We start from the raw sequence: 194,853 nt of genomic DNA, 5'->3' as shown, positions 1-194,853 counted from the left end.
CCCGCGCCAGCGGGACAGGGCTGGACGCAAACGCAGCATCACCGCCAGTGATGCCCGTTGTGCAAGCCCGGGACCTTCAGTCCCGGGTCGTTGACAGGCTCAGACGCCGGTACCGTCCGTCGGCAGGGTCCTGGCGGTGCGCAGGGAGCGCAGGGCGAGGATCAGGACGCCGATGTCGTCCAGGTAGACGGGGTCGGGCAGCAGATCGGTCGGCAGCACCAGATAGAGGACGGCGCCCCAGAAGACCCAGCGCGGGCCGGTGGGCAGTCCGGCCCGCCGCAGGTTCCGCCGGGTGCGGACCAGCCGTACCAGCACACCGACGGCCACGGCGAGCAGGGCCGCCGCGAGCACGGCGGCGACCAGCAGCAGTGTCGTGGTCGTGTCCATGAGGTCTCCTGTCCGGTCCTTCCTCGACTCTTCCCGCCCGCGGTGGCAGTATCGCCTCCCGGACGGGTCACGACGGACGATTGGCCTCGTCGGCGACGTCGCCGTCCGGCGTGTCGGCCGTGCCGTTCGTCGGGCGGAGCCCCTTGGCGGCGCCCTTCAGCCGTCCGAACGTACGCGTCAACTGCTGGAACGGCGAAGCCGTCCGGGGACCGGGCACCTCCTGAGGTGCGGCGGCCCGGTCGGGTACGTCCCGGTAGGCCGCCAGCGCCTCCTGAGCCCGCTCGGCGGCCTCCCGGTACAGATCCCGGGACCTGGTCATCGCCTCGAGTGCCTCGGCGTACATCACCACCAGCCTGCGCTCGTGCGCCAGCTCCTCCTCGAGGGTCATCAGGGTCCAGTTCTCGCGCAGGCCGGTCAATGCCTCGCCGGCGCCCTGCGGCAGGGGCTTCGGCAGGGCGGTGAAGCGCCTCAGTACGTCGACGAGTTCGGTGGGCTCGGAGCCGTCCAGGAAGACGCTGCGCACGGAGAACTCCCGGGCGTCGTAGCCGGGCGGCGCCGGATCCGGGGGCAGGACCACGGCTCCGCCGCGCGGCACTTCCACGCCGAGGTCGCGCAGCGCCCAGTTCACGGCGCGCAGTTGCTGCGGCGCCGCCCGGTGCTCCACGACGCGGTGCCGCAGTCCCGGGGGCAGCAGGCGCGCCAGCGGCAGCCGGCCGCACTCGTCCGGGGTCATGGCCTCGTGCACGACGAGCTGGACGGCCCAGGACTCACGCGCGGCGGCCTTGAGCACGCGCCGCATGTCCTTATCGTCGGCGGGCAGCGGGTTGACTTCCCGCAGACGTAGGCCCGCGACGCCGTGATGGTGATCCCAGTCGGTGTCGTCCTCGGGCCAGAACATCGTGATGGGTGACGGCCACCGCTCGTCCCAGGGGCGCTCCGCCTCCGCCACCAGCAGCCACTCCGGCCCGTCTTCACGCCCTTGCTGCGGTACGAGTGTCAGACGGGCCCGCACCGTCACATCACCGCCCACCCGCCATCGCGCCTCGAAGACCCGCTCGGGGTCGCCCTCGGGCACGGGCGGTTCGGCGAAGTCGTCGAGGACCCCGCTCTTCTTGAGGCGGCGCAGATTCCTGCGGAGGATGTCCTCGGCACCGGGACCTGCGTGGTGGCCGCGGGCCGGCCAGAGCGTGCTGGGAATGGAGGGGTGGTCGGAGGCGGAGTTCGACATGAGCCAATCTGCGGACGGGGACGTCGTGCGCCTACCAGTATCACGGCCCGGTCCGTCGGCACGTCGTCCGGGGCTGACGAATCGTGGCGCACCGGGCGCACACGGCGCACTCGGGGTGTGCACGGCGCACTCCAGGCGGCCCCGCTTCACACATGCCGATGATCTGTCCGGCGCACGACAATGGACCGTCGAACGGGGCCCGCCCACCATCCGCTTGGGGTGGGTCCCGTTCGCCTGCGTCCCCGGCTCGCCGCGTCCGGTGTGGGCGCGGTCAGTCGGGGGGACTGCCGCAGGGAATTACGCCCCGCTCTCCCGCAGCATGTCCTCGCGCTCGACGATCTTCACGCGCTCGCGGCCCTGCGGTTCGCCCAGGGACTTCTCGGCGGCGTCCAGGCGGTACCAGCCCTCCCACGTGGTGAAGCGGACGTTGCGCTGGGCGAGGAACGCGTCCACGGCCTCCGGCCCGGGCGAGTCCGGGGTGTGCAGGCGGCCGTTCGCGTGGTCGTCCAGGAGGTTGGCCACCGCCTCGTTGGCGTCGCCCTTAGTGTGGCCGATCAGACCGACCGGGCCGCGCCGGATCCAGCCGGTGACATACGTGGACTGGAGGTGCGCGCCGCTCTCCTCGACGACCCGGCCGCCCTCGTCCGGAACCGTGGCGGACTCGATGTCCCACGGCAGCTTCGGCAGCTTCTCGGAGAGGTAGCCCACGGCCCGGTAGACCGCCGTGACGTCCCAGTCCTTGAACGTGCCGGTGCCCTTGACGTTGCCGGTGCCGTCGAGAGCGGTGCGCTCCGTGCGTAGGCCCACGACCCTGCCGTGCTCGCCGACGATCTCGGCCGGGGACTCGAAGAAGTGGAGGAACAGCTTGTGCGGCCGGTCACCGACGTCGCGGATCGCCCAGTTCTCCAGGGTCTTGGCGACCATGTCGGCCTGCTTGTTGCCGCGCCGCGTCTCGATCGAGCCCTCGTCGTAGTCGATGTCCTCGGGGTCGACGATCACCTCGATGTTCGGGGAGTGGTCCAGCTCCCGCAGCTCCATCGGGCTGAACTTCGCCTGCGCCGGGCCGCGGCGGCCGAAGACGTGGATCTCCAGCGCCTTGTTCGCCTTCAGACCGTCGTAGACGTTCGGCGGGATCTCCGTGGGCAGCAGCTCGTCCGCCGTCTTGGCCAGGATGCGCGCGACGTCGAGCGCGACGTTGCCGACGCCGAGCACGGCGACCTTCTCGGCCTCCAGGGGCCAGGTCCGGGGCACGTCCGGGTGACCGTCGTACCAGGAGACGAAGTCGGCGGCGCCGTACGAACCGTCCAGTTCCATACCGGGTATGGACAGGTCGCGGTCCGCCATCGCGCCGGTGGAGAAGATCACGGCGTCGTAGAACGCGCGCAGGTCGTCGAGGCTGATGTCCTTCGGGTAGTCGACGTTGCCGAACAGCCGGATCTGCGGCTTGTCGAGCACTTGGTGCAGCGCGGTGACGATGCCCTTGATGCGCGGGTGGTCGGGCGCGACGCCGTACCGGATCAGGCCGAAGGGGGCGGGCATCCGCTCGAAGAGGTCGATGGACACACCGGGCTCGGCGGCCACCTCGGATTTGAGCAGGGCGTCGGCGGCGTAGATCCCGGCGGGGCCGGCTCCGACGATGGCTACCCGCAGGGGGCGCGGCATGATCAGGTTCCCTTCGAGCGAGGAAAAGGCGACTCGATCGGGAAGCCTAAGCTAAGGCAGACCTAAGTTAGTACGGGGGTCCGGTCTATGACCCCATAAAGCGATCTTATGGGCTGGATAAGGCGCTCTAATGGGCCGACCGGACCCCTGTGGTCACGCGGGCCTGATCACCCGGTGGATCGCCGACTCCCCGGCGCCGAAGATCGACTCCTCGCGGATGAGCGAACCGGGGCCGGGCGCGTGGACCATCATGCCGTTGCCGACGTACAGGCCGACGTGACTGTCGTTGTCGAAGAAGAAGACGAGATCTCCGTCCTGGATGTCGGTGAGCGTGACAGACATGCCCGCGCTCGCCTGCTCCCGCGCGGAACGCGGCAGGGCGACGCCCGCGGCCTTCCAGGCGGCCTGCGTGAGACTCGCGTAGTCGTACGAGTCCGGCCCGGTCGCACCCCAGAGACACGGCCTGCCGATCTGCTCCCGCGCGAAGGCGACGGCCTTGCCGGCGTTGCCGCCGTACAGGGCGTCCGGCGCGCTGCCGATACCGACCGGCGCGAAGGATCCGGTGTCCGTGAGGGCGGTCGTGAGAAAGGTCCCGATGTCGGTGGTGGGGGAGGGGGCTGCGAAGGACCCGGGTTCGGCCCAGGTGCTGGGACCGAGTGCGTCGGGCAAGCCCAGGGGGTCCGGTGTACCCAGCGGGTCGGACGTGCCCAGGGGGTCCGGCATGCCGAGCGCATCGGCTGTGCCGCGCGGCGTGTCCGTCGACGACGGTGTCGCCACGCCGAGGCCGACCGCCCACGACGGGGGTCGCCACTCCTCCTCGGTCGGCTGTTCCACCGGAGCCTGTACGCCGGACCAGGCGCCCGAGTCGGTCGGCCGGGCCTCGATCGCCGCGATCGGGCCGGTCCGCTGTACGGCGTACCGCGACAGCAGGTCACGGGCCACGGCGAGCTTGCGCCGGTTCCGCTCCTTGGCGGTGCCCGGCGAGGGGCGCCGCGGCTCGGCGGCGCGGGCGGGCAGTGCCTTGGGCGCCTCCGGTTCCCGGCGTGAGCCGGGTACGGCGGGCAACGCGGCGACGAGCCGGCCGGTCGGCGACGCGTCCGGTCCCGTGGATCCGCCAGACCCTGCGGTCAGCTCGGCAACGGGGCGGACCGCCGGTTCCCGCAGTGGGCGATCGAGTGCTCCGGCTGACGGCCCGGCGGGGAGCTCCGGCATGCGTCGACGACCTGTCAACTCCGGCCCCGCGCGCCTGAGTTCATCCTCCGACTGAGCCTTGGGGCGATCCTCGGCGGGGCGCTGCGGCCTGCGGTCGTTCGGCAGTGCGGCCGGCACGGTCGGGCCGAGCTTCGCGCGGGCCGCGTCGAACCACTGCCGGGTGACCTGGTCCAGATCGGGATCGGTCCGTGCGGAGCGGTTCTTGCGCAACGGGACGCCACGGCCCCGTGTGCCCGACGTCCTCGCGCGGGTCGCGTTGTAGTTCCCGGTGGCGTTCTCTGCCTGGTCGTAGAGGCTGTCGATCCGCTGTCGAACCTCGTCGCGGCTCTCCGGCGCCATGGGAGACGCACTCCTTCCGTACTCCGCCTACCGAGTTAGCTGTCGGGTTCGGGCGGTCGATTCCGGAAGGCTTGCCCTACGGCCCCTGCCCCGACGGGCAGTTGGACCGATTCACCCCAATGTCGGTTGGGTCCCCGGCTCCGGTCGCCACGCAGGGCGCCGGACTCGGCGGAGGCCACGCGGCCCGGCGGGATTCGCCGGGGGGAGCCGTGCGGCCCGGTCGTCAACTTAGCCAACTTGTGTGGCGCACGTGAAGGTTGAAGTGCGAATTGCCCGATACGTATTTGTGATGTTCGCCCCGCAGTTCGGGGACGGGCTGCAATGCATCGGGACAATTGCCCTGCGTTGGCGTCCGCGTACATCAGATCGGGCGTCAGGAGCGCCACCGTGCCCGGCAGGGCCTGGAACACCGCCGCGTAGTCGATCTCCGGATTCGTCATGGCATCGCCGTCCGGTCGGCAGCAGGTTTTGCATCATTTTCCCACGAAACGGCATGCGGGCTGCCGGGCGTCACGGATCGGAGTCGGGTGACTGCGTACGGCTGTTCAACCGTGTCGGCCGTGACGCCCGTGTCGCCATGCGCCCTTGGTGGCCATGAGGTGGCCATGAATCCGCGGGGCGTTTGAACACCCGGGCGTGCGGCGCCGTATGGGTGCGGGGGATTTCCATGCCGAGACGGCCTCGAGACGCAGGGGTACTTCCGTGGGACGCAACAGGCGCAGACGCCCGACAGGCGCACGACGCGCGACCTTCGCAGCGGTCGCACTGATGCTGGGCGGAGGTGGTCTGATCGCGGTGAACGTCTACGCGTCCGCCACCGAAGGCGGTTGGGGTCAGGAGTCGGACCAGAGCCGGAACGCACAGGTCCTGGCCGCGGGGGCGGCCACGATCGACTGCCCGGACATCGGCAGCCGCCTGACCGCCGTGCCGGACGAGGCGAAGGCGGACGTCGACCGCGAACTCGCCCTCCTCGACCAGCAGATCGCCGCGGCCTACCAGCAACTGCAGGACTCCGCGCAGGCCCAGCAGCAGGATTCCGCGTTCGCCGACAACAGCATCATGAACCCCCTCAAGGACAAGCGCGCCGCGACCATCGAGCGGATCGCGGGCGCCATCGACCGCACGGGGGACCGCCCGCAAGGCCTGGAGGACCTGGCCGCATGCACGCTGCGGCCGGCCGGCAACCAGACCGGCGACGGCGCGAACAGCGGCCAGGGGCAGGCCGATCCGAGTCAGGGCCAGGGGCAGGGCGACGGCGCTCAACAGCAGAACGGCGGACAGGGCGGCAACGGCCCCGTCGCCGCCGACTACGCCGACATCACCACCGTCCAGCCCAACGTGCAGAACCCGCCCCAGCAGGCCGACGCCTCCAAGGGCACCTTCACGAGCAGCTGCGGTGTCAACGCGGGCGGACTGTTCAACTCGGACAACGTGATCGTCGCTCCCGGCGTCAGCAACGGCGCCCACCACTTCCACGACTACATCGGCAACCAGTCCAACAATGCCTTCGCCAGCGACGACGACCTGGCGAACGCCGACACGAGCTGCGAGGACAAGGGCGACAAGTCGACGTACTACTGGCCCGTACTGCGTCTGCAGGACGGCTCGCGCGAGCGGGACGCCGACGCGCCGGGCGGTGGCACCGAGGGCAACGCCGGCAAGATTGTCACGCCCGAGCAGGTCACGCTGTCGTTCGAGGGCAGCCCGCGCGGCAAGGTCACGGCCATGCCGCGGCTGCTGCGCATCATCACCGGCGACGCCAAGGCGTTCGTCAACGGCCCCGCCAACGCCAATGCGTCGTGGAGCTGCACCGGCTTCGAGGATCGGCAACTGAAGGACAAGTACCCGCTGTGCCCGTCCGGCAGCGACGTCGTACGCACCTTCAAGTTCCAGAGCTGCTGGGACGGACGGAACATCGACAGCGCCAACCACCGCACGCACGTGGCGTTCGCCGCCGCGGACGGCAGCTGCCCCCAGGGCTTCGAGGCGATTCCGCAGCTGGTGCAGCGCATCGTCTACGACGTCGACGCGCCCAGCCTCCAGGACGGGGGCCGCACCACGCCGTTGTTCGCGGTGGACTCCTTCCCCGAGCAGTTGCACAAGCCGGTCACCGACCACGGCGACTTCATCAACGTCTTCGACGAGAAGCTGATGGGGGAGATGGTCGACTGCATCAACTCCGGCCGCACGTGCGGCTCCGGTGCCGCCCCGGCTCCCAGCGAGCAGCCGAGCGAGCAGCCGGGCCAGGAGCCGAGCGACCCGCCCGCCTCCGATCCCGCCCCCGCGCCCGGCCAGAGCGACGAGCCCGCCCCCGGCGACACGGCGACGCAGGAGCCCGGCGAACCGCCGGCCGATACGCCCCCGGCCACCGACGCCCCCACCACCGAGGCACCCAGGGTGTACGCGACGGCGTCGCCCGACGGCAACGCCCCGGCACAGGATGACTCGGACAAGGCCGACGGCAAGGTCAGCGAGGTCGGCAGCGACAGCGGGGCCACCGAATCCTCGGAACTCGGCGGACCCACCCAGTCCGACGCGCCCGCGGTGGTCGGGGCCGACGCCCCCTCCGCCGCCGCGCAGACCGAACCCCAGGCGGTCCAGGGCGGGCTCGCGGAGACGGGGGCGAACCTCTGGCCCGCCGCGCTCGGCGCACTGCTCGTCATCGCGGGCTTCGTCGTGCTGCGCCGCATGGGACGCCGTTCCATGTGACCCGGCACCGACCGACGGAACCGCGCGGCACGGGAGGCCGCGGCCGGTCAGGGTGACCAGCTCACCACCCTGACGACCGAGGCCTCCCCGCCGACCCGGACGAGTGGCGGCCCCACCGGACGGGGCCGCATGGTGGCGACGACCGTGGCGGGGCTCTCGAGCGAGTCGCCCATGTCGACGGTGATCCGGGTACGGCCCTCGCTCGCCAGGTGCGCCGCCAGACAGGCCGTGCTGTTGGCGTTGGCGATGTCCTCCGGGACGCCGATCGCCGGCGCGAACATCCGGGCGGCCAGGGCGCCTTCGCCGCCCGGCACGGAGTGGACGTAACAGCCCAGCAGCCCGAGCCGGTCGCAGGCACTGCGCAGCCGGTCGAAGTCGGGGGAGAGCCCGGCGAGCACGGCCCGCGACCGGACCGGCACGAGCAACCGCCAGCGCCCCGTGGACGCCACCCGCACACCGGCCGCGAGCGTGTCCTCGGCGATGCCGAGCGCGGCGAGCACCAGACCCGCTTCGGCCTCGGTGGGCTCACGCAGGCGCACCGGACCGGGATCGAAGACCGCCTCGACCCGCTCGCCGTCACGTGCCCAGCTCCCGGTGAACGTCCGTCCTCCGGCGCGCAGTTCGGCCTCGAAGCGCTCGGTTCCCGCACGCTCGGCGAGCACGGCCAGCGCTGCGACCGTGCCGTGCCCGCAGGCCGGCAGCTCACCGGCCGACGTGAAGAAGCGCAGCGTCGCGCCCGTACGGCCGCCGTCCGTCTCGCCGGTCGTGACGAAAACGGCATGGGAGGTGCCGAGGCTCGCGGGCAGGGCGAGCCGGTCGGCCTCGGTGAGCGGGGCGTCGTCGAGCACCGCTGTGGGGCTGCCGCCGCTGCCGTCGCGCTGACAGGCGTGGACGATCGTGACGGGGAGGGACCGGCCGGCCATCGGATGCCCCGCCGTCCGGTAGCTCTTCTCGCTCACGTTGTCCTCCAGGTGGGAAGGGTAACCGGGGGCACCGACGACGCCGTACGGGATTGCCCGTGGGCTCCCGGTTCCCTGGCAGCACCGTTTGCGGCCGGGAGGCGCGCCACGGCAGGGTGCGTGATGTGCCTACCTTGCTGATCGTTCACCACACGCCCTCACCCAACTGCCAGGCGATGTTCGAGGCCGTCGTGTCCGGCGCCACCACGCCGGAGATCGAGGGAGTCCGGGTCGTACGGCGCGCGGCGCTGGCCGCGACCGCGTCCGACGTGCTCGCCGCCGACGGCTATCTGCTCGGCACCCCGGCGAACCTCGGCTACATGGCGGGTGCCCTCAAGCATTTTTTCGACCAGGTTTACTACCCCTGCCTGGACGAGACCCGGGGCAGGCCCTTCGGCTACTTCGTGCACGGCGGCAACGACGTCACCGGGGCCGTGCGCGGCATCGAGTCGATCACCACCGGCCTCGGCTGGCGCCGCGCGGCCGACGCGGTGACCGTGACGGGCGAGCCCGGCAAGACCGACCTCGAGGCGTGCTGGGAACTGGGCGCGACGGTCGCCGCCGGGCTCACGGACTGAGGCGAGCGTTGGCGTCCGGCGGAGGGTTGATGCCGATCGTCGCCGTCCGGCCGAGACCTTGAGGCCGACCGCCCCCGTCACGTCCAGCGCATCCCGATGGCGGACAGCTGACGGACCCGGTCCGGCACCGTACGCCCCGGCGACAGCTGCGCCCGGCGCTCCCCGGACAGCGCGCCGGGCACGGCCTCCACGGCCTCTTCCTCGGCATGCGGCCGCTCGACCGCCGCGCCGCCGCTCAGTACACCAGTCGGCCGATCCCGGTGCTGGTCCCGGATCCGGGGCGAAGGGGCCGGCCGGGGTGTCCGGTTAACCCGGCTGGGCGGCCCGGATGGTGCGAGCGGAGGGGCTGATTGACGGTGGTTCATGTCGGGCCGGGTGATCTCAGCTGATGGAGTATCGGCTGCCCGGTCCGGGCCGGAAGGACTTCCAGATGCGTTCTGCCCGAATTTTCCTGGCTACGGCGGCCGCCACCGCCGCCCTTGCGTTCGCCGCCCCCGGGGCATACGCCTCCGGAAGCGGAAACAACAGCGGAGACTCCTCCTACAGCAGCGGCGGCAACGGGATCGGCAATGGGATCGGCAACGGGATTGGCAACGGCAATGGGATCGGCAATGGGGTCGGCAACGGGCTCGGCAATGGGATCGGCAACGGGCTCGGCAATGGGATCGGCAACGGAATAGGCAACGGCAACGGAATAGGCAACGGCAACGGGATAGGCAACGGGCTCGGCATCGGTAACGGGCTCGGCATCGGCAACGGGATCGGCAACGGCAACGGGATCGGCAACGGGATCGGCAACGGGATAGGCAACGGGATAGGCAACAGGCCCAACGGCGGCATCCACGCCGGCGGCGGCGGGCTCGCCACGCCGGGCGTCAGCGCGGGCGGCCTCGCCGTCCTGGCCTTCCTGGGCACGGGCGTGTACGCGCTGCGTCGTAGGAACGCCGTCGGGCAGCTCTCCTGACCGGCCGCCCACGACTCGGGGGCCGACGCCGCGCACGCCGGGCCGGCGGCCGGCCTCCCGTATGCCGTGACCGCCGCGCAGCCGCGACCGAGTGAGGTGGTGTCCGATGACAGCTCCCGAGCCGTCCCCGAGCTCCGGCGGACATCTGGTGATGTGGGGCGTCGCCTGCCTGCTCCTGGCCGCGGGCATGGGCGGCGGCAAGCCGCCCGACAGCACCGCCCCGCCGCGCGCCGGTGGCTCCGCGGCCATCGCGCACCCGGCCGGCAAGCATCTGCCCCGGTCCAGCCCGACACGTCTGCTCATCCCGAAGATCGACGTGGACGCCCCGTTCACCACCCTCACCCTCGGTCCGACGGGGCAGCTCCAGCCGCCGCCCGCGGGCGACGTGAACCTCGTCGGCTGGTACGCCAAGGGCGCCTCCCCCGGCGAGGCCGGCACCGCGATCATCGCCGGGCACTACGACACGACGACCTCCGCGGCCGTCTTCGCCGGACTCGGGGAGCTGAAGCCGGGCGACCACTTCACCGTCAGGCGGGCCGACGGCAAGAACGCGGACTTCGTGGTGGACAGCTCCGAGGCGTTCGAGAAGGACGACTTCCCCAACCGCCGCGTGTACGCCGACACCCCGCGCGCCGAGGCACGCCTCATCACCTGCGCCGGGAACTACGACCACGAGGCCCAGGACTACACGGAGAACCTGGTGGTCTTCGCGCACCTCGTCTGACCCCGGTCGGACCGGACCCGGCGGTAGCGTGTGGGCATGTATGCCATGCGAGTATCCAGGCATGTACAGGCGCCCGCCGCGACGGTCTACCGCGCGCTCGTCGACGCCGACGCGGTCGCCCGATGGCGGGCGCCGGACGGGATGAGCGCGCACGTCCATGAATTCGACGCCCGCGAAGGCGGCGCGTTCCGGGTGTCCCTCGTCTACGACGCGGCCGAAAGGGCGGGAAAGTCCGGCGGCCACACGGACACCTACCGGGGACACTTCATCCGGCTCGTGCCCGGTGAACTGGTCGTCGAGGAAATCGAGTTCGAGACGGGCGACGACGCGTTGCGCGGCGCGATGACGATGACGACGAGACTCACCGAGACCGACGACGGCACCGACGTGGTCATGGTGCACGAGGGCATTCCCGACGACATCCCGCGTGAGGACAACGAACTCGGCACCCGTATGGCCCTCGACAACCTCGCCCGGCTGACCGAAAGGCGTGCGGCGTCCGGCTGAAATTCGGCGCAACCATTTCCCTTTTCCAGAGCGGGAAAATTTCCGAAAAAGCGGTTCAACCGGCGTGCGGGGAATGCGGTCTTCAGCAGTGCCGACGGCCGGGAAAGACCCGGCCGCAAGGAAACGGGGAATGCACGACATGACCATGCGTATGCGCAGCCGCAGGTTCCTGCTCACCGCCGCCACCATCACCGCGGTCCTCTCCCTCGCCGCCGTGACCCCGGCCCTCGCCGGAACCGGCGCGACCCACACCACCACCACTCGAGCCGCGGCGGCCTCTGGCGCCCAGGGTGACCCGCGTGGCGCGGGCCGGCGCGTGGCGGACTTCTACGGGGCCTACATCGACGCCGTCTGGGACAGCGAGGACCCGGCCGCGGGGGCCGCCGCCAAGGCGCTGCGCTCGTTCTACCTCTCCGCAGGCGCCCAGAAGAAGGTCGCCGTGTTCGAGGCCCGGGAGCACGCCGACGGCATCCTCTTCGCGCAGAACGTGCCCGTGAAGTGGAAGGTCACCAACACCGGTTCCGGCGCGGGCCACGCCACGAACCGGGTCACGCTCACCTGGAGCGACGGACCCGACGCGCAGGTCACGAACATCGACGTCCAGTCCGACCTGCAGACCCTCAAGATCACCGACCTGAAGCAGGCCGGCTGACCCCGGCGTACGACGGCGGAGCCCGCCCCGGCACACCGGGGCGGGCTCCGTCATTCCGGTGTGCCCGGTCAGCTCGGGTCGTAGGCCTTCGGCAGGCGCATGCCGCGGTCGGCCATGATCTGCCGTACGTGGTTGGGGTAGTTGGTGATGATGCCGTCCACGCCCATGTCCATCAGCGCTTCCACGGTGGCCGGGTCGTCACAGGTCCACGGGATGACCTTGAGACCGCGGGCGTGCGCCTCGGAGACCATCGTCGCGTCCGGGTAGAAGCGGAAGCCCGGGTCGCCGATCTTGCCGTTCTGCGGGAAGCCGTAGTTGGGCGAGAGGGCGGTGACGCCGGGGACGGCGGCGGCCGCCTTGACGAAGTCGCCGTCGTAGTCGTCCGCGTCGATCCCGCCCAGCCACGGGGAGGCACCGGGCTGTCCGACCTGGAGGAAGTCGTAGTTGGTGAGCGCCACCAGGGGCCACCTGGGCGCGAGCTTGTGGATGGCTTTGAGCGCGCCCCAGTCGAAGGACTGGATGGTGACCTGGTCCTCGATGCCCGAGCTGTGGATCTCCTCGAACACCCGGCGGACGAACAGCTCGCGCGGCTGGGTCTGTTCGGGCGCCCCGGCCTCGACCTTCGTCTCGATGTTCAGCTTGATCTTGTTGGCGTGGTAGCTCTTCACCAGGTTCAGGACGTCCTTGAGCTCCACCATCCGGAAGCCCTTGACGACCTCCTGCTCGGGGAAGCCGGGAAGCTGCTGGTAGCCGCAGTCCATGGTCTTGATCTGGGCCAGCGTGAGGTCCTTGATGTACTTGCCGACGTACGGGTACATCGGGTCGCCCGGCGTGACCGGCGCCGTGTCGCGGCACTTCTGGGCGCTGATCTGACGGTCGTGGTTGACGACGACCTTCAGGTCCTTGGTGACGTGGGTGTCCAGTTCGAGCGTGGTCACCCCGAGGCGCATCGCCTTGCCGAAGCCCTCCAGCGACTCCTCGGTCGTCATACCGATGCCGCCGCGGTGGGCCTGCAGGTCGAAGTGGGTCTTCTGGGGCAGCACGCCGGGCTGTTCGGCCGCGGCGGCCTGGACGGCCGACGGGAAAGCGAGCACCGGCACCAGGGCCAGACCGGCGAGAACATGTCTTGAGGACATCGAAATCCTTCGTGGGTTGATTTCGGGCGCGGCAGACGCTAGTTCCGCTCTGGACATGGGGAGCGGACTGTTCGTGATGCTTCCGTGAACGCCCGGGGACGCACCCGGCTCCTCTTCCGTACGGCGGATCTCCCGCGTGGCGGTGGCCCGGACGATGCCGGCGCGGGGTTCGTGGTGCCGTGACGGAGCAGCGGTACGACGCCGCCGTCCCGCTCACCTCCGAGGCCTGGGAGGTGAGCGGGACGGTGCCGTGAACCCGGGAGGGTCAGGCGTTGGGGTCGAAGGGGATACCCGCGGGCATCGAGTGAGCCAGGCCGTACTGGAAGTCGCCGTCCTTGATCTTGATGGTCGCGGCGCCGAAGTCCGCGCTCAGGAGCTTGTCGCGGTATCCGGCCGGGTAGCCGTTCCAGCCCACCAGGCGCGGGTAGAACCAGCCGCCGGTGGCGTTCTCCGGCGGCTCGTCATTGGTGTTGGCGAAGCGGAAGCAGTGCGTCGAGGCGCCGTCCTTGTGGTAGACGACCTTCGGATGCGTCCCGTCGAAGCGGACGGCCGAACGACCGGCCACCTGGTAGCCGCTGTGCTGCGACACCGACACGTACTGGACCTCGTTGTTGTTGATCCACACCACGACGTGCTCCCAGTCGTGGGTGTGGCCGATGGCGGCCGGACCGAGCGTCGCCTGGTCCTTCTCGAAGTAGCTGGCGTACATCACCGCGCACCAGCCGTTGTTGCACTTCTCGCGCGAGTAGGTGTTGGCGTTGGCCAGTTGGGCGTAGTCGTGGCAGTGCCCGTTGACGTCGCCGCCGAGCTTGAGACCCGGGTTGATGGTGCCGTCGGCGCCGATCGCGGCCGTGGCGTAGCAGCCGTCGCCGTCGTAGTCGTAGGCCGGGGAGAAGCTCTGCTCCAGGCCGTCGGCGTTCTGCGGCAGCAGTTGCAGGACGTTGGCGCTGGCGCTGCTGGGCAACGCGATCACCAGGGCGAGCGCGCCGAGCGCGGCGGCCAGGGCGGTGCGCGCACGCCGTGAACGGGCGGGGTGGGACGGGGAGTTCGGGGACGGGAGCGTGGGGGATACCGGATTGCGCACGGGAAGTCCTCACTCGTGAACGGGGAGGCGAGATGCCGATGCCTCGGCCCGGTGGGGAGGTTGGTGAAGAAGAGCTCGCGGCGGCCTTCTGGTGCTACAGGTCCAGACCTTGACAGGGGAGGGATGGCGTCGTCAACTCCCCTGGAATGACGGCTACTTCGTCATGTGACGTGCACCGGCGGGTATGCGTGATGCCGCCGACCTGTCATCAGATCGACGGCATCATGCGTGAGGCGGTGCGAAGCGGCCCGTGCTGCCGCTCGTGGGTCAGACCGCCGGGGCCGGGTACGTGGGGTACTCCACGCCGGAGACGTGCTGGACGACGCGGACGACCTGGCAGGAATAGCCGAACTCGTTGTCGTACCACAGGTAGAGGATCGCGTTGTCGCCCTCGACCTTGGTGGCGCCGGCGTCGACGATCGAGGCGTGGCGCGAGCCGATGAAGTCGTTGGAGACCGCGTCGGGGGCGCTGGTGAAGTCGATCTGACGCCTGAGCGGCGAGGTCAGCGACACCTCGCGGAGGTGGTCGAGGACCTCCTCGCGGGTGGTCTCGCGGGCGAGCTGGAGGTTGAGGATCGCGATCGAGACGTCCGGCACCGGGACCCGGATCGAGCTGCCGGTGATCTTCGCCTTGAGGTCGGGCAGCGCCTTGGCGACCGCGGAGGCCGCACCGGTCTCGGTGATGACCATGTTGAGCGGCGCCGAACGGCCACGACGGTCGGACTTGTGGTAATTGTCCAGAAGGTTCTGGTCGTTGGTGAACGAGTGCACGGTCTCCACGTGGCCGCGCAGCACCCCGTACTCGTCGTCCATCGCCTTCAGCGGCGGGACGATCGCGTTGGTCGTGCAGGACGCGCAGGACAGGATCCGCTCGTCCGGCTTGACCGTGTCGTGGTTCACGCCGTGCACGATGTTGGGCACGTCACCCTTGCCCGGCGCGGTGAGCACGACCTTGTCGATGCCGGGGCGCAGATGACTCGACAGGCCCTCGCGGTCGCGCCACTTGCCCGTGTTGTCGATGAGGATGGCGTCCTTGATGCCGTACGCCGTGTAGTCCACCGACGTCGGGTCGTCGGCGTAGATGACCTTGATCTCGTTGCCGTTGGCGGTGATCGTGCCGTTCGCCTCGTCGACGGTGATCGTGCCCTGGAAGGGGCCGTGGATCGAGTCGCGGCGCAGCAGAGAGGCGCGCTTGACGAGATCCTCGGACGCACGCCCGCCGCCCCCGCGCACGACGATGGCGCGCAGCCGCAGACCGTTGCCGGAGCCGGACTTCTCGATGAGCAGTCGGGCGACGAGACGGCCGATGCGGCCGAAGCCGTACAGGACGACGTCACGGCCCTCGCCACGCTCGATCTTGTTGGCGCCCGTCGCGCCGGCGACGGCCCCGGCGGTGAATTCCTCGACCGTGAGGCCACGGTCGTCGGACTGGTACGTCGCGGCGAGCATGCCGATGTCGATCTGGGAGGGGCCGAGGTCCAGCGCGGTGAGCGCCCGCAGGAACGGCATCGTCTCGGTGACCGAGAGCTCCTCACCGGCGATCTGCCGGGCGAACCGATGGGTCTTGAGGATGCTGACCACCGACTTGTTCACCAAGGAGCGGCTGTGCAGCAGGACGGTCACGTCCCGCTCGCGGTGCAGCTTCCCGATGATCGGGATCATCGACTCCGCGATCTCCTCGCGGTTCTTCCAGTTGGTGAACGAGTCCTCGTTGACAGTCACAGATCTATCTTTCGAGCTAGGCGGCGCTCATATGCTAACCCCTCGGTACTTTGATCTTTCATGGGGTGCCGGTCGGCCGGGCTCACTGTTCCTGTTCGCCCCGTTGTGCGCCGCGGGGGCGCCGACGGGGGGTCGCCTTGTGCGCCATCGCCGACGCGGGCAGCGTGGACCGCGCCGCCGCCGACCTGAGCTACTCGCAACCGGCCGTGAGTACCCAACTCAGGCACATCGAGCGGCACCCGGCCCGTACGACGCGCGCCGGCCCGGAGCCGGGGCCCCGGGCCGGCGCACGCACCGCCGTGTGCTCAGAGGTTGACGGTCCTCATCCCGGCCTCGTCGTAGCGCTCCCCGGCGACCGGCGGGAGTTCGGCGTCGATCCGGGCCAGGTCTTCCTTGGTCAGTTCGACGTCGACCGCGGCCGCGTTCTGCTCGAGGTAGGTGCGCCGCTTGGTGCCCGGGATCGGTACCAGGTGCTCGCCCTGGGCCAGCACCCAGGCGATCGCCAGCTGAGCCGGCGTCACGTCCTTCTCGGCGGCGATCTCCTTGACCTTCGCGGCCAGCCGCAGGTTCGCGTCGAGGTTGTCGCCGGTGAAACGGGGGCCGCTGCGGCGGAAGTCGTTTTCGTCGAGTTCCTCGGGCGAGGAGAACCGGCCGGCGAGGAAACCGCGGCCGAGCGGTGAGTACGGCACGAACCCGATGCCGAGCTCCCGGCAGGTGGGCAGGACCCCGTTCTCCGGGTCGCGGGTCCACAGCGAGTACTCGGTCTGCACGGCCGTGACCGGATGCACGGCGTTCGCGCGGCGGATCGTCTCGGGCGCCGCCTCGCTCAGCCCGATGTGCCGGACCTTGCCCTCGGCGACCAGCTCCGCCAGTGCGCCGACGGTCTCCTCGATCGGCACCTTGGGGTCGACGCGGTGCTGGTAGTACAGGTCGATGTAGTCGGTGCCGAGGCGCTCGAGCGAGCCGTGGACCGAGCTGCGTACGTGCTCGGCGGAGCCGTCCTGCGGGCCGACCGTGCTCATGTCGCCCGGAACGGCGTCGTCCATGCGGTAGTTGAACTTCGTCGCGATCACATACTCGTCGCGGTGACCCCGGATCGCACGCCCGACGAGCGACTCATTGGTGAGCGGCCCGTACATCTGCGCCGTGTCCAGGAAGTCGATGCCCAGGTCCAGGGCGCGCTGGATGGTCCTGATGCCCTCGTCCTCGTCGGCGGAACCGTAGAAGGCGGACATTCCCATGCAGCCGAGGCCCAGGGCCGATACTCGCAGGTCTCGCAGACTGCGCTGTTCCATGATGACTTCCAGCCTTTCCTTGCCGATGGCCTCGCACGGCCTCCCCTCCATCAAGCTGCGGATTCCGCGCCTCTGCATCCCGGGGGTGCTCGAAAGCCAGGGGCGAGTGATCCGCGCGACGGATGGTGCCGCGTTCTGGACGCTAGGCGTTGAAGTGCTCTCGAAGTCAAACTCGCTCGATCCGACGGTCCCCGGGGTCGCCCGTCCGGGCGCTCCCGGAGTGCTCCGAGGGCGGGCGGCTGAGGCAATGGGGTGATCAGGCATGCACCCTGTCGGAGGCCCCATGAGCGATCCGCACGAGCCCCGACCACCCGGCCGGGGCTCGCAGGGCCCGCCGGGCACGGGCGGCCCGCAGGACGACGCGACGTCCGCGCCCGGCTCCGCTCCCGGCAGGATCGCCCGGCGGACCGCCTCGGCCGTGCTCATCGTCCTCACCTGCGTCCTGGTGCCCGTCGCCCTGCTGGCGGTCTGGCTGCACGACATCGTCCTCGACACCGACCGGTACGTCTCCACCGTCGCGCCCCTCGCCACCGAACCGGCGATCCAGGACGCGGCGGTCCACCGGATCGGCGAGGCCGTCGACGTCCATGTGAACGGACAGCAGGCAGCCTCGGACGTCGCCACGTGGCTGGAGAAACAGGGGCTGCCGCCGCGTGCCGCGAACGCGCTCAAGAGCCTGGGCCCGCAATTGGACGCCGCGGCCGACCAGGCCGTCAACCGGGTGGCCACCCGGGTCGTGGACGGCGACGCCTTCGCCACGGTGTGGAAGGACGCCAACCGGATCGCCCACAAAAACGTCGTGCACGCGCTCACCGGCGAGGGACGCGGCGCGGTGGGAGTCTCCGACGGCACGGTCACGCTCAATGTGGGCACCGCCGTGGAGCAGGTGAAGAAGGAACTGGTCGACGCGGGGCTGACCCCGGCGGAGAAGATCCCCGACGTCGACAAGCAGCTCGTGCTCTTCCAGTCCGACCAACTGGCCAAGGCCCGCAAGGGCGCGCACCTGTTGGACGTAGTCGGCAACTGGTTCCCGGTGCTCGTCGTGCTGCTCGGCACCGGCGGCGTACTGCTGGCCCACGGGCGCCGGCGCGCCCTGGCCCGTACCGCGCTCGGAGCCGCGTTCGCCTGTCTGGTCGTGGCGATCGGGCTGGTCGTCGCCCGCCACTACTACCTGGACCACCTCCCGCCCCAGGTGCAGTCGAAGTCCGCCGCCGCCGCGGTCTTCGACACCCTGCTGCGGTTCCTGCGCGTCAGCCTGCGCACGGCGATCGTCCTCGGCGTGGTCATCGCGCTCGGCACCTACTTCATCGGCCCCGGACGCCTGCCCGTCGCCGTCCGCGGCACCTCCGAGCGCACCGCCGACGCCGCGGCCCGCTGGGCGGCCGCCCACCACGTCGGCACCCGCAAGGTCGGCACCTTGGCACAGACCTACCGCCGTGCGATCACCCTGACCGTGTTGCTGATCGTGGCCCTGGTCTTCGCGCTGTGGAACCACCCGACGGTACTGACGGTCCTGCTCCTCGTACTGGTCCTGCTCGCCGTCCTCGCGGTGCTCGCCCTGTTGGCCGCCGGTGGCCGGATCGACCTCGGCGACCGGCACGCGGCCCCCGACCCGGGTGGCGATGGCCGGAGCTGATCAGCAGCGGGTGTCCGGCGCCGCCGAAGGCAGCGGCTGCTCGGTCCAGATCGTCTTCCCGCCCGGCGAGTACCTGGTGCCCCACCCCTGGGCCAGCTGCGCTGCGATGAACAGGCCCCGGCCGCCCTCGTCGGCCGTACGGGCGTGACGCAGGCGCGGTGCGGCGGCACCGCCGTCGAGCACCTCGCAGGTCAGCGTGCGGTCGTTGATGAGGCGCAGCCTGAGCGGCGGGCGGCCGTACCGTACGGCGTTGGTCACCAGCTCGCTGACGATCAGTTCGGTGTTGAACGCCGTCTCGTCGTCCACCTGCCAGCCGGCGAGCCGCTCGCGGGTCAGGCGCCGGGCGTCGGCCACCGAGGCGGGTTCGGGAGCGAATTCCCACGCGGCGCACCGGTCGGCCGGGAACGAGTGGACCCGGGCGACGATCACCGCGGCGTCCCCCGCGCCCAGGCCGGGCGGCAGCGCGTACACGATGGCGTCGCAGAGGTCCTGGAGCGGCCGGTCGGCGTACTCCGGCGCCATCCGCAGCGGGCCGGGGGACTCGGCGAGATACGCGGTGAGCAGCGGGTCACTGGTGAAGACCAGGACGCTGCCGCCGGGCACCTGGAACGCGACCGAGGCGAACGGCGCGTCCTCGGAGAGGCCGAGCCGCGGCCCCGACGGCGGCTCGGGGATGCCGACGGTGCGGTCCGGGCGTACGACGAGCGGCGCCAGTTGGCCCGCGCCGGCCATCACGCAGCTGCCCGTCAGGGCGTCGTGGATCGCGTACACGCAGTCGGCGGTCAGCAGTTCGCGGCGCAGCGGATCGCCCGCGGGCAGCGAGGCGCGCTCGGTGGCCAACTGCGCCGTCGTGTCGTGCAGTCGGGCGAGGAGTTCGTCGGGGGCGAGGTCGAACGCGGACAGCGAGCGGATGACCGTGCGCAACTGGCCCATGGTCGTCGCCGCGTCGAGCCCCCGCCCGGACACGCTGCCCACCACCAGCGCGGTCCGGGCGCCGGACAGCGCGATGGTGTCGTACCACGCCCCGGGGTCGGCACCGGTGACGGACAGGAACGCGGTCTCCAGGGACGTGTGCGACTCAGGCTTGCGGGGCAGCAGTTGGCGCTGAACCGTGGAGGCGATGGTGTGCTCCCGCGTGAACCGGCGGGCGTTGTCGATGCACAGGGCCGTGTGGGCGGCCAGCTCCACCGCCAGCTCCCGATCGCCCTCGTCGAAAGGCGGTGCCGGCTCCGTCCGGTAGAGGCTGACCAGACCCACGACCGTGTCGCGCAGGGTCAGCGGCGCCGCGAGCAGGGAGTGGGCGTGCGCGGAGCGGATGGCCTCCGCGCGCGGCGGATCGATGTCGAACCACGGGGCGTCGGGCTCCAGATGCACCACCCGCGGGCACAGGTCGGCGAGGGCCTGGGTGAACGGCGTCGGTCCGGGCAGCAGGTGTACGTCGCCTACCGGGTGCGCCTTGGGCGGCCGGCTGTGCCTGCTGCGGAATGCGGTGCGCAGGAGCGGGGTTTCCGAGGGCAGCGGGGCGAGCGGCGGATCGTCACCGCGGAGCACGGCGTCCACCACCTCGACGATGGCGATGTCGGCGAACGCGGGCACCACGGCCGCGACGAGTTCCTCACCGGTCACGGCCGGATCCTGCGTCCGGCCCACGGCCCGCCGCACCGAGTCGAGAACCTTGGCACGGTTCCGGCTGCGCTCGCGCTCGGTGACGTCGACCCCGGTGACGGCCAGACCCAGCACCTGGCCCTCCGGGTTCTCCAGGCGCAGCACGGTCACCTCGACGTGCCGCACCTCGGTGGCCCGCCCCTTGGCGCGGGCCTGCACGATGTGTCCCCGCAGCGGCACACCGGTGTCCAGCACGGTGCGTACGTTGGCCTCGAAGTCCTCCCCGACGACCTCGTACACGTCCTTGATCGGCCGCCCGACCACGTCCTCCGCGGCGAGGCCCCGCATGGCGGGCGTCGCGGTGTTGGCCCGCACGACACGCAACTCGGTGTCGAGCAGGTGCAGGCCTACCGGTGACTGCGTGAACAGCGCCTCCAGCATCGAGGCCGACCTCTCGTTCAGCTGCCGCCCGGGTTCGCTGTGCGCCACTGTGAGAACCTCCGGGGCTGTCGGCGGCAGGGGCCGGTCCACCCGCACATGAATCGCCTTCCAGCCTGCCGCGCCCATGAGACCTCCGCATGCCGGGCGGGGCGGGTCGGGGTTCGTGCACTGCGGCGCGCCCATGGCGGGGCGGGACGGGCCGGTCCTTGTCCTCGCCGACGCGCGTATGGCGGGGTGGGACCGGTCGGGCCTCGTGCTCTCCGACGTGCGCATGGCGGGGCTGGAGCGGATGGGCGCCGTGACCCGGACGCGCATACGCCGGGGCGGGACGGGCCGGTCCTTGTCCTCGCCGACGCGCACATGACGGGCGGGGCAGCCAGAATGATCGAGGAGAGCGCCAGCCATGATCTGACGGACGGTGGCGATGAGCGCCATGGCCAATCAGCACGGGGACGGCGCCGCGGCGGACTCCCGCGTCGATCCCCGTGGAGATCCGTTTCTCGGTACCCGGTTCGTCGCACCGGTACGGCCCGCCACGTTCCTGCGGCGCGCACGACTGACCGGACGCCTCGACCAGGGCCTCGCCACCCCACTGACCCTCGTCGACGGACCGGCCGGCGCGGGCAAGACCCTCCTGGTCGCCGACTGGGCCGATCGGCTGGACCGTCCGGTGGCGTGGCTCACCGCCGAGGCTAGGGACCAGGCGCCCGGCGTTTTCTGGGCCTACCTGCTCCAGGCCCTGCGCGCCGCCGGCACCCGGCTCTCCCCGGGCATCGGCAGCCCCGCGCACGCCGGGAGCGTCGAGAAGACCCTGCTCGCCCGGCTCGCGGCCGACCTCAGCGGCCGGGCCACGCCCGCGATCCTCGTCCTCGACGAGTTCGAACGCGTCCCCGGCCCGGCCATCGCCGAACAACTGGAGTACGTCCTGCGCCACGCGGGCCACGGCCTGCGTCTGATCCTGGTCACGCGGAGCGAACCTCTGCTGCCCCTGCACCGCTACCGCGCCGCCGGAACCGTCACCGAGATCCACGGCGCGGAGCTGGCCTTCACCCCCGCAGAGGCCGCCGGCCTGCTCGACGTCCACGGCATGCGGCTCGGCGACGACACGGTGCGCGCACTGGTGCGCCGTACCCAGGGCTGGGCCGCCGGTCTCCGGCTGTGCGCCACAGCCACGGCGGTTCGCTCGCGGAGACGCTCGCCCACGGGTCCGCCGCCGGCGACTGGGAGTTCACCGCGCGCACCCTGGTCGACGACCTGGCCATCGGCCGGTTCTTCACCGGCCTGCGCTCCGACTGCCCGGCGGAACTGTTCGCCCGTATGCCGCCCGACGCCGACGGCCCGTTCGCGAGCATCGTCCTCGTGGCCCGCGCGCTGGCCGACCACGACCTGGAGCACGGCGTGACCCATCTGCGGCACGCGGCGCACACGCTGGGCGAGGACACCGCCGCCGGCGCGCCCGCCCGGCTGAGCCGCGCCCTCCTGGACGTGCTCGTGGCCCGGCTCACCGGCTTCCCGGGCCGGGCCGAACAGGCCGCCTCCCTCGCCCGCGACCTGCGGGACGCCGTCCCCGCCGAACGCCTCGGCAGGCACCCCGAACTGTTCGCGCTCCTCCTCACTCACCTGGGCTCGGCCCGGCTGTGGGCCGGGCACTTCGACGCCGCGCGGGCCGCGCTCACCGAGGCCGCCGGTTCACCGAGGAGCGCCGCCACAGCGGTGCCCCGCCAGGAATCTCTCGGCCATCTGGCTCTGATCGACTATCTCGACGGCTGGATCGGCCGCGCGGAACGCAAGGCACATGCCGCGCTGCGCGAGGCCGACCGGTACGGCGTGCCCGCGCAAGCCCGCTCCGGCATCAGCCGCCTCGTGCTGGCCGTCGTGGCCGTCGACCGTGACGAACTCGACGCCGCCCAGGCCCTGATCGACGAGACTCGCGCCGCCCGCGACGGCGCCGAGGACCCGGTCACGGCGGCGGCTCTGGCCCCAGCCGGATCCCGGCTGCTGCTCGCCCGCGGCAGTACACAGGAAGCCGTGGCCGCCGCCGAGCCACGGGTCACCGCCGTCGTCGCCTCGCCCTGGGCCGAGGACCAGACGGTGCTGGTCACCGCCGCCCGGCTGGCCGACGGCGATCCGGAGGCCGCAGTGAAGCTGCTGGAGCCCGCGCTCGACCACCGGCCCGCCCGGGCCGTCGCGGCCGCCGGGGCGCGGCTCGCTTCGGGGGACGCCAAGGAGGCGCACGAACTCCTCGACGGCCTCCCGGCCCCCCTGCCCGGCGGTCCGGCCCTGACCGTACCGGCCACGCTGGTCCGCGCCGAGGCCGCAGACCGAGCGGGCGACACCGCCACCGCCCGGCGGCTTGTCGCCCGGGCACTGTCCCATGCGCACCGGGAACGGCTGCGACGGCCGTTCCTCGACGCGGGTCCGTGGATACGCCCCCTGCTCGACGGCGCCCCGGCCGAGGAAATGGCCCTGGACTGGCTCGACACCAGCCCCCGGGCACCCGGCCGGCGCACCCACGACGAGGAACGCGAGCCCGCACCGCTCGTCGAGGAGGTGAGCCCGCGCGAACGGGACGTCCTACGCCGCCTCGCCCTCCTGATGTCCACCGAGCAGATAGCGGCGGACCTGTACGTCTCCGTCAACACGGTCAAGACACACCTCAAGAGCATCTACCGCAAGCTCTCCGTCAACCGCCGCAGCGACGCCGTACGCCGGGCACGTGATCTCCGGCTGCTGTGACCGCAACTCCGGCTGCTGTGACAGCCCGCCCCGGGGAGCCCCGCGGCCCGCCGGATCACCTGTGCCGGGTGAGGCCGGCCGGTCCGGTACGGCGGAGGATCGCGAGTAGGGGCACAGCTCGCCCGGACCCACGCCACCCGCGGAGAGAACAGCTCATGCGGTACGAGATCCGCATCGACGGACATCTGTCCAAGACGCTCGCCGAGGCCTTTCCCGAACTCGACCGTGTGGTCGTGTCCGACCAGACCCTGCTGTACGGCCCGGCCGTGGACGAGGCGCACCTCTACGGGCCGCTGGCGCGGGTCCAGTCCCTGGGCCTGCGTCTCCTGGAGATGCGCCGTCTGCCGGAGTGACCGGATGCCGCGTGCTCACAGGGACGCCGTGGTGATCCGGCCCGTGCGTACGGCCTCCTGAAGGGCCGCGTGGTCCCGCTCGTTCTGGTCGGCGTACACCTGCGCGAACGTGACGAGCGCCCGGTCGAAGCGGTCCCCGCCCCCGAGATAGGCGCCGATGGCCACCGGGTCCCCGGACCGGGCGTGCGCCCGCGCCAGGCTCGCTCCGCACAGCTGGGCGAACACGGTCAGCACATCCGGGTCCCAGGTCTCCGGACGCGCGATCCCCTTCCAGTCGCGCAGCTGACGCACATAGAAGTCCCGGCCCCGGCCGTCGATGCCCAGCACATGCGTCCAGCCCAGGAAGATGTCACTGGCGCTCTGGATCAGCCGCTGCCCCGACACCACCCGGCGCCCCTGGTTGTCGTACCGGCCGCCGCCCGTGAACGGCGCGAGCACCGACTCCTGCGCCTCCTTCGCCTGCAGGATGAGGGGATCGTCGTCGTCCCGACCCAGCATCAGCACGATCCAGCAACGGGTACCGACGCTGGAGACGCCCACCACCTTGCGTGCCAGGTCCACCAGTCGGTAGTTCGCCAGCAGATGGCGGCGCTCGGAGGACAGACTGCGGGCGTAGCTCTCGAGGATCGCCCGGATGTCGTTCTCCGGCATGTCCTCGGCGACGTCGTCCACGAGGTCGCGCAGCGGTGTGATCAGCGGGGGGTCCGGGGTGAACCGGCGGCCTTCGTCCGTAACCCGGGTGAGTTTCTCGTAGGCCTGCATGTGCGTACGGGTGAGGGCACGTGCGCGTGCCTCGTCGCCCCGCTGCCGTGCCTCCTTGCTCGGCGGCGTGTCGAGGAGGGTCCGCATCCGGTCGGCGTCGTCACGCGCGTACCAGATGTCGAAAGTGCGCATGCCGGCGAACTCACGGATCCGCTGTCGGTAGGCCCGCACACATTCCCGTACGGCGGTGTCCTGCTCCCGCGTCGAGAAGCCCTCGGCACGGCACGCGATGACGAAACTGGCCGCCAGCCGCTTCACGTCCCACTCGAAGGGCCCGGCCAGGGTCTCGTCGAAGTCGTCGATGTCGAAGACGAGGTGACGCTCCGGCGAGGCCAGGAGCCGGAAGTTCAGCAGATGCGCGTCCCCGCACAACTGCACGCCCAGACCCGTGTCCGGCAGGGCCCCCAGGTCCATCGCCATGATGGCCGCGGCGCCTCGGTAGAACCGGAACGGCGACTCCAGCATGCGGCCGTAGCGGATCGGCATCAGTGCGCGCACCCGGCGCGCCGACTGGGCCTCGATCACGCCGACCGGATCGGGCCGCGAAGCGTCCGGCGCGAACTGGGCGTGGGCCGAGCGCGGCAGCCGTCCGCGGACCCGTCTGCCGGACTCCGCCCGCTCCGTGGGCGTCCGGGGCGTGGGGGCCGTACTGAGGGTGGTCATCGCCGGACCTCCTCCAACCGGAGCGTTCGTGCGGCCGCTCCCCAGGACACACCACCTCCCGCGCGGTCCGGGCGGCTCACCCGCCGCGGGTGAGCCACGCGCGGCCGCGGCGGGAGACGCTGAGGGCGGAGCGGTCCTCCACACCGTGCCGTCGGGCGGCCGCACCGGGCCGATGCCGATCAGGCGAGGAGGAGCCATGACCGAATCGTCTCGTTCGGGCGTCGGCGCCGGGCCTGAACAGACCCCCGACGGCACGGTCCGCCCTCCGGACTCGGACCCCGCCGAGCTGCCTGCGCCGGCCGGTTCAGCCGAGGTTGCCCAGCCGGGCGTCCCGCCACAGGTCGACGCCGCCGTCGGTGGCGTACTTGTCGATCTCGGCCAGCTCCTCGTCGCTGAAGTCGGGGTTCTCCAACGCGGCCACGTTCTGCTCCAGTTGCTCCGTGCGGGACGCGCCGATCACCAGCGAGGTGACTCGCCGGTCCCGCAGCGCCCAGGCCAGCGCCATCTGGGCGAGGGTCTGCCCGCGCCGGGCCGCGATGCCGTTCAGGGCGCGCAGCCGCTCGATCATGTCGGCCGTCAGCCACGCGGTGTCGAAGCTGGTGCCCTTAGCGGCCCGCGAGTCCTGCGGCACGCCGTCCAGGTAGCGCCCGGTGAGCAGCCCCTGGGCGAGCGCCGTGAAGCCGATGACGCCGAAGCCCTCCTCCTGGGCGACGTCCAGCAGGCCCTCGGTCTCGATCCAGCGGTTGAGCATGCTGTACGACGGCTGGTGGATCAGCAGCGGCGTGCCCAGGTCCCGCAGGATCGCCACCGCTTCCCGGGTGCGCTCGGCGTCGTACGACGAGATCCCGACGTACAGGGCCTTGCCCTGGCGGACGGCGGTGTCGAGCGCGCCCATCGTCTCCTCCAGCGGCGTGCTCGCGTCGAGCCGGTGGGAGTAGAAGATGTCCACGTAGTCCAGGCCCATGCGGCGCAGCGACTGGTCCAGAGAGGCCAGCACGTACTTGCGGGAGCCGCCGCCCTGCCCGTAGGGGCCGGGCCACATGTCCCAGCCGGCCTTGGTCGAGATCACCAGCTCGTCCCGGTACGGCGCCAGGTCCTGCTTCATCAGCCGACTGAAGTTGATCTCGGCGGAGCCGTAGGGCGGTCCGTAGTTGTTCGCCAGGTCGTGGTGGGTGATCCCGAGGTCGAAGGCGCGCAGCGCGATCTCCCGCTGGGCCTCGAACGGCCGGTCGTCGCCGAAGTTGTGCCAGTAGCCCAGGGACAGGACCGGGAGGTCAAGGCCCGAGCGTCCGGTGCGCCGGTAACGCATGGTGCCGTCGTAACGCTCAGGGTCCGCGACATGGTTCATCGGGTGTACTCCGGGTGGTGCGCGTAGGGGGAAGGCCCGCCGATTCCGGCCGGCATCTCCACCCTGCTCCTGAGTGATCCCGAAGTCCAACCGATCATCTCCATGGGATTCAGCGGTGGGATTTCTGAATCGGCGCCGCGGCAAGCAGGTGGCCACCCTCGTACGGAGCGGCCGTCCCGTACGGAGCAGACGGGCCCCCGCCCGCTACGCCCCCGCCAGTACACCGGCCTACTCCCGCCGTCGGACGCGTGCGCGGCACCCGCCCGGCACCGTGGTGCGGGTGAAACTCAGCCGCCCCGCACGCCGGGCCTCCCTCGTCGTCCACGTAGCCGCCTCCGCCTGCTGGCTCGGGCTCACGCTCGGGCTGCTCGCACTCGGGATCACCGCGACCACCACCGGATCGGCGGTGACCGTGGAGGCCTCAGTCCGGGCCATGAAGCTGTTCGCCGACTGGCTCCTGCTCCCCGTCGCGTTCCTCACGCTCCTCAGCGGACTGCTGCTGTCCCTGGGCACCCCCTGGGGGCTGGCGCGTCACCGCTGGGTCTACGTCAAGTTCTGGCTGACCCTGGCCACGACCGCTGCCACGGCCTTCGCGCTGCGCCCCGGCGTGAACTCCGCGGTCGCCGCCGTCGCCCCGGGCGGACCGCTGCCCGACGCCGGCGATGTGCTGTTCGGGCCGGTCGTCTCGATGTCCGCCTACGTCTTCATGACCGTGATCTCGGTCCTCAAGCCGTGGGGGCTCACGCGGCGTGGCAGGAGACTGCGCGCACCGCGGACCGGCGCGCTGCCCTCCCCGCGGGTACGTCAGGACGTCTGACCCGGGGAAGTCCGGGTCAGCGCTCGGGCCAGTTCCGCAGCAGGGCGTCGAGGGCGTCCAGGATCCGGGTCCAGGTCTCCTGGGTGTCGGGGGCGCTGTGGCTGAATCCGCCGCCCAGCTCCAGGCTGACGTAGCCGTGGAAGACGCTGCCCAGGAGCCGTACCGCATGGGTCTGGTCCGGCTCGGTCAGGTCGTAGCCGCGCAGGATCGCCCGGGTCATCTGTGCGTGCCTGCCGCCGGCGCCGGCCGCCGCCGCTTCCGGGTCGAGTCTGAGTTGGGCCGCGGCGTAGCGGCCGGGGTGCTCGCGCGCGTAGTCGCGGTAGACGTCGCCCAGTGCGCTGAGCGCGTCCTTGCCGGCCCGCCCGGCCAGGGCGTCGGCGGCCCGGTCGGCGAGTTCCTCCAGGGCGAGCAGGGCGATCCGGGTCCTGAGGTCGTGCGAGTTCTTCACATGCGAGTAGAGACTCGCAACCTTGACGTCGAACTGCCTGGCCAGCGCGGAGACGGTCACCTGGTCGAAGCCGACCTCGTCGGCCAGCTCCGCTCCCGCCCTGGTCAGGCGTTCCGTGGTCAGTCCTGCGCGTGCCATGACCCTCCTCCTGCTCGGCTGAAGCGATTATGCATTTGCCTAAAAGCTTTAGGCAAATTAGCGTGCTCATCATGAAGCCGCTGACCGAGCAAGAGATCCGTGCCGCGTTCGTGAACTGCAGCAAGGGCGAGGCGAAACGCCTGTCCGTCCCGCGCGACCTGGCCGACCGGCCCTGGGACGACCTGGACTTCCTGGGCTGGCGCGATCCCCAGGCCCCCGACCGCGCCTACCTGGCCGGGGAGGAGGACGGGCGTGCCCGGGCCCTCGTGCTGCGCTCCACCGGCGCCGGATCCTGGCAGACGCGGCGCAGCATGTGCTCGATGTGCCTGACCCTCCACACCGGCGGGGTCTCCCTGATGGTCGCGCCGAAGGCGGGCCGGGCCGGGCAGCAGGGCAACTCTGTGGGCGCCTACATCTGCAGCGATCTCGCGTGCTCGCTCTATGTGCGCGGGAAGAAGGACGCGGGCGTCGGCGCCCGGCTCCAGGAGTCGCTCACCCTGGAGGAGAAGATCCAGCGGACCGTGGCGAACGTCGCCGCGTTCATCGCCAAGGTGACCGCCTGAGCCGGGTCCGCCGTTCACCAACGGGGCCGAGCGCGTCCTGCGGTTGGTGGCGGCGCGACCCGCGGGACAGCAAGAACGAACCCCGGCCCGTCGGGACGGGCCGGGGTCAGATGCGAAAGTGCTGGGCGGTCAGTTCCACAGCGGGTACGTCATCACCTGCGTGTACCCGTCCGGCCTGCCGTCTGCGAAGGTCAGGTTCATCCGGGTGAAGTGCTCCATCTGCGGGTTCTTCTGCCAGGGCTGCGGACGGTCGAGCCGCACTGTCACCTTGTACGAGCGGAACGTGCCGGCCGCGCAGTACGGCTTGCAGTCGTTCACCATGTTGACGCCTTCGGCCATGGCCGAGTTCGTGCCCCACTGCGTCCAGTGCAGGTCGACCAGGCGACTGTTGCCGTCGCCGCAGGCCAGGACGAAAGCGTCCGGGCGTACGGTCGAGTGCCAGAAGCAGTCCACCAGTACCGGCGCGGTGGACACCCTGGTCACCCGCTCGGCCGGCACCGACGCGGACGGGGCTGCGGAGGCCGTGGCCGTGACTCCCGCGAACAACACGCCCGCCCAGATCATGATCGCCGTACTCCGCACTGGTCTGCGCATCTCCGCTCCCGCCCGCGTGACTGCACTCTTACGGCCTGGCGCCTCGGGCGCGACCGCCTCTGTATCGACGCTACGACCGTATCGGGAGATCCACCACTCGCACGGAGCAACGCGGGCAAAGCTGGTCAAGAGTCCCGGGAACGGCCGGACGAGTCGCCCGTCACGGCCTCGGCGGGGACGACCCGGGCGAGCCGCGTGACCCCGACGTCGGCCCCCGGCAACTCCCCGTGGACGATGAGGAGTTCAACGGATCCGCGCCGAACCCCGCGCCGGATCCATGCCACGAGGAAGGCGTGCCCACCGCAACTCACCGAAGTCCGGCCGCCCCACCCCGGCTCCCACCTCGCGTGGACCCGTAACACGGTCTCGAGAGCCGGGAGTTGACGCTGGGGCGGGGCGACGATGTGGCTGGTTACGTGCGGTAACCGAGGACCGTCATCATGCCCGACTCCGAGTGGTACTGGTTGTGGCAGTGGAGCATCCACAGCCCGGGGTTGTCCGCGTCGAACTGAAGGTCGAGCTTGCGGTGGGGGTGCACGATGGTGGTGTCCTTGCGTGCGCCCAGGCCGTCGAGGCCCAGGACGGCGAATGTGTGGCCGTGCAGATGCAGGGGGTGCCACATGTCTGTGGCGTTGATGAGGGTGAGCCGGACGCGTTCGCCCGCGCGGATGGGATGCCGCTGTCTGACCGAGTACGGCTTGTGATCGAAGCCCCAGTTGTACTGCCGCATGTTGCCGGTGAACTTGATGCGGATCTCGCGGTCGGGCTCGCGGTGCGGCAGGGCCACCGACTCGTGCGGCCTGAGCCGCCGGGCGGGCATGCAGCGGCCGTCGAGTTCGTCCGGGTAAACGTCGGGCCGAGGCGCCGCCGCCCGGTCGCTGGTTCGCAGCAGTGCGAGGGCCCGGCCGTCCTTGCCCTCGGCGAGCGCCACGAAAGGGAAGACGCCGTCCTTGGCGGTGACGAGGACGTCGTAACGTTCCAGCATGCCGAGGAGCAGCGCGTCGGTCTCCTCGTGTACGACGGGATAGCCGTCGGTGTGGGTGATGGTCATGGTGTGACCGCCGAGGGCGACCCGGAAGGCCGTGTCGGCGCCGGCGTTGATGATGCGCAGCCGGATGCGCTCGCCGGGGCGGGCCCGGAACACCGACGGATTGGTGGGCAGCCGGCCGTTGACGAGGTAGTGCGGGTAGGCCACGCTGCCGGCCTCACTGCGCAGCATGCGGCTGTGGGAGCCGTGGAGCATGCGGGACGGTCCCGACGGCTTCCTGCCGGCGGAAGCGGACGCGTGCGGGCTTGCCGGGCCGCGGTGGTCCGAGCCGCCGCGGCCCGATGGGGCGCCACCGGGGCCCATGCCCATGCTCATGCCGGCCATGGACCCGCCCTTGTGGTGCAGGAGCTCGGCGAGCACCTTGTCCGGGGTGGAGCCGCCCACACCGTCGACCCAGTCGTCGAGGACGATGACCCACTCCTTGTCGTAGGAGAGGGGCTCCTTCGGGTCGTCGACGATGAGCGGCGCGTACAGGCCGCGGTCGGGCTGCATCCCCGAGTGGGAGTGCAGCAGATACGTGCCCGGATGGCCGACCGTGAAGCGGTATCTGAAGTCCGTGCCGGGGCGGATGGCCTCCTGCGTCAGGTCGGGTACGCCGTCCATGTCGCAGCGCATGCGCACGCCGTGGGTGTGGAGCGAGGTCTCGGCGGGCAGCCGGTTGGCGAGCGTGAGGCTGAGGACGTCGCCGGCGGTGACGCGGACCTGCGGGCCCGACAGATGGTCGCTGTAGGCCCAGGTCCGTACTCTCTGACCGTCGAGGTCGACGGTCGTCTCGGCGGCGGTGAGCTCGAACTCGCGGACGGGGCCGGAGCCGCGTCTGCGCTCGGCGGCACGGACCTCCGGACCCGAGGGGGTCACGTATCCCTTGGGCCCCGGCGGCACGAAGTCGTGACTGACCGTGAGGACCCCGGCCCCTGGGCGGGCGCCTGGTTGTGGGTGTGCTCCGTTTCCGGAGCATGAGGCCACGAGTCCCGAGCCGAGGGCTGCGGCCGAGGCCGTGAGCAAGGTACGCCGCGAAGGTTTGTGCATGACTGAATAACACACGTATTAGGCTGATATGTCTGGTATCTGGGGGCGGCGCGTCTGGGGGTGTCGCAGCATACGCATCGGCAGCGGCCCGGGCCGATCGCCCGGGCCGCCGGGCCGAGTGCGGTGGTTCGGACGGCGGATCAGCCGTGCGACACGGTCAGCCCGTAGAAGGCGACGCGGGCGCCCTTCGTCGTGCTGTCGGAGGACGACTGGTTGTAGGAGCCGGCCTTGAAGTACTGCTTGTAGGGGAAGAAGGACGAGGGAATGGCGTAATGCGTGGTGGTGCCGTTGACGGTGAGGTCGATGGTGTCGCCGCCCGAGATGCCGATGGTGTACGTCCACGTCTTGCCGATCGACACATGACCCACCGGATGAGCCGTCTGCCCGCCGGACGGGGAGTTCTCGGTGCCCAGGACGATGTCGCCGTTCGAGTGGTAGTACAGCTCGAGGAGCGGCTTGGTCGACGAACCGCCGGAGCCGAGGTGGACCTGTCCGACGCACACGTTCTTCGTCACGGACACCACCCGAAGGGTCGCGCTCAGCCGGTGCTTACCGCTCAGCGACCAGTCCGCGGCGCCGCCGCCTCGGTTCATCTCCCTCAGTTCGGAACGGGCGTAGTTGGAGTTCGGCGTGGTGACGCCCTTCTCGGGCGCCCAGAAGGTCATCGCACCGTCGCGGGTGTCGGTGTAGAAGTACGAGTCCTGGTACCCGCCCGCCCCCTGGAGCCGGGACGACGGGATGGTGGTCGGGGAGCCGGGGGAGCCGACCGGCTCCTGGAGCTGCCAGACCGACAGGTCGAAGTTGCCGCCGGGCGCGACGTTCGGATTCGCCGCGCCCGCGCTGCCGGCGCCGAGGACGGTCAGGGTGCCGACGAGGCCCGCGACGGTGGCGATGGCGAGAAGCCTGGAACGAGTCATGTGGGGGGTCCTTCTGCTGTTCGGGGTGACGGCATTGGGCGTTGCGGTCATGCGGGTGCGGGCCGACGGTCAGGGCGTCTCGCTGAGCTGGAAGCTCTGGGCGGCCGAGCCGTCGCAGCCGCGCTGGGTCAGCTGGACGCTGTTGGCAGAGGAGGAGGCCGCGGTGAGGCACTTGGCGCTGTGCCGGGCGACGAAGTGGTACCGCCCGTCCGTCTGGGCGACCGGCTGCCACTGCTGGTTCGTTCCGCCCCCGTACGCCCACAACTGCAGGGGTGCGTTGTCTGCCGTGGAGCGGTCGGTGACGTCGACGACCTGCTGCGGGTTGCCCCGGGCGGCGATGCGGACGTAACCGCTGTCGGTGGAGCGGAACTGGAACTGCTGCGCGACGGTGCCGTTGCACGTGTACTGCTGTATGGCGGTGCCGTTGGCCGTCGCCGCGGCGCGCGCGTCGACGCAGGTCCCGTTCCCGGCGTTGTGGACCGTGTACCAGGCCGTCTCGGAGATGGGCCCGCCGGACGGCGGCTGGGTGTCACCCGCGCCGCCGAGCCACTTGAGGCCGTCGAGGACGAAGCGATTCTGCGTCGCGCTGGCGAAAGTGGACGACAGCGTGGTGTTGGTCGCGTAGTCCATGGCGTTGTGCCCGAAGTTCGCGTACAGCATCCGGTACTTGGTGTTCGTCCACAGGATCGGGTAGTAGCCGCTGTACCAGCTCTGGTTGGGGTCGGTGCCCAACGGGAAGCTGCTCGGATCGACCGAGGCCAGGATCCTGATGTCCGGGTTGGTGCGCAGGTCGTTGGACCAGCTGTACCACTCGCTGACCGACGACGTGAATGTGGCCGGCAGGTTCTGGGTCGACGGATGGGTGCGGTCCTCGACGCGCAGCACCGCCGTGGTGGGGCCCCAGGTGTTGGACCTGAAGTCGCCGCTGCCGAGGAACTGGTCGTGGTACCAGGGCCAGCTCGCCGCGTCGGTGGTGAACGCCGAGACGTGGAAGCCCATCCAGGCCCCTCCGCCGCGCATGTACTGCTCGAACCCGGTTCGCTGGGCCGCGGTCTGCGGCAGGTCGTCGAGGAACAGCACGACCTGGTAGTCGCGCACGCCGCCGTTGGCCAGCAGGTCCCAGTTGTTGCTCGCGGTGTAGGTGAAGCCGTTCGCCGCCGCCTGCTGCGGGAACCATTCGTTCGCCTCGTGCACGAAACTGATGTGCGCGGCGTCCCAGGTGCCGTTGTAGAGGGCCAGCACCTTGAACGGTGCCGCCGTCGCGCGGGTCGTGGCCTGCGCGGGCGGGACGGCGAGGCCCAGCAGCGAGGCCAGCAGGACCAGTAACCGCAGGACCTTGCGAGCGGTCCTGCTCGAGGTTTCGGCCATGGACAAACACAGCCTTTCGTGTGGGGCTGACGGTGGGGGTGGAGAAAGTCGAGCGGCGTTCACGATGCTGAACGCTGGGCGCATCCTTGTATCGTCAGTGATCCGTGAAGTTAAAGGTCTGAACCAGACACGTCAAGAGGTGAAGCAACAGGCGCCCTGGAGAAATGCGGTGGCGGCCGGGCGGGACCGCTGCTGGGATGGCGCGATGCTGCACGAGACGACGGTCGTCGAGGACCGGGGCCAGTACCAGGACGTGGTGACTCCGTGGGAGCGGGAGACCTGGCGCGAAGAGGCCCTGGACTGGGTGGAGGGCGAACTCGCGGCGCGCGGGCTGCGCGCCACCGGAACGCTGGGGGTGCGTCTGCGCCCCTGGTCGGTCCTGGTGCGGGTGCCCGTCGAGGTGCATGGCACACAGGACACCGTCTGGTTCAAGGCGAATCCGCCCGCCAGTGCCTTCGAGGGCGCGCTGACCGCGGCGCTGTCCCGCTGGGTGCCGGAGCGGGTGCTGGTACCCCTCGCGGTGGACCCCGGCCGGGGCTGGTCGCTGCTGCCCGACGGGGGCGAGCTGTTCAGGGACGTGCTGGAGCGCGAACCCGTTGAGGTCGGCATCTGGGAGGAGTTGCTTCGCCAGTACGCGCGCGTGCAGGTGGCCCTGGTGCCGTACACGCGGGAGATCGAGGAGCTCGGGGTGCCCGGCGCACGGACCACCGCGCTGCCCGAGGCCTTCGACCGGCTCGTGGCGGAGAACACCGTGCTGCGGACGGACGAGCGCGCGCGGCTCGCCCGGCTGAGGCCGCGCCTCGTCGACTGGTGCGCGGAACTCGCGGCCGTGGGCGTGCCGGACTCCCTCGACCACTCGGACCTGCACGACGGTCAGCTGTTCTGCCCGGCGCCGGGGCGGTTCGTCTTCTTCGACTGGGGCGACGCCGCCGTCACCCACCCCTTCTGCAGCCTGCTCGTCCCCGCCCGCCGGGCCTGCGACCGCTACGGCGCCGACGTGCTGCCCCGCCTGCGGGACGCCTACCTCGAGCCGTGGACGGGCGCGGGCCGGACGGCGGCGGAGCTGCGCCGCGCCGTGAGCCTGGCCTGGCGGCTCGGCGCGCTCGGCCGGGCGACGTCCTGGGGCCGGCTGTTCCCCTCGGCCGCGAGCGCAGCGGAAGGCGAGGCGGACGGCGCCCGCTGGCTGCTCGCGCTCCTCACCGAACCGCCCCTCTAGAGCGGGCCCGCCTCGATTGTCAGTGCCGGGTGCGACCCTGCACGGTATGGATGAGCGGGAGTTCATGCGCGGCCGGGTGTACGGGGCCGATCACGAGGACGCGGGTCCCCGGCCGGGCCATTCGTACGTGGAACTGGTCGGGGGCCCACTGGACGGGCTGCTCTTGGACGTCACGGACTGGCCCGACCGGGAGCTTGAGGAACAGGTCTCGCTGACGACGGAGCTGGGCCGCTACGGGCCGGGCGGCCGGGCGTTGTACAGACCCCGGCAGCCCGACGGCCGTCGCTACGACTGGCACGGCGACATACCCTGAGCGGCGGCCCGTCCGCCCGGTGTCAGCAGGCGCCCTCGTCCTGCCAGGGACCCCACTCGACGGCGCTGGGCACCTCGTTCTGGGTCCACCACTTGGCCTTCCAGTTGTGCTTGTTGTACGACACCTCGTCGCCACCCACGTACACCGCGGACGAGCTCCACGCCGTCTTGCACGTGGCACTCGGCGGAGTCGGCGTGGGGGTCGGGGTGGGCGTCGGAGGCGAGGTCGGCGGGGTGACCCCGGCGAACTTGACCGAGTACTTCGCGAAGTCCCAGGAGTTCTGGGTCACGCTGGAGCAGGTCCCGGACGTACGGCCGCCGTTGTCGGCCGGGGTGCACTGCCGGTCGCGGTTGAGGGACCAGAAGGTGAAGCGGTCCATGTTGTGGCTGGTGGCGTAATCCAGCACGGTCTGGAAGTCGGCCTGTGTGAAGTACTCGCCGGTGTCGCTGCGGCCGTTCATCCCGGAGAAGCCCTCGTGGGCGTAGGCCGTCGCCTGGTCCCAGCCGAACGTGGACTGCAGGATGGAGTTGAAGTTGGTCAGCGCGCTGGTCTGGCTCGCGGCCCCGTTGAAGCCGCCGTCGAACGGCATGATGGAGAAGTTGTTCGGGGTGAACCCCTGCGACTTCGCCTCGAGGAGCATCTGCTTGCCGAACCAGCCGGTGCCGTCCGCCGTGCCTGCCGTCGTGACGGACACATAGAGCCCCGGGTTGTTCTGCTGGAGGATCTTCGCCGCACCGATCTCGTTCCTGATCGCTGCCGTGTTCTCGTACTCCGGCTCCTCCAGATCGAAGTCGATGGCGTGCAGGCCGTACTTGGTGATGGCCTGCTGGTACGCCGCCGCCGTGGACGCCGCGTCGGAGCACGCCTGGCCCAGCTTCGTACCGCCGTATCCGCCGATCGAGACGGACACGTCACCGCCCTTGGCGCGGATGGTGTTGATCACCGACTGCACGGCGGTGTCCGAGGAGACCGGGGCCGTACCGCCCCAAGTGGGTGAGCAGCCGCCGCCGTTGGGGGCGAGAATGAAGGCGAGCTGGAACGCCTTGAGACCGCTGGCGTCCATGATGGCGCCCGCGTCCGGCGGGTCGTTGTCCAGCGGCATCAGATAGGGGGCGGCGGCGTACCACCGGTTGCTCAGCGCGGTGGTGGCGCCCGAGGCGTTGCCCGCGACGAGCGCGGTCGTGCCTGCGGCGGCGAGCGTGACGGCCGCCGCGGCGCTCAGACATGCATGAAGACGTCTCACTGCCGGCCTCCAGATGGGGTGGGGGAGTTGCCCCAGCCTCGGGGGGCTGTCGCGCGCACGTCAATAGGTTGGTCTAGTCCAAAGGCCTCTTTGGACTAGACCATGCGAATTCTTTACTCCAGCGTGGCGGCGGCCGGCTCCCGTCACGCCAGCGACTGATGACTTCTATTGCTTGAAATCTCTGACTTTCGAGCATGTTCAAGCATGGAGCCCTCGCGACAGTCGCAGGTTCATGCCAAGAGCTGCGGCCGGATAGCAGCCCTCCGGATGGCGGGAATGCATCGACCGGTGCCGCTGTTGGAAGGAGCGTGGCTGACATGCGCAGGGCAATCAGGGCGCATCGGTCACGGGAAAGGAGAGCCTCGTGGCACGCAACACCACGCGTCCCGTCGTCACCCTGAAGTCGACGGCCGGGACCGGCGTCACCTACGTGACCCGCAAGAACCGTGCGAACGACCCCGACCGGCTGGTACTGCGCAAGTACGACCCGGTCGCCGGGCAGCACGTTCCCTTCCGTGAGGAACGCTGACCGCAGGACCGAGCAAGATCCAGGAGGAGGGCCAGTCATGAAGGTGCGCAATTCGCTGCGCTCGCTGAAGGCCGTTCCCGGGGCGCAGGTGGTGCGTCGCCGGGGTGTCACCTACGTGCTGAACAAGAAGAACCCGCGCTTCAAGGCCCGCCAGGGCTGACGAGCGGACCGCGGTTTAATGCACACGCCGAGGGCGGACAGGGAGTTCCCTGTCCGCCCTCGCGGCTCGTGTCAGATGGTGCCGCTCTCGCTGATCTTGATGGAGGCGCTGGTCGAGCCGCTCCGGCTGCCGAGGGCCTCGATCTTCTTGACGAGGTCCTCGCCCTCGACGACCTCGCCGAAGACCACGTGCTTGCCGTCGAGCCAGTCGGTCACGATCGTGGTGATGAAGAACTGCGAGCCGTTGGAGTTCGGGCCCGCGTTCGCCATGCTCAGCAGGAACGGACGGTCGTGCTTGAGGGTGAAGTTCTCGTCCGCGAACTTCTCGCCGTAGATGCTCTTGCCGCCGGTGCCGTTGCCCCGGGTGAAGTCGCCGCCCTGCAGCATGAACTGGGGAATGACCCGGTGGAAGCCCGAGCCGGCGTACCCGTAACCGTTCTGGCCGGTGGCCAGTTCCCGGAAGTTCCTCGCGGTCCGGGGTACTACGTCGTCGAAGAGCCGGAACACGATGCGGCCGGCCGGCTCGTCGTCGATGGTGATGTCGAAATAAACGTTGTCGCTCATGGCGATCAACCTATCGCCTGTCGCCCCGACCCGCCCGATCCGCCCCTCCGGACGGCCGACGGGCCGGACGACACCGCCCGAGTGGGGACCTAGCCGGCATGCCCCGTCAGCGGGTAGTGGTCGGACAGGTTCGTGCTGACGACGTCGGTGGTGCGCTCGTCCAGGTGCTCGACGGATGCGGAGTGGAAGTTCGGACGACTGTGCCCGTCCTGCTGGTTGCTCTGCGGGGCCATGAACGCCGCGTACGGGATGATGGCGGCCTGCTGATCGAGGACGGGGGCCAGATTCAGGAACGCCTCCAGCGCCTTGGTCGCGCGGTCCATGTCGTCGTCGGCCCAGATGATGGTCGTATGGGCGTTCTTCCGGCCGTCCTGGCCCGCCACGACGAGGAACGGCGTCAACTCGCTGGGGCTGTTCTCGGTGAGCCTGCCCCAGTCCTGCAGGAGCGTGCCGAGATCCCTGACCTCGTGGGCGAAGCGCGCGTAGATCACGTCGCTGAGTTCGGTCGCCTCGATGTCGAAGGAGGTGACGATGCCCATGTTGTCGCCGGCTCCACGCAGCGCCCAGAAGAGGTCGGGGTTGGTGTCCGCGTCGGCGTGCACGATCCGCCCGTCGGCCAGCACCACCTCGGCGCCCTGGACGTGGTCGATGGTCAGTCCGTATGAACGGGACAGGAATCCCACGTCGCCGAAGTCGCCGGAGCTGATGGCCAGTTTCTCCGGTGCGAGCTTCTGCGCGACCTCGCCCCGACCCGCACCGGACGCCGCTCACGGTCGATCACCTCGACGCCGTCGAGCGCCTCGAGGTGGATGACGATGCCGCCGTCGTTGGTGGAGTTCCCGCTGATGCCGTGGCCACCGCTGCGGACGGAGATCGGCACGTCCTGCGCGCGGGCATAGGTGATGGCGGCGGCCGTCTCGGCCGCGTTCGAGGACCACGTCTGCCGCAGGGGTCCGCCGACACGTTCACGCCGTAGACACGGAAGGATAACAAAGTGGAGATTCTGTGTAGTTGAGTGGTTGCGCACCGTGGCATCTTTGCCTCGGGACTCCGCGTCTGATGGCGCGGTGGGGGACGGGGGGCGTTGTGACATTCCTTTCCGGGGCGCGTTCGCGGTGTGCTCGCATCGTGGTGGGGGCCGGTGTGTGCGCAGGGTTGTTCGGTGTGCTGCTGACCGGCTGCTCGGGTGGAGGGTCGTCCTCCTCCGCAGCGCCGGAGGAGTCGTCCGTGTCCGAGTCCGCGGCGGACAGCGCGACGCCATCGCCCGCCACCACCGAACCCACCTCCATACCTACGAGTCCCACTGCGGTCGAGACCTCGACTCCGCCCTCGTCGCCCTCCACGACCGACACCCCGTTGAGCGAGCCGACCGGTGCCGCCGCGCTGTGGGGAAAGGAGTACGGCGGGACGGCGCGGGTCACGGTCGATGTGTACGACTACTGCACTACCGACGGTTCGCGGCGCCTGGCGGACACCAAGTCGTACTCCATGAACGCCACACTGAACCTGAGCCGCCCTCGCACCGGTGGGAGCGAGACCGAGACCAACCCGTTCTCCCTGCTGCTCGCGGTGGGGCAGCCCGCCCAGGCCGGCGCCGTGTCGTTCTGGTCGTCGGCCGTCAGCACCGTTTCCAACCAGGATCTGGCAGGGAATCCGCGCGACCCGAACCTGCTGCTCACCTACTGGCAACTGGAGTGGAAGGACGGCGAGTTGAGCGGACGGCTCACCGACCCCCACACCGAGCAGGCCGTGACACTCAACCTGCTCAACTGGCCCAGCCTCCTCGTCCCCTGCCGCCCCGACCTCGGTGAACTGCCGGGCGGATACGCGCACGCCGTGGCCGAGGGCACCACGCTCAGCGGACAGGTCGATGGCGGCAGCGTGACCCTGATAGCGCAAGGCCGCACCGGCGACGGCCAGTTCGAGTTCCGTTTCGACTTCTCAGGGACCTCGACGTGATCCGCGCGACGCGATGCAGGACGCAGGCGACGGAAGCGCGAAGAGGAGGGCACTGTGGCCGGTGACGACCTCGACCGCTGGGGCGTGCGGATAGCGCGATGGACGGTACCCGACGAAACCGCTCTCGCGGCGCAGATCACCCGCGCCTACGCGGCCGGCGGCAAAACACGCCGGGAGCTCTTCCGGACCGAAGGGCTCGCCCCCGGTGGGTTCGGCGGCGGGATCTCCACCGTGCTGCCCGAACTCCTGGACGCGCTGGCCTACGCTGCCGACGTGGTGAAGGCGGCCCTGGGCAGCCAGCAGTTCGCCAATGCCGTCTCCGCGGCCGCGCTGCTGGTCAGCCTGCGGGCGCAACGCACCGGGCAGGAGCCGCACCCGCCACCCGGTCCTGCCCGCACCAGCGAGGGGCACGCGGGCAGCCGAACCCCGAGCACGCCGCAGCAACCCTCAGGAGAAGGAGTGCTGGCCGCGCTGCACATGTGCCAACGGCTGCGCGCCCGGGGAGTCGACACGGCCACGGCCGAGGAACTCGTGGCCCAGCTGACCGCGCAATTACTGGGCGCCGAGGACCGGGACGGCGTTGCTGCGTTCCTCGACGCTCTGGTGGCGAACGAGCCGCCCGAACCGGCCCTCCCCGGGCCCCGACGCCTCGGGGCTCCGCTGCGCCGTCTGGCCGGTGCGGCCTCCGGCCTGCTGCGCCGCCGCACCGCGCCAGGAGCCGACACCGCGCCGGGTAGGCCGCCCATGACGACACAAGGTGAGACGGACGGCGCATGAGTCGGGCGACCGCCGCTCATCCGGCACAGCCGGCATCCGGGCCCGGCGCCCGGCCCGCGCGGCTGTGGGGGCCGCCGCCCTGGCTGTGGCTGACCCTGGGACTGCTCGGAGCGCAGGTCCCGGTGCTGGTCGACTGGCTGACCTGGACGGTGTCCGGGAGCAGGATCGAGTACGACCGGAGCCCCGCCCTGCTGACGGTTCTGGCACTGACCCTCGTACAACTGCTCCCCATGCTCTTCCTGCTGGCGGGCGCCCTCTCCCTGGTCCCGCCCCAGCCGCGCACACGGCGGGTCGAGCGGCGGTACGGGCTGCGGCCCCCGCACAACGAGCCGTATCCCGCTCAGCACGTCTATGACCAGATGCGGCGCTTCCTGGCCGAACGGGCGCCGGGCACCGAACTGCGGGTCACCGTGCAGCGGGCCCTGCTCGCTCGTGTCTATCCCGGCGGCTGGCGCACCACACGGGTCGCAGTCTTCAGCCCGCTGGTCAGTCTGTGGGAGAGGGACCGGGAAGCGGCCGAAGCGGTCCTGCTGCACGAGATCGGCCACCTCCGGCACGGCGAGCAGCATGTCGCCGGGCTCGGCAGCCCGTTCACTGCGCTGGTCAGAGCCTGGCCGTACGTCTTCGTGATGTTCGGCCTGATGCCCGTGGCGCTGCTGTTCGCCTCCGGGAACGCGACCGCGCCCCTGATGTCGGCTCAGATCGTCCTGGTGGTCCTGAGCGTGCCCAAGGTGCTGCTGATCGTGGTGAGCGCCTTGTGGTCGGCGGAGCTGACCGCGGACCGGTTCGCCGCCCGGACGGCCGGACGGGCAGCGCAACTACGCGCCCTGAACGCCCTGGCGGAGTCCGCCCACGGCGCCCTAGTCCGGCTCTACCACCCGCCCGTGCGCCTGCGGCTGTGGTTCACCGCCCGCACCGAGCAGCCGGTTGCTCAACTCGTGCTGATGCTCCTGTGGCCGGCGGCGGTGCTCACGGAAAACCTGCTGGACCTGCTCGGCGCCGCACTGGCCTACCGTCTGCTCGGCGACTCCTCCACGGACGGGGCCGTCCGGACCGCCGTATCACTCGCTCATGGGCAGCTCACCTCGGGTCCCATGTGGTGGGCGATGCTGGGCGCTCTCGCCGTCTGGCCCCTGTTTGCCGGGCTGTGGCCACGGCTGTGGGGGTGGCGTGGGCGGGCGGTCGGCGCCTTCTCACCGGTCGTGTACGCGACCTCCGCCCTACTGCCCGTGCTGGCCCTCGTCCTCGGACTCCTTCCTGCGGGCCCGAAGCCCGGCGAGCCCTCCCGGGACGGCGCCCGCGTTCCTGCCACAGGCGGTGGTACGGCCGGAACCGCCAGCCTGCCGACGCCCTGCCCCAGTCCTTCGAGGCCCACGCCGCCCACCCGACCCGAAAGGCTCCCGTCCTTCGACGCCCCGCAGACGCCGGACACCACGAGCGCCGCCCCACCCGCCGATGGCCGCACGCGGTCATTCCGCACGCTCCACGTCGTCTCCGTGGAACCGCTGTCCGGGGCGCCCGCCCAGGCCCAGGACTTGGCGGACCGCCTCAGCCATGTCCACTGGACGCTGGCTGCCGACGGGACACTCACCGCCGACGGCGCCGACATCCCCGTACTGCACACCACCGCCGTGCACGACGGCACCCGCATCCTGGACGGCGACCACACCCGGACCACGGACGTCAGCGCCACCACGACCTGGCTGGACGCCCGGCTGCGCACTCAGACCGGCCGCACCATGCGACTCGACCTGATCCGCGCGGCGACCGGCATCACGCACGCCGTGGTCGCCTGCCAGGTGTTCGACTCCACCGTCACCACCGCTGCCCGCCTCACCCTGCAACTCGAAGAGCGATGAAAGACATGCGATGACGCGGCCCGCCGCCGACTCGGGTTGATCATCGCCGCCGACACCCGGCTCCGGCTTGCTCGCCCTGGGCCTACCCAGGCGTGGTGAAGCGGGTCCGCCATGGGTCGCGGAGGAGCGCGATCTCGGCCATGTGGTGGATGAATTCGAGGTTGGCCCCCCACACGACGGCGATGAACGGTTCGTCGGGGTCGGAGCCGTAGGGGTACTGCGAGAAGCCCACCGTGTCGAGTTGCTCGTCGGTGAGGGCGGCGACGTCGTTGCGCCAGCGGTCGATCACCACCCAGAACCGTTCGAGTGCCAGGGCGGGGGAGGGGTGAAGTCGACCAGCAGCTTCGGTTCCCGCCGCTGTTCGCCGAAGGTCCATTCCCATTGGCCCGCGAAGCAGAAGTGCAGGTGCGCCAGCCGCCACGCGATGGTCGTGACCGGCGTCTCGTCGGGCTCCGGCTCACCGGTGTGGGCGAGGATCTGCTCGACCCGCTCGACACTCACACTCCAGTCCTCGGCGATCTTGGCGACCGACATGCCGCCGGTGGCCTGCCGGGCGACCTCGGCGTACTCACTCGCCGGGATGTCCGGGGCGCCCAGGTCGAGCACTCACTCGCCCGGCCCGAACGCCCGGCCCGAACGCCCGGCCCGAACGCCCGGGGCGTCGACGCCCCGGCCCGGCGTCGGATCGACCAGCTGCCGGGCGCCGGCTCCCACAGGTACTCCTCGTCGCCCAGCCCCGTCAGCCGTACCTGGGCCATCTCCCTGGCCTTGTCGAACTGGTCGAGCAGCAAGCCCAAACGGTCGGTCCGCACGCCCTCGATCTCCATGCCCGGCACCCCTCGTGAGCGCGTCGCGTGCCTCACAGCGCTCAGGCGGAAGTTAACGGCTCGCCCTCACGGAGCGCGACCGAATCAGCAAAGGCTCCTTGAGCCGCTGCGCTCGAAAAACGTGCGTGCGTACGGGATTTGGGCCGTGCCAGGATGACGTCAGGAAGCGAGGTCTCGTGGATGAGTTGAGGCGATTTTGTCTGGCGCTGGTCGCGTGGGCGGCCGGCGGAGCAGGGGCGGATGCGGCCGCCGCGGAGGCGCGGGAGCTGGCCGGTGGCGGTGCGCGGACGGTCGTGCTCGTCGAGGGGAGCAGTGATCAGGTCGCGCTCGAAGTGCTGGCCACGCGCCACGGCCGCGACCTCGGTGCGGAGGGCGTCGCGGTGGTACCGCTCGGAGGTGCGACGAACATCGGGCGTTTCCTGGACGTGTGCGGTCCTCCGGGGCTCGGCCTCCCGCTCGCCGGTCTCTGCGACATCGGCGAGGAGCGGCATTTCCGGCGTCATCTGGAGCGGGTCGGACTCGGGTCCGGTCTCACCCGCGCCGGACTGGAGACACTCGGGTTCCACGTGTGCGTCGCCGACCTGGAGGACGAGCTGATCCGCGCTCTCGGGCCCGAGGGCGTGCAGCAGGTGATCGAGGACCAGGGCGAGATGCGCCCATTCCGCACCTTCCGGGGCCAGCCGGCACAGCGAGAACGACCCGTGGAACACCAACTGCGCCGCTTCATGGGCACGCACAGCGGTCGCAAGGCGCTCTACGCGCGGGCGCTGGTCGCGCACCTGGACCTCGGGCGCGTTCCCCGGCCGCTGGAGCGCCTCCTCGCACACGTCTGACACGGTCGACGCCATCGCCGCGTCGGCGTACGGCCCGTCAGCCGTCCTCGGCTCGCTTGTCGCGGCCGGTCTGGTGGAGGAGGACGCGGCGATGGTCGTAGCGCGCTACTTGTGCGTCGTAGTTGACCTGGCCGGCTCAAGCTGTCGGCGTTCGGTGGACCAGTAGAGAAGGGCGATCAGGGAGAGGACGGAGCCCAGGACGGTGAGCCCTGTCCAGCCCTCCATGTGGTACATGACGGAACCGAGCTGGGAACCGGCCGCGCCGCCGATGAAGAACGTGGCGATGAAGGCGCTGTTGAGGCGGGCACGGGCGGTGGGGTCGAGCTGATAGACGGTGTGCTGACCGAGGATGAGGGTGGTCTGCACAGCCATGTCGATGAGGATCGCGGCCAGGGCGATCAGGATGATGCTGTGCCGGCCGAATCCCGCGAGTGCGAAGGCGAGTGCGGCGACGGCGAGTGCGACGCCGGTCATGGGACGTACGAGTCCCCGGTCGGCCCAGTGCCCGGCGAACGGGGCGATGGCCGCGCCGGCAGCGCCGACGAGCGCGAAGACGCCGACTCCGATCTGCGAGTAGTGGAAGTGGGGACCGGTCAGCACGAAGGAGAGGGTGGTCCAGAAGGCACTGAACGCGCCGAACATCGCTGCCTGGTAGAGGCCGCGGCGCACCAGAGCGGGGTGCGTACGCATCAGCCGCGCGGTGGAGCGCAGCACGTGATGGTAGGGGATGGCGGTGGTCGGGGCCTGCCGCGGCAGGGCCGTGCGCAGGGCTACGGCGAGCACCGCCATGAGGGCGGCCGAGCCGAGGAAGACGATGCGCCAGCCGACGAGGTCGGAGACCAGGCTGCTCAGTGTGCGGGAGAGGAGGATGCCGGCGAGGAGACCGCTCATCACCCGCCCGACGATGCGTCCGCGGGCGTGGTCGGGTGCGAGGCTCGCGGCGAAGGGCACCAGGATCTGGGCGACCACCGAGGTGGCTCCGCCGGCCAGTGAGGCGATCAGCAGCATGGGGAAACTGGTGGCCAGTCCGGCCGCCACCAGGGCGAGCGTCGTGACCGTCAGGAGGACGGTGATCAGGTTGCGCTTCTCCAGCCGGTCGCCGAGCGGGACCAGGAAGAGCATGCCGATCACGTACCCGACCTGGGTGAACGTGATCAGGGCGCCGGCCGTGGCCGGGCTGACGTGAAAGACGCCGCTCAGCGAGGACAGCAGGGGCTGGGCGTAGTACAGGTTGGCGACCGTCATGCCGGAAGCGACGGCGAAGAGCGCGACCAGGCGGCCCGGCACGTCGTGAGACGACCGCGTGGGCGATGGCCTACGAGGGCTCCGGATCTTTGACGAAACAGACAAGAGAACCTTCTTGACGGAGCGAACCGGGAGGGTGGCCCGAGTGCGGAAGCATGGGGTCATGGCCGGCAGCGCCCTCGATGCCGCCATGAACGTCAAAACGCCGCGACACCAGACGCGCTTCCCTGCCAGATGCGATGATCGGGAATGTCAGTTATCTCGATCGGAGATATCTGCCGCGCTCGCCGTTCCCGTCCGGTGCGACCAGGTGCGGTTCGTGGTCTTCCCTGTCCGGTCACGCTGCCTGGGACGAGGTGGTCAGCGTCTGGGAGTCGAGGACGGTCTCGCCGTACAGGTCCTGCACCCAGTTGGTCTGGTAGATGGTCTCGAGGTAGCGCTCACCGAGATCCGGGGCGATGGCCACCCCGGTCAGTTCCTGTTCCTCCTGGCGGGCCAGCCAGGCCATCGCGCCGGTGACCACTGTGCCGGTGGAACCCCCGAACAGGAAGCCGTGCCGGGCCAGCCGGTGACAGGTTCGGACCGTGTCGGCCTCTGCCACGCGTACGACATCGTCGACATAGGACTCGTCCAGCAGCGGCGGGCGCCTGCTGGTGCCCAGGCCGGGGATCATGCGCCGGCCAGGGGCGCCCCCGAACGTCACCGAGCCCTCGCTGTCGACGGCCACGACGCGCACCGGCCGGTGCCACTCGCGGAAGTAACGTGCGCAGCCCATCAGGGTCCCGGTGGTGCCGGCACCGACGAACAGCACGTCCAGGTCCGGGAACTGCCGGGCGATGTCCGGCGCGGTCCTGCGGTAGTGGGCCAGGGCGTTGCCGGGGTTGGCGTACTGGTTGAGCCACACATGACGGTCGTCGGAGGCGCACAGGGCGCGGACATGGTCGATGCGCGCGCCGAGGAAGCCGCCGACGGGGTCGGGCTCACTGATGACGTGGACCTGGCTGCCCAAGGCTTCCATCATCATCCTGGTCGCCAGGTTGCAGCGAGAGTCGGTCACGCACAGGAATCGGTATCCCCTGCTTGCCGCGATCATGCTCAGGGCCACTCCCAGGTTGCCCGAGGACGACTCGACCAGAACCGAGTCCGGTGACAGGCGGCCCTCGCGTTCGGCGATCTCGACCATTTCGGTGGCCGCCTTGAGTTTGATCGATCCGGCGAAATTGAAGCCCTCGCATTTGAGGAACAACGACTGCCCGAAGATTCCCTCGAGGTCGACGTAGAGGTCGTCCTCGTTGAATTCCAGTGGGGTGGATATGACGGGCATGGTCGTCTCCTCGACGGTGGGGGAGTGTCGCCAGGACGCTGAGTCGTCTCGGTGCGGCCCGGGGAGGAATCGGGCCGTGAGCTGCGATTCGCCGGAACACCTCCAGTACGCCCAAAGGAGAGCGCCGTCGTCATGTCACCGAAGTTCGTGACTTGACACCTGCGTTGTTCGTGGATATGCGGCCGGGGAATTCACGGCGTGGCTACCGGTAAATCGACCGACCTGTCAAGAGCATCGCCCTGCGTCAAGCCCCGACATCCAGGGGCAGGACACGAGCTTTCCGAACGGCCCTACTGGAGAGGCGGGCGTCATGAATCCGCCCGCACCGAAACTGACCGAAACGTTCTCCAGGAGCCCACGTGCCAGGTAAATCCGCCGAGGTCGGCACGGCTGATCCGGCTGACATCTCTCCCCTTCAGGACGGCGGGGACCCCGGGCGGGCCACCGGCACAGAGAGGCTTCTGGCCGAGGTGCCGGCCGGCATCCTCCGTGTCGAACAGGTGCCGTTCGACAGTCACTTCTTCAACGACCTGGGGGCCGATTCCCTGGTGATGGCCCAGTTCTGCGCGCGGGTCACCCTCATCAGCGCCACCAGAACCGCGGCGTCCGCGGCACTGGCCGCCGACCGCCTCACCCGTGACCGGCAACGCCCCACCCGCATCGGCTTCTTCGGCTCGGGCCTGATCGCCCGCTACATTCACACCTTCCTGACCGCCACGGGCTGGTCCTTCGACGGGACCGGCGTCCACGACCTGTCCGCGGCCAGTGCCACCGGTTTCCGCGACTACGTCCAACAGGCCGGTACGGCAGGACGGATCACCATGCACGACGACCCCGAGGAACTGATCCGCTCCAGCGACCTCGTCGTCTTCGCCACGATCGCGGGTGCGCCGCACGTGAACGACCCGGCCTGGTTCGACCACAACCCCGTGGTGCTGCATGTGTCCCTGCGCGACCTTGCACCCGAGATCATTCTGGCCTCGACCAACATCGTCGACGACGTCGAACACTGCCTCAAGGCCAACACCTCGCCCCACCTGGCCGAACAGCTCACCGGCAACCGCGACTTCGTGCACGGCACGCTGGCAGACGTGATGGCGGAAAACGTGGCGCTCCCCACGGACCGCCCTCCACGACCTGAGCCGCCACGGGTGAGGACTGGATACGGGAGCGTCCGATCAGCGGGACCTACCATGACGCCATGGCCGTCGACCTCTTCGCAGGCATTCCAGTGAACGACTACGCAGCGGCGCTGACCTGGTACGAACGCCTGCTCGGTTCCCCGCCGGCATTCATCCCGAACGACGCCGAGGCCGTGTGGGAACTGGCGGAACATCGATATGTGTACATCGAGCATCGGCCCGGGCACGCGGGCCATGCCATGCACACCCTCTTCGTCGACGACCTCGACATCCGGGTCGCCGGGATCGCTGATCGGGGGCTACGGCCCAGGAGCCGCGCGACCTATGCGAATGGCGTGCGCAAGGTCACGTACCAGGATCCGGACGGAAACGAGATCGGCTTCGGCGGCACCCCGCAATGAAGGCGATGAGTCAAGGAGACCCCGAACGTGAGCGACATGGTGGTCCAGAAGATCGTTCGCCCCGAGCGCATGGTGTCGGGCCCATGGCTGGAGGTGATCGCCTCGAACCTCGACTACCACCGAGCGACTTTCCTTTGGAAGTGCGAGGGTCTCTCGGACGTACAACTGCGGCAACGGCCTCTGCGGTCGTCGGCGTTGACCCTGCTGGGGCTCATGCGTCATCTGCAGGGGGTCGAGCGTGCCTGGTTCCAGCGGACGCTGGCGGGCACAAGCCCGCGATTCTTCCCCTATCGGACCTACGTCACCCCCGCCGGTGACGAGTGGTACGACGAGTCGGACCCCACGCCGGCCAAGGACGTCTACGCGGACTACCTGAAGGCGTGCGGCGAGTCCCGTCAGGTGTTCGCACAGGTGACCCACGACCCTGCGCGCATCGTGCCGAACCCGGAGTTCGGTGACACCGATGTGCGATTCGTCCTGGAGCACGTGATCGAGGAGTACGCCCGCCACGTCGGTCACGCGGACCTCCTGCGCGAAGCCATCGACGGCGCCACCGGGGAGTAGCCCACCCGTGGGCTGTTTAGTCTGGAGTCATGGGCGAAGGCCTGGTCACCCTGTCCCTGTGCGGTGACGTGATGCTGGGCCGGGGCGTGGATCAGATCCTTCCGCACCCGGGTGACCCGGCACTGCGGGAGACGTACATCCGCGATGCCCGCGCGTATGTGGAACTGGCGGAGGCGGTGAACGGGCCGATTCCGTGGCCGGTGGGTTTCGACTGGCCCTGGGGCGAGACACTCGCGGTCCTGGACCGGGCCGCGCCCGACGCCCGGATCGTCAACCTGGAGACCAGCGTCACCCGGAACGGCTCCTTTTTGCTCGGCAAGGGGGTCCACTACCGTATGAACCCCGCCAACCTACCGTGCCTGGCCGCCGTCCGCCCGGATGTCTGCGTGCTGGCCAACAACCACGTTCTGGATTTCGGGCGCACCGGACTCGACGAGACACTCGCCGCCCTGGCGGACGACGGGCTCCGGACGGCGGGGGCGGGCCGGGACGCGGAGGAGGCGAGGCGGCCGGCGATCGTCCCGGTGGAGGGTGGCGGGCGGGTGCTGGTCTTCTCCTGCGGGATGCCGTCGAGTGGTATCCCCCACGGGTGGGCCGCGACCGCACGGCGTGCGGGCGTGGATTTCGTCGCCGGGCCGTCCGCCGCCGCGGCAGCCGAGCTGATCGGCTGCCTGCGGGCGATGAAACGGCCGGGCGATGTCGCGGTGGTTTCGATCCACTGGGGGGCCAACTGGGGCTCCAGCGTCTCCCGTGACGAAGTCCGCTTCGCGCATGCGCTGGTCGACGGCGGGGTCGACGTGGTGCACGGGCATTCCTCGCACCATCCGCGCCCGGTGGAGGTGTACCGCGGAAAGCTGATCCTGTACGGGTGCGGCGACTTCGTCGACGACTACGAGGGGATCCGCGGCTACGAGCGCTACCGGGACGATCTGCGATTGCTGTACCTGGTCACGCTTGCCGCGGTGGAGCCCGGCACGGGCATGCCGGTCAGCGTGCGGATGGTGCCCTTCCAGGCACGGCGGATGCGGCTGGAGCACGCTTCGGCGGAGGACGCCGAGTGGCTGCGGAGCACAGTGGACGGGGAAAGCCGCCGCTTCGGCTCATGGGTCGACCGCGGGCCGGCCGGCCAGCTCGCTGTCCGTCACTGTGCGACGGCCCGAAGCGAAGACGAATGACCCGGACGGGCGCCGCCGCGCGACCGGCAGCCCGTTCTCACCCGCGGACCATCGCCAGCACCTCGTCGCGCAGCCGGTCGACGCATACGCCGACCGGGTCCCGCCAATCGAAGCCGCCGCGTCCAACGTTGGTCACGCCGGGTTCCTCGCTGGAAACACCCCAGCCGAGCGTCTCCGCCCAGAACCGGCCGACCGCCGAGTCATCAAGACCCATTATGTTCACCAGAACAGGTCGCAGTGTCATGCCGGCGATCCTGTGCACCCGCTCTGCAACGACATCCGCAGGTACCGTCGCCAAACAGGGATCAACTCTCTGCTCAACGCAATGGTCAGCTCGCCAACTAGTACGTTCAGCCCTGCCAGGTGAACTGCTCACTCGCCAGACGAAGTGCTAAGTCGCAGTCAGCCCCTACGACACCACGAGTTCAACCTCAGTAGTGGCGCCACTGACTTCCCAGTCGTCCGCCCACGCGATGACGTGACCGCCTACGCCGGCAACGGCCGACAGGACGTTGTCCCTCTGACGTGCAGGGGGCCACGTTGCATCCGACTTCCGCGGCAGTCGGCGCACGCCTACGAAGCACTTCCCGCACCCGTCGTATGGCCGCTCTTCAGCACCACTCATCCCGCCCCCTCCGCAGTACAGTTAGCCCGTAGTACTGATGAGGAAGCCGTTGTATGTCACCCTCAGCGAGGGCGCCGGCTCGGCCGCCGCCGCGGGGGCGGTGCCGGCGAGCGCGGCGGCGGGCAGCGCGAGGGCGAGCACGGCCGCGCCCAGGGTGCGGCGCGGTGCGGGGAACGTCACTGGATCTCCCTTTGCGTGGAGAAGGGTGAGTGGCGCCGCACATCAAACCACCCGTTGTTACTCTCAGGTAACATCTGCGTGGGTAACAGGTGGCTCACAGTCGGGAGTCGGGCGGACGCGGGTCGGGGCGGTGCATCGCTGCAGGCCGCGTGGTCGAGTCGTTATGATCGTCCGAAGATGAAAAGCAGGGGTTTGTCCGCAATGGGTCATTGCCCCGACGGAGTGATCGATGCCCCGCATGCGCTCAGTGGACGACGGCGACGAGCTGCTGGCCAGACTCAGGTCGCTCACCGCCCAGGCGCGCGAGCGCGCCGAGCTGCAGCGCTCCCAGGTCGAGCTGGCCATCGAGCTCCAGCGCGGCATGCTCCCGCGGGACCTGCCCGCCGCCCCGGGCTTCCATCTGGCCGTCCGCTACGCGCCCGCCTGCCACGGCCTCAATGTGGGCGGTGACTGGTACGACGCCTTCACGCTGCCCGACGGCCGTATCGCGCTGTCCATCGGGGACGTACAGGGCCACAACATCGAGGCCGCCGCCTTCATGGGCCAGGTACGGGCCGGGCTGCGGGCGCTCGCCTCCGTCACCGGCGAGCCGGGCGAACTCCTCGCCCGCACGAACGACCTGCTGGTCTCCCTCGGCAGCGATCTCTTCGCCACCTGCACCTTCCTGCGCCTCGACCCATCCTGCGGGGTGCTGGAGAGCGCGCGGGCCGGTCACGTCCCGTACGTCTGGGCCACCGCGGACGGAAGGTCCGGCATCGCCGAGGACGAGGGCGGACCGCCCCTCGGCATCCAGCAGGGCGCCCGGTACCCGGTGTCCCGGTACCGGCTCACCGCGGGCGAAGTCTTCGTCCTGCTCACCGACGGCGTGGTGGAGGGGCCTGCACTCGACGTCGAGGACGGCCTCGGCCAGGTGGTGCGCCTCGCGGGCATCGCCGCCGTGGCCGGCCTGGACGCGACATCGCTGGCCGCCGCCGTGATCAAGGGCGCCGAACGTGTGGGCCACGACGACGACGCCGCCGTGCTCGTGCTGGGCTACGACGAGCACGGCCGTCAGCCATAGGGCCGGACGCCACGCGCTCCCGCCTCGCCGACGGGAGCGCACCGGTGTCTGATGGCTGCTGTGGTGGGTAACCAGGAGGTGCTCCGGCCGGGCGTGTTCCTCATGCGGACGCTGGTGGTCGCCGCCTGCTACTACGCGGCGGGACGGCTGGGGCTCCTGCGCAGCCTGGTCGTCGACGACGCTGTGTTCACCCCCATCTGGCCGCCCACCGGCGTCGCGGTGGCCTGCCTCCTGCTCCTCGGGATGCGCGCCTGGCCCGGCATTGCGCTGGGCGCCTTCCTCGTCACCATGTCCATCGACACCCCGCGCCTCGACGCCATCGGCACCGTCGCGGGCAACACCGCCGCGCCCGTGTGCGCGTACCTGCTGCTGCGCCGCGTCGGCTTCCGCACCGATCTCAGCCGCTTACGGGACGGCCTCGCACTCGTCTTCCTCGGCGCCCTGGCCGTCATGGTGATCAGTGCGACCACCGGCGTCGGCCTCCTCGTCCTCGCGGACCGGCTCGCCGCACACGACTTCTGGGTCGTCTGGCTGGCGTGGTGGGTGGGCGACGCGATGGGCGTCCTGATCGTCACCCCGATCCTGCTCCTGCTGCACCGGGCGCACTGGCCGCCGAGCCTTGCGCGGTGGAAGGAGGCCACGGCCGTGGTGCTGGTCGCCGGCTTCCTGGTGCCGCTGGCCGCGCTCAGCGTCATGAGCCTGCTCTTCCTCGTCTACCCGCTCGTGATCTGGGCGGCGCTGCGCTTCCGGCTCGCGGGCAGCATGCTGTGCGCGCTGTTCGCGTCCGTCGCCGCCACGGTGGCCGCGACGGAAGGATTCGGACCCTTCAAGGGCCTGACCGACGAACAGGTGATGATGAAGCTCCAGGCCTTCAACGGGACGCTGGCCCTGACCGCCCTGCTCCTGTCCGCCGTGATCACCGAACAGCGCAACACCCGCAGGTCCGTGGAGCAGGCCTGCCAGGAACTGGCCGAGGTCCTGGAGCACCTCACCGCGACCGACGCCCCGCCCGGCCGCGGGCCACGGCCGTGACCAACTCGTCGTCGCCCTCTGCCGTATCCGCCTCCTGATACGGCGGCGCACTCGCGCGTCGGGTCCGTGTCGGGGAAAGATGAGACGTCGAGCGATGGATCAACCGATGCGGAGGAGCGGACCCATGCCGCACGAGCGAGCGGGCAGCCCGGCCGGGCCCGAGGACCTTGTCGATGTGGCCCGGCTGGTCACGGCGTACTACGCACTGCACCCCGACCCGGCCGAGCCCGAACAGCGCGTGGCGTTCGGAACGTCCGGACACCGCGGATCGTCGCTGGCGACGGCGTTCAACGAGGACCACATCGCCGCCACCAGCCAGGCGATCTGCGAATACCGCGCCGTCCAGGGCACCGACGGTCCCCTTTTCCTGGGGGCCGACACCCACGCCCTGTCGGAGCCCGCGAAGGTCACCGCGCTGGAGGTGTTCGCCGCCAACGACGTCACGGTGCTGATCGACAGCGCGGACGGCTACACCCCCACCCCGGCGGTCTCGCACGCCATCCTCACCCACAACCGCGGCCGCACGTCCGGCCTCGCGGACGGCGTGGTCGTCACCCCCTCGCACAACCCGCCCGCCGACGGCGGCTTCAAGTACAACCCGCCGAGCGGTGGGCCCGCCGCGTCGGACGCGACCTCCTGGATCCAGGACCGCGCCAACCGGATCATCGCGCACGGCCTCAAGGACGTACGGCGGATCCCGTACGCCCGCGCGCTCGCCGCCTCCACCACCGGGCCGTACGACTTCCTGGACGCCTATGTCGACGACCTGCCCGGCGTGCTGGATCTCGACGCCGTCCGGGCCGCCGGGGTGCGCATCGGCGCCGACCCGCTGGGCGGGGCGTCCGTCGCCTACTGGGGTCGGATCGCCGAACGGCACGGGCTCGACCTGACCGTGGTCAATCCGTACACCGATCCCACTTGGCGGTTCATGACGCTCGACTGGGACGGCCAGATCCGTATGGACTGCTCGTCGCCGTACGCGATGGCCTCGCTCATCGAACAGCGCGACCGTTTCGACCTCGCCACCGGCAACGACGCCGACGCCGACCGGCACGGCATCGTCACACCGGACGCGGGCCTGATGAACCCCAACCACTACCTCGCCGTCGCCATCAACTACCTTTACAGCCACCGCGAGCGGTGGCCGGCCGGCGCGGGCGTGGGCAAGACCCTCGTCTCGTCCTCGATGATCGACCGTGTCGCCGCCGACCTCGGTCGTGAACTCGTCGAAGTGCCGGTCGGGTTCAAGTGGTTCGTGGACGGACTGTCCGACGGGAGCATCGGCTTCGGCGGCGAGGAGTCGGCCGGCGCGTCCTTCCTGCGCCGGGACGGATCGGTGTGGACCACCGACAAGGACGGCATCCTGTTGGCCCTGCTCGCCTCCGAGATCACGGCGGTCACCGAGAAGACGCCGTCCCAACACTATGCCGCACTGACCGACCGCTTCGGTGCCCCGGCCTACGCCCGCATCGACGCCCCCGCGTCCCGCGAGGAGAAGGCCCTGCTGGCGAAGCTCTCCCCGGCTCAGGTCACCGCCGAGACCCTCGCCGGGGAGGCGGTCACCCGCGTCCTCACCGAGGCCCCGGGCAACGGCGCCGCGATCGGCGGGATCAAGGTGACGACCGACAACGCCTGGTTCGCGGCGCGTCCTTCGGGCACCGAGGACGTGTACAAGATCTACGCCGAGTCGTTCCTCGGCGCCGATCACCTCGCCCGGGTGCAGGAGGAGGCCAAGGGCGTGGTCCTGGCGGCGCTCGGCGGCTGAGCCGGCGGCCGGGCCCCGGGGAGGAGGGGCCCGGCCGCGGTCGTCGGGCCGTCAGGCCTGGGCGGTGGCTCGGGGCACGTTGAAGCCCTCCAGCCGAAGCTTCGGCCCGGAGGTGAGGGCCGGGGCCGGCCAGGACGCCGTGACCGTCCTCGACTCGCCGGGCAGCAGCCACAGGTAGTTGTCGCTGTAGAGCGTGGGCAGCACCCGCTCCCCGGACCGCGCGTCGAGGAGCGAGAGCCGCACCATCGCCGCGACCGACGAACCCCGGTTGGTGACCCGCGCCGTCAGCTCATGACGCGTGCCGGACTCGTCCGTGTCCGTGATGTCGACGGACACCCGGGTCTGCGGGGCCTTGTTCAGCGCCTGCATGGCGTGCGGGTCGCGGTAGCGCCAGTACGTGTTTTCCGAGAGCAGCCCGCCCCGCGCGTCCGTGAGCCTCAGCCGCAGGAGGTGGAAGTCGGGCAGGTCGTCCGTCCAGCCCGCGGTGAACGCCTCCGTCGTCGCGGAGGGCGCCAGATCGAGCTTCTGGCGCTGTTCCGGGGCGACTTGGCGTCCGGAGACGTCGTAACAGCGGGCGGAGACCGTGGCACCCGCGATCCGCTCCGCCGTGTGGTTGACCGCGATCACCCGGCCGTCCCCCGGCGAGGCCTGGACGTGAACCTGCTCGCCCGCCTTCCGGGCCCCGTAGTAGGCGCCGTTGACGTCGAAGTCGTAGTCGTACGTCTGCCACACCGTGCTGTACCAGGCGGGATGCGACATCCACAGCAGCAGTCCGCTCGCGTCCTGCCACAGCCGGGCGTTCCACGCCTCGAACATGGCCCTGAAGTTCTCATAGTTGACGAACTGCGCCTTGCGGGCGAAGTCGTCGAGGTCCTTCGAGGTGTCCAGGCGGGACTCGACGGCCGCCCGGTAGTTCTGCGGGGCCTGGTTCCCGCGCGTGCTCCAGTCGTGGTAGTACCAGGCGCCGCCGATCGGCCACTCCGGCTCGTCGCCCACCATCCGGCGCAGCGTCTCGGCCGTCGACACCACCGGCATGCCGATCTCGGTGTGGAAGCCGAAGTTGCCGCTGCCGTACGTGGTGGGGGAGTGGTAGCGGTCCGGCTCGACCCAGCCGTAGGGGCCGCCGCCGGAGACGATGCCGGCCGCCGAGTTGTTCTGGTAGAGCAGATCCGGCGCCTCCGCGCGGACCGCGGCACGCATGCCGTCGTCCACCGGCCCGGGTGGGTTGCCCTCGTTGGCGCCGCACCACACCACGATGCTCGGGTGCGTGCGGTAACGGCGCACGGTGTCCTGCGCGATGCTCAGGAACGCGTCGTGGTCCGGCGGGTCCATCGCCCACGCGTTGGGGAAGTCGTTCCACACCAGGATGCCGTGCTCGTCGCAACTGGCGAAGAACTCCTCGCGGTTGCTGGTGCCGAGCCAGTTGCGGATCATCGTGAAGTTCATGTCGCGGTGCATCCGCACGGCCGCGTCCATGCGCTCCGGCGACATCCGCCGCAGCAGTTCGTCCCAGCCCCAGTTGCCGCCCCGGCAGAACACGCGGACCCCGTTGACGCTGATCTTCAGCGGCACGGTCGAGTTGTCCACGGACTTCACCTCCGTCCAGTCGTCGCCGTTGTCGGAGACCTGGACGGTGAACGTCTTCGCGTACGCCTGCTCCCAGAGGATCACCACCCGGTCGAACCGCACCGACGAGCCCAGGTCGACCCGGATCCACTGGTCGTCCTCGTAGGCCGACGTCCAGCGGGTGTTGGCGTTCCCGTCCACCGCGTCCGCCGCGTGGCTGCTGTCGGCCTCGGAGGACGCGTCCGCCTGCTTGCGCAGCGCCAGGTCGGTGCCGGGCGAGCCGCTGTCCACGACCGACAGGCTCCACATCGACGAACCCCAACTGGTCGCCCGCGTACGGCACAGGACCCGCACCCAGCGCGCTGTCGTCGCGTCGAACTCCACGCTCTGCAGGCTCGCCGCGCCCGCCGTCCGGAAGGGCAGCGGAGCCGCGGTGTTGTCGACGTCGGCCGCCGCGGTCCACGCGTCGCCGTCGGTGGAGACCTCGACGGTGAACGTCTTCGCGTACGCCTGCTCCCAGGTGATGACGACCCGGTCGAAGGAGAGCGCCGACCCCAGGTCGACCTGGATCCACTGGTCGTCCTCGAACGCCGACGACCAACGCGTCTTCGGGTCACCGTCCGTGGCGTTGCCGGGCTGGTTCGCGGCGTCGTCCACGGAGGAGGAGGTGGCCGTCGTGTGCAGGGCCAGGTCGGTGTCGGGCGCGGTGCTGTCGGCGACCGCGAGGCTCCACATCGACGAGCCCCAGCCGGTGGCCCGGGTACGGCACCGGATGCGGACGTAACGGGCCTTGGTGCGGGCGAAGTCGACGGTTTGGGCGTAGGCGTCGCTGCCCGACTGGAAGGTCAGCGGCACGTCGTACTCGTAGCCGAACTGCCGTATGCCGAAACGTGTCGAGCGCCGGTCACTCTCCGTGCCCCCGACCGAGGCGGTGAGCGTGAGGTCGTGCAGATGCTGCTCGCCGTAGCCGTTCGGCCACCACAGCCTGGGGTTCTTCAAGCGGAGTTGGGCGTGGTCGGCCGGGGTGAACACGACGTCCGCCGTCTCGCCTGCGGGCACGGTCACCGAGCGGCTCAGCCGTACGCCGTCGAAGGCCGCGGTGACGGTGACACTGCGCGCGTCGGTGTCGGCGTTGCGCACCGGGACCACGATCGTCAGCTCGGCCGTGCCCGTGTCCGGCAGGTCGGGCAGCCGGGTGTCGACCCGAGGGTCACCGAGGACGGCCGCGCCGGTCGAGCGCAGCCGGACGTGGTTCCAGATGCCGGCGGCCCGGTCCCGGACGGCGGGCATCCAGTCCCAGCCCGAGGCGGCCAGATACGTCGGCGAGTTGCGGTTCATCATGTTCGCACCGGCGTCCACGAACGCAAGACCCGCCGGGCCCTTGTCGGTGGGGCTGCCCGGGAACGGCATCGGCGTGATCTTCACCGCGAGCGTCTGGTCGCCGGCGTCGGCCAGCAGCTCGGTCACGTCGAGGGCGGTGCGGGCGTAGGGGAAGGTGAGGTCGCCGGCATTGCGGCCGTTGAGCCAGACGTCGGCGTGGTGGTTGACGCCGTCGAACTCCAGCCAGACGTGGCGTCCCGCGCCGGTGCGCAGGCCCTTCGGCAGCCGGAACTGCCGCCGGTACCACCAGGAGTGGCGGGACAGGGCCTCCGGGACGTGCAGGTTGTTGAAGGCGGCGACCGGGTCGGGCAGGTGTCCCTGGTCCACGAGGGAGGTCAGGACGGTGCCGGGCACCGTCGCCGGCAGCCAACGGCTGGTGTCCACTGTGGGCTTGGAGAGCGCGACGCTGTCCCCGTCCGCCCAGTCGTCCATCGTGAGGTCCCAGCCCGATTCCAGCGGGACCGTGCCGTCGGCGGCCACGCGGAGCGCCGGGGCGTCGGTGTCGTGGGTGCCCCAGTCGGTCCAGCCGGTGGCGCGGGGACGGGCGGTGCGCGAAGTGCCGTAGACCTGGAAGCCGTTGAGGCCCAGCGGGTTGGAGTTGGAGCGCCCCCGTACGGTCAGCCGCACCCAGCGGGCCGTGACGGCCCTCGACAGCGTGATCTCCACGACCCCGCCCTTGCCCGAGTCGGTGGCGTACACGCTCGTCCACGACGTGTTGTCGCGCGAGGTCTCGACGACGAAGTCGACCGCGCAACTCGACAGGATCTCCTGGCCGGTGGTGTTGTCGCGGGGGCTGCCGCTCGGCGAGTCGTGGAACGGCGGGTCGTCCACGGTCGCCTCGAAGACCAGCCGCACCGACTCGACCTCGCACAGCGCCTGGAGGTCGACCGCGATCCACTGCGGATCGCCGTCCGCCGCACGCCAGCCTGAGCCGCGCACCCCAACCAGCTCGAGGCCGTCCACGGCGAACTCGGCGGGGGTGGGTGCGTAGTCGGTGGACGACACCTTGACCGGGCGGTAGGCGGCGAGTTCGCCCCGCGACGTCTGCTGTACCTGTCCGGAATCCGCCACGGCGGCCGTGTGTACCTGTCCGGAATCCGCCACGGCGGCCGTGCTCGGCAGCGCCATGCCGAGCCCGAAGCCAGCGAGGAGGGTGGAACCGGCGGACAGCAGGGTGCGACGGGAGGGCTGAGGGGTCTGATCCGACATGAGCGGCGGCTCCGATCAGGGGTGTTCGTGAACGGGGGTGGCCTGGAACCAGCATGTGACAACGTTGTCAAATGTCCCGATGACAACGTTGCCGAACCCTGCACCGCGCGGCCGGGACTGTCAAGGTCCCGGACAGGAAGGGCAGACTCTCTCAATAAATTAGGAATAATTCTTGACACCGTTTCGGCCGCGGGCCACAGTCTTCGCCGTGACGCCGTCGACGCCCGTCACCGGGTGGCCGCGTCATGTCTCCTCATGCTTCCCAACCCTTCGGAGAGGAACGTGACTTCACTCTCACCCGCACGGAGAGCCCCGTATCGCACGGTCACCCGCGGTGCCGTCGCGAGCGCGATCGCCGTGGTCCTGGCGGCGACCGCGGCCCCCGCGGCCACGGCCGCCCCCGCCGTGGACCAGGGGGCGCCCGCCTCCTACGACAGAGGGCTCGCGCCCACGCCCTACATGGGCTGGAACACGTACTACGGCCTCGGGGCACCCACCGAGAAGGAGGTGCGCTCGGTCGCCGACAAGCTGGTCAGCAGCGGTCTGCGCGACAGCGGATACGACATCGTGTGGCTGGACGGCGGCTGGCAGGCCGACAGCCCCCGTGACGCACAGGGGCACTTGACGGCCAACCCGGACCGCTTCCCGTCAGGGATCCCGGCCCTCGTCTCGTATCTTCACCAGCGCGGTCTGCGGGCCGGCATCTACACCGACGCGGGCACCTACGACGGCGGCAAGAGCTGCGGTCTCGGCAGCCGTGGCTACTACACCGAGGACGCCAAGCAGTTCGCCGACTGGAAGATCGACGCGATCAAGGTCGACTTCCTGTGCGGCATCGGCGCGAAGCTCGATCCCGGCCCGGCGTTCAAGGAGTTCAGCGACGCGGTCGCCAAGTCCGGCCGGAAGATGCTGCTGAACCTGTGCAATCCGCTCACCGACGACTGGGGCCTGCCGCACACCCCCGAGCAGGACGCACACAACACGTACGTCTACGCCCCGACGATCGCGGACTCCTGGCGCACCGGCACCGACATCGCCTGGGGCACCCCGAGCCCCGGCCAGTGGCCCAACATCCTGCGCAACATGGACGCCAACGCCTGGCACCCCGAGGCACAGGGCCCCGGCCACTACAACGACCCCGACTACCTCATCCCCACGCGCCGCATGGCCGACGGCACGCTGGAGCTGACGGAGGAGGAGTCCACCAGCCAGTTCGTGATGTGGGCCGAGATGGCCTCCCCGCTGGTCCTCGGCTCCGACCCGCGCACCCTGTCCGACTCGGTGCTCCGGACGCTGCGCAATCCGGAGATCATCGCCGTCGACCAGGACCCACTGTCCGTGCAGGGCGTTCGGGTCGCGACCGACTCGGTGGGCGACGTCTACAGCAAGGTGCTCTCCGGGCACGGCAAGCGGGCGGTCGTCCTGCTCAACCGCTCGGACCAGGCCGCCCGGCGCACCGTGAACTTCTCCGACGTGGCCCTCGGCGGCGCGGTCAAGGTGCGCGACCTCAGGGCGCGTGCCGATCGCGGGACGCACGCCGGGTCGTACACCGTCGAGGTCCCGGCGCACGGCACCGCGTTTCTGAAGCTCACCGGAGAGGACGCCCTCCCGGGCACCGACCTGGGCGCGCGGACCTCGGCGAGCCCGGCGGTCGTACGCGACGGCGACACGCTCACCACCTTCTTCCGCGGACCGGACGGGAACCTCGTCGCGCGCACGGAGCGTACCGAGGAGGACCTCGGGGGCCCGGCACGTGGGAAGATCCTCGGACAGCCCGCCGCCTATGCCTCCGCGGGCGGCCGGATCGACGTCTTCGTGCGCGGAGCGGACTCCCGCGCGTACCGGCGCGTGTTCGCGCACGGACGCTGGGGCGCATGGCAGGACCTCGGGGGGCAGCTGACCGACGCACCGTCTGTCGCCTTCACCGACCCCGCGCGCTGGACGCTGGTGGCGCGGGGCGCGGACGGGAGCGTCGTGCAGCGCGGGTCGGCGTCCGGCTGGTCGTCGCTCGGCACACCGGGGGAGCGAGCAGCGTACGGCAGGCCGTCCGCCGTGGTCGACGCGCAGGGGCGGGTCCATGTGGCCGTGCGTACCGTGGCCGACGACGTGTGGACGCGCTCGCGGGACACCTCCGGCCAGTGGTCGGAGTGGAGCTCGCTCGGCGGGACCGTGAGCGGCAGCCCGACGCTGGTCGCCGTCGGCGACGCCGTGGTGCTGTATGCGCGGGCCGGTGACTACACCCTCTGGCAGCAGCGCTACGAGAACGGCGCCTGGCAGTGGTGGAGCAAGCGGCAGGAGTTCCCGAGCGCCGCGTTCGACGGTGCGCTCGGGGCGGTGGCGGGTCCGGACGGCGCGATCGACGCCGTGTACCGCGGGGTCGACGGCTCCGTGCACCTGACCCAGTTCAAATAAATTAGGAATTAATCTTGACGTGGCGATCGTGCCACGCGAACCTGGATCTGCCGCGAGCGCGGCCTCGGCCGTCAGGAGGGCCGGCCCCGCCGCGCGGATCCACAGGGAGTACTCCATGACGAACCATCACCCCAGCCGACGGCTGTTCCTCGCCGGCCTCGGCGCAGTCGGGACGACGACGCTGCTCAGCGGCTGTGTCACCTCCGGCTCCTCCTCCGGCAAGAGCTCCTCCGGCGGCGGAGCGGTGACCCTTCAGTCCAACCTGTCCTCCCCGCAGGCCAAGGCCGCCATGGAGGACCTGGTGGCCGCCTACGGCAAGAAGGGCTCGGGCAAGGCCAGCCTCAACACCGTCGCCTCCGAGACCTTCCGCACCCAGCTGCCCACCTATCTCACCTCGACCAACCCGCCGGACGTCTACACCTGGTACCCCGGCTCGGTCGCGGACGCCTACGCCAAGAAGAACCTGCTGCTCGACCTCGGCGAGGTCTGGTCCTCGCCCGAGCTCAAGGGCTACTCCGAGGCGCTGAACTCGCTGTGCACCGCGAGCTCCGGCAAGAAGGTCTTCGTGCCCACCACCTACTACTGGTGGGGCATGTTCTACCGTAAGTCCAACTTCGCCAAGTGGGGCGTCAAGGAGCCCAAGAGCTGGGACGAGTTCCTCGGCCTGTGCGACAAGCTCAAGTCCAAGGGCATCGCCCCGATCGGCCTCGGCGCCGGCGGCAACACCGCCTGGGTCGCCTCCGCCTGGTTCGACTACCTGAACATCCGGATCAACGGCGCGGTCTACCACCGTGAACTCCTCGCCGGGAAGCACCGCTTCGACGACCCCGAGGTGCGCAAGGTCTTCGACCGCTGGGCGGAGCTGCTGCCGTACTTCGACCCGAACGGCACCGCGGTCGCCTTCCAGGACGCCACCACCTCCCTGCTCAACGGGCGCAGCGGCATGATGCTCATCGGCACCTTCTTCGCCGACGCGGCACCGAAGAACGCTCTCGACGACATCGACTTCTTCCGCTTCCCGATCATCGACAGCAAGGTCCCGCTCGCCGAAGAGGCGCCCACCGACGGCTACTTCGCCAGCGCCCGCACCGGACGCCGTGACGAGGTCCTCGACCTGATGCGCTACCTCGCCACCGCCGAGGCCCAGGAGATCTACATCAAGGGCTCCTCCGGCACCGTCCTGCCCACCCACCCCGACGCCAAGGACGCCGGGACCCCGCTGGTGCAGAAGGGCCGCAAGCACATCGAGGAGGCCGCGGAGATCACCCAGTTCTTCAACCGCGACTCCAGCGACGCCATGCAGCCCGCCGCCGACAACGCCCTGACCAAGTTCATCGCCAAGCCCAAGAGCGTCGGCTCGATCCTCACGGACTGGCAGCGCGACGCCGAGAAGATCTGGAATGCGTGACGTGGCAGTCCTGACCGCCCCTGAGCGTACCTCCCCGGCCCCGCCCCCGCCTCGCGGCGGGCGGGGCCGGGGCCCCCGGCGCACCCCGCCGACGGTGCTGGCGTTCCTTCTCGTCCCGCTGCTCGCCGAGGCGGTGTGGGTGTTCTGGCCCGCGCTGCAGGGCTTCTACCTCGCCCTGACCAGCTGGGACGGTGTGTCCGCGCCCCGGTTCGTGGGCCTCGGCAACTTCCGGGAGATGGCCCACGACGAGGTCTTTCGCACCGCGGCCGTCGACACCGTGCTGTGGCTCGTTCTGTTCGGCGGGCTGTCGGCGGCCCTCGGCCTCGGCGCCGCGCTCCTCCTCCAGCAGGAGCGCCGGGGCGTCGGCTTCTACCGCGCCGCCCTGTTCCTGCCCGTCGTGTTCTCCCTCGTCGCCACCGCCCTCGTCTGGCAGGCCATCTACCAGCCCGACGGAGTTCTCAATCAGCTCCTTCAGGCGGTCGGCCTGGGCAGTCTGCGACACGCCTGGCTCGCCGACCAGGACACCGCCCTGTACGCGGTCATCGTGCCCGCGCTGTGGCGCCAGGTCGGCTATGTGATGGTCCTGTACCTCGCCGGCCTCAAGGGCATCGACCCCGCCCTGTACGAGGCAGCCAAGGTCGACGGCGCCGGGCGCTGGCAGCGCTTCCGCTATGTGACGCTGCCCCAGCTGCGCAGCGTCAACGCGGTCGTCCTCTCCGTGATCATCATCGATTCGCTGCGCTCCTTCGACGTCGTGTGGTCCCTCACCCGGGGCGGCCCCTACCACTCGTCCGAACTGCTGAGCACCTACATGTACTCCACAGCTTTCCAGTCCCTGCGCCTGGGATACGGCTCCGCCCTGGCCGTCGTCATCTTCGTGCTGGCCTTCGGCGTCATCGCCTCCTACCTCGTGCGCGCCTTCCGGGAGGCGGACTGATGGCCCTGACCCGTTCGACCGTCGCGCTGCGCCGGCGCCGCGCCGCCACCGCCGGCTTCCACCTCGGCGCGGGCGCCCTCGCCCTCCTGTGGCTGCTGCCCATCGCCCTGGTCCTGGTGACCAGCCTGCGCTCCTTCGACGACATCGCCGCGCACGGCCTGGGGAGTTGGCCTCAGTCCTTCACTCTGGGCAACTTCCGGCAGGCCTGGGTCGACGGCGGCCAGCAGCGCGCCCTGATCAACAGCCTGCTCGTCAGCGTGCCCTGCGTGGTGATCACGCTGGCCCTGGCCGCCATGGCCGCGTTCGCGCTCAGCCGCTACGAGATGCCCTTCCGGCGCTCCCTGCTGCTGCTCATGCTCGGCGGCAACCTGCTCCCACCGCAGATCCTGCTCATCCCGGTGTCCAAGCTCAGCGAACTGATGGGCCTCTACGACACGTTGCCCGCGCTCATCGGCGTGCAGATCGGCTTCGGCGTCGGCTTCTACGTCTTCGTCCTGCACGGGTTCATGCGGGCCATCCCCGTGGAGATCCAGCAGGCCGCCGTCGTCGACGGAGCCGGGCCCTGGCAGATCTTCTGGCGGATCATCCTCCCGCTCGCCCGCCCGGCCCTCGCCGCGCTCAGCGCGCTGTCCTTCACCTGGATCTTCAACGACCTGCTGTGGGCCATCACCGTGCTGCGCAGCGACACCAAGATGCCCATCACCGCCGCCCTCATCGGGCTTCAGGGGCAGTACGTGTCCATGTGGAACGTGATCGCCGCGGGTTCCGTCATCGCGGCGGCGCCCACCGTGGCCGTGTTCCTCCGCTTCCAGCGCCACTTCGTGGCCGGCCTCAACCTCGGAGCGGTCAAGTGACGCCGTACCAGCGCTGGACCCTGCGCACCGACCGCACCGGCTACACCGTACGACTGTCCGCCGACGGCCCCTGGGCCGAACTCGACGCCTGGGGCCCCCACGGCGTCGAGACCGGACCGTCCGCGCTGGACTGGTCGCACCGCACCCACTTCCTCACCCCCGCCGACGCCGCGCCCGCCGAGTATCTGCCGTACGGGCTGCGCCCGTTCACCGGCGCCGAGCTCGTCGCGGCACGCCCCGGCGAAGAGCGTGGCGTGTGGTGGGAGTTCGCGGGCGCCGAGGAGGGCGAGGGCAGCCTGCGGCTCGCGTTCACCGACGACGTGCTCGGGCTGCGCACGGTCCTGTGCTACGAAACCGTTCCCGGCACCGACGTGATCCTGCGCTGGACCGAGTTCACCGCCTCGCGCGAACTGCGCCTGGAACGCCTCGACTCGGCCGCCGTCACCGTCCCGGTCACCGGCGCGGCCCGGCTGACGTACCTCACCGGCCAGTGGTCGCAGGAGTTCCAGCACACCCAACTCGACCTGCCCCGGGGCACGTTCAGCATGGGCAGCACACAGGGTGTGCCCGGCCATGCTTACGCCCCCTGGCTCGCCGTGCAGGACGGGGAGGACGGACCGGCGTACGGCGTCGCCCTCGATTGGCCCGGCAACTGGCACATCACCGCGGAAGCCGAGCCCGGCGGGTTCGTCCGCGTCCGCGCCGGCCGCGTCCCGCACGAGGGCGCGGTGTACCTCACGCCCGGCGAGACCCTGGCCACCCCGCGCCTGGCCTGCGCGTTCAGCGCGGACGGCCTCGACGGGCTGTCCCGCGTCTGGCACCGCTACGAGCGTCATCTCAGCGGCGAGCGGCTGCACCGCCCCCGCAAGGTCCTCTACAACTCCTGGGAGGCCACCGCCTTCGACGTCGACGCGGCGGGTCAGCTGGAGCTGGCGAAGACCGCCGCCGACCTCGGAGCCGAGCTGTTCGTCGTCGACGACGGCTGGTTCACCGGGCGCACCGACGACACCGGCGGCCTCGGCGACTGGTACCCCGACCCGGCGGCGTTCCCGGACGGCTTCGGCCGGTTCGTCGACGATGTGCGCGCCCTGGGGCTCGACTTCGGCCTGTGGATCGAACCGGAGGCCGTGAGCCCCGGCAGCCGGCTGCACGCCGAACACCCCGACTGGGTCTACCGGATCGAGGACCGGCCCGCGCGTCTGGTCCGCAACCAGCTCCTGCTCGACCTCGGCCGCACCGACGTCCAGGACTTCGTCATCGCGACCCTCGACCGGCTGCTGACCGCGTACGACATCTCCTACCTCAAGTGGGACATGAACCGGCCGCCCACCGAACGCGGCCGTCCCGGCGCCGGACCGGCCGACCGCCTCGACCTCGACGCCCAGCACGTCACCGGCTATCTGCGCGTCCTGGACCACCTGCGCACCGCCCACCCCCACGTCACCGTCGAGGGCTGCGCGGGCGGCGGCGCACGCGTCGACCACGCCACCCTGGCCCGCACCGACGTCCTGTGGCCCAGCGACAACACCGCGCCCCTGGACCGGCTCGCCGTCCAGTACGGTTTCCTGCACGCCCACGCCCCGCACGTGATGAGCTCCTGGGTCACCGACGCCCCCGGCGTCTTCGACCCCCGCCCGCGCAGCCTCGCCTTCCGCTTCGTCAACGCCATGTGCGGCGTCCTCGGCATCGGCGCCGACCTGCGCCACTGGGACGCCGACCAGCGTGCCGAGGCAGCCCGGTGGATCGCCCGCTACAAGGACGTACGGGACGTCATCCACCTCGGTGAAGTACGGCTGTTGGGCAGCCCGCGCGACTCCACCTGCGGCGTCCAGTACGACGCGAGCGACGGGCGCACGGTCGTGGCCGCCCTCAGTACCGGCCCGCTGGACGGCGCCCCGCTCGTCCCCGGCCGCCCGGCCCGCCTCCGGCTGCGCGGACTGGACCCGGCTGCCACCTACCGGGACGAGGATGCGGGGATCACATACAGCGGCGCCCATCTGCTCCACTACGGCCTGCCGTTCGCGTGGAGCGCGGCGCACGACGCAGAACTGGTGGTGCTGACACGGCAGTAGAAAGCCGCCGACCGGCATATCTTCACCCCACACCCATCAGCGCAGCGAAGGAGCCGTACCACCCGATGGAACAGTCCCGCCGGTCCTGTGACCGCTTCACCGGCCGCACGGCCGTGGTCACCGGCGCCGCCTCCGGCATCGGAGCCGCCACCGCCGAACGCCTCGCCCAGGAGGGAGCCGCCGTCGTCCTCGCCGACATCGCCGAGGAGCGCGGCACGGCGGTCGCCGAGCGGATCGCCAAGGACGGCGGCCGGGCCCGCTTCGTCACCGCCGACGTCTCGGCCGAGGGGGACTGGGCGCGGATCGCCGCGGCGGCACACGACTTCGGCCCCGTGGACCTGTTCGTCAGCAACGCCTTCACCGTCGAGGTGAGCCCGGCGCACGAGCTGACCCTGGACTCCTGGCGACGGCAGCTCGACGTCAACCTCACCGGTGCCTTCCTCGGCTTCAGAGCCGTCCTGCCCGACCTGCGCGCCCGCCGGGGAGCCGTCGTCCTGACCTCGTCCGTCCACGCTCACAAGGGCATCCCGGGCCATCCCGCCTACGCCGCGTCCAAGGGCGCGCTGCTGTCCCTGTGCGGACAGCTCGCCGTCGAGTACGGACCCGAGGTGCGCGTCAACGCCGTGGTGCCGGGGCCGATCATGACGGCCGCCTGGGACCGGGTGTCCGCCGAGGACCGCGAACGCAGCGTCGCCGAGACCGCCGCCGGCCGCTTCGGCACCCCCGCGGAGGTCGCCGCCGCCATCGCCTTCCTCGGTTCCGGCGAGGCCTCCTTCATCACCGGGTCGAGTCTCCTCGTGGACGGCGGCTGGAGCGTCGTCAAGGCCTCCGCATGACCCGCGCGTCCACCTCGCAGCAGAAAGGCACTACGACATGACGCCCTACGCCCGCCGCGGTGTGCACGGCCAGACCGTGGAGGCACTCGCCCGCCGCATCCTGGGCGGCGAAATCTCCGAAGGGGCCACCCTGGACCTGGTCGCCCTGCAGAGCGAACTGGACGTCAGCCTCACCGCCCTGCGCGAGTCCCTGAAGGTCCTGGCCGCCAAGGGCTTGGTCGACGCCCGCCAGAAACGCGGCACCTTCGTGCGGGCCCGTGCGGACTGGAACCTCCTCGATGCCGACATGCTGCGCTGGCGGTTCGAGAGCGACCGCACCACCGAGTCCGACCGGGCCCTGCTGCACAGCCTGGCCGAGGTGCGCTCCATCATCGAGCCCGCCGCCGTACGCCTGGCCGCCGAGCGCCGCACCGACGCCGACCTCACCGCCCTGGACGCGGCCCTCGACGCGATGAGCGAGCCGGACGGCGACGCCGCCCACGCCGTCCATGCCGACCTCGCGTTCCACCGCGCCCTGCTCGCCGCCACCCACAACGAACTCCTCGAGCGCATGGAGATGGTGATCGAGTCCGGCCTCGCCCACCGCGACCGCATCGTGCACAGCTCCCCGCACAGCGAGGACCCCGTACCCGCCCACCGCGCCGTCCTGGACGCCGTACGCGCGCAGGACCCGCGCGCCGCCGAGGCCGCCATGCGCGCCCTGCTCGACCAGGCCGGCCGCGACCTCGACCGGATCGGCGGGTCCGACGACACCGAAAGGCACCCCCGCCAGTGAAGATCACCCGCATCGAGACCTTCCTCGTGCCGCCGCGCTGGCTGTTCTGCCGCATCGAGACCGACGACGGCGTGGTCGGCTGGGGCGAGCCCGTCGTTGAGGGCCGCGCCGAGGTGGTCCGCGCCGCCGTCGACGTCCTCGCCGACCATCTCGTCGGGCAGGACCCGCTGCGCATCCAGGACCACTGGCAGGTGCTCACCAAGGGCGGCTTCTACCGCGGCGGACCGGTGCTCTCCAGCGCCGTGGCCGGCCTCGACCAGGCGCTGTGGGACATCGCCGGCAAGACCTACGGCGCACCCGTGCACGCCCTGCTCGGCGGCCCCGTGCGCGACCGGGTCCGGGTGTACGCCTGGGTCGGCGGCGACGAACCCGCCGAGCTGACCGAGCAGATAGCCGCCCAGGTGGAGGCCGGCTTCACTGCCGTGAAGATGAACGGCGCCGGCGCCACCTCCCCGGTGACCACCGCCGCCGAGACCGCGGCCGTCGTCGCCCGCGTGGCCGCCGCCCGCGAAGCACTCGGCCCGGACCGGGACGTCGCCGTCGACTTCCACGGCCGGTTCTCCGCCGCCAGCTCCCGCCGCGTCCTCGCCGAACTCGCCCCGCTGCATCCGCTGTTCGTGGAGGAACCCGTCGTCCCCGAGCAGAGCCATCTGCTGCCCGGACTGGTCGCGTCCAGCCCCGTGCCCCTGGCCACCGGCGAACGCCTCTACGGACGCGCCGAGTTCCTGCCCGTCCTTGCCGCCGGCATCGCGGTCGCCCAGCCCGACCTCTCCCACGCGGGCGGCATCTCCGAGGTCCACCGCATCGCCTCGCTCGCCGAGACCTATGGCGCCCAGCTCGCCCCGCACTGCCCGCTCGGTCCCATCGCACTGGCGGCCAGCCTCCAGGTCGCCTTCGCCACACCGAACTTCCTCATCCAGGAGCAGAGCCGGGGTATCCACTACAACAAGGACGTCGACCTGTTGTCGTACGTCGTCGACACCGAGCCGTTCCGGTTCGTGGACGGCCACGCCCCGCGCTTCGACGCCCCCGGTCTCGGCATCACCGTCGACGAGGCCGCCGTACGCGCCGCCGACCGCACCGGGCACGCGTGGCGCAACCCGGTGTGGCGGCACCCCGACGGCTCCTTCGCGGAGTGGTGACGGTGGCCCTCGAGATCGTCACCGACCCGGCGCACGGGGGCCGTTGGACCTCGCTGAGAGGCGGGGGACGCGAGTGGCTGTGGCACCGGGAGGCGCCCGGCCGGGACCAGGTGTCGCCCGGGGACGCGTTCGTCGACGCGGGCGGGCTGGAGGAGTGTGTCCCGACCGTGCGCGGTACTCCCGATCACGGGGACGTCTGGTCGCGGCCATGGAAGCGCGAGGACGACACCGACACCGTGCAGGCGGAACGGTTCGCCCTGGCACGGACCATCCGTACGACGGCGGTCGGCGCCGAGGCCGACTACGTGCTGACGGCCGACCCCGGCTTCCGCTTCGTCTGGGCCGCCCACGCCCTGCTCGACTTGAGCCCGTCGGCCACCTTGCGTGTACGGCCGGGAGCCCGCGCCCGCCTCCACCCCGAGGCCGCCCCGCTGGTGGCGGAGCCTTGGCCGGCCGGTGCGCCTTGGCTCGAGGGCGAGTGGCCCGCCCCGCTCGGTCTGCCCCTGGACCGGTTCGGACCGGACGACGGCACCGCGCTCGGCGCCGTCGTGGACACCCCGGACTGCTGTGTCCACGACGGCACGCACCGCCTCGCCCTCGCCCTGGAGGCCGACGGCCAACCGCTGTCGACCGCCCTGTGGCGCAACCTCGGCGGATTCCCCGCCCAGGACCCCTACCGCAGCACGGGAGTCGAGCCGATGGTCGGCCGCGTCTTCGACCTCGCCGACGCGGGACCCGGCGACGCCGCGCGCGTGCCCGCCTCCGGCGAGGTCCGCTGGCGGCTCACGCTGACTCCCGTCTGCCGCTGCCCCTGAACCCGCCTGCCCGTACAAGGAGTTGTGTCCGTGGATCTGCAAGCCGCCCTGGCCCTCCACCGGTTGGTCGCCATCGTGCGCGGCGGTGACCCCGAGGCCGCGCTGAGCACCGTACTCACCCTCGCCGACGAGGGCATCGAGCTGATCGAGGTGTCCCTGAGCGGCAAGGACGCCCTGACCGTCATCGAGCGTGCCCGCGAGACACTCGGCCCCGACCGGCACCTCGGCGCCGGCACCGTCCTGACCGCCGACGACGCCCGCGCGGCCCACCGGGCGGGCGCCGACTTCGCCGTAACTCCCGGGCTCGGCGAGGGGGTTGCCACCGCCCGCGCCCTCGGCATGCCCGTCCTGGCCGGAGTGATGACTCCGACCGAGATCATCGCCGCCCGCGCGCTCGGGGCCGAGGCGCTGAAGATATTCCCAGCCGCCCAGGCAGGCGGCCCCGGCTACCTCAAGGCGCTCCAAGGTCCCTTCCCGCACGAGACGTTCGTTCCGGTGGGCGGCGTCGACGAGGCCGCCGCCCGCGCCTATCTGGCCGCCGGGGCACGCGCGGTCGGCATCGGCTCGCCCCTCGTCGGCGACGCGGCCGACGGCGGCAGCACGACCGCCCTGCGCGAGCGGGCCCGCGCCTTCCGCACCGCCGTACAGGAGGCCACCGCGTGAGCAACGCGCCGGTCGTCACCCGGCCCGAACGCCTCGAACTCGGCGAAGGCATCCGCTTCACCGGCGGACGCCTCGTCCTCGTCGACATCCTCAAGGGCCGCCTGCTGACAGCCCCCGACGACCCCACCGCACCCCTGGGCACGCTCGCCCAACTGCCGGTCCCCTTGGGCGCGGTGGCACCAGTGGCCGGACGGCCCGGCAGCTGGCTGGCCGCCGCGGGCACGGGCATCTGCCTGCTCGGGCCCGACGGTTCGCCGACGTGGCTGGCCCGGCCGGAGGCCGAAGCGCGGCCTGCCTTGCGCATGAACGACGGCACCGCGGACCCGTCCGGCAGGTTCTGGGCGGGCAGCATGGCCTACGACGCCGACGCGGACGCCGGTTCGCTGTTCCGGGTGGACCACGACGGCACGGTGGTGCGGGTCCTGGACGGCATCACCGTGCCGAACGGGCCCGCGTTCACCGCCGACGGCCGCACGATGTACCTCGCCGACAGCGCCCGGGGTATCGTCCGTCGCTACCCGGTCGACCCGGCGACGGGGGCGCTCGGCACGCCGGCCACGTTCGTCACGGTCGACGACGGCAGCCCCGACGGGATGACCGTCGACGACGAGGGCGCCGTGTGGATAGCGGTCTGGGGCACGGGGACGGTATGTCGCTTTTTGCCGGACGGCACGCTGGACCGCACCGTGCGGCTTCCCGCCAGTCAGCCCGCCGGGGTGTGTCTCCAGGGCGACGTCCTGCACATCACCACGGCGACCGTGGGCCTTATGACACCGGGTCCGTACGACGGCGCCCTGTTCTCGGTCCGGGTGGGGGTGCCGGGGCCACAGGCGGCGGCGTACCGCCCGGACGCCGACGCCCTGTTCGGGCCGGAACGGCGGCAGGCGTGACGCCCCCGTGGCGTCCCGCCGACGGACCGGTGGTCTGCGTCGGCGAGACCATGGCCGCCCTCGCCCCCGAGCCGCCCGACTCCCTCGAGACCGGAGCGAGCCTGCGGCTGTCCGTGGCGGGGGCGGAGTCCAACGTGGCGATGTACCTCGCCGACCTGGGCCGTCCCGCCGTATGGCTCTCGGCGCTCGGCGACGACCCGTTCGGCCGACGGGTGCGGGCCGCCGTCGCCGCGACCGGAGTCGACGTGTCGGGCGTACGGCTCGACCCCGGGCGGCCCACCGGCCTGCTCGTCAAGGACCCGGGTCCGGCGGGCACCCGCGTCCACTACTACCGGCGCGGCTCGGCGGCCTCGGCCCTCGGACCCGACGTCCTGGGCGATCCGAGGCTCACACGGGCGGCCGTCCTGCACCTGACCGGCGTGACCCCGGCCTTGTCCCCGTCCTGCCGTGAACTGGTGGAGCGCGCGCTCGCGAACCCGCCGACGGGGCGGCCGTACGCCGTCAGCTTCGACGTCAACCACCGGCCCGCGCTCTGGCCGGACGACACGGCCGCCGCGACCGTCCTGCACGACCTGGCCGACCGCGCCGACCTCGCCTTCGTCGGCCTCGACGAGGCCCAGCGCCTGTGGGGCGCCCACCTCGATCCGCGCGGCGTGCGCAAGCTCCTCTCCCGTCCGCGGCTGCTCGTCGTCAAGGACGGCGGGCGGGCTGCCACCGTCTTCGTCGACGACCGGGAAGTCACCGTGCCTTCCCTGCCCACGGAGGTGGTGGAACCGGTCGGCGCCGGCGACGCGTTCGCCGCGGGGTTCCTCGCCGGGCTGCTCCGGGACGGCGACCTGACCAGGGCCCTGCGCCTGGGCCATGTCACCGCCGCGTCCGCGCTCAAGGTGACCGGCGACCACGGCCCCCTGCCGGACGCCCCCACGATCGAACGGCTGCTCGCTTTCACGGACCGGGAATGGGCGGCGCACACTTGAGGCGTCCAGGGCGGGGAGCAGCCTCGGCGCGTTCTGCCTGGTCAAGGGCGTCGCCGCGTGATGGGGGCCGCTCCTGGCCGGTCGTGGCGCTGTCAATGTGATGTTTCCCGCCTTCAGCAGCCCCTCGCCGCACCCCTAACGTGGCCGCGTGGCACGGCAGGGGCGCGGCCGACACGATGGTGTTCGTCGCCGGCAGGCTGAAGGGGTCGAGCATGTTCCGCAAGGTGCTGGTCGCCAACCGTGGGGAGATCGCGATCCGGGCGTTTCGCGCCGGCTATGAGCTGGGCGCGCGCACCGTCGCCGTCTTCCCGCACGAGGACCGCAACTCCCTCCACCGGCTCAAGGCCGACGAGGCGTACGAGATCGGTGACCCCGGCCATCCGGTGCGGGCCTATCTGTCGGTGGGGGAGATCGTCGGCGCGGCCCGCCGGGCGGGCGCGGACGCGGTCTACCCCGGGTACGGCTTCCTGTCCGAGAACCCGGAACTGGCCCGGGCCTGCGAGGAGGCCGGCATTACGTTCGTCGGGCCGAGCGCGGATACCCTGGAGCTGACGGGCAACAAGGCGCGGGCGGTGGCCGCCGCCCGCGCCGCCGGTGTGCCCGTGCTGGGCTCCTCAGCCCCCTCCACCGACGTCGACGAACTCGTCCGGGCCGCGGACGGGGTCGGATTCCCGGTGTTCGTGAAGGCCGTGGCGGGTGGCGGCGGGCGCGGTATGCGGCGCGTCGAGGAGCCCTCCCAACTGCGCGAGTCCATCGAGGCGGCCTCCCGCGAGGCGGCGTCCGCGTTCGGCGACCCGACGGTCTTCCTGGAGAAGGCCGTAGTGAACCCGCGCCACATCGAGGTGCAGATCCTCGCCGACGGCCAGGGCGACGTCATCCACCTGTACGAGCGCGACTGCTCGTTGCAGCGCCGCCACCAGAAGGTCATCGAGCTGGCGCCCGCACCCAACCTCGACCCGGAGCTGCGGGACCGGATCTGCGCGGACGCTGTGCGCTTCGCCCGCGAGATCGGCTACCGCAACGCGGGCACCGTCGAGTTCCTGGTCGACCGCGACGGCAACCACGTCTTCATCGAGATGAACCCGCGCATCCAGGTCGAGCACACGGTGACCGAAGAGGTCACCGACGTCGACCTGGTCCAGGCCCAACTGCGCATCGCGTCCGGCGAGTCGCTGGCCGACCTCGGCCTGTCGCAGGACACCGTGACCCTGCGCGGCGCCGCCCTCCAGTGCCGTATCACCACCGAGGACCCCGCCAACGGCTTCCGCCCGGACACTGGACGGATCAGCGCCTACCGCTCGCCGGGCGGCTCGGGCATCCGCCTCGACGGCGGAACCACCCACGCCGGTACGGAGATCAGCGCCCACTTCGACTCCATGCTGGTCAAACTCACCTGCCGGGGACGGGACCTGAGGTCCGCGATCGGCCGGGCCCGGCGTGCCGTGGCCGAGTTCCGCATCCGCGGCGTGGCCACCAACATCCCCTTCCTGCAGGCCGTCCTGGACGACCCGGACTTCCAGGCCGGACGCATCACGACGTCGTTCATCGAACAACGTCCGCACCTGCTCACCGCCCGCTCCTCCGCCGACCGCGGCACCAAACTGCTCACCTACCTCGCCGACGTCACCGTCAACAAGCCCCACGGCGAACGCCCCCAACTGCCGTCCGCCCTCACCAAGTTGCCCCCGCTGCCGGAAGGCGAGCCGGCTGCGGGCTCCCGGCAGCGGCTCGTCGAACTCGGCCCGGAACGCTTCGCCCACTGGCTGCGCGAGTCGCCGCTCCTCGGCGTCACCGACACCACGTTCCGGGACGCCCACCAGTCCCTGCTCGCCACCCGCGTGCGCACCAAGGACCTCCTCGCCGTCGCCCCGCTGGTGGCCCGGACCCTGCCCGGCCTGCTCTCCCTCGAGTGCTGGGGCGGTGCCACCTACGACGTCGCCCTGCGCTTCCTCGCCGAGGACCCCTGGGAGCGGCTGGCCGCGCTGCGCGAGGCGGTGCCCAACATCTGCCTCCAGATGCTGCTGCGCGGTCGCAATACCGTGGGCTACACGCCGTATCCGACCGAGGTGACCGACGCCTTCGTCCAGGAGGCCGCCGCCACCGGCATCGACATCTTCCGGATCTTCGACGCGCTCAACGACGTCGGCCAGATGCGCCCCGCCATCGACGCCGTACGGCAGACCGGCACCGCGGTCGCCGAGGTCGCCCTGTGCTACACCGCCGACCTCTCCGACCCGTCGGAACGCCTCTACACCCTGGACTACTACCTGCGGCTCGCCGAGCAGATCGTCGAGGCCGGCGCCCATGTCCTCGCCGTCAAGGACATGGCCGGACTGCTGCGCGCCCCCGCCGCAGCCAAGCTGGTGTCGGCGCTGCGGCGGGAGTTCGGCCTGCCGGTGCATCTGCACACCCACGACACGGCGGGTGGTCAGCTCGCCACCTACCTCGCGGCGGCCCAGGCGGGCGTGGACGCGGTGGACGGCGCGGTCGCCTCCATGGCCGGTACGACCTCACAGCCGTCCCTGTCCGCGATCCTGGCCGCCACCGACCACTCCGACCACCCCACCGGCCTCGACCTCCAGGCCGTCGGTGACCTGGAGCCGTACTGGGAGAGCGTCCGCCGGATCTACGCGCCGTTCGAGGCGGGCCTGGCCTCGCCGACCGGACGCGTCTACCACCACGAGATCCCCGGCGGCCAGCTGTCCAACCTGCGCACGCAGGCGGTCGCGCTCGGCCTCGGTGACCGCTTCGAGGACATCGAGGCGATGTACGCCGCCGCCGACCGCATCCTGGGACGCCTGGTCAAGGTCACCCCGTCGTCCAAGGTGGTCGGGGACCTCGCCCTGCATCTCGTCGGCGCCGGCGTGGACCCGGCGGCCTTCGAGGCGACGCCCGACCGGTTCGACATCCCCGACTCCGTGATCGGCTTCCTGCGCGGCGAGTTGGGCACTCCGCCCGGCGGCTGGCCGGAGCCGTTCCGCACCAAGGCGCTCCAGGGCCGGGCGGAGGCGAGGCCCGTGCCGGAGCTGAGCGCCGAGGACCGTACCGGTCTGGAGAAGACGCGGCGCGCCACGCTCAACCGGCTGCTGTTCCCCGGCCCGACACGCGACTTCGGCACGCATCGGCAGTCCTTCGGCGACACCAGCGTCCTCGACAGCAAGGACTTCTTCTACGGGCTGCGCCCCGGAGCCGAGTACGCCGTCGACCTCGAACCCGGCGTACGGCTCCTGATCGAACTCCAGGCCGTCGGGGACGCCGACGAGCGGGGCATGCGCACGGTGATGGCCACCCTCAACGGGCAGCTCCGGCCCATCCAGGTGCGCGACCAGGCCGCGGCCTCCGACGTACCGGTCACCGAGAAGGCCGACCGGGCCAACCCCAGCCATGTGGCGGCGCCGTTCGGCGGTGTGGTGACCCTCGCGGTCGCCGAGGGCGACGAGGTGGCGGCCGGGGTGACGGTGGCCACGATCGAGGCGATGAAGATGGAGGCCGCGATCACCGCCCCGAGGGCGGGTCGGGTGTCCCGCCTCGCCATCAACCGTATCCAGCAGGTGGAGGGCGGCGACCTTCTCATCGAACTGGCCTGATCGTCAGCCGTCAGCCGTCAGCCGTCAGCCGTCTCGCCCAGCCGCCGCAGCAGACCGAGCAGCGTCGCGCGGTCCGGGGCGGTGAGGGCGGAGAAGCAGTCGGCCAGCACCTCGTCGGCGATGCCGTGACCTGCCGTCAGGACCCGCTCGCCTGCGGGGGTGAGATGGTGCTCGATGCGCCGGCCGTGGCCCGGCCGGCGCTCGATCAGGTCCTGGGCGGTCAGCCGGGTGGCGAGCGTGCCGAAGGCCTGTTCGCTCTGGAAGGTCGCCGCGGCCAGTTCGCGCGCGGACGCCCCGGGGGAGCGGCTGATGGCGCGCAGTGCGTCCCACTGGGCGAGGGTGGTGCCGGCCGCCGCGAGGGCGCTGTCGAGGGCCCGGTGCTGCCGGCTGTGGGATTCCCACGACGTGAGCGACCAGCCCACGCTCCGCAAGACGCTCGACCATCCGGTGGTACGCCCCGTGACGGTCAACTGCGACGTCCTCGACATCAGCGACCTCGACCAGCGGGTCGTCATCTACACCGCCGCACCCGGCTCGTCGGACGAGGAGGCGCTGCGCCTGCAGGCGGTGATCGGCACCCAGCGCCTGGGAGTACCGGGCTGAGCGGCCGGGGCGTTGTCGGTGCCGGCTGATAGCGTCCCGGGCCGTGGGGACAGACACCGGAGCACCGCAGGTCACGGGCGAGTTCGAGACACATCTGACGGTACGGGCGCGGCCGGGCGGCGACGCGGACGAGCCACTGCGCCGCTGGGCGGCCCGGCACGGCATGAAGTTCACGCGGATCGTGCTGGATCGCGGACACCACCCGGATCAGCCGATGCTGACCTACCAGGGAAACGGCATCCTCGCCCGGCAGCGGACGGCGGCCCGCGAGTGGACGGCCCGGCTGCGAGATGCCGGCTTCGAGGTTGCGCGCGTGAAGATCGAGGCCGCCCCGTGGAACAAGGGCGTCCCGCACGACCGCACCGCGGCGGCCGAACCGCCGTACGCCGCCTGCCACTTCGAACACCACGTCAAACTGGTCCTCACCGACACCACCGCCGAACTGCCTCTGCTGCGCGACTTGGCGACACGGCACGACGCACACGTCTCCCGCAACGCTCGCCGCGCCCTGGACGCCGACTGCCACGAACGCTTCGTCACCCAGCGCTGCCACGGAGTCGGCCGTACCGAAGCGGGGCACAGCCTCGCCGCGCTCCTCACGGCGCTCACGGATGCCGGGTTCCCGGTCGTGGAGGCCGAGGAGGAGTACGTGGTGTACGACGACAATCCGGCCGTCGACGCGGGCTGGCTCGACACGCTCGCCGGGGCGTCGCGATGAGCCCCGACTCGCGTACGGCCCACCGTGCGGCCCTCGACCATGTGCTCGCCCTGATCGCGGACGCTCCCTGGAGCGACACCCTCGTCCTGCGCGGCAGCATGGCCATGCCGGCGTGGGCGGGCGACGCGGCACGGGAGCCGGGCGATCTCGACTGGGTGGTGCTGGAGGACGACGTCCTGGTCGACCCGCTGGACCCGTATCCGTACGTCGACCTCGAGACCGTCCAGCAGTGGCCGGAGGCCGCCGATGGCGCCGCCCGCTACGAGATCTGGCGCGAGGAGGAGTTCGGCACCGGTGGACAACGCCCCCACCTGCCGCCGGAGGGACTGCACTGGCTGCTCGCCGGCGAGGAATCGGCCGAACAGCAGGCGCCGTACGGCGACCTCCTCGACCGCGTAAGACGTCACCCCGAGGCGGCACCCGGGGTGCTGCTCGACGCGGAGGCGGCCGACCGGGACGGCACTTGGACGTACGCCGAGTACGACACGCCGGGAGTGCGCCTGCTGATCCCCTGGCACGCGGAAGGCGGAGTGTCAGGGACGGTCCAACTCGATTTCGCCCGCGACGAACTGCTCCCCGAGGCGCCGGTGTGGACCCGGGTGCCCCGGGGCGATGGCGGCGCCCCCGTCGTCGTACGCACCGCGAGCCGCGAACTCTCCCTGGCCTGGAAGGTGTTGTGGGTCCACACCGACCGCCGTACGGCCGGACTGGCCCAGGGCAAGGACGTGTACGACGCCGTCCTGCTGGCCGAGGCACCCGCCACCGGACTCTCGCCGCGCCTGCTCCGCCGGGTCCTGCGCCGCACGTTGGGCGGCGAGGCCGACACGTTCGGGCCCGACGCCGTGGCCGACTGGCGGGTCGACTGGGATGCGTTCCGTGCGGAGCACCCATGGGTCCGGGGCACCGGCAGGGAGTGGCTCGACCGGTTGGTGCGAGCCCTGGAACCGGTGCTGGCCTCGGCCACGGCGTGAGTGGACGTCACCCAGGGCGGCGGAACAGGGCAGTCCAGAGGAACGGCTCACCGAAACAAGGGGACTTGGGAGGCTCGTCGTTCATCCGCCGCAGCTCGACCTCCTCCAGGTCGGCGAAGATCCACCGCAGCGACTCCGGTGTGTAGGCGAGGCCGCCCTGCAGGCCGGCGTGGCGATACAGCTCGGCGTCAGGCAGTTCGGAGCCCATCGCGCCCGCCGCGAAACAGGTGAGGTCGAACAGACCGCCGGGGGCGAGGAGTTCGTCGAGCAGGGCGAGGTAACTCACGCGGCGGTGCGGCGGCAGGTGATGGAAGCAGCCGCTGTCGTGGACGAGCTCGTACGGACCGACGAGCACGCTGCCCATGAGCTCGAAGGCGTCACCACGGTGGAAGCGGACGTCGACGCCCGCCTCCGCAGCCCGCTCCCTCGCCCAGTCGACGGCCACGGGGGAGAGGTCGACGGCGTCCACCTCGAAGCCGAGCGAGGCGAGGTGGATCGCATTGCGGCCGGGACCGCAGCCGAGGTCCAGCGCGCGCCCCGGCGCGATCAGACCGCGCTCGACCCAGGAGACGAGACTTTCGTCCGGCTTGGCCTCGAAGAACGGCACTGGTTTGCCACGGTCCGCGTAGAACCCGTCCCACCAGGAGGCCCCGTCGGCCGTCCATCGATCGGCCTCCGGCGCGAACAGGCCGTCGAGGAGCCTGAGTACGTCCTCGACGGTACGAATGTTCCGGTCCATCGAATCCCCTTTCCGTCGGGGGATGTTAGGCCCGGGTGGGGCTGAATGCCCAGGTCAGGTGGCATTTCCCGACGCCGTGCACGGGAGCGTGCGGAGGCGGGGGAGCGGGGGCGGGCCGCGGGGTCGAGGGCGGCGGGCGGGAGCGTGCGCGGCCCCGCCCAGGCCCGTGGTGAGGGCATTCCGCACCGCGCCGGGCGGACTTTCTGAGCGAGTTCTCCAGGAGCGGTCCGGAGTTCTCCAGGGCCGTCCATGGGGGCGCGTGTGTGGGTGCGGGTCGGATCCGGCATCGTGAAGATCGTGAGTGAAGCGAGTCTGCTTGTTGGAGGAGTCCGGATGACCGGCAGCGAAGAACCCGTCCTGCTGCACACCGCCGGCCGTGCCGGGTACATCACCCTCAACCGGCCCCGGGCCTTGAACGCCCTGACCCACGAGATGGTGGGCCGCATCGACGAGGCGCTGGCCGCCTGGGAGGGTGACCCGGCCGTGGAGACCGTCGTGCTGACGGGCGCGGGCGAGCGCGGTCTGTGCGCGGGCGGTGACATCCGCGCCGTCCACGACGACGCCCGCGACGGGGACGGCCGCGCCGCGGCGGCCTTCTGGCGCGACGAGTACCGGCTCAACGCCCGTATCGCCCGCTACCCGAAGCCGTACGTCGCCCTCATGGACGGCATCGTCATGGGCGGCGGCGTCGGCCTCTCGGCGCACGGCAGCGTCCGTGTCGCCACCGAACGGTCGCGGATCGCGATGCCCGAGACCGGCATCGGGTTCGTCCCGGACGTCGGCGGCACCTACCTGCTCACCCGCGCCCCCGGCGAACTCGGCACCCACCTCGCCCTCACGGGCGTCGCCGTCGGGGCCGCCGACGCGCTGCTGTGCGGACTGGCCGACCACCACGTGCCTTCGGCAGCCCTGCCCGCGCTGCTCGACGACCTCGCCGACAAGCCCGTACCCGAGGCCCTCGCGCCCCACGTCGTACCGCCGACGGAGGGGGAACTCGCCGCTTCGAGGCGCTGGATCGACGCCTGCTACGCGGCGGACACGGTCGAGGAGATCGTCGACCGGCTGGCGGCCTACGGCGACACGGCGGCGAAGGGCGCCGCAGAGACCCTGCTCGCCAAGTCGCCCACGGCGCTCAAGGTCACCCTGGCCGCGCTGCGCAGGGCGCGGCGGCTCGGGTCGCTGGAAGAGGTGCTGGAGCAGGAGTACCGGGTGTCCTGTGCGGCCCTGACCACACACGACCTGGTGGAGGGCATCCGCGCCCAGGTCATCGACAAGGACCGCAACCCACAGTGGTCCCCGTCCACGCTGGGTGAGGTCGCCGCGGCCGACGTCGAGCGGTTCTTCGGTGATTACTAAAGCTTGGTTGAACAGTCCAGACTGATAAACCTACTGTTAGTACTTGTGGAAGTGGAGGAAACCGCAGGTCGCACCGGACCGGGCGAGACCCCGGACACCGCCCCGCTCGCCGCCGCCCTGCGCCTGGCCGTCGCACGGATCACCCGTCGGCTGCGGCAGGCGCACGCCGTGGGCGACGTGTCACTGTCCGGCGTCTCGGTGCTGGCGCGCCTCGCCGGCGCCGGACCGGACTCGCCGGGAGCGCTCGCCGAAGTGGAACGCGTCCGGCCGCAGGCGATGGCCAGCACGCTCGCCGGACTCGAACAACGCGGGCTGGTCCGCCGTAGCCCCGACGCGGCCGACGGGAGGCGGGTCATCGTGACGATCACCGACGAGGGACGGACCGTACTGGAGCAACGCCGCTCCGAATCCGTCAGCCGTCTCACGCGGGCCCTGGGGGAGTTCACCCCCCAGGAGCGCGACGTGCTCCGCGACGCCCTGCCCCTTCTCGACCGACTGGCGGAACGACTGTGACCGGGCTCTCGCGCCTGACCCGACCTAAGGACCAGGCCCCGGGCCCCGGCTACAAATGGGTCGCCCTGTCCAACACCACGCTGGGCGTGCTGATCGCCACGATGGACGCCTCCATCGTGATCATCTCGCTGCCGGCGATCTTCCGCGGGATCGGCCTCGACCCGCTCGCGGCGGGCAACATCGGCTATCTGCTGTGGATGATCCTCGGCTATCTGCTGGTGTCGGCGGTGCTGGTCGTCGTCCTAGGGCGGCTCGGCGACATGTTCGGCCGGGTCAAGATCTACAACCTCGGCTTCCTGATCTTCGCCTTCGCCTCCGTCGCGCTGTCCCTCGACCCGTTCCGGGCCGGCGCCGGGGCGCTGTGGCTGATCCTGTGGCGCATCGTGCAGGCCTTCGGCGGCTCCATGCTCACCGCCAACTCCGCTGCCATCCTCACCGACGCCTTCCCCGCCCGGCAGCGCGGCATGGCCCTCGGCATCAACCAGATCACCGCGCTGGCCGGCCAGTTCCTCGGTCTCCTCGCCGGCGGTCTGCTCGCCGCGGTCGACTGGCGGGCGGTGTTCTGGGTGAGCGTCCCGGTCAGCATCACCGGCACCGTCTGGTCGTATCTGAGCCTGCGCGAGACGGCGTCCGGCAAGCGCGGCCGGATCGACTGGTTCGGCAACATCACTTTCGCCGCGGGCGCCGGCATCCTCCTCGCGGGCATCACCTACGGCATCCAGCCCTACGGCGGCAGCGCCACCGGATGGGGCAACCCCTGGGTCCTGACCGGCCTGTTCGGCGGCCTCTTCCTGCTCCTGCTCTTCTGCATCATCGAGACACGCGTGGCCGAACCCATGTTCCGGCTCTCGCTGTTCAAGGTCCGGTCCTTCGCCGCGGGCAACCTGGCGGCCCTGCTGACCGCGATCGCCCGCGGCGGGTTCCAGTTCATGCTCATCATCTGGCTGCAGGGCATCTGGCTGCCGCTGCACGGCTACGACTTCGAGGACACCCCGCTGTGGGCCGGTATCTTCATGCTGCCGCTCACCCTGGGCTTCCTCATCGCGGGCCCGGTCTCCGGATATCTGTCCGACCGGTTCGGAGCCCGTCTGTTCTCCACCACGGGCCTCGTCGTGGTCGCGGTGTCCTTCCTCGGCATGCTGGCCCTGCCGGTGAACTTCGACTACGGCCTGTTCGCCGCCCTGTTGCTGCTCAACGGCCTCGGCCAGGGCATGTTCTCGGCGCCCAACACGTCGTCGATCATGGGCAGCGTGCCCGCCGAGTACCGGGGTGTGGCCTCCGGCATGCGCTCCACGTTCCAGAACTCGGGTACGGCCCTGTCCATCGGTGTGTTCTTCTCGCTGATGGTCTCGGGGCTCGCCACCTCGCTGCCGTCGGCGCTCAGCAGCGGCCTCCAGGCGCACGGCGTACCGGCCGCCACGGCGGAGCAGGCCGCGTCGCTGCCGCCGGTGAGCACACTGTTCGCCACGTTCCTCGGCAACAACCCGATCAGCCATCTGCTCGGTACGAGCGGCGCGCTCGACCAACTGTCCGCGGCCCAGCGCGCCGCCCTGACCGGCCACACCTTCTTCCCGCAACTGGTCTCCGGGCCCTTCCACCACGGGCTGACCATCGTCTTCGGTGTCGCGGCGGGCATGGCCCTCGTCTCCGCCTTCGCCTCGGCCCTGCGCGGCCGCGACGCCTCCGTCACGGGCCGCCCGAGCAAGGGGGCTGCGGCGGCGGGTCCCGCACCTCGCACGGCCGGTGACGCACCGGCGGCCGACGCGCGCCGACCGGTCAAGTGAACCCCGACAACACCCCGGAAAGGACCCCGGCCATGGCGCACAGCGCACTGCTCGTAATGGATGTCCAGCGTTCCATCGTGGACCGTTTCGACGACGGCGGCGGTTACCTCCCGCGCCTGCGCGAGGCCGTGGACGCCGCCCGGGCCGCCGGCCTTCCGGTGATCTATGTGGTCGTCGGCTTCCGCGCCGGTCATCCGGAGATCAGCGCCCGCAACAGGACGTTCGCGGCCGCCGCCCGGTCCGGCGCGTTCACCGAGAGCGACCCGGGCAGTGAGATCCACCCCGAGGTGGCACCCCGGCCCGGCGAGGCCGTCGTCACCAAGCGGCGCGTGAGCGCGTTCGCGGGCAGCGACCTCGACCTGGTGCTCAGGGCGGGCGAGATCGACAGCCTGGTCCTCACCGGCATCGCTACCGGCGGGGTCGTGCTGTCCACCCTGCGTCAGGCCGCCGACCTGGACTTCCGGCTCACCGTCCTGGCCGACGGTTGCCTGGACGCCGACCCGGAGGTGCACCGCGTCCTCACCGAGAAGGTGTTCCCGCGTCAAGCGGACGTCCTGACCGTCGCGCAGTGGACCAAGTCCCTGGCCGGCTGACGGTGTTCCGCGGCTCCAGATCTTGTTTCATGCTACATCTAAGTGCATAATAGGGCTATGCATAAGCGGGTTATGGATCCGGCGGTCCCCGGGGCGTCGGCGGAGGAACTGATCATCGCCACCGAGCAGATGGTCCGCTTCGTGCGCCGAAGCGCCACCACCGGCGGGCTGAGCACGGCGGCCTCCGCGACACTGTTCCGGCTGTCCCGGGAGGGTCCGCTTCGGCTGACCGAACTGGCCCGGGCCGCAGGCGTCTCCCAGCCGAACATGACCCAGCTCGTGACCCGGCTGGAGCGTGCTGGGCTGGTACGGCGCACCGCCGACCGCACCGACGGTCGGGGGGTGCTGGTGGAGGTCACCGACACCGGCCTGGAGGTGGTCCGGCAGCGGCGTGTCGAACGTGCCTCTGCCCTCCAGGAGTTGATCGGGGAGCTGACCGAGCCGGAACAGCGCGCCGTACTGATCGCCCTGCCGGCCCTCGCCCGCGCCATCGAGGACCGCCAGGCCCGCTCCTGACCCCGTACCCCTCCCCTCAACTCTGTGGAAGAGAAGCGCACATGAGTGCACCGCATGCACCGGCTGCCAGCCCGTTCAAACAGCCCAAGGCCGTCTGGGCCGTCGCGTTCGCCTGTGTCATCTCGTTCATGGGCATCGGCCTGGTCGACCCGATCCTGCCCGCCCTGGCCGACAGCCTGCACGCCACGCCCAGCCAGGTCTCCCTGCTGTTCTCCAGCTATCTGATCGTCACCGCGGTCGCGATGCTGATCGTCGGCTGGTTCTCCAGCCGGTTCGGCGCCAAGCGCACCCTCGTCATAGGCCTCGCGGTCATCGTCGTCTTCGCGGCGCTGGCCGGAACGTCCGGTTCCATCAACGGCATCGTCGGCTTCCGCGCCGGCTGGGGCCTCGGCAACGCCCTGTTCATCGCCACCTCCCTCGCGGTGATCGTCGCCTCGGCCAGCGGCGGCTTCGGCGGCGCGATCATCCTGTACGAGACCGCGCTGGGCCTCGGCATCGCCGTCGGACCGCTGCTGGGCGGCGAGTTGGGCGCAATCAGCTGGCGCGGCCCGTTCTTCGGCGTCGCCGTCCTCATGGCCATCGCCCTGGTCGCCACCGTCGCCTTCGTGCCCTCGCTGCCCAAACCGGCGCGCGTCACCTCACCCCTCGCTCCGATCAGGGCACTGCGTCACCGCGGCCTGCTGACCATGGGCATCATGGCGCTGCTGTACAACTGGGGCTTCTTCACGATGCTCGGCTACGCGCCGTACCCGATGGAGCTGAGCGCCCATCAGCTCGGGCTCGTCTTCACGGGCTGGGGCCTGCTGGTGGCCGCCTTCAGCGTCTTCTTCGCCCCGCGCCTGCAGGCCCGCTACGGCACCGCGCCCGTTCTCTACGCCAACCTCCTCGGCCTTGGCATCGTGATGGCCGTCATCGCCGCGGGCGTCAAGAACCCGACCACGGTGATCGTGGCCGTCATCGTCAGCGGCGCGTTCATCGGCATCAACAACACCCTCACCACCCAGGCCGTCATGCTCGTCTCCCCGGTCGAGCGCCCGGTGGCCTCCTCCGCCTACGGCTTCCTGCGCTTCATCGGCGGCGGCCTGGCGCCGTACGTCGCGGGCAAGCTCGCCGATGCCACCGACCTCAGCGTCCCCTTCTACGTCGGCGCAGCCACCTTCGTCCTCGCCATCCCTGTCCTGGCCAGCGGCCACCGACTGCTCCGTCAGGCCGAACAGGGCACCGGCGAGACCGAGTCCGTCGCCCCGGCGCTCACCCCGGTCGGCAGCCGCCCGAGCGGCAGCACGCCTCCCGTGATCGTCGCCGTCGGCGCCCAAGACCGCGCCGCCGACATCGTCGACGCCGCGGCCCGGCTCGCCCGCGACACCGGCAGCCCCCTGGAGGTCGTGCATGTGCAGCAGACCGCCGTCGTGGAGGAACAGGCCGTCGACACCGAGACGCACGACGAGGCCCGCGCCGCCGTCACCGCCCACCTCGACCGCCTCGCCGCCCAGGGCATCACCGCCACCGGCCAGATCCTCACCAGCGTCGGCGACCACGCCGCCGCCGGACGTGTCCTGGCCCGGCATGCCGCCGACGTGGGCGCCGGCACCATCGCGGTCGGCCGCTCGCCGCGCGGTCCCCTCGCCCAGTTCGCGGACGGCAGCCTCACCACCGCCCTCACCCACGCGGCCACCTGCACGGTCGTCCTCGTCGACGCCGACAACGCGCCCCGGCCGCTGACGACTGCCACGCTGTCGCAGCTGCGCGCCGGCGCGAACTGACCGGCACGGCACGGGCGGGTCCGCGCAGGTGCGGGCCCGCCCTTGTCGTGTCTGCGGGGACTTCAGGACCGTGCCGAAAGTGCAAGAAGGGGAGCACTCGAGTCCATGGCGGAGGGAGCCGAGGGGCGCGGATCGTTCCGTGCACCCGGCCCTTCGGCAACAAGGAGCACTCGTGCGACTCTTGCGCAGCGCAGGCGGAGCACCGTCACCCCGGCCCCGGCGAACGGAGCGAGCGTCGGACAGCAGTGGTGGGTGATCCCGGGTGCCAAGGCCGACGGCACGGCCACCGGGACGTACCGGCTCGTCAACCGCTACAGCGGACTCGTGCTCGGCCTCTCCGGGGCCTCCGGGCGGCTCGCCGAGACCACCCCGGTGCGCAACTGGACGGACAGCAGCGGCAGTTCCGTCGGCGACGAGCGCACCGCCGCCGAGCAGACCCTGAGCCTCACCCCGACCGGCCCCGCCCCGGAGACGGTCTCCCTCGTCAACCCCGGCGCCCAGTCCGTCACCGTCGGCACGGCCGTGTCCCTGCGCATCGACGGCGCCGACTCCGCGGGCAAGGCACTGACCTACCGGGCGAAGGACCTGCCGCCGGGGCTGTCCATCAGCGAGACCGGCATCGTCACCGGCACGCCCACCACGGAAGGCACCACCACCGTCAAGGTCACCGCCACCTCCGGTTCGGCCACTGCGTCGACCTCCTTCGACTGGACCGTCGAGCCCGTCCTCACCGGGCCGCACACCCTGACCACCTCGGGCCGCGCACTCGACGTCCCGGACCACTCCACGGACTTCGGCACCCAGCTCGTCACCTGGACCCCGAACGGCGGCGCCAACCAGACCTGGGAGTTCAGCAGACAGCCCGACGGCTCCTACGAGATCACCAACTCCGAGTCCCACCTGTGCATGGACGTCAACGGCGGCTCCACCTCCGCCGGCGCCGCGATCATCCAGTGGACCTGCACGGGCGGCACCAACCAGCGCTGGACCGTCACCGCCGTACCGGCCGGATACACCCTCACCTCGCTCAAGAGCGGACTGCTCCTCACCACCGCCTCGACGGCCGACGGCACACCGGTGACCCAGGAGGCCGACTCCGGTTCCGTGCTCCAGCACTGGTCCCTCGGCTGACGCGACTACCCTCCGTGCCCTGGTCCGACCGCATCGGACCAGGGCACGCTGGACCCCATGGATCCGCTGCTCGCCCAACTTCCGCCCGCCTTCTGGTCGGTGCCCTACGACGGTGCCCGCTTCCCGGGGTCGCGGGCGGTCACGCAGCGCCCCGGCCTCGAACCCGGCGCCAACTGCCAGCTGTTCGCCTACGCGGTACTGCGGCACTTCGGCCTGTCCGTACCCGACCTGCGCTCGAGTGACCTGTGGACCGACACCCACGCCATGACCCGGGTCACCACGGGCCGCCCCCTCGACCTGCTGCTGTTCAACCGCACGCACGAGCCGTACGGCGCCCACGTCGGCGTCCGGCTGCACGACGACCGCGTCCTGCACCTGTGCGCGGAGATCGGCCGGCCGGCCGTCTGGACGCTGGGGGACTTCGCCGAGCGTGAGCGCTACCGGGTGCTGATCGGCGCCAAGCGGGTGACCCGACGGCGGGCGCCGAAAGCCACCGGTCCACGACCAGGTACGTATCGGGCCGCACCCGGTACGTAGCGCCGCGCCCCGGTACGCAGCCACCGGGCCCGGGCGGCCGACGCGCGTTCGAGGGGTCGTTGAGGTGTGTGATCCGGCGCGCGGGGGCGCCGGTGTGCCAGACCAATGCCCCAGGCAGACACGCTCACGTCGAAAGGGTGTCCAAGGGGGTGAAAGGTTTTGGCGGTGCGGGACACGCGTTCGTCCCGGGCGGTCGCGGCCCGGCCGGACGCTCAGCCTCGTACGCGCAACACCAGCTTGGCGGCCGGCCTCTCCCGCTCCATGCGGTGGTGGGCCTCGTCCGCCGCGCTCAGGGGCAGCTCCTCGACGGAGCGCGGCCGCAGATGGCCGGCCGCCAGCAGGGAGTTGACATGGCGCGCGGCGTCCGCGAGCTGGACGGTGTCGGCGTGGGAGATGGCGAATCCCCGGATCGAACGGTCCCGCGTGTACAGCGCCCCCACGGGCAGCACGGGACGGGTGTCGAGCCCGGACATCACCACGATCCGCCCCCGGTCAGCGAGGAGTTCCACCGTCGCCGCGAGGTCGTTGCGACCCGAGGTGTCGACGAGCACGTCCACGCCGTCGGGTGCGGCGGCCCTGATCAGCTCGCCTGCCTCGGGGGACCGGTAGTCGACGGCTTCGGTCGCCCCGAGGAGCCGTACGTACGTCTCGTCCCGGGCCGCGGCGACGGCGATCACCCGGGCACCGGAGCGCGCCGCCATCACGACGAGCGCGCTGCCCACATGGCCCGCCGCGCCGAGCACGGCGACCGTCTCACCGGCCCGCAGCCGCCCGTGCGTGAACAGCGCGAGGTGCGCCGTCGCCGCCGCGTGGGCCAGCGCCACCGCGTCCACCGCCGCCACCTCGTCGGGCAGCCGGTAGAGCCGGTCCGCCGGCACGACCGCCTGCTCGGCGGCCGTGCCCTGCCGACCCGCGTGCCCCAGGCTGTTGCACCACACCCGGTCGCCCGTCCGGAAGCCGAGCCCTGCCGGACCGGCCTCGGCGACGGTGCCCGCGAGGTCGCGGCCGATGACGAAGGGGAACGGCAGCGGGGTGCGGTACGCCCCCGAACGCACGAAGCAGTCCACGGGATTGACGGCGCTCACCTCCACGTCGACAAGCACGTCGTGGGGGCCGGGCCGGGGCGGTGGCAGTTCGCCGTACCGGACGACGTCGGGTCCACCGAGCTCGGTGATGTAGGCGGCGCGCATGGACACGGACTCTGGCACGGCGCCGGCTCGCCCGGCCCCGGGCACACGCCGCGCAGCGGCGCGGTACGCCGGAACGGCTCTGCCTGACTGCGCTCGCGCACGCCTCGGCTACGGCGCGATCCCCACGCTCGCGCACGCCTCGGCTACGGCGCGATCCCCACGCCCGCCTCCCGGCTCCAGGCCTTCTCCCGCACCGCGCTCATCGCCGGCCACTCGCTCCCGCCCGGCCGGGCGAGCACCCGCGAGGCGTACGACGACGGGTGGAACCCGGGGTCGTAGAAGCAGCCCGTGCCATAGGTGCGGTCGAACGTGGCGCACGATGCGGCGACAGACGCCGGGGTCGGCTTTCTCCCGGTGCGCACCCAGGTGTCCAGGGCCGTGATCGAGTCGGCGTATTCGGAGTCGCTCAGCTGGCTGTGCTCGTGCTCCTCGGTGAACGTCTGCACCAAGTACCGGTCCCGGTGGGCGCCTTGGAGCGTGGCACGGTACGCCGCCTCGTGCTCGACGAACGCCGTCGGGTCGTCGATCGCGTGGAGGGTGAGGACGGGGATGGCGACCTTGCCGGTCAGATCACTGTCGTACGACAGGTCCCGCACGGCGGTCGGATCGGCCGAGAAGCGCTCCACTCCCGCGTTGAGGGCCGCGTCGTCGTGCGAACCGGCGTACCGCACGCCCTCGTTGGTGAACGGGTTGCGGCCACCGAGGCGCGACCACACGATGTCGCGGAACGTGAAGGTGGCGAAGCGCAGATGGGACTCCAGTGTGCGCTTCGGGATCTTCGTGACGGCGAGGATGTCGTCGAGGTTGCGCTGCTGGAGCGCGGTGCGGTCCTGCGTAGCCGAGGCGTAGCCTGTGCACTCCTGGAGCCGGGCGCGCAGGCCGGTGGTCGTCATGGTGGAGTCGGCGCGCAGCCCCTGCCACAGCGGGTACTGCGGTTCGGTGGGCCGGGGATGGTTCTGGCAGTAGTACTGGTAGACCACCCGCAGGTCGACGCGATAGTCGTAGCCGCGTGAGCCGCCCGCGAGGACCCCGCTCGTGAGCAGCGCGCCGTCGTACGGGCCGTTCTTCCTGCCGTACTCTTCCACGACCTTGGCCGCGACGTCACCGCCCCAGGACTGGCCGTGCACATAGGTCCGCTTCGGCGTGCCGAACTCGGAGACGAACAGGCGGCGTACGTTCTCGGTGTCGGCGGCGGCCATCCGCGTCCCGTATCCGCCGCGCCGGTACGACGAACCGGCCCAGGCGTAGCCCTGGTCGACCATGACCGCCCACCGCCCCAGGTCGTCGAGGCTGCGCGTGGGGTCCGAGCCGTCGCCCAGGTCGGGGCCGCCGTGGGCGTGCACGACGAGGGAGCCGTTCCAGTGGTTCGGCACGGCGATGGCGTAGTAAGCGCCGTTGGTGTCCTGGCCGGTGTAGCAGGTGGCCTTCTCGGCAAGAGCGGTCGGACAGGCGGGGGTTGCGGGGCGAACGGTGGCCGGGGCGGCGGGCGCCGCGCCGGTGAGCGCGCCGACGACCATGCCCGCCGCGCCGGCTGCCAGAGCCGCGCGCAGCCTGCCGCGAAGTCCTCTGCGTGTCAGCGGTGTTGGGTTTCGCCTGATCAAGGATCTGCTCCTCGCCCTCGTCGGCGCATCGTCGCGCCGCGCGCAGCGATGCTAGGAACGGGCGGGACGCCGGACCATGCCCTGATCGGTTGTGTTCATAGTGTTCGCCCATGACGAGCCCATGAGGAGCCCGTGACGGTCCGTCAGGTCAGTGGCAGCGCCGACGCGAACGCGCCGTCGTGGTGGACCAGCGGTGTGATGTCGCGGACGACCGTGCCGTCGTCGACCTCGCCGACGACCAGCAGATGGTCGCCCAGCGTCTGGCGGTGGGTGACGCGGGCGCTCAGCCAGGCGCTCACCCCGTCGAGCAACGGCAGGCCGTCGGACCCGGCGTCCCAGGCGACACCCGCGAACCGGTCGATGCCGCTCGTCGCGAACCGGCGGGCCACGGCGGTGTCCTGGGTGCCGAGGAGGTGCACGGCGAACCGGTCCGCGCGCTGCACGGCGGGCGCGGCCGACGCGGTGAGCCCGATGCAGAAGGACACCAGGGCGGGACGCAGGGACACCGACGTGAAGGAGGTCGCCGTGAAGCCGGCCGGGCCGGGCACGGTGATCACGGTGACACCCGCGGCGTGGCGGCGCAGGGTGCTGCGGAGGGTCTCGTCGGCCCCGAGGCCGGTCGGGGCAGGGGTGAGACGGGGGCTGGCGGAGGTGGTCACGCGGCTTCCCTTCGGGCGAGGGCGAACGGCCCCGTGGGCGGGGGCGGTTCGGCGCGGGTGGAATCGGGCCGGGGGAGGGAGCGTCGGCGGCTGGCGGGAGTGTCGGCGACGGGGGCCGGGGTGGTGGAGAGGCCGGGGTGGCGGTCCGGGGACGGTGACGCACATGTGCCGTTGGCCGGGCGTGCGGAAGGAGAGCCCGTGTTCGTGTCGTGTTCGATCGAGCGCACGCGGTCAGGTCACGGGGAGCGGCGGTGCGGAACGTTCGTGCGCGGGGCCGGAATCGCCTCACCGGCCGGCGGCCGACGGCAGGGCCGCGCGGGTCAGCGACAGAGCGCGCTGGACGTGCGCCGGTAGTCCACGTAGCGGCAGAGAACGCAGAGGTGCATCGCGTGCATGGTCGACATCTTCATCGCCACATGACGGTCATGTCAATGGACACCTGTTGGTATCTCATTGCTCGGGACTCGCCGACCCGGCCGCCGCGTCGGGATGAGGTTCCCGCAGGGCCGGATGGAAGGCCGCCTCGTCGGGGTGGAGCCACAACACGCCGTTTCCCGTAGGGAGTTCCACCGCGGCCGAGGGAGGAGCGTGTCCGCCCGTCAGCAGTTTCAGCTCGGGCAGGGTGAGGCTGCGCCAGCGCTCCAGCGCGCCATCGGCGCTCAGCGGTCCGGCTGTCGGCAGCGCGGTGCCCGCCGCCCGCTCGGCCGCGTCGAGATAGGTCCGCGCGGGACGCCATCCCGGTACGCAGACACGGCCGCCGGGACCCTCGAAGAGCAGCGTCGGCAGGGCGTAGCGCCGTACCCCGTCCTCGAGTTCCTTGGCCCGCCCCGGATGCGGCCCCGGCGCGTCGAGCTCGCGGACCTCACGGCTGGGCCGGCGTGTCTCGGCGTGGTCGGCCTCGACCGCCTTCCGTACGCGCGGCGACGCGGAGTCGGCGAGCAGGGCGTCCACGTCGAGGCCGGGAACCCCGTGCACCGCCCAGGCCACACCGGCCGCGGTGTCCGCGGGCGTCCCCGTGACGAACGTGCTCTCCCGCAGCCGCCGCAGCACACGCTCGGCCTGCTCCTCGCCCTGTGCCTCGGCCGCCCTGGCGGCGACGGAGGTGGGCCAGCTGGTCCGGGTCAGCCACTGGAGCCGGGCCGGACAGGGCGCCCGCGTGTGCCGGGTGACGTCCCGTACGAACCCCTCGTACCAGCGTGCCTCGGCGCCAGGGTCGGGGGCCGGGTCGTCGGTCTCGTCGAAGAGGATCCCGAACACGCGCCGCCACCGCAGCCGGGGACCGAGGGCCGTACGCAGCAGCCGTACGGCGGGCTCGGAGCCCCACGCCCACGGGCACGCGGGATCGGTGAACTCCGTGACGGTGAGGGCGGGTCGATCGGCAGGCGGTTCGGCACTCATGCGCCGACCGCCGACGGTTCCCGGCCGGCTGCGCCGCCCGAGCGTGCCGCCCCCCGGGCGGCGAGTTCGGCGATGGTTGTGCGCCGCAGCAGCGCGAGGGCGACCGCCTCCACGTCCTGCCACACCCCGGGCACCCCCCGCCCCGTGCCCGGGTAGGCGAGGTCCTGGGGTGACTCGCCGCGCACCGTGAAGAACGTCCCGTCGACGGCCGTCATCACTTCCGCCACCGTGATCTCACCGGCGTCGCGCCCGATCCAGTACCCGCCCTCGCAGCCGCGCTGGCTGCGCACCAGGCCCGCGGTCCGCAGGTCGCGGAAGACGGACTTCAGGAACCGGAACGGGATCTCCTGCGCCGCCGCGATGCCCTCGCAGGTCAGGGGTCGAGTGCTGTCCGCGGCGAGCTCGACCAGCGCCCGCACCGCGTAGTCGGCCTTCGCCGAGATATGCATGTGCACCGTCTTCCATGTCGTTGGTCGCCTGCCGCAACGCCGGCCCTCGCCGGGGCCCGGGCTGCCCTGCGACGCCATTGGACACATCTTGACATCCATTTGCCGGGCTCTCTACCGTCGCCGCAGGATCATGGGCGTACCCGCCGACGACCGGACGGCGGACCGCGCAGCGGCGCGGCCGTCCACGTGCCCCTACCGTCGAAGCCGCCCGATCCATTCCGCCGGGCCGGTGCGTCCCGCGCCGGCCGCCGGGCCCACCCGTACCCTTCGACGAGCAGGAACTCCCATGACCTCGCACGACGCGTTCCACCCCGACCTCACCCAACCCCCCGGACCCGTCACGCCGTTGCGGGCGCGACTGCACCACATCCGCGCCGGCGACCTCGACGGCGGCACCGCGCAGACGGAGGGTATGCGGCGGTTCGCCGCGATCAGCGGCGCCACCGTGGGATCGGAACGGATCTGGATGGGTCAGACCCATGTCTCGCCCCGTACCGCCTCCTCCAACCACCACCACGGCGCCTCGGAGACGGCGATCCATGTCGTCAAGGGCAACCCGGAGTTCGTCTTCCTCGACGACTCCTCCGGCACGCCCGAGGAGATCCGGATCCGCACCGCCCCCGGCGACTACGTCTTCGTGCCGCCCTTCGTCCCGCACCGCGAGGAGAACCCCAGCCCCGACGCCGAGGCGGTCGTCGTCATCGCCCGCAGCACCCAGGAGGCGATCGTCGTCAACCTGCCCGAGCTGTACGTGCTGGAGCAGGAACCGCCGGTGGAGTGAGCCGGGCGGCGCGCTGCCGCGGACCGGGACGACGGCGGAGGCTCCGCGTGTGAAGCGGGGCCTCCGCCGTGTTGCGTTCGAATGAACATCAACGAGAGTCCTTTACTCCTCACCCCCTCTGATCTGCGGCGAAGACCGTCCCAGCGAATGAGACATCAATTGGTGTCCATTGACAGCGAGTCGAGCCTGCCCCCAGGATGTGCAGCATGCTCACGACGCACCCCGGTGTGGTGTGCCGCTACGTGGACCTGCGGCGCACCTGTAGCGCCCTCTGTCGCTGACCGCCTTCCGCGGAACAGTGCCCCTCCTTCTCGCGTTGCCACCCCGCGCCGCGTCGCACATCCTCTCCGCATTCCGGGCCGCCCCTGGCCGGCCCGTCGGCACGCCCTGCCGTCGGGACCGATGCGGACCTGTGCCACGAAGCCCCCGCAGTCCTGCCCACCCGGGCATGCGCCGACGATCCCGCGCGGCCGGCCCGCTCTCCCAGACCTCGCGCGCCCCGCCGCAGCCGGGACCCGTCACAGAAAGAACGATATGTCCGCTCGACTCACGATCCATCGCATCCACAGAGACGACGCACGGCCGGTCCGTGGCCTGCGGCTCGCCGCCCTGTCGACCGCCTTCGTCGCCCTGCTCGCCCCCGCCCTCAGCGCCTGCGGCGGCGACGCCTCCGCCGGCGCCTCGGGCAAGGCCACCCTGAAGTGGGCCTCCTCGTACTTCCCCGCCCACTGGGACCCGGTGGTCTCCGGCAGCGGCGCCCAGTTCCGTGAACTCTCCCTGGTCTATGCCTCGTTGACCCGGACGGATGCCCAGGGCAAGGCCGTTCCCGACCTCGCCAAGAGCTGGGAGTACAACGACAAGGGCGACGAGATCACCTTCCATCTGCGCCCCGGCCTGAAGTTCAGCGACGGCGCTCCGGTCGACGCGGCCGCCGTGCAGGCCGCAATCGAGCGGGCCAAGAAGCAGAAGAACTCCGCCCTGTTCGGCGACCTGACCTCCATCAAGTCGGTGGACGCCAATGGCCTCGACGCGGTCGTTCATCTCACCCAGGTCGACTACCAGATCCCCCAGCTCCTGGGCGAGCGCGTCCTGCAGATCGCCAGCCCCAAGGCCGCCGCGAACGCTACGAAGCTCGACCAGAACCCGGTCGGCGCGGGCCCGTTCGTCGTCACGCAGCTGATACCGGGCACCAAGGTGCTGCTGAAGAAGAACCCGGACTACTGGGACGCCGAGAACATCCACATCGACAACGTCGAGCTGACCTCCGCACCCGACGCGTCGACCGTGGTCTCCGGACTCCAGACCGGCGTCTACAACTTCGCCGACATCGACCCGAGCCAGGCCAAGGCCGCCAAGAAGGCCGGACTCGACGTGTTCGTCCAGCCCGGCTTCAACGCCTCCAACATCAGCCTGAACGTCAACAAGGCGCCGTTCAAGGACGACCGGGTCGTGGACGCCGTCCGCCACGCGATCAACCGCCAGGAGTTCGTCGACAAACTGACCTTCGGCTACGGCGAGGCGACCGACCAGCCGTTCCCCAAGAGATACGTGGCCTACGACCCCGAGTCCGCCGACGCCTATCCGTACGACCCGGCCGAGTCGAAGAAGCTCCTCGCCGAGGCGGGCTACAAGAGCGGTGACCTCAAGCTCGACCTGGTCATCCCCGCCGAGGACCCGCAGGCCGAGATCGTCCAGTCGCAGCTGGCCGCCGTCGGGATCACCGTCAACATCAAGATCGACAAGAATTGGGCCACGCCGTTCTTCGCCAAGGACCTCACGTTCTCGCTGTACGGCACCACGGGCCGCGACTCCGCCCTGCAGACCCTCACCGCCCACTTCGGACCCAACGGCCCGCTGAACCTCAGCACGCCGTACGAGCCCGCCGGGTTCGAGGCCGCCGCCGCCAAGGTCCGCCGTACGCCGCTGGATTCGCCCGACTACGCCAAGGTCCTGCAGGCGGCGACCCGGGCCGGCCTGCAGAGCAAGGCGCTGGTGTTCACGTACTGCTCGCCGAACCTCTTCGCCAAGAGCAAGTCGGTCTCGGCGCTGCCGAAGAACCCGGCGCACATCGACTGGACCGGCGTGACCGTCGGCGCCCACTGAACCCGTCCCCCGTCCACCACCTTCACCACAGAGAGGGGGCACCCCCATGACCACGACCGCGGTACCGCTCGCACCGGCCCGCCGTCACGGGGTCGCCCTGGCCAGGGTGCGGCACACGCTCGGCCGTGTCCTGGCCACCCTCGCCCGGTCGGTCGCGATCTTCGTACCGGTGTTCCTGGTCGCGACGTTCGTGACGTTCGCGCTCCGGTCACTGAGCGGGCTCAGCCCGGCGCGGATCCAGCTGGGCGAGGAGGCGACTCCCGAGGCGATCCACCGGATCGAGGCCCAATGGGGCCTGGACCGACCGTTTCTGACGCAGTACTGGGACTGGTTCACCGGCGTCCTGCACGGACAGCTCGGCGCCAGCTGGGTCAACGGCGCCGACATCTCCACCCTCATCGGCCTCGGCCTCGGCGTGAGCCTGTCCGTCGCGACCTTCGCGCTGATCCTCGGCGTCCTCATCGGCTTCATTCTCGGCACGGTCGCCGCACTGCGCCGCACCACCTGGATCGACCGCGCCATCACGGGATTCGTCACCCTGATCTCCGTGATGCCGGCGTTCGTCGTCGGGATCGTGCTGGTGGCGGTCTTCGCGGTGGGACTCCAGCTGTTCCCGTCCGCGGGGTACGTCCCGGCGGCGCAGGGGTTCGGCCCGTGGCTCGCCCACATCACCCTGCCCGCGCTCGCGCTGAGCTGCGACGTCGTCGCCGACGTCGCCCGCCAGCTCCGCACGAGTCTCGTCGCCGCCTACCGCGAGAACTACGTGACGGGCGCGGTCGTCCGGGGCCTGAGTCCCCGTCGGATCTTCTTCGGCCACGTCCTGCGCAACGGCCTCGGACCCGCGCTCGCCACGCTCGGCCTGAAGTTCCCCGCTCTGGTCGGCGCCTCCGTCGTCACCGAGTGGATCTTCGGGCTGCAGGGCTTCGGGCGGTTCGCCAACGACTCCGCGCAGGCCGGTGACGTACCCGCCGTGCAGGGCGTGCTCGTGGTGTCGATCGTCCTGGTCGTCGTGTTCAACCTGATCGTCAACCTGGTGCTGGCGCGCGTCACGCCGGCCGCTCAGCGGGGGGTGTGAACCATGGTGCGCCGTGTCCTCGCGCTGAACTCCGGCCGGATCGCCGTCGGCATCCTCGTCCTCGTCGCCCTGCTCGCCGCCTTCGGCCCCCTGCTCGCCCCGCAGAACCCGCTTACCACCAGCGACAACACCCTTGCGTCCGCCTCGGGCGCCCACTGGCTGGGCACCGACTACCTGGGCCGTGACGTGTTCAGCCGGCTCCTCGACGGCTCCCGCGTCAGTGTGCTCGGCTCCCTCGAAGTCGCCCTGATGGCCCTGGTGGTGGGAGCCGTCCCCGGCATCCTGTCCGTCTACCTCGGCCGCGTCTTCGAGTGGATCACCCTCCGGCTGACCGACACCCTGGTGGCCCTGCCGTTCCTGCTGTTCGCCGTCGCCGTGATCGCGCTGCTCGGCAACGGCATCACCCAGGCCATGCTCGTCACGGGCGCCCTCGTCTCCCCGCTCTTCTACCGGGTGGCCCGCGCCGCCACGCTCTCGGTGGCGCGCTCGCAGTACGTGGAGGCCGCGATCGTCTCGGGCGCCTCCATCGGCTGGATCGTCCGCCGGCACGTCTGGGTCAAGGTGCTGCCGCCGATCGCGGTCGCGCTCGCCCAGACCATCGGCGTCGGCTTCGTGATCGTCTCGAGCCTGACGTTCCTCGGCATCGGCGTCCAGCCACCCGAACCCACCTGGGGCGGATTGCTCGCCTCCGACCTCGGCTACCTCAGCCACCAGCCGTGGGCACCGGTGGCACCCGCACTGCTGATCATGGTCACCGTCTGGGCCAGCAACCTCCTCGCCGACGCGATCCGCGACGTCTCCGGCGAGGCGGGCCGGGCCCTCGTCAACACCCGCAAGGCCCGCGCGAACCGCTCCGAGCCGACCGAACCCGTCGCCGCCGGAGGTCCGCGATGACGACCCTCTCGAAGAACACCGCCCCCGCACAGACCCGTACGACATCCGTGACCCCCGCGCCCGTGCTCAGCGTCCGCGACGTCCGCATCGGCGACCGGGTCACCGACCGCGAGATCGTCCACGGGGTGAGCTTCGAGCTCACGCCCGGGCAAGTGGTCGGCATCGTCGGCGAGTCCGGCAGCGGCAAGACCCTCACCTGCCGGGCCGCGCTCGGCATCCTGCCCCCGCACTTCGAGGTCACCGGCGGCTCCATCGAGATCGCCGGCACCGACATCGCGACCCTGACCCCTGCCCGGTGGACCGCCCTGCGCGGCGCCACGATCAGCGCCGTCTTCCAGGACCCGGCGTCCTACCTCAACCCCTCGATCCGCGTCGGCCCCCAGATCGCCGAGGTCGTCCGCGTCAAAAAGGGCCTGAAGCGGCGCGAGGCCCGCCATCGCGCCCTCGAACTGCTCCAGGCCGTACACCTGCGTGACCCGGAGCTGGTCTACACCCAGTACACCCACGAACTCTCCGGCGGCATGCTCCAGCGGGTCCTGATCGCCGCCGCCATCGCCGCCGACCCGCGCATCCTCATCGCCGACGAGGCCACCACCGCCCTCGACGTCACCGTCCAGGCCGAGATCCTCGACCTCCTCGCCGACCTGAGGGAACAGGCGGGCCTCGCCCTCGTCGTCGTCTCGCACGACCTCGCCGTCGTCGCCCAGCTGTGCGATGAGGTCCTCGTCATGCGACAGGGCGAGGTCGTCGAGCACGGCCCGGTCGAGGCGGTGCTCCACGACCCGCGGCACGAGTACACCCAACTCCTGATCGCCGAGCACGAACAGTACGGCCTGGAGAAGTTCCTGACGCCGCAGGATCCATCGTGACCAGCGAGGAGACGGCCGGCCGACCGGTCCTGGAGGTCACCGGACTCGACGTCCACTACGGCCTGCGCCGCGGCCGCCGCCAGGCCCTGCACGGCGTCTCGCTGGACGTCGCGCCCGGCGAAACCCTCGGCCTCATCGGCGAGACCGGCTCGGGCAAGTCCACCTTCGCCCGCGCCGTCCTCGGCCTGGTGCGTGCCTCCGCCGGCACGATCCGGATCGCCGGCGAGGACGTCAGCGCGTACGGCCACCGCCAGTGGCGCGGACTGCGCCGGCGCGGTGTGGTCCAGTACGTCTTCCAGGACCCCCTGCGCAGCCTCGACCCCGACCTCACCGTCGCGGAGTCCCTGACCGAGCCGCTGCTCGTGCAGGGTGTGCCGCGCGCGCAGGCCGCCGAGCGCGCCCGTTCCTTCCTGGACCGGGTCCGGCTCACCCCGGACCTGCTCGACCGGCTGTCCGGCGAACTGTCCGGCGGCCAGCGGCAGCGCGTCGCGGTGGCCCGCGCCCTGGTCACCGAACCCCGGCTGGTCATCCTCGACGAGCCGGTCAGCGCCCTGGACTCGGCCAACCGCGTCCAGATCCTGGAGATCCTCAAGGAGCTGCGCGCCTTTGGGGTCGCGCTCGTCCTCATCTCCCACGACCTCGGCTCCGTCGCCGGGACCGCCGACCGCATCGCGGTCCTCTACCAGGGCGAGCTCGTCGAGGTCGGCGCCGCCCGCGACGTCATCGGCCGCCCCCGGCACGACTACACCCGCCTGCTCGTCAGTTCCGCCCCCACCCTCCGCTCGGCCCCGGCCGACCGGGCCGAACGCGCCGCACTCCGCGCACTGCTGAACGCCTGAGCCAACCCATGAGAGGAACCCCCATGTCCCGCACGATCCACCTCGCCCTGCACCCCTACGGCGTCGGCGGCCCGGGCCAGCACGGTCTGTGGAAGGACCCGCGCGTCGCGAAGAACGCCAGCATCGACATCGACTACTACATCCGGCAGGCCCAGGCCGCCGAACACGCCTTGTTCGACGCCCTGTTCATCGTCGACAGCCAGTTCATCAACGCCACCTACCCGGCGCACTACCTCAACCGCCTCGAGCCGCTCACGCTGCTGTCGGCGGTCGCCACCCACACCCGGCACATCGGCCTCGTCGGCACGGCGAGTTCGACGTACAACTCGCCCTTCAACCTCGCCCGCCGCTTTGCCTCCCTGGACCACATCAGCGGCGGCCGGGCCGGCTGGAACGTCGTGACCAGCTTCGACACCGGAGCGTCGAAGAACTTCGGGCTCGACGAGCACCTCGACTACACCACCCGCTACAGCCGCGCCCTGGAGTTCGTCCAGGTCGCGCGCGGGCTGTGGGACTCGTACGAGGACGACGCGTTCCCCGCCGACGTCGAACGGGGTGTCTTCCTCGACCCGGCCAAGCTGCACGAACTGAACCACGAGGGCGAGCACTTCAAGGTCGCCGGCCCGCTCAACCTCTCCCGTTCCCCGCAGGGGCAGCCGGTGATCTTCCAGGCCGGGGTCTCCGAGGAGGGCCGCGATCTCGCCGCGCAGGTCGCCGAGGGCATCTACGCGCCGGGTGGCTCGCTGGAGCAGGCGCAGGAGTACTACGCGGACATCAAGCGGCGAACCGCGTCCTACGGCCGAGACCCCGAGCACATCAAGATCTTCATCCACGGAAGCCCGGTCGTCGCCACGACCGACGAGGCGGCCAGGCGCCGCGAGCGGGAGATCTTCGAGGAGGACAACGACTTCGCCCGCAATCTCGCCCTGCTCGGCCGCTCCTTCGGCGCCTACGACTTCAGCGTCCACGACCTCGACGCGCCGTTCCCGGACGTCGCCCACCTCGCCGAGAAGGGCGGCCGGACCGGAGCCGCGAAGCTCATCGAGCGGGCCAAGGCAGAGAACCTGACGCTGCGCCAGGTCGCCGAGTCCGTCAGCGAGTTCCGTCGGTCGCCGTTCGTCGGTGCGCCGCAAACCGTCGCGGACACCATCGAGCGGTGGTTCGACGCCGCCACCTTCGACGGCATCAACCTCGCCTTCCGCACCGAGGACGAGCTCAACCTGTTCGTCGACGGCGTCGTCCCGACCCTGCAGAAGCGCGGGCTGTTCCGCACCGAGTACGAGGCCGACACGCTGCGCGGCAACCTCGGCCTGCCGGTCCCGGCCAACCGCCACACCACCGCCGCTCTCGTGAACGGCTGAGGACCGGCCATGACCACACCGACGCCGCGCTTCCGGCTCGGCTTCCTCACCCACGTCCAGGGCCGGGACGACGACCCGGCCCGCACCTACCGCAACGCCCAGGAACTCTTCGTCGCCGCCGACGAACTCGGCTTCGACGTCGGCTGGGTCGCCCAGCACCACGTCCCGCTCGGCGGTGGCGGCCTCTCCTCGCCGTGGACCTTCCTCGCCCACGCCGCAGCCCGGACCCGCCGGATCCGGCTCGGCACCGCCATCACGATCCTTCCGCTGGAGGACCCGGTCCGCCTCGCCGAGGACGTCGCCGCCGTCGACACGCTCAGCGGCGGCCGCGTGGAACTCGGCGTGGGCAGCGGCTCCAGCGCGGTGGAGTACGCCGTGTTCGGCAAGGACCCCGCCCGCAAGCGCGAACTCACCAGCGAACACCTGGAGTTGCTGCGCACGGCCCTGCGGGGCGAAGAGGTGCGCACGCCCGGATTCCGCATCCAGCCGGCCGCCGCCGACTTCGGCGACCGGATCTGGCAGGGCGTGTTCAGCGCCGACGGCGCCGCGTACGCCGCGCGCGGCGGCTCCCATCTGCTGCTCAACCGGGCGGCGTACGGTTTCGACGCGCCCACCGACGAGGTGCAGCGCCCCTGGGCGGACGCGTTCCTCGCCGCCTGGGACGGACCGCACCGCCCCCGGATCGGCCTGTCCCGGTTCGTGTTCCCGGCCAAGGACCGGCGCACCGCGCTCCGCCAGATCGGCGACGACGTCCACCGGGCCGCGCTCCGCATGGCCGAACACGGCGCCTTCCGGCAGGGCCTGGGCCAGGACGAGGCCCTGCACCGCTTCCACTCCTTCTACGGCGCCCCCGAGGAGATCGTCACCGCGCTCCGCAGCGAGCGGGTCCTGCCCGTCGCGACCGACCTGATCACCCAGTTCAACCCCGCCGTCCCCGACCACGACGCCGCGATCCGCGCCCTCGAACTCATCGCGACCGAAGTGGCACCCGCCCTGGGCTGGCGGCCGGCACCCCAGCCCGAACCCCGCCCCGAGCCCACAGGAGCCCTGAGCACGACATGACCGAGTACACCGACTTCCACGCCCCCGAGGGCCTGCGCACGCGCGGCACGATCGTGGTGCTGCCCGGCCGGGGCGAGACCCGGGCGACCTTCACCCGGCTGGGCAGGCGGCTCGCGGCCGACGCCTACCGCGTCCGCGTCCTGGACCCCGAGGACCCGACGGGCCCGCTCGACGCGCTCGCCGCCCGGCTCACCGACGCCGTGACCGGCACCGCCGCCGACGCCGGCGTGGCGCAGCCCGTCGTCCTGGTGGGCGCCGACACCGGCGCCGCCGCGCTCGCCGCGCTCCTCGGCGGCGACACGGTCCCCGCCGCCGACCGGCCGCACGCCGTCGTCCTCGCGGGACTTCCGGGCCGTACCGCCACCGCCGCGGGCACCTGGGAGGACGAACTCGACGTCCGCACCTCCTGCCCCGTCCACCGCGGCACGCTCACCGACGACCCCGAGGTACGACGCGGCTCCCTCGACACCCCCGTACCGGAGGGCCTGCTGGCCACGGCGTACGGCGGTGGGACGGACGTACCGGCGCTGTTCCTCATCGGTGACGCCGACCCGCTCGCGGACCGCGACGCCCTCGCCCGGACCGCCAAGTCCTGGTCCCGGGCCCGGCTTTCGGTGGTCAGGGGCGCTCACCACGACGTCCTCAACGACCTCCAGCACCGCTCCGTCGCGGCCGAGATCGTCACCTTCCTGGAGACGGTCCGGGGCGGGCTGGTGCCGGTGATCGCCGTGGAGTCGAGCGCCTGGTGAGCGGTCAGCGGCGGCGCGCCAGGACCGCCACGGACGCCAGGAGGGCGAGCACGACGACGGCGAACCAGGTCAGCGCCGCCGCCATGGTGGTGTACCGGGTGGCCACGCCGAGACCGACGGGCAGCAGCGCCAGGCCGAGATAGGACGCCAGGAACAGACCCGCGAGGGCCTCGCCGCGCCGGGCCGGGGCCGCCATGGCGGCCACCGAGCCGACGGCGGACTTGAACAGCACCCCGGCACCGACCCCAGCCATGATCCCCGCCACCAGGAACACCGGCAGGCTCGCCGTGTGCACGCCCACCGCGAGGACGATCACGCCGGCGGCCTGCGCGAGCAGCCCGGTCGTACGGCGGGCCCGGTCGCCGAGCCTGCCGGAGAGCGTCTGGGCCACCGCTGCGGCGGCGAACACCGAGAACACGATCAGCCCGGACAGGGCGCGGGACGGATGGTGCAGGGTGCCGCCGACGAAGCCCGGGACCAGGGAGGTGAACAGTCCGAAGACCGCCAGGGAGGCGAATCCTGCGGCGGCCGCCGCGATGTACCCGGCACGGTCGCCGTGGTCGGCGCTCACCCGCTGCGGCCGGTATGCCGGCCTGACCTGCGGCCTGCGCACCGTCTCCGGCGTCAGGGCGACCGCGGCGATCCCCATCAGCAGCAGTGCGCCGACGACGGCGTACGGCAGGCGCAGCGGCGCACCGAGGTACTGGGCGAGCAGGCCCGCGACCAGGGGGCCGACGCCCAGACCGCCGATGTTGGCGGCCGTCGACACGATCTCGAACCGCTGCGGCGAGCCGCCCGGCCGGTGCGCCGTGTGCAGGTCGTGCAGATGCGCGGTGGCGGTCGCGGTGAGCATGCCGACCCCAAGACCCGTGACCAGCCGCGCGACGAGGAGGACCGGCAGCGAGGGCGCGGCAAGGAACAGGACCGCGGCGACGAGTTCGAGCAGCAGCGCCCCGACGAGGACCTTCTTGCGGCCGACCCAGTCCGAGACATGCCCGGCGAGCAGCAGACTGACCAGGACACCGACGGCGTACACGGCGAACACGATCGTGACGGTGAACGTCGAGAAGCCGTCGTGGGCCTGGTACAGCGGGTAGAGCGGGGTCGGCACGGTGGAGAACGCCATGGCGGTGACGAACACCGCCGCGATGGTCCAGAACCCGGCACCGTACCGGCGGGCGGCCCGCCGCTCCTCCGGCACGGATGCCTCGGCGGTGGGGACGCTGCGTGCGATTGACAGCATGGACATGGAGACACTCCGAATCCCGTGACGGTTGGACCGGCGGCCGCGTCGGCGCTCATGTTCTTCAACCAGGTGCTGCCGTCCCCGCTTCCCCTTCGGCGCAGATGAAGAACGATGACGGTAATCTCATATGGAGATGAGCTTCCGAAAATGAGCGGGGTGGCGCATGGATCTGCGGCAGATGGAGGTCGTCGTCGCGGTCGCCGAGGAGGGCGGGTTCAGCGCGGCGGCACGCCGGCTGCACGTGGTGCAGTCCGCGGTCTCCGGGACGGTCCGCGCCCTGGAGCGCGAGCTGGACGCACGGCTCTTCCACCGCACCACCCATCGCGTGTCGCTGACGCCGGCGGGGGAGGCGTTCGTGTCGGCGGCCCGGGACACGCTGCGCGCGGCGGGCGAGGCACGGCTGGCCGTCGAGCGCACCAAGGGGGAACTGAGCGGCGAGATCACGGTCGGCGTGATGCAGGGCCTGTACACCGGTGTCGCGCCCGCCCTCGCCCGCTTCCACCGCGAACACCCCGCCGTCGTGGTCCGGCTGCGCCAGGCGCCGACCGGCGGGATCCCGCAGGAACTGCGCGACGGCACCCTGGACCTGGCCGTGGGCGCGCTCGACGCCCCCCAGGCGCGCGGCCTCGTGTCCCGTGTGCTCGCGCGGGAGGAGATGGTCCTCGTCACCCCCGCGACCGGCCCGCTGCGGACGGAGCGACCGGTGACCCTCGCCGAGACGGCCCGGCTGCCGCTGGTCGAGTTCTCCCTAGGCTGGGGAGTACGTCACTCGGTCGACAGGGCGTTCCGCGCCTGCTCCGTCGAGCGCACCGCGGTCTTCGAGGTGAACGACGTGTTGGGCGCCGCCGATCTCGTCCGGCACGGCCTGGGCGTGTGCATCCTGCCCCCGTCCCTGGCCGCCCACTTCCCCGACCTGCCGATACGCCTCTTCGTCGAACACCCGCCCACCTGGACGGTCAGGATCGTCCACCTCCGGGGGGAATGCCCGCCGGCGGTGACGGCGCTGCTGCGGCACATGATCAAGTGACGGGCCCGATCCGTTCGGTAGAACTCCACGAGGCGGCGTGCCGCCGTGTCCCAGGTGCGGACCGTGTGTCGGCGCTGGTCAGGGGCGCAATGGCTGGCCCGGACCCTCGTGCTCGGCACGGGCCGCGAGGTGACGCCACATCGAGGCGACGTTGAACGCCGGTCCCAGGTCGGGCAGTTCGGCGAGGTCCTCGGCGGGGATCGGGCGCAGCGGGGCGCCGGTGGCGGCCGCGGCCAGCGTGATACGGGCCAGCGAGTCCACCGCGAGGGCCCGGGTGACGGCTTCGGCGACCGCGTGGGTGGGCTCACCGCTGCCGACGGCGACCAGACCGTGCCCGCGCAGCACGACGACGGGACGGTCCCCGAGCGAGGCCGTCATCTGCTCGGCCAGATCACGGCGCCGGATCAGCGCGGAGCGGGGCCAGACGGGGATGCCGTCGTGGGCGAGTCGGGCGGCCGGGATGTCGTAGGAGCCCACGAGCGGGAGCCAGGGCAGGTCCGCCACGGACGCGGCGACGACAGCGGGCGGATGCGCGTGCACCACGGCCGTGACGTCCGGTCGTGCGCGCAGCACCTCGGTGTGGATGGGCAGTTCGCCCGGCGCCGACCAGTCGGCCGGCACCTCGCCCGTGCCGTCGAGCCGGACTTCCTGGACGTCGTCCACGACCGTGAAGGCGAGGCCCCGCTCGGCGGGCCCGCGCCCGCGCACCAGGAGCGAGTCCGCGCCGGTACGGGCGCTGACGTGCCCGAGTATGTGCTCGACGAGACCGGTGACGGCCAGGACGCGGCAGGCGACGGCGATCCGCTCGCGCAGTGCCTCGACGTCCTGGAGTCCCACCGTCACAGTCCTCCTCGGCGAGTCGGCGGCCAGTCTTTGGTCTGTTGGTATGACTTTAAGCCATTGCGAGAGTGCACGTCAATGAAGCCCCTGACCATGGGAGGATGCGCACATGCCATCGCGACCAAGCCGGCCCCGGAGCGCCGGGACCGCAGACGAGACCTCCGCCAAGCGTCCCGCCGCCGCGCCCGAGGGCCTGTTCAAGACGGTCTCCTCGAGCAGAGTCTCGCAGCTGATTGTGGATCAGATCCGGCTGTTGCTGAAGGAGGAGCGGCTGCAGCCCGGCGACCGCCTGCCCAGCGAGCGGGAACTGTGTGTGCAGTTCGGGGTCAGCCGCGTCACCGTGCGTGAGGCGCTGCGCAGCCTGGAGGCCAGCGGGCTGGTCGAGATCCGGGTCGGCGCCCGGGGCGGCGCGTTCGTGACGGCCCCGTCCTCGCGCCGCGTCGGCGAGGGGCTCGCCGATCTGCTGTCCCTGTCGCCGGTGACGGCCTCCGAGGTCACCGAGGCCCGGCTGGTCTTCGAGCTGGGCATCGTGCCGCTGATCGTCGAGCGCGCGACCGAGGAGGACCTGGACGCGCTGCGCGCCCTGTGCGACGAGCACGCCGAGGCGGTGAAGCAGGGCACCTACGACATGGAGATGTCCGCCGACTTCCACACCCGCGTGGCCGCCTGTACGCACAACGCCGCCATCGAGATGCTCGTGCAGTCCTTCCACGGTCCCCTGCTGATGAGCCTGCGCGAGGCGCAGAGTGTCGAGCCGCAGATGGGTCAGCGTGGGTCGAAGGAGCACCGCAAGTTCGTCGAGGCGATCGCGGCGCGCGACGCGGACGCCGCGACGGAGATCATGCGCACCCACCTGAAGCGGACAGCTTCCCGCGTGAAGGGCGACGGGCCCGGCAAGTAGTGGGCGGTGACGGGCGAGTCCCGGGTCCTGCTGGGCCCGGGACTCTTTTGCGTCTCCGCTTAAGGCATTATGGTTAGACCATCAGGTGATCAAAGAAGGCTTCGGCCGGCACAGGAGGCACCATGGGCAAGAAGGGGCGAGTCTTCGTCCGCGGCCTGACCTCGGAGACGTACGGACTCGGCGAGTTCCGCCGCAGGCAGCTGGCGGTCGAGCGGGTTCGGGATGACACCGTGGTCGTCGACGACGCGAAGGTGGCCCACTCCGGCGACAGCGAGAAGTCCCGGACGTGGTGGCGGGTGGGCCCCGGGGACGAGGACTTCCTCACCCAGACCATCCAGGTCCACTTCGTCGAACTCCCGCCGCAGTCCAGCAACCACGGCCACGGCCACCAGAACGAGGCGGCCTTCTACATCCTTGAGGGCCGCGGTTACGAGATCCACGACGACCAGCGCTACGACTGGACCAAGGACGACCTGGTCTTCGTGCACACCGACTCCGTGCACCGCCACTTCAACCCGTACGACGAGACCGCCACCGCCCTCGTTGTGAAGGCCAAGAGCACCTGGATGTTCATGGGCCTGTGGCAGCAGGGACGCAGCGGCCCCGTCGAGCGCGAGACCGAGTTCGGGCCCCGCGAGGACTGGTCCCGGATCTGGACGCCCGGCGTGCTGGACCGCAAGAAGGTCATCGGGGTCGCCGACACCAGCTGGGAGGACACCCCGCTCGGCCGGGTCCGTGTGATGTCCTCGCCGGAGCGCACCGACGCCCGCATCTTCTCCATCGACGCCTTCGAGCTCGACATCCCCGCCGGCAGCCGCTCCGGCAAGTACTGGAAGATGGCCGACGAGGTGTTCTACGTCCTCGAGGGCAGCGGCTACGCCCTCCAGTGGGAGGTCGAGGCCGAGATCGCCGAGAAGTACTACGCGCGCGTGGCGCTGGAACCGACCCGGCACGAGATCACCAAGGGCGACACGCTGTACGTCCCCCAGAACCACGTCTGCCAGCTCTTCTCCTACGACGGCACACCCCTGCGGCTGCTGTCGGCGCAGAACCGCGTCTTCAAGCACCTGGGCTACGACACGGTGCACTTCCTGGAGGACGCCCCCGGGTACGAGGCACCGCAGACCACCTGACCGGCACCGGCAACGCTTCGGCCCCGCACCCTTGCCGACGGGTGCGGGGCCGAATTCATGCGCGCGCGGCCGCCTCCTCCGCCGCCGTGACCAGATCGTCGGCGCTCAGCCGCCCCGGCTCGCGCGCCGTCTCCAGGCGCAGGGCCAGAGCCCCGTGCACGGTCTTGCGGATCCGCCGGCCGTCCAGGCCGGCGAGCAGCTTGCCCACCCGCTGGTGCAGCGCCGAGTCCTCGGCCAGCGCGCGCAGTTCGGGCCACTGGGCGGCGAGGCCGAGCAGTGAGTCGGCGACGATCCTCGGCACCACCGACTCGTCGGGCAGCTCCGTGTGCACCACGAGATCGGCCCGGGACAGGAACGCGTCGTCCACGGCCTCGGCGAAGTTCGTCGTGACGACCAGCAGCGTGCCGGGGCGCTGGGCCCGCAGCACGTCCAGACCGCTCAGCACGGCGTCCGTCGCCCGGTGCACGTCCACCGGGTTGGTGTCGAAAGACGCCGAGTGCCGCCGTACGGCGAGGGCCTCGACCTCGTCGACGAGGACCAGGGTGTGCGGGCGGCGCGCGGCCAGCTCCGGCAGGGTCTCCCGGAACAGGCGGGACACCGCGCGCTGGCTCTCGCCGAGCATCTCGCTCGGAAAGGCATGCGGGTCGACCTCGACGAGCGTGGTCGACCCGTGCGGGGCCAGCGTGCGCGCGACGGCCTGCGCGAGCCCCTGGGCCAGGGTGGTCTTGCCGGTGCCGGGCGGCCCCGCGAGGACGACCAGACCGTGCGGGGCCACGGGCGAGCCCGCGAGCCGCCGCCCGTGCCGGAGCACGAGGACGGCGGTCGCGAGCAGCCGCTCCTTGACCCGCGGGTCGATGATCACCGAGTCCCACGGACCGTCGTGGTGGTCGGCGGGCAGGGCGTGGATCCCGGCCACGCCCTGCGGCAGTGCGCTGCTCACCGCGTCCGTCCCCCGTTCACGGCCAGGTGGGGCGGGTCAGCGCCGGCCACTCGATCGTCGACGGGTCGCCGGCCTGCGCGTCACGGATGTGCTCCGGCGGCTCCTCGAACAGCACCAGCGGATCGCACAGCGCCCGCATCGTCTCCAGCAGGCTGTCGAACATGTGGATGCGGACCACCTTGGCCGTCTGCTCCGGGTTCGTGTTGATGTGCTGGTGCCACAGGAAGTGGTCGACGACGATGATGTCGCCCTTCTTCCACGGGTGCCGTTCGCCGCCCTCCGGCTCGGTGCCCAGATAGCTCTCACCGCTGCCCTCGACGACGTACAGCCACGCCTCGCCCGGATGCCGGTGCATCGACTGGGCGCGGCCGGGGCCTATCTCGAACATGGCCATGGTGATGCCGGATGCCTGGTAGCCGATGGCACGGTCCAGCAGGAAGGTGGTGCGGGTGCCGCGCGGGGTGTTGCGCAGCTCCAGCTCGTCCCAGCTGGTGTGCAGGCGGCCCGAGCGGCGGGCGTCCTGGTCCCGGGCCAGCCGCCGCAGCCGCGTGGCGTACGGGTCGGCGCCGTCGCGGCCGGGGGAGTACGGCGGCCTGGGCGCCAGCTCGGAGACGGGCGTGTGGCCCGCGTCATCGAGGACGGCCATGCCCATGGTCTCGAGGAGCGGCTGGCTGGAGAAGGTGAGGTAACGGGCCGTGTCCTGGCCCTCGTTGCCGCTGCGATGCCAGGACCAGGCCGGCAGGTGCAGCGAGTCGCCGGGCCCCCAGTCGACGCGCTTGCCGTCGATCTCGGTCCAGCCCCAGCCGGCCACGACGAACACCATGGCGTCCCACGAGTGCCGGTGGACCGTCGTCGTCACCCCCGGGTCCAGCTCGTGGGCCAGCGCGTCCATGGTGCGTGTCGGCCGGTCTCCGTCGGCGCCGACGTACACGCCGACCCGGCTGCCGCGCTCGGTCGGGTGCATGACGACGTCCTCCAGCGCGACCACCGTGCGCTGGTTCTTGCGCCACTCCTCGATGAAGGCGGCGCGCCGCCGTTTCTGGACGTGATAGTGGGTGACCCCGGTCGTGGTGTGCGTACTCAATGTGTCTCCCAACAGCAGGACATAGAGGGGGAGTCGAAGGTTCAGGAGGTGGCGGGCTCCGCCTTCGGCACGCTGTACTCGCGGACCGTGCGGCTGCGTACGGCGCTCGCCGCGGAGACCGCCGTCGGCACCAGCCCGCCGAGCGTGAGCGCGACGACCGGGCCGAGCGCACCGGCGGCGACGCCCATCAGCGAGTCGCCGATCGCCGGTCCGCCCCGCGAGCACATCTGATAGATGGCCGAGACGCGCCCGCGCAGCTCGTCCGGCGTCTCCACCTGGACGGCGGCGTGCCGCACGGTGGTTGCGACGGCGTCCGCGGCGCCCAGGGCGAGGGCCATCACGATCGCCACGGGGAACGTCCGCGACTGCGCGAGACCGACCACGGCCACGCCGTACGCGGCCGTGCCCCACAGCACGATCCGCCCGGCGCGTGCGGTGCGCACCAGCCGGAACACCCACACCGACCCGATCAGCGCGCCCGCCGAGGGCGCCGCGGACAGCAGGCCGTAGCCGGTCGGGCCCACGTGCAGGATCTGCGCGGCGAAGGCGGGCAGCAGCACCCGGTAGGCGCCGAACACCGTGGCGGTCATGTCCAGCCCCATCAGCTGCCAGACCACGGGCCGTTCGGCGACGTACCGCACGCCCTGCCGCATGCTGTGCCACAGCGACCGCCGCTCGACGTCGACCTTGAGCGGCGGCACCCGCACCAGGGCGAGGACGACGACGAGCGCGCCGTAGGTGACCGCGTCGAAGACGTACACCGCCCCGGGTCCGCCGACGGCGATCAGGACGCCCGCGAACGCGGGGCCCACCAGCACGGCCAGCTCGCGCGACGGGTTGAGCAGCGCGAACGCGTCGACGAGCCGTTCGCGCGGCACCATCGCCGGGATCAGCGCCTGCCGCGCGGGCTGGTCGAAGGTCGCCGCCGCCGTCGCCAGCAGCGAGGAGACCACGACCGCCCACACGGTGGCGGCGCCCGCCAGCGTGACCGCCGCGAGCGCCGCCGACACCACCAGCGCCACGCACTGCGTGACCTGGAGCAGTCGGCGCCGGTCCAGCCGGTCGGCGTAGATCCCGCCGACGGGCGAGAGCACCAGCAGGGCCACCGCCTGGGCGAGGCCCACCAGTCCCACCTGAGCGGTGGAACCGGTGAGCTGGTACACCTGGTAGAGATTGGCGGCGACGGCGCCCCTGGTCCCGATCTGGGAGAGGACGACGCCGCCCCAGTAGAGGCCGAAGTCCCGATTGCGCAGTACCTGGGGAAGCGCCATCGATCAGTCGACCGGGACGAGCGTCACCTTGTCCGGGGTGACGGAGAAATACACCTCGGTCCCCGGCGGGATCGACAGCGTCGGGTTGGACCTGTTGCGGATCTCCAGATTGCCCACGCCCACGATGTGGTCGACGACATCGCCCATGAACGCCCGCGTGAGAACCGTGCCCGACCACTCGTTGGGCACATTGCCGCGCCGCTCGCGGGTCAGGTCGACGCACTCCGGGCGGATCGAGATCAGCACCGTGTCCCCGACCATCGGCAGCTTCTCCACCTTGTGCGCGAGGAGCCGGCCCTGCGGGGTGTCGACCTCCACCTCGTCGCCGCGCACCGCCGTCACCTTGGCCTCCAAGAAGTTGGAGGTGCCGATGAACTCGGCGACGAACCGGGTGGCGGGCCTGGTGTAGATCTCCCGGGGTTTGCCGATCTGCTCGATGCGGCCCTGGTTCATCACGGCGATCCGGCTCGACATCACCAGCGCCTCGGCCTGGTCGTGCGTCACATAGATCGCCGTGAGGTTCAACTCCCGCTGTAGCCGCTTAAGTTCGAAGCGCATGCTCTCGCGCAGCTTGGCGTCCAGGTTGGACAGCGGCTCGTCGAGCAGCATCAGCTCGGGGCGGGTCACCAGGGCGCGGGCCAGGGCGAGGCGCTGCTGCTGGCCGCCGGAGAGCTTGGTGGCGGGCCGGGACGCGTAGGCGCCCAGCTCGATCACCTCCAGGACCTGCTCCACTCGCTCCTCGATCTCCTTGCGGCCGGGGCGCTTGGCGCGGGGCATCACCTCGAGCGGGAACGACACGTTCTTGAACACCGACATGTGCGGCCAGATCGCGTACGACTGGAACACCATGCCGAGCCCGCGCCGGTTGGCGCGCATGTTGATGCCCTGCTTGTCGTCGAACAGCACGCGCCCGCCGAGGGTGACACGGCCTGCGGAGGGGCGTTCCAGGCCCGCGACGGAGCGCAGGGTGGTGGTCTTCCCGCAGCCCGACGGGCCGAGCAGCGTGAACAGTTCGCCGTCGTGGACCTCGAAGTCGACCCCGCCGACGGCGTACACGCGGTTGCCCTCGTCGGGGCGGCGCCTCGACCTGCGCGCGGCCGTGTCGTCGTAGCTCTTCTTGAGGGATTCGACCGTCAACATTGCTGAGGGTCCCTTCGATCAGTTCGCGGAGTCGTTCTGCAGCCCGAAGCGGGCGCCGAAGCGGTAGGCAATGGAGACGAGGAGGAAGAGCAGGACGACCATGCAGACGCCCAGCGCGGCGAGCGTGGTGAACTGGCCGTTCTCGAACTGCTCCCAGATCAGCACCGACAGCACCTCCTTGCCGGGGCTGTACAGCAGGATCGTGCTGGACAGCTCGCGGAAGGACACGACGAGGATGTAGACCCAGCCGGCCAGGATGCCGCCGCTCATCAGCGGCAGCAGGACCCGCCGGAACGTCTGGAACCAGGAGGCGCCGTTCACCGCGGCCGACTCCTCCAGCTCCGGGGACATCTGCGCCATCGCCGACGACGAGTAGCGCATGCCGTACGGCAGATAGCGGGTGCAGTACGAGATCAGCAGGATCAGCAGCGTGCCGTAGATCGGCAGCGGGGTGCGCAGATACACGAAGGACAGCGCGAGGCCGAGGACGAGGCCGGGGATGACGATCGGGGTGAACGCCAGCAGGTCGAGCAGCCGCCGCCCGGGCGCCCTGGTGCGCAGGACGACCCAGGAGACGATCGAGGTCAGGATCATCACCGCGGTCGCCGCGCCGATACCGACGATGAGGGAGTTCTTCAGTGCCGTGAACGCCAGCGGCTGGTGCCACAGCGTGCGGTAGTTGGCGAACGTCAGCTGGCTGAGGGTCTTGCGGGTCGGTGCCGCGTAGTACTTCAGCAGGGAGGCGTAGACGAGGACGGCGACCGGCAGGACGACCGTGATCAGGAAGTAGAGGATCACGCCGGCGCCGACGAACGGCCTCGCCCGGCCGAGTTCGACCGGGCGGGGCCGGAACGCCTTTCCGGTCACCGTCTGGAAGTTGCGCGAGGAGCGCTGCATCCAGCCGGAGAGCAGCACGCCCGCCGCGGCGATGACCAGCAGCCCGATGGCGTAGGCACCGGCGGCGCCGTAGTCGATCGGATAGGCGCGCAGCACGAAGTAGATCCGGCTGGTGAACACGTAGATGCCGTTCTGCAGACCGAGCAGTCCCGGCACCTCGAAGCTCTCCAGCGACTGAACGAACATCAGCAGAGCCGCGGAGATCATCGCGGGGCGCAGCAGCGGCATCGTCACCCGGCGCAGCACCGTCAGCCGGTCCGCGCCGGACATCGCGGCGGACTCCTCCAGCGAGGGGTCCATCGCGCGGAACGCGGCGACCATGAGCAGGAAGGCCACCGGGGCCAGATGCAGCCCCTGCACCCAGATCATGCCCCACACGCTGTAGATGTTGATCGGGCTGGCGCCGAACAACGGCTTGAAGACAAGGGAGTTGAGCACACCGCTGGACGGGTCGCCGAGGAAGATCCACGACGTCGCGTAGAGGATGCCCGGCACGATGAGCGGGACCAACGACGCGGCGAAGAACAGCCCCTTGAACGGAGTGTCCGTACGCACCTGGATGTACGCCAGTGCCGTGCCGAGGACCAGGGCGAGGGCGGCCGAACCCAGTGCGAACCACAGGGAGTTGAGCAGCATCTCGCCGGACTGCGAGTTGCCGCCGTAAGCCCGCGAGAACGCGCCGAAGGACACGCCCCGACCGTCGGCGCTGAGGAACGTGTCGTGGATGAGATAGCCGAGCGGCACCACGGCCAGATAGCCCACGACGACGACGGCGCCGCCGACGAGGAGGCCCTGGAGGGACAGCGGCCGGCGCAGGAGACGCAGGAGCCGGCCGCCGGCCGTGGCGCCGCCGGGCGGCGGCGCCACACCGTGACCGGGCCCTTCGTCACGGGAGGTGGTGGGAGCGGGTACGACGGTCATCGTCGGTCAGCTCCCCACGTTGGCGACACCGCGCAGCAGCGCGTCGTACTTCTTGTCCCAGGCGTCGCCGTCCTTGCTGAGGCCCTCGACGTCGAACGGGACGAGCGTGATGCCCGTGAGGCTCTTGTCGCCGGGGACCTTCGTGACCGGGGTGAGCCCGAGCTTGACCAACTCCTGCTGGCCGTCGGTCAGCAGCCAGTCGTAGAACAGCCAGGCCGCGGCCGGGTGCTGGGCGCCCTTGATCAGGCCGACGCCGTTGGGACGGGGGAAGGCGGGGATCTTCGAGACGCCGTCCGGGGGCAGATGGGTGACGGGGGCGCCCTGCTGGGCGGCCCGGTCGGTGATGTACGTGTAGTTCATCGCCTCCATCGGCGTCTGCCCCGCGGTGAGGAACTGCATCATCGTCGTGTGGCCCTTGGCGACCTTGGCGTTGGCGACGATGCCCTTCCACAGCGTGTCGACCTCGGACTGGCTCTTGCCGTGGTCCAGCCAGTACTTGGTGACGTTCTCGAACCAGTCGCTGTCACTGACCTCGAGCGTCAGCTTGCCCTTGTACTTGGGCAGCGCCAGGTCCTCCCAGCTGTGCGGCTCGTCGCCCGGCTTGATCAGATCGGTGTTCCAGGCGGGCTGGAACACATTGAGGCGACTGGCCGTCCAGTCCTGGAACTTGGCGGCCGGCTCGACCTTGTCGAGGGCCGAGCCGTTGAAGGGGACCAGGTAGTGGTTGTCGGACAGGGCCGTCATCTCGAGGAAGTTGGTCTCCACCGCGTCGGCGCCCGCCTTCCCGGCCTGCTCCTCCTGGAGGGCGCGCTGGAGCACCGTCTCGGAGTTGCCGCGGAAGACGCTGACGTGGATGCCGTACTTCTTCTCGAAGGCCTGGGCGACCGGCGTCGCGATGTCCGCGGTCATCGAGGTGTAGAGGGAGAGGGTGCTGCCCTCCTTCTTCGCCAGCTCCTCGGCCTTCGCAAGCTGTTGGTCCTTGGGGAGGCCGGCAATCTGCTGGTAGACGCCGTCCGCCTTGGTGTTGGACGCGGTGGTGACCGCGCCCCCGCAGCCGGCGGTGACGGCCGTGACCAGTACTGCGGCCAGGGCGAGGGTGGTGTTACGGGTCCTCATGCGGTGCTCTCCTGGAAGAGATGCGAAAAGGGGTGGTGGGGCTCAGCCGGCTGCCGGGACGCCGCGCAGCAGGGCGTCGTAGGCGGTGTTCCACTTCTTGGTGTCGGTCTCGGCCGACTTGGAGAGGGCGTAGGTGGTGGTGCCGGGCGGGATCGGGTCCTTGAAGCCGGGCACGTTCTTGGCCGCCGGGATGCGCAGTGACTCGGCGATGACCTTTTGGCCCGCAGTGAGGACCCAGTCGGTCCACAGCAGTGCCGCCGCGGGATGCCGCGGGCGGGCCATCAGCGCGATGCCGTTGGGGCGCAGGATCACTGGCTCGACGGCGGGCCGCCAGGCCACGGGCGCGCCCTTCTTCGCCGCCTTGTCGACGGTGTGGCTGTAGACGGACAGGGCCACGGCGAACTGCCCGGCGCTGAGCAGTTCACCCTGCACGGTGTGGCCCTTGGTGACCTTGACGTTGCGGGCGATCTTCGCGAAGAGGGCGTCCACGTCCGCCGTGCTCATGCCCTTCTCGTCGGTGAGGTACGTGTGCATGGACGCGTACCAGTCCCAGTCGCCGACCTCGACGGAGAGCTTGCCCTTCCACTTCGGGTCGGCGAAGTCGGCGAAGTCCTTGGGCTCCTGGCCCTTCTTGACCTGGTTGGTGTTCCAGCCGACGACGAAGGCGTTGAACCGTTCCGCCGTCCAGCCGCCGAGGCCCTTGGCCGCGTCCTTCAGGTCCGCGAGGGCGGGTCCCTGATAGGCGTGCAGCAGGTGCTGGGAGTCGAGGGCCCGCAGTTCGAGGTCGTTGGTGTCCATGACGTCGTTCTGCGGCTTGTTCGCCTGGTTCTCCTGGAGCGCCCGCTGCAGGACGGTCTCCGAATTGGCCCGGAAGGCCTGGACCTTGATGTCCGGATAGGCCTTCTCGAAGCCGTCGACGAGGTCCTGGATGTCGGTGTTCGAGGTGTAGAGGTCGAGCGTGCCGCCCTCCTTCTTGGCGTCCGCGACCAGCTTGTCGGTGCGGGCCTGGCCGGAGAGGGACTCGTAGGCGGCGTAGGGGTTCTTGTCGGGAGCGGAACCGGCCGTGCCCGCCGTGGTCGGCGAGCCGCCGCAGGCGGTGAGGAGGAGACCGGCGGCCAGCAGGCCGGCGGGAAGAGCACCTTGACGCATCGCACACTCCTTGGACGAGGCGGTTGGCTCGTGGGGCGGACGGAAGGGCACGGAGCGTGGGGGAGGGTGCGATCGCGCCGACGAGGGGGGAAGAGGAGCCGTCGGCGGCTGCGGTTCGCGTCCGTCCGTGTGCCGGGTTCCTGCATGAAACAGCAGGATCGGTCTTATGGTCTAACCATCGGGCAGGAGATTTACCCTATCGTTACCCGGTGCGGCCGCAGGGGTTTACACCCGTGACGCGGGTGCCGTGTATAAGGCCGGCGCGTCGTGTCCGGCGTCGAGTGCGAAGACCAGCGACTTGATCGTCACCGGCACCGTGTTCGACGGGAAGCGCACCCGGCCGATGTCGACGTAGTCGAAGTCGTGCAGCGCGATCCCGTCGATGACGAGCAGGTCCGCGGTGACGTCCAGTTCCTCGCGCAGCAGCCGGCCGAGCGTGAGCGCCACGTCGCCGTCGAGCACGACGTACAACGGCCGTCCGAGCGCGGTCCGTTCGGCGAGCGCGTCCCGCACGCCCCGCGCGAAGGGCAGCAGCCGGGCATGGCTCGGCGGGCCGCCGAACGACAGGGCGAGCACGGCGTCCGCGTCCGGCGCCACGTCCAGCGCGCCGAGCCGCTGCCGGACCGCCTCCTCGACCGTGTGCGCGTCGACCGTGTCACCCAGCTCGTACACGGGCCGTACGACCTGGAGGCTGCGGCGCGGCAGCAGGGCGCCCGGATCGGAGACGAAGCCCGTGTTCCCGCTGAGCTGGACGCTGTACTCCGAGGCGCCCAGCGCGGTCGCACGGATGCACTCGCCCGCCGGCAGCAGCCGGAAGGGCAGCGCACCGCGGTCCACCCGCCGGCGCACCGCCCGGCCGAGCCGGCGGCCCAGATCGCCGAAGTCCGCCTCCTCCCGCCCGTACACGTACTCCGCGACCCCGCCGGAGAACATCACCCCGTCGATCCCGGTGAGGTCCGGCAGCGGATCGGTGAGATACAGGGCGCGCACGTGCGCGGGGAGCGGATCGGCGGTGAGGGCGTCCACGAGCACGTCGGCCATCGACTCCGCCACCCGGTCCAGCTCCGCCCCGAGCGCGGTGTCGCCCACCTTCCAGGCGAACCCGGCGCGGGCCGCGTGCGCGCTTCCCGCCGGATCGAGCCGTACGATCCGACCCGCGTCGTCGACCACCTGCAACCGGCCCCCGACGTGCACCGCGGCCGTCGCCGTGACCCGGCCCCCGTCCACGACGGCGAGCTTGGTCGTCCCGCCGCCGATGTCGACGGTGAGGATGCGCCGCCCGGTGTCGTACGAGGCCTTCGCCGCGCCCGATCCACAGGCCGCGAGCATCGCCTCCATGTGGTGTCCGGCGGTCGCGGTCACCAACTCGCCGCCGCGCTCGGCCAGGACACCCGCGATCGCCTCCGCGTTGCGCCGGCGCAACGCCTCGCCGGTGAGGATGACGACACCGGTGTCCACGTCGGCCGGGTCCACGGCCGCCTCCCGGTACGCGCTGTCGATGATCGTGCCGAGTGCGGCCGCGTCGATGTACTCGGCGGCCTTGTCGGACGGGTCGCTCGTGTACGGCGTGAGCTCGACCGGTGAGCGGTGCAGCGTCTCCCTGCGCACCACCAGATAACGGCTCGTCAGATCCTCGCCCATGCGACGCAGATGCAGGCGTGAGAAGACGACCTGGGTGCCGGAGGAGCCGATGTCCATCCCGACGCTGTGCAGCGTGACGTTGTCCTGCCGCCAGATCGGGTTGTCCTCCAGCGCCCCGGGCGCCTCGTCGTCGTGTACGTGGTCGTGGTCCGGGGTGTACGCCGAGTACACCGTGCGCACCCCGTGGTCATGGCTGTCTGTGTCGGCGTGCTGCACGGTCCCGCTCCTTACGGACGTCGACTCGGTCAGGCGGTGACGGACTGGTCCGGCTCCGGCGGAAGCGTGGCGAGCTCCGCCTCGTACACCGCGTCCATCTCCGGCTGCATCCCGTGTTTGGCCAAGGCCTCGCGGAAGGTCTCGCGCACGTACGGCGACTCGTCGGCGTAGTCGATCTGGTCGCCGCCGATGCGTCGGCTGATCCAGGCCTTCGGCACGCCCTGGGCGTTGCGCACCGACACCACCTCGTGCTTGAAGGCGAGGTAACGGCCCGGCTCCGTACCGGTGTTGAAATGCTGGTGGAACCACATGTTCGGCGGCACGATCAGCGTGCCCGGACCCCACTCGTAGCGGCGCGGCTCCTCGCCCTCCGGCCACATCAGGCTGTAGCCCTCGCCGGACAGGATGATGACGTGGGCGCCGGGGCCGTGCCGGTGCCCCTTCTTGTAGGTGGCCGTCGGGAACTGCGAGATGTGGCTGTTCATCGACCCCTTGGCCATCGCGAAGCGGATGTGCCCGCCGCCCGCGCCGCGCTCCTTCGCCTCGATCAGCGGCAGATTGACCGCGTCCGCCACGAAGTTGGTGTCCAGCAGCAGGCCCTTCTGCTCGCCCTGGGGGGAGAAGTAGTCGGGCTCGCCGTTGAAACGGTCCGGGAAGTCGTGCGGGGTGTTGAACACGAACTCCGGATCGTCGTAGAGGTTGATGACCGGTGGCATGTTCGTCGAGGAGACGAAGCGCGCCGTCTTCCGGCCGGAGCCGTTGAAGTGCTGGTGGTGGGCGTTGAGCGGGATCGCGAACATGGAACCGGCCTGCCACTCGAAGGTGACCGAGGCGCCGGCGTCGTTCCAGACCCGCGTCGACCCCTGGCCGTCGAGGATCAGCACCATCTCCTCGAACAGCTGCCGCTGCGGGGCGAGCGTGCCGCCCGCCGGAATCTCGCAGACATAGCAGTCGTTGGAGGTGCGCGTGGCCTCGTGGTTGATGAACACCCCCCGTCCGCCGCGCCGTGCCCACGGCTTCAGCTCCACGGTGCGCAGGTCGGGCACATAGTGGGCGGCGATGATGTCGAGTCCTTCGGCCGCGACCCAGCGGGTGTAGGGGGAGTCCTTCTCCGTGGCGAACTTCGCCGCCAGGGAGTCGTTGACGATCGCATCCTTGGCCATATGACGGCCCTTCCTGGTCGGCTCTGGCGACACGACCTGCGCTGATGAGCGTAGGGGATGGTGGATTGGTAGAACCATAAGTCCACTACTTGAAGGCGTCAACGAGTCGAGCGCGATGATCGGTGACCCTCGTCCGCCACCTCGGCCGCGGCCGCCGCGGCGGCCCTCGGATCCAGGTACCGGCCGCCGCGGACGACGGGTGCCAGGCGCTCGTCGAGGTCGTAGCGCAGCGGCATGGCCGTGGGGATGTTCAGGCCGAGCAGCTCCTCGCGGCCGAGCCGGTCCAGGTGCGCGACCAGCGCCCGCAGCGAGTTGCTGTGCGCCACGACCAGGGTCGTGCGGCCCGCGCGCAGGTCGGGGGCGATGTGGTTGTGCCAGTACGGCAACAGGCGGGTGGTGACGTCGGCGAGCGACTCGGTGCGGGGGAGTGCGGGGTCGTGCGGGGTGCCGGTGGCCGGTGGCGGTGCGGGGTCGTGCGGGGTGCCGGTGGCCGGCGGCGGTGCGGGGTCGTGCGGGGTGCCGGTGGCCGGTGGCGGTGCCACGTCGTACGAGCGCCGCCACAGCCGGAAGCGCTCCTCGCCGTACTCCCGCAGGACATCGCTCTTGTCCCGGCCCTGAAGGGCGCCGTAGTGCCGCTCGTTGAGCCGCCAGTCCCGGGCGACGGGGACCTGGGAGAGGCCGGCTGCCTCCAGGACGAGGGCGGCGCTGCGCACCGCCCGGGTGAGGACCGAGGTGTGCGCGGCGGCAGGCAGCAGCCCGGCCGCGCACAGCAGTTCGCCGCTGCGGCGGGCCTGTTGCTCGCCCCAGGGGGTCAGGTCCACATCGGCCCAGCCGGTGAACAGGTTCCGGGCGTTCCACGCGCTCTCGCCGTGACGCAGCAGGATCAGCGTTCGCATGAGGCCGATTGTGCCCCCACGTCTCGTCTCTTGTTCGAAGTTCCAGAGTTCTGGTCTAATGGACAGACCACCGGATGGACGGAGCCCGACGGCCTACCCATTCGCAGTGGATTCCGTCGATCGCGAGAGGAAACAGGGACCTTGCCCAAGGTGATCTTCGTCGGCAGTGACGGTCCCGCGTACACCGTCGATGCGACGGTCGGGGACTCGGTCATGGCGGCCGCGGTCAGGAACGGCGTACCCGGGATCGTCGCGGAGTGCGGCGGCAACCAGTCCTGCGCCACCTGCCACGTCTGGGTGCGCGAGGAGTTCGCGCCGCTCGTCGGCCCGCCCGGCGACATGGAGGACGACCTGCTCGACCTTGCCGTGGCCGAGCGGCGCGACACCAGCCGCCTCTCCTGCCAGATCCGCATCACGCAGGAACTCGGCGGGCTCACCGTCGACATCCCCCCGGACCAGCCCTGACCGACCCGCTCCGCACCCACCGCACGCACCACTCAGCACCGAAGCCCACGGCCCGCCGGCGGGTCAGTACCTGAAAGGGAAACGGCTGTGCTCAGAAAAGACATCAACGAGCTGCTCACCCAGACCGGTCCGGGAACGCCGATGGGTGAAATGTTCCGGCAGTACTGGATCCCCGCGCTGCTCGCCGAGGAACTCCCCGAGAACGACTGCCCGCCCGTCCGCGTCAAACTGCTCTCCGAGCGCATGGTCGCCTTCCGCGACAGCGAGGGACGCTACGGCCTGATCGACGAGTTCTGCGCCCACCGCGGCGCCTCCCTGTGGTTCGGCCGCAACGAGGGCTCCGGCCTGCGCTGCCCCTACCACGGCTGGAAGTACGACGTCAGCGGCCAGTGCCTCGAGGTCCCCTCGGAGGCGGACAACAGCAGCTTCTGCCAGAACGTGCAGCTCACGTCGTACCCGCTGGTCAAGATAGGCGACGTGCTGTGGACCTACATGGGGGACCGGGCCACCCAGCCCCCGCTGCCCGAGTTCGAGTGGATCCACGTCCCGGCAGAGCAGACCTACACCTCCAAACGCTGGCAGCAGTGCAACTGGCTGCAGGCCTTCGAGGGCGGCATCGACTCCAGCCACGTCACCTTCCTGCACTCGGGCGGCCTCAAGACCGACCCGCTGTTCAAGGGCGCCAAGGGCAACGAGTACAACATGAACGACACCAAGCCCTTCTTCGAGGTCGCCGACAGCGACGGCGGACTCTTCGTCGGCGCCCGGCGCAATGCCGAGGAGGGCACCTACTACTGGCGGATCACGCCGTGGGTGATGCCCGCGTTCACCATGGTCCCGCCGCGCGGCGACCACCCGGTGCACGGCCACTTCTGGGTGCCGATCGACGACGAGAACTGCTGGACCTACTCTTTCGACTACCACCCCGTGCGCGCCCTCACCGAGACCGAACGGCAGGCCATGATCGACGGCCACGGCGTGCACAGCAAGAACATCCCGGGCACCTACCGGCCCATGGCCAACATGGACAACGACTATCTGATCGACCGTGCGGCGCAGAAGCGCGGCGAGACCTACTCCGGCGTGGCCGGCATCGCCATGCAGGATGCCTCGCTGCAGGAGAGCATGGGGCCGATCGTCGACCGCAGCAAGGAACGGCTCGTGCCTGCCGACAGCGGCATCATCAAGGCCCGGCAGAAGCTCCGTAAGGCGGCGATCGCCCTGCGGGACGAGGGTGTCACACCGCCCGGCGTCGACCCCGTGCACCACCAGGTGCGGTCGGCGGCGGTGGTGCTGCCGCAGGCCGAGTCGTTCCTGGACTCCTGCCGCGACGCGGTCAAGGTGACGCCCGGCGTGCCACAGGCGTCGGTGTGACATGCCGACGGTGACGAGGCAACTGAGCGAGAGCGCCCGTGCGGCCTCGGCGGGCGAGTCCCGGTACCGCATCGACGTACCGATCGCGCCGGCCCGCGCGGCGCGCGTGATCGCCCTGGACGAGCGGGCGGCCACGGTCGCCCGCCATCTGGCGGAACGGCCCTGGGCCCACGCCCGGTTCTTCACCGCGGACCGCCCTTCCGGCCCCGAGGGCCGGCTGCGTCGACTCGCCGGCGGGGGAGCGGTCCGGGGTGAGGCGGGGCCGGGCCACCCGAGAGGGAACGGGCACGAGCCGACGCCCGAGAGCCGACCCGCGCCCCCCGGCGAGATGCCGGGAGCGCCCCCGGGCTGGGTGGCGGCTCTGCCGCCGGACACGGTGTCGGACGTGTCGCTCGACGACGCGTTGTCCGGCAGTGACGTGGTCGTGGTCCTCGCCACCGAGGACGGCGGCCGGGACGCGGCGGCCGCCATCGGACGGTTCTGCGGCCACCGGGGCATCACGACCGCCGGTGTGGTCCTCGGCGACGGCTTCGAGGCCGACGACGCGGTGGCGGCCCTACGGCCCTACGCCCGCGTCCTGTTGCTCTCGGCCGACGAGAGCGACGCCTTCGAACTGCTCACCGCGCTCCGGGTTTAGCTCGTGATTCAGCTCAGGGTTCAGGAGGACCTCATGTCCGAGAAGGTCACGCTGCGAGGGCTGCGGCGGATGAAGGGCGAGGGACGCAAGATCGTCGGTGTCGTGGCCTGGGACTACCAGATCGCCCGCATCGCGGACCGCGCCGGCGTCGACCTCGTCTCCGTCGGAGACACGGTGGGCGTCAACCTCTGGGGCCAGGCCAACCCCTTCGAGGTGACGATGGACCAGATGCTCGTCGTCGCCCAGGCGGTACGGCGCGGAGTCCGGCGCGCACTGGTCAGCGTCGACTTTCCTTTCGGTCCACTCCAGGAGGGCACCGACAGCGCCGTCCGCGCCGCGATCCGGTTCGTCAAGGAGGCCGGCGCAGACCTGGTCAAGCTGGACGCGGCCGCCGACTTCCCCGAGGCCGTCGAGGCCATCACCCGCGCGGGCATCCCGGTCTTCGCACAGTTCGGCATCACCCCGCAGACCGCGCTGCGCTACGGCGTGGAGTACAGCGCGGTGCCCACCGCCGCCGACCAGGTGCCGGTGGAGATGCGGGACGCCATGGTGTCCGAGGCCAAGCGCCTCGAGGAGGCCGGGGCCGCCCTGCTGAACTTCACCAACTCCGGCCCGGTGGTGGGCGCCGCGGTGGCCGAGGCCGTCTCCGTGCCCGTGGTCGGCGGCTTCGGCGGCGGTCCCTGGCTCGACGGACGGATGCGCATGGCTCACGCGGCCATCGGCTACGCGGCCTCCGCCATCGACGACCCGCCGGACGCCTATGCCAACGTAGCCCGGATCACGCTCGACGCCCTCACGGCCTACGCCGATGACGTACGAGCGGCTCGCCAGGTCGCCGGCGGTGTCCCGGTCCCGCCGGCGACCTGACACCCCCGGCGCGCCGGGCACCCGCCCTGCCCGACCGCAAGGGGGAACCCGACCGTTGCCAGGCCCGCAGGACATCCGGCGCCGCCTGCCGCGTCGTGTACGCGCGCCCGGGCGTCTCCACGGCCGCCGACCCAGCCCGGCGCTCGGCACCGAAAGAAAGGCGACTTCGGCCGCCCCCGAAGGGGAACGGGCCCCGACACGGCCTCCGACCCCGCCGCCCGCGGAATCACGCTCACCCCGAGCCGCCCCCGAAGAAAGGGGTACGCACCGTGCCCACTGCCGTCATCGACGGAATCCCGACCCGCTACGAGGTCGCCGGCGCGGGTCCGCCGCTGCTGATGTTCTCGCCCGGCGGATTCGACTCCAGCCTGGAGGGCTGGCGGACCGTAGGCGTCTACCGGCGCCTGCGCCTGCTCGACCACCTGACGTCTCAGTTCACCTGCGTCACCTTCGACCGGCGTGAGTCCGGCCGGTCCGGGGGCCGGCTGGAGCGGATCTCCTGGGACGCCTACGTCCGCCAGGGCGTCGGCCTCCTCGACCACCTCGGCATCGACCGCGCCCACCTCATGGGCGGCTGTGTCGGCTGCTCCACCGTGGCCGCGCTCGCCGTCGCCCACCCCGAACGCGTGCTGAGCATGGTGCTGTACTCGCCCGCGGGCGGCGTGAAGTACCGGATGAAACAGCACGACCGCTTCCGGCAGCACCTCGTGTACGCCGACGAGCACGGCCTGAAGCAGGTCGTCGCCCTCGTCCGCAGCACCGACGCCGGCTTCACCAAGGACCCCCGTGTCGGACCCTGGGCCCAAGCCGTCCGCACGGACGCCGAGTTCGCCGACGCCTACGCGCGCACCGACCCCGACCGCTACCGGGCCATGGTCACCGGCACGGCACGACTGCTGTTCGACCGGGACACCGTGCCGGGCCCCGAACCGGAGGACCTGCTGCTGCTCGACGTACCGGCACTCATCGTCCCCGGGCAGGACACCTCGCACGCACCGTCGGCCGCGAGGTATCTCCAGGAGTGCCTGCCTCGCACCGAGTACTGGGACGTCCCGGTGGCCGAGCAGACGGAGGAGACCGCACCGGCAAGGGTGCTGGAGTTCCTCACCTCGGCGGCGTAAGAGCGGGGCGTGGCCGTGAGGGGAGCACGGCCACGCCCCTGGCTCATACACGTACGCGGGGCCCCGAAGGGATCACGCCCGCGCCGCCTTCCGTTCCAACTCGGCGATCTGCTGCAGCCGTCGGGCGTGCACCCCGCCCTTGAACGGGGTCGTCAGCCACGCCGCCACGATCTCCTCGGCACGCTCGGGCGCGAGCACCTTCGCCGCGAGGACGAGGACGTTGGAGTCGTTGTTGCCGCGCGAGATCTCGGTGCTCCACAGGTCGTGGCAGAGCCCGGCGCGGATCCCGTGGACCTTGTTGCAGGCGATGGTCTCACCGAGGCCGCTTCCGCCGAGCACGATCCCGCGGTCAGCGACATCCTCGACCACCTGCCGGCACACGTCCGCGCACAACGGCGGATAGTCGACCGTCTTCTCATCGTGGCTGCCCCGGTCGTCGACGGTGTGCCCGTGCTCCGAAAGCCAGCCGATGAGCCGGGACTTGAGGGCGAAGCCGTTGTGGTCGGCGGCGATGGCGATGCGCATACGGGTTCCTTCGGTTCCTTCGGGCGGAGGGGCACGTCAGGCGGTGAGCGTGTGCGTGCTCTCGGCGAACAACTCGTCCACGGACGGGGGCCGTTCGATGATCCGCTGGTCCACCGCGTGTCGCAGCAGCCGCTCCAGCACGGCACGGTTCGGCTCGATCCCGTACGGCAGCGGATCGGCGCCCGTGATCTCCATGACCCGCCGGTACAGGGTGTCCGTGGCGGTGGGGGAGGCGATGTTCCCGGCACGCAACCGGTCCACGTACGACTGCTTGGCGCGAGCGAAGGCGTCGAAGACATCGACCGCCAACTCCGGCCTCTCCGCAAGCAGTTCGTCACGGACGACAACCAGGTGATTGATCGGATACAGCCCGCGCTCGCGCAGGGCGCCGAAGCCCGCCTCGGCCGCGTCCGGGATCAGCGGGACCAGGGCCGGCGACTTGGGCGGGGGACCGATCACCGCGGCCAGTTCACCGGCGGCGACCATGTCCTCCAGCGAGCTGCCGGGCGGCGCGGACTCGACGTTCGAGGGCGGCCGGAACTCCGCCACGTGCTCGTCGCCCGACAGTACCCAGGTCACCTTGCCCAGATCGACGCCGTACTCCTCCTGGAGCACGGCCCGCGCCCAGACGCCCGTGGTCACCGTGTAGCCGCGGCTCACACCCACCCGACGCCCTTCGAGGTCCTTGGGCTCGCGCACCTCGGACGCCGGGTCGTGGAAGACCGCGCCGTGGTGGAAGCCGCGCACCAGGAAGACCGGTACGGCGGTGAACCGTACGCCGTGCGCCCTGGCGACCACGTACGTGGTGAGCGCCATCTCGCTGACGTCGAACTCCAGCCCGCGCACCATGCGCCGGAACGCCTGGACGAGGACGGGCACTTCCTCGAACTCGAAGCGGAAGCCATGGGGAGTCACCTCCCCGGTCTTCAGCGCCTCGTTGTCGCCCTGGGTGCGGGTCACGGTCCGGAGTCGTGGTATGACCATGCTAGAAAGGTAGCATGGTTAGTCCATAAGTCCATACACTGCGTTCGGCGGGACAGCCCCCAACGTGAGGAGACGACGTCATGGCGGAGCACGTGCTGGCGGCGGTGAGAACGGCACCGGGCCGGACCGAGCTGCGGGAGTTCCCGATGCCGGACATACCCGACGACGGAGCCCTGCTGAAGGTCGAGGTCGCCGGGATCTGCGGCACCGACGTGAAGATGTACGGCAAGCCGCCCTTCACCGATCCGGTGATCATGGGGCACGAGAACGTCGGCGTCATCGCCCGCGCCGGACGCACCTTCACCGAGCGGAAGGGCCTCGCCGAGGGCGACCGGGTCTTCGTCGAGCACTACGTCGGCTGCTACCGCTGCGAGTGGTGCCACCAGGGCGAGTACCGCCACTGCGAGGCCACCGACTGGCGCACCAACCCCGACGCCCGGCGCTACGGCTACACCTCCGCGAACAATCCGTACCACCTGTGGGGCGGCTTCGCGCAGTACCTCTACCTCCCCTGGAACTCGGTGACCCACCGGGTGCCCGACGGCGTCTCGGCCGAACTTGCGGGCCTGGTCACGCCGTTGTCGAACGGCATCGAGTGGGCGCTGGTCACGGCCGGCGTCGGCTATGCCTCCACGGTCCTGATCCAGGGCCCGGGGCAGCAGGGCCTCTCCCAGGTGGTCGCGTGCAAGCAGGCCGGCGCCTCCCTGATCATCGTCACCGGTACGACCCGGGACACCGCGCGTCTGTCCCTGGCACGGGAGTTGGGCGCCGACCACGTGATCGACGTGACCCAACAGGACGCTCTCAGCACCGTCCTTGACCTCACCGGCGGACGCGGTGTCGACGTCGTTCTCGACTGCACGGCCGGTGCCGGCACCGCACCCGTCCTGCTCGGCATCGACGCCCTCAAGCGACGCGAGGGCACCATGGTGGTCCAGGGCGAACTCGCCGCGTTCCCCGACTTCCCGCTGAAGAAGCTCACCGAGAAGTCCATCGCCCTCAAGAGCGCCCGCGGCCACAGCTACCGCTCCTGCGAACTCGCCCTTGAGCAGCTGGCGTCGGGCCGCTTCCCGCTGGAGAAGCTCAGCACCCACAGCTTCCCGCTCGCCGAGGCCGACCGCGCCATCCGCACCGTCGGCGGCGAGAGCGGCGAGGACGCCGTGCACGTCTCCCTCCTGCCCTGGGCGGCGGCATGAGCATCGTCGTCCGCAACCCGCGCCGCACCGACCGCGCGACCGTCGACGCCCTCGCCGGATTCGGCGTCGCCACCGTCCACGAGGCCCAGGGCCGCACCGGCCTCATCGACCCCGCGCTGCGCCCGGTCTGGGCCGGAGCGCACATCGCGGGAACGGCCGTCACGGTCAGCGTGCCGCCCGGCGACAACTGGATGCTGCACGTCGCCGTGGAGCAGTGCCGGGAGGGAGACGTCCTCGTCGTCACCCCCACCTCCCCGTCCGAGGCCGGGTACTTCGGCGACCTGCTCGCGACCGCCGTCGCCGCGCGGGGCGTGCGCGGCCTGGTCATCGACGCCGGGTGCCGCGACGTCGCCGAACTTCAGCGGATGGGCTTTCCCGTCTGGGCGCGGCACATCAGCGCGTTCGGCACGGTCAAGGAGACCCTCGGCGACGTCAACACCCCGATCGTGTGCGGCGGTCAGCGGATCGAGGCGGGCGATGTGATCGTCGCCGACGACGACGGCGCGGTGGTCGTGCCCCGCGCCGCCGCGGCCACCGTGCTCGCCGCGGCCCGAGCCCGCGAGGAGAAGGAAGCCGCGAGCCGCAAGCGCTACGCGAGCGGCGAACTGAGCCTCGACGTCAACGCGATGCGCGAGCGGCTCGCCCGCAAGGGCCTGACCTACGTCGACCAGGAGCCGACCGGTGATCATTGACATCCATGGCCACTACACGACCACCCCACCCGCCCACCAGGTCTACCGCGACGCCCAGTTGGCGCGCCTCGGCAACCCGTCCCTGCCCGCGCCGCAGCCCGCCGTCATCAGCGACGACGCGATCCGCGAGAGCGTCGAGAACAACCAGCTCAAGCTGCTGCGCGAGCGCGGCGGCGATCTCATGCTCTTCTCGCCGAAGGCCTCCGGCATGGAGCACCATGTGCCGGACGCCGCCACGGCGCGCGACTGGGCCCGCGCGAGCAACGATCTCGTCCACCGCGTCGTCGGCCTGTTCCCGCGGCACTTCGCCGCCGTCTGCCAGTTGCCGCAGACCCCGGGCGGTGGGCTGGACGACGCCGTCGCCGAGCTGCGCCGCTGCGTCGAGACCCTCGGCTTCGTCGGCTGCAACCTCAACCCTGACCCGTCCGGCGGCCACTGGACCTCACCGCCGCTGACCCACCCGTACTGGTTCCCGATGTACGAGGCGATGACCGAGCTCGACGTCCCCGCCATGATCCATGTGTCCACGTCCCGCAACCCCGCCTTCCACACCCTGGGCGCCCACTACCTCAACGCGGACACCTCGGCGTACATGCAGTTCGTCGAGGGCGACCTGTTCGACCGCTTCCCGACTCTGCGCTTCGTGATCCCGCACGGCGGCGGCGCGGTGCCGTACCACTGGGGCCGCTACCGGGGCCTTGCCATGCGGATGGGCCGGCCCGACCCGGCCGAACACCTCGCGGACAACGTCTTCTTCGACACGTGCGTGTACCACCAGCCCGGCATCGACCTCCTCCACCGGGTCGTCGGCGCCGACAACATCCTCTTCGCCTCGGAGATGCTGGGCGCCGTACGCGGAGTCGACCCGGACACCGGCATCGCGTGGGACGACACCAAGCAGTACCTCGACCGGGCCGGGCTGACCGACGCGGAGCGGCACAAGGTCTTCGAGGCCAATGCCCGCCGCGTCTACCCGCGCCTGAACGCCCGGCTGACCGCGGAAGGCAGGTAGACGCCCATGGCCCGACTGCACCTCACCTTCGCCTGCGGCGACTACGACCGCACCCGCGCCCTGGCGGAGGACACCGTCCGTCCCGACGGCATCGACCTCACCTATCTGCGGCTGCCGGTCGAGGAGACGTTCTTCCGGATGATGCGCCACCAGGAGTTCGAGGTGGCGGAGCTGTCGCTGTCCTCCTACGTCCTGTCTCTGCGCGCCGACCCCGCGCCCTTCGTGGCGCTGCCCGTCTTCACCTCGCGGATGTTCCGCCACGGCTCGCTCTACTGCCACACCGGCGCCGGGATCACCGAGCCGGAGGACCTGCGGGGCAAACGGATCGGCACCCCCGAGTTCCAGCTGACCGCCTGTGTGTGGATGCGCGGCATCCTGGCCGACCGGCACGGCGTTCCCGTCGACTCCGTCAGCTACTTGACGGGCGGCCAGGAGACCCCGGGGCGCGTCGAGAAGGCCGGCGTCGACCTGCCGGACTCGCTGCGCGTCAGCCGCATCCCCGAGGACCGTACCCTCGCCGCGATGCTCGCCGACGGCGAGATCGACGCCCTGTGCACACCCCGGGTGCCGAGCCCGTTCGCCGCCGGGGACCCGCGTGTGCGCCGCGTGTTCCCGGACGTGGTCGCCGCCGAGAAGGAGTACTACGCGGCGACCGGCATCTTCCCGATCATGCACATCGTGGTGATCCGGCGGGACGTGTACGACCGCCACCCCTGGGTCGCGCAGTCCCTCTACAAGGCCCTGCTGACGGCCAGGGACCTGGCGTACGAGAACCTCTACGACACCTCGGCCCTGCGTTTCATGCTGCCCTGGCTGACTCCCCAACTCGAGGAGGCCAGAGCTCTGTTGGGCCGCGACTACTGGTCGTACGGCGTCGAAGGCAATCGCGACGCGCTCACGACGTTCCTGCGCTACCACCACGAACAGGGGCTGTCCGAGCGCCTGTGGCAGCCGGAGGAGCTGTTCGCGCCCGAGTCCCTGGAGGCGGCGGTCATCTGACGGACACGCCCGGCGTCAACCATGCCCGGCCGGCGGGACGAGGCTGAGCGGCTCCGGGTACAGCGGGAGCACGTCATCGCCGTCGAGGAGCGACTGCATGCGGTTCCACGAGAGGATACGGACGCCGACGTCGCCTTTCGGCCCCGTGGACGAGCGGTCCGCGGGGCCGTTGTGCCGTCAGTTCGAGGACACCGCGTCCGGGCGGGCGGTCAGCAGGGTCTTGAGGGGCACGGACGGGTCGCCGGCCGCGGTAGCCGGCACCGTCGCGCCGTCGGTGAGGGCCTTGCGCACCGCCATGTAGTCGGCGGGGCTGTTGACGGCGTCGATCGCCAGTAGTCGGCCCTGCCGGTAGTACAGGACGGAGAACCGCTCGCTGTCCGGCTCACCGCGCAGCACGTACTCGTCGTAGTCGGTGGACAGTCCCGCGATCTGCAGTTTGAGATCACCCTGGAAGGACCAGAACCAGGGCACCGCCGCCGCCCGCGCGGGTCTGCCGAGCAGGGCCGCGGCAGCGGCCGAGGCCTGGGCGACGGCGTTCTGCACGGACTCCAGCCGCACCCGGCCGACGCCCGTGAGCGGATGCGGCTGCACGGTGCAGTCTCCGGCGGCGGTCACGTGCGGGTTGCTGGTGCGGGCCTGTGCGTCGACGACGATGCCGTGGTCGCAGACGAGCCCGAGCCGTTCGGCGAGTTCGGTACGCGGGACCACACCGACCCCGACCAGGACCAGGTCGGCCGGCAGCGCCCTGCCGTCGGCGAGCCGGACCGCGGTGACCCTGCCGGCGGCGCCGTCGAACCCTGCAACACCGGCCGACAGCAGTACCGTCGTGCCCCGGCGCCGATGGGCCTGCCGGTAGAACTCGGAGACGACCGGCGCCACCGCGCGGGCGATGAGCCGCTCGGCCGCCTCGACGACGGTGACGTCCTTGCCGAGCGAACGGGCCACCGCGGCCGCCTCGAGGCCGATGAAACCGCCGCCCACCACCACGACCCGCGACGCGGCGGCCAGCCGTACTCGCAGGTCCAACGCGTCCTCGCGGTCGCGGAGATAGCAGACCCCGTCGAGGTCGGCGCCCGGGACGGACAGCCGCCGGGGGCCGGCGCCGACGGTCAGCGCCAGCTGGTCGAAGGCGAGGGCGCGCTCGCCGGCGGTCGTCGCGACCCCGGCACCGGGACGGCCGCCGGGGGAGAGGACGACGTCGGTGACGCGCTCACCGCTGACGAGGTCGATCCCGGCGTCGGCGTAGTAGGAGGGGGCGCGGAAGGCCAGCGAGTCCAGGTCCGCCTTCCCGGCGAGGAACTCCTTGGACAAGGGGGGCCGCTGGTACGGCGGGTGGCTCTCCTCGCCCACCAGCGTGATCGGTTCGGTGTCCCCCAACTGTCGCAGGGATACGGCCAGTTGGAGTCCGGCCTGGCTGGCGCCGACGATGAGCGTTCCGCCCGTCATTGCGTGGCCCCTCTCGACCATCCATTAATGTCATACCATTATACCAACGACGGACGACGTTGATCGGTCACCTCGCGCATTCGATCTCCTTCGGCCGCGACGTCGGCGACATGCGGGTCTGGAAGGAGAACGACTTCACCGCCGGACCGGCCAGCGGCAGCTATCCGACCCGGGGCATGATCGTGGTGCCCGCGACCACGGCGGCAGTCGCGGGCATCGCCACCGGCATGAGCAAGGACCTGATCCAGCGCGCCGCCGACGTCACCCTGAAGGAACGCCGGACGCTGGTCCTGGTCGTACGGGAGACACCGCTGCGGCGCGTCACCCTCCAGCAGATGGCCGACCTGTCCGGCGAGGGAGCGGTCGTGCTGCCCGCCTCACCCGGCTTCTACGCGGGCTCCCACGACGTCCGGCAGATGGTCGACTTCGTGGCGGGCAAGGTCCTCGACGTCGTCGGCGTGCCCCACACCCTCTACACCCGCTGGCGGGGACAGCTCGGCGCGGCCCGCGCCGAGGAGGCGGCCGATGCGTGAGGTCCTGCCGCAACTGCGCGAACTGGCCGCCGCGGGAACACCGTTCGCCCTCGCCACCGTCGTCACTGTCCGCGGTAGCGCGCCCAGGCAGCCCGGCGCGGTCATGGCGGTGGCCCCGGACGGGCGCGTGATCGGCAGCGTTTCCGGAGGCTGTGTGGAGGGCGCCGTGTACGAGGCCGCCACCGAGGCTCGGCGACCGGTCAGGCCCGACTGCACACCTACGGCATCGCCGACGAGGACGCATTCGCGGTCGGCCTGACCTGCGGCGGCACCCTGGAGGTTCTGGTCCGGGCCCAGGGCCCGCACGACGCGGGTCTGAACCGCCTGCTGGACTGCCTCGACCGGGACGAGCCCGTCGCCGTCGCCACGGTGATCGGCGGCGCCGCGCCGCTGGGCAGCCGGCTCACCGTTACGGAGGACGGGACGTACGGCTCGCTCGGCCACCCGGAGCTGGACCGGGCCGCCGTCGACGAGGCACGGGGGCTGCTCGCCCGGGGCGCCACGGCCGTACGGCACGTCGGCGCCGAGGGGCAGCGACGCATGGACCAGCTCGCCCTGTTCGTCGAGTCGTTCCGCCCGCGCGCATGCTCGTCTTCGGCGCCCTCGACCACGCGGCCGCCACCGCCAGGATGGGCCCCTTCCTCGGCTACCGGGTGACGGTCTGCGACGCCAGGCCGGTCTTCGCCACGCCCGAGCGTTTCCCGGGCGCCGACGAGGTGGTGTGCGCCTGGCCCCACGAATACCTCGCCCGGACGGACGTGGACGAACGGACCGCGGTGTGCGTCCTCACCCACGACCCGAAGTTCGACATCCCGCTACTGCTCGCGGTGATGCGCACCCGCGCCGGGTACATCGGCGTGATGGGCAGCCGCCGCACGCACGACGACCGGACACGCCAGCTGCGCGAGGGGGCGCCACCGACGCCGACCTGTCCCGCCTGAGGTCCCCGATCGGCCTGGACCTCGGCGCCCGCACCCCGGAGGAGACGGCGGTCTCGATCGCGGCGGAGATCATCGCGACGCGGTGGGACGGCACGGGGCGACCGCTGACGTACTCGACGGGCGACATCCACCGCGGGACGCGTGAACCGGCGACCCCCTGACGCGTAAGTTGCCGCGCGCCGGACCCGTCACTCCTCGCCCAGCACCTCCCGGATCACATGCCGGGCGTTGTCCGCCATGGTCGTGTTCGTGGTCCGGTAGTACGGCAGCGCGATGAGCGCCTGCGAGAGTGTGCGGGCCCGGCCGCGCGTCCAGGTCGCGTCGTCCACGCCGAGCGCCTCGCGGAAGACCTCCCGCGCACCGGCCGGCAGCAGATTCCACGCCGGGAACAGATCGCAGGCGGGGTCGCCCGCCCCCATGCACCCGAAGTCGATGACCGAGGCCAGCCTGCCGCCGTCGTCCACCAGCAGATTGCCCGGCATCAGATCGGCGTGCAGCCACACCGGCGGCCCGTCCCAGCCGGGTGCCCGCAGTGCCTCCTCCCACACCGCGGTCACCGCGTCGCAGTCGACACCCTCCTCCGGGATCCCGCGCAACTCCTCGATCGCCGCCCGCGTCGACGCGTCGAGCGAGGCGAGCGGCCCGCCGCGGTAGGCCTTGGGAGCCCGCGGCAGCGTGACGCTCCGCATCGCGGCCACGAAGTCGGCCAAGTCCTCGGCGAGCAGTGCCGGTTCGCTCAGCGCCCCCGCCTCGGGGTTGGCCCCGGCCAGCCACCGGTACACCGACCAGCGCCACGGATACCCCTCGGCGGGCTCCCCGGCGCCGAGCACCTCCGGTACTGCTGTGGGCAGCAGGGGTGCGAGCCGGGGCAGCCACTCCCGCTCCAGGGACACGTCCTCGGCACCGCCCGCCCCTAGCGGCAGCCGTACGACCATGTCGTCGCCGAGCCGGTACATGGCGTTGACCGTGCCGCCGGACGGAAACCGCTCCACCGTCAGCCCGGCCCACCCTGGGAACCGCCCGGCGACCAGCCGCCGTACAAGATCGTCGTGGACGTCGTACACCCCGGGATGCGTCTGCTGACCTGTGCCCATGGGGCGTCATCCGACCGCCCGGCGACGAAGGGCGTCAACCGCTTTTCCCGCGTGGGAAGCGCGCGGGCGTCAAGGGCGGGCGCGCAGCCCCTGGAACAGCAGGTCGATCATCCGCGCCGCCTGCTCACGCTGCTGCCCGGGGCGTCCGGCGGAGTGGACGGGTAGTGGTGGTGCCCGGTGAACGCGGCGCCGGACGGGCTCGGTCGTCACTCGGCCGAGCCCTCCGCCCGGACCGGGGCGGAGATCGCGGGATGCCGGATCGAGAGCGAGATCGGCCGCGGCGGCATGGCCGTCGTCTACCGGGCCCACGACCTGCGCCTCGACCGCACGGTCGCCCTCAAACTCCTCAGCCCCGACCGCGCCCGCAACGACACCTTCCGCCGCCGCTTCGCCCATGAGTCCCGGGTCGCCGCGGCCATTGAGCACCCTCACATCGTGCCCGTCTTCGAGGCGGGCGAGACCGAGGGCGTGCTGTACATCGCCATGCGCTACGTCGTCGGCCTCGACCTGCGCGCCCTGCTGGACCGGGACGGCCCGCTCCCCGTGGCCGCAGCCCTGGGCATCGCCGCCCAGCTGGCGTCCGCGCTCGACGCGGCGCACGAGCGCGATCTGGTGCACCGGGACGTCAAGCCTGGCAACGTCCTCGTCGCCAAGGGCGTGGACAGCGAGCATCCCGATCACGTCTACCTCACCGACTTCGGCCTGACGAAGAAGTTGCTGCCGCTCACCGGGTTCACGACGCCCGGCGAGTTCGTCGGCACGCTCGACACGCCTTCCGAGCCCCAGCCGCAGCCTGCTCCGGACACCCCCTCGGTGCCCGACGCCCCCGCCCCGCAGGACGACGGCGGAATCGTCGTCAAGTGAGTCAGGTGAGGGACTGCTCGGCCCACACGCACTTGCCGATGCGGTCGTGCCGCGTCCCCCAGCGCTGGGCGAGCTGCGCGACCAGCAGCAGACCCCGGCCTCCCTCGTCGAAGGTCCGCGCGCGCCGCATGTGCGGAGTGGTTCCGCCGGAGTCGAAGACCTCGGAGATCAGGGTGTTGTCCTGGTGGATCAGCCGCAGCTGGATGGGCGGCCGCCCGTAGCGGATGGCGTTGGTGACCAGTTCGCTGACCACCAGTTCCGTGAAGAAGGCGGCGTCGTCCAGCTCCCATGCCGACAGCTGTTCGTCGACGTACTTCCGGGCCTGTGCGACGACCTGGGGATCGCTGGCCAGGTCCCAGGACGCGACGCGGTCGGCGTGCAGGGCCCGGGTACGGGCCACGAGCAGGGCGATGTCGTCGTCGGGGCGGTGGGTCAGCAGCGCCGAGAGCACCCGGTCGCACACGGTGTCCAACGATGCGGCGGGACGGGCCAGTTCCGCGAACATCTTGTCCAGCGCCTCGTCGATGTCGTGGTCACGGGCTTCGAGCAGACCGTCCGTGTAGAGGGCGAGGATGCTGCCCTCGGGCAATTCGGTCTCCATGGTCTCGAAGGGCAGACCGCCCAGGCCCAGCGGTGGACCGGCCGGGACGTCGAGGAACCGGACGTCGCCGTCCGGGGTCACCACGGCGGGCGGTGGATGGCCGGCCCGGGCGAGGATGCACCGGCGAGAGACCGGGTCGTAGACCGCGTACAGACACGTGGTGCCGATGCCTCCGGCGGTCTCGGCGTCCGGGTCGTCATCGGCGCCCTCCTCCGCGGACAGGTGGAGGACCAGGTCGTCGAGGTGGGTGAGCAGCTCGTCGGTCGGCAGGTCGACGTCGGCCAGTGTGCGCACCGCCGTCCGCAGCCGGCCCATCGTGGCGGAGGCGCGCATGCCGTGGCCCACGACGTCGCCCACGACCAGCGCCACCCGGGCACCGGACAACGGGATCACGTCGAACCAGTCGCCACCCACGCCGGCCTTGGTCGTGGCGGGCAGATATCGGGAAGCGATCTCGAGGGCCGCCTGTTCGGGGAGCGTCTGAGGCAGCAGGCTGCGCTGCAGCGCCATGGTGGTGGTGCGGGCCCGGGTGTACTTGCGGGCGTTGTGGATGCCGGCGGCCGTCTGCGCCGTGAGTTCCTCGGCGAGGTGCAGATCCTCGGCGCCGAAGGGTTCCCGGGGCCGGTTCCGGCCGAAGAGCGCCACCCCGAGCGTGCAGCCGTCGGCCACGAGAGGCACCACCATCAGCGAGTTCGTGCCGTACGCGCGCAGCCAAGCGGCCCGGGGGTCCCGGTCGGCCCACCGGGCGACCGTGGAGTCGGCCGACAGCAGGTAGAGAGCTGAGCGGCCGGAGACCAGGCATTCCGCCGGGGGCGAGGGCGCCGGGTAGGTGGTCGTCCGACCGACCTCGGCCATGGACTCGGGGGCGTCCTCGGGCACGGACCGCAGGGCGGCGCGGCGCAGCACGACCGATCCCGACGGGGGAGCGGTGGACGCGTCCGTGTGCCTGGGGGAGTCGAGCAGGTCCACGGCAGTGAAGTCGGCGAACCGCGGCACGCTGACGTCGCCGAGCTCCTGCGCGGTGCGCCCCAGGTCCAGGGTGGTGCCGATCTGTGTGCGGGCCTCGTCGAGCAGCCGCACGCGCAGGCCGGCGGGAGTGCCCGCGGGATGGCGGTGCGCCGTGAGGCATACGGCGCGCACCTGACCGTCGGCGTTCTTCAGCGGCGTGATGGAGACGGACCAGTCGTGCTCGGTGTCATGGACACGCGCCTGCGCGTGCTGCGGCTCACCGGTCCGCAGTGCCAGACGCAGCTTCTCGTCGGTCTCGGCGGTGTCCGGACCCGGCGCGAGGTCGGTGAGGCGCAGCCCGCGCATCTCGGCCTCGGTGCGCGAAAGCGCCTGTTCCATACCGGAGTTGGCCCGCACCAGGCGCAGGTCCGTGTCGAAGATCGCCAGGGCGCAGGGGGACTGGCCGAACGTCCACTCCGCCAGCTGTCCGCTCCCCGTCGAGGGCGTTTCGGGTACGGCGGCCACGGCGAGCCATTCGGTGCTTCCGTCGTCCGTCGTCCGGCACTGCAGGTGGACCACCACCTCCACGCTGTGTCCGTCCCGGTGCCGCAGCGCGACGGTGTCGCCTTCCCGTCCGGCCGACGCGTCGAGGGCCGTTTCGTCGGCGCCGGGGCCCGTGCCGGCGTTCGCGAGCAGTGTGGTCGCGGGCTGTCCAAGGATCTCGGAAGGTGCGTGGCCGAGCAGTCGCCGGGCGCCTTCGCTCCACCCCGTCACGATGCCCTGTGGGCCGATGGTGGCCGTGGCCGTGGAGGCGGCCATGGTGGTGTCGGTCGGTTCGAAGGAGGCGTCCGGCCGGTCCGGGCGCTCACCGGGAGGGGTGGGAAGTCGCTCCATCGCCGTTCATCTCGCCCTTGCTACGTCGTCGTTCCGTGCTGCCGACGGGGATCCGCACGGGCAGGGCTTCACTGACAAGCATGATCCTGGCGGCGACGGAGCACCAATCCGGCGCCGTCACCAGGACACTCCTCGGCGGGCGTGCCCTGTGACGCGCCTGTGACAGTCGGCGGACACCGTCATGAAGTCGGGCGCCCAGGATTTTGAAAACGGACAAAACGCAGTTTTCGGTCATCTGGCCCTGCTTCCGCCGAGCCATCAGAGGAAGGCCCCCATGAGCCTCACACTCACCACGCCGGCCGCCGCAGCCCCCGCCCCCGCGCTGGCGCCCCGTGAGCGGGAGACCCTGCGGCACATCGCCGCCGGCTGCACCTATCTGCAGGCGGCCCGCCATATGGGACTGTCCAAGCACACCGTCGACGCCTACCTCCGCCGGATCCGGGCCAAGCTCAACATCAACAGCACCGCCGAACTCACCCGGCTGGCCATCTCTCTCGGCCTGTGACTCGCTCAGCCCACCGTGGTCGCGGTCTCGGCGAGCACCTCGCGGGCGACCTCCAGTGCGGCGGCACGGTCGTCCGGCACGAGTCCGATGCGGGTGCGCCGGTCGAGGAGGTCGGCCTCATCCAGCGCTCCCTCGTGCAGCGCGGCCCACACCAGTTCGGCCCGGGTGACGGGCTGGCCGGGCAGGACCGGCTCGGCGAGCCGGGGGTCGTGGGCGGCGAGCGCGTGGACGGCGGGTGCCTCGGTGCCGTAGCGCCGGCCCAGACGGGCCGGTGCGGGCAGCCGGCCGAGCCGGTCCGGTGATGCCGCGCCGACGAGCGGCAGGGACGCGGTGGTGGACGGGCCGGCGATCAGGCCGCGTGCGGCGACGGCCTTGTCGACGGCGTCCTGGGCCATGCGCCGATAGGTGGTGAGCTTGCCGCCGACCACGGTGATCACACCGTCGGGCGAGGTCAGTACGGCGTGCCTGCGTGAGATGTCGGAGGTCCGGGCGGGGGCGCCGGAGTCCGCGCCGGTCGTGTCGAGCAGCGGACGCAGTCCCGCGAAGGCGCCCACGACGTCCTCGCGCCCGACGCGTACGGCCAGGGCGGATCCGAGCACGTCGAGCAGGAAGCCGATGTCCGTCTCGGGAACCTCCGGCACATCGGGGATCTCGCCGTCCACGGGTTCGTCCGTGAGCCCGACGTACACACGTCCGTCCCCCTGGGGGAGGACCAGCACGAAGCGGTTGTTCTCCCCGGGGATCGGGATGTGCAGGCCCGCGGGCAGAGGGCCGAGCAGGTCCCCGCGCAGCACCAGATGCGTCCCGCGTGAGGGCCGTATCCGGATGCCGTCGACCAGGTCGCCCGCCCACACCCCGGAGGCGTTGATCACCGCGCGGGCCTTGATCTCGCCCTCCTCGCCGGTGAGTTCGTCGCGGACGCGGGCCCCCGTCCCGGTGAGCTCCAGCACCCTGACCCGGGTCAGGATCCGCGCGCCGCGGGCGGCGGCGGTACGGGCGAGGGCGGTGACCAGTCGGGCGTCGTCGCTGACCCGGCCGTCCCAGGACAGCAGACCCCCGCGCAGACCGTCGGCACGCACGGACGGCGCCAGGTGGGCGGTCTCCACGGCGGAGAGCCGGCGCGGCGCGGGCAGAGTGGCCCGGGACGTACGGGCCGCCAGCCGCAGGGCGTCCCCGGCGCGCAGACCGGCCCAGGCCAGCGACGCCTGCCCCCGGGTCACCATGGGGGTCAGCGCCAGCACGAACGGCTGGGCGCGTACGAGGTGAGGGGCGGTGCGCTCCATCAGCACCCCGCGCTCGACCGCGCTCTCGTGGGCGACGTCGAACTGCCCGGACGCCAGATAGCGCAGCCCGCCGTGGATGAGCTTGGAGCTCCAGCGGGACGTACCGAAGGCGAGGTCGTGGGCGTCGACGGCGACGACGCTCAGGCCGCGGGCCGCCGCGTCCAGCGCGGCACCGGCGCCGGTCGCGCCGAGTCCGACCACCAGGACGTCGGTCGTCAACCCCCCGACCGCTTCGGTGAGTTCACGTCGGCGGCGGGCCGCGGAGAGGGACGATCCGGGGGCGGGCGCGGTCGCGCCGGCCGGGCTGCTGGTGCCGCTCATGGCGTCAGGGTCCTCTCCAGAAGGGTGCGCAGTTCGCCGAGGAAGGCCTCGGACGTCAGATCGGGGTCGTCCTCGTCGATCATGGTCCGCAGTGACAACGTGAAGGACTGGACGACCAACAGCAGGGAACGCGCCTGCAGTTCGACGGGGGCACGGCGTACGGAACCGTCGGCGTGCCCCTCGCGCAGGCTGCCGGCCAGGAGCCCCAGGAGCGCCTGCTGGCTCGCCCCGCGCCGGTCGAGCACATAGGGGAGCAGCAGTTCGGGATCGACATCCAGGATCTTGTTGAAGAGCGGATGGGCCCGGAACGCGGCTACCCCCGCCACCAGTCCGTCGACGATCGCACCGCGCGCCGCCTGCCCCGGTCTGCGCTGGGGTATGGCCTCGGTGGCCACGCCGATCCACTCCCGGGTCATCAAGTCGCCCACCAGGGAGCGCACATCGGGCCAGCGCCGGTACAGCGTCATTCGTGAGACACCGGCGCGGCGGGCCACGTCGGTCAGGGTGGTGCGCCGGACTCCGACGGCCAGCACACAGTCGCGCACCGCGTCGAGCACGGTGTCGCTGACGGTGTCCTTGCCCGCGTCCTTGTCCGAGCCCATACCCGCGTCCGAGTCCTTGTGACGAATAGGCGTCATGTGTCACAGTGTAACGCCCCGTGGAGCCGCGGGGGAGACGCCGCATCGCACTGCGGCGGACGACCGGATGATGGGGACAACCGTTCATGGACATGCTGTGGAGTGGCTGGGGCGACCCGGCCAAGGCGGCACCGCTGCCCGACACGGTGATCGGGCTGCTGCGCGACCTGCTCGGCGTCAAGCCGCACAGTGCCGCCGCACCGGCCCTCGAGGGCATCGCCGTCCCCGACCCGGAGGTGGACCCCACCGCGCTCGCGGACCTGGCGGACGCCGTCGGCGACGCGGCCCAGGTGCGCACCGACGCCGAGAGCCGCATCCGGCACACCCGCGGCAAGTCCACCCCGGACCTGCTGCGGATCCGCTCCGGTGACGTGACGGACGTACCGGAGGCCGTCGTCCTGCCCGCGACCCACGACGAGGTGCTCGCCGTGCTGCGGGTCTGCCGCCGGCACGGCCTGGCCGTGGTCCCGTTCGGCGGCGGTACCTCCGTCGTCGGCGGCCTCGCCCCGCAGCGGCGCGGATTCGTCGCCCTGGACCTTCGCCGCATGGACGGCCTGCTCGACCTCGACCCGGTTTCCCGCACCGCCACCCTGCAACCCGGTCTGCGCGCCCCGCACGCCGAGGCGCTGCTGGCCGAACACGGCTTCACGCTCGGCCATTTCCCGCAGTCCTACGAGTGGGCGACCATCGGCGGATTCGCGGCGGCCCGCTCCAGCGGACAGGCCTCCGCCGGATACGGCCGCTTCGACGAGATGGTCCTCGGCCTCACCCTCGCCACTCCCCGGGGCACCTTGGAGACGGGCCGCGCCCCGCGCTCGGCCGCCGGACCCGACCTGCGCCAGCTGGTCCTCGGCTCCGAGGGCGCCTTCGGCGTCATCACCGCCGTCACCGTACGGATCCGGCCCGTGCCGCAGACCCGCGTGTACGAGGGCTGGCGCTTCGCCTCGTTCGAGGAGGGCACCGCCGCCCTGCGCCGCCTCGCCCAGGACGGGCCCCGTCCCACCGTGCTGCGCCTGTCCGACGAGACCGAGACCCTCATCGGACTCGCCCAGCCCGACGCTATCGGCTCGACGGACGGCGGGCAGCACGCCGGATGCCAGGCGATCGTCGGCCACGAGGGCACCGAGGAGGACACGGCCCACACACGTGAACGCGCCGCCGCCGTTCTGCGCGCGTACGGCGGCACGTATCTCGGCGCCGAGCCCGGTGAACGCTGGGCCCACGGCCGCTACTCGGCGCCGTACCTGCGGGACGCGCTCCTCGACGCGGGCGCCTTCGCCGAGACGCTGGAGACCGCCACCTTCTGGTCCCGCATCCCCGCGCTGTACACCGCCGTCCGCGCGGCCCTCACCGACGCCCTCACCGGGGCCGGCACACCGCCGCTGGTGATGTGCCACATCTCCCACGTGTACGAGAACGGCGCCTCCCTGTACTTCACGGTGGTCTCCGCCCAGGGCGAGGACCCGGTCGCCCACTGGACCCCGGCCAAGCACGCTGCCAACGAGGCCGTCCTGGCCGCCGGCGGCACGATCAGTCACCACCACGGGGTGGGCACGGACCACCGCGACTGGTATGCCAGGGAGGCCGGTGTCCTGGGCGTCGAGGCGCTCCGTGCGGTCAAGGACCGCCTGGACCCGGACGGGCTCCTGAACCCCGGGATCCTGCTCCCGCTCGACTGATCCGGCCAGAACGCCCCTGCCCGCCCCCGCCCGGCACGTCCGGGTCACCCCTCGTCATCGCCCGGAGGCACACCGATGCGCCAGTTCACCGCCGTCGTCAACCCCACCGCGGGCGGCTCCACCGGGGCGGCGGCGCTGCTGCACGTCGGCCGGCTGCTGCGGGAGGCCGGGGCGGAACTGGAGACCGAGTACAGCCGCAGCCTGGCCCATGCCCAGGAACTGGCTCGCGCCGCCGGTGAGCGGGGCCGGGTGGTGCTCGCGGTCGGCGGCGACGGCATCGCGGGCGGGATAGGCGGCGCCCTCAGCGGCACCGGCACCGTCCTCGGCCTGGTCCCCGCGGGGCGCGGCAACGACTTCGCCCGCGCCCTCGGCCTGCCCGCCGAACCCGCCGAGCTGGCCCGGATCCTGCTCCACCACGAGCCCCGGCACGTGGACACGATCGAGGTGGAGTCGGCCGTCCACCCTCGGACCGTGGTGCTGGGCAGCGTGTACGCGGGCGTCGACGCGCTCGCCAACCGCCACGCCAACAACGCGCGGCTGCTGCGCGGGGCGGCCTCCTACTACGCCGGCGGGCTGCGCGCGGTGACCACCTGGCGTCCGGCCACGTACCGCGTCACCGTCGACGGACAGGACCACGACCACCGCGGCTACACCGTCGTGGCCGCCAACTCGCCGTACTACGGCTCCGGTCGGGCCATCGCCCCCGACGCCAGCGTGGACGACGGGCTGCTCGACATCGTCCTGATCCGCGAGGCCCCGCGCCGCCTCTTCTTCGCCCTCATGAACGAGCTCAGCACCGGCGCGCACGTCAACCGGCCCGAGGTGGAGGTCCTGCGCGGCCGGGAGATCCGTATCGAGGCGGACCGTGCCGTCCCCTACGGCGCCGACGGCGAGGTCGAGGCGACCCTCCCCGTCACGGCACGGGTGCGCCCCGGCGACCTCGCCGTGCTGTGCTGAACCGCTGAACGGCGCTTACGCGAAAAGCCCCTTGACGACGCGTGAGGCGGCCTCGTGCTCCGCGGCGGGTGGGGAGAGCTCGCTCAGCGTGTCGAGGTGCCAGTCCTGCTGAAGTTCCGTCTCCCAGGCGGCGGCGAGCCTCTCCTGTTCCCCGCGCGGCATCTCGTGGACCCGCTCGCGGTCGTGCGGGTTCAGGGCGGTCAGAAATCGCTCGACGGTCTCGATCGGCATGTCGTTCTCCTCGATCACGTGACGTGCCCCCGCCAGGACACCGTCCCCGCGTGATCGATACCGCCGTCCGCCGACGCCGTCAGTTTCCGGCGGGCTCCATGCAGGGACCGCTCTCCGGCAGGTGCTTCTTCGCCCACTCCCCGAGTTCCTTGAGCGCGGGTTCCAGCGCGGCTCCCGTCTCGGTCAGTCGGTAGGAGACCCGCAGCGGCGGCCCCTCGTCGACCTCGCGCACCACGAGCCCCGCCGCGCCGAGTTCGGCGAGCCGGTCCGAGAGCATGCGCTCACTGATGCCGGGGACCGCCCGGCGCAGATCCGCGAAGTGCACCGGCTGCGCCAGGAGCACCGAGATGATCGGGCCGCTCCAGCGCTTGCCCAGCAGTTGGAAGACGCGCGTGATACCGCCGTCGACTTCCTTGCACGCGTTCACGTCGTGGGTCTGCTCCACCGCCATGGCCACATCGTACTACCACACCCCCAGGGGATGAAAAAAAGTAAGTCCATGTGTTAGATATAGCGAAGTACGAAACCTCAGCCCGCGGCGTTCCGTCCCGGGCGTGTTCCTCTGGAGACACGCATGGCCACCCTGCTGCACATCGACTCGTCCGTCTTCCCGCACGGGGCGTCCTCGTCCCGCGCCGTGACGGACGCCTTCCGCAAGGCGTGGGAGGAGCAGCACCCCGAGGGCACGGTGATCTACCGCGACCTGTCCGCGAACCCCGTCCCGCACATCACCGCCGACGCCCACACCGCCGGCTTCGCCGCCCCCGACGCCCACACGCCCGAGCAGGCGGCCGCCTTCGCTGAGCGCGTGCGCCTGATCGAGGAGCTGGAGGAGGCGGACGCCGTCCTCATCGGCGCGCCGATGTACAACTTCACGATCGCCTCGACGCTCAAGGCGTGGCTGGACAACGTGATCCTGTTCGGCCGCACCGCCGGCGAGGCCCCCTCCGCCAAGGGCACCCCGGTCACCGTCGTGGCCAGCCGCGGCGGTTCCTACGGGCCCGGCACGCCGCGCGAGGACTTCGAGTACGTGCAGAACTTCCTGAAGGCGATCCTCGCCGACACCCTCTCGCTCGAACTCGACTTCATCGTCCCCGAGCTGACGATGGCCCCGCACAACCCGGCGATGGCCGAGTTGGTGCCGCTGTTCGAGTCTTCCCGTGACCGCGCCCTGCAGGACGCGACCACCAAGGCCAAGGCCCTCGTCGAGCGCCTCGCCGCCTAGTCGGACCCGTCCGAGAGGGCGCCGTGTCACGACCCGGTCCGCCGGGATGTGACACGGCGCCCTCGCGCGCATGTCGGGCCTCGCCAACCTGCGTTACGACAACTTTCACCCTCTTCATGGCATGTTCCGGTCAAATCTGGCAGGCTTTCAGAGCCGTGCCCGGACCCCGAAAGGGCACGGCGGATCTCTCGTCCAAGCGATCGAGCAAGCGAAACGCGCACCCCGCGACCGCCCTGGCGCACCCCAGCCGACCGGGCGGCCACCGAGCAGGCCGGAATCCGGCCTTCCTGAAGGAGTTTCGTGTGAGATCAACCCCCCACAGGGCGTTCGCCACAGGCGCCCTCGCGGTCGCCGCGCTGGCCGCCGTCACCCTCCCCGCCACCCCGGCCGCCGCCGAGCCGCCCGCCGCCGCCCCGGTGGCCGCCGCCTGCACTCCGGCGCAGGTCGTCGCCAACGGTGGCTTCGAGAGCGGGACTTCGCCCTGGACCCAGTCCACCTCCGGCATCATCACGAGCCGCACCGGCGAGAGTGCCCACGGCGGCACCAGCTTCGCCTGGCTGAACGGCGTCGGCAGCACCCACACCGACACCCTCACCCAGAGCGTCACGATCCCGAGCGGATGCAGCGCCGCCACCCTCACCTTCTGGCTCCACATCGACACCGCCGAGACGACCTCGTCCACCGCGTACGACAAGCTCACGGCGAAGATCGGCAGCACGACGCTGGCGACGTACTCGAACCTCGACAAGAACACCGGCTACGTGAAGAAGTCGTTCGACGTGTCGGCGTTCGCGGGCCAGACCGTCAACCTCGCCTTCACCGGCACCGAGGACTCCAGCCTCCGGACGAGCTTCGTCCTCGACGACGTCGCCCTCGACACCTCCGGCGACACGGCCCCGCCGGCCGACTCCACACGAACCCCGGCCGCACCCGCGTACACCGTCAGCCTGAGCAGCAACACCGGCGGCACCGTCTGGACCGGCCACGAGAGCGTGACCTTCACCAACGCCTCCTCGACCGCGCTCAGCGAGGTGTACCTGAGGCTCTGGGACAACTACCACGGCACCTGCTCCGCCCCGCCGATCACCGTCACCAACGTCACCGGCGGCACCGCGGGCGCCCTCTCCGTCGCCTGCACGGCCCTCCCGATCGCGCTGCCGACACCCCTCGCGCAGGGCCAGAGCGCCACGATCGGTTTCGACCTGGGCATCACCGTGCCCAGCGGCGCCGACCGCTTCGGCCACGACGGATCGTTCAGCTTCATCGGTAACGCCCTGCCCGTGCTCGCGGTCAAGGACGGAGCGGGCTGGCACCTGGACCCGTACACCAACAACGGCGAGTCGTTCTATTCGCTGGCCGCCGACTTCAAGGTGACCCTGGACCACCCCAGCACCCTGCTCGTCCCGGCCACCGGCACCTCCACCGACACCCCCGGCTCCAGCGGTCGTACCGTCACCACGGCGACCGCCGCCCAGGTCCGCGACTTCGCCTGGGCCGCCGGCCCGTTCACCAAGATCTCCGGCACCTCGACCAATGGTGTCCCGGTGAACGTCTACTCGGTCTCGGGCATCAGCTCCTCCAGCGCCCAGTCCATGCTCACCACCGCCAAGTCCGCCGTGGACGCCCACGCGACACGGTTCGGCGCCTACCCGTACGGCGAATTGGACGCGGTGATCGACAACAACTTCTGGTTCGGCGGCATGGAGTACCCGGGCTTCGTCCTCGACCTGGTCAGCACCACGGCCCTCACCCATGAGATCGGCCACCAGTGGTGGTACGGCATCGTCGGCGACGACGAGTACAACAGCCCCTGGCTGGACGAGTCGTTCACCGACTACGCCACCGACCTGGCCCAGGGCAAGACCGGCGCCAGTTGCTGGAGCAGCGTCTCCTGGGCCTCCTCGGCCGAGAAGATCACCAACTCCATGGCCTATTGGGACGCCCACTCGTCGCGGTACTCCACCGTGGTCTACGGCTACGGCAAGTGCGCCCTGCACGACCTGCGCCGTCTCATCGGCGACACGGCCATGACCAATCTCCTGAAGAACTACGCCACTTCGCACTGGTACGGCGTCTCGACCACCGCCGAGTTCAAGGCGGCCGCGCAGGCCGCCACGAGCACGGACCTGACCTCGTTCTGGACCCAGCACCGCATCGAGGGCTGAGCAGGCACCGGTTCGCCGCGGCTCACGCATCCCGTGCGAGCCGCGGCGGACCGGCACGGTCAGTCGCGGTCCCAGTCCCGGTACGGGATGCGGGCCAGTTCGTTCACCTCACCGACCGTGCCCCACTCGTTGCCGCCCAGCCGGGCCAGGGGGCGCAGCAGCCGGATGTCCGGCCGCCCGTTCACCAGGACGTCCTCGCTGACGGAGGCGTGCACGACGCGGCCGAACACCACCGTGGAGTCGCCGAGGCACAGCGTCGAATGCAGCGTGCACTCCAGCGCGACGGGAGAGGCGGCCACCCGCGGCGGCCGCACCCGCAGCGACGGCTCCCGCTCGATGCCGACGGCCTCGAACTCGCCCACCTCTCGCGGGAAGTCCGTCCCGGTCGCGTTGATCTGCTCGAAGAGCGGCTCGGGAGCGAGGTTGACGACGAACTCGCGCGTCTCCTCGACGTTGCGCAGCGAGTCCTTGCGGCCCACGGAGGTGAACTGCACGATCGGCGGATCGACGCACGCGACCGTGAAGAACGAGTGCGGTGCCAGATTGGCCGTCCTGCCGTCACCGCTGAGGGTGGACACCCAGGCGATCGGCCGGGGCACGACCACGGCGGTCAGCAGACGGTAGAAGGAGCCCGGACCGATGGAGTCCGGCGAGTAGTCGACGCGCATGGCAGCACGCTATGCGCCCGGCCCCGACGACGCGCGACCCGACCCCTCCTCGGGGGGCAGATACACGGTGAGCGCGGCGGTGTCGTCGTGCAGTTGGTTGTGGCTGTAGGCGACCAGGTCGTCATGGAGCCGGTCCAGCAGCTTCCGGGGCGGCAGCGGCCCCCAGGAGCGGACCCGGTCGACCAGCGGGTAGAAGGCACCGGACGGGGCGCGGGTCTCCGTGACGCCGTCCGTGTACAGCAGGACCTGGTCGCCGGAGCGCAGGTCGTAGCTGTCGACGTCATACGGCTCCCCGACCAGCATCCCGATGTTCAGCGGCGGCGCGGACCGCCCCCGGTCCAGTTCGCGGACCTCGCCGGGGCGGACGAGCAGCGGCGGCGGGTGGCCGCAGTTGACGACGCGCACGATCCTGTCGTCGGTGACGATCTCGGCGAAGACGGCCGTGGTGAACCGCTCGACCACCTCGCTGCCGCTGCCGGGCAACTGCTCGGCATGGCGCGACATGCTGGTCTCCACCCGGCCCGCGAGTGCGGGAAGATCGGGCTCGTCGTGCGCGGCCTCGCGGAACGCGCCGAGCAGCGTGGCGGCCGTCTCCACCGCCTGGAGCCCCTTGCCGCGCACGTCGCCGATGAGCAGCCGCACCCCGTGTGGGGTGGGCACGGCCTCGAAGAGATCGCCGCCGATACGGGCCTCCGCGGCGGCCGACAGATAGAAGCTCTCCAACTGGAGCTCCCCGATCCGGTGCGGAACCGGCCGCAGCAGGACGCGCTGCGCCATGTCGGCCACGAAACGCACGTCGGCGAGGGTCCGCTCCCGTCGTATCCGATGGGCGGCCAGGATGGTGCCGAGGGTGCCGACCAGCGCCGTACACACGTACGCGGCCACATAATGCCGCTCCCACAGATAGCCGACCGAGCGGCCCGCACAGCACGGAGTGCCCGCCAGGACCGCTTCGAAGCCGACGGCGAAGACCGTCACGCCGGCGACGACGACGGGCCCGTGCGCGAAGGCCGCCACCAGCGGCAGCGCGATCAGCACGAAGCTCACCGGCCACAGCACCGGCGTGATGGGCTCCAGGACCAGCAGGCCCACCACGTAGAGAGCCGGGAGCCAGCGCATCCACGCCGGGGGACCGGGCAACTGCGGCCGTACGCCGACATCCGGCCCGGCCTCACGATCCGCCCGACGGTTCGACCGACGCAGCCTGAACACACCGAACTCCCCGCACAAGATCCCGACAAGAGGTCCAGCCTGCTGTTCGCGGCCAGGGAACATCGGCCATTGCTCCACTCAGCGGCATGTCCGGGCCCGGTCACGGCCGTACACACGTCAGCCGGCGGCGCGGCGTAGCGCGATGGCGTGATCTGTGGGATACGCGTCGGGATCGCCCTGGCCCCGCCGGGCGTGTGCGGCGCGCGGTCCCACGCATCATCCCCGCACCCACACCAGGACGGACGCCATGACCGGCGGCATCATGGACGAGCACGGCTATCCGAGTCCCGCACTGCCACCCCACCCGGACGGCAAGCGGGCCCCTGGTCAGCGGCGAGTACGGCGGCCTCGGCCTCGCGGTGCCCGGACACGCCTGGTCGGTGCAGCAGTCGTACGTCGACGTCGACCCGGCCACCTACACCGACGACTACCTCACCAAGCTCGCCGAGGTGCACGCCCTCGCCTGCAAGGGCGGCAACGGCGCGGTGTACACGCAGATCACCGACGTCGAGGGCGAGCTCAACGGGCTGATCACCTACGACCGCAAGGTCGTCAAGCCCGATGTGCGGCGGCTCGCGGCGGCCCAGCGGTCCCTGACCGCGGACGCGTCCCGCGCTACCCCGGCGGGTTGCGCCTGATCCCGCCCCGCCCGGCGAGCACCTCCCCGCTCGCCGGGCGGCCTGTTCTCCGGGCGCCGGCGGCGGGCGCGGCGATCGCCGTGATCGTGGCCGGGGCCCGGGTGAGCGGGCTTTCCGGCGGCGTGCGGTCCGAAGTGGTGGAACGCTGGGTGGTGAATAGGGGCGAGGTGTCTTGGAGGCCGGCGTGACGGTGAGCCGTATCGGCATGGTTGTGCACAGCGGACGCCCGGAGGCCGCGGACGCCGCGCGGATGGTTCGCGCGTGGTGCGCCGACAACGGCGTCGACTGCGCGGACATCGACGTGTGGCAGGACGGCGGGCGCCACAGTGCCGAGGAGGAGGTCGAGGCAGCGGGCGATCCGGACCTGATCGTCACCCTGGGCGGTGACGGCACCTTCCTGCGGGGCGCCCGGCTCGCCGCCGAGCACGACGCCCTGATCCTCGGGGTCGACCTCGGGCGCGTCGGTTTCCTGACCGAAGTCCCCGCGCGCGCCGTGTGTGCGGCGCTGGACGCCGTACGCGAGGGGGAGCTGACCGTCGAGAGCCGCATGCTGCTCACGATGCGTGCCTCCTGCCAGCTCAAGGTGCCCTCGGGCATGGAGGAACTCCTGCGCTACGGCCGCGGTCCGCTGCTGCCGCCGCCGCGCGTGCGCGGCGAGTGCGAGAAGGGTGACGACTGGGGCGTCGCCCTGAACGTCACCGCGCTCAACGACATCGTCCTGGAGAAGCTGTCGAGGGACCGCCAGGTGTCGGTCGGTGTGTATCTCGCCGGCCGGCTGCTGGCTTCGTACTCCGCCGACGCCCTGCTCGTGGCCACGCCGACGGGTTCGACCGCGTACAGCTTCGCCGCCGGCGGTCCTGTGGTCTCGCCCCGGGCGGAGGCCCTGATCTTCACGCCGGTCGCCCCGCACATGGCGTTCAACCGGTCCGTCGTGGCCGCCCCCGACGAACCCATCGCGCTGCGCGTCCTCGAGCGGTCGGGCCAGGCCGCCGTCAGCATCGACGGCCAACTGCGCGGTGTGCTCAACCCGGGCGACTGGATCGGCGTCTACGCGGCAACGCGCCGGCTTCGGGCGGTCCGGCTCGGACCGACGGACTTCTACGGCCGCCTGCGCGAGCGCATGAACCTCACCGACGCGCCGGCCGCCCTCGCCGACGGATCGGCCGCCCCGCTGTGGCCGGTGAAGACCCCACCACCGGGCGACCTGGCACATCTCGCACTGCCGTCCGCGCCGGGGGACGAGTAGCGCCGCCGGCTGGGACGACGGTGTCGCAGCGATCACGTCGGCCCCGGGCCGATGAAGTGCCGCGGGCTCTGCCGGCCAACCTGTTCGGCGTCTGCTTCGGCATCGCGGGTCTGGCGGAGATGTGGACCACAGTCCACGATCTGGGCGGGACGGCGCGTTGGCCGGGTGCCGCCCTGTGGCTCACGGCAGGGGCGGCATGGCTGGTCACCGTCCTCGTCTACGCCAAGCGCCTGGTCGCGCGGCGCGCATGGCGAGCCGAACTCGGCCACCCCGTCCAGGGTCCCTTCGTCTCGGTCGCCGCCATCGTCGTCATGCTGCTCGGTGTGGCCCTGGCCGGCTACCAGCGACCGGTCGGTGAGGGCGTGTACCTGGTGGGTCTGGTCCTCACCGTCGGCTTCGGTGCCTGGATCACCGGGCAGTGGATCACGAACGACATGCGCCTGGTCCAATGGCACCCCGGCTACGCACTGCCCACGGTGACCGGTGGTCTGCTCGGGGCGGCCGCCAGTGCGAGCCTCGGCCACCGGACCTTGGCGTACGTCATGTTCGGCTACGGCGTGCTCTGCTGGGTGCTCGTCGGTTCCATCCTGCTCCTGCGCCTTGCCACACAGCCGGCGCTCCCTGACGCGCTGCTGCCCACCATGGCCATCGAGGTCGCTCCGCCTGTCGTCGCCGGAAACGCCTGGCTCACGCTCAACGGCGGCTCCATCGATCCCTTGGCCGCCGGCCTGGCGGGTCATGCCGGGTTCATGGTGCTCCTGCAGATCGCGTTGATTCCCCTCTACCGACGAGCTCCGTTCGGCCCCGGCTACTGGGCGTTCGCGATCTCGTACACGACAGCCGTCACCCTCGGCATTCGCTGGCTGTCCCTGGAACAGGTGCCCGGCCGCCACGAGCTGACCTGGCTCCTGGTCACTCTGTCGACCGCCGCGATGGTGTTGCTGGCCACGTGTACCGTGCTGGCGCTGATGCGCGGCACGTTCCTGCCCCGGACATCGGACACGCAGCCTACGAGTGGCGCAGCCACCGGTTCGGAGGAACGGTGACGACACCGGTGCGCGGAAGGCGATTCACCCGCAGCCAGGCGTGAGCGAGGCAGCGCCGTTCGCTCTCGTGGAATTCGACCTGGTCCGCCAGGTGCTCGATGATTCCCACACCGCGCCCCTGCTCGTCGGGTTCGAGGCCGGCGTCCGGGTGCGGGACGCGGGGTCCGGTGTCGGCGATGCCGAGGGTTCCGCTGTCGAAGGTCAGCAGCACCGTCATGTCGGCAGGCTTGCCACGAGAGCGGCCCGAGTGGGAAGTGTCATCGCGGCGGATCCCGCGATGTCGTCCACGTCGACGTGGTCTTCCGCATCGCTTCCCGGCGGACACGGCGCCGTGGGGGATCCTCGCACGACCGTCTCCTCGTGGCAGGCCTCGAGCCCGGCCCGGAGTGCGGGTCGCCGTCGGCAGGACGGGGGTGGCGACCCGCACGATCGGGGGCGTCAGGCGTGCTGGTGCGGCGTGACGAGGGGGAACTCGTTGTCGGTGTCGGCGACGATGTTGAAGTAGTTGGTCAGGATGTTGAGCGCCAGGTTCCCGACGACCTCGGCGATCTCGGCGTCGGTGACGCCGGCGGCGCGGGCGGTCTTGAACGCGGTCTCGTCGATCGCCCCGCGGCCTCGGGCGATGGCGGCGGACAGGGCGAGCAGGGCCGCCGTGTGGGGGTCGGCGGACTCCGCGTGGCGGGCCCGCTCGATCTCGTCGTCAGCGAGGTTGGCCACGCGCTTGCTCACGAAGGAGTGCGCGGACAGGCAGTAGGTGCAGCGGTTGTACTCCGCGGTGGCCAGGGAGAGACGCTCGCGGACAGCGCCGGGCAGCACCCCGCCGGCGAGCCCGCCGGACAGGCCCATCCAGCCCTTGAGCAGCGCGGGGCTGTTGGCCATCACCTTCGCCATGTTCGGTACGGAGCCAACGCTCTTCTTGAGCTCGGCGAGCAGGTCGGCGGCCTCGCCGGTGGCCTGGGCGGGGTCGATCTGGGGCAGCGTCGAGCTGAGGGCGGCGCACGCGAGCGGGGCACGCGACGCGCGTGCCCCGCTCTCTGTCGTCCGCCAAATCACATCTCTCAGGCCGCGAGCGCGTGCCCGGGATGCAGTACGACCTTGGTGTAACCCTCGATGCGCTGGTCGAACTTCTCGTACGCCTGCGGCGCCGCGTCCAGCGGGAGTTCGTGGGAGACCACGAAACTGGGCTTGGCCCGCCCGGCGATGATCAGGTCGCGCAGTTGGCGGTTGTACTGCTTGACGTTGGTCTGGCCGGTGCCCATCTGCTGGCCCTTCTCGAACATCTTGCCGATGGAGACCAGCAGTTGGCCGTGCTTGGCGGCCTCGTCGGGTCCGCCCGGGTCGGACGGCACGTACAGACCCGGCACGCCGAGCCTGCCCGTCGCCCGTACCGTCTGGACGAGCGTGTTGAGGACGACGGCCGGTTCCTCGTGGCTGGCGTCGTGCGACTGTGCCTGGTAACCGACGGCGTCGACGCCCTTGTCGGTGCCCTCGCCACCTGTCATCTCCTTGATCTGCTCGGCCGGATCGCCCTTGGTGAAGTCGATGGGGATGGCCCCTATCTCCGCCGCCTTGGCGAGCCGCTCGGGCACCCGGTCCACGGAGAACACCTTCGACGCACCGCGCAGCAGCGCCGAGTAGGCGGCCATCAGCCCCACCGGTCCCGCGCCGAAGACGGCCACGCTCTCGCCCGGGGACACCTGGGCGAGTTCACAGCCGTGATAGCCGGTCGGGAAGATGTCGGCGAGCAGCACGAAGTCAGTCTCGAACTCCTCGCCCGGCGGCAGCTTGAGGCAGTTGAAGTCAGCGAACGGCACCCGCAGCAGCTCTGCCTGGCCGCCCTTGTAGGGGCCCATCGCCACATAGCCGTAGGCCCCGCCTGCGAATCCCGGATTGACCGTCAGACAGAAGCCGGTCTTCCCGGCGAGACAGTTCTTGCAGAACCCGCAGGCCACGTTGAACGGCATGACGACCCGGTCGCCCTCGGACAACGACGTCACACCGGAGCCGACCTGCTCGATGATGCCCAGGTTCTCGTGGCCGAAGACGATGCCCGACTGGGCTGCCGTGCGGCCCTCGTACATGTGCAGGTCGGAACCGCAGATCGCGGACGACGTGACGCGTACCAGCACGTCGTTCGGGTGCTGGATCTGCGGATCGTCGACATCCCTTACCGTCACGCTGAACGGCTTCTCGTAGACGACTGCCTTCACCTGGATCACCTCCGCGTCGAACGCCGTACGGCGACGAAACCACGGAGAACTGACCGCGAGAACACGCATTGAGACGCTGCCCGCCGGCCGGTGTCGTAGCCCCAGGCGCTCATGCTTCACCACTGGTACTTCCAGGGAACGCTCCCGCGGCAGGAGTCGCAAGCCCGCGGTCCGGCTGTGGTTCTCCCCACAATCCGCCCGAAACGGTGCCTCGCGTGGCGGCCGTCACGTCGCTGAACGGGCGTTTTGGCTACCTTCGCAGGTCTGTGCCCCTCTCCTCCGAATCTTCCGAGAACCGCCGAATCTCCCGCGAACTGCCGAGGCCCCGCACCATGCCGTACCGACGCTCCCTCCCGTCCTCACCGCCGCACGCCGGGCACCGCAGTTCCCGTGTCGGGCGTGCCGCGGCCTGCGCGGGTGTTCTCGCGGCCTCGGCGGCGATGATCCTCTCGGCCGGCGCGCTCAATCCGGCGGCCGCGGCCTCCGTACGGCCCGACGCCGCGACGGCGGACTTCCTCGCGCGGGTGCAGCCGCAAGGCAAGGATCGGGTCACGGCCGCGGTGCTCGACCTCGACGGCACGAGCGGCAAGCCCGTGGTGTATGGCGACGACGTCCACTACGACACCGCCAGCATCGTCAAGGTCGACATCCTCGCCGTCGCCCTGCTCCAGGCGCAGGATGCCGGACACGGCCTCACCGCGAAGGAGCGCGCCCAGGCGGAGGTGATGATCGAGCACAGCGACAACGCGGCGGCGAACGCCCTGTGGCGGCGGATCGGCCTCGCGCCCGGTCTCGAGGCGGCGAACAAGCGGCTCGGGCTGACCTCGACCAAGGGCGGCCCCGGCGGCAAGTGGGGGCTCACCCGGACGACGTCGAGTGACCAGATACGACTGCTGCGCGCGGTCTTCGGCACCGGCTCGGCCGGCTCCTCCGCCCTGGACGAGGCGTCCCAGACCTACATCCGCACCCTGATGGCCCGCATCGCCGGCGAACAGGCCTGGGGTGTCTCGGCCGCCGCCGGCTCCGGATGGGCCCTGAAGAACGGCTGGCTGCAGCGCAACACGACCAGTCTGTGGGACGTCAACAGCGTCGGACGGATCACGTCGGGCGGTCACCACTACCTCGTGGCGGTCCTGTCGGACGGCAGCCCGACGATGAAGGACGGCGTTTCCCTGGTGGAACGCGCGGCCCGAACGGCGGTCACCAAGGCCGCCGCCCGCTGAGAATCCGGCGGCCGACTCTCGCACGTCCTTGCACGATCCTCCCGCGCCCAGGAGCGGGGGCCCGCCCCTGTGGTGCAATCCGGTCATGGATCGTGACCGCCTCGACGAGTTCCGCGACCTGCTCGCCCGGCACGTACGCCCCGACTGGACCACCGCGGTCGACGGGGTGCTCATCTCGAAGGTCGAACGGTCCGACCCGCCGTCGCCGTCCATGTCCGGCACCGTGCTGGCGGTCATCGCGCAGGGCGCCAAACACCTCGCGCTGGGCGACCGGGTGTACGAGTACCACGCCGGGCAGTACCTCGTGGCGTCGGTCGACCTGCCGGTCACCGGTCACTTCGTCGGCGCCAGTCCGCAGCACCCGGCGCTGGGGTTCGGGCTCACGCTCGAACCGTCCGCCGTGGCCGAGGTGCTGCTGCAGGCCGGTCCCGGCGACGTGCCCCACGCCGGCGGGAGCGCGCTGCCCGGCATCGCCGTCAGCGACGCGCCGGACGCCCTGCTGGACGCGGTGATCCGGTTGCTGCGCCTCCTCGACGAGCCGCGTGACCGGGCGGTCCTCGCCCCACTCGTCAAGCGCGAGATCCTGTGGCGGCTGATCAGGGGCGAGCAGGGTGGCATCGTGCGCCAGCTCGGCCTCGCCGACAGCAGCCTCAGTCACATCGCGCGGGCGGTGCGCTGGATCCGCGAGCACTACGCGCAGGCCTTCAAGGTCGAGGACGTGGCGCGGCTGTCCGGCATGAGCGTGTCGGCCTTCTACCGCAACTTCCAGGCGGTGACCGCGATGAGCCCCATCCGGTTCCAGAAACAGATCCGGCTGCAGGAGGCCCGGTTGCTGCTGGCCACACACCCGGGCGACGTCACGGGCGTCGGCCGGCGGGTCGGCTACGACAGTGCCTCGCAGTTCAGCCGCGAGTACCGCCGCCAATTCGGCGCGCCGCCGAGCGAGGACGCGACCCGTCTGCGCGACAGCGTGCGGACGGCGGCGCCCGTGCTTCCGTAGGGCCCGGCGGGCGGCCTCACTCTTCGGCGTCCGATCCCCTCTGCTGGTCGTTGTGAGGCAACCTTCGGCGGATCCTACGAAGTTCCCGGAGTGCGTGTTCCGGTGGCGCGAGAAAGCTGATAGGAAACTTTCCTAACAGCTCAGGTTCGGACCAACTCTCCACCCCCCACCTCTCCTTGGAGTGTCTGTCGTGCCTCACCCCGAGCAAACAGCCCCCAGCCGCACCTCCCGCCGTACCGTCCTCGCCCTGATCGGAGGGCTGACGTCCGCCACCCTGCTCGGCGCCCAGCGCGTCGCCGCGGCGCCGGCGGCCGGGCCCGGTCTGGACGACCCGGCCAAGAAGGAGATCGCCATGAAGCTCGTGTCGAGCGCGGAGAACTCCTCGCTCGACTGGAAGGCGCAGTACAAGTACATCGAGGACATCGGCGACGGCCGCGGCTACACCGCCGGCATCATCGGCTTCTGCTCCGGTACCGGCGACATGCTCGACCTCGTGCAGTTGTATGCCGACCGCAAGCCTGGCAACGTCCTCGCCAAGTACCTGCCCGCACTGCGCGACGTCAACGGCACCGACTCGCACGACGGGCTCGACCCGAACTTCCCCCGCGACTGGCGCAAGGCCGCCGAGGACACGGCGTTCCAGCAGGCCCAGAACGACGAACGCGACCGCGTCTACTTCAACCCGGCCGTCCGGCAGGGCAAGGCCGACGGGCTGCGCACGCTCGGCCAGTTCACCTACTACGACGCCATCGTCATGCACGGCGACGGCGGCGACTCCACGAGCTTCGGCAATATCCGTAAGCGCGCGCTGCGTTCGGCCAAGCCACCGGCCCAGGGCGGCGACGAGACGGCGTACCTGGGCGCCTTCCTCGACGCGCGGGTGTGGGCCATGAAGCAGGAGGAGGCGCACAGCGACACCAGCAGGGTCGACACGGAACAGCGCGTCTTCCTGCGCAACGGCAACCTCGACCTGAACCCGCCGCTGGACTGGAAGGTCTACGGGGACAGCTATCACATCGGCTGATTCCCGGGCACAGATGCGGCCCGCCCCCTGCAGGGGACGGGCCGCACGGTTGTGTGGCGAGGCTGTCTACTGCGTCACGGTTACGTTGGTCAGCCTCTTGCCGCCGGTCATCGTGTTGCTGCTGTAGACGGTGGTCGGGCAACCGGCGCTGAAATTGGTCACGTTGACGGCCAGCGGCGTCGAACCGCTCGAACCGTGAGCGTGGACCGGTTGTTCCGGAACACCGTGCCGCAGCCCCAGCCGGACTGCTGGGTGTGGGTCCGGTAGCCGTCGTTGGTGGTGTTCCGGCCGGCGTTGTCCGCCACGAGGACGTCGTTGCCCTTCACGTCGACCCGCAGGCCGGGTGACCTGAACGGCCAGGGTGTCGGCGGGAAGTGGTTCGCCGTGGGGCCCACCGGTGAGAAGGTCACGCAGTCACGCCCATGCTCATGACACCCACCACCAGGATCCCCTCCACCGGCGCACCCCGCAACGGCGGCGACCCCGGCCCTCGTGGCGCCGGGACCGGCCGGAACTGAGCGCCGAACGAGTGATCCTCTGCTCCCCTCCCGACCCCGCCGTAGCCAGGCGGAACAAGGCCGCCGGGGAATTGTGCTCCGCTCGGTGACCGGCGAGCGGTGGCAGGCCGGAGAAGGCCGACCGAAACTGGGAACCGCGGCTCATGATCCGGAATGAGCACAGCGCCCTCCAGGAGGTCGAATGGTGGAGCAGTCGGCCGAGATCCAGATAAACGGACCGGACGGAGCTGCCGCCAGGTCCGTCGGTGCCGGCCCGTCGAGCCCGGACACCGAGCGGAAACTCGCCGAAGTGCTGGCCGACGTCGCGTGTGTGGAAAGCGTTCCGGCCGACAGCCACTTCTTCGACGACCTCGGTGCCAATTCCCTGGTCATGGCGCAGTTCTGCGCTCGGGTGAGGAAGCGGCACGATCTCCCGTCCGCGTCCATGAAGGACATCTACCGGCACCCGACCATCCGCAGCCTCGCCGCGGCGCTCGCCGAGGCCGCACCGGCCGCAGCGGCGCCGCATGATCAGGACCGGACCGGTCCGGCCGCTCCCCAGGAGCCGCCGCCCACCCCGGTGAAGAGACTCGCCTATGTGCTCTGCGGCAGCTGCCAGTTGCTGATTTTCCTGGGTTACTCCTTTGTCGCGGGCCTTGTCGGTACTCGGGGCTACGAGTGGATCGCCGCCGCCACAGGTCTGGTGGACGCCTATCTTCGGTCGGTCCTTTTCGGAGGCGGCGCTTTCGTCGCCCTGTGCCTGTTCCCGGTCGCCGCCAAGTGGATTCTCGTCGGCCGCTGGAAACCCCGTGAATTCCCGTTGTGGGGCCCGGCCTATCTGCGATTCTGGCTCGTCAAGGTGCTGCTCCACGCCAACCCGATGGTCTTCTTCGCCGGCAACCCGCTCTATGTGCTGTATCTGCGGGCGCTCGGCGCGCGCGTCGGCAAGGGCGTCACGGTCTTCTCCCACTCCGTCCCCGTCTGCACCGACCTCCTCACGATCGGCGCCGGCACGGTCGTCCGCAAGGACTCCTTCCTGCTCTGCTATCGGGCGCACCAGGGACGTATCCAGACCGGCCGGATCACGCTCGGCCGTGACGTGTTCATCGGGGAGAAGACCGTCCTCGACATCGACACCTCGATGGGCGACGGCGCCCAACTGGGCCACGCCTCCGCGCTGTACCGCGGGCAGGCGGTCCCCGACGGCGAACACTGGCACGGCTGCCCGGCACAGCCAACCCAGGTCGACTACCTGAGAGTCGCCCCGGCGAAATGCGGCACGCCGCGCCGGGCCTGGTTCGGCTTCGCCACTCTGGTCCAGCTGTTCCTGCTGTATGTACCGCTGAGCGTCGGCGGTCTGTACATGTTGTTCACCCAGGTCCCGGCGATCGGCGACCGACTGGGCCCGGACACGGCCGGACTCGCGGTGTCGACCCTGATCGGCGACGGACTGGCCCTGTCCCTGGTGCTGTTCTTCGGCTTCGTGGTCTTCGGGCTCATCGCACTGTTCACCGTGCCGCGCCTGATGGACCTGGCCGTCAAACCCGATCGGGTCTATCCCCTCTACGGGTTCCAATACGCGGTGCACATGGCGACGGCCCGCATCACCAACCCGAAGTTCTTCGCCTGGCTCTTCGGCGACAGCTCCTACGTCGTGCCGTATCTCCGCGGCCTCGGATACGACCTGTCCCGGGTCGAGCAGACCGGGTCGAACTTCGGCACCGAGGTGCAGCACTCGACCCCCTATCTGGTGTCCGTCGGGAGCGGGACGATGGTGGCCGACGGGCTGTCCATCATGAACGCCGACATGTCCAGCACGTCGTTCCGGGTGTCCCGGGCGTCCATCGGCGCGCGGAACTTCCTCGGCAACAACATCGCCTATCCCTCGGGCGGCCGTACGGGAGACAACTGCCTGCTCGCGACGAAGGTGATGGTCCCCCTCGACGGCGAGGTCCGCGAAGGCGTCGGACTCCTCGGTTCGCCCTGCTTCGAGATCCCCCGGTCCGTGGAGCGCGACGCGCGCTTCGACCATCTCAGGTCGGACGACGAACTGCCCCGCAATCTCGCCGCGAAGAACCGCTACAACCTCCGCACGATGGTCGTCATGCTGCTCGTGCGCTGGGTGCACAGCTTTGTTCTCACGGCGTTCGCCCTCGCCTCCGTCGACCTCTACGGCGTGCTCGGACACGTCGTGGTCGCCGCCTATCTGGCTCTCACCCTCGCGTTCTCCACCCTCTACTACATCCTGGTGGAGCGCTGCATCACGTCGTTCCGCGCGCTGCGCCCCCAGCTGTGCTCCATCTACGACCGGCGGTTCTGGCTGCAGGAACGTCTGTGGAAGGTGCCGGATCACCACCTCAACGTCTACAACGGAACGCCGTTCAAGAGCCTGGTCTGGCGCCTGCTGGGCGCCCGGATCGGCAGGAGCGTCTTCGACGACGGCTGCTACCTGACCGATCGGACGCTCGCCACGATCGGTGACGAGTGCACCCTCAACGCCGGGAGCAAGATCCAGTGCCATTCGCAGGAGGACGGCACGTTCAAGTCCGACGGCACCACGCTCGGTGCCGGCTGCACGCTGGGCGTCGGCGCCCATGTGCACTACGGCGTGACGATCGGTGACGGCGCCGTCCTGGCGCCCGACTCCTTCCTCATGAAGGGGGAGGAGGTCCCCCCGAACGCCCGGTGGGGCGGAAACCCCGCCACGGACCTGCCCGACAGCGATGGGCCCGGCGCCCTCGGCCACACATCCGTGGCGACCGCTGCTGTGGGTTGAGGAAGGCCATTCGATGGGAGTACCTGTGGAAGCGGACCGGGAGTTCTGGGGTCGTGTGCTGACCGCCGGAGGATTCACCGCCGTACCGCGGTGGGTCCGGGAACCGGTGGCGGGCGTCGCCGAGTACGAGGCGGCCGTACCGGACGACGTGCTGCGGGCCGTACGAGAGCTGGCGCACGAGCTGAGGGTGCCCGCGAGCGCCGTCCTGCTCGCCGCGCACGCCAAGGTGCTGGCCGCGCTGTCCGGCGAGCAGGACGTGGTGACGGGGTACCACGCGGGGGAGCGGGGCGACCCGCTGCCGTGCCGGCTGACCGTCGTGCCCGGTTCGTGGCGTGCCCTCGTGTCCGCCGTGGGCGACGCCGAGGCAGAGCTGCTTGCGCACCGCGCGTTCCCGGTGGCGGAGCTGCGGCGCGAACTGACGGTCGCGGGACCGTCGTACGAGGTCGTCTTCGACCCGGCGGACACCGAGGGCGGCCTCGCCGACGACGCCGTCCTGGGCGTGGGTTGGAGCGACGAGGGCGGCCGGACCGGCCTGCGGTTGCGCTACCGCAAGCAGGCGCTGGACGCCGGGTGTGCGGCCCGCATCGGCGGCTACCACCTCGCCGCCCTGCGTCTGATGGCGGCCGACGCCGACGCCGAGCACACGACGCAGAGCCTGCTGTCGGCCGACGAGGTCGGTGAACAGCTGGAAGGACTCGCCGGGCCCCGCCGGACCCTGCCCCGGGGACGGGTGCACGAACTGTTCGAGGAGCGCGTACGGGCGCACCCCGAGGCAGTCGCGGCCGTGCACGGCGACCAGCAGTGGACGTACGGTCAACTCAACGCCCACGCCAACCAATTGGCCCGCGCGCTGCTGGACCGCGGCCTGAGCCGGGAGGACGTCGTCGCGGTCGTGACCGAACGCGACCTCGACTGGCTCGCCGCCGTGCTCGCGGTCTTCAAGGCCGGCGGCGCGTACCTCCCGATCGAACCGCACTTCCCACCCGAACGGGTGCGGACAACGTTGTCCCGTGCGGGCTGCCGCATCGTGCTGACCGAGCCCGGCAGCACCGGCTCCCTGGACCAGGCCCTGACCGACCTGCCCGGCGTGGAGAAGCTTCTGATCAAGACGGCGTACGCGGAAGGGCACGCCGACACCGACGTCGGCGTCGAGGTCGCGTCCGCCCAACTGGCGTACATCTACTTCACGTCGGGCTCCACCGGAGAGCCGAAGGGCGCCATGTGCGAGCACGTGGGCATGCTCAACCACCTCTTCGCCAAGATCGACGACCTTGGCATCACCGAAGGTGCGGTGGTGGCACAGACCGCCCCGCAATGCTTCGACATCTCGCTGTGGCAACTGGTGTCCGCGCTCCTGGTCGGGGGGCGGACCCTGCTGGTGGAGCAGGACGCGATCGTGGACGTGGAGCGCTTCGTCGACACGCTCCGGCGCGGCCGGGCCGCCGTCGTGCAGGTCGTGCCCTCCTATCTGGACGTGGTGGTCTCGTACTTGGAGCGGCACCCGCGCGAACTGCCGGACCTGCGCTGTGTGTCGGTGACCGGCGAGGCGCTGAAACGGGAGCTGGTCCAGCGCTGGTTCGCGGTCCGGCCGGGCACCAGGCTCGTCAACGCCTACGGACTGACCGAGACGTCGGACGACACCAACCACGAGGTCATGGACACGGTGCCCGAACGCGTACTGCTGGGGCGGGCGGTCAACAACGTGCACGTGTACGTCGTCGACGAGCAGCTGTCGCTGGTGCCGCTCGGGGCACCGGGGCTGATCGCCTTCTCCGGCGTCTGCGTGGGACGCGGCTACGTCAACGATCCCGAGCGCACCCGGGAGGCGTACCGGGAGGATCCGTACCGGCCCGGTGAGCGGCTCTACCTCGGCGGCGACTGGGGGCGTTGGCACCCCGACGGGAAGCTGGAGTTCCTCGGCCGCCGCGACAACCAGGTGAAGATCCGCGGCTTCCGCATCGAGATCGGCGAGATCGAGAACACCCTGCTGAGGGTGCCCGGCGTCCGGGACGGCGCCGTGGTCGTCGCCGAGGGCCCGGACCACAGCCCCCACCTGATCGCCTACTACACCGGCGAACGCCACCCGGTGGACGTCCTGCGCGGCGAACTGGGCGCGGCCCTGCCCGTCTACATGGTCCCCTCGGCCTTCCACTGGCGGCACAGCCTGCCGCTGACCGCCAACGGCAAGACCGACCGCAAGGCCCTCACCGCCCTGGCCGAACAGACGGCAACGGCCGACACCACCCCCGAGCACGACCGCGCGCTCAGCCCGACCGAACGGAAACTGGCCGCCGCCTGGGCCGAGTTGCTCGGTGTCCCCGAACACCGGATCGGCCGCGCGGACCATTTCTTTGATTCGGGCGGCACCTCCCTGTCGGCGGTGAAACTCACCATCGCGCTGGACCGGGCCGTCTCCCTGAAGGACATCACCCGGCACCCGGTGCTCGCCGACCTCGCGGCCCTCCTCGACGGCGCCACCACGCCGCGCACCGAACTGCTGCAACCCCTCGCGGAAGCGGACGGCACGCTGGACCGGGCCCTGGTCTGCTTCCCCTACGCGGGCGGCAACGCGGTCAACTACCAGCCGATGGCCGGCGCCCTGGCGCGCCGCGGCACCGCCGTCTACGCGGTGGACCTGCCCGGTCACGACCTGGCCGCCCACAACGAGCCGTTCGCGCCGCTGGCACAGGTCGTGGAGCAGGTCGTCGCCGAGATCACCGCGCGCGGCCTGACCCGGGTCATGCTGTGGGGCCACTCCTCGGGAGCCGCCCCCGCCCTCGCGACGGCGCGGGCGCTTCAGGAGCGCGGAGTGGACGTCCCCCGCGTCTACGTCGCCGCGCAGCTGCCCGGCACCGCCGCCGGCCGCCGCGCCGCCCTCGCCGACCTGACGGCCCGCGGCAACGCCGAGATCGCCGCGCGGCTGACCGAGGACAGCGGCTACACCGAGCTGGGGGAACTCGACGCCCAGCACGCGGAACACATCGGCGCCGCCTACCGGCACGACTGCGTCTGCGCGCACCGCTACTTCGCCGAGGCACTGGAAGCTCCACCGGAATTGAAGCTGGCCGCGCCGCTCACGGTGGTCGTCGCCGCCGACGACCCCAGCACGGCCGGATACGCCGACCAGCACCGGGACTGGCAGCTGTTCGCCGAGCACGTGGACCTGCACGAACTCGCCGACGGCGGCCACTACTTCCTGCGCACCCGCCCCGCCGACGCGGCCCGCGTCGTCCTGACCACGGCCGCACCCCTGGCCTCCTCCTGAGCCGCGCCCGAACCGAGGGAACCGAAAGGACACCGAGATGTCGTCACCGCTGGCATCAACGCTCGACGTCGAACTGCCGCCGGACCGGCCGCCGATCCTGCACGTCGAGAACCCCGCGGACGTGCCGGGCTGGGCGGCCGCCCACCGCGAGGCACTGCGCGCGCAGGTCGGCGAGCACGGCGCGCTGCTCGTCCGCGGCCTGGACCTGCGTGACGCCCGACAGACCGGCGCAGTCTTCGCGGCGCTGGCCGGCGAACTGATGACGGAGCGCGAGGCCTTCGCCCCCCGGCAGCCGTACGGCCCCGGGCTGTACTCCTCCTCGACCTGGCCGGCCAACCAGCCGATGTGCATGCACCACGAGCTGAGCTACACGCTGGAGGTGCCCGGCCTGATGCTGTTCGCGTGCCTGACCGCACCCGGCCAGGGCGGAGCGACGGCGGTGGCCGACGCGGAACAGGTGCTCCAGGCCCTGCCCGCCGCACTGACCGAGCGGTTCGAGCACGACGGGTGGTTGCTGACCCGCTCGTACAACGACGAGATCGGCGCGTCGCTGGCCGAGTCCTTCGGCACGGACGACCGGGCCGCCGTCGAGTCGTACTGCCGTGCCCATGCCATCGACTTCGAGTGGCAGCCCGACGGCGCCCTGCGCACGCGTCAGCGTCGCAGCGCCGTGGTGCGGCACCCGCTCACCGGCAGGCGCTGCTGGTTCAACCAGATCGCCTTCCTCAACGAGTGGACGCTGGCCCCGGAGGTGCGCGAGTACCTCGTCGACGAATACGGCGCGGACGGCCTGCCGTTCAACACCCGCTTCGGCGACGGCACTCCGATCGGCGAGGATGTCGTCGAGCTCCTCAACACCACCTACGAGCAGCACACGCGACGCGAACCCTGGCAGTCCGGCGACCTGATGCTCGTCGACAACATCCGCACGGCGCACAGCCGAGAACCCTTCACCGGAGAACGCGAGGTGCTGGTCGGCATGGCCGAACCCCGGCGCCTGGCCGACTCCAGCCCGACCCCGGAGGCGAGCCGACGATGACCAACCTGCTGTCTCCCGCCGGCCGGCGGGACCCGTCCCACCCGGCAGCCCAGGCACCGACCTTCGCGGTGATCTCCGGCGCCGAGGTGCAGAAAGCACTCCAAGGGCAAGAGAAACACCTCGTCGAGCTGGTCGAGGCCGCCTACCGGCTGCACGGTGCGGGGGACTCGGTCAACCCGCCGTCGTACTTCCTGCGCTTCCCCGACCGTCCGACGGCGCGGATCATCGCCCTGCCGGCCTCCCTCGGCGGACAGACCCGGGTGGACGGCCTGAAGTGGATCTCCAGCTTCCCGGCCAACGTGACCGTAGGTCTGCCCCGGGCCTCCGCGGTCCTCATCCTCAACGACCACGACACCGGCTACCCGTTCGCCTGCCTGGAGAGCTCGATCATCAGCGCCACCAGGACCGCCGCGTCCGCCGCGCTGGCCGCCGACCGGCTCAGCCGCACCCGGACCCGACCCACGCGCGTCGGCTTCTTCGGCACGGGGCTGATCGCCCGCTACATCCACACCTTCCTGGCCCGCACCGGCTGGACGTTCGAAGAGATCGGCGTGTACGACGTGTCCGCCGACAGCACCGAGGGCTTCCGCGGCTATCTGCGACAGGCGGACACCGGCGGCCGGGTGAGCGTCCACAACAGCCCCGAGGCGCTGATCCGCTCGAGCGACCTGGTGGTCTTCGCGACCGTCGCCGGCGAACCCCACGTCACCGACCCGGCCTGGTTCGACCACAACCCGCTGGTCCTGCATGTGTCGCTGCGCGACCTCGCACCCGAGATCCTGCTCGACTCGGCCAACTATGTCGACGACGTCGAGCACTGCCTGAAGGCCGACACGTCCCCCCACCTGGCCGAACAGCTCACCGGGGGACGCGGCTTCCTGGACGGCACCCTCGACGACGTCATGGCGGGACGGGTGACCCCACCGGCCGACCGGCCCGTGATCTTCTCGCCCTTCGGACTCGGCGTGCTCGACCTCGCCGTCGCCAAGTACGTCTACGACGAAGTGGCCCGGGCGGGACAGCTCCGCCTCATCGACGACTTCTTCCACGATCTGCGCCGGTACGGCTGACGTCCGTGCCCCCAGTCATGGCACCAGGAGGCCCACCGTGCCCGTGATATCCGCTCCGCACGCCTTCAACGAGAGCCAGCTCTACGTCGATCTCGAACCGATCTTCGGGCACTCGCTCTATCTGAAGTGCGAGGGTTTCAACTTCGCCGGCTCGATCAAGCTGAAGGCGGCGGTGGAGATGGTGGAGACCGCCGAACGCGAGGGGGTCCTGCTGCCCAGTTCGATCCTGGTCGAGTCCTCGTCCGGGAACCTGGGCGTGGCGCTCAGCATCATCGCGGCTAGCAAGGGATACCGGTTCCTGTGCGTGACGGACTCCCGCTGCAACCTGTCGACCCGGCTGCTGATGGAGGCGCTGGGCAGCGACGTGCACATCATCGCCGACCTGGACGCCAACGGCGGCTTCCTCGGCGCACGCATCGACTACGTCCGCGACCTGTGCGCCTCCGACGACCGGTACGTGTGGCTCGGCCAGTACACCAACCCGGGCAACTGGCGGGCGCACTACTACCGTACGGCGCCCGAGATCGCCCGCCAGTTCCCGCGCCTCGACGTCCTGTTCGTCGGGGCGGGCACCACCGGAACCCTGATGGGCTGCGCACGCTACTTTCGGCGGTGGCACCGACCGGTGCGGATCGTCGCCGTGGACAGCGTGGGCTCGGTGGCCTTCGGCGGCGAGCCGGGCCGCCGGATGATCCCCGGCCTGGGCATGAGCATGCGCCCGCCCCTGCTCGACGAGTCCTACGTCGACGAGGTGATCCGCGTCGAGGAGGCGGACACCATCCGCACCTGCCACCGCCTGGCCCGGCGCGGCTTCCTGTTCGGCGGCTCCACCGGCACGGTGGTCAGCGGCGCGATGAGCTGGCTGACCGAGCACGACGACGAGGAGATCACGGCCGTGGCCATCGCTCCCGACCTCGGCGAGCGCTACCTCGACACCATCTACCAGACCAACTGGCTCCAGGACCTGTACGGCGATCTCTTCCTCGGCGAGCAGGACCCCGCGCAGGTGCCCGCCGGCACCCGCACGAACAAGCCGATGCCGCGCACGCCGGGCCACCGGCGCAGAGCGTAGTAGTCCCCGAAGGTGGCGTTTGCGATGCGGCCGGTCAGTGGGTCGGCGGTCGTCGATCTCGCGACTCATTAAGTGTTGACTTATATAAGTCGTGGGTGGCATTCTCGCCGCGTGCACGCATTCGATGTGCTGGGCGATCCCGTACGGCGCCGGATACTGGAGCTGCTGGCCGAGGGCGAGCAGGCCGCCGGCGAGATCAGCTCGGTGATCAGGGCCGAGTTCGGGATCTCCCAGCCCGCCGTGTCGCAGCACCTCAGGGTGCTGCGCGAAACGGGCTTCGCGTCCGTACGGGCCGAGGGCACACGGCGGCTGTACGCCGTCGGCTCGGAGCCCCTGCGCGAGGTCGACGCCTGGCTCGACCGGTTCCGGGGCTTCTGGGAACAACGGCTGGACGCGCTGGGCACCGAGCTGGCGCGCGGCAGACGCGAGCGCCGCAAACGAGAGAGCCACCGAGAGAGCGACAAGGAAGATCACTCATGAGCGACATCGTCGACCGGATCAATGAGATCCACCGCCGGGTGGGCCGGCGGACCGTGGCCGACGGCGAGGCCCACACCGTCCTGCTGCGGCGCACCTACGACGCCCCGGCCGAGGACGTCTGGGACGCGTGCACGGACCCCGAGCGGATCAACCGCTGGTTCCTGCCCGTGAGCGGCGATCTGAAGCTGGGCGGCCACTACCAGCTGCAGGGCAACGCCGGGGGCGAGATCCTGGAGTGCGAGCCGCCGAAGCGGCTCAAGGTCAGCTGGGTGATGGGGGACAGCCCCGGCTTCAGCGAGGTCGAGGTGCGGCTCACCCCGGAGGGCGCCGAGCGGACCGTGTTCGAGCTGGAACACGTCGCGGTCGTACCGCCGGAGTTCTGGGACCAGTTCGGCCCCGGCGCCGTCGGCGTCGGCTGGGACCTGACGGCCCTCGGCCTCGGCCTGTACCTCGCGGGCAACGCGATCAGCCCGGCCGAGGCGGAGGCATGGCAGTCGACCGACGAGGCCCGCACGGCCATGACCCGCAGCAGCGAGGCGTGGGGCGAGGCGTACGCGGCCTCGGGCGCGACCGGAGACGTGGTCGCGGCCGCGGTCACCGCCACGACGGGGTTCTACGTACCGCCGAAGGAGCAGTAGCGACGACGGACCGACCGTGCCCGGGCGGTACCCGAACGGGCCCAGCCCCGGGCATGGTTGACGCAGCGTCAGTCGTCCTCGTGGTGACGGTCGTCCGCGCCGCCTCGACCCGAGTGGCGCCCGCCCTGGTGGTGGGGCTGGGCGGCGGTGACCGCGCCCGTCCTCGCGTCGACCCTGACCTCGTGCTCCGTACCCTTGGCGTCCACGACGTCCGCCTCCCAGACCGGGTTGCCTCGCCGGCCCTCGAGTTCGACGGACGTGACCGTGCCGGTGACCGCCCTGGCGGCCGTGTCGGCGGCCTGCTTCAGGTCGACCTTGGTGCTCCTGACGAGGACGCTGTCCTGGACGCGGTCGCGGTCACGGCCATTGTCGTCGGCGACCGCCGCGGTGGTGGCGGCACCGGCGCCGGCGAGCACGACGACGGCCGCGAGCAGGACGGCCACTGTGCGGTGACGACCGGTCAGGGGACGATTGAGGGACTTCATGATGGGCTGGTCCTTTCCCGCGTTCCGCGGCCGGGCCGCGGACGGTGCCGAAGAGTCGGCCTGACGCGACCCACCATGCGAGAGCGATCCTGAAGCCACGCTGAAACTTCCTGAAGATCGCTTCAGGAGCGGTCTGAGACGCTGTCACCATGCGTCTGCTGATCGTGGAGGACGAGAAGCGCCTCGCCACCTCTCTCGCCCGCGGCCTGGCCGCCGAGGGCTTCGCCGTCGACGTCGCCCACGACGGCGTGGACGGCCTCCACCTGGCGCGGGAGCGGGACTACGACCTGATCGTCCTGGACATCATGCTGCCCGGCCTGAACGGCTACCGGATCTGCGCCCGCCTGCGCGCCGCCGGCGACGACACGCCGATCCTGATGCTGACCGCGAAGGACGGCGAGTACGACGAGGCCGAGGGCCTCGACACCGGCGCCGACGACTACCTCACCAAGCCGTTCTCCTACGTCGTGCTGCAGGCCCGCATCCGCGCCCTGCTGCGCCGCCGCACGCGGGCCGGCGCCCCGGTGCTGCGGATCGGGGACCTGACCGTCGATCCCGACGCCCGGCGCGTCGACCGGGCCGGGACCGAAGTGGTACTGACAGCAAGGGAGTTCGCGGTACTGGAGCACCTCGCCCGGCACGCCGGCCAGGTGGTCTCCAAGGCCGAGATCCTCGCCGGGGTGTGGGACTTCGCCTACGAGGGCGACCCCAACATCGTCGAGGTCTACGTCAGCGCCCTGCGCCGGAAGATAGACGTGCCCTTCGGGCGGCGGTCGATCACGACCGTACGCGGGGCGGGATACCGCCTCGAACGGGGCGGCCGGGATGCCTAGGCCCTTCACCTCGGTACGGGCCCGTGCGGCACTGGCCGCCACCCTGGTCGTGTGCGTCGCCCTGGTCGCAGCGGGCATCGCCGTCGTCACCGTCCTGCGGCACAACCTCACGGACCGGGCGGGCCTGGAGTCGGAGATCACCGCCCGCACCGTGGCGGGCGCCCAGTCCGCGCTGAACGGGAACTTCGACCGCCTCGACCTGCCGGACGACGACGGGACCCTTGTCCAGGTCGTCGACTCCTCGCGCAAGGTCCTCGCCGCCGGCGACGACCTGCGCGGCCGCGCCGCCCTCACGAACTACGCCCCCGCGGCCAAGAGCACCACCCCCACCGTCACCGCGTCCGACGACCACGGCGGCCACGGCGGACGCGGCGGCGACGATGACGACGACTACAGCACCCCGCCGCGCGGCAAGGTCGGCACCGAGGTCGAGCGCAGGACCCTCACCGTCACGTTCCACGGCCGGACGCACGACTACGGCTTCGCCGCCGTCCAGGGCACCACCTACGACGGCCGCACCTACACCGTCTACGCCGGCATCTCGCTGGCGGACGAACAGGCCACGCTCGACCAGGTCACCCGGGCGATGCTGACCGGCCTGCCGTTCCTGCTCGTCGTGGTCGCCGGCGTGACCTGGGCGGTCACCCGGCGGGCGCTGCGGCCGGTGGAGGGGATCCGCGCGGAGATGGCCGAGATCACCGGCAGTGGCGACCTCGCCCGCCGAGTGCCCGAGCCCCGTTCCCGCGACGAGATAGCGCGCCTCGCCCGCACGACCAACGAGACCCTCGCGGCCCTCCAGCAGTCCGTGGAACGCCGGCACCGCTTCGTCGCCGACGCCTCGCACGAACTGCGCAGCCCCATCGCCGCCCTGCGCACCCACCTCGAAGTCGCCGATCAGCACCCGGAGTTGCTCGACACGACCGACCTGCTCCACGACGTCGTACGCCTCCAGCACCTGGCCACCGACCTGCTGCTGCTCGCCCGCCTGGACGCCGGGGAACACCCCGCAGACAACCGCGTCGACCTCGCCGCGCTGGTACGGGAGGAGGTGGCGGAGCGCGCCCCGGGCGAGCGCATCACCCCCCACGTCACGACCGACGAGGCGGCGTCGGAGGTCCGCGGAAGCAGACACCAACTCTCGCGCGTCCTCGGCAACCTCCTCGACAACGCCCAGCGGCACGCCGCCACGACCGTCACCGTCACGCTCACCGGCGACGGCGACGACGTCGTCCTCACCGTCGCCGACGACGGCCGCGGAGTCGAACCGGCCGACCGGGAGCGGATCTTCGAGCGCTTCGTCCGCCTCGACGAGGCCCGCAGCCGCGACGACGGCGGCGCGGGCCTGGGCCTCGCCATCGCCCGCGACGTCGTACGCCACCACGGCGGGACCCTCACGGCCGGCGAGTCCCCCGGCGGCGGAGCGAGCTTCGAGGTACTCCTGCCCCGGGCCGGGTGACATCCGCGCCGTCAGAAGTTGATCATGTGGTCGGCGAGTCCGTGGATCGCCTCCTTGACCGCCTCACCGAGCGTCGGATGGGCGTGGACGTTACGGGCGACCTCGTGGACGGTCAGGTCCCAGCGCTGGGCCAGGGTCAGTTCGGGCAGCAGCTCGGTGACGTCGGGGCCGATGAGATGACCGCCGATGAGCTCGCCGTACCTGTTGTCGCTGATCAGCTTCACGAAGCCGACGGTGTCGCCCAGGCCGTGCGACTTGCCGTTCGCGGTGAAGGGGAACTTCGCCACCTTGACGTCGTAGCCGAGTTCACGGGCCTGCGCCTCCGTGTAGCCGAAGCTGGCGATCTGCGGCTGGCAGTACGTGGCGCGCGGGATCATCACGTACTCCAGCTCCATCGTCTCCGCGCCCGCGATGGTCTCCGCGGCGACGACACCCATCGCCTCCGCGGCGTGCGCGAGCATCAGCTTCGAGGTGACGTCCCCGATGGCGTACAGATGCGGAACGGAGGTACGGCAGCGGCCGTCGACGTCGATCGCGCCGCGCTCGGTGAGCGCCACGCCGGTGTTGTCCAGCCCGAAGCCGGTGACGTTCGGGGCGAAGCCGAGCGCCTGGAGCACCTTGTCCGCCTCCAGGATCCGCTGGGTGCCGTCGGGCCCGGCGACCGTCACGCGGACCTGCGCCCCGGACTCGTCGATCCCGTCGACCCGGGTGGAGGTGAGCACCTCGATGCCCAGCCTGCGGTACTGCTTGGCGAGCTCGGCGGAGACCTCGGCGTCCTCCAGCGGGGCGATACGGTCCAGGAACTCGACGAGGGTCACCTTCACGCCGTAGTTGTGCAGCACGTAGGCGAACTCGATGCCGATGGCGCCGGCGCCCGCGATCACGATCGACTCCGGCAGGTCCTCGGCGAGGATCTGCTCCTCGTACGTCACGACGCGCGAGGTGCGCTTGGTGCCGGGCAGTAGCTTGGGCGTGGCGCCGGTGGCGATGATGCAGTCGGTGAAGCCGATGGTCCGGGTGGAACCGTCGTAACCCGCGACCTGCAGGGTGTGCGGATCGAGGAACGTGCCGTGGCCGTCGATCTCGGTGATCTTGTTCTTCTTCATCAGGAAGTGGACGCCCTTGACCCGCCCGTCGGCGACCTGGCGGCTGCGCCGGAACGCCTCGCCGTAGTCGAAGGACACCTGCCCGTCGACCCGGATGCCGAAGGTCTTCGCCTCGCGCGTGAAGATGTGCGCCAACTCGGCGTTGCGCAACAGGGCCTTGGTCGGGATGCAGCCCACGTTGAGACAGACGCCGCCCCAGTACTTCTCCTCGACGACCGCCACCCGCCTGCCCAACTGGGCGGCGCGGATCGCGGCGACGTAGCCCCCGGGGCCGGCTCCGAGGACCACGACGTCGAAGTGCTCGTCCTGCTCGATCACCATGCCTGGCGTTCCCTCCACAGACCGGTGCCGCCCACGACACTCGCGGGCGGCGCTTGCCCCCAGTCTGGTCCCAGGATCACCTGGCCGCGAGGGCGGCACGCACGACGGGGGTTACCTTCCCGCCCCGGCCGTCGCACGAACGGTGATCAACTACCCGTCCCCGTAGTCGACATGGTGTGCGAGACTTCATTGATCACTGGTCGGTCAACTCGTATGACGGAGCCCGCTATGACGTCCGGTACCCACGGTCCCCGGAAGATCGACACGAGCAAGGCGCATCCCGCGAGGGTCTACGACTGGCTGCTTGGCGGCAAGGACAACTACCCCGTCGACGAGGCGGTGGGCGAGAAGCTGCCGGACGAGGCCCGTGACGCGGCCCGGCAGAACCGTGAGTTCATGCACCGTGCGGCCGCCTGGCTCGCGACGCAGGGGATCGACCAGTTCCTCGACATCGGCACCGGAATCCCCACCGAACCCAACCTGCACCAGATCGTCCAGCGCGTCGTGCCGACCGCGCGGGTCGTCTACACGGACAACGACCCGATCGTGCTGGCCCACGCGGCGGCGCTGCTGTTCAGCCGTCCCGAGGGGGCCACCGACTACATCGAGGCCGATGTGCGCAGCCCCGAGCAGATACTCGAACACGCCCAGGGCGTCCTCGACTTCGAGCGACCCATCGCGATGTCCCTGATCGCGCTGATGCACTTCATCCCCGAGGACCAGAACCCGTACGGCATCGTGCGCAACCTGCTCGGCGCCCTCCCCTCGGGCAGCTTCCTCGTCCTCTCGCACGCCGCCTCCGACCTCTACCCGGAGCTGGCGCAGCAGGTGACGGACGAGTACGCCAGGGGTGGCATCCGCCTCGGTTTCCGCACCCGCCCGGAGGTCGTCCGCTTCTTCGACGGCCTCGACCTCGTGGATCCGGGTGTCGTGACCGCGCCGGAGTGGTTCAGGACCACGCCGCCGCCCGCGCCCGAGGGCAGCGGTATCTACGCCGGCGTGGCCCGCATTCCCTGACGGGCGGCGGGCCGCACCACCCGCGCTCACTCCTTGACCGCTCCCGCGTTGGCCCCGCTCACGAAGTGACGCTGGAAGCAGAAGAACAGCGCGGCCACCGGCAGCGTCGACAGCAGGGCGGCGGTGAGCTTGAGCGGATACTGGGTGCCGCCGCCCAGGCCGCCGGAGACGAACCTGGCGAGACCCGTGGTGAGGGTCTCGTACTGGCTCGACTGGGTGGCCACCAGGAAGTGCGTGAACTCGTTCCACGAACCCTGGAACGACAGGATCGTCAGGGTGATGAGGGCGGGCCGGGCCATCGGCAGCACCACGGACCAGAAGGTGCGGAAGACACCGGCGCCGTCCACCCGCGCGGCTTCCTCGACCTCGCGGGGGACCGACTCGAAGAACTGCTTCATGATGAAGACGCCGGCCGCGTCCACCATCAGCGGAAGGATCATGCCGGTGTAGGTGTCGAACAGCCCGAAGGTGTTCAGGACCAGGAACTTCGGGATCAGCAGCGCCACCCCGGGTACCGCCATGACCGCGAGAACGAAGGCGAACAGCAGCGAGCGGCCGGGAAAGCGCAGCCGGGCCAGCGCGTACCCCGCCATCGAGTCGAACAGGACGCGCCCGGCCGTGACCAGCACGGCGACGAACGCGGAGTTGCCCAGCCAGCGCAGGAACGGCACGCCGTCGTCGGCCCGGCTCAGCCCGAACAGCCGTTGATAGGCGGCGGTCGTGGGTGTGAGCGGCAGCAGGGTGAGGGGGTGCGCCGCCGCGTCGGGTTCGGTCTTGAAGCCGGTCACCAACTGGAGGGCGAACGGCAGCACGTACAGCAGGCCGAGCCCGATCACCAGCGCGTACCCGAGGATCCGCAGCGGCAGCGGGAAGCGGCCCAGCACCGGACGCCCCTGCGCCCGTACGGATCGGACGGTCGAGGTCATCGCGCCCTCCTGGGACGGGCGTCGCGCTCCCGCAGTGCCCAGCGCTGCAGCGCGGTCAGACACAGGATCACAGCGAGCAGGATGAAGGCGATGGCCGCGCCCTGCCCGAAGTCGGCGTCGTCGAAGGCCGACGAGTACGACAGGAAGGCCGGCGTCAGCGTCGTGTTGCCCGGCGCGCCCTGCCCCATCACATACACCTGGTCGAACACCTGCCAGGTCGAGATCAGACCCAGGGTGAGCACGAGGAACAGCACCGGCCGCAGCTGGGGCAGGGTGATGTGCCGCAGCATCTGGAAGCGGCCCGCGCCCTCCAGCGCGGCCGACTCCTCCAGCTCGCGCGGGATGTCCTGAAGCGCGGCGAGGAAGATCAGCATGAATGTGCCGGAGGTCGTCCACACGGCGAGCAGGATGATCGTGCACATGGCCACGGACGGCCCCGACAGCCACTGGAACCAGGACAGGCCCAGGAAGGAGTGGTCGGCCAGCGGGCCCGAGGGGTGGTCCGGGTCGACCACACCGAGAGCGCTGAGCAGCAGGGAGAGCACCCCGCGTGGGTCGGCGAACCAGTTCGGGCCCTTCACCCCGATCCACGACAGCAGTGAGTTGACGGCCCCGCTGCCCTGGAAGAGGAACAGGAACACGGTGGACACCGCGATCGAGCTGGTGACCGACGGGAAGAAGAACGCCGTCCGCAGGGCGCCACGGGCGCGCAGCAGCCGCTGGTTGACGACGAGCGCGAGGACCAGCGCCAGGCCGGTCTGCAGCGGCACGGTCAGCAGCACGTAGTACGCGTTGTTGCGCAGTGAGGTCACGAACAGCGTGCGGTCCAGGCCGTCCTCGGTCAGCAGCGAGCGGTAGTTGTCCAGGCCGACGAACCTGGCCTGCCCGCTGAAGGGGTTGGACTGGCCGTCCCAGTGCAGCAGGCTCACCCACAGGGCCATCAGGATCGGCAGGACCAGGAACAGACCGAGGACGAGCACCATGGGGCTGACGAACAGCCAGCCCCATGCGCCCTCCCCGCGACGGCGCCCCGCGCGCGGGGCACGGGAGGCGCGGGGCGCCGCGGTGGGACCGGACCCGCCGGGCGCGTCAGGTGCGCCCGGCGAACCGGTCGGCGTCGGGCTCGCCGCGGCCCGCGGCACGGAGCCGCCCGGGGCGTGGCGCGCGAAGCGGGTGGTACGGGAGGACATGGCGGCTCAGTCGCCCTTCGCCAGCGCCTGCGTGCCGTTGCGCTGGAGCGCGGCCAGGATCGTCTTCGGGTCGGTGGTCCTCAGCGCCTGCAGATCGGTGTTGAACTGGCCGAGCACCTTGTCGAACCCGGCTATCGTCACCGGACCCTGCGCATAGGCGGCGGAGTCGACCCACGCCTTGGCTTCCGGTTCCTGCTGGGCGTACGTGGCGAGGGCGCTGGTGCGCGACGGCATGACCCCGAAGGCGTCGGCGAACTTCAGCTGCTGCGGGGCCGAACTGAGATACTTCACCAGATCCGCGGCCGCCGTCCGGTGCGCGCTCTCGGCCGCCACGCCCCAGCAGTTGCTGAAGGCGAGGGTGCCCTTGCCGGCCGGTCCGGCCGGGAGTTCCACCACCTTGTACTTGACGTCCGGGTAGTCGAGTTTCATGGCCCCGGTCAGCCAGTTGCCCTCGATCGTCATGGCCGCCTTGCCCTTGCCGAGGGCCTCGCCGCCCCAACTGGTGTCGACCTGCTGGGCGTACTTGAGGTCTCCGGACGCCAGTAGGGACCGTACGAAGTCCAGGCCTCGAGCGTTCTCCGCGCTGTCGGCGGTCATCTTCGTCTGCTGGGCGTCGGTGACCCAGCCGCCCGCCTGCTTCATGAACGCGCCGAGCCGCTGGTACTCGTTGGTGGTCACCAGCCCGGTGACTCCGCCGCCGGTGAGCTTGCCCGCGACCCGCTTCAACTCGGCCCAGGTGGTGGGGTAGTCCTGGTCCGTCAGTCCGGCCTTGCGCCACAGGTCGGTGTTGATCGCGAGCGCCAGTGTGGAGGTGTCCTTCGGCAGACAGACCAGTTTGCCGTCGTAGGTGAAGGAGGCGCGCAGCTGCGCGGAGAAGTCGCCGGCGTCCTTGATCCCGGCGCCGTACGCGTACAGCGAGCCCGCCTTCGCGTAGTTGGCGAACTGGTCGGAGTTGACGTAGAAGACGTCCGGCGGCTTGTGCCCGGCGAAAGCCTGGGCCAGTTGCTGGTTCATGTCCTTGGCGACGTCCACGGTCACCGTGTTGCCGGACTCCTTCTGGTACGCGGCCGCCGCGTCCTTGACGGCCTTGGTCTCGGCGTCTCCCGACGTGGCGATGAGCACGGTCAGGTGCTGCTTGGCGCCGGTGTCCTGTTTCGTCTTCTCGCTGTCGCCGAAACTCGACGAGCAGCCGGTGGCGGCCAGCAGTGCCGCACAGGTGACGAGGGCGGCGGTGGCCGTGCGGGTGGTCATGCTTTCCTCCTGGGACTCGGGGGGGGACGTGCGGCTCCGCCCGGGCCACACGGAGGGCCGCGGGTCCGGGGTGGGGATGGAGCAGGGGTTTGGGCGGGCGGGTTGCGGAACTCCCTGTTCGGTGAGGCGGGTTGAGGTGCAGCGTTCCGTGCCTAGTGGGCATCCGGCATGGTCGGCGTCTTCGGCCCGGCGTCCGTACCGGGCGTGCTGTCGCGGACGACGAGGGAGGGCTCCAGCAGGACGCGCTCCGGTGGGGCGGTGGCGTCGGTCATGCGGGCCAGCAGCAGCCGTAAGCATTCGCGACCGACGGCTTCGAGGGGCTGGGCGATCGTGGACAGGGCGGGCGAGAGGATCGAGGCGGTGGGGGAGTCGTCGAAGCCGATCACGGCGACGTCCCGGCCCGGTGCGGCGCCGCGTTCACGCAGCGCGTGGTAGCAGCCCAGCGCGAGCACGTCGCTGGCCGCGACCACCGCCGTGACCCCCGCGTCCAGCAGCGGTTTGACGGCGGCGCCCGCGGCGTCGACGTCGTCCACGCTCTGCGCGCGCCGCCCACGGGTGGGCAGCCCGTGCCGCCGCATGGCCCGTTGCCAGCCCTCGGCACGGTCGTCGCCGACGCCGGAGCCGCGCGGCCAGCCGAGGAACGCGATCCGGCTGTGCCCGAGGGCGACCAGCTGCTCCACCGCGGCGTCCGTGCCCGAGGCGCCGTCGACGTCGACCCAGTCGCCGATCTGCCGCCCCGACCACATCCGCCCGAAGCCCACGAACGGCACGCCCTTCTTGGCGAGCCACGCCTGGCGGGGATCGTGGCGTGCGGTGCCGCTGAGCACGAAGCCGTCCACCTCGTGCCGGCCGAGCAACTCCTCGTACCCCTCCAGCGCCGGTTCGCCCGGCGGGCTGGCGAACAGCAGGATCCGGTAGCCCGCCTCGTCGGCGGCCTGGGACAGGGCGTGCAGGAAGCGGTCCATGACCGGGGCCGCCGTGCCGGCCGGAGTGGGCTGGATGCCGTAACCGATCAGCTTGCTGGAGCGGGTGCGCAGCGACTGGGCGGCCCGGCTCGGGCGGTACCCCATCTCGTCGACGGCGCGGCGAACCCGTTCCAGGGTCTCCGGGCGCAGCAGGTCGGGGGAGTTGAGCGCGTTGGACACGGTCTGCGGGGAGACGCCGGCCCGACTGGCGACCATGGCGAGGGTCACCGGGCCATGGGAGGCCGGGGAACGCGGGGTGCGGGGCATGGGATCTCCGACAGTCTCCGGCAGAAGGGTCTGGAAGAACCCTTCGGCTTCGATTTGAGCGTTCCAAAAGCATTGCCAGCGTTCTGAAGAGCGCCTTAGTGTTTTGGAACGATCTAACGATGAGAGGTTCTTCTCTTTTGGACGCCACTGTCAAGACCCAGGACACCAGCGATCCGGTCCCGGTACCCGCGCCCGCTTCCGAGGGCCTGCAGCCGTTCCTGCACGACGCGGTGGTCACGCTGTACGCGCCGAGCCTCGTCGTCTCCCGCACGGACGGGCAGTTCGCGGGAGGCGCGGACGGTTTCTTCCACGGCGACGTCAGGGCCCTGTCCCGGCTGACCGTGACGGCCGACGGCATCGCGCTCGCGCCGGTCGGCGGCGGACTCAGGGGGGCGGACCGGGCGGACTTCCGGGCCGTCCTGCGCGGGCTCGGCGAGACGACGGCGGACCCGGCGGTGGCCCTGTACCGCCGCCGCGCCGTCACGTCCGGACTGCTGACGGAGGACGTCGAGATCGTCAACTCCGGCGTCCGGCACGTCGCCTTCCGCCTGACGATCACGGCCGGCACCGATCTGGCCCCCATGGAACGCGTGAAGGCGGGGGACGGCCAGGACCCCGTGCCCGCCCAGTACGACGACGCCACCTCGCTGACGTGGATCCGCGACGCCGTCACCGTACGGCTGGCTGCCGATCCGGCCCCGGACACCCTGGACGCCGCCTCGGGCAGCCTGGCGTACGACATCGAACTCGGCCCCGGCGACTCGTGGTCGACGACGCTGCGCTGTACGGCGGCGCACGCGGACGGTGACCAGTTCCCGGCGGCGCCCGCCGATGCCGTACCGTGGCGCATCCCCGAACTCCGGTGCGCGGACCGCCGGTTCGACCACTGGCTGCGTCAGTCGGCCGCCGACCTGGACCGGATGCGCCTGACGGACCCGGTACCGGAACAGGGGGGATCGGAGGGCCGCGTGGACCAGTTCCTGGCCGCCGGCGCGCCCTGGTTCCTCACCCTCTTCGGCCGCGACTCCCTCTGGGCCGCCCGTATGCTGCTCCCGCTCGGCACCGACCTCGCGGCGGGCACCCTGCGTATCCTCGCCCGCAGGCAGGGAACCGTCGTCGAACCGGCCACGGAGGAACAACCCGGCAAGATCCTCCATGAAGTCCGGCGCGGCACCCAGGAGTTCGCGGACACGTTCGCGCTTCCGCCGGTGTACTACGGCACGGTGGACGCGACCCCCTTGTGGATCACCCTGCTCCACGACGCCTGGCGCTGGGGCATGGCCCACGATGAGGTGGAACGGCTGCTGCCGCACGCCGAGTCGGCGCTCGCGTGGATGCGCGACCACGGTGACGCGGACGGCGACGGCTTCCTCAAGTACGTGGACCGTACCGGCCGAGGCCTGGCGAACCAGGGCTGGAAGGACTCCGGCGACTCCGTCCGCCACCAGGACGGCCGTCTCGCCGAGCCACCCATTGCGTTGTGCGAGGTGCAGGCGTACGCGTACGAGGCCGCGCGCACCGGCGCGGCCCTGCTGCGGGCGTTCGGCCGGCCCGGCGCGGACGCCTGGGAGGAGTGGGCCGAGCGGCTGGCCGTACGTTTCCGCGAGCGCTTCTGGGTCGAGGACGCGACCGGCCCGTACCCCGCCCTCGCCCTGGACCGACACGGCAGGCCCGTGGACGCGGTGACGTCGGGTTTCGGTCATCTGCTCGGCACGGGCCTGCTGAACGAGGCGGAGAGCGCGCTGCTGGCGGCCCGGCTGACGGGCGCCGATCTCGACTCCGGCCATGGGCTGCGCACGCTCAGCAGCGGCGCGGTGGGCTTCAACCCGTACGGCTACCACATCGGTTCGATCTGGCCCCATGACACGGCGATCGCCGTGCACGGCCTGGTCAGGGCCGGTTTCCCCGATACGGCGGCGCCGCTGGCTGCCGGACTGCTCACCGCGTCGGCCGCCTTCGACGCCCGCCTGCCCGAGCTCTTCGCGGGTCACGGCAGCGCGGCCGGACCGCGCCCGGCGCCCTATCCCGCGTCCTGTCGGCCGCAGGCCTGGGCCGCGGCCTCGGCGGTCCTGGTGCTCCGCGCCGCACTGGGCCTGGACGCGGACGTGCCCGGCGGCACGATCACCGTGGCACCCGGATTCGCCCGCTCCTACGGCCCTTTGACCGTGACCGGCCTGGAAGTGGCCGGGAGCCGACTCGACATCACCCTGGCCGCGGACGGAACGGTGCACACGGTTGCGCCCAGGGGGCTGACGGTGATCGGCGCCCGCTGACGGCGTCGAGCGAAGGATTCTTACCCAGATTCAATAGGACACTTATATAGGCATGTGATACGAAGGGGAAGTGGATCAACCGCACTCCGGGCAGACCCCGGAGGACACCGCACGGGCGCTGGCCGAGATCGCGTCGGCCGTGATCAGAGCACTGGCGGGACGGCAGAGCCTGAGCTTCACCGCCGCCTCGACACTGGCGCGGCTCGAGCGCGAGGGCCCGTCCCGGCTGACCGCGCTGGCCGCCGCCGAGAGCGTCACTCAGCCTTCCATGACCCAACTGGTGCAGCGACTGGAACGCCGGGGACTGGCGGAGCGGATCGGTGACCCGGGCGACGGACGGGTCACCCTGGTCGCGATCACCACCGCGGGACGCGACGAACTCGCCGAGCGCAGACGAGCCCGCGACGCGCGACTGGCCGACCTGCTGACGGCACTCCCCGAACAGGAGCGGGAAGCGCTGGGCATCGCCGTGCGGACCGCTCTCCCGCTGGTACGACGCATGCTCCCGGCCGGAGAAGGGGTCGACCCGTCCGGAGACCGGATGACGGAGAGCGCACCATGACCAGCAGCAGGACCACCGACCCGAAACCGGACACCGGCGACACCACCGCCCCCGTCGCACCGGCCCGCAGGATGTGGATCGGCGCCGACCACCCCCGCTACAAGTGGGTCGCGCTGACCAACACCACGCTGGGCATGCTCCTGGCCACCATCAACAGTTCGATCGTCCTGATCTCGCTGCCGGGCATCTTCACCGGCATCCGGCTCGACCCGCTCCAGCCCGCCAACGTCAGCTACCTGCTGTGGATGCTGATGGGCTACATGCTCGTCACCGCGGTGCTGGTGGTCGCGCTCGGCCGGCTCGGCGACATGCTGGGCCGCGTCCGCATCTACAACGCGGGCTTCCTGATCTTCACGCTGACCTCGGTGATCCTCTCCCTGGACCCCTTCCACGGAGGCAGCGGCGCGCTCTGGCTGATCGGCTGGCGCATCGCCCAGGCCGTCGGCGGCTCCATGCTCATGGCCAACTCCGCGGCCATCCTCACCGACGCCTTCCCCGCCCGGCAGCGCGGCATGGCCCTGGGCGTCAACATGGTCGCCGGCATCGCCGGCTCGTTCCTCGGCCTCGTCCTGGGCGGCGCGCTGGTGACCTGGAACTGGCGCTCCATCTTCTGGGTCAACGTGCCCATCGGCCTGGTCGGCACCCTGTGGGCGTACAAGTCGCTGCACGAGTCGGGCGTGCGCAGGCCGGGACGGATGGACTGGTGGGGCAACATCACCTTCGCCGTCGGACTGACCGCGCTGCTGGCCGGGATCACCTACGGCATCCAGCCCTACGGCGGCCACACCATGGGCTGGACCAATCCGTGGGTGCTGGTCGGACTCATCGGCGGCGTCGTCATGCTGGCCGTCTTCTGCCTGGTCGAGATGAAGGTCGCCGAGCCGATGTTCCCGCTGCGGCTGTTCCGCGACGCGGCCTTCGCGGGCGGCAACGCGGCCACGCTGCTCGGCGCCATCGCCCGCGGCGGGCTCCAGTTCATGCTGATCATCTGGCTGCAGGGCATCTGGCTGCCCCTGCACGGCTACGACTACGCCGACACCCCGCTGTGGGCCGGCATCTACATGCTGCCCCTGACCGTGGGGTTCCTGGTCGCCGGGCCGGTCTCGGGCGCGCTGTCGGACAAGTTCGGCGCCCGGCTGTTCGCGGCGGCCGGGTTCGTCGTGATGGCCGCCTCGTTCGCCGGACTGCTCGCCCTGCCCAGCGACTTCGACTACCGGGTCTTCGGCGCGCTGATCTTCCTCAACGGGCTCGGCGGCGGCCTGTTCGCCGCTCCGAACACCTCGATCATCATGTCGAGCGTCCCGGCCGACGCCCGGGGCGCCGCCTCCGGCATGCGCGCCACCTTCCAGAACGCCGGCATGGTCCTCTCCATGGGCGTCTTCTTCTCGCTCATGGTCGCCGGACTCTCCGGCACCCTGCCGCACAGCCTCGCCTCCGGTCTGACCGCCCAGGGCGTCCCGGGTCACGCCGCGCACACCGTCGCCGAACTCCCGCCAGTGGGTGTCCTGTTCGCCGCCTTCCTCGGCTACAACCCGATCCAGCACCTGCTCGGCCCGACGATCCTCGGCCACCTCTCGCCGTCCGCCGCCGCGAACCTGACGGGACGGGAGTTCTTCCCGCACCTGATCGCACAGCCCTTCCACGACGGCCTCGTCATCGTGTTCACCCTCGCCATCGCGATGTCCCTGGCCGCCGCAGCCGCTTCGCTGATCCGCGGGCGCGCGGGGAACGCACTCGCGACCGCGCCCGCCGTGAAGTCCCCGGTCACCGAGTCGGCGGCCACGAAGCCGGACACGGCACCACGCTCCGACGTCTCGGCGACCGCGGCCGTCGGACACGGGAGCGTGCTCCGGGGCCGGGTGTACGACAGCATGGGCGCCCAGGTGGCCCACGCCGTGCTGACGCTCGTCGGCCGGGACGGCCGTCAGAGGGGCCGGGCACGCTCGCACGCGGACGGCAGCTACGAACTGGCCGAGGCGGTACCCGGCGCGTACCTGCTGGTCGTGTCGGCCGAGGGCCACCAGCCGCGTGCCGTGGACGTCGCGTTGGGTGAGCAACCGGCTTTCCACGACGTGGAGTTGCCCGCTGCGTCCGGGGGACTGCACGGCACCGTGCGCGATCCGCGCGGCATGCCGGTGGCCGGGGCGAGCGTGACCGTCCGGGACGCCCAGGGCGACACCGTCGCCCGGACCGAGACCGGCGCGGACGGCACCTACGCCCTCTCCGGCCTCGCCCCGGGCACGTACACGCTCGTCACCACCGGGTACCCGGCCGCCTCCGCGCAGGTCAGCGTGGCGGGCCGGGCCATTGGGAGCGTCGATCTCGACTTGGGTCACGGCATGGGCTGAGCCGGCGGGCGTACGGCGGTCAGGTCAGCGGCCGCGGCCGTGGAGTTCCAGGTCGGCGGTCACCGGTCGATGGTCCGACGCGTCCGTCGCGGTCTCGTGGACGCTCGTGACGGTCACGTCCGGTGACACCGTCACGACGTCGATGCGCTTCGTCGGCTCGATCGCCGGGTACGTCTTGCCGCCGGTCGGCGCCGTGTCGGTCAGAGAGCCCCACAGTTTCGCCAGTTCGGGGGCGCCGGGTTCGGCGTTGAAGTCGCCGACGAGGATCTTGGGTCCGTGGTCCTCGGCCAGGATGTCCAGCATGTCGTCGACCTGGGCCCGGCGGACCGAGGGGGCCGGGCGGTAGTCCAGGTGGGTGGAGTAGACGTGCACGAAGGCGCCCTGGAACGCGAGGGTCACCTCGGCGAAGCCGGGTGCCGGGGCGGGCACGGGATTGGGGTCCTGGGTGGACAGCCGGGTGATGTCGTGGTTCTCGGCGGCGATCATCGGGTAGCGGCTGAGCACCGCGACGCCGTACTGCCGCCGCTCGGTGTGGTCCGCGGTCGGCGGGAGGTCGTAGATCGGGGCGAAGAACACGCGCATGTGCAGCCGTTTCGCGAGCTCGTGCGCCTCGTCGGTGAAGCCGCTACGGGCGTCCCAGTGCACGTCGACCTCCTGGAGGCCGATCACGTCGGCGTCGAGGTCGCGGATCGCGCCCGCGGTCCGGTCGAGGTCGAAGACGCCGTCCTCACCGGCTCCGGCGTGGATGTTGTACGTGGCGACGCGCAGCGGCACGGCCGGGCCGGCGGTGTCCGTGCCGCCTGCCGACGCAGTGCCCGGGGAGGCCGCGCCGAGCGTGACGCCGGCGGCGAGGGCGGTGGCGGCGAGTACACGGTGGGCGGTCAGGCGGATCCATCGGGTCCTGCGGTTCACACAATCCTCCGGATGCGAGCACGGTGAGGCCCGCGCCGGACGAGACGTGCCGTCCGGCGCGGGCCGGGCTGGGAGGCAGGCGCAGGTGGCCAACCGGCGTCAAGAGTAGTGCGGTTGGCGGTGCCGATGGGTCAGCCGTGGTAGTTGATGTAGCCGTTTCCGTCGCGGTCGTCGCGGGACTTGGTGTAGGCGTGGGTGTCCGCGTGGGCGCCGGTGGGCTTGTAGAGGTAGATCGTGTCCTTGTCGTTGTTCCAGATGAAGTTGCAGTTCTGGCGGTAGACGACGTTCTTGGCGTCGGAGTCGGTCCCGCGGCCGCCGCGCAGCTTCACATAGTCGCCGGGCTCCAGGTAGTGGTTGGTGGGGAACTTGAACCTGTTCCCGACGGCGTCCTTGACCACGTACCCCTTGAGGTTGACGCGCGTGCTGCGCGAGTAGTTCTTGATCGTCAGGTACTCGTCCTTGGTGTTGCCGCCGGAGCACCGGTTGGAGTCCGAGCCGGGCGCGTCGTACTGGACGCCCTTGATCTTCAACGCGGACGAGTACTCGGTGGCGTGGGCGGGCGCCGCCGTGACGACGGCGAGCAGCCCGGCGGTGGCGGCAACGGGCAGGGCGGTGCGTATGCGCATGAGGAATCCCCCCTCAGTGATGCGGATGGAGCGCCGTGATCATACAAGATGCGTGAGGGGGGTGTGGCTGGGTGGTGGATGAAATGTGAAGATGCACGTCTGAGTCATGCGTTGACCTGGGTCGCTACGACGGTGGCGCACGCAGCGCCCGCAGCACCGCCCAGACGACGGAGACGAACGGTACGGCCACGACGGCTCCGATCACGCCGGCGACGATGCTGCCCGCGATGACGGAGACCGCGACGACGAGCGGGTGGAGACGGACCGCCCAGCTCATCACCAGCGGGTGCAGGACGTGCCCCTCCAACTGGCCGATGACGACGATGAGCACCAGTACGGCCGCCGCCGTGAGCGGACCGCGCCCGGCGAGGGCGACCACCGTGGCCACGCCGAGCGCGACGGGGGAGCCGACCAGGGGGACGAACGCGGCGAAGAACTCCAGCAGGGTCAGCGGCAGCGCGAGCGGCACCCGGAGCAGGAACAGGGCGACACCGACCAGCGCGGCGTTCGTGGCGGCCACGATGATGATCCCGCGCGTGTACCCGGCGAACGCCCGCCAGGCCGCCCACCCCGCCTGGTCCCATCCCGGACGGGCACCCGTCGGCAGCAACTGGTCGCGCACCCAGGCCCACAGCCGCTCGCCGGAGTGGATGAAGAAGACGGACGCGAAGAGCGCGAGCGCGACCCCGGTCACCAGCTCGACGACCCGGCCGAGCCCGCTGACGGCGCTGCTGAGCAGGTTCGACCGGTGCGTGTTGAGGTAGTTCACCAGCTGGCGCTGGAAGTCCGTGAGCGTGTCCGGACCGAGCCGGAACGGCGGTTGCTGGAGCCACAGTTCGATCCGATGGATACCGCCACGGAACTCGCCCGCCAGCTTCGTCGACTCGCCGGCCACCGCGTTGCCGACCATGGCCAGCAGGGCGAACAGGACCAGCAGACTGCCGATCAGCGCGACCGCTACGCTCAGCCGCCTCGGCAGGACCCGGTTCAGCAGATCGGCGAGCGGACGCAGGACCGCCGTGATGATGAGGGCGAGGAACAGGGCGACGGCGACGAGCTGGAAGCGACCGAGGACGGTGAAGACGCCGTACACGACGATGCCGACGAGGATGAGCCGCCAGGAGTACGCGGCGGCGACCCGCAGCCACGGCACGGTCCGCTCGGCCGCGGAGGCCGCCGGCGACGCCGTACCGGGGCGGGTGCGCGGCGGGAACCGCACGGAACGCGCCGGCCTGCCGCCCACCCGGCCCCGCCCGGCACGCCGACCGCCTCCGTCACCCACTGCGCCCCACACCTCCGCCCGCCACCTGACTCACCGTCATCTCAAGGGGCACGGTAAGCACAAGTGGTCCGGGTGGCGCGCGCAACGCGCCCGGCAGCCGTGGGCCACCGGGCAGAACGGGAGCTGATCGGCGGGTGTGAGCGTCAGCCGGAGCCAGGTGGCCAGGTGGCCAGGTGGCCAGGTGTCCGGGCCGGCCGTGCGGGGACCTAGTCGATCCACACGACGATGCCGGTCAGCCCGTTGAGCACCGCCGCGACACCGGCCCGTACGGCGCGCGCGGCACGTTCCGGGGTGAAGGTGGCCGCATCGTACGCGGAGGACATGCCGAGTCCCTCGCCGCGGAACGAGGCACCGGTCCAGTCTGCGGCGGTGACGTTCGCCGTCGGCTCGGCCAACTCGGCCCCGACCACGAGGAACTGCTGGTCGAGGTGGTTGGGTGTGACCATGGCCAGGGGGTCGATGAGGTCGTTGCCGGCGCTGATGACGAGGTCGGGTTTCATGCCGATCGCCTCGCTGATGCGGGGGATGAACTGGTTCGGCTTCGTGGCGGTGACGGTCCGCAGGCTGGCGTTCACCTCCCCGGCCCACTTCGTCACGGCGTTCACCAGCGTCCTGGTCTGGCGGTCCTTGCCCGCGGTGAGCAGCACCACGCGGTAGTCCTTCGACGGCCGGATCCCGTTCCAGGAGCCGGGCCGCGGGGTGATCGTCGCCTCCGGCGCCGGCGGTGCCGCCGGGTCCGAGAACCCCGGGCCGAGGGTGCCCACGGCGCTCGGCTTCGCGTGCGGCTGGGACCAGTCGTCGCCGGAGCTGCATCCGCCCAGCAGTACGGCGGTCGCGACTGCCGCGGCCAGCGTGCCGGCAGGCAGGAGCCGAGAGCGCATGGGGATCTTCCTCCGGGATGGCGTGAGTGCGCCTACTTCCTACCCCATGGCACGCGGTTTTCGGTGGGCGGGCGGTCTTGTCCGGGCTTGCTTCGTCGCCGGTTCGGGCGCGAGTCACCGGTTGTTCATCTGGGCCCAGCAGATTCCGTGCGCCGACCGAAGAGGAGTCACATGTCCCCCGCCGCCGGGCGTCGTGCCTGGGCCGCTGTCGCCGCGGCAGTCGTGGCCGTCCTGCTCAGTGCCGTGCCGGCGCTCGCCCACGGGTTCAGCTCGACCGTGTACGTCGGCCTCACCTCGCCGAAGGCGGGGCACGTCCGCACCGAACTCCGGCTGGAGTACGACCTGCTCGTCGTCTCCGCCGCCGACTACCAGAAGGACGATCCGCTGTTCCGGGCGGGCACCGCCGCGTTCGAGGACGGCGACGCGGCGGAGCAGGCGGTCGCACTCGACGGTCACGCCGACTCGGTCGTCGCCTATGTGACCCATCGCCTCGGCGTCACGGCCGGGGGCGCGGCGTGCACCCCGGCCCGGGACGGCGACTTCACGATCGAGCAACGCGAGGGAGTTCCGTACGCCCTGCTGGTTCTCGACTATCGGTGCCCGCGGTCCGCGGAGGCGCACGAGGTGCGCAGCGGGCTGTTCCCGGACTCCGAGGGCTATGTGCGCGACACCAAGACGATCGTCACCTACGACCTCGACCTGACGTCCGGAAGCACCGCCCTCGACGCCCAGCACCGGTCGTTCTCCACCCACCAGTCCGGCGCCGAGAGGTTCTGGACGTTCTTCCGGCTCGGAGCCGAGCATCTGCTCACCGGGCTCGACCACATCCTGTTCCTGCTGGCGCTCGTCGTGGGATCACGCCGGCTGCGCGAGATCGTGCTGGCGGCCACGACCTTCACGCTGGCCCACTCGGTGACCTTCGTCCTGGCCGCCCTGGGGCTCGTGCAGGTGCCCGCGTCCTTCGTCGAACCCGTCATCGCGCTCTCGATCGCGGTCGTCGCGGGCTGGCATCTGTGGCGGCTGTGGCGACGCCGGTCCCACGCCACGGACCTCGAGACATCCGGTCACGGTCACCTCAGCCTGGACCGCGCCGGCTGGGCGCGGCTCGCGGTGGTCTTCTGCTTCGGCCTCGTGCATGGACTCGGCTTCGCCTCGGCGCTGGGGATCGACAGCGCCTGGTCGTGGACGCTGCTGTGGTCGCTCCTCGTCTTCAACGTGGGGATCGAAACCGTCCAACTGGCCATCGTGGCCGCAGTGTTCCCGCTCCTCGCCCTGCTGCGCCAGCGCCGTCCGGTCGTCGGACTGTGGGTGACAGGGGCGGTCGCGGCGGGTGTGTCCCTGATGGGCCTGTTGTGGTTCGTGCAGCGGATGTTCGGGATCTGACGCACCTTGCGACTTTCGGTAATTGGAACAGTTCGCTTCTCCCACGTTCACCGCGAAGTCACGCTCTTATGTGACTTTTACCGAGCTCTTACGCCACCCCCCTAGCACTCGAACGAACGGATCCCGATGAAGCTCGACAAGGGGACACACAGATCCGGGCCTGTCCGCCACCGGGTGGCAACGGGCGCCACGGCGGTCGTCCTGGGGGTCACGGCGGCGCTCGGCAGCGGCCTGATGACCGCCCACGCCGACACCTCGGCGACGCCCACCGGACTCGTCCTCGGCGTGGGCGCCAGTGAATCGCAGCGCGTCGTGTCCTGGTACACCTCGGCCAACACTCCGCAGATGGTCCAGGTCGCGCCGACCTCCGACCTCGTCAACGACGAGTTCCCCGCAGGCGCCGTCACCTTCCCGGCCACCGTCGCCGCGAACAGCGTCAACGGCGGCTACAACGCGCACGCCACGATCGACAGTCTGCTCAAGAACACCGCGTACTCCTACCGCGTCGGCACCCAGGGCAGCTGGTCCCCGACCTACTCCTTCAAGACCCAGGAGTTCAAGGGCGACTTCGACTTCCTGTTCTACGGCGACCCGCAGATCGGGTCGTCCGGCAACGTGGACAAGGACGCCGCCGGGTGGCGGGACACCCTGAACGTGTCCCTCGCCGCCAACCCGGACGCCGAACTGCTGGTCTCCGGCGGTGACCAGGTGGAGACCGCCAACACCGAGACGCAGTGGAACGCGTTCCTCTCGTCCGACAAGCTGCGCCAGTACCCGTGGGCGGCCACGATCGGCAACCACGACGTCGGCGGCAAGGCGTACGAGCAGCACTTCTGGACGCCGAACACCGACCGCTCCGCCCCGTACTACAACGGCAGTTCGGCCACCCGCTCGGGCGGCGACTACTGGTACACGTACAAGGGCGTGCTGTTCATCGACATCAACAGCAACGCGTACTCCAACGGTGCCGACGCCGCGCACGTCGCCTACATCAGCGACGTCGTCAAGAACCACGGCGCCGACGCCAAGTACACGGTGCTCGTCTACCACCACTCGATCTACTCGCCGGCCGACCACGCGAACGACGGCGACAACCAGCAGCGGCGTCAGGACTTCCCGACGGCGTTCTCGAAGCTGGGCGTCGACCTCGTCCTGCAGGGCCACGACCACAGCTACTCCCGTAGCTACGTGATCAAGAACGGCAAGAAGTCGCACCCGGGTGAGCAGCCCGGTTCCGCCCAGGTGGCCCAGGGCCCGGGCGGCGTCATCTACGTGACGGCGAACTCCGCGTCGGGTTCGAAGTACTACGACCTCACGGCTCCGGACACGACCGAGGACCCGAACTACGGCCCCGACCCGCTGAACCCCAACAGCCACTGGGCCAACTCGGTCGAGAACCAGGAGCACGTCCGCACCTATGTGAAGGTCGAGGTGCGCGACAACAAGCTCGTCGTCGAGAACCTCCGCAGCGGCACCTGCGCCGCCCCCAACGCCGCGGTGGAGCTGAACAAGGTGTCGTGGTGCGGCCCGGACAGCGGTGCCACCCCGGCTCAGCCGGTCGGCTCCGCGGTCGACGCGGTCGTCATCCACCCCTACCGCGGCAACGGCTGGGACCAGCGGGCCGACGTCGCCACGGAGAACACGGCCGAGGCCGACTGGCTCCAGTAGTCACCCGAGGGTGACGCCGGGACGCTCACGCTCACCGCGCCGAGCTGATCCGGCCCGCTCCACCTGGTGGGGCGGGTACCGCAGGGTGCCCGCCCCACCGCACGTTCCGCTCCCGCCGCTCCCACTCGCCCGAGGATCCTCAGATGCGCCCGCCCACACCGCGTACCGCCTCAGCCGCCAGAGCCCTCGCCCGGTCCGCGGTCGTGGTCCTGCTCGCCGTACTCGGCCTCCTCGCAGCGGTCGCCGGGCCCGCGACGGCGGACGGGGACGCATCCTGGTCCATCAGGACGGCCTCCAACGACTTCGGGTCCGGCCGGCAGAACTACAGCTACACCGTCAACCCGGGCGGGCGGCTCGAGGACGCTCTCGTCATCGCCAACCGCGGCACCACGCCACTGCACCTCGCCGTCTACGCCGCCGACGGGTTCACCACCCGGGCGGGCAGGCTCGACCTGGTCGCCAAGAACGCCAAGTCGACAGCAGTGGGCGCCTGGGTCCACACGGACCGGCCCGACGTGACGGTCCGGCCCGGCCGTTCGACCGAGGTGCCGTTCACGCTCACGCTCCCGGCCGATACCGCGCCCGGCGACTACATGGGCGGCATCGTCACCTCACCGGCCCAGGCCGGCCAGGCGGAGGGGACCGACGCCGGCCGGCGTCTCGGCATCCGGATCCGGCTGCGCGTGGGCGGAGCGCTCAAGCCCAACCTGTCGGTGGAGGACCTGCACGTGCGCTACGCGGGCACGGCCGATCCGTTCGCAAAGGGGGACGCCACCGTCACGTACACGATCCACAACACGGGCAACGCCATCCTGGCGGCACGTCAGACGGTGTCCCTGACCGGCCCCTCCGGCGTCCTGGGCGTCCACGCGGGCCGGATCGACGACTCGCCCGCGCTGCTACCCGGCGACACCTGGAAGGTCACCGTCCCGGTCCACGGAGTGGCCCCCGCGCTGCGAACGACGGGGAAGGTCACGCTCGTTCCGCTCCTCACCGACGCGTCGGGCTCGGTCGCACCGCTCGACGACGTGCAGACCACGACCCACGCCTGGACCATTCCCTGGATGCTGCTGCTCTGTCTCGTCGTCCTGTGCGGACTGGTGGCCGCCGGGTTGGTTGCCTGGCGGCGCCGCCGTCGGGCCGGGCTCCGCGAACCTGCCGACACCCCGGAGACCGCCGAGCAGGCGCCGCGCGAGCGGGAGACCTCCGGCCGGTAGCAGCACGGCCGACGCCCCCCTCCAACTCAGCCGAGGGGGAAGGTGATCACCGCCCGAGCCGGAAAGCGGAAGGCGTCATGGACCATGGTGGAGCGCTCGACCGTGACCTCGACGCCGGAGCCCGTGGAACCCGGCGATCGGTAGATCCAGACAGGGCCCCGCTGGGCAGGCCCGCACAGACCTTCCGGCAGCGCGATCACGTCGTCGGCGACTCCTCTCGTGCCGTACGCGGGATCGAAGAGGGGCTTGCCGTCGGGGAGCAGGCCCGCGCGGTGCAGGTACTGCGGTATCAGCCCGCTCACGAAGGACACCTCGGCTCTGCCGTTCCGGGTGAAGTAGTGAATGTCCGAGGCGCCCGCGGGCAGGGCCGTGCCTCCGGCCCGAATCACATCCGGCAGCCGTAGGTCGCTTCCCGCGCACGCCCGGTCGTCGCCGAACGGATGGAACAGCTCGTCCCGCAACAGCCAGACGGCGCCCCCGGCCAATATCGCGAGGACGACCACGACGATCCCCAGGCACGACAGCAGGCGTCGCGGCCCGGACACGGATTCCGTCAACAGTTCCCCCCGATCTTGTCCGGTGTGCGAACGCACGGAGATCCTCAACGGTTCCCGCCGCAGTGACACCGGGGCGGGTCCGGCCGACCGGCCGGGCCCGCCGCTGTGCCGTGCCGGATCAGGCGGTGTGCAGGGTCAGCCCGTACCGGCCCAGGATCTCGTTCACGGGCTGGAACCAGGTCTCCCCACCGCTGCCGCAGTTGCCCCAGCCACCGGACGTGACGCCCTGCGCCTGGTCGCCGCTGATGAACGAGCCGCCGGAGTCACCGGGTTCGGCGCAAACATTGGTCTTGGTGAGCTGGTGCACCGCGCCCTGGCTGTAGTTGACGGTCTCGTTGAGGGCGAGCACCGTGCCGCAGTGCCAGTGCGTCGTCGAGCCCGACCGGCAGATGGAGGCACCCACCGGGGCCACGTTCGAGCCGCGCACCAACTGGTCCGGGACGGTGCCCCAGCCGAGGACGACCGGAACCGTCCACCAGCCGCTGCCGACGTTGACCCAGGCGTAGTCGTTGTCCGGGAACGATGAGCCCTGGAAGTTGCCGATGTAGCTGCCGTCCCAGCCGCTGACACGGGCGCCGGGCTGTCCGCAGTGCCCGGCGGTGACGAATCCGCCGTACACCGAGAAACCGATGGAGCAGCGGACGTTGCCGGTGTAGTACGGGTCGCCGCCCACGGTTCCGGCGGCAAGGGTCTTCGGTGCGCCGGGGAGCACCTCGACGGTGACCGGCCCCGCCTGCCGCGCGCGGGCGAGGAACTTCTGGACATCGTTGTCACGCAGCTTGCCGCCGGCGACGTTCACGACCACGGTGCTCGCCTTCGCGTCGACGTGCCAACTGCTCACGCCCGCGGGTGCGGAGAGCTTGTCGAGCCGGGCCTGGGTGGCGGCGAGCTGCCGCGCGCTGTGCGTGACGGTACGGACGGTCGCTCCCGTCGCCCGTATCGCCCGCAGGGTCGACGCGGAGGCGTCCCGGGTGACGGCGACGGTGAGGGCGCCGTCGGTGGCGTCGAACCAGGAGCCGCCGTACGAGGTTCCGGCGGCCCGGCGTGCCGTGGGTTCCGCGGCCATGGCCCCCTGTTCGGCGGCGAGCCGTGCCGTGGCCTGGTCCTTCGTCAGATGCAGGTCCCGCTGCATCGCGGCGAGGAGACCGGCCGAGGCGGGCGCGGCGTCCGACCGGCCGGGGGAGGGGGAGTCGCCTGCGGCGGCGGGCAGCGTGCCCGCTCCGAGACCGGCCCCGAGCATGAGCAGCACGGCCAGGCCGGCCCGCGCGAATCTGGTGCGTCTCATGGAGGTTGCCCTTCGTCGTTCCAGTGAAGTGGGGGTGGAACAGCAGAGCTCTGAGAGCGCTCTCAGTCTTGTGGCGGGGCAGAGCCTAGCGGTTGATCACGGGCAGGTCCATGCCAATGCAAGGGTGACATTGCAAAGTAGGAAGTTACTTACTTAAGCTGGAAGTCGACGTACGGAGCAAGGGAGATGGACATGAGAGTCGCGCTCTTCGGCGCGTCCGGCATGGTCGGACAGGGCGTGCTGCGCGAATGCCTGCTCGACGACCGCGTGGACACCGTCGTGTCGGCGGGCCGCCGGCAGCTCGACGTCACGCATCCCAAGCTGCGGCACATCGTCCACGCCGACCTCGGTGACCTCACCTCCCTGGCCGCCGACCTCACCGGCCTCGACGCGTGCTTCTACTGCCTCGGCGTATCCTCGGCGGGCCTCTCCGAGCAGGACTACCGCACGGTGAGTTACGACTACCCGCTCGCCGCCGCACGGACGTTGGAGACGTCGAGCCCACACCTCACCTTCGTGTACGTCTCCGGCGAGGGCGCGGATCCCACCGGCACCAGTCGCACGATGTGGGCGAGGGTCCGGGGCGAGACCGAGAACGTCCTGCTCGGGATGGACCTGCCGGTGTACGTCTTCCGGCCCGGCTACATCAGTCCGCGCAACGGCGAACGCTCGCGCACGGGCAGCTACCGGGTGACCTACGCGCTGACCTCCTGGATGTACCCGTTCCTGCGCCGGGTCGCTCCCGGCCATGTGACCAGCACCGAACACATCGGGCGCGCCATGCTCGCCACGGCCGGCCTGCACGGTACCGGTCCGCACGTCCTGCACAGCGCCGAGATCAACCGGCTCGCCGAGAGTGCCGTAGCGGTCTGAGGGCGAGCCCCTGGCGCTACTCGGGGCTGCGGACTCCGGGCGCGCTCGCCGCATGCGGCTTCATACTCTCGTTGGGCGGGACAACCGCGTCCGAAACGTTTCGGCACCACTGCGCCGCCAGGCGTGACAGCTCGGTCAGGCGCCGCAGCCGCCCGTGGAGCAGGCCGAGCACGATCGCGGTGCCCACGGCGATCAGATGCTCGCGCCCGGCGAGGTTGGGCTTGGCGATGGACTCCCACACCATCGACCCCCCGGTGAGGATGAACACCACCGGGGCCCGCCGGACGACGGAGAGGTAGGTGAACAGACCCACCACGGCGGCCGACGGGCCGGTGTCGAGTATCCGCCCGACCTCGGGGGGCAGCCCGAGGCCCCACCAGCCGGGCCCGAGCGCGATCATCACGCGAACCGTGAGCGTCCCCGCGAGTGTCGTCGCGTACGCGACGGCCAGCGTCCGGGCCCGGCCGAGCGAGAGTTCGGCGAGGGCGAACGCGAGGAACAGCTGGGTGATGCCCGCCCACACCGGCAGATCGAGAGCGGGAACGTACAGCGACGCCGGTGTGCGCAACAGGGCCAGCCACAGTGGCAGATCGGCGGTGACACCCCCGACCCGCCACACCACCCGCTCACCGGTCGGCGTCTGCGCGAGATCGTGGAAGAAGATGACGCCGAGGGCCGCCACGAACGCGAGCGTGAGCCCCGGCAGCCCACGCCGGCGGAGTTGCCGCACCGGGTCCACGACGATGCCGTACCACTCGTTCCGCAGCGTTCGACCCAAGAACAAGACAGCCCGGAGCAGCACGTCCCGTGGCATGGTCCCCCCTGTCACCCATTCCGGATGTCATCGTATAGATCGCCATACGGATATCAGGGAAGTCGTATCTGGCATGATCGCCCGGTGGGTGCTGAGAGGTTGTCGGCCGCCGAGGCCGTCGAGTCGCATGTGCGCGCGTTCTTCGCGGGGCATTCCGTGGAGGCTGTGGACTACGACCTCGGGCCGGAACGGCGTGCGGTGGTGCAGGAGTTGCGGGTGCTGGTCGTGGCGCCCGGTCCTCACGCCGACAGCTGGGCCTATGTGACGGCCGGGTGTTGGGCCGCGACGGCGCGGGACGGGCACGGGCTCGAGTTCGTCATGACCGCCCACGTCCGCGACCGGCGCTTCGTCGACCTCATGGCGATGCTGGCCCACTACCACTGCGGAGTCCATCCGCTCGGCCTGGAGCACAGCATGCCGATCGGCGAACCGTGGGCGCCGGGCTCGGCCTGCGATCACCTCTTGATCAGCCTCCCGCACCTCCACGGACCTGCCCTCGAACGCTGCCCGCTGCCCGAGGGCCATCCCTGTTCTCGGCAGGGGACGCCCGGCTTCAGCCGGGTGGGGAATGCCGTCCTTGGACCTGCGTTGCGGAGCGACGCAGCGTCGCTCCGCAACGCTGCGCTCCCACCCAGGTGCCCGCAGGTGGGAGCGGGTTGTCAGACCCGCGGGCTAGGTTCGTGACCACCGCAGTGCTACCGGGGAGAAGGGGGGTGGGCCGGGTGATTCGTGCGTACAAATTCTTGATGCGGCCCACCGTCCGTCAGGGTCAGGCACTGGGCGAGATGTTGAGGGATCACTGCTCGCTGTACAACGCGGCGCTGCAGGAGCGTCGTGACGCCTACCGGCACCCGTCGAAGACGAGCGTCACGTACGGGATGCAGTCCGCGCAGCTGAAGGACATCCGCGGGTTCGATCCGGAGCGGCAGGGCCGCTGGTCTTTCTCGAGCCAGCAGGCGACGTTGCGCCGCCTGGACAAGGCGTTCGCCGCGTTCTTCCGCCGGGTCAAGGCCGGACAGAAGGCCGGCTACCCGCGCTTTCGCGGGATGGGCCGGTTCGACACGGTGGACTTCCCGAAGGACGGGGACGGTTGCCGGTGGGACTCCACCGAGCACGACCCCGTCACCCGGGTGCGTTTTCAGGGCGTGGGGCATGTCCGGGTGCATCAGCACCGGCCCGTGAAGGGCCGGGTGAGGACGGTGTCCGTCACACGCGAGGGCAAGCGCTGGTATGTGATCGTCACTGCCGAGCAGGCCGAGGTGGAACCGCTGCCTGCGACC

At 71.1% G+C, this 194,853-nt stretch carries 172 protein-coding genes, 9 pseudogenes and 1 riboswitch; of the genes and pseudogenes, 107 read left to right on the top strand and 74 right to left on the bottom strand.

Annotation, left to right across the window (positions count from 1 at the left end; all coding sequences use genetic code 11):
* Positions 1–99: 99 nt before the first annotated feature.
* The 4 genes from ACFYXB_RS23150 to ACFYXB_RS23135 form a co-directional block, all read right to left on the bottom strand.
* Positions 100–387 (bottom strand): YkvA family protein, encoded by a 288-nt coding sequence (locus tag ACFYXB_RS23150; RefSeq protein WP_388500295.1) that lies wholly within the window; start codon positions 385–387, stop codon positions 100–102.
* Between the two features lie 67 nt (positions 388–454).
* On the bottom strand, positions 455–1,615 hold the full coding sequence (locus ACFYXB_RS23145) for a hypothetical protein (RefSeq protein ID WP_389585308.1): 1,161 nt from the start codon (positions 1,613–1,615) through the stop codon (positions 455–457).
* A gap of 297 nt (positions 1,616–1,912) precedes the next feature.
* Complete coding sequence (locus ACFYXB_RS23140) at positions 1,913–3,277, bottom strand: FAD-dependent oxidoreductase (protein WP_389585306.1); 1,365 nt, start codon at positions 3,275–3,277, stop codon at positions 1,913–1,915.
* Positions 3,278–3,430: 153 nt separating this feature from the next.
* Positions 3,431–4,828, bottom strand: a complete 1,398-nt coding sequence (locus ACFYXB_RS23135; protein ID WP_389585305.1) for an NlpC/P60 family protein — start codon at positions 4,826–4,828, stop codon at positions 3,431–3,433.
* A gap of 8 nt (positions 4,829–4,836) precedes the next feature.
* Positions 4,837–5,009, bottom strand: a riboswitch (cyclic di-AMP (ydaO/yuaA leader).
* Between the two features lie 587 nt (positions 5,010–5,596).
* Here ACFYXB_RS23135 and ACFYXB_RS23130 point away from each other — a divergent pair.
* Complete coding sequence (locus ACFYXB_RS23130) at positions 5,597–7,537, top strand: DUF1996 domain-containing protein (RefSeq protein ID WP_389585334.1); 1,941 nt, start codon at positions 5,597–5,599, stop codon at positions 7,535–7,537.
* A 47-nt stretch (positions 7,538–7,584) separates the two neighbouring features.
* On the opposite strand, the gene ACFYXB_RS23125 is transcribed toward ACFYXB_RS23130, so the two are convergent.
* Positions 7,585–8,496, bottom strand: a complete 912-nt coding sequence (locus ACFYXB_RS23125) for a PhzF family phenazine biosynthesis protein (protein WP_389585303.1) — start codon at positions 8,494–8,496, stop codon at positions 7,585–7,587.
* 125 nt (positions 8,497–8,621) lie between these two features.
* Here ACFYXB_RS23125 and ACFYXB_RS23120 point away from each other — a divergent pair, with 125 nt between their 5' ends.
* From ACFYXB_RS23120 to ACFYXB_RS23100, 5 genes are all read left to right on the top strand, one after another.
* The gene (locus ACFYXB_RS23120) at positions 8,622–9,074 is read left to right on the top strand and encodes an NAD(P)H-dependent oxidoreductase (RefSeq protein WP_351358388.1); all 453 of its coding nucleotides are present in this window, start codon (positions 8,622–8,624) and stop codon (positions 9,072–9,074) included.
* 430 nt (positions 9,075–9,504) lie between these two features.
* A complete protein-coding gene (locus ACFYXB_RS23115; RefSeq protein ID WP_389585300.1) occupies positions 9,505–10,038 on the top strand; it encodes a hypothetical protein in 534 nt (177 codons plus the stop codon).
* A 106-nt stretch (positions 10,039–10,144) separates the two neighbouring features.
* Positions 10,145–10,762: a class F sortase gene (locus ACFYXB_RS23110; RefSeq protein ID WP_389585299.1), complete on the top strand. Its 618-nt coding sequence runs from the start codon at positions 10,145–10,147 to the stop codon at positions 10,760–10,762.
* Between the two features lie 36 nt (positions 10,763–10,798).
* Positions 10,799–11,269 carry an SRPBCC family protein gene (locus tag ACFYXB_RS23105; protein ID WP_389585297.1) on the top strand — a complete coding sequence of 157 codons (471 nt, stop codon included), beginning with the start codon at positions 10,799–10,801 and terminating at the stop codon, positions 11,267–11,269.
* Positions 11,270–11,399: 130 nt separating this feature from the next.
* Positions 11,400–11,921, top strand: coding sequence for a hypothetical protein (locus ACFYXB_RS23100; protein ID WP_389585295.1), 522 nt, complete (start codon positions 11,400–11,402; stop codon positions 11,919–11,921).
* A 68-nt stretch (positions 11,922–11,989) separates the two neighbouring features.
* Here the strand turns inward: ACFYXB_RS23100 and ACFYXB_RS23095 are convergent, their stop codons facing one another.
* The 3 genes from ACFYXB_RS23095 to ACFYXB_RS23085 form a co-directional block, all read right to left on the bottom strand.
* A complete protein-coding gene (locus ACFYXB_RS23095; RefSeq protein WP_351358402.1) occupies positions 11,990–13,057 on the bottom strand; it encodes a glycerophosphodiester phosphodiesterase family protein in 1,068 nt (355 codons plus the stop codon).
* A gap of 265 nt (positions 13,058–13,322) precedes the next feature.
* Complete coding sequence (locus ACFYXB_RS23090) at positions 13,323–14,060, bottom strand: NPP1 family protein (protein WP_389585331.1); 738 nt, start codon at positions 14,058–14,060, stop codon at positions 13,323–13,325.
* Positions 14,061–14,408: 348 nt separating this feature from the next.
* A complete protein-coding gene (locus ACFYXB_RS23085) occupies positions 14,409–15,863 on the bottom strand; it encodes a glyceraldehyde-3-phosphate dehydrogenase (protein ID WP_389585293.1) in 1,455 nt (484 codons plus the stop codon).
* 137 nt (positions 15,864–16,000) lie between these two features.
* On the opposite strand from ACFYXB_RS23085, the pseudogene ACFYXB_RS23080 reads away from it, so the two are divergent.
* A pseudogene (locus tag ACFYXB_RS23080) lies at positions 16,001–16,102 on the top strand (LysR family transcriptional regulator); the annotation flags it as partial.
* Between the two features lie 66 nt (positions 16,103–16,168).
* Here ACFYXB_RS23080 and ACFYXB_RS23075 read toward each other — a convergent pair.
* Positions 16,169–17,158 carry an aldo/keto reductase gene (locus tag ACFYXB_RS23075; RefSeq protein ID WP_389585291.1) on the bottom strand — a complete coding sequence of 330 codons (990 nt, stop codon included), beginning with the start codon at positions 17,156–17,158 and terminating at the stop codon, positions 16,169–16,171.
* Between the two features lie 283 nt (positions 17,159–17,441).
* On the opposite strand from ACFYXB_RS23075, the gene ACFYXB_RS23070 reads away from it, so the two are divergent.
* Positions 17,442–18,794: a hypothetical protein gene (locus ACFYXB_RS23070; RefSeq protein WP_389585289.1), complete on the top strand. Its 1,353-nt coding sequence runs from the start codon at positions 17,442–17,444 to the stop codon at positions 18,792–18,794.
* Here the strand turns inward: ACFYXB_RS23070 and ACFYXB_RS23065 are convergent, their stop codons facing one another.
* On the bottom strand, positions 18,795–20,966 hold the full coding sequence (locus ACFYXB_RS23065; RefSeq protein WP_389585287.1) for a SpoIIE family protein phosphatase: 2,172 nt from the start codon (positions 20,964–20,966) through the stop codon (positions 18,795–18,797).
* On the opposite strand from ACFYXB_RS23065, the gene ACFYXB_RS23060 reads away from it, so the two are divergent.
* From ACFYXB_RS23060 to ACFYXB_RS23045, 4 genes are all read left to right on the top strand, one after another.
* Positions 20,965–21,204, top strand: a complete 240-nt coding sequence (locus ACFYXB_RS23060) for a hypothetical protein (protein ID WP_389585285.1) — start codon at positions 20,965–20,967, stop codon at positions 21,202–21,204. The genes ACFYXB_RS23065 and ACFYXB_RS23060 overlap by 2 nt on opposite strands.
* Before the next feature lie 69 nt (positions 21,205–21,273).
* Entirely contained in the window at positions 21,274–22,242 is a 969-nt protein-coding gene (locus ACFYXB_RS23055; protein WP_389585283.1) for an AAA family ATPase, read from the top strand.
* Positions 22,158–23,576: a LuxR C-terminal-related transcriptional regulator gene (locus ACFYXB_RS23050; RefSeq protein ID WP_389585329.1), complete on the top strand. Its 1,419-nt coding sequence runs from the start codon at positions 22,158–22,160 to the stop codon at positions 23,574–23,576. Before ACFYXB_RS23055 ends, ACFYXB_RS23050 begins: the two co-directional genes overlap by 85 nt.
* A gap of 155 nt (positions 23,577–23,731) precedes the next feature.
* Positions 23,732–23,929, top strand: coding sequence for a hypothetical protein (locus ACFYXB_RS23045; RefSeq protein WP_389585281.1), 198 nt, complete (start codon positions 23,732–23,734; stop codon positions 23,927–23,929).
* A 15-nt stretch (positions 23,930–23,944) separates the two neighbouring features.
* Here ACFYXB_RS23045 and ACFYXB_RS23040 read toward each other — a convergent pair whose 3' ends face one another.
* The gene (locus ACFYXB_RS23040) at positions 23,945–25,354 is read right to left on the bottom strand and encodes a DUF2252 domain-containing protein (protein ID WP_389585278.1); all 1,410 of its coding nucleotides are present in this window, start codon (positions 25,352–25,354) and stop codon (positions 23,945–23,947) included.
* Positions 25,355–25,658: 304 nt separating this feature from the next.
* A complete protein-coding gene (mgrA, locus tag ACFYXB_RS23035; RefSeq protein WP_389585276.1) occupies positions 25,659–26,702 on the bottom strand; it encodes an L-glyceraldehyde 3-phosphate reductase in 1,044 nt (347 codons plus the stop codon).
* 280 nt (positions 26,703–26,982) lie between these two features.
* Here mgrA and ACFYXB_RS23030 point away from each other — a divergent pair, with 280 nt between their 5' ends.
* Positions 26,983–27,519 carry a DUF2269 family protein gene (locus ACFYXB_RS23030; protein WP_389585326.1) on the top strand — a complete coding sequence of 179 codons (537 nt, stop codon included), beginning with the start codon at positions 26,983–26,985 and terminating at the stop codon, positions 27,517–27,519.
* A gap of 16 nt (positions 27,520–27,535) precedes the next feature.
* On the opposite strand, the gene ACFYXB_RS23025 is transcribed toward ACFYXB_RS23030, so the two are convergent.
* Positions 27,536–28,105: a TetR/AcrR family transcriptional regulator gene (locus tag ACFYXB_RS23025; protein ID WP_389585274.1), complete on the bottom strand. Its 570-nt coding sequence runs from the start codon at positions 28,103–28,105 to the stop codon at positions 27,536–27,538.
* Between the two features lie 71 nt (positions 28,106–28,176).
* On the opposite strand from ACFYXB_RS23025, the gene ACFYXB_RS23020 reads away from it, so the two are divergent.
* Positions 28,177–28,668 (top strand): FBP domain-containing protein, encoded by a 492-nt coding sequence (locus tag ACFYXB_RS23020; RefSeq protein WP_389585271.1) that lies wholly within the window; start codon positions 28,177–28,179, stop codon positions 28,666–28,668.
* A gap of 129 nt (positions 28,669–28,797) precedes the next feature.
* Here the strand turns inward: ACFYXB_RS23020 and ACFYXB_RS23015 are convergent, their stop codons facing one another.
* The 4 genes from ACFYXB_RS23015 to ACFYXB_RS23000 form a co-directional block, all read right to left on the bottom strand.
* Positions 28,798–29,262, bottom strand: coding sequence for a hypothetical protein (locus ACFYXB_RS23015; protein ID WP_389585268.1), 465 nt, complete (start codon positions 29,260–29,262; stop codon positions 28,798–28,800).
* A gap of 412 nt (positions 29,263–29,674) precedes the next feature.
* Positions 29,675–31,339 (bottom strand): multicopper oxidase family protein, encoded by a 1,665-nt coding sequence (locus ACFYXB_RS23010; protein ID WP_389585265.1) that lies wholly within the window; start codon positions 31,337–31,339, stop codon positions 29,675–29,677.
* Between the two features lie 140 nt (positions 31,340–31,479).
* Positions 31,480–32,256 (bottom strand): polysaccharide lyase family 7 protein, encoded by a 777-nt coding sequence (locus ACFYXB_RS23005; protein ID WP_388505677.1) that lies wholly within the window; start codon positions 32,254–32,256, stop codon positions 31,480–31,482.
* Between the two features lie 69 nt (positions 32,257–32,325).
* Entirely contained in the window at positions 32,326–33,624 is a 1,299-nt protein-coding gene (locus tag ACFYXB_RS23000; protein WP_389585263.1) for a ThuA domain-containing protein, read from the bottom strand.
* A gap of 205 nt (positions 33,625–33,829) precedes the next feature.
* Here ACFYXB_RS23000 and ACFYXB_RS22995 point away from each other — a divergent pair, with 205 nt between their 5' ends.
* Both ACFYXB_RS22995 and ACFYXB_RS22990 read left to right on the top strand, forming a co-directional pair.
* Positions 33,830–34,840, top strand: a complete 1,011-nt coding sequence (locus ACFYXB_RS22995; protein WP_389585260.1) for a phosphotransferase — start codon at positions 33,830–33,832, stop codon at positions 34,838–34,840.
* A gap of 46 nt (positions 34,841–34,886) precedes the next feature.
* The gene (locus ACFYXB_RS22990) at positions 34,887–35,153 is read left to right on the top strand and encodes a hypothetical protein (RefSeq protein WP_351358457.1); all 267 of its coding nucleotides are present in this window, start codon (positions 34,887–34,889) and stop codon (positions 35,151–35,153) included.
* Between the two features lie 22 nt (positions 35,154–35,175).
* On the opposite strand, the gene ACFYXB_RS22985 is transcribed toward ACFYXB_RS22990, so the two are convergent.
* Positions 35,176–36,396 carry a chitinase gene (locus tag ACFYXB_RS22985; protein WP_388505681.1) on the bottom strand — a complete coding sequence of 407 codons (1,221 nt, stop codon included), beginning with the start codon at positions 36,394–36,396 and terminating at the stop codon, positions 35,176–35,178.
* A 364-nt stretch (positions 36,397–36,760) separates the two neighbouring features.
* Here ACFYXB_RS22985 and rpmG point away from each other — a divergent pair, with 364 nt between their 5' ends.
* Both rpmG and ykgO read left to right on the top strand, forming a co-directional pair.
* The gene (gene rpmG / locus ACFYXB_RS22980) at positions 36,761–36,925 is read left to right on the top strand and encodes a 50S ribosomal protein L33 (RefSeq protein WP_351358463.1); all 165 of its coding nucleotides are present in this window, start codon (positions 36,761–36,763) and stop codon (positions 36,923–36,925) included.
* 37 nt (positions 36,926–36,962) lie between these two features.
* A complete protein-coding gene (gene ykgO, locus ACFYXB_RS22975) occupies positions 36,963–37,085 on the top strand; it encodes a type B 50S ribosomal protein L36 (RefSeq protein ID WP_351358465.1) in 123 nt (40 codons plus the stop codon).
* A 71-nt stretch (positions 37,086–37,156) separates the two neighbouring features.
* Here the strand turns inward: ykgO and ACFYXB_RS22970 are convergent, their stop codons facing one another.
* The 3 genes from ACFYXB_RS22970 to ACFYXB_RS22960 all read right to left on the bottom strand — a co-directional run bounded on the left by ACFYXB_RS22970 (position 37,157) and on the right by ACFYXB_RS22960 (position 38,741).
* Positions 37,157–37,648, bottom strand: a complete 492-nt coding sequence (locus ACFYXB_RS22970) for a peptidylprolyl isomerase (protein WP_351358468.1) — start codon at positions 37,646–37,648, stop codon at positions 37,157–37,159.
* Between the two features lie 89 nt (positions 37,649–37,737).
* The gene (locus tag ACFYXB_RS22965; protein ID WP_389585255.1) at positions 37,738–38,331 is read right to left on the bottom strand and encodes an FAD-binding oxidoreductase; all 594 of its coding nucleotides are present in this window, start codon (positions 38,329–38,331) and stop codon (positions 37,738–37,740) included.
* Entirely contained in the window at positions 38,301–38,741 is a 441-nt protein-coding gene (locus ACFYXB_RS22960; RefSeq protein WP_389585252.1) for an FAD-binding protein, read from the bottom strand. Before ACFYXB_RS22960 ends, ACFYXB_RS22965 begins: the two co-directional genes overlap by 31 nt.
* 263 nt (positions 38,742–39,004) lie before the next feature.
* Between ACFYXB_RS22960 and ACFYXB_RS22955 the strand changes: the two genes are divergently transcribed.
* Genes ACFYXB_RS22955 through ACFYXB_RS22945 form a run of 3 tightly spaced genes read left to right on the top strand, consistent with a single transcriptional unit; the run spans position 39,005 to position 42,243 of the window.
* Positions 39,005–39,607 carry a hypothetical protein gene (locus tag ACFYXB_RS22955; RefSeq protein WP_389585250.1) on the top strand — a complete coding sequence of 201 codons (603 nt, stop codon included), beginning with the start codon at positions 39,005–39,007 and terminating at the stop codon, positions 39,605–39,607.
* A gap of 54 nt (positions 39,608–39,661) precedes the next feature.
* Positions 39,662–40,384, top strand: coding sequence for a hypothetical protein (locus ACFYXB_RS22950; RefSeq protein WP_389585247.1), 723 nt, complete (start codon positions 39,662–39,664; stop codon positions 40,382–40,384).
* A complete protein-coding gene (locus ACFYXB_RS22945; RefSeq protein ID WP_389585245.1) occupies positions 40,381–42,243 on the top strand; it encodes a M48 family metalloprotease in 1,863 nt (620 codons plus the stop codon). The genes ACFYXB_RS22950 and ACFYXB_RS22945 overlap by 4 nt, the downstream gene beginning before the upstream one ends.
* Positions 42,244–42,325: 82 nt before the next feature.
* Here ACFYXB_RS22945 and ACFYXB_RS22940 read toward each other — a convergent pair.
* A pseudogene (locus tag ACFYXB_RS22940) lies at positions 42,326–43,070 on the bottom strand (DinB family protein).
* Between the two features lie 176 nt (positions 43,071–43,246).
* Here ACFYXB_RS22940 and ACFYXB_RS22935 point away from each other — a divergent pair.
* Positions 43,247–43,903: a TOPRIM nucleotidyl transferase/hydrolase domain-containing protein gene (locus ACFYXB_RS22935; RefSeq protein WP_389585244.1), complete on the top strand. Its 657-nt coding sequence runs from the start codon at positions 43,247–43,249 to the stop codon at positions 43,901–43,903.
* 105 nt (positions 43,904–44,008) lie between these two features.
* On the opposite strand, the gene ACFYXB_RS22930 is transcribed toward ACFYXB_RS22935, so the two are convergent.
* Positions 44,009–45,190 carry an MFS transporter gene (locus ACFYXB_RS22930; protein ID WP_389585242.1) on the bottom strand — a complete coding sequence of 394 codons (1,182 nt, stop codon included), beginning with the start codon at positions 45,188–45,190 and terminating at the stop codon, positions 44,009–44,011.
* Positions 45,191–45,485: 295 nt separating this feature from the next.
* Positions 45,486–46,472, bottom strand: coding sequence for a 2,3-diaminopropionate biosynthesis protein SbnA (gene sbnA, locus ACFYXB_RS22925; protein WP_389585240.1), 987 nt, complete (start codon positions 46,470–46,472; stop codon positions 45,486–45,488).
* A 359-nt stretch (positions 46,473–46,831) separates the two neighbouring features.
* Here sbnA (ACFYXB_RS22925) and ACFYXB_RS22920 point away from each other — a divergent pair, with 359 nt between their 5' ends.
* Genes ACFYXB_RS22920 through ACFYXB_RS22905 form a run of 4 tightly spaced genes read left to right on the top strand, consistent with a single transcriptional unit; the run spans position 46,832 to position 49,754 of the window.
* A complete protein-coding gene (locus tag ACFYXB_RS22920; RefSeq protein ID WP_389585238.1) occupies positions 46,832–47,707 on the top strand; it encodes a hypothetical protein in 876 nt (291 codons plus the stop codon).
* Positions 47,674–48,015, top strand: a complete 342-nt coding sequence (locus tag ACFYXB_RS22915) for a VOC family protein (RefSeq protein WP_351365880.1) — start codon at positions 47,674–47,676, stop codon at positions 48,013–48,015. The genes ACFYXB_RS22920 and ACFYXB_RS22915 overlap by 34 nt, the downstream gene beginning before the upstream one ends.
* 27 nt (positions 48,016–48,042) lie before the next feature.
* Positions 48,043–48,579: a DinB family protein gene (locus ACFYXB_RS22910; protein WP_389585236.1), complete on the top strand. Its 537-nt coding sequence runs from the start codon at positions 48,043–48,045 to the stop codon at positions 48,577–48,579.
* 29 nt (positions 48,580–48,608) lie between these two features.
* Positions 48,609–49,754, top strand: a complete 1,146-nt coding sequence (locus ACFYXB_RS22905) for a CapA family protein (protein WP_389585234.1) — start codon at positions 48,609–48,611, stop codon at positions 49,752–49,754.
* Positions 49,755–49,830: 76 nt separating this feature from the next.
* On the opposite strand, the pseudogene ACFYXB_RS22900 reads toward ACFYXB_RS22905, so the two are convergent.
* Positions 49,831–49,998: pseudogene (locus tag ACFYXB_RS22900) on the bottom strand (VOC family protein); the annotation flags it as partial.
* Positions 49,999–50,400: 402 nt separating this feature from the next.
* On the bottom strand, positions 50,401–50,559 hold the full coding sequence (locus tag ACFYXB_RS22895; RefSeq protein WP_389585232.1) for a hypothetical protein: 159 nt from the start codon (positions 50,557–50,559) through the stop codon (positions 50,401–50,403).
* Positions 50,560–50,788: 229 nt separating this feature from the next.
* On the opposite strand from ACFYXB_RS22895, the gene ACFYXB_RS22890 reads away from it, so the two are divergent.
* The 3 genes from ACFYXB_RS22890 to pgm all read left to right on the top strand — a co-directional run bounded on the left by ACFYXB_RS22890 (position 50,789) and on the right by pgm (position 54,416).
* Positions 50,789–51,619: a PP2C family protein-serine/threonine phosphatase gene (locus ACFYXB_RS22890; protein ID WP_389585230.1), complete on the top strand. Its 831-nt coding sequence runs from the start codon at positions 50,789–50,791 to the stop codon at positions 51,617–51,619.
* A 60-nt stretch (positions 51,620–51,679) separates the two neighbouring features.
* Positions 51,680–52,651, top strand: a complete 972-nt coding sequence (locus ACFYXB_RS22885; RefSeq protein WP_389585323.1) for an MASE1 domain-containing protein — start codon at positions 51,680–51,682, stop codon at positions 52,649–52,651.
* 124 nt (positions 52,652–52,775) lie between these two features.
* Positions 52,776–54,416 carry a phosphoglucomutase (alpha-D-glucose-1,6-bisphosphate-dependent) gene (pgm, locus tag ACFYXB_RS22880; RefSeq protein ID WP_389585227.1) on the top strand — a complete coding sequence of 547 codons (1,641 nt, stop codon included), beginning with the start codon at positions 52,776–52,778 and terminating at the stop codon, positions 54,414–54,416.
* Positions 54,417–54,467: 51 nt separating this feature from the next.
* Here pgm and ACFYXB_RS22875 read toward each other — a convergent pair whose 3' ends face one another.
* Positions 54,468–58,571: a discoidin domain-containing protein gene (locus ACFYXB_RS22875; RefSeq protein WP_389585224.1), complete on the bottom strand. Its 4,104-nt coding sequence runs from the start codon at positions 58,569–58,571 to the stop codon at positions 54,468–54,470.
* Between the two features lie 282 nt (positions 58,572–58,853).
* On the opposite strand from ACFYXB_RS22875, the gene ACFYXB_RS22870 reads away from it, so the two are divergent.
* From ACFYXB_RS22870 to ACFYXB_RS22810, 13 genes are all read left to right on the top strand, one after another.
* On the top strand, positions 58,854–60,983 hold the full coding sequence (locus ACFYXB_RS22870) for a glycoside hydrolase family 27 protein (protein ID WP_389585221.1): 2,130 nt from the start codon (positions 58,854–58,856) through the stop codon (positions 60,981–60,983).
* A gap of 115 nt (positions 60,984–61,098) precedes the next feature.
* On the top strand, positions 61,099–62,391 hold the full coding sequence (locus ACFYXB_RS22865; RefSeq protein WP_389585218.1) for an ABC transporter substrate-binding protein: 1,293 nt from the start codon (positions 61,099–61,101) through the stop codon (positions 62,389–62,391).
* Between the two features lies 1 nt (position 62,392).
* Positions 62,393–63,328, top strand: coding sequence for a carbohydrate ABC transporter permease (locus ACFYXB_RS22860; RefSeq protein ID WP_389585320.1), 936 nt, complete (start codon positions 62,393–62,395; stop codon positions 63,326–63,328).
* Complete coding sequence (locus ACFYXB_RS22855; RefSeq protein ID WP_388497351.1) at positions 63,328–64,182, top strand: carbohydrate ABC transporter permease; 855 nt, start codon at positions 63,328–63,330, stop codon at positions 64,180–64,182. Before ACFYXB_RS22860 ends, ACFYXB_RS22855 begins: the two co-directional genes overlap by 1 nt.
* A complete protein-coding gene (locus ACFYXB_RS22850) occupies positions 64,179–66,254 on the top strand; it encodes an alpha-galactosidase (protein ID WP_389585214.1) in 2,076 nt (691 codons plus the stop codon). Before ACFYXB_RS22855 ends, ACFYXB_RS22850 begins: the two co-directional genes overlap by 4 nt.
* A 65-nt stretch (positions 66,255–66,319) precedes the next feature.
* Positions 66,320–67,090: an SDR family NAD(P)-dependent oxidoreductase gene (locus tag ACFYXB_RS22845; protein WP_389585211.1), complete on the top strand. Its 771-nt coding sequence runs from the start codon at positions 66,320–66,322 to the stop codon at positions 67,088–67,090.
* 37 nt (positions 67,091–67,127) lie between these two features.
* Positions 67,128–67,865 (top strand): FadR/GntR family transcriptional regulator, encoded by a 738-nt coding sequence (locus tag ACFYXB_RS22840; protein WP_389585208.1) that lies wholly within the window; start codon positions 67,128–67,130, stop codon positions 67,863–67,865.
* Positions 67,862–69,007 carry a galactonate dehydratase gene (gene dgoD / locus ACFYXB_RS22835; protein ID WP_351349544.1) on the top strand — a complete coding sequence of 382 codons (1,146 nt, stop codon included), beginning with the start codon at positions 67,862–67,864 and terminating at the stop codon, positions 69,005–69,007. The genes ACFYXB_RS22840 and dgoD overlap by 4 nt, the downstream gene beginning before the upstream one ends.
* The gene (locus ACFYXB_RS22830; protein WP_389585205.1) at positions 69,004–69,822 is read left to right on the top strand and encodes a hypothetical protein; all 819 of its coding nucleotides are present in this window, start codon (positions 69,004–69,006) and stop codon (positions 69,820–69,822) included. The genes dgoD and ACFYXB_RS22830 overlap by 4 nt, the downstream gene beginning before the upstream one ends.
* Before the next feature lie 30 nt (positions 69,823–69,852).
* On the top strand, positions 69,853–70,485 hold the full coding sequence (locus ACFYXB_RS22825; RefSeq protein ID WP_351349548.1) for a bifunctional 4-hydroxy-2-oxoglutarate aldolase/2-dehydro-3-deoxy-phosphogluconate aldolase: 633 nt from the start codon (positions 69,853–69,855) through the stop codon (positions 70,483–70,485).
* On the top strand, positions 70,482–71,375 hold the full coding sequence (locus ACFYXB_RS22820; RefSeq protein ID WP_389585203.1) for an SMP-30/gluconolactonase/LRE family protein: 894 nt from the start codon (positions 70,482–70,484) through the stop codon (positions 71,373–71,375). The genes ACFYXB_RS22825 and ACFYXB_RS22820 overlap by 4 nt, the downstream gene beginning before the upstream one ends.
* A complete protein-coding gene (locus tag ACFYXB_RS22815) occupies positions 71,372–72,352 on the top strand; it encodes a sugar kinase (protein WP_389585201.1) in 981 nt (326 codons plus the stop codon). The genes ACFYXB_RS22820 and ACFYXB_RS22815 overlap by 4 nt, the downstream gene beginning before the upstream one ends.
* 212 nt (positions 72,353–72,564) lie before the next feature.
* On the top strand, positions 72,565–75,939 hold the full coding sequence (locus ACFYXB_RS22810; protein WP_389585198.1) for a pyruvate carboxylase: 3,375 nt from the start codon (positions 72,565–72,567) through the stop codon (positions 75,937–75,939).
* Between the two features lie 17 nt (positions 75,940–75,956).
* Here ACFYXB_RS22810 and ACFYXB_RS22805 read toward each other — a convergent pair whose 3' ends face one another.
* A complete protein-coding gene (locus ACFYXB_RS22805; protein WP_389585196.1) occupies positions 75,957–76,361 on the bottom strand; it encodes a MarR family winged helix-turn-helix transcriptional regulator in 405 nt (134 codons plus the stop codon).
* Between ACFYXB_RS22805 and ACFYXB_RS22800 the strand changes: the two are divergent.
* The 3 genes and pseudogenes from ACFYXB_RS22800 to ACFYXB_RS22790 form a co-directional block, all read left to right on the top strand.
* Positions 76,324–76,542 (top strand): annotated as a pseudogene (locus tag ACFYXB_RS22800) (transcriptional regulator); the annotation flags it as partial. The gene ACFYXB_RS22805 and the pseudogene ACFYXB_RS22800 overlap by 38 nt on opposite strands.
* Before the next feature lie 43 nt (positions 76,543–76,585).
* Positions 76,586–77,260: a hypothetical protein gene (locus ACFYXB_RS22795; protein WP_389585194.1), complete on the top strand. Its 675-nt coding sequence runs from the start codon at positions 76,586–76,588 to the stop codon at positions 77,258–77,260.
* Positions 77,257–78,231 (top strand): nucleotidyl transferase AbiEii/AbiGii toxin family protein, encoded by a 975-nt coding sequence (locus ACFYXB_RS22790; RefSeq protein ID WP_351349564.1) that lies wholly within the window; start codon positions 77,257–77,259, stop codon positions 78,229–78,231. The genes ACFYXB_RS22795 and ACFYXB_RS22790 overlap by 4 nt, the downstream gene beginning before the upstream one ends.
* A 7-nt stretch (positions 78,232–78,238) precedes the next feature.
* Here the strand turns inward: ACFYXB_RS22790 and ACFYXB_RS22785 are convergent, their stop codons facing one another.
* Complete coding sequence (locus ACFYXB_RS22785; RefSeq protein WP_389585192.1) at positions 78,239–78,970, bottom strand: class I SAM-dependent methyltransferase; 732 nt, start codon at positions 78,968–78,970, stop codon at positions 78,239–78,241.
* A gap of 333 nt (positions 78,971–79,303) precedes the next feature.
* On the opposite strand from ACFYXB_RS22785, the gene ACFYXB_RS22780 reads away from it, so the two are divergent.
* The 8 genes from ACFYXB_RS22780 (at position 79,304) to ACFYXB_RS22745 (ending at position 87,163) form a co-directional block, all read left to right on the top strand.
* Positions 79,304–80,326 (top strand): enoyl-CoA hydratase/isomerase family protein, encoded by a 1,023-nt coding sequence (locus ACFYXB_RS22780; protein ID WP_389585190.1) that lies wholly within the window; start codon positions 79,304–79,306, stop codon positions 80,324–80,326.
* A gap of 45 nt (positions 80,327–80,371) precedes the next feature.
* A complete protein-coding gene (locus tag ACFYXB_RS22775) occupies positions 80,372–80,839 on the top strand; it encodes a MarR family winged helix-turn-helix transcriptional regulator (protein ID WP_389585188.1) in 468 nt (155 codons plus the stop codon).
* 101 nt (positions 80,840–80,940) lie between these two features.
* Positions 80,941–82,623 (top strand): MFS transporter, encoded by a 1,683-nt coding sequence (locus tag ACFYXB_RS22770; protein ID WP_389585318.1) that lies wholly within the window; start codon positions 80,941–80,943, stop codon positions 82,621–82,623.
* Between the two features lie 32 nt (positions 82,624–82,655).
* Positions 82,656–83,216 carry a cysteine hydrolase family protein gene (locus ACFYXB_RS22765; RefSeq protein WP_389585186.1) on the top strand — a complete coding sequence of 187 codons (561 nt, stop codon included), beginning with the start codon at positions 82,656–82,658 and terminating at the stop codon, positions 83,214–83,216.
* A gap of 57 nt (positions 83,217–83,273) precedes the next feature.
* The gene (locus tag ACFYXB_RS22760) at positions 83,274–83,732 is read left to right on the top strand and encodes a MarR family winged helix-turn-helix transcriptional regulator (RefSeq protein ID WP_389585183.1); all 459 of its coding nucleotides are present in this window, start codon (positions 83,274–83,276) and stop codon (positions 83,730–83,732) included.
* A gap of 41 nt (positions 83,733–83,773) precedes the next feature.
* Entirely contained in the window at positions 83,774–85,495 is a 1,722-nt protein-coding gene (locus tag ACFYXB_RS22755; protein WP_389585180.1) for an MFS transporter, read from the top strand.
* Positions 85,496–85,747: 252 nt separating this feature from the next.
* Complete coding sequence (locus ACFYXB_RS22750; RefSeq protein ID WP_389585178.1) at positions 85,748–86,626, top strand: RICIN domain-containing protein; 879 nt, start codon at positions 85,748–85,750, stop codon at positions 86,624–86,626.
* 57 nt (positions 86,627–86,683) lie between these two features.
* Complete coding sequence (locus tag ACFYXB_RS22745) at positions 86,684–87,163, top strand: hydrolase (RefSeq protein ID WP_389585175.1); 480 nt, start codon at positions 86,684–86,686, stop codon at positions 87,161–87,163.
* 212 nt (positions 87,164–87,375) lie between these two features.
* Here the strand turns inward: ACFYXB_RS22745 and ACFYXB_RS22740 are convergent, their stop codons facing one another.
* The 5 genes from ACFYXB_RS22740 to ACFYXB_RS22720 all read right to left on the bottom strand — a co-directional run bounded on the left by ACFYXB_RS22740 (position 87,376) and on the right by ACFYXB_RS22720 (position 92,460).
* Positions 87,376–88,353 (bottom strand): NADPH:quinone reductase, encoded by a 978-nt coding sequence (locus ACFYXB_RS22740; protein WP_389585174.1) that lies wholly within the window; start codon positions 88,351–88,353, stop codon positions 87,376–87,378.
* Positions 88,354–88,496: 143 nt separating this feature from the next.
* A complete protein-coding gene (locus tag ACFYXB_RS22735; protein WP_389585315.1) occupies positions 88,497–89,870 on the bottom strand; it encodes a hypothetical protein in 1,374 nt (457 codons plus the stop codon).
* A gap of 227 nt (positions 89,871–90,097) precedes the next feature.
* Positions 90,098–90,613, bottom strand: a complete 516-nt coding sequence (locus ACFYXB_RS22730; protein WP_389585173.1) for a flavin reductase family protein — start codon at positions 90,611–90,613, stop codon at positions 90,098–90,100.
* Positions 90,614–91,063: 450 nt separating this feature from the next.
* Entirely contained in the window at positions 91,064–92,011 is a 948-nt protein-coding gene (locus ACFYXB_RS22725) for a DsbA family protein (protein WP_389585170.1), read from the bottom strand.
* Positions 92,008–92,460 (bottom strand): Rrf2 family transcriptional regulator, encoded by a 453-nt coding sequence (locus tag ACFYXB_RS22720; RefSeq protein WP_351349590.1) that lies wholly within the window; start codon positions 92,458–92,460, stop codon positions 92,008–92,010. Before ACFYXB_RS22720 ends, ACFYXB_RS22725 begins: the two co-directional genes overlap by 4 nt.
* A 286-nt stretch (positions 92,461–92,746) precedes the next feature.
* Here ACFYXB_RS22720 and ACFYXB_RS22715 point away from each other — a divergent pair, with 286 nt between their 5' ends.
* From ACFYXB_RS22715 to ACFYXB_RS22675, 9 genes are all read left to right on the top strand, one after another.
* Positions 92,747–93,241 carry a cupin domain-containing protein gene (locus ACFYXB_RS22715; protein ID WP_389585168.1) on the top strand — a complete coding sequence of 165 codons (495 nt, stop codon included), beginning with the start codon at positions 92,747–92,749 and terminating at the stop codon, positions 93,239–93,241.
* Between the two features lie 534 nt (positions 93,242–93,775).
* Positions 93,776–95,344, top strand: a complete 1,569-nt coding sequence (locus tag ACFYXB_RS22710; protein ID WP_389585165.1) for an ABC transporter substrate-binding protein — start codon at positions 93,776–93,778, stop codon at positions 95,342–95,344.
* A gap of 46 nt (positions 95,345–95,390) precedes the next feature.
* The gene (locus tag ACFYXB_RS22705) at positions 95,391–96,419 is read left to right on the top strand and encodes an ABC transporter permease (RefSeq protein WP_389585164.1); all 1,029 of its coding nucleotides are present in this window, start codon (positions 95,391–95,393) and stop codon (positions 96,417–96,419) included.
* A 3-nt stretch (positions 96,420–96,422) separates the two neighbouring features.
* Positions 96,423–97,313 carry an ABC transporter permease gene (locus tag ACFYXB_RS22700; RefSeq protein ID WP_389585161.1) on the top strand — a complete coding sequence of 297 codons (891 nt, stop codon included), beginning with the start codon at positions 96,423–96,425 and terminating at the stop codon, positions 97,311–97,313.
* Complete coding sequence (locus ACFYXB_RS22695; RefSeq protein ID WP_389585158.1) at positions 97,310–98,182, top strand: ABC transporter ATP-binding protein; 873 nt, start codon at positions 97,310–97,312, stop codon at positions 98,180–98,182. The genes ACFYXB_RS22700 and ACFYXB_RS22695 overlap by 4 nt, the downstream gene beginning before the upstream one ends.
* A complete protein-coding gene (locus ACFYXB_RS22690) occupies positions 98,179–99,021 on the top strand; it encodes an ABC transporter ATP-binding protein (RefSeq protein ID WP_389585155.1) in 843 nt (280 codons plus the stop codon). The genes ACFYXB_RS22695 and ACFYXB_RS22690 overlap by 4 nt, the downstream gene beginning before the upstream one ends.
* Positions 99,022–99,044: 23 nt before the next feature.
* Entirely contained in the window at positions 99,045–100,382 is a 1,338-nt protein-coding gene (locus tag ACFYXB_RS22685; RefSeq protein WP_389585154.1) for an LLM class flavin-dependent oxidoreductase, read from the top strand.
* 9 nt (positions 100,383–100,391) lie between these two features.
* The gene (locus ACFYXB_RS22680; protein WP_389585153.1) at positions 100,392–101,444 is read left to right on the top strand and encodes an LLM class flavin-dependent oxidoreductase; all 1,053 of its coding nucleotides are present in this window, start codon (positions 100,392–100,394) and stop codon (positions 101,442–101,444) included.
* Positions 101,441–102,193 (top strand): alpha/beta hydrolase, encoded by a 753-nt coding sequence (locus tag ACFYXB_RS22675; RefSeq protein ID WP_351349604.1) that lies wholly within the window; start codon positions 101,441–101,443, stop codon positions 102,191–102,193. The genes ACFYXB_RS22680 and ACFYXB_RS22675 overlap by 4 nt, the downstream gene beginning before the upstream one ends.
* Positions 102,194–102,197: 4 nt before the next feature.
* Here the strand turns inward: ACFYXB_RS22675 and ACFYXB_RS22670 are convergent, their stop codons facing one another.
* Positions 102,198–103,442, bottom strand: coding sequence for an MFS transporter (locus tag ACFYXB_RS22670; RefSeq protein ID WP_389585151.1), 1,245 nt, complete (start codon positions 103,440–103,442; stop codon positions 102,198–102,200).
* Between the two features lie 160 nt (positions 103,443–103,602).
* Here ACFYXB_RS22670 and ACFYXB_RS22665 point away from each other — a divergent pair, with 160 nt between their 5' ends.
* The gene (locus ACFYXB_RS22665; protein WP_389585148.1) at positions 103,603–104,466 is read left to right on the top strand and encodes a LysR family transcriptional regulator; all 864 of its coding nucleotides are present in this window, start codon (positions 103,603–103,605) and stop codon (positions 104,464–104,466) included.
* A gap of 78 nt (positions 104,467–104,544) precedes the next feature.
* Here ACFYXB_RS22665 and ACFYXB_RS22660 read toward each other — a convergent pair whose 3' ends face one another.
* Entirely contained in the window at positions 104,545–105,303 is a 759-nt protein-coding gene (locus tag ACFYXB_RS22660; protein ID WP_389585145.1) for a class II aldolase/adducin family protein, read from the bottom strand.
* Between the two features lie 112 nt (positions 105,304–105,415).
* On the opposite strand from ACFYXB_RS22660, the gene ACFYXB_RS22655 reads away from it, so the two are divergent.
* Positions 105,416–106,207: an FCD domain-containing protein gene (locus ACFYXB_RS22655; RefSeq protein WP_351349609.1), complete on the top strand. Its 792-nt coding sequence runs from the start codon at positions 105,416–105,418 to the stop codon at positions 106,205–106,207.
* Positions 106,208–106,329: 122 nt separating this feature from the next.
* Positions 106,330–107,340 (top strand): cupin domain-containing protein, encoded by a 1,011-nt coding sequence (locus tag ACFYXB_RS22650; protein ID WP_389585142.1) that lies wholly within the window; start codon positions 106,330–106,332, stop codon positions 107,338–107,340.
* 55 nt (positions 107,341–107,395) lie between these two features.
* Here the strand turns inward: ACFYXB_RS22650 and ACFYXB_RS22645 are convergent, their stop codons facing one another.
* From ACFYXB_RS22645 to ACFYXB_RS22600, 10 genes are all read right to left on the bottom strand, one after another.
* Positions 107,396–108,280, bottom strand: coding sequence for an AAA family ATPase (locus ACFYXB_RS22645; RefSeq protein WP_351349613.1), 885 nt, complete (start codon positions 108,278–108,280; stop codon positions 107,396–107,398).
* A gap of 16 nt (positions 108,281–108,296) precedes the next feature.
* Positions 108,297–109,364: a cupin domain-containing protein gene (locus tag ACFYXB_RS22640; RefSeq protein WP_389585138.1), complete on the bottom strand. Its 1,068-nt coding sequence runs from the start codon at positions 109,362–109,364 to the stop codon at positions 108,297–108,299.
* Positions 109,365–109,405: 41 nt separating this feature from the next.
* Positions 109,406–110,635, bottom strand: a complete 1,230-nt coding sequence (locus ACFYXB_RS22635; RefSeq protein ID WP_351349616.1) for an MFS transporter — start codon at positions 110,633–110,635, stop codon at positions 109,406–109,408.
* A 3-nt stretch (positions 110,636–110,638) separates the two neighbouring features.
* Positions 110,639–111,775 carry an ABC transporter ATP-binding protein gene (locus tag ACFYXB_RS22630; RefSeq protein WP_389585134.1) on the bottom strand — a complete coding sequence of 379 codons (1,137 nt, stop codon included), beginning with the start codon at positions 111,773–111,775 and terminating at the stop codon, positions 110,639–110,641.
* Positions 111,776–111,793: 18 nt separating this feature from the next.
* A complete protein-coding gene (locus ACFYXB_RS22625; protein ID WP_389585131.1) occupies positions 111,794–113,593 on the bottom strand; it encodes an ABC transporter permease in 1,800 nt (599 codons plus the stop codon).
* Between the two features lie 6 nt (positions 113,594–113,599).
* A complete protein-coding gene (locus ACFYXB_RS22620; RefSeq protein WP_389585128.1) occupies positions 113,600–114,709 on the bottom strand; it encodes an ABC transporter substrate-binding protein in 1,110 nt (369 codons plus the stop codon).
* 42 nt (positions 114,710–114,751) lie between these two features.
* The gene (locus ACFYXB_RS22615) at positions 114,752–115,858 is read right to left on the bottom strand and encodes an extracellular solute-binding protein (protein ID WP_351349624.1); all 1,107 of its coding nucleotides are present in this window, start codon (positions 115,856–115,858) and stop codon (positions 114,752–114,754) included.
* Between the two features lie 225 nt (positions 115,859–116,083).
* Complete coding sequence (locus ACFYXB_RS22610) at positions 116,084–117,715, bottom strand: ethanolamine ammonia-lyase reactivating factor EutA (protein WP_389585126.1); 1,632 nt, start codon at positions 117,713–117,715, stop codon at positions 116,084–116,086.
* A 29-nt stretch (positions 117,716–117,744) separates the two neighbouring features.
* Entirely contained in the window at positions 117,745–118,878 is a 1,134-nt protein-coding gene (locus ACFYXB_RS22605; protein WP_389585124.1) for an ethanolamine ammonia lyase-activating protein, read from the bottom strand.
* Between the two features lie 98 nt (positions 118,879–118,976).
* Positions 118,977–119,774 (bottom strand): 2,3-diphosphoglycerate-dependent phosphoglycerate mutase, encoded by a 798-nt coding sequence (locus ACFYXB_RS22600; protein ID WP_389585121.1) that lies wholly within the window; start codon positions 119,772–119,774, stop codon positions 118,977–118,979.
* Positions 119,775–119,915: 141 nt separating this feature from the next.
* Here ACFYXB_RS22600 and ACFYXB_RS22595 point away from each other — a divergent pair, with 141 nt between their 5' ends.
* The 5 genes from ACFYXB_RS22595 (at position 119,916) to ACFYXB_RS22575 (ending at position 124,238) form a co-directional block, all read left to right on the top strand.
* Entirely contained in the window at positions 119,916–120,239 is a 324-nt protein-coding gene (locus tag ACFYXB_RS22595; protein ID WP_388497404.1) for a 2Fe-2S iron-sulfur cluster-binding protein, read from the top strand.
* A gap of 87 nt (positions 120,240–120,326) precedes the next feature.
* Complete coding sequence (locus ACFYXB_RS22590; RefSeq protein WP_389585119.1) at positions 120,327–121,613, top strand: Rieske 2Fe-2S domain-containing protein; 1,287 nt, start codon at positions 120,327–120,329, stop codon at positions 121,611–121,613.
* Between the two features lie 10 nt (positions 121,614–121,623).
* Positions 121,624–122,250 carry a 3-methyl-2-oxobutanoate hydroxymethyltransferase gene (locus tag ACFYXB_RS22585; RefSeq protein WP_389585117.1) on the top strand — a complete coding sequence of 209 codons (627 nt, stop codon included), beginning with the start codon at positions 121,624–121,626 and terminating at the stop codon, positions 122,248–122,250.
* Between the two features lie 33 nt (positions 122,251–122,283).
* On the top strand, positions 122,284–123,117 hold the full coding sequence (locus ACFYXB_RS22580; protein ID WP_389585115.1) for a 3-methyl-2-oxobutanoate hydroxymethyltransferase: 834 nt from the start codon (positions 122,284–122,286) through the stop codon (positions 123,115–123,117).
* Positions 123,118–123,386: 269 nt separating this feature from the next.
* A complete protein-coding gene (locus ACFYXB_RS22575; RefSeq protein WP_351349638.1) occupies positions 123,387–124,238 on the top strand; it encodes an alpha/beta hydrolase in 852 nt (283 codons plus the stop codon).
* 72 nt (positions 124,239–124,310) lie between these two features.
* Here ACFYXB_RS22575 and ACFYXB_RS22570 read toward each other — a convergent pair whose 3' ends face one another.
* Entirely contained in the window at positions 124,311–124,763 is a 453-nt protein-coding gene (locus tag ACFYXB_RS22570) for an RpiB/LacA/LacB family sugar-phosphate isomerase (RefSeq protein ID WP_389585112.1), read from the bottom strand.
* Positions 124,764–124,799: 36 nt separating this feature from the next.
* On the bottom strand, positions 124,800–125,747 hold the full coding sequence (locus ACFYXB_RS22565) for an ABC transporter substrate-binding protein (protein ID WP_389585110.1): 948 nt from the start codon (positions 125,745–125,747) through the stop codon (positions 124,800–124,802).
* An 80-nt stretch (positions 125,748–125,827) separates the two neighbouring features.
* Here ACFYXB_RS22565 and ACFYXB_RS22560 point away from each other — a divergent pair, with 80 nt between their 5' ends.
* The 4 genes from ACFYXB_RS22560 to ACFYXB_RS22545 are packed head-to-tail and all read left to right on the top strand — an operon-like array spanning position 125,828 to position 129,646.
* Positions 125,828–126,943, top strand: a complete 1,116-nt coding sequence (locus ACFYXB_RS22560; RefSeq protein WP_351349644.1) for a zinc-binding dehydrogenase — start codon at positions 125,828–125,830, stop codon at positions 126,941–126,943.
* Positions 126,940–127,635 (top strand): 4-carboxy-4-hydroxy-2-oxoadipate aldolase/oxaloacetate decarboxylase, encoded by a 696-nt coding sequence (locus ACFYXB_RS22555; RefSeq protein ID WP_389585107.1) that lies wholly within the window; start codon positions 126,940–126,942, stop codon positions 127,633–127,635. The genes ACFYXB_RS22560 and ACFYXB_RS22555 overlap by 4 nt, the downstream gene beginning before the upstream one ends.
* Positions 127,625–128,647, top strand: a complete 1,023-nt coding sequence (locus tag ACFYXB_RS22550; RefSeq protein WP_389585105.1) for an amidohydrolase family protein — start codon at positions 127,625–127,627, stop codon at positions 128,645–128,647. Before ACFYXB_RS22555 ends, ACFYXB_RS22550 begins: the two co-directional genes overlap by 11 nt.
* Before the next feature lie 6 nt (positions 128,648–128,653).
* Complete coding sequence (locus ACFYXB_RS22545) at positions 128,654–129,646, top strand: ABC transporter substrate-binding protein (protein WP_389585102.1); 993 nt, start codon at positions 128,654–128,656, stop codon at positions 129,644–129,646.
* Between the two features lie 177 nt (positions 129,647–129,823).
* On the opposite strand, the gene ACFYXB_RS22540 is transcribed toward ACFYXB_RS22545, so the two are convergent.
* Positions 129,824–131,092 carry an NAD(P)/FAD-dependent oxidoreductase gene (locus tag ACFYXB_RS22540; protein ID WP_389585099.1) on the bottom strand — a complete coding sequence of 423 codons (1,269 nt, stop codon included), beginning with the start codon at positions 131,090–131,092 and terminating at the stop codon, positions 129,824–129,826.
* Positions 131,093–131,190: 98 nt separating this feature from the next.
* Between ACFYXB_RS22540 and ACFYXB_RS22535 the strand changes: the two are divergent.
* Positions 131,191–131,625 (top strand): annotated as a pseudogene (locus tag ACFYXB_RS22535) (UbiX family flavin prenyltransferase); the annotation flags it as partial.
* A pseudogene (locus ACFYXB_RS22530) lies at positions 131,618–132,727 on the top strand (XdhC family protein). The pseudogenes ACFYXB_RS22535 and ACFYXB_RS22530, both read left to right, overlap by 8 nt.
* Before the next feature lie 27 nt (positions 132,728–132,754).
* Here the strand turns inward: ACFYXB_RS22530 and ACFYXB_RS22525 are convergent.
* Positions 132,755–133,660 (bottom strand): aminoglycoside phosphotransferase family protein, encoded by a 906-nt coding sequence (locus ACFYXB_RS22525; protein WP_389585096.1) that lies wholly within the window; start codon positions 133,658–133,660, stop codon positions 132,755–132,757.
* A gap of 243 nt (positions 133,661–133,903) precedes the next feature.
* On the opposite strand from ACFYXB_RS22525, the pseudogene ACFYXB_RS22520 reads away from it, so the two are divergent.
* Positions 133,904–134,461: pseudogene (locus ACFYXB_RS22520) on the top strand (serine/threonine-protein kinase); the annotation flags it as partial.
* A gap of 64 nt (positions 134,462–134,525) precedes the next feature.
* Here the strand turns inward: ACFYXB_RS22520 and ACFYXB_RS22515 are convergent.
* Positions 134,526–136,967: a SpoIIE family protein phosphatase gene (locus tag ACFYXB_RS22515; RefSeq protein WP_389585094.1), complete on the bottom strand. Its 2,442-nt coding sequence runs from the start codon at positions 136,965–136,967 to the stop codon at positions 134,526–134,528.
* Positions 136,968–137,241: 274 nt separating this feature from the next.
* Here ACFYXB_RS22515 and ACFYXB_RS22510 point away from each other — a divergent pair, with 274 nt between their 5' ends.
* Positions 137,242–137,472 carry a helix-turn-helix transcriptional regulator gene (locus ACFYXB_RS22510; protein WP_351351733.1) on the top strand — a complete coding sequence of 77 codons (231 nt, stop codon included), beginning with the start codon at positions 137,242–137,244 and terminating at the stop codon, positions 137,470–137,472.
* 5 nt (positions 137,473–137,477) lie between these two features.
* On the opposite strand, the gene ACFYXB_RS22505 is transcribed toward ACFYXB_RS22510, so the two are convergent.
* Both ACFYXB_RS22505 and ACFYXB_RS22500 read right to left on the bottom strand, forming a co-directional pair.
* A complete protein-coding gene (locus ACFYXB_RS22505; protein WP_389585091.1) occupies positions 137,478–139,076 on the bottom strand; it encodes a glycerol-3-phosphate dehydrogenase/oxidase in 1,599 nt (532 codons plus the stop codon).
* Positions 139,073–139,714, bottom strand: a complete 642-nt coding sequence (locus ACFYXB_RS22500) for a TetR/AcrR family transcriptional regulator (protein WP_389585089.1) — start codon at positions 139,712–139,714, stop codon at positions 139,073–139,075. The genes ACFYXB_RS22505 and ACFYXB_RS22500 overlap by 4 nt, the downstream gene beginning before the upstream one ends.
* Positions 139,715–139,800: 86 nt before the next feature.
* On the opposite strand from ACFYXB_RS22500, the gene ACFYXB_RS22495 reads away from it, so the two are divergent.
* Positions 139,801–141,393: an FAD-binding oxidoreductase gene (locus ACFYXB_RS22495; RefSeq protein ID WP_389585087.1), complete on the top strand. Its 1,593-nt coding sequence runs from the start codon at positions 139,801–139,803 to the stop codon at positions 141,391–141,393.
* 75 nt (positions 141,394–141,468) lie between these two features.
* Positions 141,469–142,350 (top strand): YegS/Rv2252/BmrU family lipid kinase, encoded by an 882-nt coding sequence (locus tag ACFYXB_RS22490; protein ID WP_351351724.1) that lies wholly within the window; start codon positions 141,469–141,471, stop codon positions 142,348–142,350.
* 15 nt (positions 142,351–142,365) lie between these two features.
* On the opposite strand, the gene ACFYXB_RS22485 is transcribed toward ACFYXB_RS22490, so the two are convergent.
* Complete coding sequence (locus tag ACFYXB_RS22485; protein WP_351351721.1) at positions 142,366–142,581, bottom strand: hypothetical protein; 216 nt, start codon at positions 142,579–142,581, stop codon at positions 142,366–142,368.
* Positions 142,582–142,660: 79 nt separating this feature from the next.
* On the bottom strand, positions 142,661–143,032 hold the full coding sequence (locus ACFYXB_RS22480; RefSeq protein WP_351351718.1) for a helix-turn-helix domain-containing protein: 372 nt from the start codon (positions 143,030–143,032) through the stop codon (positions 142,661–142,663).
* A gap of 123 nt (positions 143,033–143,155) precedes the next feature.
* On the opposite strand from ACFYXB_RS22480, the gene ACFYXB_RS22475 reads away from it, so the two are divergent.
* Positions 143,156–143,806, top strand: coding sequence for an FMN-dependent NADH-azoreductase (locus tag ACFYXB_RS22475; protein WP_389585082.1), 651 nt, complete (start codon positions 143,156–143,158; stop codon positions 143,804–143,806).
* A 302-nt stretch (positions 143,807–144,108) separates the two neighbouring features.
* Positions 144,109–145,971 carry a M1 family aminopeptidase gene (locus ACFYXB_RS22470; protein ID WP_389585080.1) on the top strand — a complete coding sequence of 621 codons (1,863 nt, stop codon included), beginning with the start codon at positions 144,109–144,111 and terminating at the stop codon, positions 145,969–145,971.
* Between the two features lie 59 nt (positions 145,972–146,030).
* Here ACFYXB_RS22470 and ACFYXB_RS22465 read toward each other — a convergent pair whose 3' ends face one another.
* Complete coding sequence (locus tag ACFYXB_RS22465; RefSeq protein ID WP_389585077.1) at positions 146,031–146,639, bottom strand: flavin reductase family protein; 609 nt, start codon at positions 146,637–146,639, stop codon at positions 146,031–146,033.
* 9 nt (positions 146,640–146,648) lie between these two features.
* Positions 146,649–147,758, bottom strand: coding sequence for a PP2C family protein-serine/threonine phosphatase (locus ACFYXB_RS22460; protein WP_389585074.1), 1,110 nt, complete (start codon positions 147,756–147,758; stop codon positions 146,649–146,651).
* 334 nt (positions 147,759–148,092) lie between these two features.
* On the opposite strand from ACFYXB_RS22460, the pseudogene ACFYXB_RS22455 reads away from it, so the two are divergent.
* The 3 genes and pseudogenes from ACFYXB_RS22455 to ACFYXB_RS22445 all read left to right on the top strand — a co-directional run.
* Positions 148,093–148,489, top strand: a pseudogene (locus ACFYXB_RS22455) (glycoside hydrolase family 2); the annotation flags it as partial.
* A 184-nt stretch (positions 148,490–148,673) separates the two neighbouring features.
* Positions 148,674–149,735: an NAD(+)/NADH kinase gene (locus ACFYXB_RS22450; RefSeq protein ID WP_389585072.1), complete on the top strand. Its 1,062-nt coding sequence runs from the start codon at positions 148,674–148,676 to the stop codon at positions 149,733–149,735.
* Between the two features lie 56 nt (positions 149,736–149,791).
* Positions 149,792–150,781, top strand: coding sequence for a TDT family transporter (locus ACFYXB_RS22445; protein WP_389585069.1), 990 nt, complete (start codon positions 149,792–149,794; stop codon positions 150,779–150,781).
* On the opposite strand, the gene ACFYXB_RS22440 is transcribed toward ACFYXB_RS22445, so the two are convergent.
* From ACFYXB_RS22440 to ACFYXB_RS22430, 3 genes are all read right to left on the bottom strand, one after another.
* Positions 150,744–150,998 carry a hypothetical protein gene (locus tag ACFYXB_RS22440; protein WP_389585066.1) on the bottom strand — a complete coding sequence of 85 codons (255 nt, stop codon included), beginning with the start codon at positions 150,996–150,998 and terminating at the stop codon, positions 150,744–150,746. The two genes, ACFYXB_RS22445 and ACFYXB_RS22440, sit on opposite strands and share 38 nt — an antisense overlap.
* A 221-nt stretch (positions 150,999–151,219) precedes the next feature.
* The gene (locus tag ACFYXB_RS22435) at positions 151,220–151,834 is read right to left on the bottom strand and encodes a carboxymuconolactone decarboxylase family protein (RefSeq protein WP_389585064.1); all 615 of its coding nucleotides are present in this window, start codon (positions 151,832–151,834) and stop codon (positions 151,220–151,222) included.
* A gap of 5 nt (positions 151,835–151,839) precedes the next feature.
* Entirely contained in the window at positions 151,840–152,991 is a 1,152-nt protein-coding gene (locus tag ACFYXB_RS22430) for a glutathione-independent formaldehyde dehydrogenase (protein WP_351351690.1), read from the bottom strand.
* A 332-nt stretch (positions 152,992–153,323) separates the two neighbouring features.
* Here ACFYXB_RS22430 and ACFYXB_RS22425 point away from each other — a divergent pair, with 332 nt between their 5' ends.
* The 3 genes from ACFYXB_RS22425 (at position 153,324) to ACFYXB_RS22415 (ending at position 156,238) form a co-directional block, all read left to right on the top strand.
* Positions 153,324–154,214 carry a serine hydrolase gene (locus ACFYXB_RS22425; protein ID WP_389585061.1) on the top strand — a complete coding sequence of 297 codons (891 nt, stop codon included), beginning with the start codon at positions 153,324–153,326 and terminating at the stop codon, positions 154,212–154,214.
* Positions 154,215–154,299: 85 nt separating this feature from the next.
* Positions 154,300–155,214 (top strand): AraC family transcriptional regulator N-terminal domain-containing protein, encoded by a 915-nt coding sequence (locus ACFYXB_RS22420; protein ID WP_389585059.1) that lies wholly within the window; start codon positions 154,300–154,302, stop codon positions 155,212–155,214.
* Positions 155,215–155,404: 190 nt separating this feature from the next.
* Complete coding sequence (locus tag ACFYXB_RS22415) at positions 155,405–156,238, top strand: chitosanase (RefSeq protein ID WP_389585056.1); 834 nt, start codon at positions 155,405–155,407, stop codon at positions 156,236–156,238.
* A gap of 66 nt (positions 156,239–156,304) precedes the next feature.
* On the opposite strand, the pseudogene ACFYXB_RS22410 reads toward ACFYXB_RS22415, so the two are convergent.
* Positions 156,305–156,570 (bottom strand): annotated as a pseudogene (locus ACFYXB_RS22410) (sheath polysaccharide-degrading enzyme); the annotation flags it as partial.
* Between the two features lie 367 nt (positions 156,571–156,937).
* Here ACFYXB_RS22410 and ACFYXB_RS22405 point away from each other — a divergent pair.
* From ACFYXB_RS22405 to ACFYXB_RS22375, 7 genes are all read left to right on the top strand, one after another.
* Positions 156,938–159,511 (top strand): Pls/PosA family non-ribosomal peptide synthetase, encoded by a 2,574-nt coding sequence (locus ACFYXB_RS22405; protein ID WP_389585054.1) that lies wholly within the window; start codon positions 156,938–156,940, stop codon positions 159,509–159,511.
* Positions 159,512–159,524: 13 nt separating this feature from the next.
* Entirely contained in the window at positions 159,525–162,776 is a 3,252-nt protein-coding gene (locus tag ACFYXB_RS22400; RefSeq protein WP_389585051.1) for an amino acid adenylation domain-containing protein, read from the top strand.
* 37 nt (positions 162,777–162,813) lie between these two features.
* Positions 162,814–163,815 carry a TauD/TfdA family dioxygenase gene (locus ACFYXB_RS22395; RefSeq protein ID WP_389585048.1) on the top strand — a complete coding sequence of 334 codons (1,002 nt, stop codon included), beginning with the start codon at positions 162,814–162,816 and terminating at the stop codon, positions 163,813–163,815.
* Positions 163,812–164,885 (top strand): 2,3-diaminopropionate biosynthesis protein SbnB, encoded by a 1,074-nt coding sequence (gene sbnB / locus ACFYXB_RS22390; RefSeq protein WP_389585046.1) that lies wholly within the window; start codon positions 163,812–163,814, stop codon positions 164,883–164,885. Before ACFYXB_RS22395 ends, sbnB begins: the two co-directional genes overlap by 4 nt.
* A 37-nt stretch (positions 164,886–164,922) precedes the next feature.
* Positions 164,923–165,957: a 2,3-diaminopropionate biosynthesis protein SbnA gene (gene sbnA / locus ACFYXB_RS22385; protein WP_389585044.1), complete on the top strand. Its 1,035-nt coding sequence runs from the start codon at positions 164,923–164,925 to the stop codon at positions 165,955–165,957.
* Between the two features lie 111 nt (positions 165,958–166,068).
* A complete protein-coding gene (locus ACFYXB_RS22380; RefSeq protein ID WP_389585042.1) occupies positions 166,069–166,437 on the top strand; it encodes an ArsR/SmtB family transcription factor in 369 nt (122 codons plus the stop codon).
* On the top strand, positions 166,434–167,075 hold the full coding sequence (locus tag ACFYXB_RS22375; protein WP_389585039.1) for an SRPBCC family protein: 642 nt from the start codon (positions 166,434–166,436) through the stop codon (positions 167,073–167,075). The genes ACFYXB_RS22380 and ACFYXB_RS22375 overlap by 4 nt, the downstream gene beginning before the upstream one ends.
* A 68-nt stretch (positions 167,076–167,143) precedes the next feature.
* Here ACFYXB_RS22375 and ACFYXB_RS22370 read toward each other — a convergent pair whose 3' ends face one another.
* The gene (locus ACFYXB_RS22370) at positions 167,144–167,560 is read right to left on the bottom strand and encodes a PepSY domain-containing protein (RefSeq protein ID WP_351351661.1); all 417 of its coding nucleotides are present in this window, start codon (positions 167,558–167,560) and stop codon (positions 167,144–167,146) included.
* A 149-nt stretch (positions 167,561–167,709) separates the two neighbouring features.
* Between ACFYXB_RS22370 and ACFYXB_RS22365 the strand changes: the two genes are divergently transcribed.
* Together ACFYXB_RS22365 and ACFYXB_RS22360 are read left to right on the top strand one after the other, a co-directional pair.
* A complete protein-coding gene (locus tag ACFYXB_RS22365) occupies positions 167,710–168,393 on the top strand; it encodes a response regulator transcription factor (protein ID WP_389585036.1) in 684 nt (227 codons plus the stop codon).
* Positions 168,386–169,849: an ATP-binding protein gene (locus ACFYXB_RS22360; protein WP_389585033.1), complete on the top strand. Its 1,464-nt coding sequence runs from the start codon at positions 168,386–168,388 to the stop codon at positions 169,847–169,849. The genes ACFYXB_RS22365 and ACFYXB_RS22360 overlap by 8 nt, the downstream gene beginning before the upstream one ends.
* Positions 169,850–169,860: 11 nt before the next feature.
* Here ACFYXB_RS22360 and lpdA read toward each other — a convergent pair whose 3' ends face one another.
* Positions 169,861–171,273, bottom strand: coding sequence for a dihydrolipoyl dehydrogenase (gene lpdA / locus ACFYXB_RS22355; protein ID WP_351351745.1), 1,413 nt, complete (start codon positions 171,271–171,273; stop codon positions 169,861–169,863).
* A 231-nt stretch (positions 171,274–171,504) separates the two neighbouring features.
* On the opposite strand from lpdA, the gene ACFYXB_RS22350 reads away from it, so the two are divergent.
* Positions 171,505–172,293, top strand: coding sequence for an SAM-dependent methyltransferase (locus tag ACFYXB_RS22350; RefSeq protein ID WP_389585030.1), 789 nt, complete (start codon positions 171,505–171,507; stop codon positions 172,291–172,293).
* A 26-nt stretch (positions 172,294–172,319) separates the two neighbouring features.
* On the opposite strand, the gene ACFYXB_RS22345 is transcribed toward ACFYXB_RS22350, so the two are convergent.
* The 4 genes from ACFYXB_RS22345 to ACFYXB_RS22330 form a co-directional block, all read right to left on the bottom strand.
* On the bottom strand, positions 172,320–173,219 hold the full coding sequence (locus tag ACFYXB_RS22345; protein WP_351351652.1) for a carbohydrate ABC transporter permease: 900 nt from the start codon (positions 173,217–173,219) through the stop codon (positions 172,320–172,322).
* Positions 173,216–174,202: a carbohydrate ABC transporter permease gene (locus ACFYXB_RS22340; RefSeq protein ID WP_389585312.1), complete on the bottom strand. Its 987-nt coding sequence runs from the start codon at positions 174,200–174,202 to the stop codon at positions 173,216–173,218. Before ACFYXB_RS22340 ends, ACFYXB_RS22345 begins: the two co-directional genes overlap by 4 nt.
* Before the next feature lie 213 nt (positions 174,203–174,415).
* The gene (locus tag ACFYXB_RS22335; RefSeq protein ID WP_351351647.1) at positions 174,416–175,660 is read right to left on the bottom strand and encodes an extracellular solute-binding protein; all 1,245 of its coding nucleotides are present in this window, start codon (positions 175,658–175,660) and stop codon (positions 174,416–174,418) included.
* A 152-nt stretch (positions 175,661–175,812) separates the two neighbouring features.
* Positions 175,813–176,892: a LacI family DNA-binding transcriptional regulator gene (locus tag ACFYXB_RS22330; protein WP_389585027.1), complete on the bottom strand. Its 1,080-nt coding sequence runs from the start codon at positions 176,890–176,892 to the stop codon at positions 175,813–175,815.
* A gap of 137 nt (positions 176,893–177,029) precedes the next feature.
* On the opposite strand from ACFYXB_RS22330, the gene ACFYXB_RS22325 reads away from it, so the two are divergent.
* From ACFYXB_RS22325 to ACFYXB_RS22315, 3 genes are all read left to right on the top strand, one after another.
* Positions 177,030–179,165: a glycogen debranching N-terminal domain-containing protein gene (locus ACFYXB_RS22325; protein ID WP_389585024.1), complete on the top strand. Its 2,136-nt coding sequence runs from the start codon at positions 177,030–177,032 to the stop codon at positions 179,163–179,165.
* 70 nt (positions 179,166–179,235) lie between these two features.
* Positions 179,236–179,727: a MarR family winged helix-turn-helix transcriptional regulator gene (locus tag ACFYXB_RS22320; protein WP_389585021.1), complete on the top strand. Its 492-nt coding sequence runs from the start codon at positions 179,236–179,238 to the stop codon at positions 179,725–179,727.
* Complete coding sequence (locus ACFYXB_RS22315; RefSeq protein WP_389585018.1) at positions 179,724–182,075, top strand: MFS transporter; 2,352 nt, start codon at positions 179,724–179,726, stop codon at positions 182,073–182,075. Before ACFYXB_RS22320 ends, ACFYXB_RS22315 begins: the two co-directional genes overlap by 4 nt.
* A gap of 24 nt (positions 182,076–182,099) precedes the next feature.
* Here the strand turns inward: ACFYXB_RS22315 and ACFYXB_RS22310 are convergent, their stop codons facing one another.
* The 4 genes from ACFYXB_RS22310 to ACFYXB_RS22295 all read right to left on the bottom strand — a co-directional run bounded on the left by ACFYXB_RS22310 (position 182,100) and on the right by ACFYXB_RS22295 (position 185,776).
* Positions 182,100–182,987, bottom strand: a complete 888-nt coding sequence (locus ACFYXB_RS22310; protein ID WP_389585016.1) for an endonuclease/exonuclease/phosphatase family protein — start codon at positions 182,985–182,987, stop codon at positions 182,100–182,102.
* A gap of 131 nt (positions 182,988–183,118) precedes the next feature.
* Positions 183,119–183,613: a lamin tail domain-containing protein gene (locus tag ACFYXB_RS22305; RefSeq protein ID WP_389585013.1), complete on the bottom strand. Its 495-nt coding sequence runs from the start codon at positions 183,611–183,613 to the stop codon at positions 183,119–183,121.
* Between the two features lie 124 nt (positions 183,614–183,737).
* The gene (locus ACFYXB_RS22300; protein WP_389585010.1) at positions 183,738–184,895 is read right to left on the bottom strand and encodes an AI-2E family transporter; all 1,158 of its coding nucleotides are present in this window, start codon (positions 184,893–184,895) and stop codon (positions 183,738–183,740) included.
* A 206-nt stretch (positions 184,896–185,101) separates the two neighbouring features.
* Positions 185,102–185,776: a hypothetical protein gene (locus tag ACFYXB_RS22295; RefSeq protein ID WP_389585008.1), complete on the bottom strand. Its 675-nt coding sequence runs from the start codon at positions 185,774–185,776 to the stop codon at positions 185,102–185,104.
* Positions 185,777–185,947: 171 nt separating this feature from the next.
* Between ACFYXB_RS22295 and ACFYXB_RS22290 the strand changes: the two genes are divergently transcribed.
* From ACFYXB_RS22290 to ACFYXB_RS22280, 3 genes are all read left to right on the top strand, one after another.
* Positions 185,948–187,159 (top strand): HupE/UreJ family protein, encoded by a 1,212-nt coding sequence (locus ACFYXB_RS22290; protein WP_389585005.1) that lies wholly within the window; start codon positions 185,948–185,950, stop codon positions 187,157–187,159.
* Between the two features lie 174 nt (positions 187,160–187,333).
* Positions 187,334–188,827, top strand: coding sequence for a fibronectin type III domain-containing protein (locus ACFYXB_RS22285; protein ID WP_389585002.1), 1,494 nt, complete (start codon positions 187,334–187,336; stop codon positions 188,825–188,827).
* Positions 188,828–188,970: 143 nt separating this feature from the next.
* On the top strand, positions 188,971–190,044 hold the full coding sequence (locus ACFYXB_RS22280) for a WxL protein peptidoglycan domain-containing protein (protein ID WP_389584999.1): 1,074 nt from the start codon (positions 188,971–188,973) through the stop codon (positions 190,042–190,044).
* A 26-nt stretch (positions 190,045–190,070) separates the two neighbouring features.
* On the opposite strand, the gene ACFYXB_RS22275 is transcribed toward ACFYXB_RS22280, so the two are convergent.
* Both ACFYXB_RS22275 and ACFYXB_RS22270 read right to left on the bottom strand, forming a co-directional pair.
* On the bottom strand, positions 190,071–190,589 hold the full coding sequence (locus ACFYXB_RS22275) for a hypothetical protein (protein WP_389584997.1): 519 nt from the start codon (positions 190,587–190,589) through the stop codon (positions 190,071–190,073).
* A gap of 130 nt (positions 190,590–190,719) precedes the next feature.
* On the bottom strand, positions 190,720–191,886 hold the full coding sequence (locus ACFYXB_RS22270; protein WP_389584994.1) for an alpha-lytic protease prodomain-containing protein: 1,167 nt from the start codon (positions 191,884–191,886) through the stop codon (positions 190,720–190,722).
* Between the two features lie 192 nt (positions 191,887–192,078).
* Between ACFYXB_RS22270 and ACFYXB_RS22265 the strand changes: the two genes are divergently transcribed.
* Positions 192,079–192,759 carry an epimerase gene (locus ACFYXB_RS22265; RefSeq protein ID WP_389584991.1) on the top strand — a complete coding sequence of 227 codons (681 nt, stop codon included), beginning with the start codon at positions 192,079–192,081 and terminating at the stop codon, positions 192,757–192,759.
* 16 nt (positions 192,760–192,775) lie between these two features.
* On the opposite strand, the gene ACFYXB_RS22260 is transcribed toward ACFYXB_RS22265, so the two are convergent.
* Entirely contained in the window at positions 192,776–193,573 is a 798-nt protein-coding gene (locus ACFYXB_RS22260) for a hypothetical protein (RefSeq protein ID WP_389584988.1), read from the bottom strand.
* A gap of 84 nt (positions 193,574–193,657) precedes the next feature.
* Here ACFYXB_RS22260 and ACFYXB_RS22255 point away from each other — a divergent pair, with 84 nt between their 5' ends.
* Together ACFYXB_RS22255 and ACFYXB_RS22250 are read left to right on the top strand one after the other, a co-directional pair.
* On the top strand, positions 193,658–194,257 hold the full coding sequence (locus ACFYXB_RS22255; RefSeq protein ID WP_389584986.1) for a suppressor of fused domain protein: 600 nt from the start codon (positions 193,658–193,660) through the stop codon (positions 194,255–194,257).
* Positions 194,258–194,295: 38 nt separating this feature from the next.
* Positions 194,296–194,853 (top strand): RNA-guided endonuclease InsQ/TnpB family protein (locus ACFYXB_RS22250; protein WP_389585310.1); only part of this gene is annotated, 558 nt, incomplete at its 3' end.

It is taken from the genome of Streptomyces sp. NPDC002619, from assembly GCF_042889305.1.
Taxonomy (GTDB): domain Bacteria; phylum Actinomycetota; class Actinomycetes; order Streptomycetales; family Streptomycetaceae; genus Streptomyces.
Note: the sequence above shows the minus strand (reverse complement) of the source record. Positions and strands in the feature narration are given on the sequence as shown.

Excerpts from the sequence above, each read along its gene's own strand:
- ACFYXB_RS23150 (WP_388500295.1), bottom strand. The coding sequence starts at position 387 with ATGGACACGACCACGACACTGCTGCTGGTCGCCGCCGTGCTCGCGGCG.
- ACFYXB_RS23145 (WP_389585308.1), bottom strand. The coding sequence starts at position 1,615 with ATGTCGAACTCCGCCTCCGACCACCCCTCCATTCCCAGCACGCTCTGG.
- ACFYXB_RS23140 (WP_389585306.1), bottom strand. The coding sequence starts at position 3,277 with ATGCCGCGCCCCCTGCGGGTAGCCATCGTCGGAGCCGGCCCCGCCGGG.
- ACFYXB_RS23135 (WP_389585305.1), bottom strand. The coding sequence starts at position 4,828 with ATGGCGCCGGAGAGCCGCGACGAGGTTCGACAGCGGATCGACAGCCTC.
- ACFYXB_RS23130 (WP_389585334.1), top strand. The coding sequence starts at position 5,597 with ATGCTGGGCGGAGGTGGTCTGATCGCGGTGAACGTCTACGCGTCCGCC.
- ACFYXB_RS23115 (WP_389585300.1), top strand. The coding sequence starts at position 9,505 with ATGCGTTCTGCCCGAATTTTCCTGGCTACGGCGGCCGCCACCGCCGCC.
- ACFYXB_RS23110 (WP_389585299.1), top strand. The coding sequence starts at position 10,145 with ATGACAGCTCCCGAGCCGTCCCCGAGCTCCGGCGGACATCTGGTGATG.
- ACFYXB_RS23105 (WP_389585297.1), top strand. The coding sequence starts at position 10,799 with ATGTATGCCATGCGAGTATCCAGGCATGTACAGGCGCCCGCCGCGACG.
- ACFYXB_RS23100 (WP_389585295.1), top strand. The coding sequence starts at position 11,400 with ATGCACGACATGACCATGCGTATGCGCAGCCGCAGGTTCCTGCTCACC.
- ACFYXB_RS23095 (WP_351358402.1), bottom strand. The coding sequence starts at position 13,057 with ATGTCCTCAAGACATGTTCTCGCCGGTCTGGCCCTGGTGCCGGTGCTC.
- ACFYXB_RS23075 (WP_389585291.1), bottom strand. The coding sequence starts at position 17,158 with ATGGAACAGCGCAGTCTGCGAGACCTGCGAGTATCGGCCCTGGGCCTC.
- ACFYXB_RS23070 (WP_389585289.1), top strand. The coding sequence starts at position 17,442 with ATGAGCGATCCGCACGAGCCCCGACCACCCGGCCGGGGCTCGCAGGGC.
- ACFYXB_RS23060 (WP_389585285.1), top strand. The coding sequence starts at position 20,965 with ATGAGACCTCCGCATGCCGGGCGGGGCGGGTCGGGGTTCGTGCACTGC.
- ACFYXB_RS23065 (WP_389585287.1), bottom strand. The coding sequence starts at position 20,966 with ATGGGCGCGGCAGGCTGGAAGGCGATTCATGTGCGGGTGGACCGGCCC.
- ACFYXB_RS23055 (WP_389585283.1), top strand. The coding sequence starts at position 21,274 with ATGGCCAATCAGCACGGGGACGGCGCCGCGGCGGACTCCCGCGTCGAT.
- ACFYXB_RS23050 (WP_389585329.1), top strand. The coding sequence starts at position 22,158 with ATGCCGCCCGACGCCGACGGCCCGTTCGCGAGCATCGTCCTCGTGGCC.
- ACFYXB_RS23045 (WP_389585281.1), top strand. The coding sequence starts at position 23,732 with ATGCGGTACGAGATCCGCATCGACGGACATCTGTCCAAGACGCTCGCC.
- ACFYXB_RS23040 (WP_389585278.1), bottom strand. The coding sequence starts at position 25,354 with ATGACCACCCTCAGTACGGCCCCCACGCCCCGGACGCCCACGGAGCGG.
- mgrA (WP_389585276.1), bottom strand. The coding sequence starts at position 26,702 with ATGAACCATGTCGCGGACCCTGAGCGTTACGACGGCACCATGCGTTAC.
- ACFYXB_RS23025 (WP_389585274.1), bottom strand. The coding sequence starts at position 28,105 with ATGGCACGCGCAGGACTGACCACGGAACGCCTGACCAGGGCGGGAGCG.
- ACFYXB_RS23020 (WP_389585271.1), top strand. The coding sequence starts at position 28,177 with ATGAAGCCGCTGACCGAGCAAGAGATCCGTGCCGCGTTCGTGAACTGC.
- ACFYXB_RS23015 (WP_389585268.1), bottom strand. The coding sequence starts at position 29,262 with ATGCGCAGACCAGTGCGGAGTACGGCGATCATGATCTGGGCGGGCGTG.
- ACFYXB_RS23010 (WP_389585265.1), bottom strand. The coding sequence starts at position 31,339 with ATGCACAAACCTTCGCGGCGTACCTTGCTCACGGCCTCGGCCGCAGCC.
- ACFYXB_RS23005 (WP_388505677.1), bottom strand. The coding sequence starts at position 32,256 with ATGACTCGTTCCAGGCTTCTCGCCATCGCCACCGTCGCGGGCCTCGTC.
- ACFYXB_RS23000 (WP_389585263.1), bottom strand. The coding sequence starts at position 33,624 with ATGGCCGAAACCTCGAGCAGGACCGCTCGCAAGGTCCTGCGGTTACTG.
- ACFYXB_RS22995 (WP_389585260.1), top strand. The coding sequence starts at position 33,830 with ATGCTGCACGAGACGACGGTCGTCGAGGACCGGGGCCAGTACCAGGAC.
- ACFYXB_RS22990 (WP_351358457.1), top strand. The coding sequence starts at position 34,887 with ATGGATGAGCGGGAGTTCATGCGCGGCCGGGTGTACGGGGCCGATCAC.
- ykgO (WP_351358465.1), top strand. The coding sequence starts at position 36,963 with ATGAAGGTGCGCAATTCGCTGCGCTCGCTGAAGGCCGTTCCCGGGGCG.
- ACFYXB_RS22970 (WP_351358468.1), bottom strand. The coding sequence starts at position 37,648 with ATGAGCGACAACGTTTATTTCGACATCACCATCGACGACGAGCCGGCC.
- ACFYXB_RS22960 (WP_389585252.1), bottom strand. The coding sequence starts at position 38,741 with ATGTCACAACGCCCCCCGTCCCCCACCGCGCCATCAGACGCGGAGTCC.
- ACFYXB_RS22945 (WP_389585245.1), top strand. The coding sequence starts at position 40,381 with ATGAGTCGGGCGACCGCCGCTCATCCGGCACAGCCGGCATCCGGGCCC.
- sbnA (WP_389585240.1), bottom strand. The coding sequence starts at position 46,472 with ATGCCCGTCATATCCACCCCACTGGAATTCAACGAGGACGACCTCTAC.
- ACFYXB_RS22915 (WP_351365880.1), top strand. The coding sequence starts at position 47,674 with ATGGCCGTCGACCTCTTCGCAGGCATTCCAGTGAACGACTACGCAGCG.
- ACFYXB_RS22905 (WP_389585234.1), top strand. The coding sequence starts at position 48,609 with ATGGGCGAAGGCCTGGTCACCCTGTCCCTGTGCGGTGACGTGATGCTG.
- ACFYXB_RS22890 (WP_389585230.1), top strand. The coding sequence starts at position 50,789 with ATGCCCCGCATGCGCTCAGTGGACGACGGCGACGAGCTGCTGGCCAGA.
- pgm (WP_389585227.1), top strand. The coding sequence starts at position 52,776 with ATGCCGCACGAGCGAGCGGGCAGCCCGGCCGGGCCCGAGGACCTTGTC.
- ACFYXB_RS22875 (WP_389585224.1), bottom strand. The coding sequence starts at position 58,571 with ATGTCGGATCAGACCCCTCAGCCCTCCCGTCGCACCCTGCTGTCCGCC.
- ACFYXB_RS22865 (WP_389585218.1), top strand. The coding sequence starts at position 61,099 with ATGACGAACCATCACCCCAGCCGACGGCTGTTCCTCGCCGGCCTCGGC.
- ACFYXB_RS22855 (WP_388497351.1), top strand. The coding sequence starts at position 63,328 with ATGGCCCTGACCCGTTCGACCGTCGCGCTGCGCCGGCGCCGCGCCGCC.
- ACFYXB_RS22845 (WP_389585211.1), top strand. The coding sequence starts at position 66,320 with ATGGAACAGTCCCGCCGGTCCTGTGACCGCTTCACCGGCCGCACGGCC.
- ACFYXB_RS22840 (WP_389585208.1), top strand. The coding sequence starts at position 67,128 with ATGACGCCCTACGCCCGCCGCGGTGTGCACGGCCAGACCGTGGAGGCA.
- ACFYXB_RS22810 (WP_389585198.1), top strand. The coding sequence starts at position 72,565 with ATGTTCCGCAAGGTGCTGGTCGCCAACCGTGGGGAGATCGCGATCCGG.
- ACFYXB_RS22790 (WP_351349564.1), top strand. The coding sequence starts at position 77,257 with ATGAGCCCCGACTCGCGTACGGCCCACCGTGCGGCCCTCGACCATGTG.
- ACFYXB_RS22785 (WP_389585192.1), bottom strand. The coding sequence starts at position 78,970 with ATGGACCGGAACATTCGTACCGTCGAGGACGTACTCAGGCTCCTCGAC.
- ACFYXB_RS22780 (WP_389585190.1), top strand. The coding sequence starts at position 79,304 with ATGACCGGCAGCGAAGAACCCGTCCTGCTGCACACCGCCGGCCGTGCC.
- ACFYXB_RS22770 (WP_389585318.1), top strand. The coding sequence starts at position 80,941 with ATGGACGCCTCCATCGTGATCATCTCGCTGCCGGCGATCTTCCGCGGG.
- ACFYXB_RS22765 (WP_389585186.1), top strand. The coding sequence starts at position 82,656 with ATGGCGCACAGCGCACTGCTCGTAATGGATGTCCAGCGTTCCATCGTG.
- ACFYXB_RS22760 (WP_389585183.1), top strand. The coding sequence starts at position 83,274 with ATGCATAAGCGGGTTATGGATCCGGCGGTCCCCGGGGCGTCGGCGGAG.
- ACFYXB_RS22755 (WP_389585180.1), top strand. The coding sequence starts at position 83,774 with ATGAGTGCACCGCATGCACCGGCTGCCAGCCCGTTCAAACAGCCCAAG.
- ACFYXB_RS22745 (WP_389585175.1), top strand. The coding sequence starts at position 86,684 with ATGGATCCGCTGCTCGCCCAACTTCCGCCCGCCTTCTGGTCGGTGCCC.
- ACFYXB_RS22740 (WP_389585174.1), bottom strand. The coding sequence starts at position 88,353 with ATGCGCGCCGCCTACATCACCGAGCTCGGTGGACCCGACGTCGTCCGG.
- ACFYXB_RS22735 (WP_389585315.1), bottom strand. The coding sequence starts at position 89,870 with ATGGTCGTCGGCGCGCTCACCGGCGCGGCGCCCGCCGCCCCGGCCACC.
- ACFYXB_RS22725 (WP_389585170.1), bottom strand. The coding sequence starts at position 92,011 with ATGAGTGCCGAACCGCCTGCCGATCGACCCGCCCTCACCGTCACGGAG.
- ACFYXB_RS22720 (WP_351349590.1), bottom strand. The coding sequence starts at position 92,460 with ATGCATATCTCGGCGAAGGCCGACTACGCGGTGCGGGCGCTGGTCGAG.
- ACFYXB_RS22715 (WP_389585168.1), top strand. The coding sequence starts at position 92,747 with ATGACCTCGCACGACGCGTTCCACCCCGACCTCACCCAACCCCCCGGA.
- ACFYXB_RS22710 (WP_389585165.1), top strand. The coding sequence starts at position 93,776 with ATGTCCGCTCGACTCACGATCCATCGCATCCACAGAGACGACGCACGG.
- ACFYXB_RS22705 (WP_389585164.1), top strand. The coding sequence starts at position 95,391 with ATGACCACGACCGCGGTACCGCTCGCACCGGCCCGCCGTCACGGGGTC.
- ACFYXB_RS22700 (WP_389585161.1), top strand. The coding sequence starts at position 96,423 with ATGGTGCGCCGTGTCCTCGCGCTGAACTCCGGCCGGATCGCCGTCGGC.
- ACFYXB_RS22695 (WP_389585158.1), top strand. The coding sequence starts at position 97,310 with ATGACGACCCTCTCGAAGAACACCGCCCCCGCACAGACCCGTACGACA.
- ACFYXB_RS22685 (WP_389585154.1), top strand. The coding sequence starts at position 99,045 with ATGTCCCGCACGATCCACCTCGCCCTGCACCCCTACGGCGTCGGCGGC.
- ACFYXB_RS22680 (WP_389585153.1), top strand. The coding sequence starts at position 100,392 with ATGACCACACCGACGCCGCGCTTCCGGCTCGGCTTCCTCACCCACGTC.
- ACFYXB_RS22675 (WP_351349604.1), top strand. The coding sequence starts at position 101,441 with ATGACCGAGTACACCGACTTCCACGCCCCCGAGGGCCTGCGCACGCGC.
- ACFYXB_RS22670 (WP_389585151.1), bottom strand. The coding sequence starts at position 103,442 with ATGTCCATGCTGTCAATCGCACGCAGCGTCCCCACCGCCGAGGCATCC.
- ACFYXB_RS22665 (WP_389585148.1), top strand. The coding sequence starts at position 103,603 with ATGGATCTGCGGCAGATGGAGGTCGTCGTCGCGGTCGCCGAGGAGGGC.
- ACFYXB_RS22655 (WP_351349609.1), top strand. The coding sequence starts at position 105,416 with ATGCCATCGCGACCAAGCCGGCCCCGGAGCGCCGGGACCGCAGACGAG.
- ACFYXB_RS22650 (WP_389585142.1), top strand. The coding sequence starts at position 106,330 with ATGGGCAAGAAGGGGCGAGTCTTCGTCCGCGGCCTGACCTCGGAGACG.
- ACFYXB_RS22635 (WP_351349616.1), bottom strand. The coding sequence starts at position 110,635 with ATGGCGCTTCCCCAGGTACTGCGCAATCGGGACTTCGGCCTCTACTGG.
- ACFYXB_RS22630 (WP_389585134.1), bottom strand. The coding sequence starts at position 111,775 with ATGTTGACGGTCGAATCCCTCAAGAAGAGCTACGACGACACGGCCGCG.
- ACFYXB_RS22625 (WP_389585131.1), bottom strand. The coding sequence starts at position 113,593 with ATGACCGTCGTACCCGCTCCCACCACCTCCCGTGACGAAGGGCCCGGT.
- ACFYXB_RS22620 (WP_389585128.1), bottom strand. The coding sequence starts at position 114,709 with ATGAGGACCCGTAACACCACCCTCGCCCTGGCCGCAGTACTGGTCACG.
- ACFYXB_RS22615 (WP_351349624.1), bottom strand. The coding sequence starts at position 115,858 with ATGCGTCAAGGTGCTCTTCCCGCCGGCCTGCTGGCCGCCGGTCTCCTC.
- ACFYXB_RS22605 (WP_389585124.1), bottom strand. The coding sequence starts at position 118,878 with ATGGCCAAGGATGCGATCGTCAACGACTCCCTGGCGGCGAAGTTCGCC.
- ACFYXB_RS22600 (WP_389585121.1), bottom strand. The coding sequence starts at position 119,774 with ATGCGAACGCTGATCCTGCTGCGTCACGGCGAGAGCGCGTGGAACGCC.
- ACFYXB_RS22580 (WP_389585115.1), top strand. The coding sequence starts at position 122,284 with ATGTCCGAGAAGGTCACGCTGCGAGGGCTGCGGCGGATGAAGGGCGAG.
- ACFYXB_RS22570 (WP_389585112.1), bottom strand. The coding sequence starts at position 124,763 with ATGCGCATCGCCATCGCCGCCGACCACAACGGCTTCGCCCTCAAGTCC.
- ACFYXB_RS22565 (WP_389585110.1), bottom strand. The coding sequence starts at position 125,747 with ATGGTCATACCACGACTCCGGACCGTGACCCGCACCCAGGGCGACAAC.
- ACFYXB_RS22560 (WP_351349644.1), top strand. The coding sequence starts at position 125,828 with ATGGCGGAGCACGTGCTGGCGGCGGTGAGAACGGCACCGGGCCGGACC.
- ACFYXB_RS22555 (WP_389585107.1), top strand. The coding sequence starts at position 126,940 with ATGAGCATCGTCGTCCGCAACCCGCGCCGCACCGACCGCGCGACCGTC.
- ACFYXB_RS22545 (WP_389585102.1), top strand. The coding sequence starts at position 128,654 with ATGGCCCGACTGCACCTCACCTTCGCCTGCGGCGACTACGACCGCACC.
- ACFYXB_RS22540 (WP_389585099.1), bottom strand. The coding sequence starts at position 131,092 with ATGACGGGCGGAACGCTCATCGTCGGCGCCAGCCAGGCCGGACTCCAA.
- ACFYXB_RS22525 (WP_389585096.1), bottom strand. The coding sequence starts at position 133,660 with ATGGGCACAGGTCAGCAGACGCATCCCGGGGTGTACGACGTCCACGAC.
- ACFYXB_RS22515 (WP_389585094.1), bottom strand. The coding sequence starts at position 136,967 with ATGGAGCGACTTCCCACCCCTCCCGGTGAGCGCCCGGACCGGCCGGAC.
- ACFYXB_RS22510 (WP_351351733.1), top strand. The coding sequence starts at position 137,242 with ATGAGCCTCACACTCACCACGCCGGCCGCCGCAGCCCCCGCCCCCGCG.
- ACFYXB_RS22505 (WP_389585091.1), bottom strand. The coding sequence starts at position 139,076 with ATGAGCGGCACCAGCAGCCCGGCCGGCGCGACCGCGCCCGCCCCCGGA.
- ACFYXB_RS22500 (WP_389585089.1), bottom strand. The coding sequence starts at position 139,714 with ATGACGCCTATTCGTCACAAGGACTCGGACGCGGGTATGGGCTCGGAC.
- ACFYXB_RS22495 (WP_389585087.1), top strand. The coding sequence starts at position 139,801 with ATGGACATGCTGTGGAGTGGCTGGGGCGACCCGGCCAAGGCGGCACCG.
- ACFYXB_RS22490 (WP_351351724.1), top strand. The coding sequence starts at position 141,469 with ATGCGCCAGTTCACCGCCGTCGTCAACCCCACCGCGGGCGGCTCCACC.
- ACFYXB_RS22485 (WP_351351721.1), bottom strand. The coding sequence starts at position 142,581 with ATGCCGATCGAGACCGTCGAGCGATTTCTGACCGCCCTGAACCCGCAC.
- ACFYXB_RS22480 (WP_351351718.1), bottom strand. The coding sequence starts at position 143,032 with ATGGCGGTGGAGCAGACCCACGACGTGAACGCGTGCAAGGAAGTCGAC.
- ACFYXB_RS22475 (WP_389585082.1), top strand. The coding sequence starts at position 143,156 with ATGGCCACCCTGCTGCACATCGACTCGTCCGTCTTCCCGCACGGGGCG.
- ACFYXB_RS22465 (WP_389585077.1), bottom strand. The coding sequence starts at position 146,639 with ATGCGCGTCGACTACTCGCCGGACTCCATCGGTCCGGGCTCCTTCTAC.
- ACFYXB_RS22460 (WP_389585074.1), bottom strand. The coding sequence starts at position 147,758 with ATGCGCTGGCTCCCGGCTCTCTACGTGGTGGGCCTGCTGGTCCTGGAG.
- ACFYXB_RS22440 (WP_389585066.1), bottom strand. The coding sequence starts at position 150,998 with ATGACGGTGCTGCTGACCTTCGACAGCGGAACCCTCGGCATCGCCGAC.
- ACFYXB_RS22425 (WP_389585061.1), top strand. The coding sequence starts at position 153,324 with ATGCCGTACCGACGCTCCCTCCCGTCCTCACCGCCGCACGCCGGGCAC.
- ACFYXB_RS22420 (WP_389585059.1), top strand. The coding sequence starts at position 154,300 with ATGGATCGTGACCGCCTCGACGAGTTCCGCGACCTGCTCGCCCGGCAC.
- ACFYXB_RS22405 (WP_389585054.1), top strand. The coding sequence starts at position 156,938 with ATGGTGGAGCAGTCGGCCGAGATCCAGATAAACGGACCGGACGGAGCT.
- ACFYXB_RS22400 (WP_389585051.1), top strand. The coding sequence starts at position 159,525 with ATGGGAGTACCTGTGGAAGCGGACCGGGAGTTCTGGGGTCGTGTGCTG.
- ACFYXB_RS22395 (WP_389585048.1), top strand. The coding sequence starts at position 162,814 with ATGTCGTCACCGCTGGCATCAACGCTCGACGTCGAACTGCCGCCGGAC.
- sbnB (WP_389585046.1), top strand. The coding sequence starts at position 163,812 with ATGACCAACCTGCTGTCTCCCGCCGGCCGGCGGGACCCGTCCCACCCG.
- ACFYXB_RS22375 (WP_389585039.1), top strand. The coding sequence starts at position 166,434 with ATGAGCGACATCGTCGACCGGATCAATGAGATCCACCGCCGGGTGGGC.
- ACFYXB_RS22370 (WP_351351661.1), bottom strand. The coding sequence starts at position 167,560 with ATGAAGTCCCTCAATCGTCCCCTGACCGGTCGTCACCGCACAGTGGCC.
- ACFYXB_RS22365 (WP_389585036.1), top strand. The coding sequence starts at position 167,710 with ATGCGTCTGCTGATCGTGGAGGACGAGAAGCGCCTCGCCACCTCTCTC.
- ACFYXB_RS22360 (WP_389585033.1), top strand. The coding sequence starts at position 168,386 with ATGCCTAGGCCCTTCACCTCGGTACGGGCCCGTGCGGCACTGGCCGCC.
- ACFYXB_RS22350 (WP_389585030.1), top strand. The coding sequence starts at position 171,505 with ATGACGTCCGGTACCCACGGTCCCCGGAAGATCGACACGAGCAAGGCG.
- ACFYXB_RS22345 (WP_351351652.1), bottom strand. The coding sequence starts at position 173,219 with ATGACCTCGACCGTCCGATCCGTACGGGCGCAGGGGCGTCCGGTGCTG.
- ACFYXB_RS22340 (WP_389585312.1), bottom strand. The coding sequence starts at position 174,202 with ATGGTGCTCGTCCTCGGTCTGTTCCTGGTCCTGCCGATCCTGATGGCC.
- ACFYXB_RS22335 (WP_351351647.1), bottom strand. The coding sequence starts at position 175,660 with ATGACCACCCGCACGGCCACCGCCGCCCTCGTCACCTGTGCGGCACTG.
- ACFYXB_RS22330 (WP_389585027.1), bottom strand. The coding sequence starts at position 176,892 with ATGCCCCGCACCCCGCGTTCCCCGGCCTCCCATGGCCCGGTGACCCTC.
- ACFYXB_RS22315 (WP_389585018.1), top strand. The coding sequence starts at position 179,724 with ATGACCAGCAGCAGGACCACCGACCCGAAACCGGACACCGGCGACACC.
- ACFYXB_RS22305 (WP_389585013.1), bottom strand. The coding sequence starts at position 183,613 with ATGCGCATACGCACCGCCCTGCCCGTTGCCGCCACCGCCGGGCTGCTC.
- ACFYXB_RS22295 (WP_389585008.1), bottom strand. The coding sequence starts at position 185,776 with ATGCGCTCTCGGCTCCTGCCTGCCGGCACGCTGGCCGCGGCAGTCGCG.
- ACFYXB_RS22290 (WP_389585005.1), top strand. The coding sequence starts at position 185,948 with ATGTCCCCCGCCGCCGGGCGTCGTGCCTGGGCCGCTGTCGCCGCGGCA.
- ACFYXB_RS22280 (WP_389584999.1), top strand. The coding sequence starts at position 188,971 with ATGCGCCCGCCCACACCGCGTACCGCCTCAGCCGCCAGAGCCCTCGCC.
- ACFYXB_RS22270 (WP_389584994.1), bottom strand. The coding sequence starts at position 191,886 with ATGAGACGCACCAGATTCGCGCGGGCCGGCCTGGCCGTGCTGCTCATG.
- ACFYXB_RS22265 (WP_389584991.1), top strand. The coding sequence starts at position 192,079 with ATGAGAGTCGCGCTCTTCGGCGCGTCCGGCATGGTCGGACAGGGCGTG.
- ACFYXB_RS22260 (WP_389584988.1), bottom strand. The coding sequence starts at position 193,573 with ATGCCACGGGACGTGCTGCTCCGGGCTGTCTTGTTCTTGGGTCGAACG.